This window comes from Geodermatophilus sp. URMC 64, assembly GCF_053502555.1.
Map to the genome: position 1 here is coordinate 2,755,027 of NZ_CP199955.1, position 226,263 is coordinate 2,981,289.

Here is a 226,263-nt window from a genome sequence, read left to right on the forward strand (position 1 = left end):
ACGTGCCCCGGCGCCAGGGCCGTGGGATCCGGGGCCGCGACCTCCACCTGTTCGAAGCGGAAGGGACCGCTGAGCGTCTGTGCCCACATGGATGTTCTCCGTCCTGCAGCGCACGCCGGTACCTGGATGGTGCGCCCAGCCGTCGGCCTCGATGGGAGCCATGGTCGAGCACTGCGGTTCTGGGCCGGAGGGTGGGACAGGACCACGGCCGGCCCTGCCGGCCGAACCGCCCCTGTCCCCGCTGCCCTGAGCGCCCGCTCGAGCTGCTGCCCTTCCGCTGGGAATGGCACGATGCGGTCATGGCACCGCCACGGATGCCGGCCGGTCGGGGCGGGACGGCATTCGTCCTCGGTGGCGGGGGAGTCCTCGGTGCGGCTGAGGTCGGGATGCTGCAGGCCCTGTTCGAGCACGACGTCCGTCCCGACCTGATCGTCGGAACGTCGGTGGGCGCGATCAACGGCGCGTTCGTCGCCGCCGACCCGGCGCCGAGCGCGGTGGCCCGGCTGCGCGGCCTGTGGGAGGACATGGCCTCCGAAGGGATCTTCGCCGGGTCCGTGCTGTCCCGTGTGGGCACCCTCGTGCGGACCCGCACCCACCTCCACCCGCGGGAGCCGCTCCGGGATCTGCTCGCTGCGCACCTGCCGGTGCAGACCTTCGCCGAGCTGCGTGTCCCGTTCCAGTGCGTCGCGGCCAGCATCGAGCGGGCCGCCGAACGCTGGTTCACCGACGGTGCCCTGATCGACGCGGTCCTCGCCTCCTCCGCGGTCCCCGGGCTGCTGCCGCCGGTCGAACTCGAGGGCGAGCACTACCTCGACGGGGGGCTCGTGCATAGCATCCCGGTCGGCCGGGCGGTCGCGCTCGGCGCCGACACGATCTACGTGCTGCACGTCGGCCGGATCGACCGTCCCCTGCGCCCGCCGACCCAGCCGTGGGAGGTCGCGCTCGTCGCCTTCGAGATCGCCCGCCGGCACCGGTTCGCCGCCGACCTGGCCACGCTCCCACCCGGTGTCACCGTGCACGTGCTGCCCTCCGGAGACCCGGCTCCGGCCGGGGCCGGGAACCTGCGCTACCGCGACTTCTCCGGCGTGCCCGCCCGAATCGTGCAGGCTCACGCCGCGGCCTGCGGCTACCTGGACGGCGTCGGCGCGTCCCGTGACGGAGGGGCCTGAGTTGCTCCCGCCTCGCCGCGTCCGGCGGATCACCGGGCCGCTCCTCATCGGGGCGCTCGTGGCCGGGGTTGCCCTGCTGCCGGTGCTCGTCGTCCTGGCGGTGGTCGTCTCGGTCTTCCTGCCCGGGCGCTGGCGTGCCCTGCGGCTGCTCGGCTTCGCGCTCGTGTACCTCGCGCTGGAGGTCGCGGCGCTCGTGGCCGCGGCGGTGCTGTGGGTCCTCAGCGGCTTCGGTCGCCGGCTGGACACCCCCGTGTTCCGGGCGGCTCACTACACCGTTCTGCGGCTGGTCCTCGACGCACTGATGCGGGTGGCGCGGCGGCTGTTCGCCCTGCGGCTGGTCACCGACGGCGAGTCCTGGTCGCCGATGGACGACGGGGTGCCCGGCTCCACGAACGCCATGGTCGTGCTCTCGCGCCACGCCGGTCCGGGCGACTCGTTCCTGCTCGTGCAGACGCTCATGAATCGCGACCATCTGCGTCGGCCACGCATCGTGCTCAAGGACGTCCTGCAACTCGACCCGTTGATCGACGTCCATCTCAACCGCCTGCCCAACCATTTCGTGTCGGCCGGTCCGGGGGCGGGGGAAAGGTCCGAGGCGGCGATCGCCGAGCTGGCCCGCGGTCTGGGTGAGGAAGACGCGTTGCTGATCTTCCCGGAGGGCGCGAACTTCACTCCGCAGCGCCGGACGCGGGCCATCCAGCGGCTCCGCGACCGGGGGCTGCGGTCCGCGGTCCGCCGGGCCGAGGCGATGCGCCGCGTGCTGCCACCGCGGCCGGGCGGGGTCGTAGCGGCGCTGACCGCGGCGCCGCACGCCGACGTCGTGTTCGTCGCGCACACCGGACTGGAGCACCTGAGCACGGTGCGGGACATGTGGCGGGGCCTGCCCATGGACAAGACCCTTCACCTGCGCTGGTGGTTCGTCCCCGCCGCCGAGGTGCCCCGGGAGGAGGCACGGACGACCGACTGGCTCTACCGGTGGTGGGAGACGATCGACGCGTGGATCACCGCCACGTCGGACGCATCACGCCAGGCCGGGCACCGCTGACCCCTGTCCTCGAGACTCTCGCCGACCGAGCGCGCCGTCTTCGAGCTGCGCGAGGCCTGCGACGTCGGCTACGACGAGATCGCGGCCGGCGTCGGCAAGAGCCCCGCGGCCGTCCGGCAGATCGCGCACCTCATGGTCGAGGACGCTCGCATCAGCGGTCTCTACTACATCCGCAAACCCCTGAGGCTGACCCGCATCGCGACCGAGACCTCGCTCACCTCGCGATGAACAGCCGTGCCGCCGGCACTGCGGGGCACGGTGGCGCTGCGCGGCGAGAGGAGCAGCGTGGTCGCTGTCCGGACGGCCTCGATCCAGAGAGGAACCGTGATCGGCTGGAGGCGATGCGGGACATATGGTCAGTCATGCCTGTGACGGCGGATGACGTCGCCCGATTCGAGCGATCGAGGCCCCGTCTGGAGGCCATCGCCTACCGTCTCCTCGGCTCCGCGGACGAGGCAGAGGACGTCGTGCAGGAGACGTTCCTGCGCTGGCAGGCCGCCGACGTCGACCGCGTCGAGGTCCCCGAGGCCTGGCTGACGAAGGTTCTCACGAACCTGTGCCTCAACCAGCTCACCTCCGCGCGGGCACGCCGCGAGACCTACGTGGGCCGATGGCTCCCCGAGCCGCTGCTCGCGGGGGACCCGATGCTCGGCCCGGCCGACACCGCTGAGCAGCGCGAATCGGTCTCGTACGCGGTCCTCACGCTCTTGGAGCGCCTGGCCCCCAACGAACGGGCCGTGTACGTGCTGCGGGAGGCCTTCGACTATCCGCACCGGGAGATCGCCGAGATCCTCGACATCACCGAGGCCGCCAGCCAGCAGATCTTTCACCGTGCAAAGAAGCACGTCGCGTACGGGAAAGCCCGCAGCGACATCGACCGGGCCACCGCGCGGCGGATCGCCGAGGAGTTCCTCGCGGCCGCCGCCAGCGGTCGGCCCGACGAGCTGGTGCGCCTGCTCACCAAGGACGCCGTCTCGGTCGGCGACGGCGGTGGGAAGGTTCCGGCACGCACCAAGGCGTTCGAGGGCGCCGTCGCCGTCGCGAGGTTCGTGTGGGGCATGTTCAGGCCGGCGGAGGCCAAGCGAGCCATCGTCGGCGGCACGCCCGAGGTGTACGCCTGGGACGCCAACGGGGAGCCCGCCGTCGTGGCCGTCGTCGGCGGCCGGGTGGTCGCCGTCATGTGCCTGGAGGTCACCGCCGAGGGCATCGCCGCCTGCCGCACCCAGGCCAACCCAGTCAAGCTCGAGCGGGCGAGCGAGCAGTGGGCGGCCACCGACCACGGAGAGCCCCTGCTCCGGTTGTGACGCGCATCACTGCCGGCTCTCGTCAGGAATCGGGAGGCCGTCCGGTTCAAGTGGCGCCATCCGAACCGGACAGCAAGGGAGCCGACGATGAGAGTGCTGGTGGCGGGAGCGACCGGAGCGCTGGGCAAGGAACTCCTGCCGCGTCTGGTCGCTGCGGGACACGAGGTGTTCGCCATGGTCCGCAGCGAGTCCAGCGAGGCCAGGGCTGCACAGCTGGGCGCGGTACCGGTGGTCGCCGATGCGCTGGATCGCGCCGAGGTCGAGGCGGCCGTGCGCCAGGCGAGCCCGGAGGTGATCGTCCACCAGCTGACCGCGATCGGGCACATCGACACCCGCCACTTCGATCGCAGCTTCGCCGCCACCAACCGGCTGCGGATCGAGGGCACCGACAACCTGCTCGCCGCCGCACGTGCTGCCGGGGTGCGACGGTTCGTCGCGCAGAGCAACGGCGCGTTCACGTACGCGCGGACCGGGGGGCCGGTCAAGAACGAGGACGATCCGCTGGACCGGTCGCCGGTCGACCAGATGGCGCCGATGATCGCCGCGGTCGAGCACCTGGAGAAGTCCGTGCTGGGCGCCGCGTGGACCGAGGGGATCGTGCTGCGCTACGGCGCGTTCTACGGACCCGGCACCTCCATGGCGGCAGGCTCCGAGCAGCTCGAGTTGATCCGCAAGCGCAGGTTCCCCGTCGTCGGTGACGGCGGCGCGGTGTGGTCGTTCGTCCACATCGCCGACGCCGCCGAGGCCACGGTCGCAGTAGTGGGGAACGGCGGCCGAGGTGTCTACAACATCGTCGATGACGACCCTGCCCCGGTCGCCGAATGGCTGCCGGAACTCGCAGCGGTGCTGGGCGCCGAGGAGCCGATGCGCGTACCGCGGTTCGTCGGACGGCTGGCCGCCGGACAGGCCGGCGTCGTGCTCATGACCGAACTGCGCGGCGCATCCAACGCCAAGGCAAAGCGCGAGCTGGGCTGGGTGTTGCGCTACCCGTCGTGGCGTCAGGGCTTCAAGGAAGAGCTGGCGTGACGGCGGAGGGGCGATGCGGGGAACCACCGGTGGGAGCTACGGGCCTGGTCGTGGCGCGGATCTTGGCCGGCGCCAGGCACGGCTGACTACCGCCGCTTCGGGCTCCTGGTCCAGCGCCATAGTTGGATGCCCGCCGGGGTGCTGAGGAGCAGGACGGCCAGCGTGAAGCGGCCCCACGGCCCCTCCACGTTGAGCCACTGCAGCGCGAAGTACAGCAGCGGGATCCCGAAGGGCAGCAGCGTCACGGCGACCGCGAGACGCCCAGTGCGGGTCAAGTGCTCCCGCCGCCAGATCCACGACTCGCGCCGGCGCTGGTGACTCGTCTCCCGGCCGGACTCCCCCAGGGCGACGTGGAGGTACCGGCTGCCGCTCACTCGGCCTGGAGCTTCTGGACGGAGACGGGGTGGCTGTCCGCTCCGACTGCGCGGGCGACGTAGAGCTGCCCGCTACCCGCCCTGCGTCGTCCTCTTCGCATGCCCGTGTCTCCCCCTCCGTCGACGGACTCAGGATGTGGCCAATGCGACGTGCTGTCATAGACACACACGGTGATGTCACTCTGCTGAGCGAGAGCCTGCCTCCGGCTCCACCAGTGCAGTCGCTGCCTACTCGATGCCGTACCGCCCAACGCTCACCTGGCCGCGTCGGCGCTCGACTGCGTGGAGTCCCTGTCGCCCAGCGCTGCCGGTCCAGCACGTCCTTGTGCAGCAGGGCGAAGAAGCGGCGACGCCGCCGACGTCTCACTGGTGCCCGACAACACGGCGGCCGGGGCGATGGCCGCGCAGCACCTGATCTCGATCGGCCGGCGGCGGATCGCGCACATCTCCGGCGACGTGGGATACGCGGCGGTCCGCGACCGCGCTCTCGCCGGCGGGGAACCAGGTGCTGTACGGGCACTGGTCGGAGGCATGGGTCGGGCGGCCACGGCGACGCTGGTCGACCAGGCGCTGGACGTGGACGCGATCGTGTGCGGGTGGATCAGAGCGCGCGCGGCGCGTGCCGCGGCCATGCACGTGCCGGGCCCCGGCGCGTCCAGTTGCTCACCGCTGCGGCGTGTTCGACCTCGCGGTTGACCGGGTGACCCTCCGCGACCCGTTCGTGGCGACGTCGTCGTAGAGGATGGCCATCCGGTCGAGGAACCAGTTCTTCCCGGCCATCTGGATCGCCAGTCCGAACAAGACCATCCAGCCGTTCCGCGCCACCAGGCCTCTCGCGATGAACGGCATGCCCAGTGCACTGACGACGCCGAGCACGTTCGGCGCGACCCGGTGACGCGGAGGAACGGGGACGTCCTTCCGCTTGGCCCAGTAGGTCTCGCCCAACACCGCCTTGGACGCCCAGTGGTCCAGCGAGCGCGGTGGCGGGAACGCTCTGGGGTTGATCGCGGTCCAGGCGCACACCAGTCCCACCGGGACGAGTGATCGCCACCCGATCCGGGTCCGGCTCCAGATGGCCGCCGCCAGGAGCGGCGGGATCGGGATGCGCGTGTAGACGCTCAACGGGTTGGCGTGGCGCTGCCACGCGTCCCCCTCGAGCCCGAATGCCTTGGCCATCCTGGCGTCCATTGACATGTCGATGCCTCCGTGCGTGCCCACCGCTCACTTCCTGGCCCCAAGGGTTCCGACTGCCGGCGGAGTGGCACAACCCCGCCTCGGCAGGTGGCGTGCCCTCGCCATCGCCTCGAGCCGGTTCCGGTCACGGCACTGCTGGGCGCGGGGCTGCCCCGATGCGCCGAACTCTGGCCGGGCTTGCTGGTGGAGTGTCCTGACAGCGAGGGTGAACTGCGGTGATCGGGGCGGCGCCGCACGAGCGCAGCGAGTCCCGGACCGCGCAGCGCCACGGCTCTCGACACCAGGCGCGGTCGCGCTCGGCTCGAACGGCGCACCGGCCGCCACCCGATCGAGCGGCGGTGTCGCCGATCCGCCGGCGCACGGGGATGCTCGAACGGGGGCCGCCGCGGGTGACCGGGAAAGGGAGGCGTGGGGTGAGCGACAGCGGTGCGCCGGTCGACCCGGACGAGCCCGAGGCGCGTGGGGGAGCGGCGATGGTGGTGCCGTCGGCGTCGCGCGGGTCGGCGCGCGGCACCCTCGACCGGCGCCGGGTGCTGGGTGCGGCCGTGGAGTTCATCGACGAGCACGGCATCGACGCGCTGAGCATGCGGCGGCTCGGCGCGCACCTCGGCGTCGAGGCGATGGCCCTGTACCGGTACGTCCCCAGCCGGGAGCAGCTGCTCGACGGCGTGGTCGAGACCGTCGTGGCCGAGCTCTACGGCGACCCGGACGTGCACCTCGAGGCCTCGCACGGCTGGCAGGACTACCTGCAGCGCCTGGCGCACGGCGTCCGGCGGATCGCGCTGGCGCACCCGGCCGTGTTCCCGCTCGTCGCCACCCGGCCGCCGGCGGCGCCGTGGATCCGCCCGCCGCTGCGCAGCCTGCGCTGGGTGGAGAGCTTCCTGAGCACTATGACCACCCACGGCTTCTCCGACGGGATGGCCGTGGCTGCCTATCGCGCCTACACCAGCTTCCTGCTCGGGCACCTGCTCCTGGAGGTGTCGCAGCGCGGCGTCCCGATCAGCTCGCGCGACGACACCGAGCCGGCCGGCGAGGGGGACGCCGACCTCAGCTCCTACCCCTCGGTCGTGCGGCTGGAGTCGCTGCTCAGCGAGGACGAGTCGGCCGCCGAGTTCGAGGAGGCACTGGAGAACCTGCTCGACCGGCTCGGCCGGGAGCTGCGGGAGTCGCGACGCCGGCCCTAGCCGGATGGCGGCCTGTGTCCGCAGGGTCGGTTTACGCTGTACACGACCCTCAGCCGCTGGGACGGAGCCGCATGTCCTCGAGCTCGCCGCTGCGCCCGACGGGTGAGATTCGCCTCCTGACCGAGGACGGCAGGTGCGTCCTGCACCTGCGCGGCGAGATCGACACGGCCGTGGTGACGGCGTTCGAGGCGGACACGGGGGCCGCCGTGCGGCACCGGGAACGCATCGACGTCATCGACGCAGCGGACGTCACCTTCCTCAACTCCGTCGGTGTGCGGGCGCTCATCCAGCTGACCGAACCGGCTCGCTCGGCGGGCCACCGGCCGGTGTTGCGGCGGCCGTCGAAGGCCACGCTGCAGGTGCTGCGCGTGGCCCGCCTCGACGAGCTGTTCGACGTCATCGACTGACGTCACCGATCGGCAGTTTACGTTGTAAAGCACCGGGTAGTCGCTGGGTCGCCGGTCCGTCGCAGGAGCGCGTCGGCAGATACCCATCGATGCCGGGAGGGCACATGATCAGCACGGACAGCATCAGCCGGGTGGTCGGCAAGGACGTCTACGACGAGTCCGGACAGAAGATCGGCTCGGCCTCCGAGGTCTACCTCGACGACGAGAGCGGCCAGCCGGAGTGGGTGACGGTGCGCACCGGCCTGTTCGGCACCAAGGAGTCCTTCGTCCCGATCCGGGACGCCGACCTGACCGACGACGGCCTGCGCGTACCGGTCAGCAAGGACCGGGTCAAGGACGCGCCGAAGATCGACACCGAGGGCCACCTGTCGCCGCAGGAGGAGCAGGAGCTCTACCGCTACTACGGCCTGGGCGTCGGCTCGGGCGCCGGCCAGGACAGCTACCGGACGACGGACACGACCACCGAGTCGACGACGGGCATGGCGACCACCGGCATGAGCGACACCGGCCGGGCCGGCTACACCGACACCGACGCCCCGGGCACCGTCGGGCACGACACCTCCGGCCCGACCACGGACGACGCGATGACCCGCTCGGAGGAGCGGCTCAACGTGGGCACCCGCTCGGAGGAGGTGGGCCGCGCCCGGCTGCGCAAGTACGTGGTCAGCGAGAACGTGACCGAGACGGTGCCGGTGTCCCGCGAGGAGGTCCGGGTCGAGCGCGAGCCGATCACCGAGGCCAACGTGGGCGCCGCGATGGACGGCCCGGCGATCAGCGAGGAGGAGCACGAGGTCACCCTGCGCGCCGAGCGGCCCGTGGTGGAGAAGGAGGCCGTTCCGGTCGAGCGGGTCCGCCTGGACAAGGAGACCGTGACCGACCAGGAGACCGTCTCCGCCGACGTGCGCCAGGAGCAGATCGAGGTCGAGGGCGCCGACACCGACCGGCGCTGACCAACGGCCGGCCCGCGTCCCGAGGGGACGCGGGCCGGCCGACGCCGTCGGTGTTCGCCGAGCCGGGAAGAGGCCGTCAGGGTCCGAACGGTGGACGCCGACCGGCTCGCCGACTCCCACCGGCGCATCGCTCGGGCCGAGCACTCGGTCGAGCGGCGCATGCTCGCAGACGCCGAGGACGTGCCCGACCCCGAGAGCGCCCGGACCCGCACACGGACGATCTGGAGAACGCCCGGGGGCCCCCGGACGTGGGTCGTCCCAGCCCCGTTCGGGCAGGCCCGCTACGGCCCCGGGTCGGTGGTCGGGCGACCATCCAGCTCGTCGGCCCGCGCCAGCTGTCGGTCCGCGTCGGCGGACATGGCCCGGGCCCGCTGCCGCGTCGACGGCCCGTCCAGGCCGGAGCCATCGACGGCGTCGGCGACGTCGAGCAGCTGCTCCTCCACCTCGTGCAGGTGCTCACCGATTCGGCGGTGCGCCCGAGCCAGCACGTCATCGGAGAGCGGCATCGGCGCGGGCATCGGGTCCGGCGTCGCCGACCGGTCAGGGGCGGGCATGCCGATGCCCATCCGCGTCGAGCAGCCGGGCCGCGTCGATCCGGACACGGATTCGTCGGAGGACCTCCACTGCGGCCGGGCCGGTCACCGCCGGCCACGACCGCCACGGCTTCGACGTCACGCGGCCATCCTGGCCCTCCCCGGCCGGCCGCGGTCAGTCGGCCCCCGGACCGTCCGGTACCGCGACCCGTGTCCATGTCATCGCGGCCGGCGAGCATGGCCTCACGTCACGAGACCGGCTCACGCGTCGAAGGCGGCTACCGCGAACACCCAGTCGGGCAGGCCGCAGTGCGGCGTCCTGCGACCGGCTGCATCCGAACGGCATACCGCCGCCGAAAGACCGGCATGCAGCAGCGAATGCGCACCGGCGGCTCCCGCATCCCGAACGGTCGCCGGAGAGCAGCGTCCGCGGTGACCACATCTGGCCCGCCCACCGGGACCAGTGCGATCGAGGAGTTCAACGATGATGCGCTGACCCTGACCACCCAGATCGGCCAGGACGGCGAGGTCACCGTGTCGGTGGTCGGAGAGGTGGACGCCTACACCGCCCCGATGCTGCGGTCGGTCGTGGACACCGAGCTGGAGCGGCACCCCTCGGAGCTGGTGCTCGATCTGCGCGGGGTGCGGTTCCTCGGCTCGGCCGGCCTGGCCCTGCTCGTGCAGACGCAGACGTCGGCCGACGCCCGCGGCATCCCGCTGCGGCTGATCGCCACCACCCGTCCGGTCACCCGGCCGCTGGAGGTCACCGGGCTGATCGACCTGTTCACCGTCTCCGGCGACGCGCGGTAGAGACGATCCGGCGCGACTCCGCCACCAGGCGTTGTCAGTCGTCGGCGGCCCTGCTCCGTCCTGCCGCGCCTCTGGTCGACCGCCTGGGCCGACGTCGCCCCGGTCCGGCTTTCGCGCCAAGCCGTGGAGACGCCACCCAGCCACCGAGCCGGTCCATTCCCGCCGGTGCCATGCCAGGACGGCGGCCCGTCCGGCCCGCGGCGAGGGCCGCCGACGTCACGCCCGGGCCTCCAGGAGGTGGAGCTGCCACTGGCCGGGCACCCCCTTCAGCGGGGTGAGTCCCCGCTCGCGGAAGCGCAGACCTTCCCCGCGACGAGGTCCTTCACCGTGCTGGACACGAGCACCTCGCCGGGAGGCACGCGACCCCCATCTGGCGATGGCCTGGCGGCTGCTGGCCGCGACCGGCATGCGGCGCGGCGAGGCGCTGGTCCTGCGCCGGCGCGACGTCGATCGTGAAAGCGGGCAGGCTCGCGGTGCGCCGCAGCGTCGGCGTGGTCAGGGACGAGGGCGCCGGCGAGCGGCTGGTCGAGGGCTCCACCTAGAGCGGCCGGTCGCGGGTCGTCGAACTCGACGCCCGAACCGTGGCCGCGCTGCGCGCCGACCGCACGACCCGGGGCATGCTGACCGTGGACGTCCTGCGCGATTCCGCGCCGGTGATCAGTGACCTCGACGGCGGCTACCGGCACCCGGAGGGATTCTCCCGCCGCTTCACCGAGCAGGTCGGCCAGGCTCGCAGGGCCCTGGGGGAGGATCAGCTGCCGGCGATCCGGCTGCACGACCTGCGCCACACGCACGCCACGCTGCTGCTCGCCGACGGGGTGCCGGTCAAGGTCGTGTCGGAGCGGCTCGGCCACGCCGGCGCCATGATCACGCTCACCGTCCACCAGCACGTCCACCCGGGGAGCTCCCTCGGGCTCCTGACCAGCAGGAGCATCGGGGTGATCGAGTGCCCGAGAGGGGACTTGAACTCCTGTCTGTAGCTAGCCATCCAGATGCGTTGAGATGCCCTGAGCTGCGATTTTTCCTTCTGGTAGCGGCTCCGCCTGGCCCCAATCTGCATCCAGATACACCCGAATGCGCCGCAGGCAGTATCACGCGGAGTATCACGAACCGGGTCCGGACAAGAGGGGGACTTCGGCGGGGACCACGTCGTTCGAGGCCTGGCGCCTGCTTCTAGGCCACGTGATCAGGGTATTAGCCGCCGAGCCACCTACCGCTCGTGCGCCGGCGCCAGCCGGTTCTCTTGTGGCGGCGCAGGTCAATCTCTGAGGGGCCCTGTCGGCCCGCGGAGGTTCAGCCAAAGGTGAACGCGTAAACCTGAACAGCGGCATCGAGGAACGTGATTTCGAAGGTTCGATTGGTGACCGGACCGGGCTGCCGGATGAGCTGGTAGAGGCGCGAATCGGTCACGATCCCGTTGCCGTGCTCGTCGACATCGTCCCCGCGCGCTTCGCCCGGCGGTTGTCCGTCGATGAGCACCTGGAAACGAGCGGACGCGCCGGCCGCCATCGGTCCCATGACGAGATGGAGATCACGGGCGTGGAAGCGGTAGACGATCCGCCCCATGGCTGCACTGAGCATGGTGGCTTGGTCCGCCACCGTCCAGTTGCCGGACAGGGCCCACTGATTGCGCCTCAGCGCCTCAGGGGCCGTGTCGATGTGGCGTCTGCCCGGCGCAGCGTCGCGAGCGTTCGCGAAGTTTCGAGTGCGCTCATGCCCGGTGTAGTTCTCGTGGCGACCTCAGGTTGGCCCAGTCGGCGGCCACCTCAGCACCGTGGGCCTCGACCGATACAAGTTCGTGGCCCGCGTCGGTGGATCCAGTCTCGACCGAGAGCTGTTGAAGGATCATCTCCGACTGCTGGTACTCGCCTTCCCCGAAGTGATGGTGTCGGATCCGCCCCTCGGCGTCGCCGAAATAGAGAGCCGGCCAGTAGTGGTTGCCGAATGCGCGCCAGACCGCGTAGTTGCTGTCGAGTGCGACCGGGTACTCGGTTCTCATCTCCCGCACTGCCCGGTCGACGTTGTCGACGTTGCTCTCGAAGCCGAACTCTGGCGTGTGTACGCCGACTATCACCAACCCTTGGCCGGAGTACCTCTCGCGCCACGCGCGGAGATAGGGAAGCTGCCGTAGCCAGTTGATGCAGGTGTGGGTCCAGAAGTTGACCAGGACGACCTTCCCGCGCAGCGCGGCCACGGTCAGCGGGGGCGAATTGAGCCACCCCGTCGCGCCGCTGAAGGAACGGAGTTCACCCTCGACGGGCAGCCGGGGCGAGACTGTGTGCAGCCCGGCAGGCACGGGCGGTTGTGCGCTCATGGGTGCCTTCCATTGACTGGATGCCGAAGCCGGCCGTCGGGCCGGTCATCAGTGGATGTGCGGTTGCTAGGCGGGCCGGGAGACGAGCACCGCGTCGACCGGGGTCGGACACTTCGGGCGGATACCGGGTGCGTGGCCCCGGCTCCCGGTGGTACGGCTCTGTGCAGGGGCAGGGAGGGCGCACGAGCAACGGCGTGTGTCGGTACGACTCGGGGCGACCGAGTGGCTCACCGTGAGCCACTCGGTCGCCTGGCCGAACGATGTGTTCATCGAGAGAACGTTCGAACCCGGTCTCTAGCGAAGGGACCGGAGGCCCGTGCGGACCTCATCCACGAAGAGCTCCGGCTGTTCCCACGCTGCGAAGTGCCCGCCCACGGGCAGCCGGTTGTAGTGGATGAGGTTGGGATAGGCCTGCTCGGCCCAGCTCCGCGGCACCTGGTAGAGCTCGTCAGGGAACACGCTCACCGCTACCGGAACGGAGACGCCCTTCGGGCCGAAGAAGGACAGCTTGTTCTCCCAATAGAGACGTCCCGAAGAGATCCCGGTGTTCGTCAACCAGTAGTGGGTGATGTTGTCGAGCACGTCGTCTCGGGACAGGCCCTCGCGCTGACCGTGGAAGACACGGGCGATCAGCGCCATGCTGGTCGAGTCGTGGTCGAGCATCCATGCGGCCAAGCCGACAGGTGAATCCGCAAGTCCGTAGAGCGTCTGCGGATGGGTCCCGAGCTCAAGCGCATAGGCGACGTCGGTCGCCCAGAAGTCCCTCAGCTTCTCGTAGAGGCGTGTTCCCTCGTCACCGAGATCGGGCGGCGGCGGGCCGCCCGACACGACCGCCGCTGTGACGTCGTCTCGAACAGCACCCGGGAAGTTGGTGTGGATGCCGATCAACCCCTCAGGTGCCTGTGCGCCCATCAGATCGACTATTTGTCCGCCCCAGTCGCCGCCCTGGGCGGCGTATCGGTCGTAGCCGAGGCGCTTCATGAGCTCGGCCCAGGCACGCGCGATACGCTCGGGGCCCCAGCCGGTGGTGGTCGGCTTGCCGGAGTAGCCGTAGCCGGGCATGGAGGGGACCACCACGTGGAAGGCATCCGATGCCTGCCCGCCATGGGCGGTGGGGTTGGTCAGCGGCTCGAGGATCTTCAGCTGCTCGACGATGGAGCCGGGCCACCCGTGCGAGACGATCAGCGGCAGCGCATCGTCGTGCGGGGACCGTGCGTGGAGGAAATGGATGTCCAGGCCGTCGATCTCGGTGAGGAACTGCGGGTAGGAATTCATTCGCGCCTCGCACCTGCGCCAGTCGTACTCGGTGGTCCAGTAGTCCGCGAGGGCGCGCATGGTGGCGAGCTGTGGACCCTGCGACTGGTCGTCGACGGTTTCCTTCTCCGGCCAGCGCGTGGCCACGACGCGCGCACGCAGGTCCTCGAGGTGTGCTTCGGGGACATCGATCGTGAACGGTCGCACCGCTGTGTCGCCCGAAATCTCGGTCGTTGCAGTCATCTGGGTCCTCCTGAATCAGGGCGGGGTGTGGTGACACGAAGACTGGGTCGGCCGGGTCAGAAGGCGCGCCAGGGGAGACCCTGGCTTGGACCCTGGGGCGGCACCCTGGGTTGCGCCCTGGGTCCGTCGCTCGCGCCGGCGCCGGCGCCGCTGCCAGGGATTCGATCCAGCATCGGCGGATGGCTGCCTGCGGCTGCCAATTTCATGAAGGCGCGGCGACGGCTCCGGCGCTGGAGTCCCTGCGTGCGCGATAGATCCGTCCTACTACTCTGGCCCGAGGCTTCGCCGTAGGACTTCTCCGGGGTCGGAAGGACGCCCGCACCGCGCATCGTCAGGCCGGCGAGCCGCTCGGCGACGAGAAGGTTCGCCTCCCGACGGCGAGACGTTCAGACGGGGCGCGCTCACGGCCCTAGGGACCCCCGAAGGACGACTGGCCGTGACGTCGGCTACTTGGCGGGAAGCAGGGCATTCCCCGGGCAGCCACCGACGGTAGGCTGGGTCCTCGCGGCGAACGTGCCCTGGGGAGGCCTTTCAGCCGAGAGATCGATGCACTTGGCGGTCAATCGTTCAATTCCTCTCCGACCAGTTGCTGGCGATGAAGAATTCCGTCCCCGAGGGTTCGCGGACCGGCCTCCGTGGCCGGGCGAGCGAGTGCGCGCTGCTGGACGACTTCGTCGCGGCGATCCGTCGCGGCGAAAGCCGGTCGCTGGTGCTGCGGGGCGAGGCCGGAATGGGAAAGACGGCACTCCTTGACGACCTGATCCCGTCGGCGTCGGACCTGACCGTGGTACGGGCGGTTGGGGTGGAGTCCGACATGGAGCTGGCCTACGCCAGTCTGCATCAGCTGTGCGGACCAATGCTCGACCGACTCGAGAGGCTCCCGACCCCGCAACGGCAGGCCATCGAGATCGTGTTCGGTCTGAGCGCTGGTCCAGCCCCGGATCGATTCTTCGTCGGGTTGGCGGTATTGAGCCTGTTCGCGGCTGTGTCCGAGCAGCGTCCGCTGCTGTGTGTCGTCGATGACGCACAGTGGCTGGATCAGACGTCCGCGCTCACGCTGGCTTTCGTCGCCCGTCGCTTGCTGGCCGAGCGGGTCGGGATCGTGTTCGCCGCACGCGAGCCGGGAGACGCGCTTCGCGATGTGCCCGTCCTGGAGGTCCACGGGGTGCACAACGGCGACGCTCGCGCGCTGCTGAACTCTGCAGTGCGGTTCAGGATGGATGAGCGGGTCCGGGACCGGATCGTCGCGGAGACGAGGGGGAACCCGCTGGCTTTGCTGGAGTTGCCGCGAGGATTGACGGCTACGCAGCTCGCGGGCGGCTTCGGGCTGCTGGACGCCCAGACGCTGACCGGACGGATCGAGGAGAGCTTCCTCCGACGACTCGAGGCGCTGCCCGATGAAACACGGCGACTGCTGCTGGTCGCGGCAGCCGAGCCGGTCGGCGACCCGCTACTGCTGTGGCGAGCGTGCGAGCGGCTCTGGATCCGTCCGGAGGCGGCGGAGGACGCAGTGGTGGAGGGCTTGCTGACGATCGGCCACCGGGTGACGTTCCGGCATCCGTTGGTGCGCTCAGCGGTGTACAGATCGGCGGCGGTGAAGGATCGCCGGGCAGTTCACTCGGCGTTGGCCGAGGCGACCGATGAGCAGGTCGACCCGGACCGCCGGGCGTGGCATCTCGCCGCCGCTGCAACGGGACCGGACGAGCAGGTCGCCCTGGAACTCGAGCGCTCGGCCGGGCGGGCGCAGGCGCGCGGTGGGCTCGCTGCCGCGGCGGCGTTCCTCCAGCGCGCCGTGGCGCTGACGAAGGATCCGGCCAGGCGGGCGGATCGCGCGCTGGCCGCAGCCCAGGCGAGCTTGCAAGCCGGCGCGTTCGACGCGGCACTCGGGCTGGTGGCCGCGGCGGAGACCGGGCCGCTCGAAGAGATCCAGCGAGCGCAGGGAGACCTGGTGCGAGCCCGCGTGGCGTTGGCCGATGTTCACTGGAGCGATGCTCCGCGGTTGCTGCTGAGGGCAGCGAGGCGGCTCGAGTCGTTGGATATCGATCTCGCTCGTGAAACCTATCTGACCGCCTGGGGTGCGGCGGGGATGTCCGAGGACCTGGCCGCACGGGACGTCCTGCTGGAGATCTGCGGCGCAGTGCGCGCGCTGCCTGCGCCGCGCGCTCCGCGTCCCCTGGACGTCCTGCTCGATGGTCTCGCCCTGCTGATCACCGAGGGGCACGCCGTCGCGGCGCCGACATTGCGGCGGGCGATGCAAGCGCTTGTGGATATGCCTGCGGAGGACGTCCTGCGGTGGGGCTGGATGGCCAACGGCGCTAGGTGCGCCGTGTGGGACTTCGAGGGCTGGTACGCCACCGCCGCCCGACAGGTCCAGATCCTCCGCGACGCCGGCGCACTGGCGGAGCTCCCTATGCACCTGTCGTACCAGGCCATGTCAGTCACCTGGACCGGCGACTTCGCCGGTGCCGCCTCGCTCATCGCGGAGGTCGACAGCGTGGCGGCGGCGACGGGGATCAACTTCCCGCCCTACGTCCTAGTCAGGCTCCGGGCACTGCAGGGGCGGGAGGGGGAAGCCTCCGCAGTTATAGCGGCAGCGATTGAGCGATTCGGTGGACAGGGATCTACGGCTGCTCGGGCGCACTGGGCGGCCGCGGTCCTGTACAACGGGCTCGCCCGCTATGAGGAGGCGGCAGCGGCCGCGCAACGAGCCATCGCAGGAGCCCTCAACCACTGGATGCTCGGGTGGGTGTTGCCTGATCTCGTCGAGGCGGCCGCCCGCTTGGGGGACAGAGAGCTTGCCCGCGATGCGCTCGAGCGATTGGCCGAGACGACGCAACCCTGCGGCACCGAATTCGCGCTGGGCATGGAGGCGCGCTGCCGAGCGCTGCTGAGCGACGGGGAGGCCGCCGACGCGCTCTACCGCGAGGCCATCACGAGGTTCAGCCGCACGCCGCTGCGTCCGGAGCTTGCCCGCGCCCACCTGCTGTATGGCGAGTGGCTGCGTCGCGCGAGCCGCCGGACCGACGCGCGAGACCAGCTGCGCACGGCGCACCACATGTTCACCGCGATCGGCATGGAAGCATTCGCCGAGCGCGCACGGAGAGAGCTTCACGCAACGGGTGAAAAGGTGGAGAAGCGGACGGTCGAGACGCGCGCCGCTCTGACCGCCCAGGAGCGGCAGATCGCGCGACTCGCTTGCGATGGCCTGTCGAACCCTGAGATCGGTGCCCGGCTCTTCCTCAGCCCGCGGACTGTGGAATGGCACCTGCGCAACGTGTACATGAAACTCGGCATTCGTTCTCGCATGGGGTTGGCCAATGCGCTGGCCGGTGCCGAGACGCACGAGTTGCCGGCCTGACGTGAGCGGCCGGCTCCGTTCGGCCATCAGCGGCCGCCCGGGCCAACGGCCGAGACAGACGCCAGGCCGTCCTCTGAGCAGGTATCCGACAGGACCCAGGGACCCAGGGACCCGGCCAGGCACCCAACCCGTACAACGCCGGGTGCGACGCGACCGCTGGGGGCGCGACGGTCATGCACGCACCGGGAAGCGGTGCAACAAGCCGCCGACAAAGGGAGTTGGCTGTGAATACATATGACCCAGCCGACAGCATCATCTATGTCCATCTTGCCGTAGGAAGCCCTGGCCCTCGTGCTCCTCTGACCGCCGAAGAGGCTGACGCCTCGACGTCACGGCCTGGCGGGACCGTGGTGACCGACCCTGGCCGGGCCTATGGGCACGTGGCCCGTTCTGGCAATCAGATCTCCTGATCAGCGCGAACAGGGCCGAGTCGAGGTCCGGTTGTTCTGAATCCGCGACACCTCCGTGGCGACCGTCGTCGTCTGGAACTGGGGCTCCAGCACGTGTCTTCAGATGAGCGCCGAGCCAGGGACGCCGCCGAGCCCTTCAGAGGCCCGGCCTCCGGAGATGCAGGCCCGGACGGCCGGCGAGCTCGTGCGTTTCCTGCGCTGGGCGGAGGCCAGGGACCCGGACCAGGCGATGGGGCGGCGCCTACTGGCCGCGACAGGAATGCGGCGCGGCGAGGCGCTCGCGCTGCGCTGGCGCGACGTGGATCTCGCTACTGGTCGGCTGCAGGTTCGGCGCAGCCTCGGCACAGTGAAGACGAAGGGCGCCGGCGAACAACTCGTCGAGGGGCCGACGAAGACCGGCCAGGCGCGCGTGGTCGACATCGACGCGGACACGGTCGCCGCACTCCGCGCCTACCGGGCGACCCGTGGCTCGCTGACGCTCGAGCTCGTTCGGGACACCGCGCTGGTCCTCGGCAACCTGGACGGGACGCCTCGGCACCCCGAGCGGTACTCGCGCCGTTTCGTCGAGCACGTGGTCCAGGCGCGCAGGGCGCTGGGGGAGGACGAGCTGCCGAGGGTCCGGCTCCACGATCTCCGCCACACCCACGCGACGCTCCTGCTGGCCGCCGGCGAGCCGGTGAAGGTGGTCTCTGAGCGTCTCGGCCACGCCAGCGCGACCATCACGCTGACCGTCTACCAGCACGTCCACCCCGGCATGGGGCGGCAGGCCGCCGACCGGTTCGCGGCGCTGCTGCGGGGCTGACAAACCGCGCGAAGTATCACGGCGGTATCACGAGCCCGTTCCGGTGGCCGACACGACTTCGCCCCGGGCTCCTGGCCAGCAGGAACACCGGGGCGATCGAGTGTCCGAGGGGGGACTTGAACCCCCACGCCCTATACGGGCACTAGCACCTCAAGCTAGCGCGTCTGCCATTCCGCCACCCGGACGAGTGCGGGATCAGAGTACCCGACCGCCCGCCCGGTCCGGCGCACCCCTTCCTCCCTTCCGGGCCGGCATCGCAGCCCCGTGGGGACCCGGCCGTGGTCAGCCGGCCGCCACCGCCACCCGGCCCCGGCCTGCGCGCTTGGCCTCGTAGAGGGCGGCGTCGGCTGCCGAGTAGAGCGCCCGCAGGTCCTGCGCGGACCGCGGCAGGTGCGCGACGCCCACGCTGATCGACAGCGCCAGCACCGTGCCGTCGGCCAGCACCAGCGGCTCGGCGCGCACCGCGGCCAGCAGCTCCTCGGCGCGGCGGGCGGCCACGTCCGCGCTGCAGCCGGGCAGCAGGACGGCGAGCTCGTCTCCGCCCAGCCGGGAGAGCACGGCGTCGTCGGCCCGGACCTGCCGGCGCAGCACCCGGGCCAGATGCACGAGGACGTCGTCGCCGACGGGATGGCCGTAGGAGTCGTTGATCATCTTGAACGCGTCGACGTCGATGAGCACCAGCCCGGTGCCGCCGGCCACCGATGAGGTCACCGCCGTCTCCAGGGCGCCGTCGAAGACCCGGCGGTTCACCAGCCCGGTCAGCGAGTCGATCGTCGCCTGCTCCTGCAGGGCCGCGACCAGCCGCTCCTGCGTGGTCCCGGCGCGGTTGAGCATCACCGCGATGACCACGAGCACCGCACCGAAGAGGGCTGCGTCGGCCACCGCGGCCTCGGCCGGCAGCAGGACGAAGAGGATGACGCCGTCCACCAGGACGGCCGTCCCGGTGACCAGCGCGATCGCGCCGGTACGCAGGTGGGAGGCGGCCCAGATCAGCGGGAACGCGAGGAATGCCTGCGCGGCCGCCGACGTGTCACGGGTCAGCAGGTTCAGCAGGCAGACGAGCAGGATGCCCACGACCGCGATGGCCGGACCGGCGCCGATGCGGTCGAGCCGGTCCGGGTCCGCCGCGTGGAAGACGAGCGCGGCGCAGGACAGGCCGGCGACGGTGACCCAGGAGACCCCCACCGCCAGCGGCGTGAAGCCGGCCTGCTGGATCACGGTCAGGCCGGCGAAGACGACGGTGCAGACGGCGAGGACGAGCCGCGCGCTGCGTGCGGCAGCGCGCGGGTCGCGGGCCCGCAGAGCGGTGGGCATCCTCACATCTTGGCCATCGGCAGGGACGGGAACGGGGACGAGCCCGCTTCACCCTCTCGGGTGTCGCTGCGGCCGACCCGGCCCGAACGCCGCCCGCCGTCCGCGCCGCGATCCCGTCAGACCTACGCTCGACCGGTGAGCAGCCCCGTTCCCACCCAGGCCCAGGCCGAGGTCGCCGAGCTCCTCTCCGAGCTCATCCGCATCGACACGACCAACACCGGCGACACCGCCACCAGCGCGGGGGAGCGGACGGCCGCCGAGTGGGTCGCGGGCAAGCTGGACGAGGTCGGCATCGAGTCGGTCATCCACGAGTCCGAGCGCGGCCGGGCCAGCCTGGTCGCCCGCATCCCCGGCGCCGACCGCGCCCGCCCGGCGCTGCTGGTGCACGGCCACCTCGACGTCGTCCCCGCCGACCCGGCCGAGTGGAGCGTGCATCCCTTCTCCGGCGAGGAGCGCGACGGCTACGTGTGGGGCCGCGGCGCGGTCGACATGAAGGACATGGACGCCATGGTGCTGGCGCTCGTGCGCGAGTGGGCCCGCACCGGCGTCCGGCCGCCGCGCGACATCGTGCTCGCCTACGTCGCCGACGAGGAGGCCGGCGGCCGGCTCGGCGCTCGGTTCCTCGTCGAGGAGCACCCCGACCTGTTCGAGGGCTGCACCGAGGCGATCAGCGAGGTCGGCGGCTTCTCCATCACCGTCCGCGACGACCTGCGCCTCTACCTCGTGCAGACGGCCGAGAAGGGCCTGGCCTGGATGCGGCTGACCGCCGGCGGCAGGCCCGGCCACGGCTCGTTCGTGCACGACGACAACGCCGTCACCCGGCTCTGCGAGGCGGTGGCGCGGCTGGGGGCGCACCGCTTCCCGCTGACGCTCACCCCGCCGATGCGGGCGTTCCTCGACGCGGTCAGCGACGCCTACGGCGTCGAGATCGACCCCGCCGAGCCCGAGGTGGCCCTCGCCCGGCTCGGCAGCATCGCCCGAATGATCGGCGCGGCGCTGCGCAACACCGTCAACCCGACCATGCTCGACGCCGGCTACAAGGCCAACGTCATCCCCGGCTCGGCCAGCGCCACCGTCGACGGCCGCTTCCTCTACGGCCAGGAGGAGGAGTTCGAGCGCCAGCTCGCCGCGCTGATCGGCGAGGGGGTCCAGCGCGAGTGGATCGTCCACGACCAGGCCGTCGAGACGACGTTCGACGGCCCGCTCGTCGACCAGATGGTCGCCGCGCTGAAGGCCGAGGACGACGCCGCGCGGCCGGTGCCGTTCACCATGAGCGGCGGCACCGACGCCAAGAGCTTCGAGCGGCTCGGCATGCGCTGCTTCGGGTTCTCGCCGCTGCGGCTGCCCGCCGACCTCGACTTCGCCTCGCTGTTCCACGGCATCGACGAACGCGTGCCGGTGGAGTCGCTGCAGTTCGGCATCCGGGTGCTCGACCGGTTCCTCCGGGCTGCATGATGCGGGGGTGACCTCTCGCACACCAGGCCCCGGCTCCGTCGCGCTGATCACCGGAGGGACCGGCGGCTTCGGCCGCGCCCTCGCGGCGAAGCTGCGCGAGCGCGAGGTGACCGTCGTCCTCACCGACCTCGACAGCGAGCGCAACCGGTCCGTCGCCGCGGACCTCGGGGCGAGCTTCCTCCCGCTCGACGTCACCGACCGGGCGGCCAACCGCGCCGTGGTGGAGCAGGTGGAGGCCGAGCACGGCCGGCTGGACGCGGTCTTCCTCAACGCCGGCATCGCCGGGTTCGAGTCCGACCAGCTGCTCGACATGGACAGCTTCCTCAAGGTCGTGGACGTCGACCTGTTCGGCGTGGTCTACGGCGCCGAGGCGGCGCTGCCGGCGCTGCAGCGGGCCGGTGGTGGCTCGATCGTCGTCACCGCGTCGCTGGCCGGCCTCTCGCCGATGGCGACCGACCCGGGCTACAGCGTGGCCAAGGGCGGCGCGGTGGCCTTCGTGCGCTCGATGGCGCCGCGGCTCGCCGGCCAGAACATCACCATCACCGCGATCTGCCCCGGCTTCGCCGACACGGCGATCATCGACCCCATCCGGGAGGAGTTCGAGAAGGCCGGCTTCCCGGTGCTCACCGCCGACGAGGTCGCCGACGCGATGATCGCCGCCTGGGCCTCCGGCGAGCCGGGCGCGGCGTACATCGTGCAGCCGGGCATCGGCGCGGTGCCCTACAAGTTCAAGGGCGTCCCGTCCGCGAAGACGGCGACCGGCGAGACCGCCGTCGTCCCCGAGGCGCTGCGCCCGCCGTCCATGCGCTGACCGCCCGGCCACGATCAGCTGGGATCACCGGAACGCGTCCTGGCTCACGTCCGGACGTGAGCCAGGACCTCCGCTGATCAGCTGAGCTGATCCCCGCGGTGGTGCCGGGGCTGGTCCTAGGGGTGGTCCCGGGGGAGGCGCGCGCGGAAGACTGCGCCATGGCCGAGGCGCAGGTCCACCGCGGATCCGCATGCGCGGGCGCGACCCGCAGCAGCCGCACCGCGCCGCGACCCCGCTGGAGCTGCTGTTCGACCTGACCTTCGTCATCGCCTACGGGACGGCGGCGAACGAGCTGGCGCACCTGCTGGCCGAGGGCTCGGTCGGGGCCGGTCTGGCCGGGTTCTCCTTCGCGGCGTTCGGGATCGCCTGGGCCTGGATCAACTTCACCTGGTTCGCCTCGGCGTACGACACCGACGACTGGGTGTTCCGGCTGGCCACGATGGTGCAGATGCTCGGCGTGCTGATCTTCGCGCTCGGGCTGCCGGCGATGTTCGCCTCGATCCACGACGGCGCGGTCGTCAACAACGCCGTCATGGTGGCCGGCTACGTGGTCATGCGGGCCGCCATGGTCTTCCAGTGGCTGCGCGCGGCCCGGCAGGACCCGGACCGGCGCAGCGCCTGCCTGACCTACGCCACCGCGATCTCCGTCGCGCAGGTCGGCTGGATCGCGCTGCTGGTCGCGCAGACCTCCCTGGGCGTCACCTTCCTGTGGGTGGCGCTGCTGGTCCTGGTCGAGCTCATCGGGCCGGTGGTCGCCGAGTTCGGCAAGGGCGGCACCCCCTGGCACCCGCACCACATCGCCGAGCGGTACGGGCTCCTGGTGATCATCGCGCTGGGGGAGGGGCTGCTCGGGACGACGGTGGCGATCGCCGCGGTGATCGGGCCGGAGGGGCCGGGCTGGACGGTCGACGTCGTCGTCCTCGGGCTGGCCGGGACGGCGCTGACCTTCGGGCTGTGGTGGACCTACTTCGTGCTGCCCTGCGGGCGGCTGCTGGCCCGGCACCGGCGGCGCAGCTTCGGCTGGGGCTACGGGCACATCGTCGTCTTCGCGTCGCTCGTCGCGGTCGGCGCCGGGCTGCACGCCGCGGCCCTCCGGCTGGAGCACCACAGCGTCCTCGGGACGACGGGCACCGTGCTGACCGTGGCGGTGCCGGTCGCCGTCTACGTCGCGTCGATCTACGCCGTGTACGACCGGCTCACCCGCACGTTCGACCCCTTCCACCTGCTCCTGCTGGCCGGCTCGGCGGCCGTCGTGCTGGCGTCGGTGGTCCTCGCCTCGGCGGGGGTGTCGCTCGCCTGGTGCCTCGTGGTGCTGGCGCTGACCCCGTGGGTCACCGTCGTCGGGTACGAGACCCTCGGCCACCGCCACCAGGACGAGGTCCTGGCGCGGGGTGAGCGCTGAGGACCGGGTGACGGCGGTCACCGCGGATCTGGCAGGGTCGGGGCATGCGTGCATGGCGGGTACACCAGCTCGGCGACCCCTCCGACGTCATGTCCCTCGACGAGGTCGACCGGCCCACGCCCGGTGAGGGCCAGGTGCTGGTCAAGGTGCGTGCGGCGGCGCTGAACTTCCCCGACGTCCTGATGGCGCAGGGCACCTACCAGGAGCGCCCGCCGCTGCCGTACACGCCCGGCATCGAGCTGTGCGGGGAGATCGTGGACACCGGGCAGCGGGTGCTCGGCTCGCCGTCCGGGGGGCCCGGTGCCTTCGGCGAGTACGCGCTGATGGACGCCGCCATGGCGTTCCCCGTGCCCGAGGGCATGCCCGACGAGAAGGCCGCCGCGCTGTACCTGACCTACCAGACCGGCTGGGTCGGTCTGCACCGCCGCGCGCAGCTGAGGTCCGGCGAGGTGCTGCTCGTGCACGCCGGCGCGGGCGGCGTCGGCTCGGCGGCCATCCAGCTGGGCAAGGCCGCCGGGGCCACGGTGATCGCGACCGCGGGCGGTGAGCGCAAGGTCCAGGTGTGCCGGGACCTCGGCGCCGACCACGCCGTCGACTACACCTCCGAGGACTTCGTGCAGGTGGTCAAGGACGTCACCGGCGGCAAGGGCGCCGACGTCATCTACGACCCGGTCGGCGGCGACGTCTTCGACAAGAGCCGCAAGTGCATCGCCTTCGAGGGCCGGCTGCTCGTCGTCGGCTTCACCAGCGGCCGCATCCCCGAGGCGCCGGCCAACCACGTGCTGGTGAAGAACTACAGCGTCGTCGGCCTGCACTGGGGGCTGTACCGCAAGTTCGACCCGGCGCTGTTCGGCATGGTGCACGAGGAGCTCGACCGGCTCTGGAGCGAGGGCCACATCGACCCGCTGGTCAGCCAGGCGCTGCCGCTGGAGGAGGCGCCGCAGGCGCTCAAGGCCCTCGCCGACCGCAACACCGTCGGCAAGGTCGTCCTCGTCCCGTAGCGGAGTGCGGGGGGCGAGGAGACCTCGCTCCCCGCACTCCTTCAGTGGGCCTGGGGGCGGCCGAGGCGGGCCTTGGTGGCCTCGACGTCCATGCCGTGCAGCCGCAGCAGGTTCTCGCCGAGGATCTTCCGCTTGGCCTGGTCGGTGAGCTGCGGATACCCGTAGCCCTCGCACAGATCCTGCGGGATGGAGAAGTCCATGAACGCCCGCAGCGCCCACTGCGGGTGGAAGATCGGCGCCTCCGACCCGTAGACGATCTTGTCCTCGCCGCACCAGAACAGCAGCTTGCCGAGGATCTCGGCGAACATCCGCGGCGCCCGGACGACGAAGTTGATCGTCGCCGCGAGGGAGGCGTACAGGTTCGGGAACCGGATCAGCTGCCAGCAGGTCTCGTCGATGAACGGCAGGCCGACGTGGAAGATCACGAAGTTGATGTCGGGGAAGTTGGCCGCCGCGCCGTCCATGTCCCAGGTCTGGGTCGCCTCGACCGGCTGCGGGCCCAGCGGCACGCCCTTGTGCACCCCGATCAGGTTGACCCCCAGCTCCTGGGCCTTCTCGAAGATCGGGAAGGCGACCTGCGGGTCGTCCATCCGCCACGGGAACGGCGAGCCGTAGTCGTAGCGCACGTTGTAGAACTTGAACGCCCTGGCGCCGAACTCGCCGACCTGCCGCTCCATGAGGTCGATCGCCTTGCGCCCCTCGAGCGGGTTGACCGAGCCCCAGAAGATCGTCCGGTCGGGGTCGCGGGCGGCCAGCTCGGTGCAGGTCTCCCAGGGGGACAGGCCGTCGCGGAACAGGTCGGTGAGCGGCAGCGGCATCGCCACGAGCATGTCGGTGTCGGACTCGTCGTAGACCATCTGCCGGATGTCGGACGGCGTCCACTCCTTGAGGAACTCGTCCTGCGACAGGTGGGTCGCGTTCTCCGGCGTGAGCGTGGCGTGGAAGGCGTAGAGGTGGTTGGCGAACAGCTGCCCCGGCGGCCCGTAGGCGTTCTTCGCCGTGAAGTTGAACGGGTGCGCGACCCCGTCGAAGACGAACGCGTCGCCGATCATGAGGAGCCTCCTGGCAGGTGGGTGGCGCGATAGGCGTCCCGGTCGCGGACGGCGACCGGGTCGGGCAGGAAGCGGAGCGTGCGGCGGGCGCTCTCCGAGAGGCGGTCGGTGGTCCAGGCCTCGTCCCAGACGATCTCGACCTCGCAGGAGTCGACGTCGGGGGAGGCGCCGATCGCCTCCTCGACGTCGGTGAGCACGCGGGCGGCGAACGGGCACCAGCCCGAGGTCAGCAGCAGCTCCACGCGGGCGTGCCGGTCGTGGACGGTGACCGACCGGAGCAGCCCCATGTCGACGACCGAGATGCCCTTCTCGCGGCAGCACGGGTCGTACACGCCGGAGAGGGCGCGCACCGCCCACTCCGGCGCCGGTGCGGACGTCATGGCGGCATGGTGGAACCGCGCCGGCCCGGACGGAAGGGGCCGGATTTCAGATGGCGGCGAACCGGGGCTTTCGGTACGGAAAGCCCGTGCTCAGGCCAGGACCAGCGCGCGCGACACCCGGCCGGCGCCGGTCAGCAGGGTGCGCCGGCCCTCCCGGACGCCGGGGGAGGTGACGACGGCGACCGCGCCGACGCCGTCCGGGGTGGCCACCGCCGCGGCCAGGCAGGCGACGCCGACGGCGTACTCGCCGTCGTCCACCGCGACGTCCCCGGCCGGGGGCAGCCGCAGGCGGCGGCGGTCGACGACGGTGCGCGGCGTCAGGTCGTGCAGCGGGTGCCGGCTGAAGTACTCGTCGCGGTCGGCCGCGGGCAGCTGGCCGAGGATGCTCTTGCCGAGGGCGGTGGCGTGCCCGGCGTCGTGCACGCCGACCCACAGGTCGATCCGCGGCGCGCGGGGGCCGTCGACGATCTCCGCGACGACGATCTCCCCGTCGACGTAGCGGCCCAGGTAGACCGCGCCGCCGAGCTCGTCGCGCAGCCACTCGAGGGCCGGCCGGGCGAGCGCGACGCCGCGGGCCGCCGTGCCGTGCCGGCGGACGACGTCGATCCGGTGCCCGAGCACGTAGGAGCCGTCGTCGAGCCGCTGCAGCCAGCCCTCGTGGGCGCAGGTGCGCAGCAGGTGGTACGTGGTGGCGAGGGGGAGCCCGGCCGCGCGGGCGACCTCCTTGGCGCGGGCCCGCCCGCCGTGCTCGGCGATGATCTCCAGCAGCCGCAGGGCCCGCTGCACCGACTGGATGAGCGTCGGCTGCCCCGGTGCTGCGCCCACGGCCCGCTCCTCTCGCGGCGTGGGGCAGAGGATGTCAGATGACCGGCTTGGGCAGGTAGGACAGCCGCGATCGGCGCCGCATGATCACCTTGCGGGTGCCGTCGGCGTGCAGCTGGAGACGGGCGAGCTCCCAGCCGCCGGTCTCGGCCTGCAGGCTCAGCATGGTCGCCGCTGCGGATCGGGACGTGCCCGCCGGGATCCGCAGCGGCGCGAACTCCCACTCCGCGACCGCCTCCACGCGCCCGATTGTGCCCTGCGGACGCCGGGGCGTCACCTGTCTGTCACCTGCCGGCCGTACCCCGGCCCTGCCGGGCGGGGTGCCGGGCGGCACGATGAGACCGTCCCGCCACCCGATCCGAGGAGGACGACGTGACCGAGCCCGGCCCGATCAGCGACGTGCCCGACGCCGACCGCGCCGAGCAGGAGGCACTCCTCGATCCGCCGGCCGTGGCGCTGGCCGGTGACGCCAGCGCCCCGCCGGAGGACGTGCCCGAGGCCGACGCGCTCGAGCAGCAGCTCGCCGCCCGGCCGGGAGAGGCCGGCGGCCCGCCGCGGCCGGTGGGGGACCGGGAGGCGAACGACGCCGACGTCCTGGAGCAGGAGGCCGACGTGCCGGTCGACGAGGACGACGTCCTGACCTGATCCGCTGACCGGCGTTCGAGCGGCCCTTCCTCCGTCGCCGTGAGTTTGGTTAGGCTGTCCTAACTTCACTCCCGGAGGGGCCGCCATGACCACCCGTCCCGAGCCCGCGACCGCGCGCGCGGTCCGCCCCGGCCCCGCGGAGCGCGCCCGCACGGTCGCCGCCGCGGCGGGTGCCACGGTCTGCGCGGCCGGCATCGAGGCCCACCTGCCGCTGGCCCACGCCGTGACCGCCGACGGCCGGGTGCTGCTGGTCGTGCCGGCCGACGGGCCGCTGGCCACCGCGGTGGCGGCGGCGCCGCAGCGGGACCTGACCGCCCTGCTGATGCTCAGCGACCGGGCTCCGGTGCCGCTGCGCCGGCCGGTGCGCGCGCAGCTGTGGCTCTCCGGCTGGGCCACCCCGCTGCCCGACCGGGACGTGCGCCCGGCGCTGCTCGCCTTCGCCGACGTGCGGCCCGTGGCGGCCCTGCTCGACGTCGGCCGGACCGCGACCCTGCTGCGGCTGGACCTGGCCGAGGTGGTGCTGCGCGACGGGTACGCCGTGACCGAGGTCGGCCCGGAGGAGTTCGCCGGCGCGGCGCCGGATCCGCTCACCGGCATCGAGGCGGCCACGCTGGCCCACCTCGACGCCGACCACCCGGAGTTCCTCGCGCAGCTGACCGTCCGGCTGGCGCCGGGGGACGTCGGCCCGCACGACGTCGTCCGCCCCCTCGGCCTGGACCGCTTCGGCCTGCGGCTGCGCATCGAGCGGCCGGTCGGGCACCGCGACGTGCGGCTGGCCTTCCCGCGGCCGCTGACCTGCCCCGGCCAGCTCGGCGCCGCCATGCGCGCGCTGGCCGGCCGCTAGTCGTCCGCCTCCACCGCCTCGGCCAGCAGCGTCGCCAGCCGGGTGCGCCGCGGCCGGACGTCGACCTCGCGCACCGCCCGCGCCAGCGCCGCGCCGGTGGCGTGCACGATGGACAGGTGCTGCTGCGCGCGGGTCAGCGCCGTGTAGACCAGCGGCCGCGACAGCATCCCGCCGGCCTCCGGCGGCAGGACGACGACCACGCCCGGCCACTCCGAGCCCTGCGCCCGGTGCACGGTGATCGCCCACCCGTGCCGCAGGTCGAACAGCGCCTGGCCCGTGCACGTCACCGGCCCGGACGCGAACGCGACGTCCAGCGATCCCTCGCCGGTGCCGGTGACCACGCCGACCTCGCCGTTGGCGAAGCCGATCGGCTCGAGGTCCAGGTGGTTGGCGGTGGCCACCACCCGGTCGCCGGGGTCGAAGCCGAACACCGCGCCGTCGCCGGGATTGAGCTTCGCCTTGAGCGCCTTGTTCAGCTCGATCGTGCCGGCCGGGCCGCGGTGCACCGGCGTGACCACCTGCACCGAGCCGGGGTCGATGCCCAGCGCCCGTGGGATCGAGTCGGTCACCAGCTGCACCACCCGCCGGGACGCCTCCGCCGACCCGGCCGCCGGGACAACGACGACCTCGCGGTCCGGCGAGTCCACCGGCGGCAGCTCGCCGCCGCGCACCGCCGTCGCCAGCCGGGCGATCGCCCCGCCCTCGGCCTGCCGGTAGAGCGTGGTCAGCTCGGTCACCGGGACGACGCCGGAGTCGATGAGGTCGCCGAGCACGTGGCCGGGCCCGATCGAGGGCAGCTGCGCCGGGTCGCCGACCAGGAGCAGGTGGGTGCCGTCCTGGCAGCCCTCCAGCAGCGCCGCGGTGAGCTCGACGTCGAGCATCGAGGCCTCGTCGACCACCACCACGTCGGCGTCGAGCGGCCACTCCTCGTTGCGCGCGAACCCGCCGGTGGTGCCCTGGGCGCCGAGCAGCCGGTGCACGGTCACCGCCGGGTGGTCGGTGAGCTCCTCCAGCCGCTTGGCCGCCCGGCCGGTGGGCGCGGCCAGCGCGACCTCGCTGCCCTTGGCGCGCAGCAGCTGCACGATCGCGGCCACCGTCCGGCTCTTGCCGGTCCCCGGACCGCCGGTGAGCAGCGAGACCCCGGCGCCGAGCACCTGGGCGACCGACTTCTTCTGCTGCTCGTCCAAGCCCTTGGCCACGGTGCGCACCGATGCCGGGTCGGCGATCCGCTCCGCGGTGGCCATCAGCCGCTGCACGTTCTCGGCCACCGCCTCCTCGGCCATCCCGTACCGGGCCAGCGACAGCATCCGCAGCGCCGGGTCGGGCTCCTCGTCGGACTCCGGGTCGAGCGGCGGCTCGTGCTCGAGCACCTCGCCCGACTCCACCGCGGCGACCACCGCGGCCGCCGGGTCGGTGATGCCCTCGGCCCGCAGCGCGGCCACGACCAGGTCGGCGGGCAGGACGGTGTGCCCGTCGCGGGTCGCCGTCCGCAGGGTCTGCGCGACGATCGCCCGGCCGCGGCGGGAGTCCTGCCGGTTCGCCCCCGGCAGGATCGCGATCGCCAGCCGGTCGGCGTCGGTCAGGCTGACGCCCGGCAGGCCGAGCAGCGCCCACGGGTCGTCGCGCAGCCGGCGGCCGGCGTCCGGGCCGAGGGCGTCGGTGACGCCGGAGGCCAGCTTCGCCTCGAGCCCGGCGCCGAGGAGCAGGCCGACCACCTCGTAGGCCGGCGCAGCGGCCAGGAAGCTGGAGAACAGCCGCTCGGCGCGCTGCCGGCCGACCCGGGGCAGCTTCATCAGCCGGTCGGCGGTGACGTCGTCCGGACCGGTGATGCCCGCCCCGGGCAGCTCGGCCGCCGTCCGCTTGCCCAGGCCGGGCCACAGCCCGGCGGCGCAGAAGGCGGCGAAGACCTGGTTGGGAGGGCTGCTCATCGGCGCTCGGGGTACCCGAACGGCGGGGCGGAGACGTCCTCGAGCGCGGTGCGGATCGCCGCGGGCAGCCGGACGCCCTCGGCGTCCAGCGAGGCCTGCAGCTGGTGCGCCGTCCGCGCGCCGACGACCGCGGCGACGACGCCCGGGCGGTCGCGCACCCAGGCCAGCGCCACCGCGAGCGGGGTGGTGCCCAGGCCTTCGGCGGCGGTGATCACCGCCTCGACGATCCGGTCGGACGTCGCCGAGCGCAGCCCGTCGATGAACCCCTGCCACTGCGGGGAGGCGCCGCGCGACTCCGTCGGCGTGCTGTGCCGGTACTTGCCGGTCAGCAGGCCGCGGCCCAGCGGCGACCAGGCCAGCACGCCCAGCCCCAGCGCCTCGGCCGCCGGCACCACCTCGCGCTCGACCCCGCGCTGCAGCAGCGAGTACTCCACCTGGGTGCTCACCAGCGGCGTGCGGCCGGGCCAGGCCCGCTGCCAGGTGGCGGCCTGCGCGGTCTGCCAGCCGGTGAAGTTGCTCACGCCGACGTAGCGGACCCGCCCGCTGGACACGGCGACGTCGCAGGCGGCGAGGGTCTCCTCCAGCGGGGTGGTCTCGTCCCAGGCGTGCAGCTGCCAGAGGTCGACGTGGTCGACGCCGAGCCGCTCCAGGGAGGCGTCGAGCGCGGCCAGCAGGTGCCCGCGGGAGGCGCCGCGGCCCATCGGCCCCTCCGCCGTCCGGCCCACCGCCTTGGTCGCGAGCAGCACGTCGGAACGGGGGACGACGTCGGAGAGCAGCCGGCCGACGATGCGCTCGCTCTCGCCGCCGCAGTACACGTCGGCGGTGTCGACGAGGGTGCCGCCGGCGTCGACGAAGGCGGTGAGCTGCATCGCGGCCTCGTCCTCGTCGGTGTCCCGGCCCCAGGTCATGGTCCCCAGCGCCAGCCGGGAGACGACCAGGCCGCTGCGCCCGAGCGCCCGTTGCTCCACGAGCCGCCAACCTACCGGCGGAGGGGGACGACGGCCGGGGACCGTCCCCACCCCGGAGCGGCGCGTCCGGTCGCCCAGCGACGCGGCCTACCCTGACCTTCCGTGCCTGCCGCAACCCCGCCCGTGCCCGCCGTCCCGACCGGAAAGGGCTGAGCGGCGTGGGCTGGTTCGAAGCCGTCGTCCTGGGCCTGGTGCAGGGGCTGACCGAGTTCCTGCCGATCTCCTCGAGCGCCCACCTGCGCATCGTGGGCGAGGCGTTCGGCTGGGACGACCCCGGCGCGGCGTTCACCGCGATCACCCAGATCGGCACCGAGACCGCCGTCCTGCTCTACTTCCGCCGCGACATCGCGCGGATCGTCTCCGCCTGGGTGCTCTCGCTGTTCGGGAAGCGCAAGCACGACCCGGACGCCCGCATGGGCTGGCTGATCATCGCCGGCAGCATCCCGATCGTCGTCCTCGGCCTGCTGTTCCAGGACCGCATCGAGACCAGCCTGCGCGACCTGCGGATCGTGGCCATCGCGCTGGTGGCGTTCTCGCTGATCCTCTTCTGGGCCGACCGGGTCGGCCGCAAGAAGCTGGAGCTGGCCGAGCTCAACGTCCGCGACGGCGTCCTCTTCGGGCTGGCCCAGTCGCTGGCGCTCATCCCGGGCGTCTCGCGCTCCGGCGGCACGATCACGATGGGACTGTTCCTCGGCTACACCCGCGCCGCCGCGGCCCGGTACTCCTTCCTCCTGGCGATCCCGGCGGTGCTGGGCTCGGGCTTCTTCCAGGCCTACGAGGCGCTGACCGGTGATCTCGCCGGCGGGCGGGTCGACTGGGGGCCGACGATCGTGGCCACGGTCATCGCCTTCGCCGTGGGGCTCTCGGTGATCGCCTGGCTGCTGCGCTACCTCAACCGCGGCAGCTTCACCCCGTTCGTCGTCTACCGAGTGGTGCTCGGCCTGCTCGTGCTCGGTCTGGTCGGCGCGGGCGTGCTCGCGCCCCGCTGACGGTGGGGTTCCGTAGGGTCTGCGCCGTGCCGACCGTCATCCTGCTGCGCCACGGGCGGACGACGGCGAACACCGGCGGCGTCCTGGCCGGGTGGACGCCGGGTGTCCGGCTGGACGAGACCGGCCTCGCCCAGGCGCAGGCGGTCGCCGCCCGGCTGGCCCCGGTGCCGCTGGCCGCGGTGGTGAGCAGCCCGCTGGAGCGCTGCCAGCAGACCGCGGGCGCGGTGGTCGAGGGCCGTTCGCTCGAGCTGCGGACCGACGAGCGGCTCGGTGAGGCGCGCTACGGCGACTGGACCGGCCGGCCGCTCAAGGAGCTGGTCAAGGAACCGCTGTGGAAGGTCGTCCAGCTGCATCCCAGCGCCGCGGTCTTCCCGGGGGCGGAGGGGGAGGGGCTGGCGCAGACCCAGGCCCGCGCGGTCGCCGCCGTCCGGGAGTGGAACGCCGCGCTCGCCCCGGACGCGGTCTGGCTGGCCTGCAGCCACGGCGACGTGATCAAGGCCGTGCTCGCCGACGCGCTGGGCCTGCACCTGGACTCGTTCCAGCGGATCGTCGTCGACCCGGCGTCCATCTCGGTGATCACCTACACCGACACCCGGCCGTTCGTCGTCCGGATGAACGACACCGGGGGCGACGTCGCCGCCCTGCTGCCGCCGCCGAAGAAGCGGCGGCGGCGGAAGAGCGATTCGGACGCCGTCGTCGGGGGCGGCGCCGGACCGGGCGCCTGAGCCCGGTGTCGTCGGCTGGACCTGCCCGGACGCCCGCGTAACCTGGGGCCCGTGCCACGCCAGGTCCACCTCTTCGATCGCCCGACCCGGTTCGTCGCCGGCACGGTGGGCCAGCCCGGAGACCGCACCTTCTACCTGCAGGCCTCCGACGCCACCGGCCGGACCATCAGCGTCGCCCTGGAGAAGACCCAGGTGCAGGTGCTCGCCGACCGCATGAGCGAGCTGCTCGACGAGATCGCCGCCCGCGCCAACACGGTCATCCCGCCCGACGCCGACGTCGACGACCTCGAGCCGCTCACCCCGCCCGTCGACGAGGAGTTCCGGGTCGCCGCCATGGGCCTGGCCTGGGACGGCGAGGCGCAGGCCGTCGTCGTCGAGGCCGTCGCCGCCGGTGACGAGCCGATCGAGGAGGAGGCGATCCTCTCCGACGCGGAGGAGGGCCCCGACGCGCTGCGCGTGACGATCACGCCGGGCGCGGCGCGGGCGTTCGTGGCGCGGGCCCGCCGCGTCGTGGCCGCCGGACGGCCGCCGTGCCCGCTGTGCTCGCTGCCGCTGGACCCGACCGGGCACGTCTGCCCCCGGCAGAACGGCTACCGCCGCTGACCGGCGGCGTCCTCCCGCCGATGAGCGAACAGCCCGAACCGGTCGCCGCGAGCGACCTGCGGCCGCCGGCCGACGACGCCGAGTCCGCCGTCCTGCTGGCCGACGGCGAGATCGACCTCGAGGGCCGGCTGCTGGACGCGTCGAACGTCACCCTCATCGGCACCATCCGCACGGGCACGCTCGAGGCCGAGTGCGTCTACAAGCCGGTGGCGGGGGAGCGGCCGCTGTGGGACTTCCCCGACGGCACGCTCGCCGGCCGCGAGGTCTCGGCCGCCCTGGTGTCGGAGGCCACGGGCTGGCGGATCGTGCCGCCGACCGTCCTGCGCGACGGCCCGTTCGGGCCCGGCATGGTGCAGCTGTGGGTGGACGGCGACCCCACCGTCGACCTGGCGGCGTTCGTGCGGCAGGACCACCCGGCGCTGCGGCGGATGGCGGTCTTCGACGCGGTGGTCAACAACGCCGACCGCAAGGGCGGGCACATCATCCCGATGCCCGACGGCCACGTGTACGGCGTCGACCACGGCATCTGCTTCTCCGTCGACCCCAAGCTGCGCACCCTGCTGTGGCGCTGGGCCGGCAAGCCGCTGCCCGCCGAGGCGGTCGAGGTGCTGGAGCGGCTGCAGGACGGGCTGCTCGGCGACCTCGGGGAGCGGCTGCACGAGCACCTCACCCGACGCGAGGTGCGCCGGACGCAGCAGCGGGTCGCCGAGCTGCTGCGCACCCGCCGGCATCCCGAACCGTCGGGGGACTGGCCCGCCCTGCCCTGGCCGCCCTTCTGACAAAGGACCCTTTCGTCCGTGATCATCGGCAGGTGGCTGCCGCCGTCGGCGTGTCGGGCAGCCACCTGCCGATGATCAACGGCTGCTGACTGCTGCAGGATGCGCGCATGCCGCATCGCTCTCGCCTCGCCATCCTGCTGCTCGACCTGCCGCCCGAGCACCACGTCGCCGGCGTGGACTTCTGGTCCGCGGCCACCGGTCACCCGCTCGAGCCGGACCCCTCCGACGACGACTGGGCCTCCCTGGGCGTCTTCGGCGACGGCTTCAAGCTGGAGACGCAGCGCACGGGGGAGGGGACGCCGCCGCGCTGGCACGTCGACATCGAGACCGACGACATCCCGGCCGAGGTCGCCCGCCTCGAGGCCCTCGGCGCACGGCGCAAGGCCGACATGGGCTCGTTCTGGCAGATGACCGACCCCGCCGGGCTGGTCTTCTGCGTCGTCGGCATCCAGACCGGCGAGGCGTTCGAGAAGTACGCCGCCACCTGGCCCTGACGCCCCGCGCGCGGAGTACCAGTTCTGAGCGGCAGAACTGGTCGTCAGCGCACGTCGTTGCCGCTCATGGCCATCCCGGATGTGCGTGAGGGGTGCACGCCGCCGCGGGCCGGACTACTCGACCGTGACCAGGCCGATCATCGCGGCCGCCTGGGCGGGGTCGCCGTCCACGGTCAGCACCTCCATCGGCAGCCGGTGCCACAACGCCAGCAGCAGGTCCCCGGCGTTGCCGGTGAGCGCCGCGATGGGGAACGGCCGGGTTCCGGGGAAGAGCGTGCGTTCGGCGTCGGCGTCGACGGCGTGCAGGACCACGGGGTGCGCCCCGGCCGGCGGGCCCTCCGGCAGCACGCCGGGGACGAACACCTCCAGCCACTCGTCGATGCCGTCCAGGCCCACGTCGGCCGGGATCGGGCGCAGCTCGCCCAGCACCTGCTCGACGTCCGCGGTGTGGACGACGGCCTCCTGCGCCTGGCGGCGCAGCACGAAGGCGACGTCGCGCCGCGGCGCCCAGGTCCAGACCGGCTCGGCGGGCTCGGCGCCGTCCAGGGCGGTCTCCAGCTCGGCCGAGGAGGCAGCGAGGAAGCCGAGCAGCTCGTCGTCCGGCCGGCGCTGCGGCTCGGGGTAGGCCGACGGGTCCTGCGCTCGCGTGCGCACGATCCACCCCCAGAAGTGCTGCACCTCGGTCAGGTGCCAGACCAGGTCGGCCAGGGTCCAGTCGGGGCAGCCCGGCACGTGCGCCGTCCACCCCCGCTCCAGCACCGCGGCGGCGGCCACCTCGGCGAAGCGGGCGTTAGCCCGCTGCAGCACCGGCAGGTACTCGTCGAGCTCCATGTGCACTCCCTCCGGCGGCGGCCCCTCGCCTGAGAGGACCGTAGGGCCAGCCGGGGACAGCCCGTGGCTTTCGTCCGCGTCGGACCTCGCCTCTAGGCTCGGTGTCGTGCTCTCCTGGCCCGCCCCGCTGCTGCCGACCCTGCCCGGGGCCGGCCCCGCCCTGAAACTGCACGACACCGCGCGCGGTGAGGTGGTGGCCACCAGCCCCGATCCGACCGCGCGGATGTACGTCTGCGGGATCACCCCCTACGACGCCACCCACCTGGGCCACGCGGCCACGTACCTGGCCTTCGACCTGGTCAACCGCGTGTGGCGGGACGCCGGGCACGCCGTCCACTACGTGCAGAACGTCACCGACATCGACGACCCGCTGCTCGAGCGGGCCGAGCGCGACCACGAGGACTGGATCGTCCTCGGCATGCGCGAGACGGCGCTGTTCCGCGAGGACATGACGGCGCTGCGGGTCCTGCCGCCGGACGACTACGTCGGCGCGGTCGAGTCGATCCCGCGGATCGTCGCCCACATCGAGGAGCTGCTCGACGAGGGCCTGGCCTACGTGCTCGACGACGGCACCGGCGACGTCTACCACGACGTCGCCCAGGCGCCCGGCTTCGGCGGGGAGTCCCGCTACGACGAGGCGACCATGCTGCGGCTGTTCGCCGAGCGCGGGGGAGACCCCGACCGGCCGGGCAAGCGGCAGCCGCTGGACCCGATGCTCTGGCGCGGCGAGCGGCCGGGCGAGCCGTCCTGGGCGGGCCCCCGCGGCGTCGCCGGCCGGCCCGGCTGGCACATCGAGTGCGCCACCATCGCGCTGGAGACCATCGGCATGGGCTTCGACGTCCAGGGCGGCGGCAGTGACCTGGTGTTCCCGCACCACGAGTACTCCGCCGTCCACGCCGAGGCGCTCACCGCCACCAAGCCGTTCGCGCGCACCTACGTGCACGCGGCGATGATCGGCCTGGACGGCGAGAAGATGAGCAAGAGCCGCGGCAACCTGGTCTTCGTCTCCCGGCTGCGCGGGGACGGCGTCGACCCGATGGCCATCCGCCTGGCCCTGCTCTCCGGCCACTACCGCACCGATCGCGAGTGGTCGCCGGACCTGCTGCGCGCCGCCGAGGACCGGCTGGCGACGTGGCGCCGGGCGGTCGGCGCCACGGCCGGCGCGGCCGCGGCCCCGGTGCTGGCCCAGCTCCGCGAGCGGCTCTCCGACGACCTCGACTCACCCGGCGCGATCGCCGCGGTCGACGCGTGGGCGCAGGCGACCCTCGGCGGGGCCGGCGAGGACGACGGGTCGCCGGCCCTGGTCCGCGACGCCGTGGACGCCCTGCTCGGCGTGGCGCTGTAGCGGCATGGGCGACCGCTTCCGGCTCACCGGCCGCGCCGCCCGGGAGGCGGAGGAGGAGCGGCTGGCCCCGGCGGCCGCCCGCTCCACGGCCAGCCGCGGCCGCGCCGTCGCCGAGCCGGAGGACCCGCTGCGGACGGCGTTCGAGCGCGACCGCGACCGCATCCTGCACGCCAAGGCCTTCCGCCGGCTCAAGCACAAGACACAGGTTTTCCTCAACCCCGACGGCGACCACTTCGTCACCCGGCTGACCCACACGCTGCAGGTCACCCAGGTGGCCCGCTCGCTGGCCCGGGCGCTCGGCCTCAACGAGACCCTCGCCGAGGCGATCGCGCTGGGGCACGACCTCGGCCACTCGCCGTTCGGGCACATCGGCGAGGACGCCCTCGAGCCCTACGTGCCCGGCGGCTGGCACCACGCGGCGCAGGGGGTGCGGATCGTCGAGGTGCTGGAGCACCTGAACCTCACGTGGGAGGTCCGCGACGGCATCCGGGCGCACAGCTGGAAGATCAGCCCGCCGCCGGCCACCCGCGAGGGCGAGTGCGTGCGCTACGCCGACCGGATCGGCTACCTGTCCCACGACGCCCTCGACGCCGTCCGCGCCGGGGTGCTCGAGGTGTCCGACCTGCCGGCCCGCGCCCGCGCCGTCTTCGGGGAGCCGGGCAGCGAGATGGTCGGCGCCATGATCGACGCCGTCGTCGAGGGCAGCCTGTCGCCGGAGAACTCCGCCGGCGTCGTCGTCATGGCGCCCGGGCCGCTCGAGGCCTTCCACGAGCTGCGGACCTTCATGTTCGAGCGGGTCTACGAGTCACCCACCGCGGCCGGGCAGAAGCACGTGGCCATCGACGTCATCCGGCGGCTGGTCGACCACCACCTGGCCCATCCCGAGCTCATCCCCGCCAGCTACCGGGACACCTCGGCCGATCCGGTCACCCAGGTCGTCGACTACGTCTCGGGGATGACCGACCGGTTCGCGCTGTCCATGCACGACCGGCTCTTCGACGACGACGCGTCGTCCCGGATGACCCCGCTGCTGCGCACCAGCTGACGACGAACCGACTCGTCGACGGGTCGACATGTCGCGAAGTCGACCGTTATCCCCAACTCAGAACACGACTTGTCGTGACGAGTGGGACCCGAAGGGCCGCGGTGAGGTCCGGAGGACCTCAGTTGGCACTGCCCCGGCGGCGCAGGTAGCGCTCGAACTCGCGGGCGATCGAGTCGCCGCTGGCCTGGGAGAGGTCGCTCTCGGTGGCCCGCTCCTCGAGCGAGCGCACGTACTCGACCACCTCGGCGTCCTCGTTGGCCATCTCGTCGACCGTCTTCACCCAGTCGTCGGCCTGCTGGGGGAGCGCCCCCATGGGCACGGTGAGGTCGAGCACCTCCTCGACCCGCTGCAGCAGCGCGACGGTCGCCCGGGGGGAGGGCGGCTGGGAGACGTAGTGCGGCACCGCCGCCCAGAAGCTGATCGCCGGCAGCCCGGCCTGGACGCAGGCGTCCTGGAAGACGCCGAGGATGCCGGTCGGGCCCTCGTAGCGGGAGGCCTCCAGCCCCCAGCGCTGCGCGGACTCGGTGTCGTAGGCCGAGCCGGAGACCGGCGTCGGGCGGGTGTGCGGCGTGTCGGCGAGCAGCGCGCCCAGGCCGACGACGGTGTGGACGTCGAGTTCGCGGCAGAGCTCGATGAGCTCCTCGCAGAACCCGCGCCAGCGCATGTTCGGCTCGATGCCGCGGATCAGGACCACATCGCGCTGGCTGCCCTTGGGCCGGGCCACCGAGATCCGGGTGGTCGGCCACTCGATGCGCCGGGACAGCCCGCCGACCAGCGACACCGTCGGCCGGTTGACCTGGAAGTCGTAGTAGTCCTCCGGGTCCAGCGCGGCGAGGGGGGTGGCGTCCCAGATGAGCTCGAGGTGCTCGACGGCTCCGGTGGCGGCGTCCCCCGCGTCGTTCCAGCCCTCGAAGGCGACCACCGCCACTGCGTCGGTGAGCCGGGGCAGGTCCTCAGGGGTGGACTTCGGGTCGATCACCTCTCCGAGCCTACGTCGGCCGACCTCCTCTCACCGGCTCCGTGCGGCGTGTGGGGCGACAAGCCCGGCAAGGTTCGCCCGACAGGTGGACCCGGCGACCGGGTGGGCCGCCCCGCTCCGCAACCGGAAGGTGAGACCATGGCAGCGTTGTTCGGGGACGACGAGGCGCCTACCCGCCCGTCGGAGTGCCGGAGCCCTGGCGCCCGACGCCGCAGTGGACACTGCCCGCTCGACGACCGAGGACCGCCATGCCCCACACCCCAGCCCTCCGTCCGGACGCCACCGCGGAGCTGACCGCCCTGCTCGAGCGGCGCATCCTGGTGCTCGACGGGGCCATGGGGACGGCGATCCAGGGGCACCGCCCGGACGAGGCCGGCTACCGGGGCGAGCGGTTCGCCGACTGGCCGACCGACCTGCAGGGCAACAACGACCTGCTGAGCGTCACAGCGCCGGCGATCGTCTCCGGCATCCACCGCGACTACCTCGGGGCCGGCGCCGACCTGATCGAGACGAACACCTTCAACGCCACCCGGGTCTCGCTGTCCGACTACGGCATGGCCGACCTGGCGTACGAGCTCAACGTCGCCTCGGCGCGGCTGGCCCGCGCGGAGTGCGACGCGATGACGGCGCGCACCCCTGACCGGCCCCGGTACGTGGCCGGTGCGCTCGGCCCGACCAACCGCACCGCGTCCATCTCGCCCGACGTCAACGACCCCGGCGCCCGCAACATCGGCTTCGACGATCTGGTCGAGGCCTACCTCGAGCAGGCCGACGGGCTGGTCGACGGCGGCGCGGACGTGCTGCTCGTCGAGACCATCTTCGACACCCTCAACGCGAAGGCGGCGATCTTCGCGCTGGAGACGCTGTTCGAGCAGCGCGGCCGCCGGTGGCCGGTGATGATCTCCGGCACCATCACCGACGCCTCCGGGCGGACCCTCTCCGGCCAGGTCACCGAGGCGTTCTGGCACTCCGTGCGGCACGTCGACCCGCTGCTGGTCGGCCTCAACTGCGCGCTCGGCGCCGAGGACCTGCGGCCCTACGTCGCGGAGCTGTCCCGCATCGCCGACACCTTCGTGTCCTGCTATCCCAACGCCGGTCTGCCCAACGCGTTCGGCGAGTACGACGAGGCACCCGCCGACACCGCGGCCGTGCTCGGCGAGTTCGCCGCCAGCGGCCTGGTCAACCTGGTCGGCGGCTGCTGCGGCACGACGCCCGAGCACATCGCCGCGATCGCCGCGGCGGTCGAGGGGACGACGCCCCGGGTCCCGGCGCAGGTCGCCCCCGCGCTGCGGCTCTCCGGGCTCGAGCCGCTCACGGTCACCGACGACACGCTGTTCGTGAACGTCGGCGAGCGCACGAACATCACCGGGTCCGCGCGCTTCCGCAACCTGATCAAGGCCGGCGACTACCCGACCGCGCTGACCGTCGCCCGCCAGCAGGTCGAGGCCGGCGCCCAGGTCATCGACGTCAACATGGACGAGGGGATGATCGACGGCGTCGAGGCGATGGACCGCTTCACCCGGCTGATCGCCGCCGAGCCCGACATCTGCCGCGTGCCGACGATGATCGACTCCTCGAAGTGGGAGGTCATCGAGGCCGGCCTGAAGAACATCCAGGGCAAGCCGATCGTGAACTCGATCTCGCTCAAGGAGGGCGAGGAGAAGTTCGTCCGCGAGGCCCGGCTGTGCCGCAAGTACGGCGCCGCCGTCGTGGTCATGGCGTTCGACGAGGCCGGCCAGGCCGACGACCTGGAGCGCCGCACGCAGATCTGCCGCCGCGCCTACGACATCCTCACCACGCAGGTCGGGTTCCCGGCCGAGGACATCATCTTCGACCCGAACGTCTTCGCCGTCGCCACGGGCATCGAGGAGCACGCGAACTACGGGCGGGACTTCATCGAGGCCACCCGCTGGATCAAGCAGCACCTCCCCGGCGCGCTGGTCTCCGGCGGCATCTCCAACGTCTCGTTCTCCTTCCGCGGCAACAACCGCGTCCGCGAGGCGATCCACGCGGTGTTCCTGTACCACGCGATCGCGGCCGGCCTGGACATGGGCATCGTCAACGCCGGCGCCCTCGAGGTCTACGACGAGGTCCACCCGGAGCTGCGCGCGCGGATCGAGGACGTGATCCTCAACCGCCGTCCGGACAGCACCGAGCGCCTCCTGGAGATCGCCGGGGACTTCGCCGGGGACGGCGCGGCCAAGGAGACCGCGTCCGAGGAGTGGCGGGCGCTGCCGGTCGCCGAGCGGATCACCCACGCCCTGGTGAAGGGCATCGACGCGTTCGTCGAGGCCGACACCGAGGAGCTGCGCGCCGAGATCAGCGACCGCGGCGGACGGCCGATCGAGGTCATCGAGGGCCCGCTGATGGCCGGCATGAACGTGGTCGGCGACCTGTTCGGGTCCGGGAAGATGTTCCTCCCGCAGGTCGTGAAATCCGCCCGGGTCATGAAGAAGGCGGTCGCCTACCTCGTCCCGTTCATCGAGGCCGAGCGCCGTCCGGGCGACGCGGAGCGCAGCAACGGCCGCGTCGTCATGGCCACGGTCAAGGGCGACGTCCACGACATCGGCAAGAACATCGTCGGCGTCGTCCTGCAGTGCAACAACTACGACGTCGTCGACCTCGGGGTGATGGTGCCCGCCCAGCAGGTGCTCGACGCCGCCAAGGCGGAGGGCGCCGACATCATCGGCCTCTCCGGCCTGATCACGCCGTCCCTCGACGAGATGGCCAACCTCGCCGCCGAGATGGAGCGCCAGGGCTTCGACCTCCCGCTGCTGATCGGCGGCGCCACGACGTCGCGGGCGCACACGGCGGTCAAGGTGGCGCCGCGCTACCACGGCCCGGTCATCTGGGTGAAGGACGCCTCGCGCTCGGTGCCCGTCGTGGCCGCCCTGCTCTCGCCGGAGCAGCGGCCGGCGCTGCTGGCCGAGACCGAGGCCGACTACGCGGCGCTGCGTGAGCGGCACGCTGCACGGCAGGACACCCGCACGCTGCTGCCGATCGCCGCGGCGCGCGCGGCGGCGACCCCCATCGACTGGCGCGGCTACACCCCGCCGCGGCCGCGGATGCTGCTTCAGCAGGCTGGGTTGTCAGGAATCGGGGCCCTCAGCACCGGCCCGCAGTGCGACCACCGGCACGGGGAGATCACGCAGTTCGTCCGGACCTTCACCGACTACCCGCTCGACGAGCTGCGGGGCTACATCGACTGGCAGCCGTTCTTCACGACCTGGGAGATGCGCGGCCGGTTCCCGGACATCCTGCACAACCCCGCGACCGCGGAGGCCGCCCGGCGGCTGTACGAGGACGCCCAGGCCATGCTCGACCAGATCGTCGCCGGCCGGTGGCTGCGGGCCAACGGCGTCGTCGGGCTGTTCCCGGCCAACCAGGTCGAGGGCGACGACATCGAGGTCTACACCGACGAGACGCGCCGGACGGTCCGGGCCACGCTGCACCAGCTCCGGCAGCAGACCGAGGGCCGGGACGGCTCACCGCGCAAGTCCCTGGCCGACTTCGTCGCCCCGAGGGAGACGGGCCTGCGCGACTACATCGGCGCCTTCGCGGTCACCGCGGGGCTCGGTGCGCAGGAGCGGATCGCGGAGTTCAAGAAGGCCAACGACGACTACAGCGCGATCCTGCTGGAGGCGCTGGCCGACCGCCTCGCCGAGGCCTTCGCCGAGCGGCTGCACGAGCGGGTCCGCAAGGAGTTCTGGGCCTACGCCCCGGGCGAGACGCTGGGCAACGAGGCGCTGATCGCCGAGAAGTACACCGGCATCCGCCCGGCGCCGGGGTACCCGGCCTGCCCCGAGCACACCGAGAAGCGGACCATCTGGCAGCTGCTCGACGTCGAGGCGCGCACGGGGATCGAGCTCACCGAGAGCATGGCGATGTGGCCGGGCGCGGCGGTCAGCGGGCTGTACTTCGCCCATCCGCAGGCGCGCTACTTCAACCTCGGGCGCATCGGCCGGGACCAGGTGGAGGACTACGCGCGGCGCAAGGGGTGGACGGTCGACGAGGCGGAGCGGTGGCTGTCGCCGAACCTCGGCTACCGCACCGAGGACGAGTGACGCCGGCGGCGTGACGCCCTGGTGACGGCGGCCCGGCACCCTGGCTCGCGGGGGAGTGCCTCCTGTGCCTGTGCCACGGCGCCCCCCGGTCCCGCACGAGGGGGATGCCGACATGTCGACCTACGGACAGGACCCACCCGACCACGGGCCCGACACCCCTGTGCCCTCGCAGCCGGCGGGCTACGGCGGCGGTGGCACCCCGCCGCCTTCGTCCGGGTATGAACGGCCGCGGCCCCGCCTGCCGTGGCTGCTCCCGCTCCTGCTGCTGATCGGCGTGATCGCCATCATCGGCTGGTTCCTGCCCCCCGGCGGCGGCGACACCCCGACCGACCCGGCGGGCTCGACCGGGCAAGCCGGTCCGAAGGGCGATCAGGGCCCGGCCGGGCCTCCGGGACCGATGGGTCCGCCCGGGCCGCAAGGGCCCAGCGGTCCGCCGGGGCCTCCCGGGAACGACGGCGGGACGGTGTCCACCACCTCGTCGAGCACGGCGGCTCCCGTCACGCCCGTGGGGGCGCCGGACACCGGTGGCGGCGGGACGGCGTCGAACGCCGACATCGTCCTCGTCACCGCCGGCGGCACCGCGCTGCTCGTCGGGGCGTTCCTGGCCGGGTACGCCGTGCGGCGCCGTGAGGTCGTGGGCGGGCGGGCCCGGAACGGACGGACCCGGACCGGGCCGCGCAGCCCGTGATCCGGCGCGCCGGCTGGGCCGGCGCCGTCCTCGCCGTCACCGGTCTGGTGCTGTTCCTCCTCGGCCTGCACGTCGCGACGACGGCTCGGCCGCAGACCCCGGTCGCGGCCGGCGCGCCCGGCCCGACGGCCGAACGCGTCCCCGCCGCGGCCGCACCCCGCCCGGAGCGGCCCGGCCCGCCGCCCGTCCACCTCGACATCCCGCGCATCGGCGTGCACACCGACGTGATACCTCTGGGCCTCAACCCGGACGGGACGGTGAGCCTGCCGCCCCTGGACACGCGGGCGCCCGCCGGCTGGTACCGCTACCTGGCCGCCCCCGGTGACCCCGGGCCCGCCGTCCTCCTCGGGCACGTGGACACCTACCGGGGGCCCGCCGTCTTCTACCGGCTCGGCGAGCTGCAACCCGGCGACACCGTCTCGGTGCAGCGCGCCGACGGCCGCGCCGTCGAGTTCAGGGTGGACGCCGTGCGCGCGTATCCGAAGAGCGACTTCCCGGCGCAGGCGGTGTACGGCCCGGCCGACCGGCCCGTCCTCCGGCTGGTGACCTGCGGGGGAGCGTTCGACCGGGACCGGCGCAGCTACCTCAGCAACGTGGTCGTCTACGCCTCGCTCGTGCCCCGGGCGACGGACATGCCGGGTGGCCGCGCGCAGTGACAGCCGGGTGACGGAGGGGCGGCGAGACTGGCCCGGTGGCTGGGTGGACGAGCCAGGCTGCCGACAGCAGGGACGGCGCGCGGTCGCTCCGAGCGGGCGGACGGCGCCCCCGCCCGCGGCCGGGCGCCGAGGGGCGCGTGTCGCCGTTCCCCGCGCCGGTGCCCGCGCGCACGGGGGCGTGCTACATCCGGGTCCAGGTGCAGGGCGGGGGGAGCTGGTACCGGGTGGTGCTGAATCCCGACGTCCTCGACCCGGAGGGTGACCGCACCCACGATCTGGCCAGCCTGGAGGACACGATCCAGCTCGTGCACGACTTCCTCGCCTCCTTCGAGCCGCCCGCAGCGCGCTGAGCACGCGGTGCGTGATGTGCCGGTGACGCGTACCCCCTACGGTCGGCCGCGGCCACGACTGCGAGCGGAGTCCGGCGGGAGGCGCCATGACCGTGCTGCCGTCCGACGTCCCCGCGGTCGGGGAGGATGCCGCGCCCGGATGCGTCCTGCACCTGCTGGGGGAGGGCCCCTTCGTCAGCACCGGGGGCCGCCGGCACGAGGTCCCCGAGGGGAGCAAGCGGCTGCTGGTCTTCCTGGCCCTGCACCGCCGGCGGGTCGAGCGACGGCAGGTGGCCGGCGCGCTGTGGCCGGTGGGCAGCGAGGAACGGGCCGCCGGCAACCTGCGGTCGGCGCTGTGGCGGCTGCGCGGCGCCGACGTCGACGTCCTGGTGACCGACAAGACGTCGGTGAAGCTGCGCGACGACGTCGCCGTCGACCTGGACCTGGTGAGCGCCTGGGCCACCCGGCTGATCACCGGCACGGCACCCGCCTCCGACCTGACGCTCCCGCCCTCCTGGACCGAGGCCCTCGACCTGCTCCCCGGGTGGTACGAGGACTGGGCCCTGCTCGAACGCGAGCGGCTCCGGCAGCGGGTCCTCCACGCCCTCGAGGCGCTCAGCCACCGGTACCTGCTGGCCGGCCGGTGCGCCGAGGCCGTCGACGTCGCCCTGACCGCGGTGGCCGTGGAGCCGCTGCGGGAGAGCGCCCAGCGGGCGCTGCTGCGCGCCCACCTGGCCGAGGGCAACCACATCGAGGTGCTCCGGTGCTTCGCCGCCTACCGGACCCTGGTCCGCCGCGAGCTCGGCGTCGAGCCGGCCGCGGATCTGTTCGCCATGACGCAGCCGCCGCGCGACAGCCGGGTGGCGGCGCCGGCGGCCGCCACGGGCGGGGGGCGCATGCCGGCCGGATGAGCCGCCCCGAGGGCGACCCTGGTCACACCGGCTACCCGGTGCGCCGCTCGGTCGGGGACAGTGGCAAGACGTGCGGCACTCTGTGGACGCCGTCCTGTTCGACATGGACGGCACGCTCGTCGAGACCGAAGAGACCTGGGGGGACGCGCTCGCGGCGCTGGCCCGCCGGCACGGCGGCGAGGTCACGCCGGCGGCCCGGTCGGCGACCGTCGGCACGAGCATGCCGGTGGCCCTGGGCATCCTCTACGCCGATCTCGGCGTCGAGGCCGACGACGAGCAGCTGGTGGCCGACACCCTCTGGGTCGAGGACCTCATGGTCGAGCTGCTCGAGCGGGATCTGAGCTGGCGGCCGGGGGCGCGCGAGCTGCTGGCCGAGGTGCGCGACGCCGGCCTGCCGACGGCCCTGGTGACGACGACGCCGCGCCGGCTGGCCGCCTCGCTGCTCACCCGCATGGCCGACGACCTCGGCACGCAGCCCTTCGACGTCACGGTCTGCGGCGACGAGGTGCCGGCGGCCAAGCCCGACCCGGCGCCGTACCGGCAGGCGATGGCGGCCATGGGCGTCGACCCGCTCGGCTGCGTGGTCCTCGAGGACTCGCCGTCCGGCGCCGCGGCCGGGCTCGCGGCCGGCGCGGCGGTGCTCGGTGTGCCGTCACTGCAGCCGCTCGCACCCGCGCCCGGGCTGACGCTGCGGCCCACGCTGGCCGGCGTCACGCTGCGCGACCTGGCGGACCTGGTGGCGGCCCGGGGCGACGAGGAGCCCGCCGCCTAGCCTGTCGAGACGACCTCGCGGCCGCGGGACACGACCAGGCGGACGTCGCGCAGGGCGGTGATCTCCGCCAGCGGGTCGCCGTCCACGGCCAGCAGGTCGGCGTCGAGCCCGGCCGCCAGCCGCCCGGTCCGCCGGGCCAGGCCGCAGACGCGGGCTGCGACGCTCGTGCCCGCGGCGAGGGCGGCGGCCGTCGGCAGCCCCGACAGGACCAGCTCCAGCAGCGACTCGGCCATGATCGTGTGCGGTTTGGCCGGGTTGATGCCCGCGTCGACGCCGCCGACGAGGGTGACGCCGGCGCGGTGCAGCTCGGCAATCTGCGGATAGCGGTCCTCCCATGCCATGTGCGTGCGCTCCATCGCCGCCTGCACGTGCGGCGGCGGGATGGCGCCCGCCCGCCGGGCGAAGGTGGGGGAGACCGGGATCCCGGCCGCGGCGATCGCGTCGGCGAGCCCGGGTGGCGTCCGGATGCCGTCGGCGGTGACGCAGGTGCAGTGCTCGATCCCGTCGACGGCCGCGGCGACGCACATCTGCACCGCCGGCACGCTGTGCGCGTGCGCCGTGACGGGCAGGCCGTGCCGGTGCGCCTCCTCGACGACGGCGCGCAGCTCGTCGAGGGTGAACTGGCTGGCGAGCACGTCGGTGCCGGCGGTCATCAGCCCGCCGCTGGTCATGATCTTGACGACGTCGGCGCCGTGCTCGGCCCGCTCCCGCACCGCCCGGCGCAGCCCCTGCTCACCGGCCGCCGCACCGCCCATGCCGGCGCAGTGCCCGCCGGGCGAGGTGATCGGCGGGCCGGCGGCGACGACGGTCGGGCCGACGTCCCGGCCGCGGTGCCGGTCGGCGACCGCCCACCGGGCGTCGCCGAGGTCACGGACGGCGGTGACGCCGGAGGCGAGCTGCGCCGCCAGGGACTGCTCGACGATCGCGTCCAGCTCGGCGTCGGTGAGCGCGGGCAGCTGGTCCAGGGCTCGCGGACCGGCGTCGCCGCACAGGTGCACGTGCGGGTCGATCATCCCGGGGAGCAGCGTCGCCCCCGGCAGCTCCGTGACCGGGCAGCCGTCCGGCGCCGCCCCCGGACCCGGCTCCACACCGACGATCGTGCCGCCGTCCACGAGCACCAGCGCGCCGTCGCGGAGCACGCGCTCGCCGTCGAACGCCCGCGGTGCCCGGTATCCGTGCACGGCGGCAGGCTAGCGCCCGGACCCGGGGGCAGCGGGGTCCCCTTCAGTCGCGCTCGATGACCGGGAGCGTGGCCCAGCCGGCGGCCGCAGCGGCCTCCGAGGGGAACGGCGGGGGAGTGCCGCCGAAGGACGGGCACAGCGCCTGGTGGTCGCACCAGCCGCACAGCCGGCTCGGGCTCGGCCGGAAGTCGCCGGTGGAGACGGCCCGCTCGATCGCCGCCCAGATCGCCTGCAGCGTGCGCTCGAAGCGGACCAGCTCGCCCTCGTCGGGGGCGTAGGTCAGCGCGTCGCCGTCGCCGAGGTAGATCAGCTTGAGCTGGCTGGCGACCACGCCCCGGGTGCGCCACAGCACCAGCGCGTAGAACTTCATCTGGAACAGCGCCTTGGCCTCGAACGCCTCGCGGGGCATGGCGCCGGTCTTGTAGTCGACCACCCGCAGCGCCCCATTGGGCGCGACGTCGAGGCGGTCGACGTAGCCGCGCAGCAGCAGCCCGTCGGGCAGGGTGACCTCGACGAGCTGCTCGCGGCCGTCGGGCTGGATGCGGGTCGGGTCCTCCAGCCGGAAGTACGTCTCGACCAGCCGGCCGGCCGAGGTCAGCCACGCGTCGAGGGGCTCGGCCGGCTGGTCGTCGTCGGCTGTCCCGGCGAACAGCTCGGCGATCTCCGGATCGGCGCTCAGCTCCGCCCAGGCCGGCGCGATCAGCTCCTGCGCGGCGGCCGGCGTGCGCTGCGCGGCCGGCAGGTCGTAGAGCCGCTCGAGCACCGCGTGCACCAGCGTGCCCCGCACCGCGGCCCGGCTCTTGCGCTCCGGCAGCCGGTCGATCGTGCGGAAGCGGTAGAGCAGGGGACAGGTCTTGAAGTCGGCCGCACGGCTCGGGGAGAGCGAGGGCCGGCGAGGCGCCGTCTGGTCGACGGGCGCGTCCGGGGAAGAGGCAGCAGCACCCTCGGTGGGCTGCCCGGTCTGCACCATCGCCGTCATGGGTTCGAGGCTAGGTCGGACCGCCGACAGTTCCGAGCCCCCGCACCGCAGCAGGGGACAGGGGTCACATCCGCCTCCTCCGTAGGCTGGCCGCTCGTGACCACGGAGCAGGAGACCGTTCCCGGGGCGTTCGCCGTCGGCGACCGGGTGCAGCTGACCGACCCCAAGGGACGGCTGCACACCGTCGTCCTCCAGCCGGGCAAGCAGTTCCACACGCACCGCGGCGCCATCGAGCACGACGACCTGATCGGCGCGCCGGAGGGCTCGGTCGTGTTCTCGACGGCGAACACCGGCTACCTGGCGTTCCGGCCGCTGCTGGCCGACTTCGTGCTCTCCATGCCCCGCGGCGCCCAGGTGATCTACCCCAAGGACGCCGCGCAGATCGTCGGCTTCGGCGACATGGGCCCGGGCATGCGGGTGCTGGAGGCCGGCGCCGGGTCCGGCGCGCTGACCTGCTCGCTGCTGCGCGCGGTGGGCAGCGAGGGGGCGGTCACCAGCTACGAGCGGCGCGAGGACTTCGCCGACGTCGCCCGGGCCAACGTCGGCGCGTTCTTCGGCGAGGTGCCGCCGAACTGGTCGCTGCGGCTGGGCGACCTCGCCGACCACCCGGCCGGGGAGGTCGTCGACCGCGTCGTCCTCGACATGCTCGAGCCCTGGGCGGTCCTGCCGACGGTGGCCGCGGCCCTGCGCCCGGGCGGCGTCCTGGTCGGCTACGTGGCCACGACGACGCAGCTGTCGACCTACGTCGAGGCGCTGCGGGCCCAGGGCGTCTGGACCGAGCCGCACGCCTGGGAGAGCCTGCTGAGGCCCTGGCACGCCGTCGGCCTCGCCGTCCGCCCGGAGCACCGCATGGTCGCGCACACCGCCTTCCTGGTGACCGCGCGGCGGCTGGCGGAGGGCGCCGTCGCCCCGACGAGACAGCGCCGTCCACAGAAGAACTGATCGGTCCGGGGAACACCGGGTAACGGTTCGGCGCAGGCGTCTCAGTGGCGCGCCAGCCCTCGGCACGTTGTCGGAGCGCGTGTATAGATTTGCCTCCTGGCTCCCCCGATGTGTGCGGAGGTGCGCGATGGGCCTGGGTCCTGAGGAAGGTCGAACGCGGCGTGAACGTGACGTCGCGAGCCTGCTGAGTCAGATCTCCTACCTGGAGGAGGAGATCGCTCTCCTGCGCCGCAAGGTGGCCGACAGCCCCCGTCAGGTGCGCGTGATGGAGGAGCGGATCGCCGAGGCCGAGGGGCGCGCGGCGTTCCTCTCCGAGCGCAACGACAAGCTGGCCGGGACCCTCCGCGAGGCGCGCGAGCAGCTCGTGACCCTCAAGGAGGAGGTCGACCGGCTCGGCCAGCCGCCGTCCGGGTACGGCGTGTTCCTCGCCCGGCACGAGGACGGCACGGTCGACGTCTTCACCGGCGGGCGCAAGCTGCGGGTGTCGGTCTCGCCGAACGTCGAGCTCGACGACCTGCGCCCCGGCCAGGAGGTCATGCTCAACGAGGCGATGAACATCGTCGAGGCCCGCGGCTTCGAGAAGTCCGGCGACGTCGTCATGCTCAAGGAGCTGCTCGACCCGATCGACGGCGTCACCCAGCGGGCGCTGGTGATCGGGCACACCGACGAGGAGCGGGTGGTCTACCTCGCCGACTCGCTCACCGACCAGCCGCTGCGGGTCGGCGACTCGCTGCTGCTGGAGTCCCGGTCGGGCTACGTCTACGAGCGGATCCCGAAGAGCGAGGTCGAGGAGCTCATCCTCGAAGAGGTCCCCGACATCGACTACGGCGACATCGGCGGCCTGGCGCGGCAGATCGAGCAGATCCGCGACGCGGTGGAGCTGCCGTTCCTGCACGCCGACCTGTTCCGCGAGTACCAGCTGCGCCCGCCGAAGGGCATCCTGCTCTACGGCCCGCCCGGCTGCGGCAAGACGCTGATCGCCAAGGCCGTGGCCAACTCGCTGGCCAAGCAGGTGGCGGAGAAGCGCGGGGAGGACTCCGGCTCGAAGTCCGGCCGCTCGTACTTCCTGAACATCAAGGGCCCGGAGCTGCTCAACAAGTACGTCGGCGAGACCGAGCGGCACATCCGGCTGGTGTTCCAGCGGGCCCGCGAGAAGGCCAGCGAGGGCACGCCGGTGATCGTGTTCTTCGACGAGATGGACTCGATCTTCCGCACCCGCGGGTCCGGGGTCTCCTCGGACGTCGAGAGCACGATCGTGCCGCAGCTGCTGAGCGAGATCGACGGCGTCGAGGGCCTCGAGAACGTCATCGTCATCGGCGCCTCCAACCGCGAGGACATGATCGACCCGGCGATCCTGCGGCCGGGCCGGCTGGACGTGAAGATCAAGATCGAACGGCCGGACGCGGAGGCCGCCCGCGACATCTTCAGCAAGTACCTGACCACCGAGCTGCCGATCCACCCCGACGACCTGGCCGAGCACGGCGGCAGCCGCGAGGCCACGATCGCCGGGATGATCCAGCGCACCGTCGAGCGGATGTACACCGAGAGCGAGGAGAACCGCTTCCTCGAGGTGACCTACGCCAACGGTGACAAGGAGGTCCTGTACTTCAAGGACTTCAACTCCGGCGCGATGCTGCAGAACATCGTCGACCGCGCCAAGAAGATGGCCATCAAGGAGAACCTGGAGACCGGGACGCCGGGGCTCCGGGTCGGCCACCTGATGGCGGCGTGCCTCGACGAGTTCAAGGAGAACGAGGACCTGCCCAACACGACCAACCCCGACGACTGGGCGCGGATCTCGGGCAAGAAGGGCGAGCGGATCGTCTACATCCGCACGCTGATCAGCGGCAAGGGCAACGAGTCCGGCCGCGCGATCGACACCGCCACGAACACCGGCCAGTACCTCTGAGAAAGGGCCCTGCTGCCCCCCACGCCTCGCACGCTCGGCGCGGGCCCCTGCAGCAGGGCCGCTCCAGCCCGTCACCGGGCCGCGCGGCTTAGGGTTGGGGCATGAGCGTGCGTCGGGTCATGGGTACCGAGGTGGAGTACGGCATCTCGGTGCCCGGTCAGCCGACCGCGAACCCGACGACGCTGTCCAGCCAGGTCGTCAACGCGTGGGCGGTGGCCGAGGCCCCGACGCCGCGCCGTCCCCGCTGGGACTTCGAGGAGGAGTCGCCGCTGCGCGACGCCCGCGGGTTCGACCTCTCGCCGGCGCAGGCGCTGGACCACACCGACCTCGACGAGGACTCGGGGATGGCCAACGTCATCCTCACCAACGGCGCCCGGCTCTACGTCGACCACGCGCACCCGGAGTACTCCACGCCCGAGGTGACCAACCCGCGCGACGTCGTCCTCTGGGACAAGGCGGGGGAGCAGGTGATGGCCGAGGCCGCCCGCCGGGCGGCGCGCATCCCCGGCACGCAGCCGATCCAGCTGTACAAGAACAACACCGACGGCAAGGGCGCCAGCTACGGCGCGCACGAGAACTACCTCATGGACCGGCGGACGCCGTTCATCGACATCATCCGCGGGCTGGTGCCGTTCTTCGTCACCCGGCAGGTGTTCGCCGGGTCCGGGCGGGTCGGCATCGGCACGGAGAGCCGCACGCACGGCTTCCAGCTCTCCCAGCGGGCGGACTTCTTCGAGGTCGAGGTGGGCCTGGAGACGACGCTCAAGCGACCGATCATCAACACCCGCGACGAGCCGCACGCCGACGCCGACAAGTACCGCCGGCTGCACGTGATCATCGGCGACGCGAACCTCGCCGAGCTGTCCACCTATCTCAAGGTGGGGACGACGTCGCTGGTGCTGGCGATGATCGAGGCGCGGGCGCTGACCGAGACGATCGCGCTCGAGGAGCCGGTCGCGGAGCTGCAGGCGGTCAGCCACGACCCGTCGCTCACCCACCAGGTGCGGCTGCGTGACGGCCGCCGGATGACGGCGCTGCAGCTGCAGTGGCTCTACCAGGAGCAGGCGCAGAAGTTCGTCGAGGAGCGCGGGGACGCCGATGAGCAGACCCTCGACGTGCTGCGCCGCTGGGCCGAGGTGCTCGAGGACCTCGGCGAGGACCCGATGCGCTGCGCGGACCGGCTGGACTGGCCGGCGAAGCTGCGGCTGCTCGAGGGCTACCGGTCGCGGGACGGGCTGTCGTGGGGGCACTCGCAGCTGCACCTGGTGGACCTGCAGTACTCCGACGTGCGGCCGGAGAAGGGGCTGTACCACCGGCTGGTGGCGCGCGGCTCGATGCAGCGGCTGCTCACCGACGACGAGGTGACCCGGGCGATGACCGCGCCGCCCACGGACACCCGGGCCTTCTTCCGCGGCGAGTGCCTGCGGCGCTACCCGTCGCAGGTGGCGGCGGCCTCCTGGGACTCGGTGGTCTTCGACCTGGGCCGGGAGAACCTCGTGCGGATCCCGACGATGGAGCCGCTGCGCGGCACCCGCGACCACGTGGGGGAGCTGTTCGAGTCCACGTCGACGGCGCAGGAGCTGGTCGACACCATCACGGGTGGGTGAAGACGGCCTTGGCTGTCGTACCGGACGGGTACGTTCAGCCTCAGCACAGCCACGAGCACCGGAGGGCACCATGGCCACCAGGGACACCGGCGGGCAGCAGCGGGCGACGCGGACGCGCGAGGAGACCGACGAGGTCGAGGCCTCGGTCGACACCGAGGTCGCCGAGCGGCACAAGGAAATGTCCGAGGACATCGATTCCATCCTCGACGAAATTGACGAGGTATTGGAGGAGAATTCCGAGGAATTCGTTAGGAGTTATGTACAAAAAGGGGGCCAATAGGCCATTCTGTGAGGCCGTTTTTGAATGGTCTCGGGAATGGTCGAAGGCAAGTACTGCAAAGATTGCGGCGAGATCCGCCCCGTCTCGGAGTTCACCCGTGACAAGCGGCGCGCCGATGGGCTCGCGTTCTACTGCAGAACGCATGCGCGCTTGCGATTACGCAGGTCGCACGACGCGCGGCGCGGTCGACCACCGTCGCACCGGTTCGCGCGGGACGTCGACGTGCCTTCCGGTCACAAGTGGTGCCCCGACTGCGGGAACGTGAAGCCGTTGGAGGATTTCGTTCGCAACGCGAGTCAGCCCTCGGGGCGGGCCCCGTACTGCAAGCCCTGCCACAACCTCCGCGGCAAGCTGTCGAGGGACAAGGTCGGCGGATCGAGGACCTACCACCTCAAACGGCGGTACGGCATCACCGCCGAGGATGCCGACGCGATGCTGGAGGCGCAGGACGGCTTGTGCGCCATCTGCGGCGTCGCGCCGGCCGCCCACGTCGACCACGACCACGAGACCGGCGCGGTGCGGGAGCTGCTCTGCTTCAACTGCAACGGCGGCCTGGGGCAGTTCAAGGATGATCCTGACGTCCTCCGGGCCGCCGCCGACTACGTGGAACGGCACCGCGACCGGCCGTCGGAGACCAGCAGGCGATCGGGTGCAGCGGGACGACCTCGACGGCGCCGGCCCATGTGGCAGGACTTCGGCATCTGCAGGCACGGGCTCGCGAGCCTGCGGACGCTCGAGCCGGAGGACTGAGGCGGTCCACTGCGCCGGTCCGCGCCCCGTCGCGGGCCGGCGCAGGCGTGTTCGCCGCTGTTCGCCCGAGGCGGACAGCCGCGCCCACGGCCCGCCGGTAGGGTCCAACCGACACGACGATCGACGCCGGAGCGCGCGGCGGGAGAGGCGGATGGGTGCACGAGTCGTCAGCAGGCAGGAGCGGGTTCACCCCCGCCTACCTGGACCGAGTGGGCTCCTCGTTCACCGATTTCCTCGCCGTCGCCGCGCCCGATCTGCTGCCCGGCCGCCGGCCGCTGCCCACGCTGCCGGTGGGTGACCTCACGCCGCACGGCACCACGATCGTCTCCACCACCTACGCCGACGGCGTCCTCATGGGTGGCGACCGCCGCGCCACCATGGGGAACCTGATCGCCCAGCGCGACATCGAGAAGGTCTACCCGGCCGACTCGTGGTCGGTCATCGGCATCGCCGGCGCGGCGGGCATCGCGATCGAGATGGTCAAGCTCTACCAGGTGGAGCTCGAGCACTACGAGAAGATCGAGGGCCTCACGCTCAGCCTCGACGGCAAGGCCAACCGGCTGGCGCAGATGATCCGCGGCAACCTCGGCGCCGCGCTGCAGGGCCTGGCCGTCGTCCCGCTGTTCGCCGGCTACGACCTCGACGCCGCCGAGGGCACCAGCCCCGGCCGGATCTTCAGCTACGACGTCACCGGCGGGAACTACGAGGAGCGCGGCTACGCCGCCGTGGGCTCCGGCTCGCTGTTCGCCAAGAACTCGCTGAAGAAGACCTGGCGGCCCGGGCTCGACGGCGACGCCGCGCTGCGCTCGATGGTCACGTCCCTCTACGACGCCGCCGACGACGACACGGCCACCGGCGGCCCCGACCCCGTGCGGCGGCTGTACCCGATCGTCTACCGCGTCGACGCCGACGGCGCCGTCCGGCTGCCCGACGCCGAGGTGGCCGCGGTCGCCGAGGCGATCGTGGCCGAGCGCGCCGCCAACGAGGGGCAGGGCTGAGCCATGACGATGCCGTACTACGCCTCGCCCGAGCAGCTCATGCGCGACCGCTCGGAGTACGCCCGCAAGGGCATCTCCCGCGGCCGCAGCGTCGCCGTCCTGACCTACGCCGACGGCGTGCTGTTCATCGCCGAGAACCCCAGCTCCACGCTGCACAAGGTCGGCGAGATCTACGACCGCATCGGCTTCGCCGCGGTCGGCCGCTACAGCGAGTTCGAGGCGCTGCGGGTGGCCGGCGTGCGCCTGGCCGACGTCCGCGGCTACAGCTACAACCGCCGCGACGTCACCGGCCGGGTGATCGCCAACGCCTACGCCCAGACCCTCGGCGAGATCTTCACCCAGCAGATGAAGCCCTACGAGGTCGAGCTCTGCGTCGCCGAGGTGGGGGACAGCCCGGAGACCGACCAGCTCTTCCGGCTGACCTTCGACGGCTCCGTCGTCGACGAGCCGGACTTCGTCGTCATGGGCGGGCAGGCCGACGCCGTCACCGGGCACCTGCGTGAGCACTTCCTGCCCGGCATGGGCCTGGCCGACGCGCTGCAGGTCGGCGTCCGCGCGCTGTCCGCCGTCAGCCCGGTCACGTCCGGCTCCGGCAACGGCGGCCCGTCGCAGCTCACCTCCGAGCAGCTCGAGGTCGCCGTCCTCGACCGGCGGCGGCTCAAGCGGGCCTTCCGCCGCGTCGTGGGCGCCGCGCTGCGCCGGACGCTCGGTGAGGACGACGGCGCCGCGGAGGCCGAGGAGGTCCCCACGCCCGCGCACGCGCCCAGCGTGCCGGCTCCCGGCACGCCCCCGGGGCTGGGCGACCCCCAGGCGCCCGACACCGCGGGCGGCACGGCGGACAGCGGCGAGGCCGCCCGGACACCGGTGGACGACGACGAGCTGGGCGGCGAGGGCTGACCTTCGCAGTTTCGCCACGCGGACGGTGGACCGGCGCGCGCTGCACCAGCCATCGTCGCCCCCGGCGCCTAGTCTCGGACCGTGGACCGACGGATCTTCGGCATCGAGACCGAGTACGGCGTCACGTGTACCTTCCGCGGCCAGCGCCGGCTCTCCCCGGACGAGGTCGCGCGCTACCTGTTCCGCCGGGTGGTCTCGTGGGGGCGCAGCTCCAACGTGTTCCTGCGCAACGGCTCGCGGCTCTACCTCGACGTCGGCAGCCATCCGGAGTACGCCACCGCCGAGTGCGACGACCTGGTCGAGCTGGTCGTCCACGACAAGGCGGGGGAGCGGATCCTCGAGGGCCTGCTGGTCGACGCCGAGCAGCGCCTGTCCGAGGAGGGCGTGATCGGTGACATCTACCTGTTCAAGAACAACACCGACTCCGCCGGCAACAGCTACGGCTGCCACGAGAACTACCTGGTCGGCCGGCACGGCGAGTTCAGCCGGCTGGCCGACGTCCTGATCCCGTTCCTGGTCAGCCGGCAGATCATCGTCGGCGCCGGCAAGGTGCTGCAGACCCCGCGCGGGGCCATCTACTGCGTCAGCCAGCGCGCCGAGCACATCTGGGAGGGCGTCTCGTCCGCCACCACCCGGTCCCGGCCGATCATCAACACCCGCGACGAGCCGCACGCCGACGCCGAGCGCTACCGGCGGCTGCACGTCATCGTCGGCGACTCGAACATGAACGAGACGACGACGCTGCTCAAGGTCACCATGACCGACCTCGTGCTGCGGATGATCGAGGCCGGCGTCCCGGTCAAGGACATGACGCTGGAGAACCCGATCCGGGCGATCCGCGAGATCAGCCACGACATGACCGGCCGCCGCAAGGTCCGCCTGGCCAACGGCCGGGAGATGTCGGCGCTGGAGATCCAGACCGAGTACCACAACCGGGCCGTGGACTTCGCCGACCGCGAGGGCTTCGGCCCGGTGCACCGGCAGATGCTCGAGCTGTGGGGCCGGGTGCTCAAGGCCGTCGACACCGAGGACCTGAGCCTCATCGACCGCGAGATCGACTGGGCCACCAAGTTCAGCCTCATCGAGCGCTACCGGGCCAAGCGGGACCTGCCGCTGTCGCACCCGCGCATCGCTCAGATGGACCTCGCCTACCACGACATCAGCCGCACCCGCGGGCTGTACTACCTGCTCGAGCGCAACGGCCAGGTCGACCGCGTGGCCCACGAGCCGCGGGTGTTCGAGGCCAAGAACGTGCCGCCGCAGACCACGCGGGCGCGGCTGCGCGGCGAGTTCATCCGCCGCGCCCAGGAGAAGCGCCGCGACTTCACCGTCGACTGGGTGCACCTCAAGCTCAACGACCAGGCCCAGCGCACCGTCCTGTGCAAGGACCCCTTCAAGGCCGTCGACGAGCGCGTCGACAAGCTCATCGCCAGCATGTGACGACCGGGGCCTTCTGCATCGAAAGCCCCGGTCAGGACGCGTCGTCGGGTTCGGGGACGGGGACCCGCAGGGCGGCGTAGCGGCCGGCGGCCGCGGCGGCCAGGAAGTAGGCGCGCTCCTCCTCGAGGCCCCGCCCCATGGTCGACAGCGGCACGGGGGACAGCTTCAGCGCGTCGTCCAGCCCGTCGGTGTCGACCCACACGACCTCGTTGCGCTCGGGCTGCCCGGCCAGGTCCTCGCCGATCTGCCCGCCCAGCTCCGACGACAGCCCCCGCGGCGCCACCAGCGTCACCCCGGCCAGGGCCACCCGCCCGAAGGCGGTCAGCGAGTGGTGGGAGACCCCGCGGTGGCGCGGGCGCGGGTCGGCCTCCGAGATCCGCAGCGCCCCGACCGGCTCGCCGCCGAGCACGCTGACCGCGTTGCACGCCTCGCCGGCCGCGATGCCGGAGAAGCCCCACGGCGTCCCGGTGCCGAGGTTGCCCGGGCCCTGGGTCACGATCGCGACGTCCGCGCCCAGCACGTGCCGGGCCGCCAGCAGCCCGGTGTGCAGGGTGACCGCCTCCACGTCGCCGCCGAAGGCCTGCCCGACCGTCACCACGCCGACCAGGGACGGCGCCAGGGCCGAGAGGGTCCGGGAGAAGCCGGCGACCAGCGCCCCGCCGTCGGTCATCACGTAGGCGACCTTGAGGTCGGGGTCGGTGGCGAGCACCCCGATCAGCACCGCCGGCAGCGCCGAGTGCAGGTCGGCGACGACGACCGGCATGCCGCCGAGGTCCTCGGCCGCGGCGATCGTCTCGTGGTGCTCGGTCTCCTGCTCGTCGACGCCCTGCACGGTCACCTGCAGCGGCGTGTAGCGGGCCTTGACCAGGTGGCCGGGGCCGGTCGGGTCCGGCGGCAGCCGGTCGGGGACGGCGACGACCAGCGCGTAGCCGCCGGTGCCCAGCCGCTGCGCCCAGGCCGTGGTGTTGAGCAGGACGTCGTCGCCGACCTCGGGCGTGCCGACCAGGGAGGGGTGGGCCAACGCCTTCAGCTCGCCGTCCCCGGGCACCTCGACGGTCAGCTCCAGCGCATCCCGCCACGACCGGCCGGCCGCCGTCACGCGGCCCCGCCGCCACCGGATGCGCGTTCCCCCCTGACTGCTCACCCAGGCAGGCTAGCCAGGGCGCTCGCCGGGCGCCGCGTCTGACTAGCCTGGGCGCGTGGCGGCGAAGCGGGCGGAGCGACTGGTGAACCTGGTCATCGCCCTGCTCGGCACCCGGCAGTACGTGACCGCGGCGCGGATCCGCGCCACGGTGCCCGGCTACGAGCCCGACGACGGCAGCGACCGCGCCGACGAGGCGTTCAAGCGGATGTTCGAGCGGGACAAGGCCGAGCTGCGCGAGATGGGCGTGCCGCTGGAGACCGGCCGCACCAGCGTCTTCGACACCGAGGACGGCTACCGCATCGCGCGCGCCGACTACGAGCTGCCCGAGATCACGCTGACCGGCGAGGAGGCCGCCGCCGTCGGGCTGGCGCTGCGGCTGTGGGAGTCCGCGCAGCTGGCCGGCGCCGCGCACAGCGCCCAGGTGAAGCTCAAGGCCGCCGGCATCGACGTCGACACCGGCCGGTCGATCCCGCTGCAGCCGCGGCTGGACGCCGGCGAGCCCGCGTTCGAGCCGTGCTACGCCGCCGCCCGCGACCGGCGGCTGCTGGAGTTCGACTACCGCCGTCCCGACGAGGACGCCCCCGCGCACCGGCGCGTGCACCCGTGGGGCGTGGTGGCCTGGCACGGCCGCTGGTACCTGGTCGGCTTCGACCTCGACCGGCAGGCGCCGCGGGTCTTCCGGCTCTCGCGGGTGGTCGGCACCCCGAAGCCGGTCGGCCCGGCCGAGGCGTTCGAGCCGCCCGCCGACCTCGACCTGGCCGAGATCGTCGCCGGCCAGGACGGGGGAGAGGAGCACCTGGTCGTCGTCCGCGCCCGGCCGGGGACGGCGATCGGCCTGCGCCGGCACGCCACCTCCCTCGGCCCGGCCGACGACGGGGACGACCGGCTGGAGCTGCGCACCAGCGACCTCTTCCGGCTGGCCGACGAACTGGCCTCCTACGGCGCGGACGTCGTCGTCGAGGCGCCGGCCGAGGTGCGCCGGGCGGTGGTCGAGCGGCTGACCCGCCTCGCAGGCCTGGAGCAGCCTCGATGAGCACGCCGTCCACCGCCGACCGGATGACCCGGCTGCTCACCCTGGTGCCGTACCTGCGGGCGCGGCCCGAGGGCGTGCGGCTGGCCGAGGCCGCCCGTGACTTCGGCGTGCCGGAGAAGCAGCTGCGCCGCGACCTGGACCTGCTGTGGATGTGCGGGCTGCCCGGCTACGGCCCCGGCGACCTCATCGACCTCGCCTTCGAGGGCGACCGCGTGCGGGTCACCTTCACCGCCGGCATGGTCCGCCCGCTGCGGCTGACCACCGACGAGGCGGTGGCGCTGGTCGTCGCGCTGCGCACACTGCTCGAGCTGCCCGGCCTGGCCGAGCGGGACGCGGTGAGCCGGGCGCTGGCCAAGGTCTCCAGCGCCGCCGGTCACGCCGGGGAGCGGGTCACCCCGGTCGCGGTCAGCGTCGACGCGCGCGAGCAGGCGCTCGCCGTCGTCCGGGAGGGGCTGGAGCGCAAGCGCGCGCTGCACCTGCACTACTACGTGCCCACCCGCGACGAGCGCACCGAGCGGACGGTCGACCCGATGCGGCTGCTGCTGGTCGACGGCAAGTGGTACCTGGAGGCGTGGTGCCGCCGGGCCGAGGGGGTGCGGCTGTTCCGGCTGGACCGGGTGGACGACGTCCGCGTCCTCGACGAGCCGGCCGCGCCGCCGCCGCAGGCGCACGAGCGCGACGTCGAGGGCGGGGTCTACCAGCCGGCGGCCGGCACGCCGGCGGTCCGGCTGCGGCTGGCCCGCACCGCCCGCTGGGTCGCCGACTACTACCCGGTCGAGGACGTGCGCCCGGTCGACGACCCGCCCGGCGGGCTCGCGGTCACCGTGCGCACCGCCGACCTCGCCTGGGCCCGGCGGCTGGTCGCCTCGCTCGGCGGCGCCGCGGTCGTCGACGAGCCGGCCGAGCTCGCCCGGCAGGTGGTCGCCGACGCGCGGGCGGCGCTGGCGCGCTACACCGACGACGCCCGGGCGGTGGCCGGCCCGGCTGGCTAGGGTCGGCCTCGTGCTGCTGCTCGTCGTGTGGATCGCCGTCGGCGTTCTCGCCGTCGTCGTCCTGGGTTCACTGGCGTACCTGACGCTGGGCGCGCTGCGGCGGCTCGGCCGGGAGGCCACGGCCCTGGACCGGGACGTGCGCCCTGTGCTCGAGCGGCTGCGGCAGGCGGCGGCCCGGGCGGGGGAGGCCGACCGCACGCCCTGATCGGGGATGGCGTTCCCCCCCGCTCGGGGGGCCATTTCCCAGGTCGCCCCGGCGTAGCATTTCGGCAAGCCGCCCCACCACACGGAGGAACCCGATGAATCTCGGCCCAGTGGAGATCGGACTGATCGTCCTGGCGATCCTGCTGCTCTTCGGTTACAAGAAGCTGCCCGATGCCTCCCGCTCCCTCGGCCGCTCCCTGCGGATCTTCAAGGGCGAGATGAAGGGCATGAAGGACGACGACGTGCGCAGCAAGGACGCCGCGACCACCACTCCGGTCCGCGGCGAGGTCGTGCCGCCCGCGGTGCCCGCATCCGGTGACCTCTCGGCCCAGCTCTCCGCCGAGGCCGCCGAGGCCGAGGCCCGTGCCGCCGAGGCGCGCGCGGCCGAACTGCGCAACCGCGCCGACCAGGCACGCCGCGTCTGACCGCTGTCCGGGGGGACGGACCGACCGTGAGCGAGGAAGCCCGGCCGCGCCGTCGACGGCGTCGCCCGCCGCGCGACGCCGCGGCGACGATGACGCTCATCGCCCATCTGCGCGAGCTGCGCAACCGGATCGCGAAGGCCCTGGTGGCCCTGCTGATCGGGACCGCCATCGCCTTCTGGTGGTACTCCCACGGGCTGGGTGACTTCATCCGCGCGCCGTACTGCAACCTGCCGGAGGACCTGCGCTACGGCGACTCGGGCGGCGGCTGCGGACTGCTGATCACCGACGTCTTCGGTGGCGTGTTCATCCGGCTCAAGGTGAGCTTCCTGGCCGGGGCGGTGCTCTCGGCGCCGTTCTGGCTCTACCAGCTCTGGGCGTTCATCACCCCGGGCCTCAAGCGCAACGAGAAGAAGTACGGGATCACCTTCGTCGCGGCGTCCACGACGCTGTTCGCCCTCGGCGCCTTCCTGTCCTACATCTCGCTGTCGGCGGGCCTGCGGCTGCTGCTGAGCCTGGCCGGCGACGGCGTGGTCGTGGCCCTCACCGCGCAGGACTACATCGGCTTCGTCCTCTCGCTCCTGGTCGCCTTCGGCGTCAGCTTCGAGCTGCCGCTGATCGCGGTCGCGCTCAACCTGGTGGGGGCGCTGTCCTACGAGGTGCTGCGCAAGAGCCGGCGGTGGATCTTCTTCCTCACGATCGTGTTCGCCGCGTTCATCACCCCGACGCAGGACCCGTTCACGATGCTGCTGATGGCCGGTCCGATGATCGTGCTCTTCGAGGTCGCCATCCAGATCGCCCGCGTCGTCGACAAGCGGCGTGCCCGCCGGGCCGCCACCGAGCACTTCCACGACCTCGCCGACGACGAGGCCTCCCCGCTGGACGCGACGCCGTCGCCGATGGAGGACGACCTGCGGGTCGAGCACGACGACCTGGCTCAGGGCGGGACGACCACGCCCTCCCGCGGCTGAGCTGCCCCCCACCGTCCGTGGACGTCGCCGTCGTCGTCGGCCCCGCCGCGGGCCGGGGCCGGGCCCGTGCCGTCACCTCGTCGGTGCTCGGCGCGCTGCGCACCGGCGGGTTGGTGCCGAAGGTGCTGCCGGCCACCAGCCGGCCCGAGGCCGAGCGGCAGACCGCCGCGGCGGTGGCCGCCGGGGCCGCGGCCGTCGTCTCCGTCGGCGGGGACGGCACCGCGCACGCCGCGCTGCAGGGGGTGGCGGGCACGGCGACCCCGCTGGCGGTGGTCCCGGCCGGCACCGGCAACGACCTCGCCCTCGCCCTCGGCGTGCCGGTGGACCCCGTCGCGGCGGCGCACGCCGCGGCTGCCGACCTGGCCGAGGGGACGGCGACGACGATCGACGCCGGCCGCACCGGCGACCGCTGGTGGGCCACGGTGCTGTGCTGCGGTTTCGACTCGGCGGTCACCGACCGCGCCAACCGGCTGCGCTGGCCCCGCGGCCGGCGGCGCTACGACGTGGCGATCCTCGCCGAACTGGCCCGGCTACGGCCGCGCGAGGTCACGATGGTCCTCGACGGCGAGCGCGCCACGCTGCCGGTGACGCTGATCGCCGTCGGGAACACGCCCTGGTACGGCGGCGGGATGCGGGTGTGCCCGGACGCCGACCCCGCCGACGGCCGCTTCGACGTCACCGTCGTGGGCCCGATGAGCCGCCGCGAGCTCGTGCGGTCGCGGCCGCGGCTGTCGGCCGGCACGCACGTCGAGCACCCCACGGTCACCGTGCACCGGGCGGCCCGCGTCGAGCTGTCCTGCCCGGGGGTCACCACCTACGCCGACGGCGAGCCGGTGGCGCCGCTGCCGGTGGTCGCCGAGTGCGTGCCCGGCGCGGTCCGCGTCGTCGGCGCCGGCCGCACGACCGCCCGCCCGGCGTGACCGCCCCGATCAGCTCGGGGTGATCATGGCTGCGCCGCCGTGGTCCGACCGCCGGGTCGATCCGGCGCAGGTGCGCCTAACGTGGAGGCATGTCCAGCCCTGCGGAGCGGTACGCGGCCGCACGGCGGCGCACCGCCCATCCCACGCTCGCCGACTTCACCGCCGAGCTCGGCTTCTCGCTGGACCCCTTCCAGGTGGAGGCGTGCGAGGCCCTGGACGAGGGCTCGGGCGTCCTCGTCTGCGCGCCCACCGGCGCCGGTAAGACGGTCGTCGGCGAGTTCGCCGTCCACAAGGCCCTGGCCGAGGGCCGCAAGGCGTTCTACACGACGCCGATCAAGGCGCTGTCCAACCAGAAGTTCAACGACCTGGTGGACCGCTACGGCGAGAAGAAGGTCGGCCTGCTGACCGGCGACAACGCCATCAACGGCGACGCCCCCGTGGTCGTGATGACCACCGAGGTGCTGCGCAACATGCTCTACGCCGACTCCCCGGCGATCGACGGCCTGGGCTACGTGGTCATGGACGAGGTGCACTACCTCGCCGACCGGTTCCGCGGCGCGGTCTGGGAGGAGGTGATCATCCACCTCCCGCAGTCGGTCACCCTGGTCTCGCTGTCAGCGACGGTGAGCAACGCCGAGGAGTTCGCCGACTGGCTGGTCACCGTCCGCGGCCACACGAAGGTGGTGGTCAGCGAGGTCCGCCCGGTCCCGCTGTGGCAGCACATGCTGGTCGGCAACCGGGTGTTCGACCTGTTCAGCCTGCGCCCGGCCGCGCACGCCGGCGAGCAGGGCCTCGAGCCCCGCGCGCAGTCCACCCGCGAGCGCGGCGCCTCCGTGGTCGACCCGGAGCTGGTCCGCTTCGTCCGCGAGCACGAGCGCCGGCTGGACACCTGGGGCGGCGGCAACGGCCATGGCAATGGGAGAGGCCGCGACCGGGAGTTCAACCACCGTCCCCGCTTCCGGCCGCCGGAGCGCTCGGTCGTCATCGAGCGGCTCGACCGCGCCGGCCTGCTGCCCGCGATCACCTTCGTCTTCTCCCGCAACGGCTGCGACCAGGCGGTCAACCAGTGCCTGCGCTCGGGCCTGCGGCTGACCGACGAGGCCGAGCGTGCCGAGATCGCGCGGATCATCGACGAGCGCACCGGCTCGCTGCCGGAGGAGGACCTGCACGTCCTCGGCTTCTGGGAGTGGCGCGAGGGGCTGCTCGCCGGGCTGGCCGCGCACCACGCCGGCCTGGTGCCGGCGTTCAAGGAGACCGTCGAGGAGTGCTTCGTCCGCGGCCTGGTCAAGGCCGTGTTCGCCACCGAGACCCTCGCGCTGGGCATCAACATGCCGGCGCGCACCGTCGTCCTCGAGCGGCTGGTCAAGTGGAACGGCGAGGCGCACGTGGACGTGACGCCGGGGGAGTACACCCAGCTCACCGGCCGCGCGGGGCGGCGCGGCATCGACGTCGAGGGGCACGCGGTCGTCGTCTGGGCGCCGGGCGTCGACCCCGCGGTCGTCGCGGGGCTGGCCAGCACCCGCACCTATCCGCTGCGCTCGTCGTTCCGGCCCAGCTACAACATGGCGGTCAACCTGGTCGGCTCGTTCGGCCGGGCCCGCGCCCGCGAGCTGCTCGGCGCCTCGTTCGCCCAGTTCCAGGCCGACCGGTCGGTCGTCGGCCTGGCGCGGGCGGCCGCGCGGCACGAGAAGGACGCCGAGCGGTGGGCCGAGGAGATGCGCTGCGAGGCCGGCGACGTCGCCGGCTACGCCCAGATCCGCCGGGAGATCGCCGACCGCGAGAAGGCGCTGTCCCGCGACTCGCAGGCCAAGCGGCGGATGGAGGCCGCCGACGCGCTGGCCGCGCTCCGCCCCGGCGACGTGATCCGGGTGCCGTCGGGCCGCCGCCAGGGCCTGGCCGTCGTCCTGGACCCGGGGGTGACCGACCTCGCCGAGCCCCGGCCGCTGGTGCTCACCGAGGACAAGTGGGCCGGCCGGCTGTCCCCGGTTGACTTCCCGACGCCGGTGAGCGCGCTGGCCCGGGTCAAGGTGCCGAAGAACTTCAACCACCGCAGCCCGCACGCCCGCCGCGACCTGGCCTCCACGCTGCGCAACGCCCGCGTCGAGCACGAGCTCGGCGCCCGCCGGGTGAAGGCGCGCTCCGCGGCCGCCGACGACCCGGTGCTCTCCGACCTGCGGGCGGCCCTGCGCGCCCACCCCGTGCACGCGCTGCCCGACCGCGAGGAGCGGGTGCGGATCGCCGAGCGCTGGTTCCGCGCGGTCAAGGAGGCCGACGCCCTGCAGCACCGGATGGCCGAGCGCACCGGCTCGCTGACCCGGCAGTTCGACCGCACCTGCGACGTCCTCGAGGAGCTCGGCTACCTCGTGCCCGAGGTGGCGCCCCTGGTGAAGGCCGACACCGAGGTCGTGCCGGCGGTGGACGACGTCCCGGTGGTGACCGCGGAGGGCCGGCGGCTGGCGCGCGTGTGGTCCGAGGCGGACCTGCTGGTGGCCGAGTGCCTGCGCGCGGGCGTCTGGCGCGGCCTGAACGCCGCGGAGCTGGCCGCCGCCGTCTCGACGGTCGTGTTCGAGGCCCGACGGGACACCCCCGGCCAGCCGGCCGTGCCGGCGGGGAAGGTGGCGACGGCGATCGCCGAGATGCGCCGGATCCGGCTGCGGCTGGAGGAGGTCGAGGCCGACCACGGCGTCCCGCTCACCCGCGACCTCGACCTCGGCTTCGCCTGGGCGGCCTACCGCTGGGCCGACGGGCAGAGCCTCGACCGGGTGCTGGCCGGCGCCGAGCAGGCGGGCACCGAGCTCTCCGGCGGGGACTTCGTCCGCTGGGCCCGCCAGCTCGTCGACCTGCTCGACCAGCTGGCCAAGGTCGCCGAGGAGCCCGTGGCGGCCACGGCTCGCGCGGCGGTCGGCCGGGTGCGCCGCGGGGTGGTCGCCGTCGCGGTGGGCGGCTGATCTGCGCCGCGCATCGCCGTTCCGGCCGCTCGCGTAGGGCACAATCCCCACGCCTGCGCGCCGGCAGGTCCCAGACAGTGCGATCAGGAGCCGACGATGACCTACCCACCGCAGGGTGGCAGCCAGCAGGGACAGCCCGGCGGCCCGTACGGCCAGCCCGGTCCGCAGTACGGCCAGCCTGGGCAGGGAGGGTACGGGCAGGGCGGCTACCCCACCGGTCAGCCCGGTCAGCAGTACGGCCAGCCCGGTCAGCAGTACGGCGCACCGGGCTACGGGCAACCGGGCCAGGCTCCCCACGGCCAGGCTCCCTACGGGCAGCCCCCGTACGGCCAGGCTCCCTACGGGCAGCCCCCGTACGGCCAGGCTCCCTACGGGCAACCGCCGTACGGCCAGCCCTACGGCCGGCCCAAGAAGTCGAGGACGGGCCTGATCGTCGGCCTGGTCCTGGCCGCGCTCGTCGTCATCGCCGGCGCGGTGGTCCTCACCCTCGTCCTCAGCTCGAAGGTGCTGGACCCGGCCGACACCGCCAGCCAGGTGGCCGCCCAGTTCGAGCAGCGCGAGGGCGTGGCGATCGAGCTGTCCTGCCCCGACGACATGGAGGTCAGCAACGGCTCGACCTACCAGTGCAGCGGCACCACCGCCGACGGCGAGGACGTCACGCTGACGATCTCGATCACCGACGCGGACGCCGATCCGCCGGCCTACACCTGGTCGGAGGCCTGACCGGCGGCCGCCGGGCGCCTCAGTCCAGCGCGTCCGCCGGCCAGCCCAGCGCCGCCCCGAGCCGGCGCAGCGGCGAGTCCAGGTTGTGCTGCTGCGCCAGCGCGGCCAGGGCCTGCGGATCCGCCGGCGTCCGCGGCAGCTCGCCCTCGACCGGCGGCAGGTCGATGTGCCGCTCCACCGCCACCACGACGGGGGCGGCGTCGAGGTAGTCCGACGCCGCGTGCAGCTTCTTCAGGACGGCGGCGGTCAGCGGCGGCCGGGGGACGACGGCGCTCGCCACCGCCGCCCGGATGCCGGCCAGGTCGCCGAACGCGGTGATCAGCGCGGCCGCCGTCTTCGCGCCCACGCCGGCGACGCCGGGCAGGCCGTCGCTGGGGTCGCCGCGCAGCACCGCGAAGTCGGCGTAGGCCCGCCCGGGGATCCCGTACTTGGCGCGCACCGCCGCCTCGTCGACCGCCTCGATGTCGGTGATCCCCCGCGCGGTGTAGAGGACGCGGACGCCGCGCTCGTCGTCGACCAGCTGGAACAGGTCGCGGTCGCCGGTCACCACGTCGACCGGGCCGCGGGCGCGGGTGGCCAGCGTGCCGATGACGTCGTCGGCCTCGAAGCCCGGCGCGCCGACCCGTGCGATCCCCGCCGCGGCGAGCACGTCGACCAGCACCGGCACCTGCGGCGAGAGCTCGTCCGGCACCTCCTCGCCGCCCGCGGGCGCCACCCGGTGCGCCTTGTACGACGGCAGCGCGTCCACCCGGAACTGCGGCCGCCAGTCGTCGTCCCAGCAGGCCACCAGCCGGCTCGGCCGGTGCGTGGTCACCAGCCGGGCGGTCATGTCGAGGAAGCCGCGGACGGCGTTGACCGGCCGCCCGTCCGGCGCGGTGACGCTGGTGGGGACGCCGTAGAACGCCCGGAAGTAGAGGCTGGCCGCGTCCAGCAGCATGGTGGTCACGCCCGCGGACGGTAGCGGCCCGATAACGGCTGCGGAGATCGGCCCGTCGGTGTGGTTGGCTGCCCAGCGTGGGATCGTTTGCCGTTCCGCCCGGGCTGGTGAGCATCGACCGGCTGCACTCCGCACGGGAGATCGCCGGCGAGCTCGGCCTGGACCTGATCGTCGTCACCCCGGGCTCCGACCTGCGCTACCTGTGCGGGTACTCCGCGCACGCGATGGAGCGGCTGACCGCGCTGGCCGTGCCGGCCCGCGGCGAGCCGTTCCTGGTGGTGCCGCGGCTCGAGGCGCCGATGGTGGGCGCCAGCCCCGCCGGCGCGCTCGGCCTGGACCTGCTGGCCTGGGACGAGACCGACGACGCGTTCGCCCTCCTGGCCGGGGAGGTGACCGCGCGGCTCGGGCGTCCCGCCGCGCGCGCGGCCGTGGGCAACCGGACCTGGGCCGAGCACGCGCTCGGCGTCCAGCGGGCCCTGCCCGGCTCGGCGCTCGAGCTGGCCGCGCCGGTCGTCGACCGGCTGCGCATGGTCAAGAACGCCGCCGAGATCGACGAGCTGGCCGCCGCCGGCGCGGCGATCGACCGGGTGCACGCGCGGATGGGGGAGTGGCTGCGGGTCGGGCGCACCGAGGCCGAGGTCGGCGCCGACATCGCGGCGGCGATCCTGGCCGAGGGGCACGTCGGCGTCGACTTCACCATCGTCGGCTCCGGGCCGAACGGCGCCAGCCCGCACCACGACGTGTCCGACCGGGTGGTGGAGGCCGGCGACGTCGTCGTCGTGGACATCGGCGGGGAGACGGCGACCGGCTACCGGTCGGACTGCACCCGCACCTACGCCGTCGGGCAGGCGCCGGGCGCCGAGGTCGCCGAGTGGTACGGCGTGCTGCGGGAGGCGCAGGCGGCCGCCACCGCCGCCGTCCGGCCGGGGGTACCGGCCGAGGAGATCGACGCGGTCGCCCGCCGGGTGATCAGCGACGCCGGCTGGGGGGAGTACTTCATCCACCGCACCGGGCACGGCATCGGCCTGGACACCCACGAGGCGCCCTACATCGTCGACGGCAACGACCTCGGGCTGGTGCCCGGCATGGCGTTCTCGGTGGAGCCGGGCATCTACCTGCCGGGCCGCTGCGGTGCCCGCATCGAGGACATCGTCGTCTGCACCGCGGACGGCGTCCGGATCCTGAACGACGGCCCCCGTGACCTCGTCGTCCTCGCCGGCTGAGCCGGGCGGCGCGTCGACCGACGTCGACCGCGCGCTGCTGGCCGCCCTGGCCCGCGACGGCCGGGCCAGCTACACCGACCTCGCCGAGCGCGTCGGCCTGTCGGTCTCGGCCGTGCACCAGCGGGTGCGCCGGCTCGAGCAGCGCGGGCTGATCAAGGGCTACCGGGCGACGCTCGACGCCAAGGCGCTCGGCCTGCCGCTGACCGCGTTCGTGTCGATCACGCCGATCGACGTCGCCCAGCCCGACGACGCGCCGTCCCGGCTGGCCCACCTGCCGGCGATCGAGGAGTGCCACTCGGTGGCCGGTGTGGAGAGCTACATCCTCAAGGTGCGGGTGGCCTCGCCCGACGCGCTGGAGGCGCTGCTGCAGGAGATCCGCGCGGCGGCCAACGTCACCACCCGCACGACCGTGGTGCTCTCCACCTTCTACGAGGACCGCCCGCCGATCTGATGGGCCGCCTCGACCCGCTCTACGCCGCGTTCAACGCCCGCGACCTCGAGGCGGTGCTCGCCGCGCTGACCGCGGACGTCGACTGGCCCGACGCCTGGGAGGGCGGCCGCGTCGTGGGGCGCGCCGCCGTCCGCGACTACTGGACGCGGCAGTGGGCGCAGATCGCGCCGACCGTCACGCCGCTGCGGACGACGCAGCTGCCCGACGGTCGCCTCGCGGTGGACGTCGCCCAGGTCGTGCGCGACCTCGACGGCACGGTGCTGCGCGAGGCGACCGTGCGGCACGTCTACACGTTCCGCGAGGAGCTCGTGGCGCGCATGGACATCGAGGCGGCGGCCGACTGATCCCTGCCCAGCAGGGCGGCCAGCCGGTCGATCGCCGGGGCGTCGTCCGGCGCCTCCTGCGACGCGGCGAACGGCTGCCGGCCCTCCGGCAGCCGGCCGAGCAGGTCCCGGCTGAACGCCAGCTCGGGCTCGACGAGGGGGTCGGGGAACGGCGCGGGCCGGCCCGTGGCGCGGGCCAGGTCCCAGCCGTGCACCAGCGTCTCGACGATCCGCAGGTGCAGGACGGCGGGGCCGGGCAGCGTGCCGGCCGGGACGGTGTGCGTCCGCTCGAGGACGCCGGGACCGCGGAAGGCGGCCAGCAGCTCGTCGGCGGAGGCCCGGTAGGCGGCGGCGGGATCGGGGCCGAGCCGGTCCTCGCCGCCGCGGCGGCCGAGCTGCTCCCGCGGCGGCAGCGGCTCGCCGCGCAGCACCCGGGCCACGAGCCGGTTGCCGCCCACGATGTGGTTGACCAGCAGACGGACCGTCCAGTCGGTGCACGGGGTCGGCAGCTCCCACTGGTCGTCGGCGACAGCTGCAACCAGCTGCCCGGTGCCGTCGAGCGCGGTGGCGAGCGGGGAGAACGGGTCGGTCATCGGGCCTCCTGGGTCGCGGGGCGGCCAGTATCGACGCCGGGGCCGACAGTGCCGGAAACTGCGGGCGTGCCCGTCCGCCATCTCGTGACCAACCGCGTCGCCAACCCGGCGATGCGCCGGCTGCTGCGCTGGCCGGCCGGCCGGCTCCTCGGCAGGCATTTGGCGGTGATCCGCTACACCGGTGCCCGCACCGGCCAGGTGCGCGAACTCGTGGCCGGGTACGCGCGCGCCGGCGACACGGCCTGGATCTGGGTCGGCGACGCCGGCACCAAGCGGTGGTGGCGCAACTTCCGCACGCCGGCCGATGTCGAGCTGTGGCTGGGCGGGGAGCACGTGCGCGGCCGCGGCCGCGCGGTGGAGGGCGGCACGGATCCGGACGAGTGCCGCGAGGGCGTGGCCGCCTACGTCGCCGGCGTGCCCGGGGCCGCGCGCGTGATGCGGCTGCCCGCCGAGCCGGAGGCGTTGCGCCCGGAGGACCTGCGCGACGTCGTCATGGTGCGGGTCGCTCTCACGCCCTGAGCCGGCTGGACAACAGATCGAACGTGTGTTCGGATACGGACCGTGCGGTGGGATGCGCAGCGGCTCGACGTCGAGGACGGCGCCCTGCCCGGCATGCCGACGATCCGCGGGCTGCTGCGCAGCGTGCAGGTGCCGGAGTTCCCCGGTCTCACGCTGCACGAGGTCCGCTGCCGCAGCGCGCTCAACGCCGTCCCGGCCGGTTCGGCGATGCCGTTCCCGTGGACGATCAATCCCTATCGGGGCTGCGCCCATGCCTGCCGCTACTGCCTCGGGGCCGACACGCAGGTCCTCATGGCCGACGGGCGGCAGCGCGCCATCGCCGACCTGCGGATCGGGGATCCGATCGTCGGCACGCGGGAGCGGTACGGGGAACGCCGCTACGTGCACACCTGGGTGGAGGCGCACTGGTCCACCGTCAAGCCGGCCCACCGGCTCCACCTGGCGGACGGGACGGAGATCGTCGCCAGCGCCGATCACCGCTTCCTGACGACGGACGGCTGGAAGCACCTGATCGACCTGACCGACGCGGACCGGCTGCGCGGCGGCGGGGACGACGTGGTCGGCGGCGGGCCGGGGCTGCGGGTGACCTCGGTCAAGGACCTCGGTCGCGACGAGCCGATGTACGACATCACGACGGGGACCGGCGACTTCGTCGCCAACGGGGTGATCAGCCACAACTGCTTCGCCCGGCGGACGCACGAGTGGCTGGAGCTGGACTCCGGGCGCGACTTCGACACCCAGATCGTCGTGAAGACCAACCTCGTCGAGGTGCTGGAGCGCGAGCTGACCCGGCCCTCGTGGCGGCGGGAACACGTCGCGCTGGGCACCAACACCGACCCCTACCAGCGGGCCGAAGGCCGGTACCGGCTGATGCCCGGCGTGATCCGCGCGCTGGCCCGCTCGGGCACGCCGTTCTCCATCCTCACCAAGGGCACACTGGCCCGCCGCGACATCCCGCTGCTGGCCGCCGCATCGCGCGACGTCCCGATCGGCCTGGGCGTCTCGATGGCCATCTGGGACGACGACCTGCACGCCGCCCTGGAGCCCGGCGTGCCCAGCCCGCGGGCGCGGCTGGCGCTCGTGCGCGCGATGACCGACGCGGGGCTGCCCTGCGGGGTCTTCCTCGCCCCCGTCCTGCCGGGCCTGACCGACGACGAGGAGTCGCTGGACGCCGCCCTGGCCGCGATCGCCGCCGCGGGGGCGACCGGGGTCACCGTGCTCGCCCTGCACCTGCGACCCGGGGCACGGGAGTGGTTCCTCGCCTGGCTGGCCCGCGCGCACCCCGAGCTGCTGCCGCGCTACCAGGAGCTCTACCGCCGGGGCGCCTACGTGCCGGCGGAGTACCGGGACCGGCTGGCCCGCCGGGTCGCGCCGCTGCTGGCCCGGCACGGGCTCGACCGGCAGCGCGGCGGCACCGCGCGCGGGGTGGACGCGCAGCCGGTCCGCGGCCTGCCCGGCGACGAGCAGGGCGAGTTCCCGGCCGGCAGCGTGCCGCGGATCGCCCCCGAGGACCCGCCGGAGCAGCTGGCCCTGCTGTGACCGGGTCAGCGGCGGATCAGCGCGGTCATCAGCTCCCGCCGGCTGTTGACGCCCACCTTGTCGAACGCAGCCCGCAGGTGCTCCTGGACCGTGTACTCGGACAGGTGCAGCTGGTCGACGATCTGCCGGGTGGAGCGGCCCCGCAGCACCAGTTCGGTCACCCGCCGCTGCGCCGGGGTGAGGCCGTGCGCGGCCAGCAGGACCGACTCCACCCGGTGGGGTGGCGCGGCAGCCAGGACGACGGCGACCGCGGGCGGGTCGGCGCCCTGCAGGACGGACGCCGTGACCGTCGCCCACCGGCCGTCACGGGTGCGGACGACGACCTCGGGCGAGCCGACGCCGCGGGTGGAGCCGACCCGGGCGACCACGGTCCGCACCGCGGGCGGCAACTCCCCGCGGCCGCCGTCGAACGCGGCGAGCCAGGCCTCCGCCTCCGGGTTCTGCGACAGCACGGCGCCGTCCCGGCCGACCACGAGGACCCCCGGGCCGGGCGGCGTGCCGTCCGCCGGAGCCGACGGCGCGGTCACCATGGCCCGGCGCAGCCCGCGCGCCAGGTGGGGAGCCACCCGTCGCAGCAGCCGCACGTCGCGGTCGCCGAACCCGGCCGCGGCCCGCTCGCGGTGCAGGCAGAGCACGCCCCAGCACACGTCGTCGCAGACCAGCGCCGCACGCAGCTCGTCGCCCAGGGCCAGCGGCGCCATCACCTCCCGGTACCGCTCGCTGGTTCCGCGGTCGCCGTGCGTCGCCGCGTCCAGCGACCGGACGTGCCCCGGCGTGGCGGCCAGGGCCGCGAAGTGGTTGACGTCCGCGCCGCCCAGCTCGTTGGCCAGGAAGCCGGCCGCGGCGCCGGCCAGGGCCTCCTCGGGATGGGCCGAGGTGAACAGCAGCGTCGCGGGGTCGACGGTGCCGAAGAAGGCGGCGTCCACTGTCATCACCCGGCGCAGGCGGGCGAGCGCCTCCCGGCGCAGCGCCTCGACGTCCAGGCCGGAGTAGCAGAGCTGGACGAGCCGTTCGACGGCGTCTCCGCCGGAGCGGGGGGCCACGGCGGAAGGCTACGCGTGGGCCGGCGCCATGTCCGGCGTCCGCACGACGCCGAGGCCGGCGAGCATCCCCAGGTCGTCCAGTCGCCCCCAGCGCTCGCAGATGACGCCGTCACGGACCCGGAAGATGTTGATGCCCCGCAGGGTCACGGTCCGGCCGGTCGGCGGCACGCCCAGCAGCTCGCCCCGGTGGGTACCACCGGCCGTGAAGTGCTCGACGACGATGTCGCCCTCCGCGACGAGCCGGTGCAGGTCGCTGTGCCAGTCGGGGCAGCCGGCACGGGTGATCCGGCCGGCGGCCCGCATGCCTTCGCGGTCGGGTGCGCAACCCATGGGCGGGTCGTGGTCGAGGTAGTCCTCGGCGAGGTAGGTGTCCACCGCGGAGAGGTCACCGCGGGTGAACAGGGCGTCGATGAAGTCCCGGACGATGGTCTTGTTGCGTTCGGTCTCGGTCATGGGGAGAGCCTGCGGCCGACGGTGGCGCGTGCCCACCCCAGGAACCTGGGGAACGCCGCTCAGCCGGCCATCCGGTGCAGCCGGTTGACCGCGCGGGCGGCCCGCACGACGCCGCGCGCCGAGACCGGCGGCGCCCCGGCGGCCAGCGCGAGCCGGCGGTAGGAGTCGTAGGACAGCACCGCGTAGGCGGCGGCCAGCTCCTCCGCCCAGGCCCGGCGGGACGGCGCACTGGTCGCCCGCAGGTGCTGCCCGGTCCGGACGGCGTGCTTGGCGAAGGTGACCTGCAGCGCCTGGCTGGACAGCTGCCCGCCGATGTGCGAGCCGAACCCGGGGCCGCGGCGCAGCGCCGGCAGCACCCAGGGGCTGGCGGCCAGCGCGGGGAAGCGGTTGCGCACGCTCTCCCAGGCGTGCCAGGCGGTCAGCGCGCCCGGCACCGCCCAGTCGCCCTCGTCGGTGTGCACGAGCAGCCGGCGGGCGGTGGCGCGCACCTGGTCCCGGCGCAGCGTCCGGAACTGGCCCACGGTGGCCGGCCACCCCAGCGCCAGGGCGCACCAGGCCACGGTGCGCAGGTGCTCGGGGTCCTCGCTGCGGATCCGGGTGAGCGGCCGCAGGTCCAGGCTCGGCGGATCGGGCTCGGGCGTCGGGACCCGCGCCAGCGCCAGCCCGCCGTAGCGGGCCACCTTGCCGTAGAGCGCCAGGGTGGCCGGCTTCCAGCCCCGGGCCGCCGCGATCGGGTCCAGGCCGGTGGCGGCGAGCTCGTCGGGGCCCAGCCCGAGCTCGAGCGCGGCGTCGACCAGGCGGCGCCACTGCGGCTCGTACCCCTCGGGCGGGGTGATGCGGCGCCAGGCACGCGCCGGGGGAGGGGCCGGCATGTCGGGCAGCGGCTGCTGCCACTCACCTCGCATGTCCCAACTCTACCGTTATCCCCAACAAAATCACAGGGCTCAGCTGTCGCCTCTTGCCGTAGACACCGGTGCCGGGACCCTGCGGGCCCCGGAGCAGCAATCGCTGGATCCCGGGCCGCGGCTACGGGAGTCGGAGGAGTGGGAGCCGTAGGCGACCACGAGGAAAGACATAGGAATGTTGGGCATAACGGTCGGAGTGCCCGTGCCGCAGCGGAAGTCGTCCCCGACCTGCGCGGACCGGCATCGCTGGTGATCATGGTCCGGTGCGCACGGTGGGTGTCGAGGAGGAACTGTTGGTCGTCGATCCAGGCGGCCGGCCGGTGCCGCTCGGACCGGAGGCGCTCGAGGTGGCCGCCCGGCGTGGGCAGGGGGAGACCGTCGAGGAGCACGACCGGGCCGACCACGAGGACGACGACGGCGCGGAGGGCGCCCACCTCGTCCCCGAGCTCAAGGCCCAGCAGGTGGAGTTCGGCACCCGGGTGTGCCGCACGCTCGACGAGGTGGCCCGGGAGCTGCGCCGGTGGCGGGACCGGGCGGACGCCGCCGCGGCTGCCGCCGGTGCGCGGGTGGCCGCCCTCGCCTCCTCGCCCGTCGCGGTGGAGCCGGTGCCGACCCCGGGGGAGCGCTACGAGCGGATCCACGAGACCTTCGGCGGGCTCGCCGCCGAGCAGCTCACCTGCGGCTGCCACGTGCACGTCTCGGTCGAGGACGACGAGGAGGGCGTCGCCGTCCTCAACCGGATCCGGGTCTGGCTGCCGGTCCTCACCGCGCTCACGGCCAACTCACCGTTCTGGCTGGGCGCCGACACCGGCTACGCCAGCTACCGGTCGCAGGCCTGGAGCCGCTGGCCGTCGGCCGGCCCCAACGGCGTCTTCGCCGACGCCGCCGACTACCACCGGCTGATCGACGACGTCCTCGCCACCGGCACCGCCGTCGACACCGGGATGGTCTACTTCGACGCCCGCCTGTCGGCCAACTGGCCCACCGTCGAGGTGCGGGTCGCCGACGTCGCGCTGCGCGCCGAGGACGCCGTCACCCACGCGGGGCTGGTCCGCGGCCTGGTCGAGACCGCCGCCGCCGAGTGGCGGGCCGGCCGGCCGGTGCCCGACGTCCGCAGCGAGGTGCTGCGGCTCGCCTCCTGGCGGGCCGGTCGCTCCGGCCTCTCCGGCGAGCTGGTGCACCCCGGCACCGGCCGCCCGGCGCCGGCCGCCGAGGTGGTCGGCGCCCTGCTCGACCACGTCCGCCCCGCGCTCGCCGAGAGCGGCGACGAGGACCGGGTCGTCGACGGGGTGGCGGCCCTGCTGCGCCGCGGCACGGGCGCCGACCTGCAGCGCCGCGTGCACGCCGAGACCGGGGACCTCGCCGCCGTCGTCCGGGCCGCGGTCGCCGTCACCGCCGGGCAGCCGGAGGACGCCGGTCCGGCGGTGCCCGCGGCCGACCGCTAGGGTCCGCGCATGTACACGGCCAGCTGGCGCGACGTCGTCCGGCGGGACCTCTTCGGCCCCGCGCCCGATCCCCGCGACCGGCCGTACCGGTTCGTCGTCCGCCTGGCGCTGATCGTGTTCCGGCTGTTCGGCTTCCGCTTCGACGTCCGCGGCTCGGAGCACGTGCCGGCCGCCGGCGGGGCGATCATCTGCAGCAACCACGTCAGCTTCTTCGACTTCACCTTCCTCGGGCTGGCCGCGCTGCCCCAGCACCGGCTGGTGCGCTTCATGGCCAAGGCCGCCGTCTTCGGTCACTGGTTCGCCGGGCCGTTCATGCGGGCCATGCAGCACATCCCGGTCGACCGCAAGGCCGGGGCGGCGGCGTTCGAGTCCGCCGTCCGCGCGCTCAAGGACGGCCAGGTGGTCGGCGTCTTCCCGGAGGCGACGATCAGCCGAAGCTTCACGGTCAAGGACCTCAAGGCCGGCGCCGCCCGGATGGCCGTCGACGCCGGCGTCCCGGTCATCCCGGCGGCCGTCTGGGGCGGCCAGCGGATCGCCACCAAGGGCCATCCCGTGCAGTGGCGCCGCGGCGTCCCGGTGACGGTGCTGCTGGGCGAGCCGCTGGTGCCCGAACCGGGGGAGAAGGCCCAGCAGCTGCTGCGGCGCACCCGGGCGGCCATGGAGGCGCTGCTGGACGAGGCGCAGCGCGGCTACCCGGACACGCCGTCCGGGGACGACGACCGCTGGTGGCTGCCCGTGCACCTGGGCGGGACGGCGCCCTCCCCGGACGAGGTGGCCGCGCTCGACGCGGTCGACGCCGCCGGGAAGCGGGCGAAGATCGCCAAGCCGCACCCGGTCGCGCGGCTGCGCGCGCTGCTGCGCCGCCGCTGACCGGCCGGCGGGCTCAGCCCGCCCAGTGGTTGGCCACGAACAGCGCGAACAGCGCCCCCTGCAGCAGGACGGCGGGGTAGAGCACCGCCTGCAGCACGGGCCGGACCGCCGGCCGCCGCGCGGCGAGGACCTCGGCGGCGAGGTACAGCGAGACGCACGGCAGCACGTACCGGTGCACCGAGGTCAGGTTGCCGTTGAGGGTGAACATCACGAACGAGGCCACCCCGAACGCGGCCAGCGGCACCCCGTCGCCCCGCAGGACGACGAGCAGGTAGACCGAGGCCGCCAGCAGGACCGCGAGCGCCAGCAGCGGCAGCACCGTGTCGACGACGGTGAGCAGCGTGGTCGGGGTGTCGCCGGTCGCGGCCCGGGCGAGGTCCGCCCCCTCGTCGCCCAGCGTCCGCAGGATGTTCAGGTCCAGCTCGTGGTAGGCCCACAGCGGTCCGGCGTCGTAGGCGGCGACCATCGCGAACGGGTCGCCCACCGCCCGCCACAGGTAGAACGCGTAGGCGCCGAACCCGAGCAGGGCCGCCGGGAACCACAGCACCGGCGGCGCGAGCAGGCCCCGCCACCGCCAGCCGCGGGACCGCCAGAACTCCAGGAAGCACAGCCCGAGGAACAGGACGGCGGTCAGCCGCGTGGCGGTCAGCGGGAGGAGGCACAGGCCCATCGCCGCCCACCGGCGGTGCAGCGCGAAGGCGTAGGCGGCGAAGCCGAGCCCGGTGAACAGCGCCTCGGCGTAGAGCACGTGCAGGAAGAACGCCGGGGGCGCGGTGAGCAGGACGGCGACCGCCAGCCACCCCGCCCGCGGGCTGCCGACCAGCCGCCGGGCCGCCTTCACCAGCGCGACGACCGCCGCCCACACCCCGACGGTGTTGACCACCAGCCCGGCGCCGAGGGTGCCGAGCAGGCCGAAGCTCGCGAGGTCGACGCCGCGCACGAGCACCGGGAACAGCGGGTAGAACGCCGCCGCCTGCGGATCGCTCTGGTAGAGCCCGTCCGGGATGCCCGCGTAGGCCACCGCGTCCCAGCGCAGCATGTGCTGCAGCAGCGACGGCGGAGGCGGCGCGGGCATGTGCGAGAGCGTCTGGAACGGGCTGAACGCGCGCTCGACCAGCACGCCGACGACCGTGAGCGCCACCTGGAAGCCCACGGCGGCGACGCCCCCGAGGACGACGTCGCGGTCCCGCCACCAGCGGCGCCGGCCGGCGGCGGCCGCGGGCCGGTCCTCGGCGGCGGGTGGCAGCGTCGTGGCGCCGGCGCCGGCGTCGGCGACGGCGGGCTTCACGCCGACGCTGCCCGGCGCGGGCGCCCCTCGGCGTCGCCGGGCAGCCGCGCGTCCGCGGGCAGCCGGCCGTCGTCGCGCACCACGTTGGGCGCGGCGGCCGGCAGCGCCTCGGCGACGCTGTAGAGGGGCCGGCCCTGCACCTCGGTGTAGATGCGGCCGATGTAGGTGCCCAGGACGCCGAGCATGACGATCTGCACGCCGCCGAGGAAGAACATGGCCGAGGCCAGGAAGGCCCAGCCGGGCACCGCTGCCTCGGGCACGAACACCTTCACGCCGAGCACGTAGAGCACCCCGAGCAGGCTCAGCGTCGAGACCGCGTAGCCGATCCGGGAGATGATCCGCAGCGGCGCGGCGGAGAACCCGACGATGCCGTCCGCGGCGAAGCGCAGCATGCGGCGCACCGGGTAGTGGGTGCGCCCCGCGAACCGGCCGTCCCGGTCGAAGGGCACGCCGGTCTGCCGGAAGCCGACGTAGCTGACCAGCCCGCGCAGGAAGCGGTCGTGCTCGCGGAAGCGGCGCAGCTCGTCGACGACGCGGCGGTCGAGCAGCCGGAAGTCGCCGGTGTCGGGCGGGATGTCGATGTCGGACATCCGCCGCAGCGCGCGGTAGAACAGGCGCGCGGTGACGACCTTGAAGGCCCCGTCCTGCCGCGAGCGACGCTGGGCGTAGACCACGTCGAAGCCCTGCTCCCACCGCTCGATCAGCTCCAGGCTGACCTCCGGCGGGTCCTGCAGGTCGGTGTCCATCACGATCACCGCGTCGGCGTCCGCTGCGTCCAGCCCGGCGGTCACCGCGATCTGGTGCCCGAAGTTCCGTGACAGCGCGAGCACGGTGACCCGGGGGTCGGCCTCGGCGATCCGGTTCAGCTGCTCCAGCGAGTCGTCGGAGCTGCCGTCGTCGACGTAGAGGAAGCGGACGTCGTACCGGTCGGCCAGGCGGGCGGTGACGGCGTCCAGCGCGGCGTGGAACGCCGCCAGGGTCTCGGACTCATCGAACACGGGGAGGACGTACGCGACCGACGGCCGGGGGAACGTCCGCATCTACTCACCGCCTGGGCGCCGACTGTGTGGTGGCGGAGTGTATCGAGTAGCGGGAGTTCCGCTCGCTCGCCCGTACGGCTGAATCGCCGCGGCTACTCCACCACGCCCGGCGCCATGAGGCGGAACGCCTCCAGGTCGACGTCGTACCAGCGGCGCATCCGGCCCAGGTGCTGCATGCCCAGCCGGCGGCACACCGCCAGCGACGGCTCGTTGCCCGGCCGGACGACGGCGTAGACCTCCGGCAGCCCGGCCTCGAAGCCGCGGGCGATGACGGCCCGCGCGGCCTCCGTGGCGTACCCGTGGCCCCAGCTGTCGGGGTGCAGGTGCCAGCCGACCTCGACCTCGCCGACGCCGTTGGGCAGCGGCTTGAACAGCACCGTGCCCGCGACGGCGCCGTCGTCGAGCTCGACCGCCCAGCACCCGAACCGCTCGTCCTGCGCGTGCACCGCCGCCCACCGGGCGGGCAGCTCGGCCGGGGGCACCGTCGGCGGGCCACCGATCCAGCGGGTCACCTCGTCGCGGCCGTAGAGGTCGGCCAGCCGGGCCACGTCGGCGGCGGACGTCGTCCAGGCCCGCAGCCGCAGACGGCCCGTGCGCAGCAGCTCGCCGGCCGGGGAGAACATCCCCGGGACCTACCGCCGGCCGGGGGCCCGGAAACCCCGACTCAGCCGAGCAGGTCGGCGGCGGACACCGCCCGGGAGTAGGCGGCGCGCCGGTCGGCGGCGACCGGGTCGACGTCGCGCTCGGCCCACCACGCCTGACCGCTCGCGGGCAGCGTGGCGATCGGGTCGTAGTAGGTGTAGCGGCGGTCCAGCGCCGCCTCGTCGCCGAGCTCGATGCCGGTGCGGTAGTTCTTCGTCCAGTAGCTGATGCCGCGCTCGCGGTCGTACTCGGCGACCTGGTGCACCCAGCGCTTGCCGACGTAGGGGACGTCGCAGACGATCCGCGGCGTCGCGAAGCCGGGCAGGTAGCCCATGATGTCGTGCTGCAGGGTCTGCGCCTCGGCCAGCGACACCCGCCAGTGCTCGGCGGACGGGATCATGTCGCACATGTAGAAGTAGTAGGGCGTGATCCCGGCGCCGTCGAGGAGCGCGAAGCACAGGTCGAGCAGCGCCGGCGCGGTGGCGTTCACCCCCCGCAGCAGGACGCCCTGGTTGCGCACGTCGCGCACGCCGGCCTCGAGCATCGCCCGCGCCGCCTCGGCGACCAGCGGGGTCACCTGCTGCGCGGCGTTGACGTGGGTGTGCGCGGCGAGGGAGACGCCGCGCTCGCGGGCGGTCCGGCTCAGCCGGGCCATGCCCGCGACGACGTCGTCCTGCAGCCAGTGCTGCGGCAGGCCCATCAGCGCCTTGGACGCCAGCCGGATGTCGCGGACCGAGTCGATCTCCAGCAGCCCCGCGACGAACGCCTCGAGGTTCCGGAACGGCAGGTTGGCGACGTCGCCGCCGGAGACGACGACGTCGCGGACGCCGGGGGTCGCGCGCAGGTACTCGAGCATCGCCGTCTGCCGGTCGACCGGCTTCAGGTCGAACCTCAGCTTGGCGACGGCGGGCGTGGAGTTGCCCACCAGGTCCATGCGGGTGCAGTGGCCGCAGTACTGGGGGCAGGTGGAGAGCAGCTCGGCCAGGACCTTGGTGGGGTAGCGGTGGGTGAGCCCCTCGACGGCCCACATCTCGTGCTCGTGCAGCGAGTCGCGCGCGGCGTACGGGTGTCTGGCGGCCGGCCCGGGCAGCCGGTCGGAGGCGACCGGGAGCATGTACCGGCGCACCGGATCGGAGAGCATGGCCTGCGTGTCCGGCACCTGGCCGGGGCACATCGTGTTGAGCATCTGCGGCGGCAGCAGCAGCGACATGGTGGCCCGCCCGGCCTGGTCGGCCTCGACGTCGGCGTAGAACGACTCGTCGAGCAGGTCGCCGTAGACGCCGCGCAGCTGGCGGACGTTCTTCACGCAGTGAGCGCGCTGCCACTGGGCGCTGCGCCACTCGGCCTCGGTCACGCCGGCGAAGCCGGGCAGCCGGCGCCAGTCCGGCTCGGCCAGGGGCCGGGCGGCGTACTCGTAGGGCTGCTCCAGCACCGTGGCCTCCTCCGCGGGTCACCTTCCCACTCCGGGGCGACTCTACGGGAGAATCTTCGGCAATACTGCTAGGACACGATAGGTTCTCCTGCATCGATCGGGCGAAGGGGAGGAACCTGTGGCCGGGACGGCGGAGCGGGCGCTCGGCGTGCACCGCGTGCTGGAGCCGCCGGGCGTGCTGCCCCAGGCGGCCCTCCGGCTGGACGCCGACCCCGCGATCGGGCCGGACGAGGTGCGCCTCGCGGTGCAGCGGCTCAACCTCGACGCGGCGTCGTTCCGTCAGCTGTCCGAGTCCTGCGGCGGGGACGGCGCGGCGGTGCGGGACGCCGTCCTCGACATCGTGCGGACCCGCGGCAAGATGCAGAACCCGGTCACCGGCTCCGGCGGCATGCTCCTCGGCGTGGTCGACGCGGTGGGGGAGGACTGCCGGCTGGACCTCGCGATCGGCGACCGGGTGGCCACGCTGGTCTCGCTCACCCTGACGCCGCTGCGGATCACCGACGACCTCGCCCGCTGGGACGGGCGCTCGGAGCAGGTGCCGGCGGAGGGGACGGCGATCCTGTTCGCCCGCTCGATCGCCGCGGTGCTGCCCGACGACCTGCCGGACGCCGTCGCGCTGGCCGTGCTCGACGTCTGCGGGGCGCCGGCCGCCACCGCCCGGGTCGTGGAGCGCACCGGCGCCCGATCCGTCGTCGTCCTGGGGGCCGCGGGCAAGTCCGGCTGCCTGAGCCTGGCCGCCGCCCGCGCGGCCGGGGCCACCCGGCTCACCGGGCTGGTGCGCGACGAGCGGGAGGCCGCCGCTCTGCGCGCCGCGGGCCTCGCCGACCGGGTCGTCGTCGCCGACGCCACCGAGCCGCTCGCGGTCGCCGCCGCGGTCGGGCAGCCGGCGGACGCGACGATCGTCTGCGTCGACGCGCCCGGCGCCGAGCACGGGGCGATCCTGGCCACGGCCGACGGGGGCACCGTGGTCTTCTTCTCCATGGCGACGTCGTTCTCGCAGGCGGCGCTGGGCGCGGAGGGGATGGCGGCGGACGTGACGATGCTGGTCGGCAACGGCTACACGCCGGGGCACGCGGGGCTGGCCCTGGACCTGTACCGGACGCACGCCGGCGTCCGCGCGCTGATCGATCCGCGGGTGGGCGCATGAGCGTGCTGCTCACCGACGTGGTCGTCGGCGACCGGCCGGGCCGCGCGGTGCTCGTGGCGGACGGCCGCATCGCCTGGCTGGGCGCGGCCGCCGAGGCGCCCGCCGCCGACCGGGTGCTCGCGGGGGAGGGGGCCCTGCTCACGCCGGCCTTCGTCGACGCGCACGTGCACGCGACGGCGACCGGGCTGGCGCTGTCTGGCCTCGACCTCCACTCGAGCTCGAGCCTCGCCGACGCGGTGGCGGCGGTGCGGGGGCACGCCGGGACGTCGACCGGGGTGCTGCTCGGCACCGGCTGGGACGAGACCGGCTGGCCGGAGGGCCGCGGCCTCACCCGCGCCGACCTCGACGCCGTCCTCGGGGACCGCCCGGCGTACCTGGCCCGCGTCGACGTCCACTCCGCGACGGTGTCGACGGAGCTGCTCGACCGGATCCCCGGCATCGCCGACCTGCCCGGCTTCTCCGCCGACGGGCGGCTGCGCCTCGACGCGCACCACGCCGCCCGGCGGGTGGCCTACGGCTCGGTCGGCCCGGACCAGCGCCGGGCCGCGCAGCGCGCCACGCGCGAGGCCGCGGCGGCGCTGGGCATCGGCAGCCTGCACGAGATGGCGGGGCCGGAGGTGTCCGGCGCCGAGGACCTCGCCGGCCTGCTGGAGCTGGCCGCCGCCGAGCCCGGTCCGGAGGTCGTCGGCTACTGGGGCGAGCTCGCCGAGCGCGGCGGGCTGGACGTCGTCCGCGAGCTGGGCCTGGCCGGCGCCGGGGGAGACCTGTTCTGCGACGGCGCGTTCGGCTCGCACACCGCGGCGCTCACGGCGCCCTACACCGACCGGCCCGACACCCGCGGCGCGCTGCGGTTCGAGGCGGCGTCGGTCGTCGACCACGTCCGCGCCTGCACCGTGGCGGCGATCCAGGCCGGCTTCCACGTGATCGGCGACGCCGCCGTCGGCCAGGTGCTCGACGCCGTGGCCGCCGTCGCCGCCGAGCTGGGGGAGGCCGCGGTCCGCGCCTGCCGGCACCGGCTGGAGCACGTGGAGCTGATCGACGACGACGGCATCGGGCGGATGCGCCGCCTCGGCATGGTCGCGAGCGTGCAGTCCGCCTTCGACGCCGCCTGGGGCGGGCCGGCGGGCATGTACGCCGAGCGGCTGGGCACCGACCGCGCCGCGGCCACCAACCCGCTGGCCGACCTGGCGGACGCCGGGGTGGTCCTCGCCCTCGGTAGCGATGCCCCGGTGACCCCGCTGGACCCGTGGGGCGGCGTGCACGCGGCCGTCGACCACCGCACGCCCGGCTCGGGGATGCGCCCGTTCGACGCCTTCGACGCCGCCACCTTCGGCGGCCGGTACGCGGCCCGCGCCGAGCACCCGGCCGGGCCGCTCGCGGTCGGCGCGCCCGCGTCGCTAACCCTGTGGGAGACGGCGGAGACGCTCTCCGCCGTCCTCGCCCGCCGGCTGCGCCCGGCCTGCCGCCTGCTGCTCGTGAACGGAGACGTGCTGTGAGCACCCTCGAGCTGGACCCCGTGCTCGTGGCCCGGGCACGGGAGCTGGCCGGCCGCGCGGCCGCGCCGGTGGTCGACCTCGCGCGGCGGCACACGACGGTCTCCGTCGAGCGCGCCGTGCTGCGGCTGGCCGGGCTGACCGGCACCGATCCGGTGACGGGGGACGGCCGCGCCGAGGACCGGGTGCCGTGGGTGAACCGGGTCGTCGACGCCGTCCGCGACCAGGTGGGCCTGGAGTCCGGCGTCGCGCTGCCGGTCTGGCACGCGCTCACCTCCGGGACGGCGCCGTCGCTGCAGGCCCTGGCCGAGCAGGTGGGCGCCGGCACCGCCCGCTTCGAGCTCCCCGCCGACCCCGAGCGCGCGCGCGACGCCGCCCGCGACGCCGTCGCCGCCGGGCTGGCCCGCATGGACGCCAACCGCCGCCGCCGCGAGGAGCTCGTCGCCACGCACGGCGACCCGCCCCGCCGGCCCTGGATCTACCTGATCGTGGCCACCGGCGACATCCACGAGGACATCCCGCAGGCCCAGGCCGCGGCGCGGGCCGGGGCCGACGTCATCGCCGTCATCCGCTCCACCGGGCAGTCGCTGCTGGACTACGTGCCCGAGGGCGCCACCCGCACCGGCTACGCCGGCACCTACGCCACCCAGGAGAACTTCCGGCTCATGCGGGCCGCCCTGGACGACGTCAGCGCCGAGGTGGGCCGCTACGTGCGGCTGACCAACTACGCGTCCGGGCTGTGCATGCCGGAGATCGCCGTCCTGGCCGGGCTGGAGCGGCTGGACATGATGCTCAACGACGCGATGTACGGGATCCTGTTCCGCGACATCAACCCGCGGCGGACCTTCGTCGACCAGCGGTTCAGCCGGATGGTGCACGCCCGCGCCGGGATCGTCATCAACACCGGCGAGGACAACTACCTCACCACCGCCGACGCCTTCGACGAGGCGCACACCGTCACCGTCAGCCAGCTGCTCAACGAGACCCTGGCGCACGAGGCGGGGCTGGAGGACTGGCAGCTCGGCCTCGGCCACGCCTTCGAGATCAACCCGGACCTGAAGGACTCCTTCCGGCTGGAGCTGGCGCACGCGCTGCTGGCGCGCAGCCTCTTCCCCGACGCCCCGCTGAAGTGGATGCCGCCGACCAAGCACATGACCGGCGACGTCTTCCGCGGCTATCTGCTCGACGGGTTCTTCAACCTGGCCGGGGCGCTCACCCGCCAGGGCATCCTGCTGGTCGGGATGATGACCGAGGCCGTGGTCACCCCGTGGCTGTCCGACCGCGACCTGGCGCTGCGCAACGTCCGCTACGTCCTCGACGCCGCCGGCGGGCTCACCGAGGACTTCGCCCCGCCGAAGGGCGGGTTCATCGACCGCCGGGCCGACACCGTGCTGCGCGAGGCGGTGGAGCTGCTGGAGCGGATCGCCGACCGCCCCGAGGGCCTGATCCAGGCGATCGCCGACGGCACCTTCGGCATCACCAAGCGCCCGCCGGACGGCGGCAAGGGCCTCGACGGCGTGGTGCGGCTGGCGGACGACGCGTACAACCCCGCCCTGGAGCTCCTCGAGAAGGAGGTCTCCCGTGCCTGAGCACGGCCGAAGTGGCCACTTCGGCCCCATCGTGCGGCCGTACGGCGACACCACCGGCGACGGCATGGTGCAGACGTCGTTCACCCTGCCCGTCCCGCCCGGACCGCGGGCGGACGGCGCCGCGCTGCAGCTGGCGACCAAGATGGGCATCGAGCCGGCGATGGTCGTGCACAGCCACGGCATCGGCGAGGGGTTCACGTTCTTCGTCGTCTACGGCCCGGTGCGCCACCTGGTCGACCTCGACGCCGTGCAGGTGGAGGAGCGCGCGTACCCGCTGCTGGCGCCGAGCGAGGTCAACGCCGCGATCAAGGCGGGGCTGCGGCGCAAGCTCGTCGTCCTCGGGGCGTGCATCGGCACCGACGCGCACACCGTGGGCATCGACGCGATCCTCAACCTCAAGGGTTTCGCGGGGGAGAAGGGCCTGGAGTACTACCGGGAGATGTCGGTGGCCAACCTCGGCGCCCAGGTCACCGTCCCGGACCTGGTCCGCCGCGCCCGCACGGCCCGCGCCGACGCCGTCCTGGTCTCCCAGGTGGTGACCCAGAAGGACGCGCACCTGCGCAACACCCGCGAGCTGGCCGCCGCGTTCCGCGAGGCGATGGGGGAGGACCGGCCGCTGCTGGTCGTCGGCGGGCCCCGGTTCGATCCCGCGATGGCCGCCGAGCTCGGCGTCGACAAGGTCTTCGGCCGGGGGACGACGCCCGGCGAGGTCGCCAGCTACCTGGTGCACGCGCTAGTACCCGAAGGAGTCCCCGCATGAGCGACCCGAGGCTCGGGTTGACCGTCACCCACCGCCGGTACGTGCCGTACACCCACGCCCACTACGGCGGGAACCTGGTCGACGGTGCCTACGCGCTCGGCCTGTTCGGCGACGTCGCCACCGAGGTCGCGATCCGGATGGACGGCGACGAGGGGCTGCTCGCCGGCTACTCCGAGGTCCGCTTCCTCGGGCCGGTGCGGGCCGGCGACGTGCTGGAGGCGCACGCCGAGGTGGTGCGGATCGGCCGGCGCAGCCGGGAACTGCGCTGCTGGGCGCAGGTCGTCGCCCGGGCCGAGCCCGGCCGCGGGCCCTCGGCGGCGCGGGTGGTCGAGCCCCCCGAGACGGTGGTCGAGGCGGTGGCGACGGTGGTCGTCCCCGCCAGCGGCACGTAACGATCCGATCACAGTCCGCCACGGGATCGTCACTCGGACGGGTGAGGGCCGAACCACTTCCTACAGTCACTGCAGTTCCTACCGGGAGCACGACCCGTGGTCCCTCGGAGCGGCACGCCGGAACCCGCCGGCGCGGCCGGCCGGGGGAAGGCGGGCCGCGAACCCGGCGGAGCCGCGCCCGCCCCGCATCACCAGACAACGGAACGTCCCGGCCGCCGCCCGCGGCCCGGCGTCCGGCCCGAAGGTGCGGATCGGCAGCGGACCCACCGCCGGCGCGCCCGGACCAGGCGCATCCGCGACGGTGCGGCGCCCGGCCACACGCACCGGCCGGAATGGGATGCTGGGGCGGGGCCGCCGCGGATCTGCGGCGGCCCGGCCCCCGGCCGGCCGGCCCGGGGCAGGTGCACGCGCCGGCAGGCCCGGGGCGAGAAGTCCGACGGAGGCAGCGCGTGCCGGCAGGAGCGAGCGCCGACACCCTGCGCCGTCCCGGACGCCCCCACACCGACCGCCCCCACGAGCGGTCCCGGCGCCGCCTGCCCTGGCGCACCCTGCTGGCCGCCCTCGGCGGCCTGGCGCTGCTGCTGGCGTTCCCCGGCTACCACCTCCCCGCCCTGGCCCCGGTCGGCCCGGCGGCGCTCGCCCTGGCCGTCCGCGGGCAGCGGGCGCGGTCCGGGCTGTGGCTGGGCCTCGTGCTCGGGCTGGCCTTCTTCGTGCCGCTGCTGTCGTGGAGCGGCATCTACGTCGGCCCGGTGCCCTGGCTGGCGCTGGCGATCTGGGAGGCGCTGCACGTCGCCCTGCTGGGCGCGGCGACGGCGCTCACCTCCCGGCTGCCGCTGTGGCCGCTGTGGGCGGCCGCGCTGTGGGTCGCCGACGAGGCGCTGCGCGGGCGGTTCGTGCTCGGCGGCTTCCCGTGGGGCCGGCTCGGGCTCTCCCAGACCAGCGGGCCGCTCACCTCGCTGGCCGCCTACGGCGGCGTCCCGCTGGTCAGCTTCGCGGTGGCGCTGACCGGCACCCTGCTGGCCGCCGCCGTCCTCGCCCTGGTCCGAGCCTGGCGCGCCGCGTCGTCCCCGGCCGAGCGCTCGCCGGCGGTGCGCGCCGCGGCGCTGGCCGTCGCCGGCGTCCTGGCCGTGCCGCTCGCCGGCGGGCTCGCCTGGCTGCCGCTGCCCGGCTCGTCGCTGACCGCGGGGGGGCCGACGGCCACGGTGGCGGTGATCCAGGGCAACGTGCCGCGCGCCGGCCTGGACTTCAACGCCCAGCGGCGCGCGGTGCTCGACAACCACGTCCAGCAGACCCTGGAGCTCGCCGCCCGGGTCGAGGACGGCCGCGCGGCCCGCCCGGACCTGGTCGTCTGGCCGGAGAACAGCTCCGACATCGACCCCTACGTCAACGCCGACGCCGACCGCGCGATCAGCCGCGCCGCCGACGCGATCGGCGCGCCCATCCTGGTCGGCGCGATCGTCCAGGGCCCCGGTCGGTTCATCAGCAACACGGCCATCGTGTGGAGCCCCGAGGACGGCCCGGGCCAGACCTACGTCAAGCGGCACCCGGTGCCCCTGGCCGAGTACGTGCCCGCCCGGAGCTTCTTCCGGTTCTTCAGCCCGTACATCGACCGGGTCACCGACCAGCACGCCGGGACCGCGGTCGGCGTCCTCGACATGGCCGGCACGCGGGTCGGCGACCTCATCTGCTTCGAGGTGGTCTACGACTCGCTCGTGCACGACGTCGTCGACGCCGGCGCCGGGATGATCGTCGTCCAGACCAACAACGCGACGTTCGGCTTCACCGACGAGAGCGAGCAGCAGCTGGCGATGAGCCGGCTGCGGGCGGTGGAGTTCGGGCGCACCGTGGTCATCGCGGCGACCAGCGGGATCTCCGCGGTCGTGGCGCCGGACGGCTCGGTGGCCCGCTCCTCGTCGCTGTTCACGCCGGCGGTCTTCGTCGAGGACATCGCCCAGCGGTCCTCCACGACCGTCGCCCAGCGCCTCGGCGGCGCCCCGGAGTGGGTGCTGACCGGCCTCGGCGTCGCCGCGCTGGTCGCCGTCCTGCTGCCGGCGTCGGTGCGCCGCCGCCTGCCGGGGGGACGGCGGTGAGCGCGGGGGAGGGGAGCGCCCGGCTCCTGGTGATCATCCCCACCTACAACGAGGCCGAGAACGTCGAGCGGATCGTCGCGCGGCTGCTGAGCGCCGTCCCGGCCGCGCACGCCCTCGTCGTCGACGACGGCTCCCCGGACGGCACCGGGGACCTCGCCGAGAAGCTGGCCGCCCGGGAGCCGCGGGTGCACCTGCTGCGCCGCCCCGGCAAGGCCGGGCTGGGCCCCGCCTACGTCGCCGGGTTCCGCTGGGCGCGCACGCGCGGCTTCGACGTCCTGGTCGAGATGGACGCCGACGGCTCGCACGCCCCCGAGCAGCTGCCCGACCTGCTGGCCGCCCTGGACGCCGGCGCCGACCTCGTCCTGGGCTCGCGGTACGTGCGCGGCGGGCGGGTGGCCGACTGGCCGGCGCACCGGCTGCTGCTCTCCCGCGCGGGCAACGCCTACACCCGCTGGGCGCTGCGGCTGCCGCTGCGCGACGCCACCGGCGGCTACCGGGCGGTCCGCGGCGACCTGGTCGACCGGCTGCCCTTCGACGACGTGGCCAGCCAGGGCTACTGCTTCCAGGTCGACTGGGCCTGGCGGGCCTGGCGCGCAGGCGCCCGAGTGGTGGAGGTGCCGATCACCTTCACCGAGCGGGCGCACGGCAGGAGCAAGATGAGCGGTTCGATCGTTGCAGAGGCGTTGGTACGGGTCACCGCGTGGGGCCTGCGGGACCGGCTGGCCGATCGGCTGCCGGGCCGCGTCCGCCGTCCCGTACCCGGACGAGCCCGGATCGGCGGGCGGTCGAGCGCGGCCCGGTAGGCGGGCCGCCGCCGCCCGCGCCGGACGGGCAGGAGAGGCAGAGGACGTCGTGGGACGACGGCTGCGCACGGTGCTGGGGCTGCTCGCCCTGGCCGAACTGGTCGTCTTCGTCCTGGTCGCGGCCTGGATCGGGGTGGGCTGGACGATCCTGGCGATGCTGGGCACGAGCGCACTGGGCGCGCTGCTGCTCGGCCGGCAGGGCACGAAGGCGCTGGGGGAGCTGCGGGAACGGGCGCGGACGCGGCGGCCGGCCGGCCGGGAGCTCGGCAACGCGGGGCTGGTGGCGATCGGCGGGCTGCTCATGCTGCTGCCCGGCTTCCTCGGCGACCTGATCGGCCTGCTGTGCCTGCTGCCCGGGACGCGCGACGTCGTCCGGGCCCTGCTGCTGCGCACCGTCTACGCGCGGCTGCCCGACCGGGTGCGCGGGCCGGTGCGGGTGCGCAGCGCCCGCGTGGAGGAGATGGAGGGCGAGGTGTGGCGGCCCGGACCGCGGCCCGACGGCCGGCCGCCGCGCGTGATCGAGGGCGAGATCTCGCCGGGTCCGACCCCCTAGCAGACGCTCGCGCCACCGAGATGCGCCTGAGGGCGGTCATCCACCGACGGATGACCGCCCTCAGGCGAATCTCGGCACGAACGCCAGACGACCATCGCGCCCGGACGCGGAACGGCCCCGGTGGGATCTCCCACCGGGGCCGTTCCGATCGTGCAGGGGTCAGCTGGCGCGGGTTCGCCGGCCGCGGAGCACCTCGAGGCGCTCGGCCAGGACCTCCTCGAGGTCCTCGACGGAGCGACGCTCCAGCAGCATGTCCCAGTGGGTGCGCGGGGGCTTGACCTTCTTGGGGGTCGGCTCGGCGCCACCGACCAGCTTGGCGGCGGAACCGTCGAACTTGCACTCCCAGGTGTCGGGGAGCTCGGCGTCGTCAGCGAAGGGCACCGTGAACAGGTGGCCGGACGGGCAGCGGTACTCCGCGTACTGCCGCTCGATGGGGGCCGTGTTCCGCTCGGTCTCGTAGCTGACGCTGCCCAGTCGGCTGCCGCGCAGGGAACGCTCGCCCATGGCACACCGTCCTCTCGTGGTGCTGGTGGTCGGTCGGGACTCGACGCCCTCAGGCGGGTGCTACCCACCGTTCGGGCGATTCAAGGGGACCAACGACAGAGTTGGCGGAGAGATTCCGCCGAAATTGGTTCCCCATCATCTCATGGAGTGGTATGCGGCACGTCGGGCACCCCCTGTCGAGTGACACGGACGGGGGAGACGCGCAGTTCAGGACAGCGTCAGCTGCCCCGGCCCGGCGGCGGTCGGCCCGAGCTCGCCGCGCACGTGGTGACGACGGCACAGCACCTGGTAACGGACGTCCGGTGCCTCGGCGCCCACGCCGGGCGGGGGTGGGGGAGCGGTGTCGGCGACGACGACGGTGGCGCCCTCCCGCACCATGACGCCGTCCACGACCCGGGCGTTGAGCCGGCCGGGCAGGCCGCACCAGCACAGCACCTGCACCTGCACCCGCTCGACGGTGTCGGCGACCTCGAGCAGCCGCTGGGTGCCGGGGAACAGCCGCGCGCGGAAGTCCGTCGTCAGGCCGAAGGCGTAGACGTCGACGTGCGACTCGTCGACCAGCTCGGCGAGCTGGTCGACCTGCCCGGCGTCGAGGAACTGCGCCTCGTCGACGATCAGGTAGTCCACCCGGTGCCCGGCCGCCCAGTGCTCACGCACCAGCAGCCGCAGGTCGGTGCCCGTGTCGATCTCGAGCGCCTGCCGGGACAGCCCCACCCGGGAGCTGATCCGCGGCACGCCCGACCGGTCGCCCTGGGTCAGCAGCAGCCCGTGGCGGCCCTGCCGGCTCTGGTTGTGGTCGACCTGCAGCGCCAGGGTGGACTTCCCGCAGTCCATCGGGCCGTGGAAGAAGACCAGGTGGGCCGGCGCCGGATAGCCGCGGCGGTCGCCCGCCGCCGGCACGGACGCGAGGACGGCGGCCTCGGGCTCGCTCACAGGCGCTCCGGCACGGTGTTGCCGGCCTGCTCGACCGCCCGGCGCATCGGCAGGGTGGCCAGCGCGGCGAACCCGGCCACGAAGAAGACCACCAGGCTGACGATGGCCAGCCGGTAGGAGCCGGTGAGCTGGTAGGTCAGCCCGAACGCCAGCGGGCCGAGCCAGCTGGTGCCGCGGTCGCTGATCTCGTAGAAGCCGAAGTACTCGGCCTCCTTGCCGGCCGGGATCAGCTGGCTGAACAGCGACCGGGACAGCGCCTGCGTGCCGCCCTGCACCAGCCCGATGACCGCGGCGAGCGCGTAGAACTGCCCCGCTGCGCCCTCCTGCAGGAAGAAGGCGGCCACCAGCACGCCGATCCACGCCACCAGGCTGCCCAGGACGACGTGCCGCGCGCCGTACCGGGCGGCCAACCGGCCGAGCCCGAGCGCCCCGGCGATCGCCACCACCTGCACCATGAGGATGGCGCCGGTGAGCACCGACTGGTCGAGCTCGAGCTCCTCGGTGGCGTAGGTCGCCGACAGCGCGATCACCGTCTGGACGCCGTCGTTGAACAGCAGGTAGGCGCCGAGGAACCACAGCGTCAGCGGGAACGCGCGCAGCTCGCGCAGGGTCGTGGCCAGCTGCCGGAAGCCGCTGCGCGACCGGGCGGCGCTCTCGCTCACCGGCCGGTTGCGCAGCCGGGAGACGGTGAACACGGTGAACCCGCCCCACCACAGGCCGGCGGTGGCCAGGCAGATCCGCACGGCCTCCCCGGTGGTCAGGCCCAGGGACGGCGCCCCGAGCACCAGACCCAGGTGGACGGCGAGCAGCACGGCCCCGCCGACGTAGCCGAACGCCCAGCCGCGGCTGGAGACGGCGTCGCGCTCGTCCGGGCCGGCCAGGTCGGGCAGCCAGGAGTAGTAGACGACGGTGGCCGCGCCGAAGCTGATGTTGGCGACGGCGAACAGCACCGCACCCAGCAGCCAGCGGCCGTCGGCGACGAAGAACAGCCCGGTGGTGGTCAGCGCGCCGAGTGCGGCGAACCCGGCCAGCATCTCCCGCTTGCGGCCGCTGCGGTCGGCGATCGCGCCGGTGAGCGGCAGCACGAGGACCTGCAGGAGGACCGAGGCCGACAGCACGTAGGAGAACCAGCTGCCCGGCGGGATCGACAGGCCGAGGAAGTCCAGCCGGCCGTCGGGACCGGCGCCGTCCTCGGCGACCGCGGTGAGGTAGGGGCCGAGGAAGACGGTCGTCACCGAGGTGTTGAAGACCGACATCGCCCAGTCGTAGGAGTACCAGCCGAAGCGCTCGCGGCGCAGCGCCCGGTCGACGGGCGGCTCGGTGGTGGGGCTGGCCAGCTCGGTCACCCGCGCAGGTTCGCAGGTGGGGTGGACCCGGTCCAGCACCGGGGTCGCCGTCCGGCACCGTGGCGTGCCACGCTCGGTCGCGTCCGTCCGAGCCGAGGAGGAGCCGTGGCCGCGCGCTACCAGTACAAGGTCGTCGAACTCCGCGAGGGGATGATCGGCGGGAAGATGTCCGGCGACAAGCTGGAGAAGGTGCTCAACGAGCACGCCCGCGACGGCTGGCAGCTCAAGGCGATCACGGCGGTGGAGGTCAAGGGGCGGATCGGTCCGGGCGGGGTCGAGGGGGTGCTGGTGACCTTCGAGCGGCCGGCCGGCTGAGGCGCTCTCACGGGATGTCCTCCGGGACGATCCCGCCGGGATAGGCGGCGACCGCGGTCGTCGGCCGGGTCGGGTCGACGAAGCGGGGCCCGTCCATCTCTCCCTCGCGCAGCGGCACGAGCCCACGGGTGATCGCTGCGGCGATCCGGTAGCGCGCCCGGTTGGCATCGCCGACGCGGCCCATCCGCAGGTCGTCGAGGCGTACCGGCGGACCCACGTGCACGCGCAGCCGCGGGCGCCGGACGACGGCGCGCAGCCCCGTCCGCAGCTTGCTCCAGTCGTTGCCGTACGCGAGCACCTCGTGCGCCCCCCACTGGCTGACCGGGATCACCGGCACGCCGATCCCGAGCGCCATCCGGGCCATGCCGGTGCGTCCCCGCTCGGGCCAGAAGTCCGGGGTCAGCCCCACCCGGCCCTCCGGATAGGCGACGACGTGCCCGCCGTGCACCAGCGCCACCTCGGTGACCCGGACGGCGTGCCGGGCCAGCTCGGTGCCGCGCTCGACGCGGATGCCGCCGGAGCGCTCCAGCAGCGGACCGGCGACCGGCGCGGCCAGGATGCCGCCGGTGGCCATGATGCGCGGCATCACCCCGAGCCTGTGCAGCGCGACGGCGATGACGAACGGGTCGAAGTCGCCGATGTGGTTGGCCGCCAGCAGCAGGGGCCCGCGGCGCAGCTCCTCGGGGATGCTGCCGCTGACCTCCACCCGGCCGAAGAGGCTCACCAGCCACGAGAAATTGCGCAGCATGAACCGCCAGACGTCCCACGGCGGCGCCGCGGCGATGGCGAGCTCCCGGGCGAACCACTCGGGGTCGTCGGGCTTGAGGACGGAGGTGAGGTGATCGGGCAGCGGGGGCGCCGGCGGGCGCCAGGTGCGCAGCTTCTCGCCGAGGCCGCTCACGGACCGACCCACTGGCCGCGCTTCTCCAGCGTCTCGCGCAGCATGGCGGGGCGGTCGGTCATGACGCCGTCGGCGCCGAGATCGAGCATGGTCTCCGTTTCCTCCGGGGTGTCGACGGTCCACACGTGCACCTGCAGGCCGCGGGCGTGCGCCGCGGCGACGAACCGCTCGTCGACGAGGGCCCGGCCGCCCAGGTGCAGCGGCACCTGCGCGCAGCCGGCGGGGATGCGCACCAGGCCCGCGGCCCGGGGTGAGTACGACGACAGCCGCAGCGCGGCGACCCCGCGCGGGCCGAGCGCGGTGCACATCGAGGGCCCGAACAGCCGGCGGGCCGCGGCGACGCGGGCGTCGGAGAACGACGCCAGGCACAGCCGGTCGGCGACCTTGAGCCGGCGCACGGTGCGGACCAGGGGAGCGAGCACCCCGGCGGCCTTGATGTCGAGGTTGAAGCACACGTCCGGCCAGGCGCCGAGCAGGTCCTCGAGCCGCACGATCGGCTCGCGCCCGCCGATGCGGGCCTGCGCCACCTCCGACCACGGCAGCTGCTCGATCCGGCCGGCGCGGTCGGTGGTCCGCTCCAGCGTCGGGTCGTGGAAGACCACCAGGACGCCGTCCGCCGTCACCCGGACGTCGGTCTCCAGGTAGCGGTAGCCCAGGGCCACGCACGCCTCGAACGCCGGCATGGTGTTCTCGAGGTGCTCGATGGCGCCGCCGCGGTGCGCGAACGCCAACGGGGTGGGCCCGTCGAGGTAGGCGTAACGGGCGGGGGGCACGCCTGACACGCTAGTTCGCCGGTGCGATGCCGCCGTCGTCCGCCCTGGTCAGGACGGGCGGACCGCACCGGACATGCGCTCGACGATCGTGGTGAGGACGGCGCGCGGCGTGGCGAAGTTCAGCCGGACGTGCCCGGCGCCCGCCGCGCCGCACTCGGGACCGTCGACCAAGGCGACGCCGGCCCTTTCCAGGAAGAACGCGCCGGCCGAGCCGGGCAGACCGAGCCCGCGACAGTCCAGCCAGGCCAGGTAGGTGCCCTCCGGCGGGCGGTGGCGGACCTCCGGCAGGTGCTCGGCGAGCAGCCCGGCCAGCGCGCGCCGGTTGCCGTCCAGGTACCGCAGCACCTCCTCCAGCCACGGGCCGCCGTCGCGGTAGGCGGCGGCGTTGGCCAGCACACCGGGCGTCGCGGCGCCGTGCACGTACAGCCAGCCGCGCTCGGCCCAGGTGGCGGCGTCGGCCTCGTTGGAGAACAGCAGCTGGGCGGTCTTGAGCCCGGGGATGTTCCAGGCCTTGGACGCCGAGGTGCCCGTGACCGTGTGGGCGGCGGTGACGGGGGACAGCGAGGCGTAGGGCCGGTGCACCGCGCCCGGGTAGACGAGCGGGGCGTGGATCTCGTCGGCGAACACCCGGGCACCGGCGCGGTCGACCACCTCGGCCAGGGCGAGCTGCTCCTCGTCGGTGAACACCCGCCCGAGCGGGTTGTGCGGGTTGACGTGCACGAGCAGCCGGCCGCCGGCGGCGAAGGCCCGCGCGATTCCGTCGAGGTCGTAGGTCGCTCGGCCGTCGCGCTCGACCATCGGCACCTGGAGCAGCGGCCGGCCGATCAGCGCGGGCACGGTGAGGAAGGGCATGTACGCAGGTGTCGGCAGGACGATCGGGCTGCCCGGCGGGGTGTACACCTCGACGACGGCCTGCAGGGCGGCCAGCACGTCGGCGACGGGCGCGATCCACTCCGGGTGCACCGTCCATCGGTAGCGGTGCCGCTGCCAGGCGGCGCAGGCCGCGGCCAGCTCCTCGGCGGCGTCGGAGGTCAGGTAGCCCAGGCGGTGCTCCTCGACGGCCAGGTGCAGTGCCTGCCGCACGGCCGGAGCGGTGCCGAAGTCCATCTCCGCGACGAACGCGCCGATGGCCGGGCGGAAGCGGCTCCACTTGAGGGTGCCCGAGGCGCGCAGGGCGTCCTCGGTGAGCGCGTCGAAGGCCGTCGGCTCGTCGGGCGGCGCGGCCGCGGTCATGGCTCCCTCCCGGGCTCGGGGCGGACGGTCTCGGGGACGTGAGTCTCCGCCACGCACTGGGCGTGTCCCCGGGCATTGTCGGTGCGTGCGTCTAGCGTGCCCAGACGTGGCAGAGCAGCATCCGGCCGGAACGGCGGAGGACGTCCGGCGCACGACCGAGCGGCACAGGGGGAGTGCGGAGCAGCGGCGCTGCGGCTGGTGCCGGCGCGTGCTCCCACAGCAGGGCTCGGTGGGCAGACCCCGGATGTACTGCGGGCAGGCCTGCCGGCAGCGGGCCTACGAGCAGCGGTCGGCGACCAGCAAGGCGGGCCTCTCCGGCGACGTCGTCCTGGTGACGCGGGCCGAGCTCGACGGCCTGCAGGACCGGCTCTACCAGCTGCGCTGCGCGCTCGAGGACGTGCAGACGCTGCTCACCGAGAAGCCGACGAAGGCCGAGCTGGAACAGTCGCTGGCCGACCTGGTGCGCTCGACGGGCCGCCTCGACCGTCTCTGGGTCTCCGAGCGCGCCGGCTGAGGGCGGCGTCAGCCGTTCCCGACGTCGTTGCCGGTGTCGCTGGAGCTGGGCTCCCGGTTGCTGTTGTCCGGCAGATCGCTCTGCGACGGGGACGACGGCGTGGTCGACACGGTGTCTTTGGGCGTTCCGGTGTTGCCCTCCGTGGGGTCGCCGCAGCCGGCCAACGTGGCGCCACCCCCGAACAGGGTCAGGGTGACGAACAGTCCGGCCAGCGGACGTCGGATGCGCATGCACCGACCCTTTCCACCCGCCGCCCCCGCGAAACGAAGTCTGCGGGCACCGGGGCGTGCAGTCGCCGATACCCCTGTCATTCCGTCACTGTGACGCAATGACAGGGGTATCGGCGGACCGGGGAAGGGGTGGAAGTCCGGGCAGTGTGCGGTGCCGGTCGAGGTGGAGGGCGGCGGGTGCCGGGCGGATCACAACACCCGGTCCGTAGATGATCATGAAACGTGATGATCATGACAGGGGAGTCGGCGATCGATCGGCGGCCCGGCGCGTCAGGCCGGTCGGCGGCGGACGTCCGGCCCGCGGGGGCGCGCGACGAGACGTCCGTGCGCGACGCCGGCGTCGCCGACGGCCGGGCGCGGCCCGGCACGAGTCGGTGCGGCACCGGGATGTCGCACGCGTCGAGGCGCGGCGCGACACGTCACGGCGACGACGAGGCCGGTCCGGCGACCAAGATCACGGCCCCGTCCATGCTGCACCCGCTCCGCCGATAATCCACATTATGTCAACTTGACGGGAGGAACGGAGCACGGCCTGCCTCCCCGCCCCCGCTCTTCGTCACTACCGTGTCGTCACGTCACGGCGGCTGAGGAGACGCGGGTGGACGGTCAGCATCCACGGATGAAGAACCTGTCGGCCCCTGACGAGACCCTCTCCATCGAGAAGGGGTCGGCGAGCACGGTCAGGGTCGGCGAGATGGTCGTGGGCCGGCTCGTGCTCGAGCCGGGCTGGCGATGGTCGACACACGTCCGGCCCATCGCCGGGACCGCGAGCTGTCAGTTCCACCATGTCGGGTTCATGCTCTCCGGTGCCATGGGCGGCCGGATGGACGACGGCACCGAGTTCGAGATCAGGCCCGGGGACGTCTTCGACGTCCCGCCCGGGCACGACAACTGGGTCATCGGCGACGTGGAGCTCGCGGCCATCGTCTGGGGTGGCTGGCGCGGCTGGGGCAAACCGCCGGTCGGTGAGCGAGTGCTGACCACCATGCTGATGACCGACATCGCCCAGTCGACCGAGCGTGCGTCCGCGCTGGGCGACGCGGCCTGGGACCAGCTGCTCGACCGCCATCGCACCCTCGTCCGCGAGGTCCTCGAACGCTACCGCGGCACCGAGATCGACACCGCCGGCGACGGGTTCCTGACGGTGTTCGACGGCGCTGCGCGCGCGGTGCAGGCCGCGGTCGAGATCCGCGCCGCCGTCCGCGGCATCGGCCTCGACATCCGCGCCGGCATCCACGTCGGCGAGGTGGAACTGGTCCCCGGGGGGATCCGGGGGCTGGCGGTCCACGAGACCGCTCGCATCATGGCGCTCGGCGACGCCGGAGACATCCTCGTCTCCAGCACCACCCGAGAACTGGCTGCCGGCTCAGGACTCGCCTACCGGGACTGCGGGATCCACCACCTGAAGGGCATCCCCGAGCCACGCCGGGTCTTCCTGGCCGTCGCCACGGCGAACGACGAGGACGGCTCGGGCACGTAGCCGTTCGGTCAGCTCAGCCGCCGAAGGTCACGTCCTTGGTCTCCGCGACGGCGGCCGTGCGACCGGGTGCCGCCTGCTCCTGCCAGTACAGGTTGGTGTGCGCGATGACCTGGCCCGGCGGCGGCGCACCCCACGCGCTCAGGTCCTCGGTCGTGTGCGCGTCTCCGACCAGCGTGACGTCGTAACCCCGCACGAACGCGCCGTGGATCGTCGAGCGGATGCAGGCGTCGGTCTGCGCCCCGGTGACGACGAGGCGCCCCACGCCGGCCGCGGCCAGCACGTCCTCGAGGTCGGTGGCCTCGAAGGAGTCCCCGAAGGTCTTGTGCACCAGCGGCTCGGACTCCCGGCGGGTCAGCTCCGGGACGTACTGCCAGGCGTCACTCCCCTGCCGCAGGTGGTCGTCGGAGTGCTGCACCCAGACGATCGGCACGCCCTCGTCGCGGGCCCGGTCGACGAGCGCGCCGATGTTCGCGACGACGGCGTCGCGCTCGTGCGCCTCCGCCACGACGCCCTGCTGGACGTCGATCACGACCAGTGCGGTGCGGGGGCGGTCCGGCAGGGTGGTCATCGGGAGCTCCTTCGCTGGTCGCACGCGCTCACTCGGCCGGGTCACGGTAGGCCGGTCCACCGACAGGGCGACGAGTTCCGGCGAGCCCGGCCGCGTGCTGCTCAGCATCGACGTCCCGGACGTCGACGCCCTGCTCTCCCGGGTCGCGGAGCTCGGCGGCCGGGTCACCGGCGGGCCCACCGACATGCCGTGGGGTCAGCGGGTGCTGCACGTCCGGGATCCCGACGGCAACGCGGTCAACCTGACGCAGCGGCTCTGACCTCGCCCGGCCCCAGGGCGCAATTCCGTCACTGTGACGGATCGGGGCCCCTTCCCCCGGTCAGCGCGGCGTGGCCGCCACCCGGAGCCCCAGGCCCACCAGCACCGTGCCGCTGACCGCCTCGACGCGGGCCCGGATGCGCGGCCGGCGGAACCAGGCGCCGGCCCGCGCGACGCCGGCGGCCAGCGCCAGGTACAGCCCGGTCTCCAGGGTGACCTGCAGCAGGCCCAGCAGCGCCGTGGTGGTGAACACCGGACCGGAGGCGGGCACGAACTGCGGATAGAAGGCGATCATGAAGACGGCCGCCTTCGGGTTGGCCAGCTGGACGACGACCCCCTCGGCGAACGAGCCCCACCAGCGGCGCCGTCCCAGCGGCTCCGCCGTCGGCGCCTCGACCGCCGCGCCGGCCCTCCGCTCCCGCCAGGCGGTCCGCAGCGCCTTGAGGCCGAGGTAGAGCAGCACTGCCGCGCCGACGACGCGCAGCACCAGGTAGGCCACCTCCGAGGCGGCCACCAGGGTGGCGAAGCCGGCGCCGGCGAACAGCGCCCAGACGTAGAGGCCCAGCTCCAGGCCGAGCACCGTGGGGACGGCGGCGCGCAGGCCCCGCAGCGCCGCGCGCCGGAAGATCAGCGCCATCGCCGGCCCGGGCGAGGCGGAGATGAGGAGCACGGCCAGCACGAAGGCCGGCAGCGACCCGAGCACGTCCACGGCGGGATCGTGGCATCCCTCGCCCGGCGAGTCGATCGACTTCCCGGCTGGCAGAATCGGGCGCGTCGGACCGGTGAACGAGACCGACCCGTGGCGGAACCCTGCTACCGGACAGCGCGCCGAGCCGGGAGCACAGGGAGGTGGCCAGGGAATGGACGACCAGCTCTTCCGGAACGGCGGCGAGCTCGGCCGGGCCATGGCCGAACGGGACTGGAGCCAGACCGCCGTCGGCGCTCCGGAGACCTGGCCCACGGCGCTGCGCAACCTCGTGCGCATCGTCCTGACCTCGCGGTTCTCCATGTGGGCCGCGTGGGGCCCGGAGCTGACGGCCTTCTACAACGACGCCTACTGGCGCGACACCCTGCAGGCCAAGCACCCGTGGGCCCTGGGGCGGCCGGCGTCGGAGATGTGGGCGGAGATCTGGGAGGACATCGGCCCGCGCATCCGGTCGGTCCTGGACACCGGGGTCGCCACCTGGGACGAGGACCTGCTGCTGTTCCTGGAGCGCAGCGGCTACCCCGAGGAGACCTACCACACCTTCTCCTACAGCCCGGTCGACAGCGACGACGGCCGCACCGTGGGCATGCTCTGCGTGGTCACCGAGACCACCGGTCGGGTCCTCGGCGAGCGGCGGATGGCGACGCTGCGCGACCTGGCGGCGGCGGTCGCGTCCGCACGCACCGAGGACGACGTGCTGGGGGCCGTGGCCGACCAGCTGGGCCGCAACCCGGCCGACCTGCCGTTCAGCCTCACCTACCTGATCGACGACGACGGCACCGCCCGGCTGGGCGCGGCGGCCGGGATCGATCCCGGCTCCCCCGCCGCCCCTCGGGAGATCGGCGTCGACGACCCCGCGCCGGCCTGGCCGCTGGCCCGCATCCGCGCCGGCGAGCAGGTCGTCGTCGAGAACCTGGCCGCGCGGTTCCCGGGCCTGCCCACCGGCGCGTGGCACCGCCCGCCCCAGCGGGCCGTCGCCGTGCCGCTGACGTCGTCCGCGCAGGAGCACGGGCCGGTCACCGGGTTCCTCGTCGTCGGGTTGAACCCGCACCGCTCGTTCGACGACGCCTACCGCGGTTTCGTCGACCTGCTGGCCGGCCAGATCGCCTCCGGCCTGGTCACCGCCGGCAGCTACGAGGCCGAGCGCCGGCGCGCGGAGGCCCTCGCCGAGCTGGACCGCGCGAAGACCGACTTCTTCTCCAACGTCAGCCACGAGTTCCGCACGCCGCTGACGCTGATCATGGGCCCGCTCGCCGAGCTGCGGCACTCCCCCGCCCTCGACGAGGACGCCCGGGCGCGCGAGGAGATCGAGGTGATCGAACGCAACGCGCTGCGCCTGGGCAAGCTGGTCAACACGCTGCTGGACTTCTCCCGGCTGCAGGCCGGCCGGATCCAGGCACGCTTCGAGCCGGTGGACCTGGCCGCGACCACCGCGGAGCTGGCCAGCGTGTTCCGGTCGGCCGTCGAGCGGGCCGGGCTGCGCTTCGACGTCGACTGCCCGCCCCTGGACACCCCGGTGTTCGTCGACCGCGACATGTGGGAGAAGGTCGTCCTCAACCTGCTGTCCAACGCGGTCAAGTTCACCTTCGAGGGCGCGATCACCGTCGCGCTGCGCCGGGACGGCGACTCCGCCGTCCTCACCGTGCGGGACACCGGCACCGGTGTGCCGGCCGAGGAGCTGCCCCGGCTGTTCGAGCGCTTCCACCGCGTCGAGCGGGCCCGGGCCCGCTCGGGTGAGGGCAGCGGCATCGGCCTGGCGATGGTGCGAGAGCTGGTCGGGCTGCACGGCGGCACCATCGCCGTGGACAGCGAGGAGGGCGCCGGGACGACGTTCACGGTGACCCTGCCCCTCGGCTCGGCCCACCTGCCGCCCGAGCAGGTGGCCCCGGAGGCGTCCGCGGTGGGGGTCTCCGCGGCGGCCGCGCCGTTCGTCGCCGAGGCCCTCCGCTGGCTGCCGGGCTCCGGCGAGCCCGGCGCGCCGGCCGGGCCGCCGGTTCCCGGCGCCGATCCCACGGCCGGCCCGCTCGCCCTGGCGCCCGGGCGGGTGCTCGTCGCCGACGACAACGCCGACATGCGCGAGTACCTCTACCGGCTGCTCAGCCCCCGCTACCGCGTCGAGGTGGTGCCCGACGGCCAGGCCGCGCTCGAGGCGGCGCTGGCCGCCCCGCCGGACCTCGTCGTCAGCGACGTGATGATGCCGCGGCTCGACGGCATGGGCCTGGTCGCCGGGCTGCGGGCCGACGACCGCACGGCGCGCGTCCCGGTCCTGCTGCTGTCGGCACGGGCCGGCCAGGAGGCCGCGGTCGAGGGGCTGGCGGCCGGCGCCGACGACTACCTCGTGAAGCCGTTCTCCGCCCGCGAGCTGATGGCCCGGGTCGGGGCGCACGTCGAGCTCGGCCGGGTCCGCCGCGAGGCCGAGGAGCGCTTCCGCGCCATGGCCGACCTCGCCCCCGCGCTGATCTGGGTGACCGACGCCGGGGGACGGCGGGTCTTCCTCAACGCCGGCTGGCAGGAGTTCACCGGCTCCTCGGGCGCCGAGGACCTGCACAACGGCTGGCGCAGCCGGCTGCACCCCGAGGACCGGGACCGCTACCTCGAGGTGGTGTCCGCGGCGTCGGCCGGCCACCGGCCCTGGGAGGTCGAGTACCGGCTGCGCCGGGCCGACGGGGCCTACCACTGGCTGCTGGAGCGGGCGGTGCCGCTGGGCGGCGGCGACGGGCACACCGGGTACGTCGGCAGCTGCACCGACATCAACGCCCGGTACCAGGAGAGCCAGCGGCAGAGCCTGCTCGCCGGCGTGGGCGCGGCGCTCGACCGGGCCGCGGGCGTCGACGAGCAGCTCGGGCAGCTCGCTCGCCTCCTGGTCACGACCCGGCTCGCCGATGCGTGCGACATCCGGCGCATCGACGACGGCCGGCTGCGCCGCGCGGCCGTCGCCGCCCTCGATCCGGCGACCGAGGCCGTCATCGCCTCGCTCGACGAGGAGACGCCGCCGGTGCTGCAGGCGGTGGAGACCCGGCGCACGGTGGTGCTGCCGCCGGATCGCAGTGTGCCGGTCATCAGCTCGCGCGACGCCGGGCCCGCGGACCTGCGTCGGCGGTTGCTCGCGAACTCCCGGATGGCCGTTCCGCTCGTGGCGCACGGGCGGGTGCTGGCGGTCCTCGCCCTCGGCCGCCGTCCGGAGGCGCCCGGGTTCAGCAGCGACGACCAGGCGCTCGTCGAGGAGATCGCCGGCCGCGCCGCACTGGCGGTGGACAACGCGCTGCTGCTCGCCGACGAGCGGGCCAGCGCCGAACGGCTCTCCCTGCTGCAGCGCGCGACGGCGGCGCTGTCGGCCGCCACCACGCCCGGCCAGGTCGGCGCCACCGCGGCCGCCCACATCCGCCAGCTGCTCGGCGAGGGCAGCGCCGTCATGGTGTACGAGGTGGACGAGTCCCGCCGCGTGCTCACGTCGCTGCTGCCCGACGCGCCGCGCGCGGGCGCGCGCGCCCGCTGGGACGACATCCCGCTGTTCACCCCACGCCCGCTGACCCTGGCCGTGCGGGAGCGGCGCGCCCAGTGGTTCGAGGACCTGGCGGCGTGGCTGGCCGCCCGGCCCGACCAGCACCCGGACCTCGAAGAGAACATGCGGTCGCTGGGCATGTCCGGCGGGGTGGCGCTGCCCCTGGCGGTGCCCTCCGGTGTGGTCGGGGTGATCGGCGTCGGCCTGACCGCGCCGCGCCGGCTCACGGCCACCGAGCGCGCCACCCTGCTCGCGCTCGCCGAGCAGTGCGCCCAGGCCCTGGACCGCGCCCGCCTCTACCGGTCGGAGCAGCGCATCGCCGAGACGCTGCAGCGCAACCTGCTGCCGCAGGGTCTGCCGGCGCTGGACCGGCTCGCCCTCGCCGCGCGCTACCTGCCCGGCGCCGAAGGCACCCAGGCCGGCGGCGACTGGTACGACGTCGTGGAGCTCGACGACGACCGCGTCGCGATCGCGGTCGGCGACGTCGTCGGCCAGGGCCCCGCGGCGGCCGCGGTCATGGGCCAGCTGCGCAGCGCGCTCTCGACCGCCCTGCTCACCGGCAGCAGCCCGGCCGAGGCGCTGGAGATCCTGGACCGCTTCGCCGCGCGGCTGCCCGGGGCCACGGCGTCGACGGCCGCCTGCCTGGTCGTCGACCGCAGCCGCGGCGTCATCCGGTGGGCGCGGGCCGGCCATCCCCCGCCGCTGCTGCTCTCCGGCGGGCAGGTGCAGTTCCTCGCCGACGCCGGCACCGGCACCGTCCTCGGCGTGCACGGGCGGGCCCCGTTCGGCGAGGGCACCGCCGAGATCGAGCCGGGCGCCGTCCTCGTGCTCTACACCGACGGGCTCGTGGAGCGGCGCAGCGAGACGCTCGACGCCGGGCTCGACCGGCTGGCCGCCTCGGTGCGCCGGCACGGCGGGGAGCCGCCCCAGCAGCTGGCCTCCCTCGTGCTGCACGAGATCCTCTCCGACACCGACCAGCCCGACGACGTCGCGCTCATCGCCGCGCGGCTGATCCCCGCGCCGCTCGCGTACCGGCTGCCCGCCGACCCCGCGCGGCTGGCCGGGGTCCGGCGGACCGTCCTGGCCTGGGCGGCCGAGGCCGGGCTGGCCGAGGACACCATCGAGGACCTGCAGCTGGCGCTCGGCGAGGCCGTGGCCAACGCGGTCGAGCACGCCTACCGCGACGCGCCGGCCGGCGACTGCGCCTTCCGCGTGACCTGGCGGCCCGACGGCGCGGTGGACGTGCGCGTCGAGGACTTCGGCACGTGGCGGCCGGCGCCGGCGGACCCCGGCTTCCGGGGGCGCGGCCTGCTGCTGATCCGGCGGCTCGCCCAGGACGTCGTCGTCGAACCGACGCCCGGCGGGGGCACCACCGTCTGCTTCCGGGTGCCCGCCCGGACCGCCGGGCGGGAGGATTCCCGGGTCCGCCGTCCCTCGCTGTCCGCGGACGGCGGGAGCCCGGAGGCCCGGCTCACCGTGCACCCGGAGAGCGGCGCCGTCGAGCTGGCCGGCGAGCTGGACCTGCGGTCGGCCGGGACCCTGGGCCCCGAGCTGTTCGCCGCGCTGGAGGCCGCGCTGCCCGGCGAGGTCACCGTCGACCTCCGCCGGGTCACCTACCTGGCCAGTGCCGGGGTCGGCCTGCTGCTGGAGGCGGCGGCGCGGGCCGGCGCCGGCGACGGGGTGCTGCGCGTGCTCGTCGAGCCGGCCGGCTCCCCCGCCCGCGTCCTCGCGCTGGCCGGGCTGGACGACCTGCTCGCCGTGGCCGTCGACAGCAGGTAGGCCGGCGGTGCTCCTCGAGCGGTTCTGGGAGCGGGTCACCGCCGTCGTCCCGACGCTGGAGAGGAACGTGCTGCTCGCGGCCGCTGCGGTCGCGGCCCTGCTGGTCCTCTCCCCCGCGCTGTGGCGGATCACCCGCAACGTCGTGACCATCGCGCACGAGGGCGCGCACGGGCTGGTCGCGCTGGTGTGCGGCCGGCGGCTGGCGGGCATCCGGCTGCACTCCGACACCTCGGGGCTGACCGTCTCCGCGGGCCGGCCGACCGGCCTCGGCATGGTGCTGACCTGCGCCGCGGGCTACGTCGGGCCGGGGCTGTTCGGTCTCGGCGCGGCCGCGCTGCTGGCCACCGGCCACGCGGTCGGCCTGCTGTGGGCGCTGCTGCTCCTGCTGGCCCTCCTGCTGCTGCAGATCCGCAACTGGTACGGCCTGTGGTCGGTGCTGGTCACCGGGGTCGTCGTCTTCGCCGCCACGTGGTGGCTGCCGCCGACGGGCCAGGCCGCGTTCGCCGCCGTCGGCACCTGGTTCCTGCTGCTGGCCGCCCCGAAGACCGTGGTCGAGCTGCAGCGGGGACGGCGCCGGCGCGCGGTCCCGGACTCCGACGCCGACCAGCTGGCCCGGCTGACCCGCGTGCCCGCCGTCCTCTGGGTGGGCTTCTTCCTCCTCGTCGATCTCGGGACCCTCGCCCTCGGCGGCTGGTGGCTCGTCGGCTGATGCCGCATCGTTGTTAGGGATAACGGTCGCAGGAACGGCGCTGGGCGGCCCCCGTGATCCCGCTGTCGCCGCTAGTCCGACCGGGGGCGGCTGCGGCGGCGGGGCTCGGCGCCCTTGGGCTGGCGCACCGGCTCCACCGTCGGCGGCGGCGGGATCTCCAGCACCAGGTCCTCGTGGTCGACGGTGACCTGACGCCCGTGGTGGCGGATGTCGATCGGGTCGCCCTCGCGCAGCCGGTAGGTCGCCCGCTGCGGCTCGACGGTCACCGACAGGCAGCGGCCCTGGTAGACGACCCGGAAGCGCAGCCGGGTGATCCGCTCGGGCAGCCGGGGGGCGAACAGCAGTTCCCCCGAGTGGTCGCGCATCCCGCCGAACCCGGCGACGGCGACGGTCCAGCCGCCGGCCAGCGAGGCGATGTGCAACCCGTGCCCGGAGTTGTGGTGCAGGTTCTGCAGGTCGGTCAGTGCCGCCTCGCCCCAGTAGTCGTGGGCCAGCTGCAGGTGCCCGGTCTCGGCGGCCACCACCGCCTGCTGCGCCGCCGACAGCGACGAGTCCCGCACGGTGCGCGCCTCGTAGTACGCGAAGTCGGCGATCTTCTCGTCCAGGGTGAACGCGTCCCCGCGCAGGTGCAGGGCCATGACGAGGTCGGCCTGCTTGATCACCTGCTTGCGGTAGATGTCGTAGTACGGGAAGTGCAGCAGCAGCGGGTACTTGTGCGGCGGGGTGTTCTCGAAGTCCCACTCCTCGTGGTGGGTGAAGGCGTCGGACTGCATGTGCACCCCGCGCTGGGTGTCGTAGGGCACCGCCATGAGCGAGGCCGCCCGCAGCCACGTCTCGACCTCGGCGTCGCTCACGTCGAGCCGGCCGGCGACGTCGGGCTGCCGCTTGACCGCGTGTGCCGCCTCGCGCAGGTTCCGCTGCGCCATGAGGTTGGTGAAGACGTTGTTGTCCACGACCGCCGTGTACTCGTCCGGCCCGGTCACCCCGTCGATCCGGAACCCGTGCTCGACGTCGAAGTGGCCCAGCGACGCCCACAGCCGGGCGGTCTCGATGAGCAGCTCGGCGCCGAAGTCGCGGTCGAAGTCCTCGTCGAGCGTCGCGTGCCAGTAGCGGACGACGGCGTCGGCGATGTCGGCGTTGATGTGGAAGGCCGCCGTCCCCGCCGGCCAGTACCCCGACGTCTCCTCGCCGCGGATGGTGCGCCACGGGAAGGCGGCGCCGCGCAGGCCGAGGACCCGGGCGCGCTCGCGGGCCTTGTCCAGCGTGGAGTGCCGCCAGCGCAGCGCGTCGCGGGCGGCGCCGGGCGCGGTGTAGGTGAGCACCGGGAGCACGTAGGTCTCGGTGTCCCAGAAGGTGTGCCCGTCGTAGCCGGGTCCGGTCAGCCCCTTGGCCGGGATCGGCTGGCGCTCGGCGCGCAGGCCGGCCTGCAGGACGTGGAACATGCCGACCCGCACGGCCTGCTGCAGCTCGTCGTCGCCGTCGATCTCGACGTCGGCCTCGTCCCAGTGCTGGTCGAGCAGCTCGCGCTGCTCGCGCAGCAGCCTGTCCCAGCCGGCCAGCTTCGCGGTGGCCAGCGCCGCCTCCACCTGGTCGCGCAGCGCGGCGCCGGAGCGGCGGGAGGACCAGCCGTAGGCCAGGTACTTCACGATCCGCAGCGAGCTGCCCTGGGGCAGCCGGGCGGCCAGGGTCCACCGGGCGAGGTCGCCGGTGGCCTCGATGTCCTCGGTGCTGGTGTCGGGCACCTCGAGGTAGTGGTCCATGCCGGCCGCGATGCGCAGCCGGCTGCGCTGCGTGCGGTGCACGAGGACGGCGCGGCGGCCGCGCGCCACGGCGATCTCCGACTGCAGCGGCTTGGCCAGCGCGGCCGCCGCACGCGGGTCCTCGACCTCGCTGGTGGGCGCGTCCTCGTTGGCCAGCAGGTCCGACTGCAGGGCCACGTAGAGGTCGCCGAGCTCGTCGGCGACCTCGACCTGGTACTCGATCGCGGCGATCGACCGGCGGACCAGGGACACCAGCCGGGTGCTGGTCACCCGCACCGTGCGGCCGCTGGGCGAGCGCCACTCGGTCAGCCGCCGCAGCACCCCGTTGCGCAGGTCGAGCGTGCGCCGGTGCTCGAGGATCTCGCCGTAGTTGAGGTCCAGCGGGGAGTCGCGCACCAGCAGCCGGATCAGCTTGCCGTCGGTGACGTTGACGACCGTCTGCCCCTGCTCGGGGAAGCCGTAGCCGGCCTCGGCGTAGGGCAGCGGCCGCTCCTCGAAGAAGCCGTTGAGGTAGGTGCCGGGGACGACGACCGGCTCGCCCTCCTCGAACGAGCCGCGCATCCCGATGTGCCCGTTGGCCAGCGCGAACACCGACTCGTGCACGCCCAGCGAGGAGTGGTCGAGGCCGACCTCGGTCAGCGACCACGGCTCGACCGGGAACGAGGCCCGCCCCTCAGTCACCGTCGTCCCCCATCAGCTCCGCGAGGTCGGTGACGACGACGTCCGCCCCGTGCTCCTTGAGCTGGTCGGCCTGGCCGACCCGGTCGACGCCGACGACGTAGCCGAAGTCGCCGGCCCGGCCCGCGGCCACGCCGGAGAGCGCGTCCTCGAAGACGACCGCCTGCGCCGGCTCGACGCCCAGCGCCCGCGCGCCGGCGAGGAAGGTGTCCGGCTGCGGCTTGCCGCGCAGCCCGTCGCGGGCCGCGACGATGCCGTCGACGCGGGTGTCGATGAGGTCGGCGAAGCCCCCGGCCGACACGACCTGCTCGCCGTTGGCCGAGGCGGTGACGACGGCCGTGGCCAGGCCGGCGTCCTTGACCGCGCGCAGGTAGCGCATCGAGCCGGGATACACCTCCACGCCGTGCTCCTCCAGCTCCTGGAGGACGGCGTCGTTCTTGCGGGTGGCGATGGCCTGCACGGTGCCGGCCTCCCACGGATCGCTGGGGCTGCCCTCGGGCAGGTGGATCCCCCGGCTCTCCAGGAACGCGCGGACGCCGTCGGCGCGCGGCCGGCCGTCGACGTAGCGGTTGTAGTCGAGCTGGGTGAACTCCGGCGCCCCGGGTTCCCGCTCGGCCAGGAAGGCGTCGAAGGTCCGCTTCCAGGCGGCGAAGTGCACCGTCGCCGTCCGGGTGAGGACGCCGTCGAGGTCGAACAGGCACGCGCGGATGGACTCCGGGAGACCGAGCACGCTGCGACGCTACCCAGGAAAAGTTGCCGCTGACCTGTCGATCGGCGTGATCCCGGACGTCGAAGAGCTGCAGGCCGGAGAGCCCGGCCCCACCACGGAGGTATGACAGATGCCGCAGTACCTGTTCCTGCTCTACGACGACGAGACCCGCTGGGCCGCGCCGACCGACGAGGAGATCGCGGCGGAGATGGGCCGGCACGGCGCGTTCGCCGAGGCGGTCGCCGCGGCCGAGGGCGCCCAGATCCTCGGCGGCAGCGCGCTGCAGTCGACGCATACCGCGTCCACGCTGCGCCGCGACGCCGCCGACGCCGAGCCCGTGCTCACCGACGGCCCGTTCGCCGAGACCAAGGAGGCCCTCGGCGGCTACTACCTGATCGAGGCGCGCGACCTCGACCAGGCGCTCGAGCTGGCCCGGCAGTGCCCGGTCAGCCAGGGCGGGGTCGAGGTGCGACCCGTCTGGCAGTTCGGCGAGTGACGGCAGGGGACGCCGTCGGGACGGCGCTGGAGCAGGCGCACCGGTCGCAGTGGCCGGTGCTCGTGGCGACGACCGTGCGCCTGCTGCGCGACCTCGACGCCGCCGAGGAGTGCGTCCAGGACGCCTTCGCCGCCGCGCTGCGCACCTGGCGCACCGACGGCGTCCCCGCCAACCCCGCCGCCTGGCTGACCACGGCCACCCGCAACCGGGCGACCGACCGGCTGCGCCGGCTGGCCACCGAGCGCCGGGCGCTGCCCGCCCTGGTGGGCGAGGTGGAGCGGATGGCCCGGGACGGCGCCCCTCCCCCGGCTCCGGACGACGCCGCCGACGAGGGTGCCGACCTGCTTCGCCTGGTGCTGCTCTGCTCGCACCCCGCCCTCTCCCCCGAGGCCCGGCTGGCGCTCACCCTGCGCGCGGTGTGCGGCGTGCCCACCGCCCAGATCGCCCGCGTGATGCTCACCTCCGAGCCGACGACGGCGGCCCGGCTGACGCGGGCGAAGAAGAAGATCGCCACCGCCGGGATCCCGCTGCGGCTGCCCGGCCCCGACGACCGGGCCGCCCGCGTCGCCGGCGCGCTCGACGTCGCGCACCTGGTGCTGACCTGCGCGCACGAGTCGCCCGGCGCCGACGACGGGCTGGCCGCCCGCGCGCTGCTGCTGGCCCGGGCGCTGGTCGCGCTGGTCCCCGAGGAGACCGAGGCGCGCGGCCTGCTGGCCCTGGCGCTGCTCACCGGCGCGCGCAGCGACGCCCGCCGCGCCGCCGACGGATCGGTGGTCCTGCTGGCCGACCAGGACCGTGGCCGGTGGGACCGCGCCGCCGTCGCCGAGGGCCTGGCGCTGGTGCGCTCGCTGATGCCGCACCCCGCCGGCCGGTTCACGCTGCAGGCGGCGATCGCGGCGGAGCACGCGCGGGCGCCGGACGCGGCCGCGACCGATTGGCCGCAGGTGCTGCGCCTCTACGACGCGCTGCTGGCCGAGTGGCCGACCCCCGTGGTGGCGCTCAACCGCGCCGTCGCGGTCGCCGAGGTCGACGGCCCGATGGCCGGGCTGCGGGCGATCGAGGCCGTCGCCGACGACCCGGCGCTGGCCCGCTACCCGTGGCTGCCCGCCGCCCGGGCGGAACTGCGCCGCCGCAGCGGCGACCAGGCGGCCGCCGCGGCCGACTACCGCCGCGCGCTCCTCCTCGCGGTCGACGCCGGTGACCGCGCCTTCCTGCAGGGGCGGCTCGCCGAGCTGACTGGTTGAGCGCTGCACCGCCGGCGGGCGGGCTCTTGTCCCCGTGCCTAGGGTCGCGGTCAGGACGGCGAACGCCGTTCCCGCACACCCGAGACCGAGGAGCTCCCGATGGCCGACCGGCCCGTGCCGCCGAACCCGTACGACTTCCTGCCCCAGGTGCCGAGCTTCTCCGTCACCAGCACCGAGTGCTCCGAGGGCCAGACCCTGCCGATGCCGCACACCAGCGGGCGGTTCGGGGTCGAGGGTGGCGAGGACCGCTCCCCCCAGCTGTCCTGGTCGGGTTTTCCGGAGGAGACGCGGGGGTTCGCGGTCACCTGCTACGACCCGGACGCCCCGACGGTGAGCGGCTTCTGGCACTGGGTCGTCACCCGGATCCCGGCGTCGGTCACCGAGCTGCCCAGCGGCGCGGGCGAGGAGGGCGGCGCGAACCTGCCGGAGGGCGCGTACATGCTGCGCAACGACGGCGGCTTCGCCGGGTACATCGGCGCGGCCCCGCCGGCCGGCCACGGGCCGCACCGCTACTTCTTCGTCGTCCACGCGCTCGACACGGACGACATGGGCGTGCCGGCGGAGGCGTCGCCGGCCTTCCACGGGTTCAACCTGTACGGCCACACCCTCGCCCGCGCGACCCTCGTCGCGACCTACGAGCAGTAGAAGGACGCCCTGCCCCCCACGCCTCGCACGCTCGGCGGGGGACCCTGCAGGGGGGCCTGCCCGGGACGGGGCCGGGGCTAGAGGGCCTGGTCGGGGGGCTCCGCGACGCCGGTCGTGGCGAGGCGGGCGAAGCCGACCCGCTCGTAGACGCGGGCGACGTCGTCGTCCCCGGCGGTGAGGAAGACCAGGTCGGCGGTCTCCCGGGCGTGCGCGGTCAGCGCGGAGGCCAGCGCCGCGCCCAGGCCGCGGGCCCGCAGCCGCGGCAGCGTCGCGACGCCGACGATCTCGGAGACCTCGGTGCCGTCGACGTCCACCGGCTGGTGCGACCCCACGGCGACCGGCTCGTCGTCCTCGACGGCCACCATCATCACGGTGCGGCCGGCGGCGATCCGCTCGCGCAGCGCCGCCGTCCGCGCCGCCGCCTCGTGGGAGGTGTCCGGCGGGCCCTCGACGACCTCGCGCCGGCCGCCCGGGTGGGCGAAGGCGACCGTGGCCACCCGCTCGTAGCGCGGCAGGGCGGGGTCGTCGGCGCCGACGAGGTAGAGCCGCACGCCGGAGGGCAGCAGCAGCTCGACCGGGTCGTCGGCCACGAGCAGCGGCAGCTCGTCGACCGCGAGCCCGGCCTCGCGGGCCACCCCGGCGACCTCCGGCGACCGCTCGACGATCCACTCCACGCCGACCGGCAGGCCGCCGCTCTCCTGGAGCAGCACCGCGGCGCGCAGGTCGTTGGGCGTCACCTTGCCGGCGCCGGGGCGCGGCCGGGCGGGATACGGCCAGGCGGTGTCGCCGATCGGCACGTCGAGCGCGCCCGCGGCCTCGACCCGGGCGTCGGGCAGCGGCGCGGCGGCGAAGTAGCGCTCGATGCAGTCGAGCATCCCGCGGCGGGTCGGCACACCGGCACAGTAGACGGACCGCGCGGCCGGACGCCGGGATCCGGGCGATCCGGACCGCTCCCCCACCCGGCCGGGTGACCCCGGGGACGGGGACGGCACCATGTCAGGCGTGACGGCCGGTACGCGACACCAGATCTCGCCCTACGCCGTGTTCGACCGCGGCTCGTGGCGAGCGCTCGCCGCCGGCTCCCGGCTGCCCCTGGACGAGGCCGGGCTGCGCTCGCTGGCCTCGCTCGGCGACCGCATCGACCTCGACGAGGTGGCCACCGTCTACCTGCCGCTGGCCGGGCTGCTGGACCTGCACGTGACGGCCAGCCGCCGGTTGTGGGCCGCGCAGCACGCCTACCTCGGGGACTCCACCGAGAAGGTGCCGTTCGTCATCGCCGTCGCCGGCAGCGTCGCCGTCGGCAAGAGCACCACCGCCCGCCTGCTGCAGACGCTGCTGGCGGCCGGGCCGGGCCGCCCGCGCGTCGACCTGGTCACCACCGACGGGTTCCTGCTGCCCAACGCCGCCCTCGAGGCCCGCGGCCTGCTCGGCCGCAAGGGCTTCCCGGAGAGCTACGACCGGCGGGCGCTGCTGCGCTTCCTCGCCGACGTGAAGTCCGGCCGGCCGGAGGTGTCCGCGCCGGTGTACTCCCACCAGTCCTACGACATCGTGCCCGGCGCCCGGCAGACGGTGGACCGGCCCGACATCCTCGTGCTCGAGGGCCTCAACGTGCTGCAGGCCGGACAGCGCGCCGACGGGACGGCGCCGGAGGTGTTCGCCTCCGACTTCTTCGACTTCTCCGTCTACGTCGACGCCGCCGAGGCCGACATCCAGCAGTGGTACGTCGACCGGTTCCTGGCGCTGCGGCGGACGGCGTTCGCCGACTCCTCGGCCTACTTCCACCGCTTCGCCGACCTCTCCGACGAGCAGGCCCGCGAGACCGCGCTGGGCATCTGGGCGGCGGTCAACGGGCCGAACCTGCGGTCCAACATCGCCCCCACGCGCTCACGTGCCCGGCTGGTGCTGCAGAAGTCCGCCGACCACTCCGTGCGCCGGGTGCTGCTGCGCAAGCTCTGAGGCCGCGCGCGCCGTCGGCATGCTGCGCCGCGTGCCGCGCGTCCCGCCATGGCGAGACCTGCCCACCCGTCGGGGTGACGTCGTGGCTTTCGTCACCTGACAAGGGCGTGTGAGCACGAGCACACTTCAGGAAGTCCCGTAACGGGACGAATACGAACAGTAATTCCGGCCGACCCGCCGTGCTCTTCCCAGGGGGATCCGATGTGCCACCACACGACTGCGTGCCCTGACGCCGACAGCGAGAGCCGTGACCTCGCCGCCGTGCTCGTGAGCCACCCGGAGCAGGGTTGGCGCCTGCTCTGCAACGGCGTCGTCCTCTTCGACGACGACGGCCAGCTGCTCCCGGACGGCCGGGCGTTCGGCGACCACCACACCTGGCGGACCCCCGAGCTCGTCTGACAGAGGACCCCGCTGCCCCCCGTCGCTCGCACGCTCGCGCCGGGCCCCTGCAGCGGGGCCATCCCTACGCCTGGCCGGCCACTACGTCGGCCGTCGTCCCCAGGTCGTCGGGCGCGCCGTCGGCACGGGCGACGTCGCGCTGACCGGCGAGGTCGGCCGCGATCTCGGCCGGGTCCGGCTCGGCGAACGCCTCCGGCGACGGGCACGCGCACACCAGGTGCCGGTCGCCGTAGGCCTGGTCGATGCGCCGCACCGGGCTGAGGTACTGCCGCGTGCGCAGCCCCGGCACCGGGTGCACCGCCACGCTGCGCGGATAGGGACGGTCCCACTCCCCCGCCACCATGGCCAGCGTGTGGGGGGCGTTGCGCAGCGGGTTGTCGGCCTTGTCGTACTCGCCCGTGGCGACCTTCTCGATCTCCGCGCGGATCGTCGCCATCGCCTCGACGAACCGGTCGAGCTCGCCCTTGTCCTCGCTCTCGGTGGGCTCGACCATCAGCGTCCCCGCGACCGGGAAGCTCATCGTCGGCGCGTGGAAGCCGAAGTCGATCAGCCGCTTGGCGATGTCGTCGTTGCTCACGCCGGTCGCCTTGGTCAGCGGGCGGATGTCGAGGATGCACTCGTGCGCCACCAGCCCGGTCGCGCCCGTGTAGAGCACCGGGTAGTGCTCCCGCAGCCGGGCCGCCACGTAGTTGGCGGCGAGGATCGCGTGCTCGGTGGCCTGCTCGAGGCCGTCGGGGCCCATCAGCCGCAGGTACGCCCACGAGATGGGCAGGATCCCGGCCGAGCCCCACGGGGCGGCGGAGACCGCCGGCCCCTGCCCGCCGGTGTCGGCCAGCGGGTGGCCGGGGAGAAACGGCACCAGGTGCTCGGCGACGCCGATCGGGCCGACCCCCGGGCCACCGCCGCCGTGCGGGATGCAGAACGTCTTGTGCAGGTTGAGGTGGCTGACGTCGGAGCCGAACCGCCCCGGCCGCGCCAGGCCCACCATCGCGTTGAGGTTGGCGCCGTCGACGTAGACCTGACCGCCGGCGTCGTGCACCGCCGCGCAGATCTCCTGCACCTCGGTCTCGAACACCCCGTGCGTCGACGGGTAGGTGAGCATGATCGCGGCGAGCCGCTCGGCGTGCTGCTCGACCTTCGCGCGCAGGTCGGCCAGGTCGACGTTGCCGGCGTCGTCGCAGGCCACCACGACGACGCGCAGGCCGGCCATGACGGCGCTGGCCGCGTTGGTGCCGTGCGCGGAGCTCGGGATCAGGCAGACGTCGCGCTGGTCGTCGCCGCGCGAGCGGTGGTAGCGGTGGATGGCCAGCAGCCCCGCGAACTCGCCCTGCGAGCCGGCGTTGGGCTGCACGCTGACCGCCGCGTACCCGGTGATCTCGGCGAGGTCGGCGCACAGCTCGTCGATCAGCCGCCGGTACCCGCGCGTCTGCTCGGCGGGGGCGAACGGGTGGATCCCCGCGAACTCCGGCCAGGTCACCGCGGCCATCTCCACCGCGGAGTTGAGCTTCATGGTGCACGAGCCGAGCGGGATCATCGTGCGGTCCAGCGCGAGGTCCTTGTCCGACAGCGACCGCAGGTAGCGCATCAGCTCGGTCTCGGAGCGGTGCGCCGAGAAGACCGGGTGCGTGAGGAACGGCGTCGTGCGGCGCAGCTCCGGCGGGAGCGCGTCGGCACCGCCGTCGGGCAGCTCGCCCGGCGTCACGCCGAAGGACTCCGCGACCGCCCTCAGGATCTCCGGCGTCGTCAGCTCGTCGCAGGCGACCGAGACGGTGTCGGCGTCGACCTGCCGGAGGTTGATCCGCCGCTGCGCGGCCGCGGCGACGACGTCGGCGGCCCGGCCCGGCACCCGGACGGAGAGGGTGTCGAAGAAGGACTCGTGCACGAGCTCCAGGCCGCCGGCGGTCAGCCAGCCGGCCAGCGCCTGGGCGCTGCGGTGCACCCGGGCGGCGATCGCGGTCAGCCCCTCGGCGCCGTGGTAGACGGCGTACGCGCCGGCCATCACCGCGAGCAGCACCTGGGCGGTGCAGATGTTGCTGGTCGCCTTCTCGCGGCGGATGTGCTGCTCGCGGGTCTGCAGCGCCAGCCGGTAGGCGACGTCGCCGTCGGCGTCGACCGAGACGCCGACCAGCCGCCCGGGCAGCTGCCGGGCCAGGCCCTCGCGCACCGACAGGTAGCCGGCGTGCGGGCCGCCGAAGCCCAGCGGGACGCCGAAGCGCTGGGTGGTGCCGCAGGCGACGTCGGCGCCCCACTCCCCCGGCGCCTCCAGCAGGGTCAGCGCCAGCAGGTCGGCCGCGACGACGACGGCCGCCCCGGCGTCGTGCGCGGCGGCGGCGAGCGCCCGGTGGTCGCGGACCGCGCCGCTGGCCCCCGGGTAGGACAGCAGCACGCCGAAGGCACCGGCCTCGGGCAGGTCGGCGGGCCAGCCGGCGGAGAGGTCGGTGACGTACAGCCGGATGCCCAGCGGCTCCGCGCGGGTCTCCAGCACGGCGAGGGTCTGCGGCAGCGTGTCGGCGTCGACGACGAAGACGGCGTCCGGCTTCGCCCGGCCGGCGCGGCGCACCAGCGTCATCGCCTCGGCCGCGGCGGTCGCCTCGTCCAGCATCGAGGCGCCGGCGACCGGCAGGCCGGTCAGGTCGGCGACCATCGTCTGGAAGTTCAGCAGCGCCTCGAGCCGGCCCTGGCTGATCTCCGGCTGGTAGGGCGTGTAGGCGGTGTACCAGGCCGGGTTCTCGAGGATGTTCCGCTGGATCACCGCCGGGGTGACCGTGCCGTGGTACCCCAACCCGATCATCGAGGTGTAGACCACGTTGGCCTCGGCGCGCTCGCGCAGCTGGGCCAGGACGGCGAACTCGTCGGCGGCGGGCGGCAGGTTCAGCGGCGCGCGGTCGCGCACGCCCTCGGGCACGGTGGCGTCCACCAGCGCGTCCAGGGAGTCGAAGCCGACGGCGGCGAGCATGGCCGCCGTCTCGTCGGCGCGCGGGCCGATGTGGCGGGCAGCGAAGGAACCGGAGGGGTCCAGGGCGGCCAGCGAGGGCAGCGACCCGGTCAGTGGTGCACGGTCGGTCACTACCTGCACGCTACCAGCGGGCGCGAGGTGCCAGCCGGAGGCGACCCAGGGGTACGGCACCTGGCCGCGGTGTCGGCCGGAGGCCGAGCGAACTACACAGCCGCTCGGCGGGCGCGGCGGCGCTGGGACAGCTCGTCGTCCCCGTGGTGCGCCGGGCCGCCGTCGAGCCGCTCGGCGGGGAGCTCGGCGATGTCGCCGGAGAGCTCGCGCAGCGCACCGGAGACCGCGATGCCGAACACGCCCTGCCCGCCGGCGAGCAGGTCGACGACCTCCTCGGCCGAGGTGCACTCGTAGACGGTCGCCCCGTCGGAGAAGAGGGTGACGTTGGCGAGGTCCTTGATCCCGCGGTTGCGCAGGTGGTCGACGGCCTTGCGGATGTTCTGCAGCGAGACGCCGGTGTCGAGCAGCCGCTTGACCACCTTGAGCACGAGGATGTCGCGGAAGGAGTACAGCCGCTGGGTGCCCGAGCCGGTGGCGGTGCGCACCGACGGGGCGACCAGGCCGGTGCGGGCCCAGTAGTCGAGCTGGCGGTAGGTGATCCCCGCCGCGGCGCACGCGGTGGGACCGCGGTACCCCACCAGGTCGGTGTCCACCTCGTCGTAGGCAGGCGCGCCGACCGCGGCGTCGCTGAAGAGCTGACCCTGGGAGCCGTTGCTCTGGTCGCTCACGTCCAGCGTCCTCCTCATGTCCCGGCCCGCAGCTGCGGCGGTGGACCCCGGCGCTACACCCACCAACCTCAGGTGTCACACCGTTGTTGTTCGCCGACCGTAAGCCGGGCCCTGGAGTGGGTCAACTGAGGAAGGCGGCGTGTCGCGGCGCTCACCCGTCGGGGTTGGGTGCGGTGACCCTACCGTGCCACCGTCATCGGGTCGGGCCGCCGTAACGGACGTGACCGAATCGGGACCCCCGGGACCGTCGGCCCTGGTCACCCGGTCGTCAGCCGCCGGAGCCGGAGCCGGCGCCGAAGTCCTCGGGCGAGATCTGGTCGAGGAACTCGCGGAACTTCTCGACCTCGTCCTCCTGCTCGTCGGGGATCTCGATGCCGACCTCGTCCAGCAGGTCCTCGGCCCCGAAGATCGGCGCGCCGGTGCGCACGGCGAGGGCGACGGCGTCCGACGGGCGGGCGCTGACCACGCGGTCGTCGCCGAACACCAGCTCGGCGATGTAGATGCCGTCGCGCATCTCGGTGATGTTCACCGCCTCCAGCGTCGCGCCGAGCGCGCGGACGACGTCCTTGAGGAGGTCGTGCGTCATCGGCCGGGCGGGGCGCACGCCCTGCTGCTCGAACGCGATCGCGGCGGCCTCCACCGCGCCGATCCAGATGGGGAGGTACCGCTCGCCCTGCGTCTCCTTGAGCAGCAGGATCGGCTGGTTGCCCGGCAGCTCCACGCGGACGCCGACGACTCGAAGCTCCTGCACGGTACGGCTCCCTCAGCTGCGGCCCGGGGGTAGCGGGCGGTCGGTCTGTCAGGCGCCCGGTCAGCGGGCCGGGCAGCTGCCCGGCCCGGCGTCCGACGCGTTCACGGTACGCCCGACCTATGGGCGGAGGAGGTCCCGGAGTCGTGCCTCCAGCAGGGCTGTGTGCAGCTGCGCGGACAGCGCCGCGAGCTCCCGCAGCTTCTCCGTGGCGCGGGCCCGCGACTCCTCCGACCGGGCCCGGAGCAGCGGCGCGACGAGCTGTTCGATCAGGCCGGCCTCGCGGTCGGCGCCGTTGCTGTAACCCCGCAGGTGCCGCGGCTCGATGCCGTGCCGGGCCAGCCCCGCTGCGGCGCGGGCGACCGGGAGGTCGGCCGCCGGGTGCCGGCCCTTCTTGTCCGGGACGAGCAGACCGAACTGGACGCAGTCGGCCAGCTGCTCCGGCTCCAGCCCGGCCGCGCGGGCGAACTGCTCGGCCGGCAGCGGCGCGCCACCGCCGTCGTCCTCCGGCCCGTCGGGACCCGCACCGGCCGGCGGCGGCACGGAGACCGGCCCGGTGGCCGACGCGGGCAGCGGCTCGCCGCGGTCCAGCGCCTCCAGGTGCTCCTTGATCACCCTCAGCGGCAGGTAGTGGTCGCGCTGCGCGGCGAGCACGTAGCGCAGCCGGGCCACGTCGGCCGAGGAGAACTTCCGGTACCCCGACGGCGTGCGCTGGGGGTGGACGAGGTCCTCGGACTCCAGGTAGCGGATCTTGCTGATCGTCACGTCGGGGAAGTCGTCGCGAAGAACAGCCAGCACCTCCCCGATGGTCAGGCGAGGTGTGTGCTGGTCGGCGGCGTTCCCGATCGCGCTCTCGCGCGGTTCGGGCACCGGTCAGCGGGCGGCGGGCTCGCCGGTCCGCGGACCGGTGAGGTAGACCAGCCGGAACTTGCCGATCTGCACCTCGTCACCCCCGGCGAGGGTGGCGACGTCGACCGGCTCGCGGTTGACGTAGGTGCCGTTGAGGCTGCCCACGTCGTGCACGGAGAAGCCGCCGCCCTCGCGGTGGAACTCCACGTGCCGCCGGCTGACGGTGACGTCGTCGAGGAAGATGTCGCTGTCCGGGTGCCGGCCGGCCGTGGTGACGTCCTGGTCGAGCAGGAACCGGCTGCCTGCGTTCGGGCCGCGCTTGACCACCAGCAGCGCCGAGCCGGCCGGCAGCGACTCGACCGCGCCGGCGTGGGCGTCGACCGCCGTGTCGGCGCTGACCTCGGCCTGCTCGCCGGAGTCCTCGCCGCCGACCTTGGGGATGACGCTGGTCGACTCCCCCACGCGCTCCTGCGACAGGGCCGCACCGCACTGCGCGCAGAAGCGACTGCCCTCGGGGTTGTTGTGGCCACAACGAGTGCAGTGCACGTCTGTCTCCTCCGGTGCAAGAAGGCACCGCCGCGGGCCAGGGATGTGGCCGCGGGCGGCCGGCTGACGACGGGCCGGTCAGCCCGTCGCGGGTCGGCCTCCGTGGGGTCACGGCGGGCCGTGGGTCATCGAATCAGCCGGTCGGCCCGAGGGTCAACCGGACGTACAGGGTGAGGGTCGGGGGCCCTCCGACCGGTCGTCGGAGGGTTCGGGCCGAGGCCCGTCCCGAGAGCATAGTGAGCGCGATGTGCCCGCAACGCCCGGAGTCCGCTCCGATCAGGACGCGTCGACCAGCGCCTGGTACGCGTCGGCGTCGAGCAGGCTCCCGGTGGGGTCGCCGCCCTCCACGCGGATCTCGACCAGCCAGCCCTCGCCGTACGGGTCGGCGTTGATGGTCTCCGGTGCGTCGGCCAGCCGGTCGTTGACCGCGGCCACCACGCCGGTCACCGGCGAGTAGACGTCGGACACGGACTTGGTGGACTCCACCTCGCCGATCGCGGTGCCCGGCGTGACCTCCTCACCGACGTCGGGCAGCTGGACGTAGACGATGTCGCCGAGCGCGTCCTGCGCGTGGTCGGTGATCCCGACCCGCACCACCGTCGCACCGCCGTCCTCGCCCTGGACCAGGGCCCACTCGTGCTGGTCGGTGTAGCGGCGGTCGCTGGGGGTGGCCATGCGGCGGGGTCTCCTCTGTCGGGGCGGCGAGGTGGACGGCGTCAGTCGCCGTCGGGGTCCGGCGAAGCGTATTGAGGCGCGTCGAGGGGCCGCAACGCGTCCACGACCACCTGCTGGGACTGGGTGATGTCCACCGATCCGCCGCGGCCGCCGATGCGCTGGACGACGCCGCCGGGGATGTTCATCGCCGTCTCCAGGTTCTGCGGGGACCCGATGACGAGGACCTCGTACGGGGCGCTGATCTCGGTGCCGTCGATGAGCAGTGCCCCCGGCTCGCCGGTCACCGCGCTCGAGACGCCGATCCGGACGCCGTCGATCTGCATCGTCTCCGCGCCGGCCCCGCGCAGCTCCTGGATGGCGTCGAGGATGTCAGCGACGCGCACCTCGGCGTCGGGGTCGCGGATCACCATGCGCAGCCCCGGGCCCTGCGCGGCGACCGTGCCGTTGAGGATGCCGATCGCGTCGGCCCGCTGCCGCGCCTCCTCCAGGGCGGCCGCGGACTGGCTGTCGGAGCTGTTCAGCTGCTCGAGCAGGGTCCGCTGGTCGGCGATCTGCTGGCGCAGCCGGTCCTCCTGCGCGTTGAGGGTGTCGAGGATGCGCACGAGGTCCTCCTCCCGCGCCCCGGCCAGCTGCTGGTCGGCGTCGTCGGTGCTGCGCACCTGGACGGCGAAGGCGAACCCCAGCAGCAGGGTGAGGACGCCGATCAGCGCGGCGGCCAGCGGATCGCGGCGGCGCCGCGCCCGGATGACCGTCGCCGGCGTCCCGTCGTCCTCGGCCTTCTCGCCGCTCTCCTCGGCGGGCTGCTCGGGCGCGGGGCTCTGCTCCGCCGCGACGTCGTCCGCCGGCCTGTCGGGGACGCTCGTCCCCTCCGGCGCCGGGTCGGCGGGTGGCCGCTGGTCCTCGCTCATGCCCGGAACACGTGCCTTCGGATGGCCGCGGCGTTGCCGAAGATCCGGATGCCGAGAACGACGACGACCGCGGTGGACAGCTGCGCGCCGACGCCGAGCTGGTCGCCGAGGAACACGATCAGCGCGGCGACGACCACGTTGGACACGAAGGAGACGACGAACACCTTGGCGTCGAAGATGCCGTCGAGGCGGGCGCGGAAGCCGCCGAAGACGGCGTCGAGCGCAGCGACCACCGCGATGGGCAGGTACGGCTGCAGCCACAGCGGCACCGTCGGGTCGAACACCAGGCCCAGGACGACGCCGACCACGAGGCCGAGGATCGGGATCACGGGTCAGCCCCCCGGTTCCTGGTCGGTCGCCGGGGCGTCCGGGACGACGGCCGCCGAACGCAGCTCGGGCGGGATGGCGGCGGGCAGGGACAGCTCGTTCTCCTTGGCGAACTCGAAGCGCAGCCCGTAGGACTCGGAGATGACGGCGAGGGCGCCGACCTCGGGGCTGGCGAGGAAGTTGTCCCGCAGCGTGTCGGGGTCGCCGATCGCGCTGACCTCGTACGGGTTGGTGACGGGGTTGAAGTCGACCAGCACCGCCTCGCCGGCGAAGCGGATCGCGCTGGTGGGGCCCAGCCGCTGGCCGTTGATGCTGATCGCCTCCGCGCCGGCGGCCCACAGGGCGTTGACGACCAGTTGCAGGTCGCCGTCGCGGACCAGGCCGTTGGGGTCGGTCTCGGGCTCCCCGCCGACCGGGTCCGAGTCGGCGTCGGGCTCGGCGTCGGCCAGGGTCACCAGCAGACCGGGGCCGGTGACGGGCACCGCGCCGGCGCTCTGCTCCGTGGTGGCCAGCAGGTCGAGGGCACGCTGGCCGACCGCGGTGGCCCGCAGCGCCTCGTCGCGGGTGCGGTTCACCTGGCGGCGCAGCCGGTCGAGCGTGTCGGTGAGCTCCGCGGCGGTGTCGGTCTCGGCGTCGATGTCGCCGAGCAGCGCGTCGCGCACCTGGCCGCGACCGCGCTCGCCGGCGGCCGCCTGGTCGTAGGTGATCGCCCCGAGCAGGCCCGCGACGACCATGACAAGGGCGACGACCAGCCGCCGCCGCCCGCGCGCGGCCGGACCCGGCTCCCCCGCCGCCTCGGCCTTGCGCGCCGCCGCCTGGGCGTAGGCCGGGTCCAGCGTCTCGGCCAGCACCTGGTCCAGCAGGGAGGCGCCCATCGACCGCGGCCCGCCACCCCGCTGCACGGTGCTGGTCACGGCGCCGCCCCGGCGCGGACGGCGCGGACCAGACCGGCCGCCTGGACCAGGTAGAGCACGCCGGCGAGCACGTAGAAGGCGGTGCCCCAGATGGTGAACGCCCAGGCGACCGGCTCCGCGACCGCGGCGACCGGGCTGCTGCCCTGGGCCAGCAGCAGGATCGGGAAGGCGTAGAGCAACAGAAACGTCGCCGCCTTGCCCAGGTAGTGCACCTGCAGCGGCGGGTAGCCGTGGCGGCGCAGCACGAGCAGCGCCACACCCAGCACAGCCTCCCGGCCGAGCAGCAGCAGGACCAGCCAGACCGGGATCACGTCGCGCAGGGTGAGCGCGATCAGCGTGGCGACGATGTAGAGCCGGTCGGCCGCCGGGTCCAGCAGCGCGCCGAGCCGGCTGCCCTGGTCGAGCAGCCGGGCCAGCTTGCCGTCGGCCCAGTCGCTGACCCCGGACAGGGCGAGGACGACGATCGCCCAGCCGTCGGCCTCCGGGCCGAGCAGCAGCCAGAGGAACAGCGGGACGCCGAGCAGCCGCAGCACCGACAGCCCGTTGGGCACCGTCCAGACGCGGTCGGCCAGCTGGTTGCGGTCGGAGACCACCCCAGCCGGGGCCGGCGCAGCGGCCGACGGCTCCCTCGACGTCGTCACTGCTCCTCCAGACCGGCCCACCCGCTTGCGGACCGTGCCCGAGGTTAGCTGAAGGACCCCGGTCCTCCTCACCGCTCGCAGGCTCGCGGCGAGCCTCGGGACCGGGGCCGTTCCATCACGTCACCAGGGTCACGGCGAGCCTCGGGACCGGGGCCGTCCCCTCGCGTCACCAGGCTCGCGGCGAGCCTCGGGACCGGGGCCGTTCCCTCGCGTCCCCAGGGTCACGGCGAGCCCCGGTGAGGTACTGGAGCGGCCCCCTGCAGGGTCCCGCCGCGAGCGTGCGAGCGGTGGGAGGCAGGGGGTCCTTCAGCTCATGCAGGCACGGCGGCGACGGACGGCGGCGCCGGCTCGTAGCCGAGCGGCTTGCGCGCGAAGCTGCCGGTGCCGTGCGTGACCGAGCGCAGCGCCCCGGCGTAGGTGAGCAGCTCCACCTCCGGGACCTCGGCACGCACCCGCGTGCGGTCGCGGTCGGGGTCGGCGTCGGTGCCGGTGACCCGGGCGCGCCGGGCGGACAGGTCGCTCATCACCGCGCCCACGTACTCGCCCGGGACGACGACCTCCACCTCGCACCACGGCTCGAGCACCCGGGTGCCGGCGGCGGACGCCGCCTCCCGGACGGCGAGCGCCCCCGCGGCCTGGAACGCCGCGTCGGAGGAGTCGACCGAGTGCGCCTTGCCGTCGACGAGGGTGAAGTGGACGTCGACGATCGGCCGGTCGTTGTTGACGCCCTTCTCCACCTGGGCGCGGATGCCCTTCTCCACGCTGCCGTGGTACTGGCTGGGCACGGTGCCGCCGACGATCTTCTGCTCGAACACGACGCCCGAGCCGGGCTCCCCCGGCTCGGCCTCGACCACGACGATCGCGTACTGGCCGTGGCCGCCGGACTGCTTGACCAGCCGGCCGGTGACGCGGGCCGGCGTGGCCAGGGTCTCCACCATGGGCACCCGCACCGGGACCGTGTTCACCGAGACCCCGTGCCGCGAGCGCAGCCGGTCGAGCAGCACCTCGGCGTGCGCCTCCCCCACGCACCACAGCAGCAACTGGTTGGTGTCCGGGCGGCGCTCGAGGCGCACCGTCGGGTCCTCGGCGACCAGCCGGGCCAGCGCGGTGGCCAGCCGGTCCTCGTCGGCGCGCGAGGCCGCCTCCAGCGCGACCGGCACCTGCGGGGTCGGCAGGTCCCACGGCTTCATCAGCCGCGGGTCGTCCGGCGAGGACAGGGTGTCGCCGGTCTCGGCGGAGGTCAGCCGTGCGACGGCGCAGATGTCCCCGGCGGGGCAGGCGGCGACCGGTCGCAGGGTCGCGCCCAGCGGCGAGGAGAGCGCGCCGATCCGCTCGTCGACGTCGTGGTCGGGGTGCCCGCGGTCGGCCATCCCGTGCCCGGAGACGTGCACCGCGATGTCCGGCCGCAGCGTGCCGGAGAAGACGCGCACCAGCGAGACCCGGCCGACGTAGGGGTCGGTCGTCGTCTTGACGACCTCGGCGACCAGCGGGCCGTCCGGGTCGCAGGTCAGGGACGGCGCCGGCTTGCCGTCGGGGCGGGTGACCGGCGGGCAGCCGTGCTCCCTCGGGCACGGGAACGCCGACACCAGCAGGTCCAGCAGCTCCGGGACGCCCACTCCGGAGAGCGGGGCCACGGCGAGGACCGGGTGGAAGTGGCCGCGGGCGACCGCGGTCTCCAGGTCGGCGATCAGGTCGGCGACGACGAGCTCCTCGCCGCCGAGGTAGCGGTCCATGAGGGTCTCGTCCTCGGACTCGCCGATGATCCCCTCGATCAGCTCCCCGCGCAGCCGGTCGGCGTCGGCCAGCTCCACGTGCGGCTCCAGCAGGGAGACCAGGCCGGTCGGCGTCCCGTCGGGGCCGCGCTCGACCAGGTGCAGGGGGAAGACGCCCTCCCCCAGCATCAGCTGGCACATGCGCACGGCCTCGTCGACGTCGGCCCGCGGACGGTCGAGCTGGCTGATCACGACCGCCCGCGGCATGCCGACGGCGGCGCACTCCTCCCAGAGCGCGACGGTCGCCGCGTCGACGCCGTTGACCGCGGAGACCACGAACAGCGCCGCGTCGGCGGCGCGCAGCCCGGCCCGCAACTCCCCCACGAAGTCGGGCGAGCCGGGGGTGTCCAGCAGGGTGATGCGGTGGTCGGCGTGCTCGACGGTGGCCACGCCGAGGGACACCGAGCGCTGCTGGCGGACCTCGACCTCCTCGTTGTCCAGGGCGGTCGTGCCCTCCTCGATGCGCCCCGCCCGGGGCAGCGCGCCGGTCGCGACCAGCAGCGCCTCGGCCAGCGTCGTCTTGCCCGCACCCGCGTGGCCGACGAGGGCCACGTTGCGCACCTTCTCCGCGGGACGCGGCGCCGGCGCCGTCCCGGTGTCCTTCGCCATGATCCGGTGCCGCTCAGCCGTGGACCGCGTCACGGACGACGTGACAGGTCCCGCTCGGGTAGAACAGCCCCTCGTGCCCGTCGGGCGACCACTTCACCAGGTACGGGGGTCCGCCCGACTCACCCCGCACCTCGAGCACCTCTCCGGTGCGCTCCGGTTCCCCCTGGTGGGTGGAATGGACGACGATGCGGTCTCCGACCTTGGCTTCCACGGCGGCCTCCTGGGCGCTCGCGCGGGCTGTGGTATGGCTCACAGCCTGCCTCCGGGCCGGGAGCCGATCAAGCCCTGGGGGCCTCCCATTCGGGCGCCGCGGCGCGGGTGCCGCGGCGGTACAGGGCCCAGCCGGCGGCGACCAGCAGCGCGCCGAAGACCAGGAAGCCGACGTCCCAGGAGACCGGCCCGCCGAGGTCGTCCCGGACGTGGTGCACGCCGAGGATCTGGTGGTCGACCAGGCCCTCGACCAGGTTGAACAGCCCCCACCCGGCGAGCAGCAGGCCGACATGGGCGCTCCAGTCCGGCGCCAGCCGCCCCTGCCGCCAGGCGCGCAGCGTGGCGAACGAGGCGAGCAGGACCAGCAGCCAGGTGCCCAGGTGGAAGACGCCGTCGGCGAGCGTGTTGTGCTGGAGCCCGGCCAGCGTCGTCGGTGGCGAGCCCGGGACGTCGCTGACCATGTGGTGCCACTGCAGGACCTGGTGCAGGACGATGCCGTCGACGAAGCCGCCGAGGCCCAGGCCGTAGAGCAGTCCCGGCGCCCGCGGCGGCCGCCGCCCCTCCCCCGTCACACCGGACGGCGTACCCGCCCGTCCGGGCCCGTGCACCTGCGCGGGCCCGGACGCCGGTCAGCGGGTGCCGGAAGCGGCCAGGGGCGGTGCCGCCGGCCCACCGCCGGCGGACGGCGGGGTGGTCCCGGAGGCCGACGGCTGCGGGGCCTGCGGCGCGGGCACCGCCGCCTCCGTCGCCGGCGCGGAGTGCCCGGTGGAGCCGCCGAAGTACATCTGCGCGAGGTCGGGGTCGGCCAGTACCGCCGCCGCCGACCGCTGGGTGACGACCCGGCCGCTCTCCATGACGATGCCGTCGGTGGCCATCCGCATGCCGAACCGTACGTTCTGCTCGACCAGCAGGATGGTCTTGCCGCTCTCCTTCATGAGCATCACCGACTCGTAGACCACCTGCAGCGCCTTGGGGTCTAGGCCGAGCGAGGGCTCGTCGAGCAGCAGCAGGATCGGGTCCAGCATCAGCGAGCGGGCGAACTCGACCATCCGCCGCTGGCCGCCGGAGAGGTTGCCGGCCTTGTCCGCGGCTCGGTCGGCCACGATCGGGAACAGCTCGGCGACCTGGTCGTAGCGCTTGCGGACCAGGCCCCGGTCGCGCCGGATCGTGTAGCCGCCGAGCAGGACGTTCTCCCGGACGGTGAGGTTCGGGAACAGCGCGTTGGCCTGCGGCACCTGCGAGACGCCGGCCCTGAGGATGTCCGCCGGCGAGGACCGGTGGATCGGCTGCCCGTTGAGCGTGATCTCGCCCAGCCGCGGGTTGAGCAGCCCGCTGACGGTGCGCAGCACGGTGGACTTCCCCGCGCCGTTCGGTCCCACGATGCAGGCGACGGCGCCGCGCTCGACGTCGATGTCGACGCCCTGCAGGACGTCACCGCCGCCGTACCCGGCGACGACGCCGCGGAGCTGGAGCATCAGCGCACCCTTTCCGGTTCGAGCTGGAAGTCGTCCCCGAGGTAGGCGTCGATGACGGCGGGGTCGGTCTGGATCTGCTGCGGCGTGCCGGAGGCCATCGTCCTCCCGCGGGCGAGCACGTGGATCGGGTCGCACAGCCCCAGCACGAACGGCATGTTGTGCTCGACGATGAGGAACGTCTTCCCGTAGGAGTTCAGCTCCCTGATCATCTCGGCCATCCGGTCGATGAGCACGGGGTTGATGCCGCCGGCCGGCTCGTCGAGCAGGATCAGCTTCGGGTCGAGCATGAGGATCTGCGCCAGCTCCACCAGCTTCTGCTGGCCGTAGGACAGCGCCCGGGCCTTCTGGTCGCGGAAGGCCCGCATGCCGACGAACTCGAGGAGCTCCTCGGCCGCCCGCGCCTCGGGCCCGCTCACCGCGATCCGGCCGAGCTGGCCCACCGAGAACGACCGCTGCGGCGCCACGACGTTCTCCAGGACCGTCATCTCGCCGAACAGCCGGGTGATCTGGAAGGTGCGCCCGATCCCCCGGTGCGCGCGGCCCCAGGACGGCAGCTTCTCGACCCGCTCGCCGTCGAAGGTGATCGTGCCCGCGTCGGCGGCGATCGTGTTGTCGATGAGGTTGAAGACCGTCGTCTTGCCCGAGCCGTTGGGCCCGATCAGGCCGGTGATGGAGCCGGCCGGCACGGTGAACGAGCAGCCGTCGACGGCGCGCAGCCCGCCGAAGCTCTTGACCAGCCCGGACACCTCGAGCAGCGGCTGCCCCGCGGGCGTCCGCGTGGTCGACGGCTCGAGCCGCTCCTTCAGCGACTCCAGGCTGCCGCCGGTGCCGATCCGCGCGCCCACGAGCCCGGCCTTGCCCGACGTGCGCCGCCAGTTCAGCAGCGACTCGACCGCGGGCAGGACGCCCTTGGGCAGCAGGATGACCACGGCGATGAGCAGGCCGCCGAAGAGGAACAGGCGGGTGTTGCCGCCGCCGAGGTTGTTGTTGGCGATCTCGTTGAGCGGCTCGATGAGGAACGCGCCGAGCACCGGGCCCCACAGCGTGCCGCGGCCGCCGACCAGCAGCGACAGGATGATCTGGACGCTGATCAGGATGCTGAACATCCCCCGCGGGTCGATGAAGGTCAGGTAGTAGCCGTAGACCGCCCCGGCCATGCCGACGAAGACGGTGCTGGCGACGAACCCGATGATCTTCTCCACCGGCAGGTTGATGCCGATCGTCGCGGCCTTGGTCTCGTCCTCGCGGATCGCGATCAGGCCCATGCCGAGCTTGGTGCGGCGGATCCACCAGGACATCAGCACCTGCAGGACCAGGATGGCGAGCAGGGCGTAGTAGAAGGGCCAGTTGAGGATGTCGCGGTCCCAGGTCGGCAGCGGCAGGGTCAGCCCCGCCGTCCCGTTGGTGAGGTCCACCCAGTTGACCGCGAGGACCTGCACGAGGAACAGGAACGCGACCGTGATGATCACGAAGGCGGGGCCGCGGGAGCGCAGGGAGACCAGTCCGAGGCCGACGGCGACGACGGCGGCGACGACCCCGGCCACCGGCACCCACAGCCATGGGGAGACGCCCTCGGCCTTGCTGGCGAGGACGCCGACCGTGTAGCCGCCGAGCCCGACGAAGGCGCCCTGGCCGAGGGAGACGTAGCCGGCGAAGCCGGTGATGATGTTCAGCCCGCTGGCGCCGACGGCGAACACCAGCGAGAGGATGATCATGTTCTGGTAGTAGGCGTCGTCGACGGCCACCGGGAAGACGAGCAGGAACAGCGCGCCCAGGGCGACCAGGAGCCGGCCGATCCACAGCGGGCTGGCCAGGGCGCGGACCGACGGGCTCATGCGGGCACCGCATCCTCTCGCAGACGGGAGCCGAGCAGGCCCTGCGGCCGGAACAGCAGGACGGCGAAGACGATCAGGTAGGGCACCGCGGTGGCCCAGGCCGGCGAGACGTAGGCGGCGGTCATCGTCTCCGCCACGCCGAAGAGCAGGGCGCCGAGGATCGCGCCGTTCAGGCTGCCCATCCCGCCCAGCACGACGATCGCCAGCAGCCGGGCGATCCACTGGTAGTGCGCGCCGGGGACGAACGGGTACATGACGCCGACGATCGCGCCACCCGCGCCGGCGGCGGCGATGCCGATCCCGAACACCAGGGCGGCCACCGAGGCCACCCGGATGCCGACCAGCTCGGCGCCGGCCGGGTTCACCGCCGCCGCGCGGATCGCCCGCCCGAGCCAGGTGCGGGTCAGCACCACCCCCAGCACGACCAGCACCGCGATCGCGACCAGTCCGCCGAACACCTGCGTCTTGGGCAGGAAGAGGCCGAAGATCCGGAAGGACTCGTCGGCGTAGCTCGGCCGGATCGCCGTCGAGTTGTTGCCCCAGAACGTGCCCATGGCCGCCTCGAGGACCAGCGCCAGCCCGAAGGTCAGCAGCACCGTGGAGACCATGGGCGCGGTGCGGATCCGGGCCACGAACACCTTGTAGGTGACCCAGCCGAGGACGAAGACGACCGGTGTCGTGATCAGGATGGCGAGCAGCGGGTCGATGCCCGCGGCGTTCCACAGCGAATACGTCAGGAATGCCGCGACGATCAGGAAGGCCCCGTGGGCCAGGTTGATGACCCGCATGACCCCGAAGATCAGGGTCAGCCCGCCGGCGACCAGGGCGTACACCCCGCCCAGCAGCAGGCCCAGGATCAGGTCCTGCGTCAGCTCGGTCATGCCTCCTCCTCCGGGCCGGGGCCCGCCGGGCGCGGGGTCGCGCCCGGCGAGCTCACGGGTTCCGTCACGCGCCGCCGCCGGGCTGCCAGCCCTGGACGATCTGGTCGGTGGTGGCGGCGTCGGCCGGCAGCACGATCTCCGAGGTGCCGTTCTGCCACTGGCCGATGAGGAACTCGCCGATCGGGCTGCCGTCCTCGTTCCACTGCAGGTCGCCGAGGATCGTCTCGACGGTGTTCTCCCGCAGCCAGTCGGCCAGGGCCGCCTGGTCGTCGATGCTGCCGACGGCCTCGACGGCGGCCTGCATGACCTGCGCCGCGGCGAAGGCGTCGGCGGCGTCCTCCGGCGGCGCGCCGCCGAACATCTCGTCGTAGGTCTGCACGAACTCCTCGTTCCCGGGAGTCGAGGCCTCGGGCGTGTGGCTGACCGCGTACATGATGCCCTCGGTGTTCTCCGGGCCGACGGCCTCGGAGAACTGGTCGGCCTGCGACGGGGCACTGGTCTGGTAGAGCCACTTCGGCTGGAAGCCCAGCTTGAGCATGGAGCGGATGAGGCCGACGCCGTCCTCGAACACCGCGCCGCTGACGACGACGTCGGGGTTGGCCGCCTTCATCGCGTTGACGATCGTGTCGAAGTTCCTCGTGTCGATCGCGTAGGTCTCCTGGTAGACCGTCTGGACGCCGGCCGCCTCGAGGATCGCGCGGATCCCCTCGACGTTCGGCGCCGCGAACGGGTCGTCGATCGTCGGGTACGCGGCGGTCTTGGGCCGCTGGTCCTCCGGCAGGCCGGCGATCCAGTTCGCGAAGACCTCGCCCTGCTTGTCGGCGGTGGCCTGCTGGGCGAAGAACAGGTACTTGAAGCCGCGGTTGAACATGTCCGGCGACCCGCCGGCCGGCTCGACGTAGAGCATCTGGTTGCGCTCGGCGACCGCCGACGCCGGCAGGTTGAGCAGCGAGGAGAACGTGCCGAGCAGCAGCTCCACCCGGTCCTGGCTGATCAGCGCGTTGTAGTCGGAGACGATCGTGTTCTGGTTCGAGGCGTCGTCCTTGATGACCAGCTCGACCTGGCGGCCGAGCAGGCCGCCGTCGTCGTTGATCAGCTTCTCCCACACCTGGTAGCCCTGCTGCGCGGCCGTGCCGGGCTGGGAGAACTCACCGGTGAGCGGCAGGGACGTGCCGATCTTCAAGGTGTCGTCGTCCGAACCGCCCCCGCCGCCGCCGTCGGAGCCGCAGGCGGCGACGCCCACCACCAGAAGTCCCGTGACCGCCAGCGTCGAGAGACGCCGGTTGAGCCTGACGTGAGACATGCATCCTCCTGACGAGCCGCAATCGATTGCGGATCTGAGGCCAGATGGTGTGACCGCGGGCACACGGTGTCAAGCAGTCTCCCGCGAACGGTGGCCAAATCTTTGCCGAGCGTGCCTGCGCCCGTCCATCGGGCGGACCGGGCCGTCTCGCCGGTCCGGGCACCCGGCCGCCGGGCAGGACCGGACCGCGACACCTCCCTTCCGTGGGGTGGCAGCCGCTTGCAATCGAGTGCAGCCTCTGCCACGGTTCGGCTCGCAGGGGGCGGGCGAGGACCAGGAGGGGCGATGCCCACGGACGTGCCGGACAGCGCCGACGTCGTCGTCATCGGCGCCGGGCACAACGGGCTGGTCGCCGCCGGCTACCTGGCCGCCGCGGGGCTGGAGGTGGTCGTCCTCGAAGCGGGCGCCGCGGCCGGCGGCGACACCATCACCGAGGAGCTCACCCTCCCCGGCTTCGCGCACGACTCCTGCTCGAGCGCGCACGTGCTCATCCAGTCCAACCCGCTGATCCGGGACGACGAGCTGGGGCTGCAGGCCACCTACGGGCTGCAGTACCTGCTCACCGACCCGGCCGTGGTCATGCCCCAGGCCGACGGCGACTGCCTGGTCATGCACCGCGACCTCGAGGCGACCGCCGACGAGCTGGCCCGCTGGTCGCCCGACGACGCCCGCGCGTTCCGGCAGATGGTCGCCGAGTGGACCGGCGGGCTGGCCGCCGTCCACGGCCGGTGGAGCTCCGGGTTCGAGCTCGGGGACGACGACGCGGCCCGGCGCTACCGCCGGCTGCGTGGGCGCAGCGCGTGGGACGTCGTCCACGAGCGGTTCGCGCACCCGGTCGTGCGCGACTTCGTGCTCTGGATGGCCATGGCGACCATCCAGGACCCCCGCCGCCCCGGCACCGGAGTCCTGCCCTCCTCGCTCGCCGCGGGGCGCCTGGCCTTCGGCTGGTCGACGCCGGTCGGCGGCTCCGGCGCCCTGCCGGACGCGCTGGTCCGGCAGATCGAGGCGCACGGTGGCCGGGTGGTCTGCTCCGCGCCGGTCGCGACGGTCGAGGCGGCCGCGGGCCGGGTCACCGGGGTGCGCACCGCCGACGGGACGCGGGTCACCGCGCGCCGGGCCGTGGTCTCCAGCGCACACCTGGCCCGGCTGGGCGACATGCTCACCGGTGCAGCCGTGCCCGACGACCTGCAGGAGGCGAAGAAGACCTGGCGGCCCGGGTTGTCGGTGTTCGCCGTCCACGCCGCGCTGCGCGGCGACCTCGCCTTCCCGACCCCGGCGGGGCCGATCGAGAGCGTGGCCGCCGGGTTCGGCAGCACCGCGGGGCTGGTGCGCCAGCTGGACGCCTTCGCCCGCGGGGAGGCCGACGCCACCGACCCGTGGCTGCTCGTCGTGAACCAGAGCGTCGTGGACAAGACCCGCGTGCCGGCCGGTGGCGGCACCTTCAAGATCCTCACGGTCGCCCCGTACGAGCTGCGGGACGGCCGGAGCTGGGCCGACGCGAAGCAGGACTACGCCGACGCGCTGGTGGCGCGCGTGGCGGCCCGGTCCACCGGGCTGTCCACCGACGACCTGCTCGCCGTCCGCCCGGAGTCCCCGGTCGACGTCGCCGCCCACAACGTGCACAACCTGGGCGGCTCCTGCCACGGCGGCGAGTTCGAGCTGCCCGACGGCGGCGTCATCCCCGGCTGGCCGACGTACCGGACGGGGCTGCCGGGCCTGTTCCTGACCGGCGCGACCGCCCACCCCGGCGGCTCGGTGTCGGGCCGGCCGGGCCGCAACGCGGCACGCGCCGTCCTCACCGACCTGGGGATCGACCCCGCCGGCGTCATGGGGCCCAGCTGAGCCGCCCGCCCGGCGGGGGGCGGCTCTCCCCCATCCGCCTGCTGCAGCTCACCGCGTTCGTCAGCACGCTGGACCGGTTCGCGATGCCCCCGATGCTGCTCGCGATCGCCGCGGACCTGGACGCGTCGCTGGCGTCGGTGGTGCAGGCGGCCGGGGCCTACTTCCTCGCCTACGGGCTGGCCCAGCCGGTGTGGGGGATGGCGTCGGACTCCCTGGGCCGGGTGCGGACCATGCGGCTGACCCTGCTCTGCGCCGGGCTGGCCTCGGTGGCCGCCGCGTTCGCCGGGGCTCCGCTCGTGCTGGGCATCGCCCGCGGCGTCGGCGGGGCGTTCTTCGGCGCGGCCTACCCGGCGAGCCTGATCTACCTGGGCGACACCGTCCCGGCGCGGGAGCGGCAGCGCGACATCGCGCGGCTCATGGTCGGGGTGGCGCTCGGCACGGGGCTCGCGTCGGTCGGTGCCGGCGTGGTCGCGCAGCTGTTCAGCTGGCGGGTGGCGTTCGTGGTGACCGGCCTCGCCGCCCTGGTGCTCGCCGTCGCCCTGCGGGGGCTCGCCGAGCCGCCGCGCGCCCGGGCGCACGCCACGCTGCTCGCGCCGCTGGCTCAGGTGGCCCGCTCCCGCTCGGCGGTCTTCGTGCTGGTCCTCGCCTTCCTCGAGGGTGCCGTGCTGCTCGGCGTGCTCACCCTGCTGCCCGCGGCGGTGGAGGCGGCCGGCGCCACGGCCGCGGTCGCGGGGGCGGTGACCGCCATCTACGGGGTGGCCGTGTTCGCGGCGGCCGCGGCGGTCGGGCGGCTGTCGCGGTCCCAGCACCCGGCCCGGCTCATCGCGCTGGGCGCGGGCTCGGCGCTGGCCGCCTGCGTGGTGCTGTCGCTGTCGCGCGAGGCCGCGGTCGCCGTCGTCGTCACGGTGCTGCTCGGACTGGCGTGGGCGGCGATGCACTCCTCCCTGCAGACCTGGGCGACCGAGGTGCTGCCCTCGGCCCGGGCGGCGGTGGTGTCGCTGTTCGCCGGCTCGCTGTTCTGCGGTAGCGCGCTGGCCGCCGTCCTGGTCGCGGACCTGGCCGACGACGGCCGCTACCGGACGATCTTCGCCCTCGCCGCCGCGGCCGCCGCTCCGCTGGGACTGCTGGCCGTGTGGGGCCGCGCGCGATGGAGGAGGCCGGCATGAGCACGCCACGCACCCCGGTGGGGCGAAACGGACGGACGCCGGCGGGCTCCGGCCCTAGGATCGTCGCCGTGCCCGCGCCGACCCTGAGGGATGTGGCGGCCGCCGCGGGCGTGCACCCCGCGACCGCCTCCCGGGCCCTGAACCCGGAGACCCGGGCACTGGTCAACGCCGAGACCGCCCGCCGCGTGCTCAAGGCCGCGCAGTCGCTGAGCTACTCGCCCAACCCGATCGCCCGGAGCCTGAAGACGGCGAAGTCGCGGACGATCGGCCTGGTCCTGCCCGACCTGACCAACCCGCTGTTCCCGCCGATCGTCCGCGGCATCGAGGACGTGCTCGGCCCCGCCGGCTACAGCGCGCTGATCGTCAACACCGACAACGACCCCGACCGGGAGCAGGCCCTGGTCGACTCGCTGCGCTCGCGGCAGGTCGAGGGCATGATCATCGCGACCGCGCGGCTGGACCACCCGCTGCTGCAGCAACTGCACGAGCAGGGCGTGCGGATGGTGCTGGTCAACCGCCGGGCCGAGCACCTCGACATCCCGTGCGTCACCCCCGACGACGCGACCGGGATCGCCCTGGCCGTGCAGCACCTGGCCACGCTCGGGCACCGGCGGATCGTGCACCTGGCCGGGCCGACGACCACGTCCACCGGGCTCATCCGCGCCAAGGCGTTCCAGGCCGCCGTCCGCGACCAGGGCCTCGACGACGACCCCGCGCGGATCGTCGGCTGCGCCTACTGGACCGAGGCCGAGGGCGCCGCCGCCCTGCGCAAGGTGATCGACTCCGGCACCGAGTTCAGCGCGGTGGTCGCCGGCAACGACCTCATCGCGCTCGGCTGCTACGACGTCTTCGCCGAGCGGGGCATCTCCTGCCCCGGCGACGTCAGCGTCGTCGGCTTCAACGACATGCCCTTCCTGGACAAGCTGCAGCCGCCGCTGACCACCATCGCCGTCCCCCACCACTCCATCGGCGTCGAGGCGGCCCGGATGCTGCTCGAGTCGCTGGACGAGCCGGACCGCCCGGCGCGGTCGGTGCTGCTGCCGGTGGCGCTGGTCGAGCGGGGCTCGACCGCCCCGCCATCGTGATCACCTCGGCTCCAGCGGTGCCTCCCCCGTTCTGAGACACCCGTGGACCCGGGGTGATCTTCGGTCGAGCACTCGCCGTGCTCGCCGGCCTGGCAGCATCGTCGGCGTGTGCACCGTCGTCGTCCGCTGGTCCGACGGCCGGCCGGTCCGGATCCTGGCGCTGCGCGACGAGCTGACCACGCGCGAGTTCGACGACCCGGGCCGCTGGTGGCCGGAGTTCCCGGACCTCGTCGGCGGCCGCGACCGCGTCGCCGGCGGCACGTGGTGTGCCAGCGACGTCGCCACCGGGGTCACCGCGCTAGTGCTCAACCGGCCGCAGAAGCGGGACGCCGACCCCGGCGCGGCCAGCCGGGGGGTGCTGCCGCTGCTCGCCGCCGCGCACGGCGAGAACTGGATCGCGCACGCCCGGCTCGACGGGATGGCCAGCTTCCTGCTCGTCCTCGCCACGCCGCACCGGCTGACGACCTGGGACTTCGACGGCACCGGGCTGCGGACCACCGAGCACGGCGAGGGGACGACGATGGTCACCTCCGGCGGCCCCGAGGACCGCAAGGCAGACCGGTACCTGCCTGCGTTCACCGAGGCCCCCGCCCCGGAGGGGTGGCGCCGGCTGGTCGCCGACGGGCCGCCGCAGGACGACCCGGGCGCCCTCGTCGTCCGCCACGAGAAGGACGGGCAGGTCTACGCGACCGTCTTCGGCGAGCTCATCGAGGCCTCCCCCGGCCGGCTGCGGCTCGAGTTCAGCCGGCGGCCGTGGACGCACGACCCGTGGCGGACGGTCGAGGCCGGCTGGCCGCCTCCGGCGGCGAGCACGTAGAGGTCGCCACTTGCGCCGCCACCAAGCAACCGCACTCGACGATCGGTAAGGGGCAGCCCTGTGGCGGCGTCTATCCCACGGCCGAGGGTCGCTGGCTCGTCATTCCGCCGCGCGCGGCGCGACAGGCTCGGCTTCCGGTTCGACGGCGCCCGGGGCAGGAGGTGCTACCTGTTGCGCGATCCGCTCGGAGGCGGATGGGCGTGCCCGGGAGTGACCGATCTTGAGCAACGATTTCTCGACGCCCGCCGACTCCGTAATGACCTCGTCGACCTCCCAATCCCTCCTGCTGCGATCCTCATCGACGACGTAGTGATAGATGAGGGTTCCGCCGAGACTCTCCCGCAGACGGGTCCGGAGAGTCTTCCCGTCGTTCACCATGTCCACCGTGCCCCCACGACCGTCCGGGGTGGCCCACACAAGACTTGCCTTCTCCGCGATGACGCCGTCCGGGATCAGGAAGTCGAGTTGGACTTCGGATCGGGACCACGGGCGCATTCTCGGTCGCCAGAAAATGCATTCGTAGAATCGCCGGACCAGTACAGCAGATTTTATCCGGGCATCGATGTGTGGTAAGAAGTCATGCATGTACGTGTCCGAATGGGCAGCGTACAGGACGAAGGACAGATAGGCGAAGACTGCGAGAAAGAGCGCCACTTCCAGAAGGGCATTCGTCAATATGATCTCCCGACCGAGGAACTCCTGGACATAGATCTCGGTCAACGGAGACTCGCTGGTGGCTCCCGCGAATGCCGCCTGCGTATCCAACGGCAGGGCGAGAACGCCGAACAGCAGGATGAAGAATACGAGACTGGTGCATGTCGCGAGGAGCTGCAGGTTCTGAGCGAAGACCAGGAGCAGGAAGATGTTGAGTTTGATCCGCCCTGGCATCTTTCGGCTCGCGCGCTCTTCCCGAGGGACCGCCAACTCCTGGAGAGGCCCTAGCTCAGGCCGATCCTGGGCCAGGTCCTTCAGCTTCTCTTCTTCGCGGGCCCACCCCTCGGCATCCAGTGGCTGACAGTAGTTCGCAACGAGCCGGGCGAGGTGCACGCCCTGCGCGAGCAACCCCAACAGGAATAGGGCGCCAGGCGCCAAGAAAGTGAAGCGACCGTCGAGCCCGCGAGACATCTGCCAGATCTCGGCCGTAAAGAAGAACAGAATCATCGCGGTGAGGAGGATCGGCATGGCGCGTGCCACCACGCCCACGAGGTGGGGCACCTGCCCCAGCGACTCACCGAGGGCCCACCTCAGCAATGGGAGGACCTTGATCCGGGCTTCGAGGAGTCCAAAGAGGGCGAACAAGGCAAGGTTGAGCGAAAGGGCCGCCACGAACCCCACGACGTCGACCCCGTAGAGCAGCGCTGGCAGAGCTGGCAGCGTCAGCGTCAGCCACAGCACAACTGACCGACGCGGGTTCCTCCAGAAGGCCAGGCAGAAGATGGTGCCGACGAGAAGAGCGGGACCGGTGAGCGGAGCAATGATCGCCAGTGCCCCGGCTTGGTCCTCGCGCAACCCGAGGATGACGCCCTCAACCATGAGCAGAGCAAGGAAGATGAATCCGAAGTACATGCTCATCGAAGGGCTGTCGGCTGCCCGGCAGAAAAGCGGGAAGCCCTGCGACGCGAACCACCGCTCGACCTCCTGACGGGTCGTGCGGTCTACGGAACCAGGTGATGACACCATGATCGCCTCCGAGGCGCGCCCCAGCAATTGTCGCGGCATCCTCCAGGAGGCATCAAGCTCGCTCCGGATACCCTGGTCACCGCGCCCCTTGGACGGACATACGGCGTTCCGGCTCCCCGTCTTCGCGGCGAATCAGGTCGGCGCTTGTTGCTCCTACTACGCAATCGCCCTTGCAATGTCGAGCCGGGAGTTCCCAACCCTGGCCAGGGCATGGCCAGACATCGACGAGGCCGTCCGGGCCGGATGCGGCTCGAGTTCAGCCGGCGGCCGTGGACGCACGACCCGTGGCGGACGGTCCACGCCGTTCCGGACTCTCACGGATCGATTCGGTCCGAACACGGTACGTGACGGCGCCGAAGCCGGTTGCTGCGTCGTCGATGCCCGGGCCCGGCGGGGCATGGACAACGGTCCCGTGACCCGCATACTCCGCCGGACTCTGGTCCCGCGGGGTGCGGGACCGGCTCGTGGACGGGGGGTGACGCGCGTGTCCGCGCCGCGGGGGCATCGGGTGGCGGCCCATGGCGGGTGAGCCGGCGGGGCCAGGGCGCTCGTCGTGGCCGGGCCACCGGGCCCTCCGCATCCTGCGCCCCTGGCGGGGCACCTCGGTGCGCCGGGAGATCGTGCTGTTCATCAGCACCGCGGTGTGCGCGTTCCTCGCGGTGGGGACCGGCGCCTACGTCTTCAGCGGGAAGATCGCGCGGGACACCGCGCTGCTGCAGGCGGAGCGGTCCGCCGACCGCATCGCCTCCTACATCGTCGGGCCGCTGCTCTCGAGGGTGCTGGCCGGGGAACCCGAGGACCGCCGCGACCTCGACCAGGTGGTCGCCGCCACGGCAGGGGACGGCACGGTCACCGCGGTGCTCGTCTGGCGGGACGACGGGACGATCGTCTACGCCAGCGACCCGGACCTGGAGGGGCAGCGGTTGCCGCTGTCCGAGGACCTCGCCGCGGCCATCGACGGCCGGGTGGTCTCCGGCTTCGAGCCCCGGTCGGAGGTCTACGGGGCGGCCCGGGGGGCGCGGCCCTACCTGGAGGTCTACACGCCGCTGCGGCTGACCGGCCGGGACGAGCGGTACGTGCTGGAGGTCTACTTCGACACGTCACGGCTCGACCGGGACGCCGCGCTGTTGCGGGCGCGCATCGTGCCCGTGGCGATCGGCGCCCTGGTGGTCCTCCAGGCCGCCCAGATCCCCATCGCGGTCTCGCTGGCCCGGCGGCTGCGCCGGCACGAGGCGGAGCGGATCGACCTGCTCGAGCGCCACCTGGCCGGCTCCGACCGGGAGCGGCGCGAGATCGCCGCCGGGATCCACGACGGGCCGGTGCAGGACCTCGCCGGTGTCAGCTACGCCCTCACCGCCATGGCCCCGACCATGTCCGAGGAGGCCGCCGGGAGGGCCGCCCGCCTCGGCGACGCCGTCCGCCGCGCGGTCGCCTCGCTGCGCCACCTGATGGTCGACATGTACCCGCCCGACCTGAGCGGCGCGGGCCTGGCCACGGCCCTGCAGCACCTGGCCGACCCGCTGCGGGACAGGGGCGTGTCGGTCCACGTCGAGGGCGAGGCGCCGCCGGGGACGTCGTCGCTCGCGGCCGACGTTCTCTACCGGGTGGCGAAGGAGGCGCTGGTCAACGTGGGCCGGCACGCCTCGGCCAGGACCGTGCTGATCCGGCTCGAGGACGCCCTGATGGACGGGCGTGCCGCGGTGCGGATGACCGTGTCCGACGACGGCGTCGGGTTCCCGCCCGCGCCGCCCGGCGACCGGCGGCGCACCCCGCGGGGCCGCAGCCTCGGGCTGCAGTCGGTGCGCTACCGGGTGGTCCAGGCCGGGGGCACCGTCGCCTTCGGGAACCGGGAGGACGGCGGTGCGGAGATCGACGTGCTGCTGCCGGCGGATTCCCCGGACACTCCGGCCGTCGATTGATCCGTTCCAGAAATGGGGCCAGACTTCCGACCGTGCCGACGGCGCCGGACTTCGAGTCCCTGCTGCGCGAGGCCGCTCTGCGGGTGACGCGCCCTCGGGTGGCGGTGCTGTCGGTGGTGCACGACCACCCGCACGCGGACACGGACTCGATCATCGCCGCCGTCCGGCGGGACTTCGGCGAGGTGTCCCACCAGGCCGTCTACGACGTGCTGCGCGCGCTGACCGCCGCGGGCCTGCTGCGGCGGTTCCAGCCCACCGGCTCGGTCGCACGCTACGAGGCCGAGGCCGGGGACAACCACCACCACGTGGTGTGCCGGTCGTGCGGGGCGATCGTCGACGTCGACTGCGCCGTCGGCGCCAGCCCGTGCCTCACGGCCAGCGACGACGCGGGCTACGAGATCGAGGAGGCCGAGGTCATCTACTGGGGCCGATGCCCCGAGTGCGCCGCGGCCCGCCGCCAGCAGCTGTCAGAGGAAACCCGACACGAGGAACAAGAGGAGAGGAATCCAGGTGCCTGACAAGGACGCGCCGCGGACCCCCAGCGAGAGCGAGAATCCCGAGATCCCGTCGCCCCAGCCGAAGGCGCACCGGCCGCAGACGAACCGCGACTGGTGGCCGAACCAGCTGGACCTGTCGGTCCTGCGCCAGCACAACCCGGCGGCCAACCCCATGGGCGGGGACTTCGACTACAGACGGGCCTTCGCCGAGGTCGACGTCGAGGAGCTCAAGCGCGACGTCCGGGCGGTCATGACCGACTCGCAGGACTGGTGGCCGGCCGACTTCGGCCACTACGGCGGGCTGTTCGTCCGGTTGAGCTGGCACGCCGCCGGCACATACCGCATCGAGGACGGCCGCGGCGGCGCCGGTTCCGGCGCGCAGCGCTTCGCCCCGCTCAACAGCTGGCCGGACAACGTGAGCCTGGACAAGGCGCGCCGGCTGCTGTGGCCGGTGAAGAAGAAGTACGGCCAGAAGGTCTCCTGGGCCGACCTGATCGCCTTCGCCGGGAACGAGGCCATGGAGTCGATGGGCTTCCAGACCTTCGGCTTCGCCTTCGGGCGCGAGGACATCTACGAGCCCGAGGAGATCTACTGGGGGCCGGAGGACACCTGGCTCGGTGACGAGCGCTACAGCGGCGACCGCGAGCTGTCCGGTCCGCTGGGCGCGGTGCAGATGGGCCTGATCTACGTCAACCCGGAGGGGCCCAACGGCAACCCCGACCCGCTCGCCGCGGCCCGGGACATCCGCGAGACCTTCCGCCGGATGGCGATGAACGACGAGGAGACCTTCGCGCTCATCGCCGGCGGGCACACCTTCGGCAAGACCCACGGCGCCGCGCCCGCCGACTACCTCGGACCCGAGCCGGAGGGCGCGCCGATCGAGGACCAGGGCCTCGGGTGGAAGAACAGCTTCGGCAAGGGCGTGGGCCGCGACACCATCACCAGCGGCCTCGAGGTCACCTGGACGCAGACGCCGACCCGGTGGAGCAACTACTTCCTGGAGAACCTGTTCGGCTTCGAGTGGGAACTCACCGAGAGCCCGGCCGGCGCCAAGCAGTGGGTCGCGAAGGACGCCGGGGACGTCATCCCCGACCCCGAGACCAACGAGCCGGCCCGCAAGCCGACGATGCTGACCACCGACCTGTCGCTGCGGTTCGACCCGGTGTACGAGCGGATCGGCCGGCGGTTCCTCGAGCACCCCGACGAGTTCGCCGACGCCTTCGCACGGGCCTGGTACAAGCTGATGCACCGCGACATGGGCCCGGTGTCGCGCTACCTCGGCCCGTGGGTCCCCGAGCCGCAGCTGTGGCAGGACCCGGTGCCGCCGGTCGACCACGAGCTGGTCTCCGGCGAGGACGTCGCCGCCCTGAAGCGCACGCTGCTGGAGTCCGGCCTGTCGGTTCTGCAGCTGGTCACCGCGGCGTGGGCCGCGGCGGCGAGCTACCGCCACACGGACAAGCGCGGCGGGGCCAACGGGGCGCGGATCCGACTGGCGCCGCAGAGGAACTGGGCGATCAACGAGTCGGCCGAGCTCGACACGGTGCTGCCCGTCCTCGAGCGGATCCAGCAGGAGTTCGGTGCCGGTGGGAAGCGGATCTCGCTCGCCGACCTGATCGTGCTGGGCGGGTGCGCGGCGGTCGAGAAGGCGGCGCGGGACGCCGGCGTCGAGATCACGGTCCCGTTCTCCCCGGGGCGCACCGACGCCGCGCAGGAGCAGACCGACGTCGAGTCCTTCGCCGTCCTCGAGCCGCGGGCGGACGGGTTCCGCAACTGGGTCCGGCCCGGCGAGAAGCTGCCCGCCGAGACCCTGCTGGTCGACCGCGCGTACATGCTCTCGCTCACCCCGCCGGAGATGACCGTGCTGGTCGGCGGCATGCGGATGCTGGGCGCGGGCAACACCTCCCACGGCGTCTTCACCGACCGGCCCGGGGTGCTGAGCAACGACTTCTTCGTCAACCTGCTCGACATGCGCTACGAGTGGAAGCCGTCCGCCACCGCCGAGGAGAACGTCTACGAGGTCAGGGACCGCGCCACGGGCGAGGTCAGGTGGACCGCCACCGCGGTCGACCTGGTCTTCGGCTCGAACTCCGAGCTGCGGGCCCAGGCCGAGGTCTACGGCGCCGACGACGCGAAGGAGAAGTTCGTGCGCGACTTCGTCGCGGCGTGGGACAAGGTGATGAACCTCGACCGGTTCGACCTCGCCTGAGCCCGAGGTCGGGGCCGGCCGCGCCGCGGCCGGCCCCGGCCCGCTCCGGCACCGCCGAGGCGAGGAGGGCGCGCATGGCTCCGCGCACCGCGTTCGCCCTGGCCGGGCTGGGCGGGAGCAACGCCCACGGGGCCGGGTTCCTGGCCGCGGCCCAGGCGCTGGCCCGCGAGCGCGGGGAGCGCAACGGGCTGCTGCCGGGCCTGGAGATGATCTCGTGCACCTCGGGCGCGATCGCGAGCACCGCCCTCTACCTGCGCGGCGAGGACCTGCGCGCCGACCTGGAGCGGCGCATCGCGGCGGCCGAGCGGGCCCGCACCCGGTGGTGGCCGACCTCGGAGCAGACCCCCGAGCAGGCCGCCCTCGCCACCGTCCTGGTCGGCGTGCCCGGCGTGTTCCGCGGCCTGCTGCACTCCCTCCCCCGGCACTACCTGGGCGCGGCGATCGACCTGGTCCGCGCGGGGATCGGCTGGCGGCGGCCGCCGACCGTGGAGGAGCTCACCGACTACCTGCTGCCGGCCCGGGTGTTCACCCCGGTCCTGCCGGACGAATTCTTCACCCGGACCGCCGAGCTGTTCACCGGCGCGCCGATCGGCGTGGTGTTCAACAGCTACGCGCCGACCCGGGACGTCGAGTACCTGCACGTGAACGAGGCCGGCCTCGCGCGGATCCGCGAGTACCACGACCCGGCGGCCGCCTACGACCGCGGCGGCGGGCGCGTCCGGTACCGCCGCATCACGGCGCGGGGGCTGCGCGAGGCGCTGTGGCTCTTCTACTACGGCTTCCGTGAGGACGGCGTCCTCGACGGCGCCTACGCGCGCTCGGTGATCCTCGACGAGCTGACCTTCGCCGACTACCTCTGGGCGGTGCGCCCGCTCAACCGCAGGTGGCTCGGCCCCGTGCCCAGCAACCTGCTCGCCGTCCTGGACCTGCAGACCGAGCTGTGGATGAACACCTCCTACCGGGAGCAGGTCCGCGCGCTGCGGGTGATCGGCCGCCTCGGCGAGCCGGGCCGGCGCGAGCTGCGCGAGAAGGACCGGAAGAACCGCGACTTCCACCCGATCCACCTGCACGAGGTGGAGCTGCAGCGGCAGCGCGGCTTCTGGACGTACTTCGTCGAGGACATCAGCGTGTTCGACGAGGCGCGCGACCTCTCCTACGCCCGGCTGGCCGAGCGCTACCCCGGGTAGCCGCGCGCGGCCACGGTGGGTGAGATCAGGGGCTCCCACCCATCCGATCCATCAGCGTGGTGAGCTCGACGCCGACCGACTCGAAGGCGGCGGCGGCGACGTCGAAGCTGACCGGGTAGTCGAGGGCGAGCAGCCGCGCTTCCTGCTCCGGGCGGAGGCGCATGATCGGCAGCAGGTGCTCGACGTGCTCGCGGGTGACCACCCAGCGGCTCATGTCGTTCACGGCGACCCCCAGAGACCGGGAAACCGGACTCAGGCCATGGCCGGCGTCGCCGCCTCGACGGCCTGCAGGATGAGCTCCGTCGCGGCCTCGGGCTGGGACACCATCGAGGCGTGGGAGGCCGGCACGGTCCGGATCCTCGCGTTCGCGCGCTCGGCCATGAACCGCTGCGTCGCGGGCGGGATCGCCTTGTCCTCCGTGCAGAGCAGGTACCAGCACGGCACCGTCTTCCACGCCGGCGGGCCCGAGGGCTCGTAGAACCCGGTGCCGCTCCACGGCCGCTGCGTCGCGGCCATGACGTGCGCCGTGTCTCGGTCGACGTCGGCGCAGAAGACCGCGGGGAACTGCTCGGGGTCGAGGTAGAGGTCCTGGCCGGCTTCGCTGCCGTCCGGGCCGGTGAACGGCTGGGGCCGCAGCGCGGGCCCGGCGAGGCTGCCCTCGCCGAACTGCTCGAAGACCTGCGCGATGCTCTCGCCCTCGTCGGGCATCCACCCGCTGAAGAACACCAGTGCCTTGACCCGCTCGTTCCCGGTCGCGGCGGCCGAGATGACCGCGCCGCCGTAGGAGTGGCCGACGAGCACCAGCGGACCGGTCAGGGTCCGCAGGAAGTCGGCCAGGTATCTGGCGTCGTCGGAGAGTCCGCGCAGCGGGTTGGCGAACCCGACGGCGCGGAAACCCCGGTCCCGAAGGGCCCGGACCTCCGCTGCGAAGCCGGAGGCGTCGGCCCACGCCCCGTGGACCAGGACGATCGTCGGCTTGGTCTCGCCGGATTGGGTGGTCATGTCGGCTCCTCCCCTGCGACGGGCATGTGAGGGAGCCGAGGCTCCTCCCGCCCGCAGGGACCCGCCAGACCGTCGCGGGACCGGAACCGGCGCGTCACAGCGGTCGGTGGATCGCCGTCTGCGCAGCGGCAGGTCCGCCGTCGCGCGACCGGGAAGGGCTATCCCCGGGAACCCGCGCAGCGACACGATGGCACCCCGCCTCCCGAACCGTGTCGAGGACGAGCATGACGGTCGACGAGCAGGAGAAGGTCGCGATCCGGACCCCCGACCAGCGGCTGCGCGTCTTCGTGAGCTCCACGCTGGCCGAGCTCGCCGAGGAACGCGCGGCGGTGGCCCGGGCCGTCACGGCGCTGCGGCTGACGCCGGTGATGTTCGAGCTCGGCGCCCGGCCGCACCCGCCGCGGGAGCTGTACCGGGCGTACCTGGCGCAGTCGGACATCTTCGTCGGCCTGTACTGGCAGCGGTACGGCTGGATCGGTCCCGGCATGGACATCTCGGGGCTCGAGGACGAGTTCCGGCTCTCCGGCTCCCTCCCGCGGCTGCTGTACGTGAAGTCGCCCGCCCCCGACCGGGAGCCCCGCCTGGCGGCGATGATCGACGAGCTCCAGTCGGAGGGCGCCGACTCCTACCGGTCCTTCCGCACCCCGCGGGAGCTGACCCGGCTGGTCCGCGACGACCTCGCGCTGCTGCTGAGCGAGCGGTTCGCGGCCGCCGACGTCGACCACGACGTGTCGCCCGGGACCCCGGACCGGCCGACGGCGCGGTCCCTGCCGGTGACGTCGACGTCCTTGATCGGACGCGAGCAGGACGTCGACAACGTCGCGGCTCTCCTGCAGACGCCCGGCGTGCGGCTGGTCAGCCTGACCGGCCCCGGCGGCGTCGGGAAGACGCGGCTCGCGATCGCCGTGGCGGAGCGGCTCGGCGACCGCTACCCGCGCGGAGCGGTGTTCGTGCCGCTGGCCTCGATCGCGGAACCGGCGCTCGTGCTGCCGCGGATCGCCGCCGTCGTCGGTGCCGCCGTCGACGACGCCCGCCCGGCCCTCGACGTCCTGGTCGAGCACCTGGCGGACGCCCCCACGCTGCTCGTGCTGGACAACCTCGAGCAGGTCGTCGGCGTCGCCCCCGACCTCGACCAGCTCCTCGCGCGGTGCGCCGGCCTCACGATCCTCGCCACGAGCCGCACCGCGCTGCGGCTCCGGGCCGAGCGGGAGTACCCGGTCGGCGCGCTGGTGGTGCCGGCGTTCCCGCGCCCGCCGGACGTCGACGAGCTGGCCGGCCTGCCCGCCGTCCGCCTCTTCGTCGACCGCGCCCAGGCGGTCCGCTACGACTTCGCCCTGACCGACGGCAACGCGACCACCGTCGCGGAGATCTGCCGGCGCCTCGACGGCCTGCCGCTCGCCATCGAGCTGGCGGCGGCGCGCAGCCGGCTGCTGGACCCGAAGGCGCTGCTCGCCCGGCTCGGCAGCCGGCTGGATGCCCTGGGTCCCGGGCCGGTCGACCTGCCCGAGCGCCACCGCACCCTGCGCGCGACCGTCGAGTGGAGCGTGGGGCTCCTCCAGGACGACGAGCGGCAGATGCTGGCCACCCTCTCCGTGTTCGTCGACGGGTGGACCGTCGACGCCGCCGTGCACGTCGCCGGCCTTCCCGAGGACCGGACGCTCGACCTGCTCGACGTGCTGTCCGCGCACAGCCTCGTGACCATCGACGTCACCGACGCCGGACCGCGGTTCCGGATGCTGGCGTCGGTGCGGGAGTTCGCCGCCGAGCGCCTCGCCGCCCGAGCCGACCTGGCCGACGTCGAACGGCGCCACGCCGCCTACTTCGGCGCGCTCGTGGAGAACGCCGACTGGCCGACCGAGCGGCAGGGCGAGTGGGCCGAGCGGTTGCGGACCGAGGAGGAGAACCTGCGGGTCGCCGTCCGCTGGTTCCTCGGGCACGACATCGCGCGGCTGCCGCACCTGTTCCGCATCCTCTGGCTGTTCTGGGAGATGCGCGGTCGCATGCCGGAGGCGCGGGCCTGGATCGCCGAGGTGCAGCTCCGGGCCGACGCGCTGGACGACCGGGCCCGGGCCGAGCTGCTGCTGACCTCGGCCGTCACCGCGGTCGAGGTCGGTGACGACGACGGCGCGCTCGCCGCCGTCGACGGGCTGCGGCGGCTCTCGGGCAGCATGGGCGACCTCTACCTGGAGAGCGCGGCCCGGCTGGCGATCTCCTGGATCCTGCCGATCAGCGACGACTTCGACGGTGCGCTGCGGACGGCGTCGTCGGCGCTCGACGACCTGCGCCGGCAGGACGAGCCCTTCATGGCCTTCGCCGCGCTGACGGTCGGGATGGTGGAGACGACGCTCGGCCGGGACGACGACGCCCGCGCGCACCTCGCGGAGGTCGTCGAGCTCGGCCGCCGCCTGGACAATCCCTGGCTCACCTCCACCGCGCAGACCCAGCTCGCCCGCCTGGCCGTGCGGTCCGGTCGACTCGACGAGGCGCGCGCCCTCCTGGACCGATCGGTGGACGGCGGCGAGGACGCCGAGGTGAGCACGCTCGTCCTGACCTTCGCGCTCGTCGCCGCGGCCCAGCTCGCGCAGGCCGAGGGTGACGCGCGGCGTGCGGCGACCGCCCTGGGCGCGGCCGACGGGCTGCGCCGGCGCGGCGGCCTGCGGGCCTGGCCGTCGACGCGGCGCGGCGAGGCCGAGCTGGTCGGCCGCGTGGCGCGGGAGATCGATCGCGGGGACTACGCCGAGGCCTTCGCCGCCGGTGCCGAGCTCGGTCACCGCGAGGCGGCGGCTCTCGTCCGCGGTCGCTAGTCGCTCCGAACGGTCACCGCAGGACGCGGAACCGCCGGGGGCACTCGTCCACGTGGGGCGACGGGACCGGCGGGAGCGGCCGGTCCGCCAGCATGGCGGTGGCCAGCGGGTGCCAGGCCGTCCGGCCGGCGGCGACCGCCCGGACGTGGCCGGGCAGGTCGGCCGGGTCGTCGTCCTTGAGGAGGTAGCCGGCGACCCCGATGTCGCCGGCCTCGCGGGCGGTCGCGGCGGTGAGGCCGCCCGTCAGGACGACGATGCGCACTCCCGGGTGGTCGGCGAGCACCGCGCGGGCCGCGGTCAGACCATCCACCCGGGGCATCTGCAGATCCATCAGGACCACGTCCGGCGTGGTCCGCTCCACGGCGGCGACGACTTCATCGCCGTCGGCACACGAGCCCACGGGCTCGATGTCCTCCGTCGCGCAGAACAGGTCGGTCAGTGCGTCCCGGATGAGCTGGTGATCGTCGACGATCAACACGCGCGTCGGCATGGGGGGCTCCCTCAGCTCGGGCCCCCGGGCTGCCGGTTGAACCGCGGGGAAGAAGTACGCACAGCCTGTCCGTCCTGTCGTGCGGCGGACAGCCCACGCGGCGGGGGCGCCCACTCCCCAATCCTCGGGTGTGCCCGCGCGCATGTCCGGTGACGACCGCTCAGCCCTCTCCCGAGTCCGACCACTGCAGCCGGTTCTCCAGCGTTGCGTCGAGGGCGACGGACTCCCCGTCGCGGGCACCTCTGCCCAGCTGGAGCGACGGCGGGGTCGGTTGGAGCGCGGCGGTCCGCCGGCGGCCGAACCGCACCGGCGGCACGAGCAGCACGTAGAAGCTGCCGTCCACGCCCACGCCGACCGAACGGTCGCGGAGCAGGTACCACCCCGTGACACCGGTCCGGTAGCGACCGCGCCCGGACCACGGACGAGCCGTCAGTTCCTCGGTCGGCAGGCCCGCCTCGGTCGCCCGCGCGACGAACCGGTCGATCAGCACCTGGGCCTTGGCCGCCTCCTGCTCGCTCCGGAGCCGCTGCGCCTCAACGTGGTAGTTGGCGCGCTCGGTGAGCTCAGCCCGGCGCTGCGCCGCGTTCTCGGCCATCGGCACTCTCCGTCCGCGTGCGCCCGTGGGTCAGGACAGGTGGGCCGGGGTGTCGTGCGGCTGTTGCGCGTCGGTCGCAGCCCAGCTCGCCAGGAGCATGAGGCCGTCCTCCGACGGCGTTCCCGGCTCGGCGGTGTAGACGGTCAGGTGCAGGTCCCCGTGGCCCTCGGTGGGCAGGGCCATGGAGTGGTAGACCAGGTCCAGGGTGCCGACCGCCGGATGGCGGAACTGCTTGATCCCGGTGCGGTGGATGCGCACGTCGTGGGCCGCCCACCGGGTGCGGAACTCCTCGCTCACGGTGGACAGCTCACCGACGAGCTCGCGCAGGTCCCCGTCCTCGGGGTCGCGGCCGGCCTCGGTGCGCAGGATGGCCACCGTGGTGTTGGCCGCGCCGTCCCAGTCGGGGTGGAACGCACGGGCCCGTGGGTCGAGGAACTGGAAGCGGGCGATGTTCGGCGGCCGGCGCGGGGCGTCGAACACCGGTGAGTAGAGCGCACGCCCGAGCGTGTTGGCGGCGAGGATGTCCATGCGCCCGTTGAGCGCGATCGCCGCCGACGAGCTCATCGAATCGAGCAGCCACTGCACCCGCGGCCGGACGCTGACCTTGCCGCGTCGCCGGGTCGCGCGGGACGGCTTGGCGGCGCGGGCGAGGTTGAACAGGTAGAGCCGCTCGGCCTCGTCCAGCTGCAGCGCGCGGGCGACGGCCTCCAGGACGTCCTCGGACACCCCCGCGATGTGCCCCTTCTCCAGCCGGATGTACCAGTCGGTGCTCACCCCGGCCAGGACGGCGACCTCCTCGCGGCGCAGCCCGGGCACCCGCCGTCGACCACCGCCGGGCAGCAGCCCGGCCTGCTCGGGGCTGATGCGGGCGCGCCGGCTGGCGAGGAAGTCGCGGATGTCGGAGCGGTTGTCCACCCGACCGACGGTACGGCGATCGGCCGCCGGAGGGAGGTCGAGCTGGTCCTCCCACAAACGCGACCTCCCGCGCCCGCGGAAGGCGGCGTTTCGTGGTGCGCAGGGCCGACCCGGTGGCCGGACTGCAGCCCCCGTCGGCCACCGGCCGCGCACCGCCCCGCCGCGATCAGCGAAGGAAGCATGACCACCACATTCCCCCGGACCACCCCGCCGGCAGGCGAGCAGGCCGTGGGGCGCGCGCTCGCCGTCGTCCTGAGCCTGCTGACCGTCTTCGGGCCCATCTCGATGGACCTGTACCTGCCGGTGCTGCCGGCGCTCACGGTCGAGCTGCGGTCGGCGACCTCCACCGCGCAGCTGACGGTCACCGCCTGCCTGCTCGGTCTGGCGCTCGGCCAGCTCGTCGCTGGCCCCGTGTCCGACCGCTTCGGCCGCCGCCGCCCGCTGCTGGTCGGCGTCGTCGCCTACGTCGCCTTCTCGCTGCTGTGCGCGGCCGGCCCGACCGTCGAGACGCTCGTCGCCGCCCGGTTCGTCCAGGGCCTCGCGGGTGGCGTGGGGATCGTGATCGCCCAGGCGGCCGGACGGGACCTGTACTCCGCCGGCCGGCTGCTGCGCTACTACGGCCGGCTCACCGTGCTGGGCGGGCTCGCGGCCGTCGTCGGTCCGGTGATCGGCGGGCAGCTGGCCGAGGTCACCGACTGGCGCGGGATCTTCGTCTTCCTCGCGGCGATCGGCGCGGTGATCCTCGTGGCCTGCCTCGCGGTGTTCCGCGAGACCCTGCCGGTCGAGCGGCGCGTCGCCGGCGGGCTGGCGCAGACGGGACGCGACATGCGCCGTCTGCTCTCCGACCGGGTGTTCCTCGGCGCCGTGCTCGTCACCGGCTTCGTCAACGCCGCCCTGTTCGCCTACCTGTCCGGCGCCACCTTCGTGCTGCAGGGCGTCTACGGCCTGTCCCCGCAGGGCTACTCCTACGCGTTCGGGCTGAACTCGCTGGGCTTCATGGTGTTCGGCTTCGCCGCCGGGCGCGTGTCGGAGCGGTGGTCGGAGCGGGGCACGCTGCTGGTCGGGATCGCGATGGTCGTGGCCGGTGCCGGTGGGTTGCTGGCCACCGCGGTGGAGGACCTGCCGCTGGCGGCGGTGATCGTGTCGCTGCTGACGATGGTCAGCGGTGTCGCCGTGACCACCCCGCCGGCCACCTCGCTCGCTCTGGCCGGCTACCCGGACATCGCCGGCACCGCGTCGTCGTTCCTCGGCGTCGCCCGGTTCGCCTTCGGCGGCCTGGCCGCGCCCCTGGTCGGCCTCGGCGCCGGCGTCGCCCCGCTGGCGGCGGTCACCGTCACCGCTGCCGTGCTCGCCGTCCTCGCCTACGCCCGAACCGCCCGGCCCGTCCCCCACTGACCCACTCCCCCACCCATCCCCCGAGAGAGGACATCCACCCATGCGAGGAACCGTTCTGCACGGCCCCGGCGACGTCCGCGTCGAAGAGCGCGAGATGCCGCGGATCGAGAGGCCCACGGACGCGGTCATCCGGCTGGCCGCTGCCTGCGTGTGCGGCTCGGACCTGTGGCCCTACCGCGGCGTCGACGCGGTCAGCGGGCCGCAGCCGATGGGCCACGAGTACGTCGGGATCGTCGAGGAGGTCGGCAGCGACGTCACCACCGTCCGGCCCGGGCAGTTCGTCGTCGGCTCCTTCTTCGCCTCCGACAACACCTGCGAGATCTGCCGGGCCGGCTACCAGTCCCGCTGCGCCCACGGGGAGTTCGCCACCCCGACCGGTGCGCAGGCGGAGTACGCCCGGATCCCCCTGGCCGACGGCACCCTCGTCGCCACCCCGGGCATGCCGGACGACGACCTCGTCCCCGGTCTGCTCGCCGCCTCCGACGTGCTCGGCACCGGCTGGTTCGCCGCCGTCGCGGCCGAGGCGGGGCCGGGCCGGACCGTCGCCGTCGTCGGCGACGGCGCGGTCGGCCTGCTCGGCGTGCTGGCCGCCCAGCAACTGGGCGCCGAGCGGATCATCGCGATGAGCCGGCACGAGCCGCGCCAGGAGCTGGCGCGCGAGTTCGGCGCCACCGACATCGTCGTCGAGCGCGGCGACGAGGGTGTCGCCCGCATCAAGGAGCTCACCGGCGGCCTGGGCGCGCACTCGGTCATCGAGGCGGTCGGCACCCAGGAGTCGATGCTGCAGGCCATCCGCGCCACCCGGCCCGGTGGCCACGTCGGCTACGTCGGCGTCGCCCACGACGTGGCGCTGCCCGGCGAGGAGCTGTTCTTCTCCGGCGTGCACCTGCACGGCGGCCCCGCGCCGGTCCGCCGCTTCCTGCCCGACCTGATCGAGCTGATCTGGAACCGGACCATCGACCCGGGGAAGGTCTTCGACCTCGAGCTGCCGCTCGAGCAGGCCGCCGAGGGCTACCGGGCGATGGACGAGCGCCGCGCCATCAAGGCCCTGCTGCGTCCCTGAGCGACGGCCACGGAGGGTTCGCCACCTCCGGGCGCGACCCGCGGACGACGACGCCCGCCCCGTGCACGAAACGGGGCGGGCGTCGTCGCGATCGTCAGGTGACCGGCCGGGGACGGCGGTAGGCGGACCGGGCCCACAGCCAGCCCACCACGGCCAGGCCCAGGCTCCAGGCGATCGCCGTCCACACCGTCGACGCCTCGACGGACGTGCCGGCCAGGAGCCCGCGGACGGTCTCGATGATCGGCGTGAAGGGCTGGTACTCGGCGAACACGCGGACCGCGGTGGGCATGGTGTCCACCGGGACGAAGCCGCTGCCGAAGAAGGGCAGCAGCATCAGGATCATCGGGGTGTTGGACGCTGACTCCACCGTGCGGGCCGACGCCCCCATCGCCACGGTCAGCCAGGTGAGCATGAGGCCGAAGAGGACCAAGAAGCCGGCGAGCCCCAGCCACCCGAGCGCGTCCGCGCCGGGCCGGAAGCCCAGCAGGACGGCCACGCCCAGGACTGCGCCACCGGCGAGGAGCGTCTGCACCACCGCCCCGACGACGTGCCCGCCCAGCACCGCCACCGGGGCGACCGGCATGCTGCGCAGCCGGGTGACGATGCCACCGGTCATGTCCATGGCGACGGTGATCGCGGTGGCCTGCGCGATGGCGGCCGCGGTGACCACCAGGATCGCCGGCGTGATGTAGTCCAGGTACGCCGAGCGCCCCGCCGCGCCGGGCGTGACGCCGGCGGCCACCCCGGCGCCGAACGCCCCGCCGAACACGTAGACGAACAGCAGCAGGAGCACCACAGGCATGGCCACCAGCTGCACGCTCAGCGAGGGGTAGCGGACCATCCGCAGCAGGCTGCGACGCGTCATCGTGACCAGGTCGCGGGCGGCGCGGGCGGGGGCCGAGGGCGCCGCCGGGATCTGCACCGGGGTGGCAACGGTGGCGGTCATCACGCCACCTCCTTCACGTCGGACTCGGGGGTGGTCAGCGCGAGGAAGACGTCATCGAGCGAGCCGGCGTCGTGGGCGGCCTTGAGGCCGGCGGGGGTGTCGTGGGCGACCAGGCGGCCACCGTGCAGGACGGCGACGGAGTCGGCGAGCTGATCGGCCTCGTCCAGGTACTGGGTGGTCAGGAGCAGGCTCACGCCGTCGGCCACGAGGGTGCGGACCTGGTCCCACAGATCGCGCCGGGCGCGCGGGTCCAGGCCGGTCGTGGGCTCATCCAGGAAGACGACCTGCGGCCCGCCGACGAGCGTCATGGCCAGGTCGAGCTTGCGGCGCATGCCACCGGAGAGCTGCTGGGCCTGCTTGCGGACGGCGTCGGCCAGGCCGAAGCGGTCGATCAGCTCCGCCGCGCGGCGGCGGCCCTCCCGGCGGGGCAGGTGGAACAGGTCGGCCATCAGCCGCAGGTTCTCGGTCACGGTGAGCAGAGGGTCGACGGCCGAGAGCTGGCCGGTCACCCCGATCAGCCGCCGAACGGCCTGCGGCTCGCGGGCGACGTCGTGGCCCAGGACGCGGGCGGTGCCGCCGTCGGCGGGCAGCAGCGTGGCCAGGACCGAGACGGTGGTGGTCTTGCCGGCCCCGTTGGGACCCAGCAGCGCGGTCACGGTCCCGGCGGGCACCGTGAGGTCCAGGCCCTCGAGCACGGTCTGGTCGCCGTAGCGCTTGGCGAGCCCGGCGACCTCGATCGCCGGGGTGGGACTGGTGGGCATGCTCGCTCCTTGCGACGCGTACCGGGGAGCTCCCGGCGGCGCCGGGAGCGTCAGATGTCGAGGTCCTCGACCTCGGGTTGGGTGGCGTGGTCCTTCACCAGCGCGGCCAGCTCGGCCGGGACCGCCACCTCCAGCTCGTCGAACGTCTCGAAGACATCGAGCGAGGAGTGGGCGGGGGTCTCGCCCCACTGCTGGTCGGCGGAGAAGTGCTTGCGCCAGCCGGTCAGCTGGCCGTCCTTGCCGGCGGACCACACGAACCCCTTGGGACGGGCCACGTGGACGGCGAACTTGCCGGCGCGGGTGCGGTAGACGCGGTAGCGCTCCTGACTGCCGTTGCTGTCGGTCCGGTTCCAGTCGACGAGCTGCACGCCCTGGAACCGCTGCAGCTTCCCCGGCGCCACGCCGACCCGGACGGTGATCTCCTCGAACCCCTCCAGGCGCCCCTCCTCGACCTCGACCAGCCGGCGCAGAGCCTTGGAGATGGCCGCGGAGAGGTTGCCCCCGGTGAGCTCCTGCGCGCGCTGGAACACAGGCAGGTCGGCGTCGGAGACATAGATCGTCTTGTTCGGCACGGGGCCATCGTAGCCACGCAGCGAGTATACGCATACATGTACGTATAGCAAGCCGATGCGCGGCAGGCCCTCGTCGTCCGGCAGGACACCGGCTGCGTGGATGATGGGCCGATGCTGGTCACCGAGGACCGGGGCGACGTCGCCGTCCTTCGAATCGAGCACGGCCGGGTCGGCGCCCTCGACGTGGGGCTGCTCGACGCGCTCACCGAGGCCGTCACCGCATCCGACCGGGCGCTGGTCATCACCGGCAGCGGGTCGTCCTTCTCCGCCGGGGTGGACCTGCGCCGGATCCTGGACGGCGGCCGGCCGTACACCGAGGAGCTCCTGGCGGCGCTGTCCCGCACGTTTCGCGCTGTGTTCGACCATCCGCGGCCGACGGTCGCCGCGGTCAACGGGCATGCGATCGCCGGTGGCTGCGTGCTGGCCCTGGCCTGCGACCTGCGGCTGATGTCGGGCGGACGGATCGGGCTGGCCGAGCTGGCGGTCGGTGTGCCGTTCCCGACGGCCGCCCTGGAGATCGTCCGGCACGCGCTCGGCCCCCGTGCCGGCCAGGTGCTGCTCGGCGCGCAGATCGAAGGCCGCGAGCGGGCGCTCACCCTGGAAATGGTCGACGAACTCGCCGAACCCGGCGAGCTGCTGCAGCGGGCGGTCGCGGTGGCCACCGAGCTGGCCGCCCGATCGCCGGAGTCCTACCGCCTGGCCAAGGTCGCACTCCACCGCCCCGCGAACGCCGCGATGGAGGCGACCGCCGCCGACGACGCGGCCGTCCTCGCCGGCTGGGCTTCCGACGACACCCGGCACCGGATCGAGGCCGCGCTCGCGGCGCTGGCCCGGCGCTAGCCGTCCTGACCGCCGGAGCGAGCTGGAGGCCGAACAGGCCGACCCGGCCTTTGCTTGGCGTCATCCACCGTTGACGAACGGGTCGACGGGCACGGGGAGACCCACGGCGGCCTGGATGACCTCGGCGGCGTCGAGAGCGCGGTCGTCGCGGAACGGTGCGGCCATGCACTGCACGCCGATCGGCATGCCGTCGACCAGGCCGCCGGGCGTGGCCGCGGCGGGCAGACCCAGCAGGTTGGCCGGCATGACCGGCCGGAGCAGCTCGGTGGCGGCGACCGCGTTCTGCTCGGACTCGGCGTCCCACCCGTGCCGGAAGGCCGGCTGGGCCCAGATCGGCGAGAGGATCACCGGGTACTCCGTGAAGAAGTCACCCCACGCGCGCGCCAGCCGGCGCCGGCGGACGAACGTGTCGACGTAGGCCTCCAGGTCCAGGCGCGGCTCGCTGTCCAGGACCGCGGTGAGGAAGCGCTGCGCGGTCTCCCCCATGATCTGGGAGAGCACCGGCTGCAGGGTGCGCAGCTCGGTGAAGAGGAATGCGTGCCACAGCTCGATGGCGATCTCGTAGTCCGGCGGGGTCACCTCGGCGACCTCGTAGCCGGCGGCGGCCAGGTGCGCACCGGCCTGCCGGACGACCTCGGACACGCGGGGGTCCGTGCTGCCCCCGGGCGGCTCGGGCAGCATGGCGACCCGGACCGGGCCACCGGAGTCGGGGAAGGCCAGCGGTGCGGGCACCGACGCCGGATCACGCCGGTCCGGCCCGTTCATGATCTGCAGGCCCAGGCGGACGTCGGCGATGTCGCGGGCCATCGGGCCGTTGACCGCCATGAGCTGGAACGACAGCGGCCCGTCCTCCGGCGGGATCGCGGTGGCGTGCGGTACCCGGCCGGTCGTCGGCTTGAGCGAGGAGATCCCGCAGCAGTGCGCCGGGTTGCGCAGCGACCCGCCGATGTCGTTGCCGGCGCCGAGCGGGGACATGCCCGAGGCGAGCGCCGAGGCCTCGCCACCGGACGAGCCGCCCGCGGTGAGGTCGGGGTGCCACGGGTTGCGGGTCAGGCCCCACAGGCTGCAGTCGGTGGAGATCCGCAGGCCCATGTCGGGCAGGTTGGTGCGCCCGATGACGATCGCCCCCGCGGCACGCAGACGCTCCACCAGCGGCGCATCCACCGGCGCCACCGCCTCCCGCAGCGCGACCACGCCGTTGGTGGTGGGAGTTCCCGCGACGTCGATGTTCTCCTTGATCGTCACCGGCACGCCGTGCAACGGCCCGAGCTCGCCGTCACCGGTGGCCGTCCGCTGATCGGCTCGCTTGGCCGCCTCCAGCGCCTGGTCGGCGAGGACCAGCACCACGGCGTTGAGCTGGGGGTTGACCGCCTCGATCCGCTCCAGATGCGCCTCCACGACCTCCACGGAGGAGACCTGGCCGGAACGGATCGACTCCGCGAGCTCGCTCGCGCTCCTGCGCCACAGTTCGTCCGCCATGTCGCCTCCCTGTCTCGCGGTGCGCGGACCGTACTGCTCCCCCGGCCACCGGGAAAGGCCCGGACCACCGCCGGCCGGACCGTCGAGCAGGCACCCGGCCGGGGCCAGGGATGACGCAGGATGGTGGCGTGCTCTCGGTCGCGCTGGCCCGCGCCCTGCGCGACGCAGGGCTGCAGTGGACACCCGCCCGCGGCGACAGCTTCGTCATGCCCGACCGGGAGATGGACTCCGAGGTCTTCGTGCTCTCGGACATGACGATCGAGGTCCACCAGTTCCCCACCGGGCCGGTCATCGGCTTCAACGGCACGACCGAGTGGGCGCTGGACTCGGTCGAGCAGTCCGAGGTGCTGTGGGTGCCGGCCGAACACCAGCTGCGTGAGCTGCTCGGCGATGCGTTCGCCGGACTCGCGCCGACCGGCGACGGCTACCGGGTCACGCTCCGGGTCGACGGCGCGACGAGCGGGCACACCGGTTCGGACGCGGCCGAGGCCTACGCCCTGGCGCTGCTCCACCTGCTGCGGTCGCGGCGCGCCTGAGCAACTGCGGCAGGTCCTCAGCCGCCCGCCCGGTACCAGCGCGGGGAGGTGTTCGGCGGTGGGGTGAACCGCTCCTGGAGGACGAGGAGCGACGGCCCGCCGGAGCCGATGCCCTCGGCCAGCGCCGGCCCGAGCTCGCCGACGCCGACGCGGCGGGCCGGAACCCCGAACGACCGGGCGAGGGCGACGAAGTCCGGCGGGTCGAGGTCACAGCCCACCGGCTGCTGACCGTGACGGGTGAAGTCGTAGCGCAGCATGCCGTAGCCGCCGTCGTCGACGAGCACGACGGTCACCGGCAGCCGCTCCTGGGCGGCGGTGGCGAGGTCGCCGCAGGCGTACAGGAAGCCGCCGTCGCCGACCAGGGCCACGGTCGGGCGCCCGGACAGCGCCGCCCCCAGGGAGGCCGGGAAGCCGAAGCCGAGGGTTCCCCAGCCCACCGGATAGGCCAGCCCGCGCGGGAACTGCACCCGGCCCCAGCCGCCGTACCAGTAGCCGGGGATGCACATGTCCGCGACCACCACCGCCGACGGCGGCAGCCCCGACTCGAAGGCCTCGAGGAAGGCGACCTCCGGGCCGGCGTAGGCGGATCGCCCCTCCGGCCGGCACCACCACCGGCCCCGGGGCTCGGCCGGCAGCCGGCCCAGCAGCGCCCGCAGCGCGTCGGCGGCGTCGGACTGCACCCAGACGTCCGGCGGATAGGTCACCGGCTCGGCGAGGTCCACGGTCACCAGCCGCGGTGGGCGCGGCTGGCGGAAACCCTGCGTGTTCATCGCGTCGAGGTCGCTGGCGACGACGAGGACGACGTCGGCGCCGTCCCAGAGCTCCCCCGCCTCCCGGGCGTGCGGCGGCAGCGGCACGAGCTCGGGCGCGTCGGGGGGCAGCAGGCCTCGCCCTCCGTAGGAGGTCAGCACGGGGGCGCCCAGCCGCCGGGCAACGGCGGCCACGAGGTCGCCGGCTCCCGAGGCGGTCGCCCCGCCGCCGGCCCAGACCAGAGGACGGCGGGCAGCGGTCAGCGCCGCGACGGCGTCGTCCGGCAGCGGAGGCCCGGGCTCGGGTTCGGTGGGGACGGAAGCCTCCGCCGCCGCGTCGGGCTCGGGGACCTGCGCGGAGAGCAGATCGGTGGGGATCTCGAGGTACACCGGCCGCCGGGGCGCCGCCATCGCCGTCCGCCCGGCCCGCACAGCGGTGGCGAACAGCTCCTCGGCCCGCTCGACCCGCAGCACCGCCTTCGTGACCGGGCGGAAGAACCCGGCCTGGTCCACGGTCTCGTGCAGCACGCCGCGGTAGATCCCGGGCCGCCGCTCGGTGGTGGGGACGTCGGTCGCCACCACGAGCACCGGCGAGTGGGAGGCCCAGGCCTCGCCGGTCGCCGTCACCGCGTTCGCGGCACCCGGGCCAGTGGTGGTGACCGCCACCCCGAGCCGGCCCGTCGCCCGCGCGTAGCCGTCGGCGGCATAGGCCGCCGTCTGCTCGTGCCGGACCCCGATCAGCCGGATACCGCTGCCGGGGAAGGCCCGCCACGCCGCCAGGTTGTGCACCCCGGGCAGCCCGAAGGCCACGTCCACCCCGAGCGCCTGCAACGCGGCGACCAGCGCCTCCCCGCCCGTGGCCATCTCCCGACCTCCCGTGGCCGCAGCGATCCCGGCCCGGCGACGGTATCGGGCGGGCCGCGGACGCCCGCTCCGGACTTCAGGAGGGTGGGGAGCTGAGCTCCCGGATGATGGCTGCGCCGTCGGGATCGATGGTGACGCCGTGCAGCTCGCGGTTGTGCGAGTGCCCCAGTTGGTGCAGCGAGAACGCGGACTGGACCGCGGACCACTGACCCTGTGCGTCCAGCGACTGGTTCACCGCCTGCTTGGCCAGCTTCAGGCCCATCGACGGCATCCGCGCGATCCGCCGGGCGATCCTCAGCGCCTCGGCGTCCAGCTCGGCCGGGTCGACGACGTGGTTGACCATGCCGAGTCGGCAGGCTTCGTCGGCGTCGACCGCGCCGCCGGTGAAGAGCAGCTCCTTGGCCTTGCGCCCGCCGAACTCCCAGGCGTGCAGGAAGAACTCGTGGCCGTTGACGCCGAATGCCACGACCGGGTCGGAGAAGCTGGCGTCCTTCGCGGCGATGATCAGGTCGCAGCTCCAGGCCAGCATGAGGCCGCCGGCGATCGTCCTGCCCTGCGTGGCCGCGATCGTCGGCTTGGGGAAGTTGCGCCACCGCCAGCACAGCCCGAGGAACAGCTCCTCCTCGACGGCCATGTACCCCTCCGCGCCGGGCAGGGCGAAGCCGCCCCAGCAGCCGACGGGCCTGTCGGCGGAACTCACCGTCCACTCGGCGAACAGGTCGTGCCCGGCGGAGAAGTGCGGTCCGTCGGCGGCGAGGATGACCACCTTCACCTCGTCGTCCTGGGCGGCCAGGTCGAAGGCGTCGTTGAGCTCGTAGAGCATCCGGGGATCCTGGGCGTTGCGAGCCTCCGGCCGCGCCAGCACGATCCGCATGACCGCTGCCTCCGGGCGTTCCACCCGCACCCTCGCCGCGTCCTGCTCGCTCACCACACGCCTCCCATCGCCGCGCTCAGATCCGTCACTCGAGTGAGTATTCGGTCGCAGGCGCCGGCCACGAAGTCCGACGTCGTCGGCTCGGATTCGCTTCCCGTCACCGCGCGGCGCGGTGGTGGCCCCGGGTGAGGGACACCTCACGGGCTCTCGTCAGGCGAGCCCGGGTCACCCGACGGCAGCGGGATGTCAGCCGTCAGCGGCAGGGGTACACCGAAGTCGGGACGACCGTCGGGATGCCACGCCAGGCGCTGGGCACGTCCGGTCCGGCCTTCGTACGTGTACCGGTCGGTGGTCTTCGCGTGGTAGACGAACCAGTCCTCCGTGCCGTCAGGGGACGTGAAGAAGCCGTTGTGGCCCGGACCGTAGACCCCGTGACGAGCAGCACTCCGGAACACCGGATCGGGATGCTGGTGCCATGTCCTCACATCCGTCAGGTCGTCGGTCTCGTCAGCGCTGAGCATGCCCATGCGGTAGTCCGGCGTGCCGGTGTCGCACGCCGAGTAGACCAGGAAGACCTTGCCGTTCCTCCGCAGACAGACCGGCCCCTCCCTGATGTCGGTGCAGCCGAACCCGCTGGCCGGTATGTGCACGCGCTCGCCGACCAGTCGGCAGGGGTTGGCCATCCGGGAGACGAAGAGGACGTGACCGGGCCAGCCGGCCCAGAAGAAGTAGAGATCTCCGGTGGGGAGCTGGAGGGCGCTCCCGTCGATGGCGTAGTACTGGTTGTCGGGATCGGTGTTGAGGCGTGTCCGGTACTCGAACGGGCCGAGTGGCGTGTCCCCCGTGCTCTCCAGGACGTGCATGCGGTGGTTGAGATGATCATCGGCGTCGGAAGCCGTGTAGTAGAGGTACCAGCGAGGCCCGTCCGGCCCGTCGAGCAGCTGCAGCTCCGGGGCCCACAGCATGGCGCTCCGGGTCGGCTCCGTGTCGCGCCAGACGACGACGGGCTCCGTCGTGGACAGGTCGCCGAGGCTGGCCGCCTTCGTGACCGCGATGTGGTCGTGTGAGGTGCCCGTGGCGTAGTAGAAGCCCTCGTGGTGCACGACCCACGGATCAGGGTTCTGGCCTATCGGATTCCGGAACGTCCGCACGTCGTCAACCGTCGAGCTCCAGTGCCGTGGGGCACGGCGCGGGCACGGCGCAGGACGGGCAGCGGCCGTCGGCACCCGCGGGCGCGTGCAGCAGCCGGACCCGCGACAGCCGGGACAGCAGCGGGGCGCGGAGGAACGGCGTGGCCGACGTGACGGCGGCGTCCGCGAGCGGCGGGACACCCCTGCCGGTGAGCCGCAGCGGATCGAGCCCGGCGTCCTGCAGCCCGGCCGCGGCCGCCCCCACCGCGTAGCCGTGGGCCTGTTCCAGATCGGTGGCCAGCCGCGTCGGGCGGCCCAACGCGCGCCAGCCGCTCACGCCGGCTCCTCCGCCTGGTCCGCTGCCTCGGCCGTGCCCACGGAGTCCAGCAGCTCCGCCATGGAGGCCGCGATGACGTCCCACTCCTGCCGCTCGTGCAGAGTTCGGCAGCGGCGATCGCGGGCCGCCAGGTCCTGCCGCACCACCGCCCGGCATGCCGTCGCGAAGCTGCGGCCGTCGTCGGCCACGTGCACCACGTCACCGTAGTCCGCGACGACGTCCGGCACCGGGGTCGAGACGACCGGTAGCCCGGCCGCCAGGTACTCCAGGGTCTTGGTAGGGCTGATGACCGCGTGGCCTCGTTGAGCGCAAACGGCATGAGCGCGACGTCGAACCCGGCCCATGACCTCGGGGAGCCTGACCTCGGGGAGCCGCTCGTACGCGGCCATGCCCGGGTACTCGGGGTTCCCGGCGCGCGGCAGCATCCCCGGATCGATCTTGGCGACCGGCCCGACGAGCCGGATCGTCCAGTCGGGGAGCTCGTCGGCCAGTTCCGCGAGCAGTTCGAGGTCGAGCCGCTCGTCGAGCACTCCGACGTAGCCGGCCACCGGTCGCTCGTGTGGCCGTCGCAGTGCCCGGCTGGAGGCGAAGTGCTCCCGCTCGACCCCGCTCCTGAACAGGTGCACGCCCTCCCGCCGCTGCCGTTGCACCGACCGGTGCAGGGACGGCCCGCCGGTGAAGACGACGTCGGCCTCCGCCAGCAGCCGCCGCTGCCGCAGCACCAGGCCCTCCGGCGCGTCGAGGAAGGAGGCGAGGTCGTCCATGACGTCGTAGACCACCCGGCCGGGCGTGAGCCGGTGGGCCAGGACGAGCGCCATGGGGGTGTACAGCCACCGGAAGCCGGCCGGCCGGCGCAGATCCTGCTGTCGCCGAGACCGGGGAAAGCACTCGGGGGCCGTGCCGGATTCCTCCGGACACGGCCGCGGCCTGCGTTTGCCGCTGTCGGGCCGACAGGAAGTGAAAAAGAGTAGCGACAGGCACGTCGCTCCCATCGGCCATCCGGGACATGCACAGGTGTCGGTACGCCTGACGAATCGGCCGAGTGCAGGCGTCAGCGCCAGAATGCGGTGAGCCGCTCGGCCAGCGCTCTGCCCTGGTCGTAACCGGCTCGAGCGGCGGGCGGACGCATAGAGAAATCCATCGCATTGGCGCCGAACAGGTGCTCGGAGTTGCTGTCCGGGAAGATCGTTTCGACTCGGCTGCCGCCTGCGCGTAGCTCGTCGACCTGTGCTGCCACATGGGTGCCCCACTCCCGCGGGTGCCGCGACCTGCCGCCCAGTGGTGCCAGCACCAGCACCCGCTCGTAGCCGGCTGCCAGGTCGGCGTTCTCGACGGAGCGGTAGCCGCCGTCGATGTACAGGCGGTCACCGATCCGGTAGGGAGGTCCCCCGGCCGTGCTGGCGGCGACGGCGTCCACGAGGTCGACCCCGCTGTGACGGTCGAACACGATCGGTTCCCCCGTGTGGGCATCGACCACGGTGATCTGCACTGCGCGTTGCGGCCAGCTCTGGCTGGGCAGCCGGGCAGCGACCGTGGCGCGCCACCGCGCCGACCACGAGCCGTCCGACGCCGCGTCCGTTTCCAGCGCCGCCGCACCCATCCTGCGGCGCATGTCGGCCGCATCGCCGGCGGTGGCGATGATCCGGCTCGTCCTCTCCAGGTGGTCGGCCACCGGTCCGGCGGGAGCGCGTCCACCGGATCCCGCCGGACCCGTCCGAGGCGGGGACGCAGAGGAGAGGACGGCCGCGAGCAGCTCGGTCGGGGTCGCACCGGTGATCTGGGCCGCGGCCGTCGATCCGGCCGACGTCCCGATGATCAGATCGGCCTCGGTCACGTCCGATCCGGCATCGAACAGGCCGGCGATGATGCCGATCAACCACGCGTTGCCCGTCGATCCGCCGCCGCCGAGGACCAGGGCTCGCTCCCCCGCGGCGGGCGCCCGCCGCGGGGCGTGGATCTGCGGCCGATCCTGGTCGGACCGCGGCCGCTCGGAGGCCGTCGTCGAGGTGACGTGCGAAGGGAAAGAAGGTGGTGCGTTCAAGGGAGTCGCCTCTCGCGAATTGCCTGGCGGGGCGCTCCCGGTGGCGACTACCTCAGTCGCGCGATCGTGAGCTGCAGGGAGCACCCACTGCGGACACTGCGTTCATGGGTCTCACCTCCTGCCGATGGGTCACGATCGCCGGAACGATCGCACAGCGGCGACGCGGCGGGCAACCGACATCCGTGGCCTGTTGAGGGGCTCGATGGCTGCTTGACCTGCCCCGACGGGATCGAGGGGCCGGCTCATGACGTTGACCCCCCAGTCACATTCGAGAGGTTCGCGCCGGTTTGCGGAGTGATATCTGCCCAGGTCAGCGGCTGGTCGCGGCCGTCACCGTCCGGTCCGATTCGCCGCCGTTCGCAGCGCGTTGCCGTACCGGTTGTGTAGGTCTCCCCCGCGGTCGGGCGTGTCACTCCGATGCCAGGTTGTCTGCCGTTGATCCGCGGACTGTCGGACACCCTCGTGTCCAGAAGAGATGCAGCCGATCCTGCGATTGACCAAGAATGCACGGCACCGGGGCTTGTGACCTGTCTTTCTGCGCGTCGCCACCAGAACCCGCGAGAGGCGGTGGATGGCCGCTCGGTTCCTCCGATGGTCGAGATCGGCGGCCTTCAGTTCGTCCAGAGTCGAGCACGGCAGAGTGGCGCAGGGCCATCGTGTGCTGTGGCCGCCCGCGAGAACACCGGCACGGCCTCGCTGACCACCACACGATCGCCCCTTGCGTGGTCCTGGCCAAGGAGGAACGGATGCCACCCGAGCTGTACGCCGCTGGTCCCCTGACGGGCCGGCCCGGCCGGCCGCGCTCCCACGCGTTCATCGCTCCGCAGCCCGGGGGCTGGTCCCAGGTCGCCCTGATGGAGTGGGAGCTGACGGGCGAGTCCTGGTCGGATGAGCACCCGCACGATGAGTACAACTACGTCCTGGACGGGCTGCTCGTCGTCTCCTGCGACGGCCGGACCGTCGAGGTGCCGGCCGGGAGCGTGGTGCGCGTTCCCGCGGGGACGACGGGTCACTACTCAGCCCCCACCCATGCCCGGATGCTCGCGATCTACGGGCCGAACCCGCGGGGCGAGGCGAGTTCGCTCCACGGGCTGTCCAGGCTGCCCGGCGGTACTCCTTCACCGCACCCGGGAGCGCCGCAGCCCGAGGTCTAGCTCGCTCCCGTCACCACCGGGCGCTCCAGCACGGCCGCGGCGCGCGGCTCCGCCCGGCCCAGCGTCGCGTCCCGCCAGCCGCGCAGCGAGCTGACGACCGCCACCCCCTGCGCCCGGTCCAGGTCCTCGGCCCGGAGCGCCCGCTCGTGGAGCAGCCCCAGCTCCAGCAGGCGCGCCCGCTCGACGCCGGGGAGGCACCCGGACTCCACCGGCGGCGTCCACCACCGCCCGCCGAGCTTCACCGCGAGCGTGGCGCGGGTGGCCTCCGTCAGCTCTCCGCGCGTGTTCACCATGATCACGTCATCGACGTCGGGCCGCCGCTCGCGTCGCCGGTCGTACGGCTCCCGCACGGTCGTCTTGTGGAAGAGCGACCAGTCCTGCGGATCGACCGGCTCGTCGTCGACGGCGAGCAGGACCCGGCCGGGCAGCAGCGGCGGCAGCGGCTCGATGTCGACCCCGAGCGCTCCCGTGCGCGCCAGCCGGAGCCGGACGCGTGCGGCCCGACAAGCATCCAGCCGCGAGCTCAGGACCTCGCGCACGGCCATCGGATCGAAGGGGAATCCCAGGTGCTCGGCGGACTCCGCGAGGCGCCGCAGATGGCGGTCCCGGTTCCGGAGGCCGTCCTGCGGGTCGTGGCGCATCGTCTCCAGCAACTCGAAGTCCCGCGGCCGGGCCCGCAGAACTGCCGCCTTGGTGAGCACCTCGGCGTGCTCGGCCGCGGCGTCGGAGCCCCAGGTGATGCCGCCCCCGGTGCCGTACACGGCGTCGCCCGTGGCCGTGTCCACCACGGCCGTGCGGATCGCCACGCCGAAGCGGGCCCGGACCGGCGCGTCCGGCGGCCCGACCAGACCGATGGCTCCGCAGTAGACGCCGCGGGGGCTCGTCTCGACGGAGCGGATGATCCCCATGGAGCTGGCCTTGGGCGCTCCGGTGACCGAACCGCACGGGAACAGCGCGCGGAACAACTCCACCAGACCGGTGCCGGGCCGCAGCCGGGCGGTGACGTCCGAGGTCAGCTGGAGCACCGTCTCGTACCGCTCGACGGTGAACAGCGCCGGCACGTCGACGCTGCCGATCTCGGCGACCCGGGCGATGTCGTTGCGCATGAGGTCGACGATCATGACGTTCTCGGCCCGCTCCTTGGCGCTGGAACGGAGCTCGTCGGCCAGGCGACGGTCCTCGTCCCGGTGCCGTCCCCGCGGCGCCGTCCCCTTCATGGGGCGGAGCACCACGTGGTCACCCCGGCGCTCGAAGAACAGTTCCGGGCTGGCGCTGGCCACGACGAAGCGGCCGAGGTCGAGGTAGGCGTTGTGGGCCCCGCGCTGGCCGAGCGCGAGGTCCCGGTACACGGCGAAGGGGTCGCCGGCCACGCACCCGGCCATGCGCACGGTCAGGTTGCACTGGAACGTGTCCCCGGCGGCGATCCGCTCCCGGATCCGGGCGACGCCGGCGGCGTGCTCCTCCGCCGTCCACATGGGCTGCCACCGAGCGGTACCGGTTGGCCGACCCCGTGCCTCGGCCGTGTCGAGCGGCGGCACCGGGACCGGCTCGTCGCAGATGCCGAACCAGGCCAGGGGCATCCCCATGGACGTGGACGGGTGCACCGAGAGCTGCGGATCCAGCCCGGCGGCCGCCTCGTAGGCGACGTACCCGAACGCCCACCGGCCGGCGTCCGTGGCCCGCTCGACCTCGGCCAGCAGGGGGACGACCTCACCGGGACGGTCGGCCACCAGGACCCGGTCCGGAGCGGGACACCGCACGGCCGTTCCGGTGCGGAGGTCGTCGAAGCGGGCCCAGGTCACTGCGGCGCCGTGGCCGCGTGGACGGCGGCGAGCAGGTGGAACGAGCCGCTCACGACCACCGGCGCCGCGTCGTCCGCCTCCTCCACCGCACGGGTCACCGCGATCGCCGGGTTCCGCTCCACCACCGTCCGGATCCCCCGGTCCGCCGCCGCGGCGGTGATCAGCTCGGCCGGGACGGACGCGCCGGCGGCGTGGTCGCCGGCGGCGGCGTGGAATTCGGTCGCGACGACCACGGAGGCCGCCGGCGCGACGACCTGCAGGGCGCCGGCCAGGTCCTTGTCCTGCTTGAACGCGAGCACCCAGGGGAACCGGGCGCCGGGATGGACGTCGTGCAGGGTCGCCACCAGCGCCGCCAACTTCATGGGATTGTGCGCTCCGTCGAGGACCACGGGCCGCCCGGCGATCAGCCGGTGTTCGAACCGACCGGGCAGCGTGGCGCTGCGCAACCCCCGCCGGACGGCGGCCCCGTCGAGGACCCACCCGTCCCGCGCGGCGATCGCCTCCACGGCACACAGCGCGAGACGGGCATTGCCTGCTTGGTGCCGCCCGGTGAGCCCCAGGGGCAGGGGCGGCCGACCCGGGAGGCGCAGTTCGGTGCCCCCGGGCCCCGTACGGGCCCGCACAGAGGAAGCCGGGAAATCCACCCACCTGAGGGCGCAGCGTCGGCGGGCCGCCGTCGCGCGCAGTACGCCGCGCACCTCGGCGCTCCGTGGCCGAGCCGCGACGGCACGACCGCCGACGGGCAGGATGCCGGCCTTCTGCGCCGCGATCGCGCCGACCGTGGCCCCGAGGATCTCCTGGTGGTCCAGGCCGATCGGGGTGATCACCGCGAGCTTGTCCGCCCGGGAGATCGTGTTGGTGGAGTCGAGCAGTCCCCCGAGCCCCGTCTCGACGACCCCGTAGTCGACCCGGTCGGCGAACAGGCTGAACGCGATCGCGTTGGTGACCTCGAAGAACGACGGCCGGCCGTGCCCCGCGCGCTCCACTGCCTCGACCGCCGGCCGGATGCGGGCCAACGCGGCGTCGACGAGCTCGGCCGGAGCCGGCCCGCCGTCCACCCGGAACCGCTCGAGGAGGGAGTAGACGTGCGGGGACAGATGAGCGCCGACCCGGAACCCGTGCGCCCGCAGCAGGCTCGCCGCGAACGTGCTGACCGACCCCTTCCCTGCGGTGCCCGCCACGTGCACGGCACGGAAGCGGTCCTGCGGATCCCCCAACGCGTCGAAGAGGGCTCGAGCGCGCACGAGCCCCACGCCTGCCGGACCCCGCTGCGGCCCGAGCTCCTCGTACAGGTACCGGTGGACGCGGTCGAGCGCGGCCGGGGACAGGGGTGTCCTCAGCAGCGTCGCCGTCCCGGTCGACATCAGGCCTCCAGCGGCGGGTTCAGCGGAAGACGACCGTGCTGTGGCCGTTGAGCAGCACCCGCCGCTCGCTGTGCCAGCGCACGGCCCGGGACAGCGCGAGCGCCTCGGCGTCCTGGCCGACGGTGGCCAGCGCACGGGGATCGAAGGTGTGGTCGATGCGGATGACCTCCTGCTCGATGATCGGGCCCTCGTCCAGGTCGGGCGTCACGTAGTGAGCGGTGGCGCCGACCAGCTTCACGCCGCGGTCGAAGGCCTGGTGGTAGGGCTTGGCGCCCTTGAACCCCGGCAGGAAGGAGTGGTGGATGTTGATCGCCCGGCCGTGCAGCGCGGCGCAGGCCTCGTCGGAGAGCACCTGCATGTAGCGGGCCAGGACGACGAGATCCGCCCGGTGCTCGTCGGCCAGCTCGAGCAGCCGCTGCTCCGCCTCACGCTTGGTCGCCGGCGTCACGGGCACGTGGAAGAACGGCAGACCGGCGGCCTCCGCCATCGGGCGCAGGTCCTCGTGGTTGGAGACCACCGCGACGAGCTCGGCCCCGAGGCTCCCGGCGCGCCAGCGGAAGATCAGGTCGTTGAGGCAGTGCCCCAGCTTGGACACCATGACCAGCACCCGCTGCGGCTGGCCGCCGGTGACCTGGTAGCTCATGCCGAACTCGTCGGCCACCGGCCCGAACGCCGCCGAGAGGTGGTCGGCATCGGTGTCCTCGGCGGAGACGAACGCGGTCCGGAGGAAGAGCCGGCCGCGGAGGGCGTCGTCGAACTGCTGGTGCTCGACGATGTCGCAGCCGTGCTCGAACAGGAACGAGCTGACCGCGTGCACGATGCCCGGACGCTCCTGGCAGCTCAGCGTGAGGGTGTACGGGTGGGTCACGGGTGCCTCCTCAGCACTCGACGATGTTGAGCGCCAGCCCGCCACGGGCGGTCTCCTTGTACTTGTCCTTCATGTCCGCACCGGTCTCGCGCATGGTCTTGATCGCCTTGTCCAGCGGGACGTGGTGCCGGCCGTCGCCGCGGACGGCCATGCGCGCCGCGGTGATGGCCTTGACCGAGCCGACGGCGTTGCGCTCGATGCACGGGATCTGCACCAGCCCCCCGACCGGGTCGCAGGTGAGGCCGAGGTTGTGCTCGATGCCGATCTCGGCGGCATTCTCGACCTGCTCCGGCGTCCCCCCGAGAACCTCGGCGAGGCCGGCGGCGGCCATGGAGCAGGCCGAGCCGACCTCCCCCTGGCAGCCGACCTCCGCGCCGGAGATGGAGGCGTTCTCCTTGAACAGCAGCCCGATCGCCGCGGCGGTGAGCAGGAAGCGCACCACGCCGTCCTCGGAGCAGGACTCGACGAAGTCGCGGTAGTAGTGCAGGACGGCGGGCACGATGCCGGCGGCGCCGTTGGTCGGCGCGGTGACCACCCGCCCGCCGGCCGCGTTCTCCTCGTTGACCGCGAGGGCGTACAGGGTGACCCACTCCATCGCGCGCAGCGGGTCGGTGTCGTCCCGGTGCTCCTCCAGCTGGGCGCGCAGCGCGGCCGCGCGCCGGCGGACCTTGAGCCCGCCGGGCAGGACGCCGGTGGTCCGGGTGCCGCGCTCGACGCACTCCTGCATCACCGACCAGATGTGCAGCAGCCCGGCGCGCACCTCCGTCTCGCTGCGCCAGGCGAGCTCGTTGGCCAGCATCACGTCGCTGATCCGCAGGCCCGTCTCCCGCGTCCGCGCCAGCAGCTCCTCGCCGGTGCGGAACGGGTACCGGACAGGAGTCGGGTCCTCGACGATGGCCGGGTTGCCGGCGTCGTCCTGGTCGAGGACGAACCCGCCGCCCACCGAGTAGTACTCGCGGCGGCTGACCTCGTCGCCGTCCGCGTCCAGCGCCCGGAAGAGCATGCCGTTGCTGTGGAACTCCAGCCGCTTGCGCCGGTGCAGGACGACGTCGTCGTCCACGGAGAACGAGATGACGTGCTCGCCCGCCAGCCGGAGCTTGCCTTCGGTGCGGACGGCGTCGACGCGTGGCTCGGCCGCGACCGGGTCGACGAGGTCGGGCTGCTCGCCCTCGAGGCCGAGGACGACGGCCTTGACGCTGCCGTGCCCGTGCCCGGTCGCACCCAGCGACCCGAAGAGCTCGCACCGCACCCCGGCGACGCGCCCCACCAGGCCCTCGTCCCGCAGTCGGGATGCGAAGGTGCAGGCCGCGCGCATCGGACCGACGGTGTGCGAGCTGGACGGCCCGATCCCCACCTTGAACAAGTCGAACGCGCTGATGGTCATGCCTGGCCTCTCACCGGTCCGCGATCCGCACCGACGCAGGTACACTACTGATATACTAGTTTCGAAGGAAGAGTATGTCTTTGCTTCCAAGGGGGCAAGCCTTGTTGGCCGTCAGCACCTACGATGCGAGCGTGACCGCCGTCCCCCTGGATCTGGACTCCTCCGCCACCACATCCCTGGCAGACAAGGCCTACGTGGCGATCAGGGACCGGCTGATCATGCTCGTCATCCGGCCGGGCGATCCGATCGATGACGATGCACTGGCCGCAGACCTCGGCGTGGGCCGGACCCCGGTCCGCGAGGCGCTGAAGCGGCTCGAGGGCGACCGGCTCGTCGTGTCCTATCCGCGGCGAGGAACCTTCGCGACCGGGATGGACATCTCCGATCTGGCGCACATCTCCGAGATCCGCGCGCAGCTCGAGCCGCTGGCTGCCCGGCGCGCCGCCGAGCGAGCCATCCGCATGGCGCCCGGCGAGCTCGAGGAGCTGGCCGACCGGATCGAGCAGCTCGACGTCGCCCGGGTCGATCCGGGCGAGCTGATGCGGTGGGACCTGGCAGTGCACCGGGCCATCTACCGGGCGGCCGGCAATCCGCACCTCGAGGACGTCCTGATCCGCTACGACAACCTGGCGACCCGGATCTTCTGCCTGTTCCTCGACCGGCTGCCCACGGTGGACGAGCACGTCGGGGAGCACGTGGAGCTGCTCCGGGCGATCGCCGCCGGCGACGCCGACCGGGCCGACGACCTCGCCCGTGAGCACGTCCTGGGCTTCGAGAAGGCCATCCGTGCCGTGATCTGAAGCGATGCCGGGCCGAGGTCACGAGCGATCGACGGCGTCCAGAATCGCCAGCGCGTCCCGGGTGGCCGCGACATCGTGCACCCGCAGCAGGGCGGCCCCGCGCTGGGCGGCGATGAGGGCGGCCGCCAGGGACCCGGGCAGCCGGTCCGCCACCGCCCGTCCGGTGAGCTCCCCGAGCACGGACTTGCGGGACAGCCCGACCATGATCGGAACCCCCAGGCTGCGCAGCCGGCCGAGGGAGGCGAGCAGCGCGACGTTGTGCGCCAGCGTCTTGCCGAAGCCGAACCCCGGGTCCACCACCACGTGCTCGGGCCGGACACCGGCGTCGAGGCAGGCACGTTTCCGCTCGGCGAGGAAGCCGCGCACCTCGGCGACCACGTCGGAGTAGCGGGGATCCCGCTGCATGGTCTCCGGTGAGTGCTGCATGTGCATGAGGCACACCGGCACGCCGAGCTCCGCGGCGGCCTCCAGGGCGCCCGGCGTCCGCAGCGCACGGACGTCGTTGATCATGCTCGCGCCGGCGGCCACGGCCGCGCGCATGACCTCGGGCCGGGAGCTGTCCACGGACAGCGGCACCCCGACCTCCCGGACCAGCGCGTCGACCACCGGGACGACGCGGGCCAGCTCCTCGTCGACGGTCGGCGGGCGGGAGCCGGGACGGGTGGACTCCCCGCCGATGTCGATGAAATCACTCCCCTCGGCCGCCAGGCGGCGGCCGTGCTCGACCGCCCGGTCGAGGCTGTCGAAGCGCCCTCCGTCGGAGAACGAGTCGGGGGTGACGTTGAGGATCCCGCAGAGCAGCGGCCGGCCCTCGCCGAGCAGCCGGCCGAGCGGGTGCGGCGCGGTGCCGGTGTCCGCAAGCGCCAGGCCGGTCATGACGTGCTCCGATCTCGGGCGGTGGTGGGGTCGGCGGGCGGGGCGGTAGGGGCAGGACCGCCCCGCCCGGACGGACGGGCCGGGGCTAGGAACGCGCCGCCCGGATCGTGTGCTGCAGGAGGAGCGCGGTGGTGACCGGGCCGACCCCGCCGGGCACCGGGGTCAGCCCGGCGACCCGACCGCGGACCGAGGCGGCGTCGACGTCCCCGACCAGTCCGCCGTCGGGCGTCGGATTGGTCCCGACGTCGATCACGATCGCGTCCTCGGCGACGTGCTCGCCCGTGACGAGGTGCGGTCGGCCCACGGCCGCGACCAGCACGTCCGCCGCGCGGGTGACCGCGGCCAGGTCCTTGGTGTGGCTGTGGCAGACGGTCACGGTGGCATTCCGCTGCAGCAACAGATGGGCGGCAGGCTTGCCGACGACGGTGGAGCGTCCGACCACGACGGCGTGCGCGCCGGAGAGCGGGATCCCGTGGTGGTCGAGGAGGGCCACCACGGCCTCCGCCGTGGCGGGAGCGAAGGCGGACAGGCCTGCGGCGAGCCGGCCCAGGCTGAGCGGATTGGCGCCGTCGACGTCCTTGGCGGGGTCGATCGCCGCGGCGAGGTCCTCGACCACGGCGTCGGCCGGCAGCGGGGTCTGCAGGATGATGCCGTGCACCGCGGGATCCGCGCTGAGCGCGGCCAGCTCGGCCCGGATGCGCTCCGGCGTCGCCGTCTCCCCGAGGTCGACGACCGAGCAGGCGATGCCGGTCCTCTCCGCGGCGCGGGCGATGGAGCGGACGTACCAGGCGCTGGACTCGTCCGCGGTGGCGACGACCACGGCCAGCCGGGGCGGCGTGCCTGCGGCGGTCAGCTCCGCGGCCGCGGCAGCGGCCTCGGCGCGGATGCCGGCGGCCAGCTCGGCCCCGCTGAGGTCGGCCGTCATCGGACCAGCCCATCCCGGACGGCGGCGGTGACCTTCTCCGCGCGCAGGACGAGGTCGTCGACGCCGTCGGTCACCGCCGCGAGCTCTCCCCAGGTCGCCGGATCCTTGATGCCGCCGAGGTTGATCTCCACGTTGACCCGGGCGGTCGTGGCCGCGGCCCGGGCCGCCTCGGCGGCAGCCGCGACGTCGCTGACCACGTTGCGGTTGCCGATCGGCAGGAGCCGCTCGGCCAGCTCCAGGACCTTCTCGGCGACGGCGATGACGATCGCCGGGACCTGCGCCGCGGTCACCAGCGCCTGCGCGATGGCCGCGGACCGGGCCGCGGCCTCCTCGGGGGTTGCCTTCGGCAGGCCGTACGCCGTCGTCACGGCGGTGAAGGCTGCGGCGTCGTCCTCGGCCAGGCCGATGGCGTTCTCCCGCAGCCGGTCCGCGGTCGCCGTGATGGTGGCGATCTCCTCGGCGTGCTCGGCGAACTTCGCCGAGTCGCTGTAGCGGGCGACCATCGCCACGAGGGCGGCGGCCTGGGCGGCGTGCAGCGCGGCGGTGGCTCCCCCTCCGGGGGCGGGCACCCTGGCGGCGAGCCGCGCCAGGAAGGTCTCGATGGTGTCGGTGCGCACGGGCGTCCTCTCCTATCCGCGGATGCGGGTCATCTCCGGGTCGACGAGCGGCTCGGCCGCGACGGTCGCCCGGATGCGGTTGCCGAAGTACTGGATCTCGACGGCCGTGCCGACGGCCAGGGAGGCCGGGAGCCAGGCGTAGGCGATGGGGCGGCCGACGGTGTGGCCGAAGGCCGCGCTGGTCACGTAACCGGCCGGGCGGCCGTCGACGAAGACCGGCTCGTGGCCGAGGACGACGCTGCGGCCGTCGTCGACGGTCAGGCAGGTCAGCCGGCGGCCCACCGTGTCGTTCCCGATCCCGGCGAGGGCCTGCCGCCCGACGAAGTCGTCCTTCTTCTGCGTGCGGACGGCGAACCCGAGGCCGGCCTCGTAGGGGTTGTGCTCGGTGGTCATGTCGTGGCCCCAGGCTCGGTAGCCCTTCTCCAGCCGGAGGCTGTTGAAGGCCGCCCGGCCGGCGGCGATCACGCCGAGGTCCTGACCGGCGCGCCACAGCACGTCCCACAGCCGCTGGCCGTGGTCGGCGCTGGTGTAGATCTCCCAGCCGAGCTCGCCGACGTAGGACAGCCGCATCGCCGTCACCGGCACTCCCCCGATCCGGGCACGCTTGGCGCGGAAGTACTTCAGCCCCTCGTTGGAGAAGTCGTCCGAGCTGAGCCGCTGGACCAGGTCGCGGGCCTTCGGGCCCCACAGGCCGATGCAGCATGTGCCCCCGGTGATGTCGCGGATCTGCACGCTGCCGTCGTCCGGCGCCTGGCGCTGGAGGTAGTCCTGGTCCAGCGGACCGTTGGCGCCGACCTGGAACAGCTGCTCGCCCAGCCGGGCGACGGTGAGGTCGCTGCGGATGCCGCCTGCGTCGTCGAGGGCGAGCGTGTAGGTCACGGAGCCGACCGACTTGTCCATCTCGCCGGTCGTCAGCCGCTGCAGGAGGCCGAGGGCGCCGGGGCCGCTGATCTCGAGCCGCTTGAGCGGCGTCATGTCGTACATCGCCACGGCGGTGCGGGTCTTCCACGCCTCGGCCGCCGCGATGGGGGACCAGAACTTCCCCGCCCACGCGTCTCGCTCCGGCGGCACCCATTCGGCCGGCAGCTCGCTCACCAGGTCCGCGTTGGCCTCGTACCAGTGCGGCCGCTCCCAGCCGGCGGCCTCGAGAAAGACCGCGCCGAGCTCCTGCTGCCGGGCGTGGAAGGGGCTGACCCGCAGGTCGCGCGGGGACCGCCGCGGCTCCAGCGGGTGGATCACGTCGTAGATCTCGACGAAGTTCTGCTGCGAGGTCTCGCTGACGTACTCCGGCGCCAGCTGGAACTCCTCGAAGCGGTGCACGTCGCAGCCGTGCAGGTCGACCTCCGAGCGGCCGTCGACGAGCAGCTGCGCCACGGCACGGGCGACACCCGCGGAGTGGGTGACCCAGACGGCCTCGGCGATCCAGAAGCCCCGGACGTCCGCGGACTCCCCGACCAGCGGGCCGCCGTCCGGGGTGAAGGAGAAGACGCCGTTGAAGCCGGAGTCGATCTTCGACGAGCGCAGCGAGGGCAGCAGCAGCTGGCTCTGCTCCCACACCGGGGCGAAGTCCTCGTCGGTGAAGGGCAGCATCGAGGGCATGGCCGACTCGCCGACGCCGTCGCCCTGGGGCAGCTCGCGCAGGTCCACCGGCATCGGCCGGTGGGCGTAGGAGCCGATGCCGAGGCGGTCGACGCGCTCCCGGTAGTAGAGGTCCTGGTCCTGGTGGCGCAGGATCGGCAGGCTCGCCTCGCTGAGCTCGCTGTTGCGGCCGACCAGATCGGGCACCTGCCCGGTCCAGACGAACTGGTGGGCCAGCGGCAGCAGCGGCACGTCCATCCCCGCCATGGCGCCGAGCTCCACCCCCCAGAAGCCCGCGCAGGACACCACGATGTCGGCGGGGAGGACGCCGTCCGGGGTCCGGACGCCGGTCACCCGGCCGCCGGTCTGTTCGATGCCGGTCACGCGGGTCGAGCCCTGGAAGCGGGCGCCCCGCGCCTCGGCCCGGCGGGCCAGCGCGACGACCGCCCGGGACGCCTTGGCCAGGCCGTCGGTGGGGATGTGCAGGCCGCCGAGGATGCGGTCGGGGTCGACCAGCGGGTGCAGCCGCACGCACTCGTCCACGTCGACCACCTGCGCCTCGACGCCCCAGGAGGTGGCCCAGCCCTGCTTGCGGTGCAGGTCGGCGAGCCGCTCGGGCGTGGTGGCCACCTCGAGGCCGCCGACCTGGTTGAAGGTCCAGGCGCCGTCGACGTCGATGCCCTTGAGCTTCTCGACGGTGTAGGTGGCGAACGCCGTCATCGTCCTGGACGCGTTGGTCTGGAAGACCAGCCCGGGCGCGTGCGAGGTGGACCCACCCGTGAGCGGAAGGGGGCCCTGGTCGACCACGATGACGCGGTCCCAGCCGCGGAGGGTCAGCTCGTCGGCCAGGTTGGCCCCGACGATCCCCGCTCCGATGATGACCACTCGAGGGGTGGTGGACATTGCTTTCGCTCCTGACGTGCCGGTGGGTCTGGGTCGGCCCCTCTGCAGGGTCCCGCCGCGAGCCTGCGAGGGGCGGGGGGCAGAGGGTCCTTCATCAGCTGTCGTGGGTGGGGGTGAACTCGAGCGCGGCGTCGAGCAGCCAGTCGGCGAGGTAGCCGGCGAACGACGACCGGACGAGGACGATGTAGTCGTCGCCGGTGTCGGAGAGGGCCAGCAGCACGACGCCGGCCTGGCCGAGCGCCGTCTGCGCGCTGCTGCCCCGGCCGAAGACCCGCGGGTGCAGGTCGATCGAGCAGCCCTTGGCCAGGACGTCGCGCACGCGGGCCCCGGTCAGCCGCAGGCCGATCCGCTGGGCAGAGACGTCCGCCGCGGACCCGCCGAGCGGCAGGACGGCGGTACGGACCCGTGTCTCCAGGTCCTCCGGCACCTCCGTCGTGCTGCTCAGCAGCCACTCGTCGGGGCCGAGCCAGACGGCTCGTCCGGTGCCGGCCGGTGCCCAGGTGTTGGGCGCCATCGGCAGCTCGACGCCCAGCGCCGCCGACGCCTCGGCGCCGACCGCGCGGAGCCGGACGTCGACCATCGCGACGAACGGCTCGACGGCGACGCCGACGGTCCCGGGCAGGCTCTCGAAGGCGGCGCTCCAAGCCTCGAGCGGGTGGGTGCGCAGCAGCTCAGCCATCGCGGCGGGCTCCTTCGGGATCGACCAGCACCGAGCCGGTGACCTCGACCGGGACGAGGGTGCCGTTGACGGGGACGTGGACGGTGTCGCCGATGCGCTCGCGCCCGCCCTTGACCAGCGCGAGGGCGAAGGGGCGGGCCAGCTCGGCGCTGCGGTAGCTGGAGGTGACGTGGCCGAGCATCGGCACCGGCGGGGGCGGCAGCTGACCGTCGGGGAGGAACTCGACGATCTGTGAGCCCTCCGGCAGCACGGTCTGCCGGTCCACCGGCAGCAGCCCGACCAGCTGCTTGCGCAGCGGGTCCTGGTTGGCCACGCGGGCGAAGGAGCGCTTGCCGATGAAGTCGGGCTTCTTCTTCGAGACCGCCCACCCCATGCCGAGGTCCTGCGGCGTGACGGTGCCGTCGGTGTCCTGCCCGATGATCGGGTAACCCTTCTCGGCCCGGAGGACGTGCATCGTCTCGGTGCCGTACGGCGTGATGCCGTACGGGCGGCCGGCCTCGAGCAGCCGTTGCCAGACCGCGACCGCGTACCAGGGGTTCACGTAGACCTCGAAGGCGAGCTCGCCGGAGAAGCTGATCCGGGCCAGGCGGACCGGCACCCCGTCGAGCGTGGTGTCCCGCCAGGTCATGAACGGGAACGCCTCGTTGGTGACGTCGACGTCGGGGAAGACGGCGCCGACGACGTCGCGGGAGCGGGGACCGACGACCGGGAAGGTGACCCACTGCTCGGTGACCGAGGTGCAGTGGACCCGCAGGTCCGGCCACTCGGTCTGGACCCACTCCTCCATCCAGTCGAGGATCTTGGCCGCCCCGCCGGTGGTGGTGAGGACGAGGAAGCGGTCCTCGGCCAGGCGCAGGACGGTGCCGTCGTCGATGACCATGCCGTCGACGCCGCACATGACGCCGTAGCGCACCGAGCCGACCTTCAGGCTGCTGATCAGGTTCGTGTAGAGGCGGTCGAGGAGCACGGCGGCGTCCGGCCCCTGCACGTCGATCTTGCCGAGGGTGGAGCCGTCGAGGATGCCGACGCCGGTGCGGGCGGCGGCGCACTCGCGCAGGACGGCGGCCTCCATGTCCTCGCCGGGCCGCGGGTAGTAGCGCGGCCGCTTCCACTGACCGACGTCCTCGAAGACCGCTCCGGCCGACACGTGCCACTCGTGCAGGGTGGTGACCCGCTCGGGGTCGAAGAGCCGGCCGCGGTCGCGGCCGGCCAGCGCGGCGAAGGCCACCGGGGTGTAAGGCGGCCGGAACGTCGTCGTCCCGGTGTCCTGCACCGGGATCCCGAGCAGCTCGGCGGTGATCCCGGAGGTCAGGACGCCGGAGGTCTTGCCCTGGTCGTGCGCGGTCCCGATGGTCGTGTAGCGCTTGATGTGCTCGATGGAGCGCAGGCCGGCGCCGACCGCGCGGGCGATGTCGGCGACCGTCGCGTCGCGCTGCAGGTCGACGAAGGAGGTGCTCCCCTCCGCGCCGGAGGTGTCCGGCACCCGCCACAGCACGAGCGGCGCGGTCGGGACGACGGGCTCCGGGGCGGTGGGCAGCCGGTCATCCCCCGCCGGCGGGATCGCCAGCGCCGACAGCGCCGCACCGGCGGCACGTCGTCCGTCGGCCAGGCATCCGGCCAGGTCGAACACGCCGGCGGCCGAGCCGGTGACGGTCAGACCGTCGAGCTCCTCCCCCGGGAGGAACGCGCCCAGGTCCGCGTCGTAGCGGAGCCGGCCACGGGCCTGGCTGAACAGGTGCACCGCGGGGTTCCAGCCGCCGCTGACCAGGAGCAGGTCGCAGGCGATCGCGCTGCCGGCGCCGACCTCGCCGCCCGCGAACGGGGCGACGAGCGCGTGGGTGATCCGCTCCCCGCCCTGCGTGCCGGTCACGACGGCACCGGGGAGCACCCGGATCCCGGCGCGCTCGCACTCCGCGCGTCGGCCCGGCGAGCCCTCGGGCCGGGCGTCGACCACCGCCTGCACCCGCACACCGGCGCGGTGCAGGTCGAGGGCGGCGTCGTAGGCGCTGTCGTTCGTGGTGAACACGACGGCCTCGCGGCCCGGCAGCACGCCGTAGCGGTGCAGGAACGTCCGGGCGGCGCCGGCGAGCATGATCCCCGGGCGGTCGTTGTCGCTGAACACGACCGGCCGCTCGTGGGCCCCGGTCGCCACGACGATCGAACGGGCCCGGAAGCGCCACACCCGCTGGCGCGAGAGGTGCTTGGGCGCGGCCGTCCCGAGGTGGTCGGTGCGCCGCTCGAGGGCCAGGACGAAGCCGTCGTCGTAGCTGCCGAAGGCGGTGGTGCGCTGCAGGTGCAGGACGTCCGGGAAGCCGGCCAGCTCGGCGACCGCCGCGGCGACCCAGGCCGGCGCCGGGGCGTCGTCGAGCCGGTCGGTGCCCGACAGCAGCGAGCCGCCGGCCTCGGACTGCTCGTCGACGAGCGCGACCCGAGCTCCGGCCCGCGCGGCGGTGAGCGCGGCGGCCAGCCCCGCCGGACCGGCGCCCACGACCAGCACGTCGACGTGGTGGTGGACGGCGTCGTAGCGGGCGGAGTCGGGGACCTCGGCGAGGCGGCCCTGCCCCGGCAGGCCGTGGGCGACCAGCCCGTCGTGGATCTCGACGGTGGTGGCCAGCAGCATCGGCTCGGGGAAGGGCTCCTCGACCTGCACCAGGCCGCCCGGGTCCTCAGCCCAGGCCGCGGCGATGCCGCGTGGCCGGCCGAGCTTGATGCTCGTGGCGACCTGGTGCCGGCCGGAGGCGAGCAGCGCCGAGGCGAGCGTGTCGCCGGGGTGACCGGTGTAGGTCTGCCCGTCGAACGTGAACTCGACCGTGGTGGCCCGGTCGATGCGGCCGCCCTCGGCGGTGCGGAAGGAGTTCGTCATCGGGTCACCGGCTTCGGGTCATCGAGGCGGTAGACGCGCTCGAAGCGGTAGGTGGTGGTGTCGCGGACGGCGTTGAACCAGCGGCGGCAGCCGGTGCTGTGGTTCCAGCGCTCGGCGAAGCGGCCCTTGGTGTTGTCCCGGAAGAAGACGTAGTGCGCCCACTCCTCGTCGGAGAGCTCGCCGGGGTTGTCCGGGTACGGCACGTGAGCCTGCCCGCCGTAGTGGAACTCGACCTCCTCGCGGGGGCCGCACCACGGGCATTCGATGAGTTGCATCGCAAGGACTCCCTGGGTCAGTGGGCCACGGCGGCGGCGCCGTGCTCGTCGACGAGCGCCCCGGTGACGAAGCGGTCCAGGCTGAACGGCGCCACGTAGGGATGGGGCACGTCGTGCGCGATGGTGTGCGCCAGCGCCCAGCCGATGCCGGGCGTGGCCTTGAACCCGCCGGTCCCCCAGCCGCAGTTGAGGTAGACGTTGTCGTACGGGGTTCGACCGACGATCGGCGAGGCATCCGGGCTGACGTCGACGATGCCGCCCCACGTGCGCAGCAGGTGCGCCCGCGCGAACACCGGGAACAGCTCGACGGCGGCGGCCATCTGTCGCTCGATGATGTGGAACGCGCCGCGCTGCCCGTAGCCGTTGTAGGAGTCGACGCCGGCGCCCATGACCAGCTCGCCCTTGTGCGCCTGGGAGACGTACACGTGCACGGCGTTGGACATGACCACCGTGGGGTGCACCGGCTCGAGCAGCTCGGAGACCAGGGCCTGCAGCGGGTGGCTCTGCACCGGCACGCGGATGTCGAGCATGTCGGTGAGCACCGAGGTGTGGCCGGCCGCGCAGAGGGCGACCTTCCCGGCGGCGATGGTGCCGCGGGTGGTCCGCACCCCGGTGACCCGGTTGCCCTCGGTGGTGAACCCCGTGACCTCGCAGTCCTGGATGAGGTCGATGCCGGCCTCGTCGGCCCGGCGGGCGAAGCCCCAGGCCACGTAGTCATGCTTGGCGATGCCGGCGCGCGGCTGGTACGTCGCCCCGAGCACCGGGTAGCGGATGTCGGCCGACGTGTTGACGACCGGGCAGATCTTGCGGACCTCGTCGGGCTCCACCCACTCCGCGTCGATGCCGTTGAGCTTGTTGGCCTCGACCCGGCGCACGCTGTCCCGGACGTCCTGCAAGGTGTGCGCGAGGTTCAGCACACCGCGCTGGCTGAACAGGATCGGGTAGCCGAGGTCCTCCTCGAGCCCCTCCCACAGCTTCAGTGCGTGCTCGTAGATGGCCGAGCTCTCGTCCCACAGGTAGTTGGACCGGATGATCGTGGTGTTGCGCGCCATGTTGCCGCCGGCCAGCCAGCCCTTCTCGAGGACGGCGACGTTCGTGATGCCGTGGTTCTTGGCGAGGTAGTGCGCGGTCGCCAGACCGTGCCCTCCACCGCCGACGATCACCACGTCGTAGGAACGCTTCGGCTCCGGGTCGCGCCAGAGGAAGTCCGGGTGCTCCGGCAGATCCGCGCCGGGGGTGCGGGGGCTCATCGGGCGACCTCCGTCAGCTCGGGGTAGAGGGGGTGGCGGTCGGCCAGCCGAGTGACCCGCGTGCGGAGCCCGGCCAGCTGCTCCCCGCCCGCAGACGGCCGCAGCGCGGCCGCGATCACGTCGGAGACCTCGGCGAAGTCGTCGAGGTCGAAGCCGCGCGCCGCCAGGGCGGGGGTGCCGATGCGGACGCCGGAGCTGACCATCGGCGGGCGGGGGTCGAAGGGCACCGCGTTGCGGTTGACCGTGATGCCGATCGTGTGCAGCCGGTCCTCGGCCTGCCGGCCGTCGAGCTCCGACGCGCGCAGGTCCACCAGGACGAGGTGGACGTCGGTGCCGCCGCTGACCACGTCGATGCCGGCCTCGCGGGAGTCGGCCGCGAGCAGCCGCTCGGCCAGCAGCCGGGCGCCGGCGAGGGTGCGCTCCTGGCGCTCCCGGAAGGCCGGCTCGCCGGCGAGCTTGAAGGCAACGGCCTTGGCGGCGATCACGTGCTCGAGCGGGCCGCCCTGCTGGCCGGGGAAGACCGAGGAGTTGAACTTCTTGGCCAGGTCGCCGGTGGCGAGGATGACGCCGCCGCGCGGGCCACCGAGGGTCTTGTGGGTGGTCGAGGTGACCACGTGCGCGTGCGGGACGGGCGACGGGTGCAGACCCGCGGCCACCAGGCCGGCGAAGTGCGCCATGTCCACCATCAGGTAGGCCCCGACCTCGTCGGCGATCCGCCGGAACTCGGCGAAGTCCAGGTGCCTGGGGTAGGCCGACCAGCCCGCGACGATGAGCTTGGGCCGCCGCTCCTGGGCAAGCCGCTCGACCTCGGCCATGTCCACGAGGTGGTCCTCGGCCCGCACGTGGTAGGCCGCGACGTCGTAGAGCTTGCCGGAGAAGTTCAGCTTCATCCCGTGAGTCAGGTGGCCGCCGTGCGCCAGGTCCAGTCCCAGGATCGTGTCGCCGGGCTGCAGGAGAGCGGCCATCGCAGCGGCGTTGGCCTGGGCGCCCGAGTGCGGCTGCACGTTGGCGTACTCGGCGCCGAAGAGCGCCTTCAGCCGGTCGATGGCGAGCTGCTCGACCACGTCGACGTGCTCGCAGCCGCCGTAGTACCGCCGGCCCGGGTAGCCCTCGGCGTATTTGTTCGTGAGCACCGACCCCTGGGCCTGCATCACCGCCACCGGCGCGAAGTTCTCGCTGGCGATCATCTCCAGCGTCGTCTGCTGCCGGGTCAGCTCGGCGGAGATCGCCGCGAAGACCTCGGGGTCGGTGTCGGCCAGCGGCCGGTCGAGCACCTGGTCCGGAGCGGTCGAGGCCGGCAGGGCTTCTTCGATCTGGACGACCACGCCGGAATCCCTTCGGTCATGAAATAAAGCAGAAGACTGGTATATCAGTCGTCCAACACCGTAGGGTGACCGGCGGGCAGGGTCAAGGGGTGCCGGAGAAAGGACCCCGGTTCCCGTGCCGCACACCTTCCGCACATCCCCGAGAGGAGATCCGCCGCCATGGCTCACGAGGTGAAGGGCGTCGTCGCCCGCAGCAAGGGTGCCCCGGTCAGCGTCGAGACGATCGTGGTGCCCGACCCCGGCCCGGGCGAGGCGGTCGTCGACGTGCAGGCCTGCGGGGTCTGCGCCACCGACCTGCACTACCGCGAGGGCAACATCAACGACGAGTTCCCGTTCCTGCTGGGCCACGAGGCGGCGGGCGTCGTCTCGCAGGTCGGCGAGGGCGTCACCGACGTCGCCGTCGGGGACTACGTGATCCTCAACTGGCGCGCGGTGTGCGGGCAGTGCCGGGCCTGCCGCAAGGGCGATCTGCAGTACTGCTTCGACACCCACAACGCCGCGCAGAAGATGACCCTGCTCGACGGCACGGAGCTCTCCCCCGCACTGGGCATCGGCGCGTTCGTCGAGAAGACGCTGGTGCACTCCGGGCAGTGCACCAAGGTCGACCCGGCCGCGCCGGCCACCGCCGCGGGCCTGCTCGGCTGCGGCGTGATGGCCGGCGCCGGTGCGGCGATGAACACCGGCGCGGTCAAGCGCGGGGAGAGCGTGGCGGTCTTCGGCTGCGGCGGCGTCGGGGACGCGGCGATCGCCGGGGCGAAGCTGGCCGGGGCCAGCACGATCATCGCCGTCGACCTCGACGATCGGAAGCTCGAGTGGGCGAGGAAGTTCGGCGCCACGCACACGGTGAACTCGAGGGAGGCCGACGCGGTGGAGGCGGTCAAGCGCTTCACCGGTGGGTTCGGCGTCGACGTCGCGATCGACGCGGTCGGCCACCCCAAGGTCTTCGAGCAGGCCTTCTACGCCCGCGACCTGGCCGGCCGGGTCGTCATGGTCGGCGTGCCGACGCCGGACGCGACGATCGAGCTGCCCGCGATCGAGATCTTCGGCCGCGGCGGCGCGATCAAGTCCTCCTGGTACGGCGACTGCCTGCCCTCCCGCGACTTCCCGATGCTGATCGACCTGTACCTGCAGGGCCGCTTCCCGCTCGACGAGTTCGTCACGGAGGCCATCGGCCTGGACGACGTCGAGGAGGCCTTCGACAACCTGCGCCAGGGCGAGGTGCTCCGCTCCGTCGTGGTGCTGGACAAGTGACGCGCATCGAGAAGGCGGTGGTCTCCGGGGTGTTCAGCCTCGACGGGCAGGACTTCGACGTCGACAACAACGTCTGGCTCGTCGGGGACGACGAGGAGGTGCTGGTGATCGACGCCCCGCACGACGCCGCCCCGATCGTCGAGGCGATCGGCGGGCGGCGGGTGACCGCGATCGTGCTCACCCACGGGCACAACGACCACATCACCGCGGCCCCGGCGCTGCGCGAGGCCACCGGCGCGCCGATCTGGTTCCACCCCGCCGACCGGATGCTCTGGGAGATGACCCACGTCCAGGCCCAGCCCGACGAGACCCTCGACGAGGGGACGACGTTCGACGTCGCCGGCACGACGCTGACCGCGCTGCACACCCCCGGTCACTCGCCGGGCAGCACCTGCCTGCACGCCCCGGACCTGGCCGCCGTCTTCACCGGGGACACCCTGTTCCACGGCGGGCCCGGGGCGACCGGGCGCAGCTTCAGCGACAAGCCGACGATCCTGAACTCCATCAGGTCGACGCTGCTCACGCTGCCCGGCGACACCGTCGTCCACACCGGGCACGGCGACGACACGACGATCGCCGCGGAGGGCGGCCATGTCGGGTGAGAGCCCGGCTGTGGCCCTGGGACCGCCGGCGGTCGACGGCCCGCCGTCGCGGAGCACCGTGGAGGCGGCGTTGCGCGGGGCGAGCTACGAGGTCTTGCCGCTGCGCAACGCCGAGGAGTCGGTCGTCGAGCACGTCCCCCGGACCGTGCCGCTGAGCATCACGGTGACCGAGGCCAAGGGTCTGACGCCGACCATCGAGCTGGCCGAGCGGTTGTCCGGTCGCGGGTTCGCCGCCACGCCGCACCTGGCCGCACGGCTGGTCCGCGACAAGGCGCACCTGGCCGACCTCGTGGCTCGCCTGCGAGCGGCCGCCGTGGACGGCGTGTTCGTCGTCGCGGGCGACGCCGCCGAGCCGGCGGGGCCGTTCCCCGACGCGCTGTCGCTGCTCGAAGGACTGGCGGCCGGCGGCCACCACTTCCGGCACGTGGGGATCGGCGGCTATCCCGAAGGGCACGGGCACATCAGCGCCGAGCTGATCGAACGCGCCCTCGAGCGCAAGGCCCCGCACGCCACCCACGTCATCACCCAGCTGTGCTTCCACCCCTCGACGACGAGGGCCTGGGCCCGGCAGGTTCGGCAGCGGGGCGTCGACCTGCCGATCCGGGATGGGCTCCCCGGCGCGGTGACGCGCCAGAAGCTGGTGCGCATCTCGGCCGGTCTCGGGCTCGGCCCCTCGGCCCGATTCCTGGCGAAGCAGCACAGCATGTTCTGGCGGTTCTTCCTGCCCCACGGATACCGACCGGACAAGCTCATCGCACGCCTCGCGCCGGCGCTCGGGCACCCGCTGGCCGATCTCCAGGGCATCCACCTGTTCACCTTCAACGAGGTGGCGCGGACGGAGGCCTGGCGGCAGGAGTGGCTGGCCCGGCTGGCCGACCCCGTGACGAGGTAGCGGGGTGCACGGGCTCGACGCGGGGTACGGAGGGGTCACGCTGCTCACCTCGCCGGACGGCGGCCGCTACCCGTGCGGCAATTCCCTGCTGATCAGCGGGACGGAGAGCGCCGTCCTGGTCGACCCCTCCCTCGAGGTCCACCGACGGGGCGGCCTGGGCGCGGAGATCGAGCTCGTCGCCGTCACCCACGCGCACGAGGACCACGTCGCGGGCCTTCACCTGTTCCCGGACGTGCCGGTCGTCGTCCATCCCGCGGAGGCCGCCGCGGTCCGGGATCCCGAGGCACTCCTCGCCGGGTTCGGCATGGCGGATGCCGAGGCTGACCTGTTCCGGCACCAGCTCCGCGAGACCTTCCACGTGAGCGGCCACGAGCGGGTGGAGACCGTGGACGACGGCGCGGCGCTCGACCTCGGGCGGCGTTCCGTGACGGTCGTCCACCTGCCCGGCCACACCGCCGGTCACTGCGGCCTGCTCGTCGAGCCGGACGGATTTCTCTTCCTCGGGGACGTCGACCTCACGTCGTTCGGCCCCTACTACGGCGACCTCTCCAGCAGCCTGGACGACTTCGTCGGCTCGATCGAACGCCTCCGCGACATCGACGCGCGCTGGTACGGGACGTCCCACCAGGTCGGCGTGCTCGACGATCGGCAGGCGCTCCTCGCTGCCCTGGCCCGCTTCGCCGCGGTCATCGATCGCCGGGACGAGACGCTGCTGCAGCTGCTGCGGCGGCCACGCACGCTGGCGGACATCGTCGCCCACCGCCTGGTGTACCGGCCGCACGTCCGGCTGCCCTTCGTCGACGCGGTCGAGCGCCGGACCGCGCTCCTGCACCTGGAGCGGCTCGGTCGCCAGGGCCTCGTCGTCCGCACCGACGACGGCTACCTCGCCGTGTGACGCGCACGGGCCGGGAGGACGTCGTCCTCCCGGCTCCGCGCGACGCGACTCGGGGTCAGTGCGACAGGCGCTGGGTCAGCCACTCGTGGAACTCGCCGATGTGGTGCTCCGAGGGCACGAGCACACCGCCGTTGGCGTAGGCGCGCGAGGACATCGCCGGCTGGGTCCGCTCGCAGGCGGCGAAGTCCTGCTCGTTGACCCGGTGGAACAGCTCCACCGACCGGGACACGTCCCTGCCCGACTCCACCACCTCGCGGGAGTAGAGCCAGTCGCACTCCACGATCGTCCGGTCCTCTGCGACGGGGAACATGCGGTGGAAGATCACGTGGTCGGGGACCAGGTTGACGAAAACAGTCGGCCTGACCGTGATGGCGTAGTAGCGGCGGTCCTGGTCCTCAGCGACGCCGGGAAGCTTGCCGAAGCCCTCGCTGCCGTCGACGGTGAAGCCCTGGACCTCCTCGCCGAACTCCGCGCCGTGCCCGACGAAGAACTGCGCGGCGTAGCCGTCGGCGAACTCCGGGAGCACCTCGGTGAGCTCCGGGTGGATGGTCGCGCAGTGGTAGCACTCCATGAAGTTCTCGATGATGAGCTTCCAGTTCGCCTTCACGTCGTAGGTGATGCGACGGCCCACCGTGAGCGAGTCCAACTCGTAGCGCTCGATGGACTCGAGGTTGCCCAGCCGCTCGGTGATGGCGCCCATGACGTCGTCCTCGAAGGACGGGGGTTCCTTCGCCAGGCAGACCCACGCGTAACCCAGCCATTCGCGCAACGCCACCGGCACCAGGCCGTACTGGACCCGGTCGATGTCGGGCATCTTCGTCAGGTTGGGGGCCGCGACGAGCTTGCCCGAGAGGTCATAGGTCCAGGCGTGGTAAGGACACTGGAAGGCCCGCTTGACCTCTCCCGACTCCTCCGTGCAGATCTGCGCGCCGCGGTGCCGGCAGATGTTGAGGAACGCGCGCAGCTGCCCGTCCCGGCCACGGACCACGAGCACGCTCTCCCGGCCCACCTGGACCTTCTTGAAGGAGCCGGGCGTCAGCAGGTCACTCGAGCGCACGACGCAGAACCACATGTTCTCGAAGACGTGGGACTGCTCCAACGCGAAGATCGCCGGGTCGGTGTAGTACTGGCCCGGCAGCGTGGAGATGAGGCTCGCGGGCAGGTCGGTGGTGGTCATACGGCACCTCGGGGTTCCGTCGGGCGATATGAGGGACACGCCGGAAGTCGGCAACGCGGGATGACGACCGCTGTGTTGCAAATTACACACCAGGATGCGCTATGCGCAACAGTCGTTTCACCACCGGCGCCGCTCCCCACGCCCGGTAGCGGACTAGCCGAAGAAGCCCAGCCTCCTGCTCAGCTCGTCAGCGGCTGACACCACGCGCGTGGCGAGCCTGGGGAAGTCCTCCGAGCCCATGCGGAAGGACGGACCGGAGACGCTGAGGGCCGCAACCACGTCTCCGTGCGCGTCGCGCACGGGCGCCGCGACGGCGTTCAGCCCGACCTCGTACTCCTCGACCGTCGAACCCCAGCCCCGCTCGACGACCCGGTCGAGGTGGTCGCGCAGCTGCTCGGGATCGGTGATGGTGGCGGCGGTGTAGCGCGGCAGCTCCCGGGACAGCACGTCCTTGCGAACGGAGTCAGCTGCGTGCGCCAGGAGCACCTTGCCGCTCGAGGTGGCGTGCAACGGCGTGCCCTGCCCCACCCAGTTGTGCGTGCTGAGCGCCGCCGGCCCGCGGACCTGGCTGACGTTCACCGCGCGGTCGCTGTCGAGGATGGCGATGTTCACGGTCTCCTCGAGGTCCGCGGCCAGCGCCTCGCAGATCCGCCGTCCCTGCTGGGCGATGTCCAGCTGCGCGGCGGCGGCGCCGGCCAGGCGCACGACGCCGAAGCCGAGCCGGTACTTGCCCCGATCGGCCAGCTGCTCGACGAAGCCCCTGCTCTCGAGCACCGCGACCAGCCGGAAGGCCGTGGACTTGTGAACGCCGAGCTCGGCGGCCACCTCGGTGACACCGGCCTCCCCGTGCGCCGCGAGGATCTCGAGGACGCTCAGGGCCCGGTCCACGGACTGGACCGCGGCGACCGAGTTCCGCTCTCCGTTCCCATCCTGCGGCCCACTCATGGCCTCAGCGTAGGTGGCGGACGCCGCGGGCCGGTCGTCCCTCTTGACGGCACGGTGCGGGTTCGCCATGCTGTTGCGCTATCGGCGACGAGTTGTGATACACGCAACACCGCACTCACGAGCCTGGAGCGCCCATGATCCCGGTCTGCCCCACGACCGACCTGCCGCCCGGCGAGGCGACCCGAGTCGAGGCCGACGAGCCCATCGCGGTCTTCAACGTCGACGGCGACTTCTACGCGATCGACGACACCTGCACCCACCAGGACGCCTCGCTGGCCGACGGCTGGCTGGACGGCTGCGCCGTGGAGTGCCCCCTGCACGCCTCCTGCTTCGACCTGCGCACCGGAAAGGTCTCCGGCCCGCCGGCCAAGACGCCGGTCCGCACGCACCGGGTCGTCGTGCAGGACGGCATGATCTACGTGCAGGCGACGACCGCCGCGGAGGGTGCCGCGTGAGCCCCACGGTCGCCGTCGTCGGGGCCTCCCTCGCCGGCCTCTCCGCGGCACGGGCGCTGCGGGAGCAGTCCTTCGAGGGCCGCATCGTGGTCATCGGCGACGAGGTGCACGCCCCCTACGACCGGCCGCCCCTGTCCAAGGACTTCCTGGCGGGTACGGCCACGCTGGACGACATCGCCCTGGGCATGGACGACGACGAGGGGCTCGGGCTCGAGTGGCGGCTGGGGACCACGGCGGTCGGCCTGGATCACGTCACCCGCTCGGTGTTGCTGCGCGACGGCGGCGAGATCCGGGCCGATGGCGTCGTCCTGGCCACGGGCGCCCGCGCGCGACGCTTGCCGGGCAGCGAGGGCCTCGACGGCGTGCACGTGCTGCGCTCCCTGGACGACGCGATCTCCCTCCGGGAGGACCTGGCCGCCGCCGAACGCCTCGTCGTGATCGGGGCCGGCTTCATCGGGGCGGAAGTCGCCTCCACGGCGCGCAAGCTCGGGCTCGAGGTCACCGTCGTCGAGACCCAGCCCGTCCCGCTCGCCGGCCCGCTGGGCGCCGAGATGGGCGGGGTCTGCGCCGGGCTGCACGCCGACCACGGCACCCGGCTGCTGACCGGCACCGGGGTCGCCGGCCTGGTGGGCACCGGCCGGGTCGAGGCCGTGGAGCTGACCGACGGCACGCGGCTCCCCGCCGACGTGGTGGTCGTCGGGATCGGCGCCGCACCGAACGTCGAGTGGCTGGCCGGTTCCGGCGTGGCCCTCGGCAACGGCGTCCTCACCGACGAGCGCGGCGCCACCAACGTCCCCGGCGTGGTCGCCGTCGGCGACTGCGCCGCGACGTGGTCGCGCTCCGCGGAGCGGCACGTCCGCATCGAGCACTGGACCAACGCTTTGGAGCAGCCGGCCACCGTGGTTGCCACCCTGCTGGGTGCCGGGGCGCCGGCGCCGGCGCCGGTCCCCTACTTCTGGTCCGACCAGTACGGCGCCCGCATCCAGTTCGCGGGCTCGCGCCGCGAGGGCGACGTCGCGCGGGTCGTGGAGGGCAGCTGTGCGGACCGGAGTTTCCTGGTCGTCTACGAGCGGGACGGCGACCCCGTGGCGGTGCTCGGGATGAACCAGCCCCGCCTGTTCACCCGCTGGCGCCGGCAGCTGCGCGCCGCCGTGCCGGCGTCGTCCTGACCCGCCGAGCCGGTCCCTTCGTCATCCCCGGTCCCGACCGGTGTGGGTGTCGCCCGGCGTGCGCCGTGCGTACTGCTCGCCCACGTTGCACGAACGCGTCGAGGTTCGGAGGCGAGCCACACCGGGATGGGCGGGGCGTCCCGGACCAGCCGGTAGGCGACGCCGGGCCGGGGGTGCTGGGCAGGGGTGGCCTCCGCCGAGCTGCCCAGCGCCTCCCCGCGGCGATGACCGTGAGCCAGTCCTCGATCCCGTGGACCGCCCGGATGGCGGCGGGCGCCGCCGGCGGTGACCACAGCTCCTCGCTCGTGGTGCCGGTCGACGGCGACGGTGCGGCCAGCGGGTCGTCGACGGCCACGGCGGCGTAGCGGCGTTCGACGCCGAGCAGCGCGGTCCGCAGCCGCGCGTCGTCCACCGGACGGGCGGGACACCGACGCCTGCGACGTGCCCGCAGCTGGCGCACCTCCGGATCCCAGGTGGCCAGTGACGGGGGAACCGGCGGCGGGCGGAGAGCGCCGCTGCTGCGCGGCGCCGGAGCGGTGCTCGGCAGCGCGCTGAGCAACCATGTGGGAGCCGCCCTCGGAGCACACGCATTCGCGTCGCTCGGTCTGCCGGGGCTGCAGGCCCCCGCGGTGCCGACGGCCCTCTGCGTGCTCGCCTACCTGCCGGTGCTCGTGCTGCTCGCCGCCTCCGGGCGGCTCGGCGGGGCGCCGCTGGGCTACGCCGTCACGGCTGAGGTGCTCGCGTCGGTGGTCCCGTACGCAGTCGACCTGATGGCCCTGCGGGTGGTCCCCAGCGGCTGTTCGGGGTCTTCATGAGCGTCCACCCGGTGATGGCCGCGCTCGCCGGCATGGTCATGCTCGGTCAGCTGCTGGCCGGGCACGAATGGTTCGGCATCGGGGTGGTCGTGGTGACCAACGCCGCGGCCAGCGCGGCCCGGGTTGCGGCGAGCGCCTGAGCGACGCGCCGACGGGCGTGCACAGCGCAGCCTCCCGGCACCGGAGCCGACTCTCGGCCGCTCCGGTACCGGGAGGCCCGTGCCTCGCCGGCAGTACCGCTACTCGCGCGGGTCCTGCGGACGGCCGACGGCCTCGGTGGCGGGTTGACTCTGCTCAGGGATGGCCGGTCGCTCCGTCGAGACGAAGTTGCCGTTCAGGCCGACCGACTTCTGGCTATCCCCGTCCGGGCTCGCTGCTGTGGCCGCCGGCGAGCCGGGGGTCTTCTCCACGACGAGGACGAAGTCGTCCCCGTGGCGGCTGATCCCGTCGACCACGGCCTGCTCGATCGCCACGGTGGCGTAGTTGCCGCGCAGGACCATGGGATCGCGGCGGAGGTCCTTGACCAGGCTCACCGCCATCGCGGCCATCACCAGCGCGAACGGCAGGGCCACGATGATCGTCAGGTTCTGCAGCCCCGTCAGCGCCGCGCCGTCCTCGCCCAGCAGCAGCATGATCGCTGCGACCGACCCCATCACGACGCCCCAGAAGATGACGACCCAGCGGCTCGGCTCCAGGGTGCCGCGCTGCGACAGCGATCCCATGACGATCGAGGCCGCATCCGCGCCGGACACGAAGAAGATGCCGACGAGCAGCATCACGACCACGGTCGCGGCGGTGGCCCAGGGGTACTGCTCCAGCACCGCGAACAGCTGCCCCTCCGTGGTGCCCTGCCCGGCGACGTCCAGGCCGCCGCGCTGAGCGGCGATGCCCGCACCGCCGAAGACGGCGAACCACAGCAGGCTGACCAGGCTGGGCACCAGAAGCACGCCGGTGACGAACTGACGGATGGTCCGGCCGCGGCTGATGCGCGCGATGAACAGCCCGACGAACGGCGTCCAGCTGATCCACCAGGCCCAGTAGAAGACCGTCCAGCCGCGCAGCCAGGTGGCCATCGCGTCACCGCCGGTGGCCTCCGTGCGCGCCGCCATCTCGCCGAGGTCGGAGAAGTAGCTGCCGACCGCGTCGGGGATGAGGTTCAGGATGAAGATCGTCGGGCCGAGGACGAAGACGAACAGCGCGAGCACCAGCGCCAGGACCATGTTGATGTTGGACAGCCACTGGATGCCCTTGGCGACGCCGGAGACGGCCGAGGCGACGAAGGCGGCGGTCAGCACCGCGATGATCCCGACCAGCACGGCGTTGCCGACGTCGCCGGCCCAGCCGAGGATCTCCACCCCGCTGCCGATCTGCAGGGCGCCCAGGCCGAGGGAGGCGGCCGACCCGAACAGCGTGGCGAAGATGGCGAGGACGTCGATGACCCGGCCGGTGGGGCCGGTGGCCCGCCGCTCGCCGAGCAGCGGGATGAAGGCGGAGCTGATCAGCTGACGGCGACCGCGCCGGAAGGTGCCGTAGGCGATGGCCAACCCGACCACGGCGTACAGCGCCCACGGGTGCAGGGTCCAGTGGAACAGCGTGGTGGCCATCGCCGTCTGGATCGCCTCGGCCGACTCGGGCTGGTTCGTCAGCGGCGGTGGGGAGACGTAGTGCGAGAGCGGTTCGGCCACGCCGAAGAACATCAGCCCGATGCCCATACCTGCGCTGAACATCATCGCGACCCACGAGACCGTGCGGAACTCCGGCCGCTCGTCGTCGCGCCCCAGCGGAATCCGCCCGTACTTGCTGGCCGCGAGCCAGATCACGTAGACCACGAATGCGGAGGCGAGCAGCACGAACAGCCAGCCGAGGTTGCCGGTGATCCAGCCGAGCACGGAACTGCTCGCGGTGCCCAGGCCGGTGGGGCTGGCGAAGCCCCAGGCGACGAAGCCCAGTGCCATGGCCGCGGCGACGGCGAACAGGACCCTGTCCACGTCCCAGTGCCGGTCGGCCACACAGGGCGGTGGCTTGGCTATCGCCGGGTGGGTCCCCGTCCCGGACTCGTCGACGTCCCGGACGGTGGGGTCCTCGTCCCTCTCCCGATGGGCGGCCGTGACGGGTGCCGGGTTCTCGCCGGCGTCCTGCGGTCGGCCGTTCAGCGGGCTGGGGAAAGAGGCTTGCTCTCGACGCGGTCGCTCCATGGCAGTCCCCTATCGTGTTGCGTCATGTGAGACTCGCTTCGGAAGAGGGAACCAGAGGCGTGGCCGTGGGGCAAGGGTCTGAGGTGATTTTCAGCACAGCCACCCCCGAGGGACACTGACCGTGCGGGCCTCGTGACAGGTCCTCGACAGTGATCTCTCCGGTACCCATTCCGGTGTCGGCCCAGGCATCCGCTGCACGCCGCCGCTGTCCCTCCGGATCAGCGCAGGTCAGTCGGGTCGGTACGCCTCGAGAGCCATCAGGCCGCGCTGCACTCCGACCACCACCGCGCTCAACGGCAGCAGGGACCGGTCGCCCGGCAGAGCGCTCAGCCGCTCGACCATCCGGTCCACTGCCTCGTTGGCGGTGTCGATCTGCTGCGTCCGGGGGTCGGGCGCCGTCCCGTCGTCGGAGTGGTAGGGGTTGCGCACCACGCCGGCGAGCGCGGTCAGGGCCGCGCCGAGCAGCTGGGCGGTGCCGACGTCGGTCCGGCTCCCCCGCCGGTGCGGCTGCAGTTCGGAGACGAGCGCGGTGAGATCGTCGATGAGGACGGCGACGCGGTCGAGTGCCCGTGACTCCGCGCGGATGCGCGCGGCGGTCCCCTGCCAGCTACCGGCCCGCGGATTGGCCTGCCGGGCCCGCTCGACGAGCGCCTCGGCCCGGCGCATCCGGTCCAGCTGCGGGCCAAGCGCCGCCATCCAGCCTCGCTCCTCGGCCGGCGAGGGGACCCGATCGCAGGCCAGCCGGGCGGCCATCTGCTCCAGGTGCCGGGCGAGCATCTCCCGGGTACAGGCGATCTGCTCCACCGCCTGGGTCAGCTGCAGCGGGGGGAACAGGACGGTGGTGACGAGGACGCCGACCGCCGCGCCGAGCAGGGTGAGACCGGCATAGCGCAGCACGTAGGCGCCGGGGTCGTCGGCGCCGACGGTGAGCATGAGCACGGCGGCGAAACTCACCCAGCCGGCCTGCGGGCCGAGCACGCCCCACTTCTCCACCCCGATCGCGAGCGCCACGAGCAGGGCGATGGTGAGCGCACCGGGCAGGGACGAGGTCGCCTCGTAGACCAGGACGGCGAGGCCGAAGCCGAGCATGATCGCGAGCACGGTCCGCCAGGCCGCGCCGGCCGAGTCGGCAACAGTGGGGTGGACCGCGATCACCGCGCCCAGGGGTGCGTAGTAGGCGTAGTCCGCCAGAAGCGGTGGCAGCAGGACGGCGACCTGCCAGGCCAACCCGGCAGCGATCGAGGCCCGGACGCCGCGCTGGATCGCGGGCCGGCGCAGCAACGCCCACGCGCGTCCGCGTGAGGCTTGCGGGGCGCGGGGGCCCGGTGCGGTGTGCCGGGTGGGTCGCAGCCTGTCCCACGCCGTCCGGTACGTCATCGCGACCTCACAGCCTGGCTCAGCCCCTGCTGGGGTGCGGCAGCACCCCTGCACGACTCGGGGCGTCCGGTCGGTCCGGACGGCCCAAGGACCACGTGCTCTGTTCCCTCGTGCTGGTCGGACACTCGCTGGCATCCGCCGGAGCTGACGACCTCTGTCCCGGAGTCACCGGGGCAGTTCGGGCGTCCGTCGGGGAGGTCGCGGTGGCTGTCGGCGCGCTCCTCCGGCGGGGTGCCCCGCCATGCCGACACGGGTCCCGCCTTCGGGTGCCGGCTCTCTCCACCCGCGTATGCGTCGACGTGCGGAGCCTGCCCGGGGAGTCGGCGAAGACGACCACGGCGCAGCGAGGATCCACTCGCGCCGCGATGCCGCGGCGATACATCCCCCGCCCCGAAGCATTGGACGGACCTGGCGACCACCCCAGGGGCGATGGTCGCCCTCCGTGACCCGACCGCCCGTCCCCCGGATCGTCGACGCCCACGTCCGACGCCCGAACCGACAGGTCGTGCACGCACTCAGGGTGACCTGATGGTGGTCGAAATGGTGGTCGAACCGCCTCAGGAAGCGGTCAGGGGCTGTTCCGGATCTCTCCGGACACGGCCCCGGACCTGCGGTTTCCCGCTGTCGGGCTGACAGGATTTGAACCTGCGACCCCTTGACCCCCAGACAACTTCTTCGCGTCCACGGAAGTTCGCCTGCGTGCCATAAAGGCAGGTGGCGAGGGGGGTGGCCTCCGCCGAAGTACGCGGCCGTCCGTAAGAGTCCAAGTCGCGTTGCGGTTCCGGTTGCGGTTCCGGGGTTGGGCCGCGATGGTCAGTACGCGGAAGGGTCAGACGCGCGGAGTCGGGGTCTGCGGCTGCTCGGCTGCGGCGTGGCCCGGCGGCGCTGCTGGCGAGGGAAGGTCAGCGCCTGATCACTCGATGAGCCGGGCTCGTGTTCGACCTCCGCGGTCCTCGACGCTGCCATCGCAGCAGCGAAGACCCGACGCCGACCACAACCCGCGCCCCCGCACATCCCCGCCGTCCTCAACGCTGCCATCGCAGCAGGGAGGGTCACCGGTGACCATGACGGCCCCCGGGCGTCCACCTCCGCGTCCTCGACGCTTGATCAGAGGACCACGACGCCTTTCCCGGGGATCTCGCCGCGCTCCAGATGCCCGAGCGCGTCCGGGAGTTGCTCGAACGCAAATCTGGCGCCGATCTGGGGCCGCACGGCGCCCTCGGCCACCATGCGATCCAGCGACCGCGCCTCCTCGCTCATGAGGTCGGGATCGAGCTCGAGGAACGCCCCGAACGCCACACCCAGGACCGAGGCGTTGCGCAGCAGCAGCCGGTTGAGCTTGACCTGGGGGATCTGCCCCGCGGCGAAGCCGATCACGAGGATGCGGCCCTCCGGAGCCAGGGCACGCAGCGCCTCGTCGAAGAGCCAATCACCCAGGGGGTCCAGCACCGCGTCGACTCCGCGTCCGTGGGTCAGCTCCCGGAGGCGCGTGGAGAAGCCCTCCTCGAGGACGACGACCTCTGAGGCGCCCGCGGCGCGTGCGGTTGCGACCTGCCCCTCGTCGGCGACGCCGGCAACCACCCGGGCGCCCAGCCCGAGCGCGACCTGGAGCGCGGCGGTACCGATGCCGCCGCCCGCACCCATCACCAGCACGGTCTCCCCCGGCCGGACCCTTCCCCGTCGGGCCAGCGCGAAGTGCACGGTGTGGTAGTTCACGACCATCGCCGCGGCCGCGGCCCAGTCGACCGCGTCCGGCACGCGGACCAGCGAGTTCAGCGGCGCGACCGCCTGCTCGGCGAAGGCCCCGTGCCAGACGAAGGCGGCGACCCGGTCCCCTGGCGCCCAAGGGGACCCCTGTGGAGCGCGCGCCACTTCGCCTGCCACCTCGCAGCCCGGTACGACCGGCAGGTCGGGGCGGTACTGGTACTGCCCCTTGGTCATGAGCAGGTCGGGGAAGTTCACGCCGATGGCCCGGACGTCGATGAGGACCTCGTCGGGACGGGGCTCGGGGGCCGGCCGATCTGCTAGCCGCAAGCCGGTGGGCCCCAGGTAGTCCATCAGCTCGAATGCGCGCACGTCTTCCCCCTTAGTGGTCCAGGCCTCGTCGGCCGGATGGGATGGATCGCCCCGCCACGGCGGGACGGAGTCGACAGCGGTCAGTCGAAAAGCCTCGATGTCCGTCCGCTCAGGCGACGGTCCTGCGCAGCTCGGTCTTGGCGATCGTGCGCAGGTGCACCTCGTCCGGGCCGTCGAAGATTCGCATGGCACGGTGCCAGCCGTACATCGCCGCCAGCGGGACGTCGTCGCTGACCCCGGCCCCGCCGTGGACCTGGATCGCCCGGTCGATCACCTCGAGGGCCACCCGTGGCACGGCGACCTTCGCCGCCGACACGTACGGGGCGGCGGCCCTGTTGCCGTGCACGTCGATGGTCTTCGCCGCCAGCTGGCACAGCAGCCGGGCCTGGTCGATCGCGATCCGAGACTCGGCGATCTGCTGCTGGACGACGCCCTGCTCGGCCAGCGGCTTGCCGAAGACGACCCGCGACTGCGCCCGAGCGGTCACCAGCCCCAGTGCCCGCTCGGCCGCGCCGAGGGCGCGCATGCAGTGGTGGATCCGCCCCGGCCCGAGCCGCGCCTGGGCGAGGGCGAAGCCCGCGCCCTCCCCCCCGAGCACGCTCGACACCGGGACCCGGACGTTGTCGTAGACCACCTCGCAGTGGCCGTGCTGGTCGTAGCGGCCGAAGACCGGCACGTCCCGGGCCATCGTGACGCCGGGCGTGTCGACCGGTACCAGCACCATCGACTGCTGGCGGTGGAGCTCGGCCTCGACGTCGGTCTTGCCCATGACGATGAGCAGCTTGCAGCGCGGGTCGGCGGCGCCGCTGGTCCACCACTTGCGCCCGTTGATGACGTAGTGGTCGCCGTCCCGCTCGATCCGGGTCTCGATGTTGGTGGCGTCCGAGCCGGCCACGGCGATCTCGGTCATGGAAAAGGCGGATCGGATCGCACCGTCCAGCAGCGGGTGCAGCCACTGCTTCTTCTGTTTCTCGGTGCCGAACAGGTGCAGCAACTCCATGTTGCCGGTGTCCGGCGCCTGCCCATTCGTGGCCTCGGGGGCCAGGTGAAGGCTCCATCCGGTGATCTCCGCCAGACCCGCGTAGTCCAGCTGGCCGATCCCGGACTCCGCGGGGAGGAAGAGGTTCCACAGGCCGCGGGCCCGGGCCGCGCGCTTGAGCTCCTCGACGACCGGCGGCACCGTGCTGTCCTTCGGACCGACCCGGTCCCGGTGCTCCTCGTAGGCGCGCTCGGCCGGGAACACGTCGCTGTGCATGAAGTCGACGAGCCGCTGCCGGAGCTCCATCGCCCGCGGCGACGGGCGCAGGTCCAGCGCGGCGACATCCGGCTTCGCCAGCAGACGCGCAGTGCTGACTCCGGCCATCGTGGGCTCCCCCAGCTGCGGCGCCACGCTCATGCCCGCAGGGCCGGGACGCTCGAGGTGGACGCGACCTCCAGCGCTCGCCCGAGCAGCGGAACCACCATGTCGCCGACGCGCTCGAAGTCCTCCCCGACGGTGTGCCCCTGGAGGTGTCGGGCGTGAATTCCCTCGAGGATCACCGCGATTTTGAGGTCGGCGAAGACCCGGTACCAGTCGAGCTCAGCGACGTCGATGCCCCTCAGGGCGGCGTATCGGGCGACGACCTCGTCGCGGCTGGGGAACCCGGGCAGCGCCGTCGCTCCGGCGGTGATCGGATTGTGGAACTCGCCCTCGTGGTCCCAGAACGAGCAGAGGATGCCGAGGTCGGTGAGCGTGTCCCCGAGCGTCGACATCTCCCAGTCGAGGACGCCGACGATGGCCGCGGGGTCGGCCCTATCGACGATGATGTTGTCGAGCTTGAAGTCACCGTGGACGATGCCGGCCTGGGGCTCCGGGGGCAGGGCCGCGGACAATCGCCGGAGCAGTTCCGCCACCTCATTGCGAGGCGTGGTCGCGGACGCCTCCCACTGCCGGCGCCAACGGTGCAGCTGTCGCTGCAGGTAACCCTCCGGGCGCCCCCAGTCGGCCAGATCCACCTCGGCCGGGTCGATCTCGTGCAGTGCGACGAGGGTGGCGACCATCGATTCCGCCAGCCGCCTACGCTCCTGCTCGGTGAGTCGGACGGTGTCCGACTGCGTCCGCAGGGCCACTCCCTCCAGCTTGTCCATGACGTAGAACGGCGCGCCGATCATGCTCTCGTCGGTGCACAGGCCGAGCACGCGAGGCACCGGCACCGCCGAGCCCCGCAGCGCGTGGAGGACGCGGTACTCGCGACCCATGTCGTGCGCGGTGGGCAGCACGTGCCCGTGGGGCGGACGTCGGAGGACCCACAACCGCTGCCCGTCGGTCACCTCATAGGTGGGGTTCGAGCGCCCGCCCGCGATCAGCCTCATCCGGAGCTCCCCTGCCGGCCCGCCGTCGACGACGCGGTCCAACCAGCGCCGCAGCGCCACGACGTCGACCGCTTCGGGAGGCGGACCGACCTCCCGGACGAACCCGCGCATCACCCGCTCCCGGGTACGGGGCGCCGCCACCACGTCACGCTCCACGCAGCTCACGCCGCAGCAGCTTGCCGCTCGCGTTCTTCGGCAGTTCGTCCCGGATCTCCACCACACGCGGGTACTTGTAGGCCGCCATCCGTTCCTTGCAGAACGTGATCAGCTCCTCAGGCATGACCGCGGCGCCGTCCACCAGGGAGACGAACGCCTGAACCGTCTCCCCGCGGTACTCGTCCGGCACCCCGACGACCGCGGCCTCGCGGACCGCGGGGTGCTGGTAGAGCACGTCCTCCACGTCGCGCGGGAAGATCTTGTACCCGCCGGCGTTGATCATGTCCTTGAGCCGATCGACCACGAACAGCCAGCCGTCCTCGATCGTCTTCCCGATGTCTCCGGTGTGCAGCCATCCGTCGCGGATCGCGTGCGCGGACTCCTCGGGGAGCTGCCAGTACCCCGGCACGACCATGGGCCCGGAGACCACGATCTCGCCAGCGACGCCGGGGGGCACGTCCACGCCGGTGTCGACGTCGACGATGCGCACCCGAGCCCCCGGGACCGGAACGCCCACGGACAGCGCGCCGCTCTCGGGATCCACCGGCGCAGGGGGATCGAGCGGCGCCATGTGGGTCGGCGAGGTGGTTTCGGTCATCCCGTAGACGCCCCGCATGGACCACCCCGTGGCGCTCCTGACCCGGTCGGCCAGGGCCGGACTGACCGGCGCCCCGCCCGACGGCGTCTTCGTCAGCGAGGAAACGTCGTGGTCCGGCAGGCTGGGGTGGTTGGCCAGCGCGATGAAGGCCGTGCTCGCCCCCACCATGAACGTCGCTCGCCACCGGGCGATGGCCCGCAGCGTCTCTCCTGCATCGAAGCGGTGCAGCAGCACGATGGGGACGCCGGCGACGATGTGGGCGCCGAACCCGGCGATGATGCCGGTGATGTGGAAGACCGGCGCCAGCCCCAGCACGACGTCGCGGCCCGGGCGGAGGTCCCACCACGCGGTGTAGACCGTGGAGCTGTGCACCATCGCGCTGTGCAGGTTCATCGCACCCTTGGACCGTCCGGTCGTCCCGGAGGTGTAGGTCAGCACGCCGATGTCCGCGGGTCCGATCCCCACGGCGGCGGGACGGCGCCCGGCGTAGCGGCGCATCAGGTCCTGCCAGTCCAGGGCGTCGTCGTACACCTGGCGGTCCGGGATGTGCGCGGCCACCGAGGGCGGGACGGCGACGTCCGGGGTCATGTCCAGCGGGTGCGTGGTGATGACGGTGCCCACCGACGTCGCGGGGAGCACGTCGATCACCACGTCCCGGTAGAGCTGGTCGAGGCAGACCAGGACCTCGGGGCCTGAGTCCGTCAGGTGGTGCGCGAGCTCCTTCTCACGGAGCATCGGGTTCACGGCCACGACGGCGGCTCCGGCCTTCCAGGCAGCCAGCATCGTGACCAGCCACTGCGGGTCGTTCTGCAGATAGACCGCGACCCGGTCCCCCGGCTCGACGCCGCGGTCCTGCAGGGCGCAGGCGAGGGCGTCGGCCGCGGCGTCGATGTCGGCGAAGCTCAGCGTGGCGTCGAAGTAGTGCACCGCCGGCGCCGTCGGCCGGGCCCGCACGTGCGAGTCCCAGGCCGCCAGCATCGTCGGAAAGGCTCCCGCCAGCTCCGCGGTGACCCCCGGCGGGTACAGCCGGGCCCAGGGGTCGGGAGCGGACGAACCCCGCTCGTCGGGCCCCTCGATCGTCACAGCCGCTCTGGCCAGTGCATCCGTGCCGGTCATCGGCCCAGTCGCAGGTCGTTGAGGCGCGGCTCCCGCAGCCGGGTCCAGTAGTCCTCCATGAGGAGCGGGCTGGCCAGGACGACGTCGCCCCGCCTGTTGCGGTAGTACGTCGTGGCTCGGGTCTCTCGCACCCACACCGAGTCCGCGAGTTTCTCCTCGATCTCCTCCGTCCACCGCTGGAGGGCCTCGGAAGTGGGCTCGATGCTCCGCGCACCGCGCTCGACCAGCGTCTGCAGGCACTCCACCGCGTAGTGCACGACGGCTTCGACGCAGAAGTTGTGCCCCCCGCCGTGCGAGGGATTGGCATTGGGGCCCGAGGTCACGAAGAGGTTCGGGAATGCCGGCACCTGGCAGCCGAGGTAGGCCAGCGGCCTCTCCTGCCACACCTCGTTGAGCTTGACGCCGTCCCTGCCGACGATGGTCCAGGTCGAGAGGAACTCCAGCGCGAAACCAGTCGCGTAGATGATCGCGTCGACCTCGTGCAGGACCCCGTCGCCGTCCACTATGCCGTGCGCCGTCACCTGCGCGAGACCGGAGGTGACGACCTCGGTGGTGTCCTTCTTGAGCGTCTCGTAGTACGTGCCCGGGTCGCGGATGGGCCGCTTGCCCATGAAAGCGAAGTCCGGCTTGAGCTTCGCGAGCAGGTCCGGCCGGTCGGAGAAGGATGCTTCGAGGTGACCCAGTGCCACCTGCAGGCCCATGTCATTGGCGGCGCTGATGGACAGCTCGTGTTCGGAAGCCCAGTCGGCGTCGTAGCGCACCATCCCGTAGTTGATGTCGCCGATGACGAGGAAGGTGTGCAGCCGCGCCCACTGGCGGTAACTGGGCACGTTCATCAAAAGCCAGCGTTCCGCCTCAGGGATCCCCGCCTTGTCGGCACTGGGCACGACCCAGTGGGGCTGGCGTTGGAACAGGGTGAGCGACTTGATGGTCGGCGCGAGTGCGTCGACGATCTGCACGCTGGTGCAGCCGGTGCCGACGACGGCGACCCGCTTGCCGGTGAAGTCGTAGCTCTCGTCCCATTCCGCTGAGTGGAACGAGGCTCCCTGGAAGGTTTCGATGCCGGGCACCTGCGGCAGTTGCGGCCGGCTCAGGTACCCGGCGGCTGTCACGACGGCGTTGGCGGAGGTCTCCACCCGCTGCCCGTCCTTCAGGTAGGTGATCTGCCAGCGGGCGTCGGCCTCGTCCCACACCAACTCGGTCACCTCGGCGCCGAACGTGAACCGGTCGATCACGCCGTACTTGCGCGCCACTCGGTCGAGGTACTCGCGGAACTCGTCGCCCTCGGGGTAGCAGTGCGTCCACTCGGGGTTGACCTCGAACGACAGTGAGTAGTACTTGCTGTGCGTGTCGACGCCGATCCCGGGGTAGCGGTTCTGCCACCACACGCCGCCGACGCCGGGGTTCTTCTCCAGCACCTCGAAGTCGAAGCCGGCATGTTGGGCGGCGACGGCCATCGTCACACCGGCCATTCCGGCTCCGATGATGGTGACCTTGAAGTCTTCCGGAGCCTCCCGCGTCCGCGGCACCGTAGGCGTGAAGCAGGCGAATCCGCCCTGCTCGCGGAGGAAGGGCAGCGACCGCGGGTCGACCGGCAGGCCGGTGAGCGCCTGCGCCAGCGTCCGGAAGGTCTCGTCGTCCAGCGCCGACGGCTCGTGGCCGCGGTACGCCTCCGAGTCGGTGAGGACCTGCACGGCCCAGTCATCGAGCCGGGCCCGGAGCTCAGCTGGCAGCTCGCTCTTGATCGCCATGTTGGCGACGCGGTAGGTGAGGTGCGGCGTGTACTCGGGCACCCGAGAGGTGTCGCCGGTGATCGAGACGATGCTCGCCAGGAGGATCGCCGGGTCGGCCTGCGCGATGGTCGCGCGCAGCTCTCGGACGCGGGTGGGAACGGTTGCGGTCATCGGAGGCGCGGCCCTCTCTGTGCGGTCTGCGTCACACAGAGAGTCTTAGGCAGACTGAAAGTCTTGTCAATAGACTTTCGTTCTAGAACGGCGCGCCTCGCCGGTCCGAGAGCTCGGGCGCAGCTTCCGACGGTTCAGCACCCGCCGGGCAGCCGCGCAGGTCAGGCCGCGCCGAGGAGAGCTCGCAGCGCGTCGGCGACGTAGCCGACGAAGACCTCGAGATCGAGCGACGACCCGTGGAAGAAGTAGTCGGCGAACTGGCCCTCGACGACATTGACGACCATTGCGGCCCGAAGCTCCGCCTCGGCCTCGGGGAAGTGGCGCCAGAGCTCCTTGTTTGCCCGTACGCCGAGGACCAGCCGGCGGTGCCGGTCCGGCGACTCGAGGAAGATCGTCGGAGAAGCGATCGAGGCAGCCTTGTTCCGCGGCGCATCCCGCTGCCATGCGGCGGCGAACTCACGCAGCCAGCCCAGAACCGAGCCCCGGGACCAGTCGGGCAGCAGGCCGAACGCGTCCCAGTAGCGCTGTCCGTCCTGCCACATCCGGTCGACGATCGCGCTCAACAGCGCGTCCTTGCTGTCGAAGTAGGCATACAGCGTGGCGCGACTGGTGCCGGCGGCCCCGATGATGTCGTCGATCGACGTGGCCGCGAAGCCTTTCTCCCCGAACAACCTCCCGGCCGTCTCCAGCAGGTGCTCGCGCGTCTGCAGCTTCTGGCGCTCACGGAGTGACATCGGGGAGGCGGTCATTCCCGAAGTATAGAAACCAGACGGTTCGCGGCAGGTGGCTCACAGCACCGCCACCGGCGTGAGCCGGGTCGAGGGCGGCGCGGACGCCGCCGGTACGACGAGTGCGGCGACAGTGCCGTGTTGGACCTGCGACTTGGACATTCAGCGCCCACCGAGAGCCAACGGCCCAGGTCATCGACCACCCGACACAAATGAAGGCGGGTGTCGGGGAGCAGGCTGCCGCGACCCATTCGGTCTGACTGCCGACCACAAAAGCAGAACGCGAGACTGATTTCTTGACTCGTAGTCGGCCAGCGTGCCACAGTCTCGCCCTGTGACCGGCGTCTCAGGCCGGGTTCTCATCCTTCGCCGTCTTGGCCACCTCCCCGTCCTCGGAGGAACACCGATGTCCATTCACCACGCCGGCGCGCCCGGCGCCCAGCCCGACACGACCGCCTCCGCGGGCCGCGGTCGCTGGATCGCCGCAACAGCCTTCCTCGTGTTGCTCACCGAGCAGACCGCGCTCGGGTTCACCCTGATCGCGCCCGCCCTCGGCCCCTTCGCCGCGAAATACCAGACGACGCAGATCGCCTGGATGATCACGATCTTCATCCTGGTCGCGGCGGTGGCGACCCCTGTCCTCGGCAAGGTGGCGGACCGCATCGGCAAGAAGCGGGTGCTGGTCATGGCCGGGGCGATCGGCTTCGCCGGTTCGGTCGTCTGCGCGCTCGCCCCCTCCTATGAGGTGATGCTGCTCGGGCGTGGCCTGATGGGCGTCAGCGGCGCCTTCATGCCCTTGGCGTACGCGCTCATCCGGGACGTCTTTCCCGAAAGCGCGCGCAACCTCAGCATCGGGATCGTGACCAACGGCGTCGGTGTAGTCACGATCGCCGGCCCGTTCCTCGCCGGATTCCTCATCGACAACGTCTCACTGGAGTCGGTGTTCTGGTTCGTCGCGGTCATCTCGCTGGTCGGTGCCGTCGGCACCGCGCTCGTGGTGCCGGAGTCCCCGTACCGCAACGCCGCCCCGATCGACGTCCCCGGCTTCCTCGGCCTCGCCGTCGGCCTGCTGGCCCTGATGTACGGAATCTCGAACCTCGCCACATGGACACTCTCCGACAGCCGGACACTGCTCTTCGTCGGCGGCGGCCTGGCGATCCTCGTCGCGTGGTGGGGGTGGGAGCGGCGCGCCGCCCATCCGTTCGTCGACACCCGGTTGCTCGCCAGCCGGCCGGTGGCGACCGTCGTGTTCGCCTACTCGTTCATCACCGCCGCGATGACCATCGCCAGCAGCTACCTGCCCACCATGCTGCAGACCCCGCGGGCGCTCGGCGGCGACTACGGCTTCGGGCTCGATGCCACCGGCGTGGCCCAGTACCTCATTCCCGCGGGCATCCTCACCGTGCTGGCCGGCGTGATCGTGGGCCTCGCGGCCAAGAGGTACGGCTTCCGAGTGTTCCTCACCCTCGGCGCGATCTTCGTCGTCGCCGGCTCGCTGACCCTCGCCCTCCTGCACACCGAACCGTGGATGCCGATGCTGGGCTATGGCCTGATCGGCCTCGGGTCGATGGTGTACGCCGCGGGCGCGGGCCTGCTCATGCTGCTCGCCCCCCCGGCCTCGCGTGGCATCGCAGCCGGCATGCTCAGCGCCATCGCGGGGGCCGTCGGCAGTGCCCTCGCCCAGGTCTCCGGCCTGGTGCTGAACCAGAACGTCGGCCAACTGGTCCAGGGCTTCCCCGTCTACACCTCCTCGGGCTGGACGAACGTGTTCCTGATCGGCGCCTGCGTCGCAGGAGCAGGCCTGCTGGTCTCGGTGCTCGTCCCCCGCCGACCCCGTGAGGTCGAGACCCCGGACTCCGAAGACGCACTGGTCGTCACCGCCTGACCCGAAGCCGTCCGTGGGTGGGCCGGCCACCACCGGCGCCCGCCCACCCACGGACCGCTCCCACCAGCAGAGCAGACCTCAGGAGAAACCATGAACGGCGTCATCGTCCAGGACGGCAAACTCACTCTCGCGGACGACCTCGAGGTCCGCTCCCCCGGGCCGCGCGAGGTCAGCATCCGGGTCCTCGCCTCGGGCCTCTGCCGCAGCGACCTGCTGCTGATGGAGTTCCCGATGCCCGATCCCGCCGTGATGGGACACGAAGCCGCCGGGGTCGTCCAGGCCGTGGGCTGCGAGGTCACCACCGTCGCCGTGGGGCAGCAGGTTGCGGTCACCTGCCAGCGCCCGTGCCTGCGCTGCCCGGACTGCGCCCGCGGTCGCTACTCGGCATGCCCGACCTCGATGGACGACCCGATCCCCCCGTTCACCTGGCGGGGGGAGCCCGTCCGCTCGATCGCCCGATCCTCGTCGCTGGCCACCGAGATCGTCGTCGACGAGATGCAGGTCCACCCGATCAGCTCCGTCGGACCCGCCGCCGCGGCGCTGGTCGGCTGCGCGGTCAGCACCGGCTACGGGACCGTGCGCAACGTGGCGAAGGTGGCCGCCGGCGAGTCGGTGGCCGTCATCGGCGTCGGTGGGATCGGGATCAACAGCGTGCAGACCGCCCGGCTGCTCGGGGCGCGGCGCGTGATCGCGGTCGACGTCAACCCGGCCAAGGCGGACCTGGCACACCGATTCGGCGCGGACGTCTTCGTCCACGTCGAGCCCGGGATGCCCGCCGAGCAGATGGCCGCACGGGTGCGAGAGCAGGCCGGCGCCCCGGTCGACGCCGTCATCGAGTGCACGGGCCACGCCCCGGTCCTGGCCGCGTCCCTCGCGATCCTCGACCGGGGCGGGCGATTGGCGCTGGTCGGCATCCCGACCAGGACGCCGACCGCCGAGTTCGACGTCATGGATGTCATGAGCCGGCACCTCACAATCGCCGGCGCACTCAACGGCGCCTGCGACCCGTTCGTCGACATGCAGAACATCGTCCAGCTGGTCGAGCAGGGACGCCTCGACCTGGACAGCCAGGTGTCGCACCGGTTCCCGCTCAACGAGGTCGAGGACGCCATCGACGCCCTCCGCGGCGGTGACGTGCTCCGGGTCGTCGTCGACATGACCGGCGAGGCCTGACGACATGGCAATGACCTACGACCCGGAGATCGCGGCCGCGCTCATGGCTCAGGCCGCGGCTGCCGCCACGATCGCGCTCCCTGCGCGAGACGACGTCGACGGCCTGCGACGGTTGACCGATCTGGCCCTGGCGCAATCCTCCGACGAACTACCGGACGCCCCCGACGTCGTCATGACCCCAGACACCGTCGAGGCGGACGACGGCACCGACGTCCCGGTGCGCTGGTACACGCACACGGACCCCCTCCCCGGCCCGGCGGTGGTGTACGTGCACGGCGGCGGGATGATCTGCGGCAGCCTGGACAACTACGACCGGCGGGTGCGGCACTACGCCCAACTCACGCGAGTTCCCTTCCTCGCAGTCGGCTACCGGTTGGCGCCCGAATTCCCAGGAGAGATCCCCGCCCGCGACGCCTACGCCGCGGTCCGCTCGCTCACCAAGGGCGCGCCCCGGTGGGGCGTCGACCCCGACCGCATCGCGTTGATGGGCGACAGCGGCGGCGGAGGGGTGGCGGCCGGCGCCGCCATCCTGGCTCGCGACGAAGGCGTCCAGGTCGCTCGGCAGATCCTGATCTATCCCATGCTCGACGACCGCAACACGGAGCCCGATCCCCTCCTGGCGGCCGGGGCCACCTGGACCTACGACCACAACTATACCGGCTGGCATGCCATGCTGGGCGACGATCTCGGCGAGCCATCCGTGTCACCGATCGCCGCACCCGCCCGCCTGACCGACTTCTGCGGGCTCGCTCCCGCCTACATCGAGGTGGGCGAGCTCGACATCTTCCGGGACGAGTGCCTCGCCTACGCGCAGCGACTGCTCGCCGCGAGTGTCTCCTGCGAACTCCACGTCCACCCGGGCACACCCCACGCTCCGGACCTGCTCGCTCCGGACGCGGCGGTGAGCCGCCGGGCGGTCGCCGATCGGCTCAGGGTCATCGCGTCCCTCTGAGCAGACCCGCGCAAACCTCCGTGCTGCACGACCGGATCAGTCAGCCGGCAGCCGCACTCCCCTCTCCCACCCCCCTCCCCCACCACCCCACGAGTACGCCGCGCAGAGGAGACGAAACGATGCCGGAAAACCAGCAACTCACCCATCCCCTCGTCGAAGCCGCCCTGGACGAGGCACTGGAGACGACGGAAGTCGGCATCCAGGTCGCCGCGTATGTGCACGGTGAGCTCATCGTCGACGCCTTCGGCGGGGTGGCCGACCCCGAGACCGGGCGAGCCGTCGACTCCGACACCCTGTTCTTCCCGTTCTCGGTGACCAAGTCGGTCACGTCCACGACCCTGCACCTGCAGGCCGAGCGTGGCCTCGTCGACTACGACGCCCCTATCACGACGTACTGGCCGGAGTGGGGTCGCAACGGCAAGGAACACATCACCGTCCGCAACGTGCTCACCCACCAGTCGGGAGTGCCGTGGATGCCGGAAGGCGTCACCCCGGAGCTCAAGGCCGACTGGGACTGGATGATCCGCGGCTTCGAGCAGATGACCCCGGACTACCCGGTCGGCACGAACTGCTACCACGCACTGGGGTGGGGCTGGATCATCGCGGAGATCGTGCAGCGCACCGACCCCGAGGGTCGCCCGTTCGCTCAGTTCGCGAGGGAGGAGCTACTCGACCCCATCGGCGCGACCGACCTGTTCTTCGGTCTGCCGGAGTCCGAGGACCACCGGCTGGCCACGCTCGTCGGCGGCGAGATCCCCGAGTCCACGCCCTACCCGATGTTCTTCCGAGGCATGCCGCACGAGGTGCACCCCTCCGCGGCGATCTTCAACCAGGAGATCACCCGTCGCACAGTCGATCCCGGTGCGGGGTCGATCACCAACGCCCGTTCCATGGCCGCCCACTTCGGGCTGCTGGCGAACAAGGGCGCGCTCAATGGCGTGCGCCTACTCTCCCCCGAGCGGGTCGAGGCGTTCCTGACCCCCCGCGACAATCCGGACGAGATCGATCGCTACCTCGGCATGAAGGTCCCGGTCTCCGCCTTCGGCTACTACCTCAGCGATGACACGCCCGGGATGATCCCGATCATCACCCCCCACCACCCGATCCTGTGGATGCCCGGGGCAGGCGCATCGGTGGGCTGGGCCGAGCTCAACACCGGGCTGGGCGTGGCCATCACCCACAACCACATGCAGATGACTCCCCCGCCCTCGTACATCACGATCGCGGAAGCCGTGCGCCAGGTCGCTGCCGAAAAGCAGTTGGTTACGGCATAGATCCATCGCTATCCCGACCAGGTCTGCCATGACGTCGCGGCCGAGCCGCTCGCCGGGGCCCATGGCAGACCTGGTCGGCGCGATCCGCCGGAACGGCGGCTACGGTGCGGGCCCTGCGTTCTCCGGCCGCGATCAGGACCGTCCCCTGAAGACTCCGCCCGCTGACCTCAACGAGGTCGCGCCCACGCGACCTCGTCACCGGACACCTGGGGCCGTCTCATCACACGTTCGGAAATTCAAGATCGCTGGCCCACACACCTGGCGCACCAGGGCTGTCGCGAATTCGTGGTGACACGATCTTAGGTCGCCGTTAGCCCGGTCGGCCGAGGTCAGTGCCTATTCGCCGAGCTGATGCGAAGACCGCCCCGCTATGACCGCATACCGGACAAGCTCCAGGGGGATTCAGCGTGTCGGGGGTCGCTGGCCGTCTCTAGAAACCTCACCCGAAAACGACGGCACGCATGCTACCGACCCCGGTAGTCGCTGCCGCGGCTGCCAAAGGCGCCGGCCTCCTCCCCGTGAACCGGCTGTCCCACGCCGGATTGTCCCGGCCGAACCGGCCGCCGGAAGGGCGCTGGCGCGTCCCTGGCGGGATGGGCCTGCGGCCCACCCTTCCCCCGGCCGGTCCGGCCCCGGAATCGGCGGCTATGGGATAGCCGGCAGCAGTGGCCTCCTCTGGCGTGTCACCCCGGCGCGTCGGCGGCGGACGACGGCCACATCGTCGACGGCTGCCCGCCGAGGCTCGTTGCGGCGCTTCCGGCCGTCCTGCTGCCGATCAGCAGCAATCCTGCTCCACGACCCCCGCTCCCATCGCCACCCCAACCCGGCAGGGGCGACACGTCAGGACAACCGCCGGGGTGACGCCGCACTGGACTTTCACAGGACGCCGTGGTGCCCGTCGGGCGCAGGACCGGCCTCGCCGCCAGGGCTGCAGCGGAACCGACGAAGAACACGAGCTCGGTCCTCCACGGTCACCAACCGGATGAGACCTGGCACTCCGCCGGGGTGACATCGCGAGCGGCGCCGTCACCCACCCACCGGATTCAGGCATCCAGACAGGAGACCGCGGTCGGTGGCCGGCGGCGCCCGCAGGCGCCGACGGACTGCAGGACTACTGCAGAAAAACAAGAGATTTCGCTGGCACCGTCACCAATCGGCCGAAATCGACGCCTTCTCCGGCAGGACGCCCCACGCCGAACGACGGCGGTCGCGAGCGGACCCGGACGAGGGGAACGCCATGTCTAATCCACAGCGCTTGCCAGACGTGCCGGCCAGCGACCCGTTACTGCTGACACCAGAGGAAGCCGCCAAACTGCTGAGCGTCGGACGCACCACCGTGTATGCGCTGATAAGAGCCGGTGACCTCCACCCGGTACACATCGGCCGCAGCTGCCGGCTCTCCCGCGCCGAACTCGAGCGCTATGTCCGCATGCTGCACAGTCCCCCTCAGGCGGCGCCTGCCCAGCACCGTCGACGCAGCCAGCCGAAGTCGGCGAATCAGAGCGGGCTATTCGATCCCGATCCTCGGGATGCGTCCTGAGCTGTGCAGAACGGGCACCGCGGTCAGCCCGGTGCTGAACAGTGAGCCATTCCCAGTAGCGGACGCCGGGCGGGTCAGGGAGGACACGCCGAGGGCGGGCAGGTGACCGGGATGAGCGCAGGACCTCGGTAGGAGGGACGTCTTCTCACGGATGCCCCACACCGAGGTCCTGCTGTGTCCGATCCTGTCACCTACACCGCCGTGCTTCCGGTCTCCGAGGAGACCGTGCTGTTCGTGTCGGGCCTGCTCGCCGCCGAGCAGCGCCGACGCCGGACCCGGCGGCGACGCCGGGCGCTGGGCTGCTACCGGCAGGCGGTGCTGGTGCTGCGCTGGTTTCTCGACGGCACCCGGCTGGCCCAGCTGGCCGCCGACAACCGGATCGGCCGCTCGACGGCCTACCGCTATCTGCACGAGGGCATCGACGTGCTCGCCGCGGCCGCACCCGGGTTACGCGGCGCGCTGCTGGCCGCTCGCGCCGCCGGCCATCCGCACGTGTCCGTGGATGGCACGCTGATCCGCACCGACCGCTGCCGCGTGCCCGGTCCGACCGCCCGGGCCGACCGCGCGGATCGCCGGGTGGACCTGTGGTGGTCGGGCAAGCACGCCGCCCACGGCGGCAACGTGCAGGTCGTCGCCGCCCCGGACGGCTGGCCGCTGTGGACGTCTGCGGTCCGGCCCGGCCGCGAGCACGACACCACCGCGCTGCGCACCGACGCCGAGGCGCTGCCGCTGCTGGCCGAGTGGACCGACGAGGACCACGCCGCCCTGGCCGACCTGGGCTACGAAGGCGAGCGGGCGGCGCTGACCACGCCGATCAAGAAAAGAACCGACGCGCCGCTGACCGACGATCAGCGCACCGTCAACCTGCTGCACGCGGCCACCCGGGCCCCCGCCGAACGCGGCACTCCCTGCTCAAGACGACATTCAAGGCGCTGCGCCGGGTCAGCCTCTGCCCCTGGCGCATCGGCGCAATCACCGCTGCCGCCCTTGTCCTCCTCCATCACCAGCACGGCCGGACGACATGATCACCGACCTGGCGCAGCCGCTACTGGGAATGGCTCACTGTCCGCCCGACCATCAGGAAGAACGGCGAGAGCGGCCGGACGGCCGCTGGCCACGGCGATCGGAGCGGTCCTATGGCGAAGCGAGGGAACGGCGAGGGTTCGATCTTCAAGCGGGCCAACGGACGGTGGTACTCGGCCCTGACCTATCGAGACGAGTTCGGGGAGGTGAAGCGCCGGGAGGTCAGCGGCAGGACGCAGGCGGAGGTGCGGGCGAAGCTCCGAGAGCTGCGGGAGCGCGTCGAGGCCGGCGCCCCCGTCAAAGATGCCTCGATCGCGATGGCTTCCTGGCTGGAGGACTGGACGACGAAGGCGCTGCCGGCGAGCGACCGCAAGCAGGCGACGATCGACCTGTACGCGACCATGGCTCGGAGCCATCTGGTGCCGAAGCTGGGCAGCCTGCCCCTCGACCGGCTTCGCCCCTCCGACGTCGAGGCCCTGGTGCTCGCCAAGCGCCGCGCCGGCCTTTCTGCGTCATCCGTCCGAACGATCTACACCGTGCTCCGGGCCGCCCTCGACGTCGCGGTCCGGGACGGGCTGATCCAGCGCAACCCGGCCGCCCTGGTCAAACGCCCGGCCGTCGAGCGCAAAGACGCGGGTTACCTCTCCGCCCAGCAGGCGGAGGCGCTGCTCGAGGCAATCCGCGGTGACCGCCTCGAGGCCCTCTACCGCGTCATGCTGGCGACGGGGCTCCGTCGTGGCGAGGCTCTGGCCCTGCACTGGCGAGACGTCGACCTGGACGCTGCGATCCTCCGAGTGCGTTGGACGCTGTCGCGGACGTCTGCCGGGCTGGAACTGGGCGAGCCGAAGACCGAGAAGTCGCGGCGCACCGTGCCGTTCCCCGTCCCCGCCGTCGAGACGTTGCGGGCGCACCGCAAGCGCCAGGCCGCGGAGCAGCTCGCCGCGGGCAGCCTGTGGCAGTCCAGCGGGCTCGTGTTCACGTCAGAGATCGGCACGCCGCTGGAGCCGCGCAACGTCCTGCGTCGGTTCGAGGCACTGGCCGAGCGAGCCGGCTTGCGCGGCGTCCACCTGCACACGCTGCGTCACTCGGCGGCGAGCTTCCTGCTCGGCGCCGGCACGCACACGAAGGTGGTGCAGGAGCACCTCGGGCACAGCTCCTACGCCATCACGGCCGACATCTACAGCCACGTGGCCCCGGTGCAGCAGCGCGAGGCGGCCGACAAGCTCGGGCAGGCGATCCGCTGGTGACGTTGCGGTCCGAACCGCGTTGCGGTTCCGGTTGCGGTGCGGTTGCTGTACTCACGCGAGAGGCGGGTCGGTCCGAAGGACCGACCCGCCTCTGACCTGCGGTTTCACTGTCGGGCTGACAGGATTTGAACCTGCGACCCCTTGACCCCCAGTCAAGTGCGCTACCAAGCTGCGCCACAGCCCGCGCGCCGTCGCGTGCGACGGCCGCCCGAGCAGGTTACCGCACCGCCGTCGGCCGCTCGCCGCCCGGTTCAGCCCTTCGGCCGGTCGCTGCCCCGGCCCTCGCGGACCTTGACCGAGATCTCGATCGGCGTCCCGGCGAAGCCGAACTGCTCGCGCAGCTTGCGCTCCAGGAACCGCCGGTACCCGGCCTCCAGGAAGCCGGTCGAGAAGACGACGAACCGCGGCGGCCGGACGTCGGCCTGCGTCACGTACTTGATCTTCGGCGCGCGTCCGCCTCGGGCCGGCGGGGGCGTCTCCTGCACCAGCGCCCGGAGGTAGGTGTTCAGCTCCGCCGTCGGCACCCGGGTCTCCCAGGCCGCCAGCGCGGCGCGCAGGTGCTGGGCGAGCTTGTCGACGCCGCGTCCGGTCTTGGCCGAGATGTTGACCCGGCTGGCCCACTTCACCCGGGCGAGGTCGCGCTCGACCTCCTTCTCCAGCTGGTGGTGCCGGTCCTCGTCGAGGGTGTCCCACTTGTTGATCGCCAGCACCAGCGCCCGCCCGGCCTCGATGACCTGGCTGATGACCCGCTGGTCCTGCTCGCTGATCACCTCGTCGGCGGCCAGCAGCACGATCGCGACCTCCGCGGCCTGGATCGCCGCCTCGGTGCGCAGGCTCGCGTAGTACTCGGTGCCGCTCGCCGTCGACACCTTGCGCCGCAGCCCGGCGGTGTCGACGAAGCGCCACTCCTCCCCGCCGAGGGTGACGATCGAGTCGACCGGGTCGACGGTGGTGCCGGCCACCGAGTCGACGACCGACCGCTCGTCCCTGGCCAGCCGGTTGAGCAGGCTGGACTTGCCGACGTTGGGCCGGCCCACCAGCGCCACCCGGCGGGGGCCGCCCTCCTCCAGCTGCTCGCGCGGCGCCTCGGGCATCGCATCGAGGATCAGGTCGAGCAGGTCGCCGGCGTTGCGCCCGTGCAGGGCGCTCACCGGGTTCGGCTCCCCCAGGCCCAGCGACCACAGCTCGGCGGCGTTGGCCTCGCTGCGCTCGTCGTCGACCTTGTTGGCCACGAGGATCACCGGCCGGTCGGCGCGCCGCAGGATCCGCGCGGCGGCGAGGTCGGTGTCGGTGGCGCCGACGGAGCTGTCGACGACGAAGACGATGACGTCGGCGGTCCGCATCGCGTACTCGGCCTGGCGGGTGATCGACGCGCCGAGCCCGGCGGCCTTCGGGTCCCAGCCGCCGGTGTCGACGACGGTGAACCGCTTGCCGTTCCACAGCGCCTCGTAGGCGATGCGGTCGCGGGTGACGCCCGGGGTGTCCTGGACGACGGCGGCGCGCCGGCCGAGGATCCGGTTGACCAGCGTCGACTTGCCGACGTTGGGCCGGCCGACGATCGCCACCACCGGCAGCGGGCCGGTGCTCTCCTCGGTCATGTGCGCTCCCCCACGCCGACCGCCGAGCGCGCGAGCTCGACGATGCGCGCGACGGTCTGCTCCTGCACCAGGTCGGTGCTGTCGACGATCACGGCGTCGGCGGCCGGTCGCAGCGGGCTGTCCTCCCGGCTGCTGTCGTACTCGTCGCGCCGGCGCAGGTCGGCGGCGAGCGCGGCGACCTCCTCCGGCGTGGTCAGGCCCAGCTGCAGCGCCCGCCGCTCGGCCCGCGCCTCGGGCGCGGCGGTCAGGTACACCTTCAGCGTCGCGTCGGGCAGGACGACGGTGCCGATGTCGCGGCCCTCGACGACCACGGCCTCGGCCTCCCCCACCAGGGCGCGCTGCTGGTCGACCAGCTGCCGGCGCACCGCGGGGACGGCGGACACGGCGGAGACCGCCCGGGTGACCTCGGGCCCGCGGATCCGCCGGGCGACGTCGACGCCGTCGACCAGCACGAGCTCGGTGCCCGCCGACGTCCCGACCTCGATGGCCGTGCGCGCGACGACGGCGGCGACGGCGTCGCCGTCCTCGGGGTCGATGCCGGCGTCGAGGACGGCGACGGTCGCGGCGCGGTACATGGCGCCGGTGTCGAGGTAGTCGGCGCCCAGCTGCGCGGCGACGGCGCGGCCGACGCTGGACTTGCCGGTGCCCGAGGGCCCGTCGAGGGTGACCTGCCCGTGGAAGCCGCTCGCTGGGCTCTGCCCATGCCGCCGCTCCGCGGCCCCGTTCGCTCCGCTCCTCGCTCGTTCGTCGCTGCGATGCTCGCTCACTGGGCGATGTCCCGTCGCAGGGCCACCGCGCCGCGCAGGTACACGTGCTGGATCGCCGACCGCGGCCGCTCCACGTCGACGTGCGCCATGAGCCGCAGCACCCGGGGCAGCGCGTGCGGCACGTTCATCTCCGTCGCGCACATCAGCGGCACGTCGCCGAAGCCCAGCTCCCGGGCCGCCAGGGCCGGGAACTCCGAGACGATGTCGGGAGTGGCGGTGAACAGGATGCTGATGACGTCGTCGTGGTCGAGCTCGTTGCGCTCCATGACCGCGGCGACCAGCTCCCTGGTCGCCTCGAGCACCTGCTCCCGGTCGTCGGCGTCCACCTGTGTGGCGCCCCGGATGGCTCGGACGGCCATGCACACTCCTCGATCGCTCCCCGGCACCCCGCACCGGGAGCCCTGACGAGTTTAGGTTCGCCCGTTCCGGACGCGGTTCAGAGGCCGACCAGCTCCTGCAGGGCGCCGAGCTCCTGGCGGGTGAGCCGGCGGATCGAGCCGACCCGCATCCGCTGCAGCTCGATGGGCCCGACCGCCGTCCGCGTCAGCCGCGACACCGGCAGCCCGACGGCCGCCAGCAGCCGCCGGACGATGTGCTTGCGGCCCTCGTGCAGCACCACCTCGACCACCGACTGGCCGGCGTGGGTGTCGACCACGCGGAAGGCGTCGACCCTGACCGGGCCGTCCTCCAGCTCGATCCCGTCCCGCAGGCGCTTGCCCAGATCGCGCTTGACCGATCCCGACACCTGGGCGAGGTAGGTCTTCTTCACCTCGTAGGACGGGTGGGCGAGCCGGTGGGCGAGCTCGCCGTCGTTGGTGACCAGCAGCAGGCCCTCGGTGTCCTGGTCGAGCCGGCCCACGTGCACCAGCCCGGGCGCCAGGTCGCCGACGATATCGCCGACGGTCGGGCGCTGGCGGTCGTCGCTCATCGCGGTGAGGACGCCGGCCGGCTTGTTCAGCGCGTAGGTGACCCGGTCGTCGCGCAGCTCGATGCGGGCGCCGTCGACGGCGATGCGGTCGCGCTCCGGGTCGACCCGCATGCCCTGCACGGTCACCGTGCGGCCGTTCACGCTGATCCGGCCGCGGTCGATCATGTCCTCGACGACCCGGCGGGACGCGACACCGGCGCGGGCCAGGACCTTCTGCAGCCGCTCGCCCTGCCGCTCCTCGTCGGGCTCGGGGCGGCCGCTGTCACCCGGGTGGGCGGGCGCGAGCTCCATGTCCTCGGACCAGCCCTCGCCGCCCCCGGTCGTCGGTTCCTCGTTCGGCAGGCGGGTGTTCATCTCGCCCAGTCTCCCACTCGTCCTCGACGCGGCGTTCCGTGCCGAGAGCGGTGCAGCTTTCGGCGCCGAAAGCGGGGTAGCGTCCGCGCGTGGCGCCCCGCACGGACGGGATGCTCGCCCTCGCCACGGGCATCACCACCGGCTACTCGGAGGACGGCGACCCGGACGGGCGTCCGCCGCTGCTGCTCCTGCACGCCTGGGGCGAGTCCCGCCGATCATTCGCCCGGCTGACGCCGCTGCTGCCGCAGTGGCTGCGCATCGTCGCGCTCGACCTGCGCGGGCACGGAGACGCGGACAAGCCGGTGTCGGGCTACGACCTCGAGTCGCTCGCCGCGGACGTGGTGAGTGGGATGGACGCGCTCGACCTGCCGCAGGCCGTCCTGGTGGGGGCCTCCAGCGGCGGCTACGTGGCCCAGCAGGTCGCCATCACCGCGGCCGACCGGGTGGCCGGGCTGGTCCTCGCGGGAGCACCCCAGGACCTGCACCGCCGGCGACCCCCGTTCGCCGACGAGATCGACAGGTTGCGGGACCCGATCGACCCGGCGTGGGCGCGGGCGTTCGCCGTCGGCTTCCCGACCGCCGCCGTCCCGGACTGGTACCTGGACCAGTCCGTCGAGGACGCGCTGCGGATCCCCGCCGCGGTCTGGCGGGCGAGCCTGGACGGCCTCACGGGCTCGCCGCCGCCGACCAGCACCGGCACGATCCGCGCCCCCACCCTCGTCGTGAGCGGTGACCTGGACGGGCTGCTCGGGCTCGAGCAGTCGGCGGCACTCGTCGCGGCGGTGCCGGAGTCCCGGTGGGTGCGCTACCCCGACGCCGGCCACGTCGTCCTGTGGGACCAGCCGGCCCGGTTGGCCGAGGACATCACGGCCTTCGTCCGGCAGGTGGCGCCGACCGGCCCCTGACCTCAGGTGTCGGGGTGCTCGTCGAGCAGGGACGACGTCTCCGGCAGCAGCGGCGCCAGCTCGGGCAGCTCGTCGAGGGAGGCGAGCCCGAGCCGCTCCAGGAACAGCGGCGTCGTCTCGTACAGCCCTCCCCCGCTGTCCGGGTCGCTGCCCACCTCGTGCACGAGGCCGCGGGCGATCAGCGTGCGCATGACGCCGTCCACCCCGACGCCGCGGATCGCGGAGACCCGGGCGCGGGTGACCGGCTGCCGGTAGGCGATGACGGCGAGGGTCTCCAGCGCGGCCTGGGTCAGCCGGCTGCGCTGCCCGTCGACCAGGTAGCGCTCGACGACGCCGGCGAACTCCTCGCGGGTGTAGATCCGCCAGCCCTCCCCCACCCGGCGCAGCGTGATCCCCGCGCGGCGGCGGTCGTAATCGGCCGCCAGCTCGGCCAGCCCCGCGGCGACCTGGGACGGCGGGCAGCGCAGCGCGCCGGCGAGCGTCGCCTCGTCGACCGGGTTGTCGACGACGAACAGCAGCGCCTCGAGCCCGCCGCGCAGCTCGTCGGGGTCCAGCACCGCGATCTCGAGCTGCTCGGGCTCCGGCGCCGGCTGCGGCGCCGGGACGGGCGCGACGGCGGCCACCGGCGGCGGCAGCGGCGCGGGCTCCTCGACCGGCGGCGGCTCGACGACCGGCTCCGGCCGCTCGGCCACCCGCGAGGCCAGCTCCGAGGCGACGGCGTCCCAGGTGGCCGGGTCGTCGTCCCCCCGGGCCTCGGCCTCCTCGCGGGTGGCGGCCAGCTCCGCGGCCAGCGCGTCCCACGAGATCGGCGCCCGTTCCTCCTCGCTCACGAGTACTCCTCCTCCGCGTCGCCGAGGTCGGCGAGCGTCGCCGCGTCCACGGTGTCCCCGCCGACCCAGCGCACCGACAGGTCGCCCAGCGGCGTCACCTGCTCGAAGACGACCCGCTGCTGCCGGTAGAGCTCGAGCAGTGCGAGGAACCGGGCGACCACCTCCAGGGTGTGCGCGCAGTCCGCGGTGAGCGCCCGGAAGCTGGCGGCGCCCTGCCGCATCAGCTGGTTGCGGACCGTGAGCAGCTGCTCGGCGACGCTGACCGGCGGCGCGTGCAGGTGCGCGACGCTCACCGTCTGCGGCGCCTTGGGTGCCAGCGCCTTCGCGGCCAGCGCGGCGAACTGCCGCGGCGTGACCCCGAGCAGCACCTCGGGCATCAGCTCGGCGAAGCGGGGCTCGAGCGCGGCGTCGCGGGGGAAGCGCCGGGCGGCCTGCCCCTCGCGCTCGCGCAGGAACGCGGCCGCCTCCTTGTACGCCTTGTACTGCAGCAGCCGGGCGAAGAGCAGGTCGCGGGCCTCGAGCAGCTCGAGGTCCTCCTCGTCCTCCACCTCGGCGGCCGGCAGCAGCCGGGCGGCCTTGAGGTCGAGCAGGGTGGAGGCGACCACGAGGAACTCGCTGGCCTGGTCGAGGTCGAGCTCGTCGCCGAGGGCGCGCAGGTGCGCGATGAACTCGTCGGTGACCTTCGACAGCGCGATCTCGGTGACGTCGAGCTTGTGCTTGCCGATCAGCTGCAGCAGCAGGTCGAACGGGCCCTCGAAGTTGGTCAGCCGCACGGTGAACCGCGACGGCCGCTCGCCGTCCGGCTCGGTGGTGCTCACCCCCGCGAGGGTAGGCGAGGCGGTGCTCAGATCCCGCGCAGCCGCCGGACGAGCACCGACTCCTCGCCGCGCTCGGCGAGGTCGGCCAGCAGCACCGAGACCGCCTCGCGGACGATCCGGCCGCGGTCGGCGGCCACGCCGTGCTGGGCGCGCAGCGTCAGGCGGGCGCTCTCCAGTGCGAGCAGCTCGTCGGCGGAGATGTAGACGGTGATCTTCTCGTCGTGCTTGGTGCGTTCGGCGCGGACCGACTTCTGCGGGCGGCCGCGGGTCGGGACCGACGGCGTCACCACCGGCGCCGGCGCCGCCGGCGTGCGGAACGCGCCCAGCTCGTCGCCGGCCACGGAGGCGCCGCCGGGGACCAGGGTGAGGCTCGCGGGCTCCTCCTCGCGCCGCGCGGCGGGCGAGTTCCGCAGCGCGGGCGAGCTCGTGGTCGAGCTGATGCTCGGCAGCTCGGTGACCTCCGGGACCGACGGGGTGTCGGTGCGACGGAACAGCTCGTTCGCGCCGGGCAGCACGGGGCGCCGCGTCACAGCGCGAGCACCTCCTTGGCGAGGTCGCGGTAGGCCGACGCACCGGACGACGTGGGCGCCCAGGTGGTGATCGGCTGACCGGCGACCGTCGTCTCCGGGAAGCGCACCGTGCGGGTGATGACGGTCTGGAACACGGTGTCCCCGAACGCCTCGACCACCCGGCTGAACACCTCGCGGCAGTGCACGGTCCGCGAGTCGTACATCGTGGCCAGGATGCCGGAGATCTCCAGCTTCGGGTTGAGCCGCTCCTTGACCTTGTCGATCGTGTCGACCAGCAGGGCCACGCCGCGCAGCGAGAAGAACTCGCACTCCAGCGGGATGATCACGCCCTCGGCGGCGGTGAGCGCGTTGACCGTGAGCAGGCCCAGCGAGGGCTGGCAGTCGATGAGGATGTAGTCGTAGTGCTCGCGGGCGTCGGCGAGCACCCGCAGCAGGGTCTGCTCGCGGGCGACCTCGCTGACCAGCTGCACCTCGGCGGCCGAGAGGTCGATGTTGCTCGGCACCAGGTCCAGGCCGGGGATGTCCGTGGGCACCGTGACGTCGGCCAGCGTGGTGCGGCGCTCCATCAGGGCGTTGTAGATGGTGCGGTCCAGGTTCTGGGCCGGCACGCCGAGCCCGACCGACAGGGCGCCCTGCGGGTCGAGGTCGATGAGCAGCACCTTGCGGCCGCACTCGACCAGCGCGGCACCCAGGTTGATGGTCGACGTCGTCTTGCCGACGCCGCCCTTCTGGTTGCACATCGCGATCACGCGGGCCGGCCCGTGCTCGGTGAGCGGAGGCGGCTCGGGGAGCTTCCGCTGGCGGGCTCGGGCGGGGTCGCCGGACCGCAGCGCGGCCGCCCCCATCTCCGGGTCACTGTCCTGCGGGCGCGCGACGGCAGCGCGAGCCGCGTCCCCTCGGGTCGCCATGGTGTGTCGTTGCCTCCAGTACGTGCCCGATCCGGGGTCGCCGGGTGCGGTCAGCGGTCCTGCCCGCTCGGGTGCTCCCGACGGTAGGGAGGAGGGCGCGCGTTCCCGAGGAGGCACGCCGGTTCCGACACGGAACGTGGCGAAGGATGCCAACGTGTCGACAGGCTCCAGCCGAATCCGCTGGCGAAACCTACCGAGAGCAGGCCCGGCCGGCTGTCACTTCAGCGCCCGAGGGTGGCTGCTGGCGTACACCTCGCGCAGCCGGTCGACGGTCACCAGCGTGTAGACCTGCGTGGTCGTCACCGAGGCGTGCCCGAGCAGCTCCTGGACGACGCGCACGTCGGCGCCGCCGTCGAGCAGGTGGGTGGCGAAGGAGTGCCGCAGCGTGTGCGGGGACACCTCCGCCGTCAGGCCGGCCCGCTCGGCCGCCGTCCGCAGGATCGACCAGGCGCTCTGCCGCGACAGCGGCCCGCCGCGCACGTTGAGGAACAGCGCTCCCCCGCGCACCCCGCCCCGGCCGGCCGCGGCCAGCGCCGGCCGGGCCCGCACCAGGTAGTCCTCCACGGCCTTGAGCGCGTAGGACCCCACGGGGACGACGCGCTCCTTGCCGCCCTTGCCGGCCAGGCGGACGGCGGCCTGCCCGCGGTCGAGGTCGTCGACGGCGAGGCCGACCGCCTCGGAGATGCGCGCCCCGGTGCCGTAGAGCAGCTCGAGCAGCGCCCGGTCGCGCAGGCCGCGCGGACCGTCCAGCGAGCCCGCGGCCTCGATCAGCACCACCACCGACTCCACCGGGATCGCCTTGGGCAGCCGCCGCGCCGGCGTCGGCGGCCGCACCTCGTGCGCGACGTCGTCGGGCACCAGGCCGTCGAGCAGCGCGAAGCGGTGCAGCCCGCGGACGGCGACCACCGCGCGGGCGGCCGAGGTCGCCGACAGCGGCTGGTGCTCGTCGTCCCCCCGCCGCAGCGCGGCCAGGAAGCCGGCGACGTCGGCCTCGGTGATCTCCCGCAACCCGGTCACGCCCGCCGCGGCGAGGTACTCGGTGTAGCGGCGCAGGTCGCGGCGGTAGGAGGCGATGCTGTTGGCCGCCAGCCCGCGCTCGACGGTGAGGTGGTCCAGGTAGCCGGTGACGACCCGCTCGATCGGCGAGGTCTCGGCGGCGGTCGCGGTCAGACGAGCACCTCCTCCCACGGGACGGCGGTCATCCCGTGCGCCTCGGCCACCTCGGGCAGCACGACCTGCCCGGCGACGACGTTCACGCCGTGCGCCAGGTCGGCGTGCGCGCGCACCGCGGCCGCCGTCCCCTCGTTGGCCAGGGCCATGACGTAGGGCAGCGTCACGTTGGTCAGCGCGTGCGTCGAGGTGTTGGGGACGGCGCCGGGCATGTTCGCGACGCAGTAGAAGACCGACTCGTGCACCCGGAACGTCGGGTCGTCGTGCGTGGTGGGCCGGGTGTCCTCGAAGCAGCCGCCCTGGTCGACGGCGATGTCGACGAGCACCGAGCCGGGCTTCATGCGGCTGACCAGCTCGTTGCTGATCAGCATCGGCGCCTTGGCGCCGGGCACCAGCACCGCGCCGATGACCAGGTCGGCGTCCAGCACGGCGCGCTCCACCTCGTAGGCGTTGGAGGTCACCGTCTGCATGTGCCCCTGGTAGATGCGGTCGGCGGCGCGCAGCTTGTCGACGTCCCGGTCCAGGACGATCACCTCGGCCTGCATGCCGAGCGCGATCGCGGCGGCGTTCATCCCGGAGACGCCGGCGCCGATCACGACGACCTTGGCCGCGTAGACGCCGGAGACGCCGCCCAGCAGCACGCCGCGGCCGCCGTGGGCCCGCTCCAGCGAGTGGGCGCCCACCTGCGGCGCCATCCGGCCGGCGACCTCCGACATCGGGGCCAGCAGCGGCAGCGCGCCGTTCGGGCTCTGCACCGTCTCGTAGGCGATCGCGGTGGTGCCGGAGGTGACCAGCGCGTCGGTGCACTCCTTGGACGCGGCCAGGTGCAGGTAGGTGAACAGCGTCTGGCCGGCGCGCAGCCGGTGGTACTCCTCGGCGACCGGCTCCTTGACCTTGAGCAGCAGGTCGGCGTCGGCCCACACGTCGTCGGCGGACGGGATGATCCGCGCGCCCGCCGCGGCGTAGTCGGCGTCCGGGATGGACGAGCCCTCCCCGGCGGCCCGCTCGACGAGCACCTCGTGCCCGGCGCGGACCAGCTCGGTCACCCCGGCAGGGGTGAGCGCGACCCGGTACTCCCGGTTCTTGACCTCTCGGGGGACCCCGACCCGCATGTCGACTCCTTCGTCATGGTGCGGATCGCCCCGCCCCGAGGGTGACGGGAGGGACCGACCGCGTCCGAGGTGTCCCGGTCGGAGACCGCCTCGGCCGGAGTCTAGGCACGCGGGGCCCCGGTTCCCGCGCACCCGGCCGGGGCACTCCCCCGAGGAGGTCGCCCACCCAGCCCGGAGGACGTCGATGCGCCTGTACGCCCAACGCCCGGATCTGCGGCTGCGCCAGGTCCTCGGCGACGCCGGGGTCGTGGCGTGGACCGCGCTGTGGGTCCTGGTCGCGCGCGCGGTGCACGCAGCGGTGCTCGTGCTGGCCGAGCCCGGGCGGGCCGTGGAGGATCTCGGCGGCTCGGTCGCCCGGAACATGGCGTCGGCCGCCGAGACCGCGGACCGCGTGCCGGTGGCCGGCGACGCGCTGGCCCGGCCGTTCCAGGCGCTGGGCGACGCCGGGGGTTCGGTCCGCGGCGCCGGTCAGGCGGCGCAGGACGCCGTCGGCACGCTGGCCGTGCTGCTGGCCGTCGTCCTCGTGCTGCTGCCGGTGGGCTGGCTGCTGGTGCGCTGGCTGCCCGGGCGGTGGCGCTACGCGCGGGAGGCGGGTGCGGCGGCCCGGCTGCTGCGCGGCACGCCGGACCTGGAGCTGCTCGCCGCCCGGGCCCTCGCCACCGCCCCGCTCCCCCGGCTCGCTGCCCTGCCGGCGGGCACCGGCGCGGCGTGGCGGGAGGGCGACCCGGCCGCGGTGCGCGCGCTCGCCGCCCTGGAGCTCGGCCGGCTCGGCCTGCGCCTGCCCGACCGGGAGCACGCCGCCACGATCACCTGAGCTGATCCCAGCGCCTCCTGGCTCAGCGTGGGACGTGAGCCAGGACGCGCCGGGGTGAGCCAGGAGGCGGAAACCGGCTCAGACGGGACCAGGACGGCGGCGGGCGCTACTCCGCGTCGGCCGGGCGCAGTTTCGCGGACGTCGCCCGTGCCTGCGCGGCGGCCAGCAGCCCGATCACGGCCGAGCCGTTGCGGATGCCGCCGTCGAGCACCCGCCGGACCGCCTCGTCGAGCGGCACCCGCTCGACGGTCATGTCCAGCTCCTCGTGCTCGACGGTGAACCCCTCCGGCCGCTCCACCTCGGAGAGCCCCTCGGCCAGGTAGATCAGCACCTGCTCGTCGCAGAACCCCGGCGTGCTGAAGGAGTTGACCAGCAGCGACCAGCGCTCGGCGGCCACCCCGGCCTCCTCCGCGAGCTCCCGCTTCGCCGTCTCCAGGGGCGGCTCGCCGTCGGCGTCGCGCAGCCCGGCGGGCAGTTCCCAGAGGTAGCCGCCGACCGGGTGCCGGTACTGCCGCACCAGCACGACCCGGCCCTCGTCGTCGACGGCCGCGACGCACACCGCGCCGATGTGGCGCACCACCTCGCGGACGCTGTCGCCGCCCCCCGGCATGGCGACGGTGTCCTTGACCAGCGTGATGATCCTGCCCTCGTGCACCGTCTCGGTCTTGAGGACCTCGTACTCGCCCGGCCGAGCCGGTTCCACCACTTAGACCTCCTCGCTGGCGCTCGTCGGCCACGTGGTGGACCACGCTCTGCTCATCGGTGGCCTCGCAAGCTCGGCCACTAGATGCCGACCTTCTCGGCCTCGTCGTCCGGCACCGGCAGCCGCGCCGACTCGCAGTAGTCGATCGCGGCACGCACGAACGCCCGGAACAGCGGGTGCGGCCGGGTCGGCCGGCTCTTCAGCTCCGGGTGGGCCTGGGTGCCGACGAAGAACGGGTGGACCTCGCGCGGCAGCTCGGCGAACTCGACCAGCAGGCCCTCCGGCGAGGTGCCGGAGAAGACCAGCCCGGCCTCCTGCAGCCGGTCGCGGTAGTCGTTGTTGACCTCGTAGCGGTGCCGGTGCCGCTCGGTGATGTCGGTGGAGCCGTAGGCCTCCGCGGCGACCGAGCCGCGCTCCAGCGCCGCCGGGTAGCTGCCCAGCCGCATCGTGCCGCCCATGTCCCGCTCGCCGGCGACGACGTCGACCTGGCTGGCCATGGTGGCGATGACGGCGTCCGGGGTGTCGGGGTCGAACTCGGCGGAGTTCGCCTTCTCCAGCCCGGCCACGTTGCGCGCGTACTCGATGACCATGCACTGCAGGCCCAGGCACAGCCCGAGCGTCGGGATGCCGTTGATCCGGGTGTGCCGGATCGCGCCGAGCTTGCCCTCGATGCCGCGGACGCCGAAGCCGCCGGGGACGCAGACGCCGTCCACCCCGGCCAGCGCCTTCTCCGCACCCTCGGGGGTCTGGCAGTCGTCGGAGGGCACCCAGCGGATCTCCACCCGGTTGCGGTGGGCGAACCCGCCGGCGCGCAGGGCCTCGGTCACCGACAGGTAGGCGTCGGGCAGGTCGATGTACTTGCCGACCAGCGCGATGGTGATCGTCTGCTTGGGCTTGTGCACCCGGTCGAGCAGGTCGCCCCACACCGTCCAGTCGACGTCGCGGAACGGCAGGCCGAGGCGGCGGACGACGTAGGCGTCCAGGCCCTCCCGGTGCAGCACCTTGGGGATGTCGTAGATGGACGGGGCGTCGGCGCAGGAGATGACGCCCTCGGCCTCGACGTCGCACATCAGGCTGATCTTGCGCTTGAGGCCGTCGCCGATCTCCCGGTCGGAGCGGCAGACCAGGGCGTCGGGCTGGATGCCGATGCTGCGCAGCGCGGCGACCGAGTGCTGGGTCGGCTTGGTCTTCAGCTCACCGGACGGCGCGATGTAGGGCACCAGCGAGATGTGCAAGAAGAAGCAGTTGTCACGGCCGATCTCGTGCCGCACCTGGCGGGCGGCCTCGAGGAAGGGCAGCGACTCGATGTCGCCGACCGTGCCGCCGATCTCGGTGATGACGACGTCGACCCGGTCGCTCTCGTCCCGCGGCTCGGCGCCGGCGAGGATGCGGGCCTTGATCTCGTTGGTGATGTGCGGGATGACCTGCACGGTGTCGCCGAGGTACTCGCCGCGCCGCTCCTTGGCGATCACGTCCGAGTAGACCTGGCCGGTCGTGACGTTGGCCCGGCCCGACAGGTCGGTGTCGAGGAACCGCTCGTAGTGCCCGATGTCCAGGTCGGTCTCCGCGCCGTCCTCGGTGACGAAGACCTCGCCGTGCTGGAACGGGTTCATCGTCCCGGGGTCGACGTTGAGGTAGGGGTCCAGCTTCTGCATGGTGACCCGGAGGCCACGGCTGGACAGCAGGGCGCCGAGCGAGCTGGCGGTCAGTCCCTTGCCGAGTGAGGACACGACCCCGCCGGTGACGAAGACGAACTTCGTCGGCTGGGAGTTGTGCAGGAGCCCGTAGTCACGCATTCCATGCGGTCGATCCACGGGAGACCACCGTAACACGGTCGGCTCCCGCGACCCCCTCGTCGGAGGGAGTGCCGTCGGTCTCGCGCGGCGCCGCCGCCAGCCACACCAGCAGCGGGACGAGCAGCGCGGCGGCGGTGGCGGGGACGGCGACCCCCGAGTCGTTGACCGCCGCGCCCAGGGCCAGGCTCAGCGCGACCGCCAGCAGCCCCGCCCTCAGCGCGGCGGCGTCGTCCCGCGGCAGCCCGGAGCGCCCGCCGCGCAGCAGCCCCCCGGGGCGGACCAGCCACCAGGCCGCCACCAGCGCCACCGGGAGCATCCACGCCAGGGAGCTGCCGAGCAGGATGTCGAGGTTGGCCGAGGCCTTGCGGCTGACCACCGTCCACGCCTCGCCGGTGAGCAGCTGCTCGACGAACCGGCCCAGGTGGGTGCGCTGGTCGGCCGGCCGCAGCCAGTCGAGGAACGCGACCGTGCCGACCGCCACGACCGCCGCGCCGAGGATCACCGCCAGCCGGGCCACGGTCACCCGGGTGCGGGTGAGCAGCATCGCCAGCAGCAGGAACCCGGGCACCGAGGCCAGCACCCCGCCGAAGTCGCGCCCCAGCTGCGGCGCGCCGATCAGACCGACGACGACGACCATGCAGGCCAGCACCGTGCCGGCGACGGCGCGGCGGGCCCGCTCCGGCCGCGCGCGTCGCCCGACGGCGGTGGCCAGCGCCGCAGTGGTCAGCAGCGCGGTGGTCGAGAGCAGCCCGAAGGAGAGGTTGCCGAAACCGGTGAACCGGCCGGCCACGATCGCGTCGTAGCCGAGCAGGCCGTTCTGCTCGAGGTTCGAGCCGGTCAGGACGTCGCCGACGAGCGTGGCCAGGGTGACCAGGGCCAGGACCCCGGCCGGACCGATCCGCCGCCGGCGCCACGGGCCGAGGGAGGCGACGGCGACCACGAGCAGATCGGCGGCGAGCACCGCCCCCACCAGTGCCCACCGCGGCGCGCCCGCCCGCTCCCACGGGGCGAAGTCGGCGAGGTACGTCGCGACGGGGAGCGCCGCGACGCCGAGGGCCAGGGCGCGCAGCGGCCGCCGGGAGCCGGCGCCGGCCGGCGCGACCGCCCGGCGGAGGCGGCCGAGCCGCCAGCCGCCGAGCAGCGCCAGGCCCAGGCCGACGAGGACGGCGTTCACCGCCACCAGGCACCAGAAGAAGGCGCTGGTGCTGCGGTAGTGGACGCTCGCGGCAGTGTTCATCCGGTCCAGCTGCGCCACGGCCTGCGCGAGGCCCGGCCGCTCCCCCGCCGACTGCACCGGCTCGCCGTTCATCGACGCCGGGCGGTCCAGGCCCAGCGCACGCAGCGCGGTCGGGGCGACGTCGATGAGCTGGACGTACGGCGTCCGCCCGGTGCTGGACGAGGTGAGCCAGCCGTCGGGCTCGAAGCCGGGACCCGACGCCATCGCGACGTGCAGCTGCGGCCGGCCGTCGTTGACCTCCGAGATCCCCACGACGAGCAGCAGCGCGGGGTCGGGCAGGGCCTCCGCGGCGGCGCGCAGCTGCCCCACCGCGGCGTCGACGACGCCGAGCGCCGCGTCCCGCGAGCCGGGGTCGGTGCCGGTGTCGGTGGTCTCCACGCCCGGCCGGCCCGCGTC

At 73.4% G+C, this 226,263-nt stretch carries 213 protein-coding genes, 2 tRNA genes and 2 pseudogenes (2 of these 217 cut by a window edge); 106 read left to right on the forward strand and 111 right to left on the reverse strand.

The features are described 5' to 3' along the window. Window positions 1-89, reverse strand: partial view of a zinc-binding dehydrogenase gene (locus ACWIYF_RS13470; RefSeq protein ID WP_448628646.1) — the start only. 886 nt of this gene lie to the left of the window's left edge; the window shows 89 of its 975 coding nt (coding positions 1-89); the start codon lies at window positions 87-89; its stop codon lies off the left edge, out of view. A gap of 210 nt (window positions 90-299) precedes the next feature. On the opposite strand from ACWIYF_RS13470, the gene ACWIYF_RS13475 reads away from it, so the two are divergent. The 5 genes from ACWIYF_RS13475 to ACWIYF_RS13495 all read left to right on the forward strand — a co-directional run bounded on the left by ACWIYF_RS13475 (window position 300) and on the right by ACWIYF_RS13495 (window position 4,544). Then, window positions 300-1,169 (forward strand): patatin-like phospholipase family protein, encoded by an 870-nt coding sequence (locus ACWIYF_RS13475; RefSeq protein WP_448628647.1) that lies wholly within the window; start codon window positions 300-302, stop codon window positions 1,167-1,169. A gap of 1 nt (window position 1,170) precedes the next feature. Continuing rightward, on the forward strand, window positions 1,171-2,214 hold the full coding sequence (locus ACWIYF_RS13480) for a lysophospholipid acyltransferase family protein (RefSeq protein WP_448628648.1): 1,044 nt from the start codon (window positions 1,171-1,173) through the stop codon (window positions 2,212-2,214). Window positions 2,215-2,217: 3 nt separating this feature from the next. Further along, window positions 2,218-2,442 (forward strand): sigma factor-like helix-turn-helix DNA-binding protein, encoded by a 225-nt coding sequence (locus ACWIYF_RS13485; protein ID WP_448628751.1) that lies wholly within the window; start codon window positions 2,218-2,220, stop codon window positions 2,440-2,442. Window positions 2,443-2,576: 134 nt separating this feature from the next. Next, the gene (gene sigJ, locus ACWIYF_RS13490; protein WP_448628752.1) at window positions 2,577-3,518 is read left to right on the forward strand and encodes an RNA polymerase sigma factor SigJ; all 942 of its coding nucleotides are present in this window, start codon (window positions 2,577-2,579) and stop codon (window positions 3,516-3,518) included. 99 nt (window positions 3,519-3,617) lie between these two features. Continuing rightward, window positions 3,618-4,544 carry an NAD-dependent epimerase/dehydratase family protein gene (locus ACWIYF_RS13495; protein ID WP_448628649.1) on the forward strand — a complete coding sequence of 309 codons (927 nt, stop codon included), beginning with the start codon at window positions 3,618-3,620 and terminating at the stop codon, window positions 4,542-4,544. Window positions 4,545-4,630: 86 nt separating this feature from the next. On the opposite strand, the gene ACWIYF_RS13500 is transcribed toward ACWIYF_RS13495, so the two are convergent. Then, the gene (locus ACWIYF_RS13500; RefSeq protein WP_448628650.1) at window positions 4,631-4,789 is read right to left on the reverse strand and encodes a hypothetical protein; all 159 of its coding nucleotides are present in this window, start codon (window positions 4,787-4,789) and stop codon (window positions 4,631-4,633) included. Between the two features lie 792 nt (window positions 4,790-5,581). After that, window positions 5,582-6,094: a DUF6653 family protein gene (locus ACWIYF_RS13505; RefSeq protein WP_448628651.1), complete on the reverse strand. Its 513-nt coding sequence runs from the start codon at window positions 6,092-6,094 to the stop codon at window positions 5,582-5,584. Window positions 6,095-6,525: 431 nt separating this feature from the next. On the opposite strand from ACWIYF_RS13505, the gene ACWIYF_RS13510 reads away from it, so the two are divergent. The 3 genes from ACWIYF_RS13510 (at window position 6,526) to ACWIYF_RS13520 (ending at window position 8,653) form a co-directional block, all read left to right on the forward strand. Beyond that, window positions 6,526-7,296: a TetR/AcrR family transcriptional regulator gene (locus tag ACWIYF_RS13510; RefSeq protein WP_448628652.1), complete on the forward strand. Its 771-nt coding sequence runs from the start codon at window positions 6,526-6,528 to the stop codon at window positions 7,294-7,296. A gap of 71 nt (window positions 7,297-7,367) precedes the next feature. Further along, entirely contained in the window at window positions 7,368-7,703 is a 336-nt protein-coding gene (locus ACWIYF_RS13515; RefSeq protein ID WP_448628653.1) for an STAS domain-containing protein, read from the forward strand. A 104-nt stretch (window positions 7,704-7,807) separates the two neighbouring features. Further along, entirely contained in the window at window positions 7,808-8,653 is an 846-nt protein-coding gene (locus tag ACWIYF_RS13520) for a DUF2382 domain-containing protein (protein WP_448628654.1), read from the forward strand. Window positions 8,654-8,934: 281 nt separating this feature from the next. Here ACWIYF_RS13520 and ACWIYF_RS13525 read toward each other — a convergent pair whose 3' ends face one another. Beyond that, on the reverse strand, window positions 8,935-9,207 hold the full coding sequence (locus ACWIYF_RS13525; protein WP_448628655.1) for a hypothetical protein: 273 nt from the start codon (window positions 9,205-9,207) through the stop codon (window positions 8,935-8,937). Window positions 9,208-9,618: 411 nt separating this feature from the next. On the opposite strand from ACWIYF_RS13525, the gene ACWIYF_RS13530 reads away from it, so the two are divergent. Next, entirely contained in the window at window positions 9,619-9,996 is a 378-nt protein-coding gene (locus tag ACWIYF_RS13530) for an STAS domain-containing protein (RefSeq protein ID WP_448628656.1), read from the forward strand. Window positions 9,997-10,577: 581 nt separating this feature from the next. Beyond that, the gene (locus ACWIYF_RS13535; protein WP_448628657.1) at window positions 10,578-10,976 is read left to right on the forward strand and encodes a tyrosine-type recombinase/integrase; all 399 of its coding nucleotides are present in this window, start codon (window positions 10,578-10,580) and stop codon (window positions 10,974-10,976) included. A gap of 313 nt (window positions 10,977-11,289) precedes the next feature. Here the strand turns inward: ACWIYF_RS13535 and ACWIYF_RS13540 are convergent. From ACWIYF_RS13540 to ACWIYF_RS13550, 3 genes and pseudogenes are all read right to left on the reverse strand, one after another. Then, a pseudogene (locus tag ACWIYF_RS13540) lies at window positions 11,290-11,670 on the reverse strand (thioredoxin); the annotation flags it as partial. A gap of 37 nt (window positions 11,671-11,707) precedes the next feature. Beyond that, window positions 11,708-12,310: a redoxin domain-containing protein gene (locus ACWIYF_RS13545; protein WP_448628658.1), complete on the reverse strand. Its 603-nt coding sequence runs from the start codon at window positions 12,308-12,310 to the stop codon at window positions 11,708-11,710. A 294-nt stretch (window positions 12,311-12,604) separates the two neighbouring features. Continuing rightward, complete coding sequence (locus tag ACWIYF_RS13550; RefSeq protein ID WP_448628659.1) at window positions 12,605-13,807, reverse strand: epoxide hydrolase family protein; 1,203 nt, start codon at window positions 13,805-13,807, stop codon at window positions 12,605-12,607. A 595-nt stretch (window positions 13,808-14,402) separates the two neighbouring features. Between ACWIYF_RS13550 and ACWIYF_RS13555 the strand changes: the two genes are divergently transcribed. Both ACWIYF_RS13555 and ACWIYF_RS13560 read left to right on the forward strand, forming a co-directional pair. Next, window positions 14,403-17,165, forward strand: coding sequence for a LuxR C-terminal-related transcriptional regulator (locus tag ACWIYF_RS13555; protein WP_448628660.1), 2,763 nt, complete (start codon window positions 14,403-14,405; stop codon window positions 17,163-17,165). Between the two features lie 567 nt (window positions 17,166-17,732). Beyond that, window positions 17,733-18,377 carry a site-specific integrase gene (locus ACWIYF_RS13560; RefSeq protein WP_448628661.1) on the forward strand — a complete coding sequence of 215 codons (645 nt, stop codon included), beginning with the start codon at window positions 17,733-17,735 and terminating at the stop codon, window positions 18,375-18,377. 101 nt (window positions 18,378-18,478) lie between these two features. Here the strand turns inward: ACWIYF_RS13560 and ACWIYF_RS13565 are convergent. Together ACWIYF_RS13565 and ACWIYF_RS13570 are read right to left on the reverse strand one after the other, a co-directional pair. Continuing rightward, window positions 18,479-18,562, reverse strand: a tRNA-Leu gene (locus ACWIYF_RS13565). A 97-nt stretch (window positions 18,563-18,659) separates the two neighbouring features. Further along, complete coding sequence (locus tag ACWIYF_RS13570; protein ID WP_448628662.1) at window positions 18,660-19,691, reverse strand: GGDEF domain-containing protein; 1,032 nt, start codon at window positions 19,689-19,691, stop codon at window positions 18,660-18,662. Between the two features lie 135 nt (window positions 19,692-19,826). On the opposite strand from ACWIYF_RS13570, the gene ACWIYF_RS13575 reads away from it, so the two are divergent. The 4 genes from ACWIYF_RS13575 (at window position 19,827) to ACWIYF_RS13590 (ending at window position 24,360) form a co-directional block, all read left to right on the forward strand. Continuing rightward, complete coding sequence (locus tag ACWIYF_RS13575; RefSeq protein WP_448628663.1) at window positions 19,827-21,146, forward strand: M20/M25/M40 family metallo-hydrolase; 1,320 nt, start codon at window positions 19,827-19,829, stop codon at window positions 21,144-21,146. 7 nt (window positions 21,147-21,153) lie between these two features. Beyond that, entirely contained in the window at window positions 21,154-21,957 is an 804-nt protein-coding gene (locus ACWIYF_RS13580; RefSeq protein ID WP_448628664.1) for an SDR family oxidoreductase, read from the forward strand. A 190-nt stretch (window positions 21,958-22,147) separates the two neighbouring features. Beyond that, a complete protein-coding gene (locus ACWIYF_RS13585) occupies window positions 22,148-23,359 on the forward strand; it encodes a low temperature requirement protein A (protein WP_448628665.1) in 1,212 nt (403 codons plus the stop codon). A gap of 44 nt (window positions 23,360-23,403) precedes the next feature. After that, on the forward strand, window positions 23,404-24,360 hold the full coding sequence (locus ACWIYF_RS13590; protein ID WP_448628666.1) for an NADPH:quinone oxidoreductase family protein: 957 nt from the start codon (window positions 23,404-23,406) through the stop codon (window positions 24,358-24,360). 41 nt (window positions 24,361-24,401) lie between these two features. On the opposite strand, the gene ACWIYF_RS13595 is transcribed toward ACWIYF_RS13590, so the two are convergent. From ACWIYF_RS13595 to ACWIYF_RS13610, 4 genes are all read right to left on the reverse strand, one after another. Then, window positions 24,402-25,412, reverse strand: a complete 1,011-nt coding sequence (locus ACWIYF_RS13595) for an amidohydrolase family protein (protein ID WP_448628667.1) — start codon at window positions 25,410-25,412, stop codon at window positions 24,402-24,404. Then, entirely contained in the window at window positions 25,409-25,792 is a 384-nt protein-coding gene (locus ACWIYF_RS13600) for a metal-sulfur cluster assembly factor (protein ID WP_448628668.1), read from the reverse strand. The genes ACWIYF_RS13595 and ACWIYF_RS13600 overlap by 4 nt, the downstream gene beginning before the upstream one ends. A gap of 90 nt (window positions 25,793-25,882) precedes the next feature. Next, a complete protein-coding gene (locus ACWIYF_RS13605; RefSeq protein WP_448628669.1) occupies window positions 25,883-26,617 on the reverse strand; it encodes an IclR family transcriptional regulator in 735 nt (244 codons plus the stop codon). Window positions 26,618-26,651: 34 nt separating this feature from the next. Further along, window positions 26,652-26,855, reverse strand: coding sequence for a DUF5703 family protein (locus ACWIYF_RS13610; RefSeq protein WP_448628670.1), 204 nt, complete (start codon window positions 26,853-26,855; stop codon window positions 26,652-26,654). 131 nt (window positions 26,856-26,986) lie between these two features. On the opposite strand from ACWIYF_RS13610, the gene ACWIYF_RS13615 reads away from it, so the two are divergent. Next, on the forward strand, window positions 26,987-27,259 hold the full coding sequence (locus ACWIYF_RS13615) for a hypothetical protein (protein WP_448628671.1): 273 nt from the start codon (window positions 26,987-26,989) through the stop codon (window positions 27,257-27,259). A gap of 85 nt (window positions 27,260-27,344) precedes the next feature. Continuing rightward, entirely contained in the window at window positions 27,345-28,103 is a 759-nt protein-coding gene (locus ACWIYF_RS13620) for a DUF2470 domain-containing protein (protein WP_448628672.1), read from the forward strand. Here ACWIYF_RS13620 and ACWIYF_RS13625 read toward each other — a convergent pair. Further along, on the reverse strand, window positions 28,100-30,031 hold the full coding sequence (locus ACWIYF_RS13625) for an AAA family ATPase (protein ID WP_448628673.1): 1,932 nt from the start codon (window positions 30,029-30,031) through the stop codon (window positions 28,100-28,102). The genes ACWIYF_RS13620 and ACWIYF_RS13625 overlap by 4 nt on opposite strands. Beyond that, window positions 30,028-30,999, reverse strand: coding sequence for an aldo/keto reductase (locus ACWIYF_RS13630; protein ID WP_448628674.1), 972 nt, complete (start codon window positions 30,997-30,999; stop codon window positions 30,028-30,030). The genes ACWIYF_RS13625 and ACWIYF_RS13630 overlap by 4 nt, the downstream gene beginning before the upstream one ends. A 158-nt stretch (window positions 31,000-31,157) precedes the next feature. Between ACWIYF_RS13630 and ACWIYF_RS13635 the strand changes: the two genes are divergently transcribed. The 5 genes from ACWIYF_RS13635 to ACWIYF_RS13655 all read left to right on the forward strand — a co-directional run bounded on the left by ACWIYF_RS13635 (window position 31,158) and on the right by ACWIYF_RS13655 (window position 34,589). Further along, window positions 31,158-31,988, forward strand: coding sequence for an undecaprenyl-diphosphate phosphatase (locus tag ACWIYF_RS13635; protein WP_448628675.1), 831 nt, complete (start codon window positions 31,158-31,160; stop codon window positions 31,986-31,988). A 26-nt stretch (window positions 31,989-32,014) separates the two neighbouring features. After that, window positions 32,015-32,713 carry a histidine phosphatase family protein gene (locus tag ACWIYF_RS13640; RefSeq protein ID WP_448628676.1) on the forward strand — a complete coding sequence of 233 codons (699 nt, stop codon included), beginning with the start codon at window positions 32,015-32,017 and terminating at the stop codon, window positions 32,711-32,713. Between the two features lie 51 nt (window positions 32,714-32,764). Beyond that, a complete protein-coding gene (locus tag ACWIYF_RS13645) occupies window positions 32,765-33,316 on the forward strand; it encodes a DUF3090 family protein (RefSeq protein ID WP_448628677.1) in 552 nt (183 codons plus the stop codon). A gap of 20 nt (window positions 33,317-33,336) precedes the next feature. Beyond that, the gene (locus ACWIYF_RS13650; protein WP_448628678.1) at window positions 33,337-34,095 is read left to right on the forward strand and encodes an SCO1664 family protein; all 759 of its coding nucleotides are present in this window, start codon (window positions 33,337-33,339) and stop codon (window positions 34,093-34,095) included. Between the two features lie 107 nt (window positions 34,096-34,202). Then, on the forward strand, window positions 34,203-34,589 hold the full coding sequence (locus tag ACWIYF_RS13655) for a VOC family protein (protein ID WP_448628679.1): 387 nt from the start codon (window positions 34,203-34,205) through the stop codon (window positions 34,587-34,589). Between the two features lie 114 nt (window positions 34,590-34,703). On the opposite strand, the gene ACWIYF_RS13660 is transcribed toward ACWIYF_RS13655, so the two are convergent. After that, a complete protein-coding gene (locus ACWIYF_RS13660; protein ID WP_448628680.1) occupies window positions 34,704-35,420 on the reverse strand; it encodes a maleylpyruvate isomerase family mycothiol-dependent enzyme in 717 nt (238 codons plus the stop codon). 106 nt (window positions 35,421-35,526) lie between these two features. Here ACWIYF_RS13660 and mshC point away from each other — a divergent pair, with 106 nt between their 5' ends. Next, window positions 35,527-36,765, forward strand: a complete 1,239-nt coding sequence (gene mshC / locus ACWIYF_RS13665; protein WP_448628681.1) for a cysteine--1-D-myo-inosityl 2-amino-2-deoxy-alpha-D-glucopyranoside ligase — start codon at window positions 35,527-35,529, stop codon at window positions 36,763-36,765. 4 nt (window positions 36,766-36,769) lie between these two features. Beyond that, window positions 36,770-37,810, forward strand: a complete 1,041-nt coding sequence (locus ACWIYF_RS13670; RefSeq protein WP_448628682.1) for an HD domain-containing protein — start codon at window positions 36,770-36,772, stop codon at window positions 37,808-37,810. A 118-nt stretch (window positions 37,811-37,928) separates the two neighbouring features. On the opposite strand, the gene ACWIYF_RS13675 is transcribed toward ACWIYF_RS13670, so the two are convergent. Next, window positions 37,929-38,789 (reverse strand): PAC2 family protein, encoded by an 861-nt coding sequence (locus tag ACWIYF_RS13675; RefSeq protein WP_448628683.1) that lies wholly within the window; start codon window positions 38,787-38,789, stop codon window positions 37,929-37,931. 248 nt (window positions 38,790-39,037) lie between these two features. Between ACWIYF_RS13675 and metH the strand changes: the two genes are divergently transcribed. The 6 genes from metH to ACWIYF_RS13705 all read left to right on the forward strand — a co-directional run bounded on the left by metH (window position 39,038) and on the right by ACWIYF_RS13705 (window position 46,209). After that, a complete protein-coding gene (gene metH, locus ACWIYF_RS13680; protein WP_448628684.1) occupies window positions 39,038-42,853 on the forward strand; it encodes a methionine synthase in 3,816 nt (1,271 codons plus the stop codon). Between the two features lie 505 nt (window positions 42,854-43,358). Then, entirely contained in the window at window positions 43,359-43,541 is a 183-nt protein-coding gene (locus ACWIYF_RS13685; protein ID WP_448628685.1) for a hypothetical protein, read from the forward strand. Further along, window positions 43,538-44,197 carry a class F sortase gene (locus tag ACWIYF_RS13690; RefSeq protein WP_448628686.1) on the forward strand — a complete coding sequence of 220 codons (660 nt, stop codon included), beginning with the start codon at window positions 43,538-43,540 and terminating at the stop codon, window positions 44,195-44,197. The genes ACWIYF_RS13685 and ACWIYF_RS13690 overlap by 4 nt, the downstream gene beginning before the upstream one ends. Before the next feature lie 137 nt (window positions 44,198-44,334). Then, window positions 44,335-44,547, forward strand: coding sequence for a hypothetical protein (locus ACWIYF_RS13695; RefSeq protein WP_448628687.1), 213 nt, complete (start codon window positions 44,335-44,337; stop codon window positions 44,545-44,547). Between the two features lie 86 nt (window positions 44,548-44,633). Then, the gene (locus ACWIYF_RS13700; protein ID WP_448628688.1) at window positions 44,634-45,437 is read left to right on the forward strand and encodes an AfsR/SARP family transcriptional regulator; all 804 of its coding nucleotides are present in this window, start codon (window positions 44,634-44,636) and stop codon (window positions 45,435-45,437) included. 70 nt (window positions 45,438-45,507) lie between these two features. Beyond that, window positions 45,508-46,209: an HAD family hydrolase gene (locus tag ACWIYF_RS13705; protein ID WP_448628689.1), complete on the forward strand. Its 702-nt coding sequence runs from the start codon at window positions 45,508-45,510 to the stop codon at window positions 46,207-46,209. Here the strand turns inward: ACWIYF_RS13705 and ACWIYF_RS13710 are convergent. Next, the gene (locus tag ACWIYF_RS13710) at window positions 46,206-47,390 is read right to left on the reverse strand and encodes an amidohydrolase family protein (RefSeq protein ID WP_448628690.1); all 1,185 of its coding nucleotides are present in this window, start codon (window positions 47,388-47,390) and stop codon (window positions 46,206-46,208) included. The two genes, ACWIYF_RS13705 and ACWIYF_RS13710, sit on opposite strands and share 4 nt — an antisense overlap. Before the next feature lie 43 nt (window positions 47,391-47,433). Next, window positions 47,434-48,369, reverse strand: a complete 936-nt coding sequence (locus tag ACWIYF_RS13715; protein WP_448628691.1) for a RecB family exonuclease — start codon at window positions 48,367-48,369, stop codon at window positions 47,434-47,436. 96 nt (window positions 48,370-48,465) lie between these two features. On the opposite strand from ACWIYF_RS13715, the gene ACWIYF_RS13720 reads away from it, so the two are divergent. From ACWIYF_RS13720 to pafA, 8 genes are all read left to right on the forward strand, one after another. After that, window positions 48,466-49,311, forward strand: coding sequence for a tRNA (adenine-N1)-methyltransferase (locus ACWIYF_RS13720; protein WP_448628692.1), 846 nt, complete (start codon window positions 48,466-48,468; stop codon window positions 49,309-49,311). Window positions 49,312-49,438: 127 nt separating this feature from the next. Then, entirely contained in the window at window positions 49,439-51,220 is a 1,782-nt protein-coding gene (gene arc, locus ACWIYF_RS13725; RefSeq protein ID WP_448628693.1) for a proteasome ATPase, read from the forward strand. Window positions 51,221-51,321: 101 nt separating this feature from the next. Then, on the forward strand, window positions 51,322-52,827 hold the full coding sequence (dop, locus tag ACWIYF_RS13730; protein WP_448628694.1) for a depupylase/deamidase Dop: 1,506 nt from the start codon (window positions 51,322-51,324) through the stop codon (window positions 52,825-52,827). 70 nt (window positions 52,828-52,897) lie between these two features. Next, window positions 52,898-53,107 carry a ubiquitin-like protein Pup gene (locus ACWIYF_RS13735; protein WP_448628695.1) on the forward strand — a complete coding sequence of 70 codons (210 nt, stop codon included), beginning with the start codon at window positions 52,898-52,900 and terminating at the stop codon, window positions 53,105-53,107. A 36-nt stretch (window positions 53,108-53,143) separates the two neighbouring features. Then, window positions 53,144-53,857 (forward strand): endonuclease VII domain-containing protein, encoded by a 714-nt coding sequence (locus ACWIYF_RS13740; RefSeq protein ID WP_448628696.1) that lies wholly within the window; start codon window positions 53,144-53,146, stop codon window positions 53,855-53,857. Window positions 53,858-54,012: 155 nt separating this feature from the next. Continuing rightward, complete coding sequence (prcB, locus tag ACWIYF_RS13745; protein ID WP_448628697.1) at window positions 54,013-54,855, forward strand: proteasome subunit beta; 843 nt, start codon at window positions 54,013-54,015, stop codon at window positions 54,853-54,855. Between the two features lie 3 nt (window positions 54,856-54,858). Beyond that, complete coding sequence (gene prcA / locus ACWIYF_RS13750; protein WP_448628698.1) at window positions 54,859-55,752, forward strand: proteasome subunit alpha; 894 nt, start codon at window positions 54,859-54,861, stop codon at window positions 55,750-55,752. An 81-nt stretch (window positions 55,753-55,833) separates the two neighbouring features. Next, complete coding sequence (gene pafA, locus ACWIYF_RS13755) at window positions 55,834-57,192, forward strand: Pup--protein ligase (RefSeq protein WP_448628699.1); 1,359 nt, start codon at window positions 55,834-55,836, stop codon at window positions 57,190-57,192. 31 nt (window positions 57,193-57,223) lie between these two features. Here the strand turns inward: pafA and ACWIYF_RS13760 are convergent, their stop codons facing one another. Next, on the reverse strand, window positions 57,224-58,336 hold the full coding sequence (locus tag ACWIYF_RS13760; RefSeq protein WP_448628700.1) for a DUF3866 family protein: 1,113 nt from the start codon (window positions 58,334-58,336) through the stop codon (window positions 57,224-57,226). Between the two features lie 55 nt (window positions 58,337-58,391). On the opposite strand from ACWIYF_RS13760, the gene ACWIYF_RS13765 reads away from it, so the two are divergent. The 8 genes from ACWIYF_RS13765 (at window position 58,392) to ACWIYF_RS13800 (ending at window position 66,549) form a co-directional block, all read left to right on the forward strand. After that, window positions 58,392-59,369, forward strand: a complete 978-nt coding sequence (locus tag ACWIYF_RS13765) for a helix-turn-helix transcriptional regulator (RefSeq protein WP_448628701.1) — start codon at window positions 58,392-58,394, stop codon at window positions 59,367-59,369. Then, window positions 59,366-60,361, forward strand: a complete 996-nt coding sequence (locus ACWIYF_RS13770) for a helix-turn-helix transcriptional regulator (protein ID WP_448628702.1) — start codon at window positions 59,366-59,368, stop codon at window positions 60,359-60,361. Before ACWIYF_RS13765 ends, ACWIYF_RS13770 begins: the two co-directional genes overlap by 4 nt. A 10-nt stretch (window positions 60,362-60,371) precedes the next feature. Further along, window positions 60,372-60,566, forward strand: coding sequence for a hypothetical protein (locus ACWIYF_RS13775; protein ID WP_448628703.1), 195 nt, complete (start codon window positions 60,372-60,374; stop codon window positions 60,564-60,566). Window positions 60,567-60,660: 94 nt separating this feature from the next. Next, window positions 60,661-60,990: a Sec-independent protein translocase subunit TatA gene (gene tatA / locus ACWIYF_RS13780; protein WP_448628704.1), complete on the forward strand. Its 330-nt coding sequence runs from the start codon at window positions 60,661-60,663 to the stop codon at window positions 60,988-60,990. Window positions 60,991-61,016: 26 nt separating this feature from the next. Beyond that, a complete protein-coding gene (gene tatC, locus ACWIYF_RS13785; RefSeq protein WP_448628705.1) occupies window positions 61,017-61,958 on the forward strand; it encodes a twin-arginine translocase subunit TatC in 942 nt (313 codons plus the stop codon). Between the two features lie 17 nt (window positions 61,959-61,975). After that, a complete protein-coding gene (locus tag ACWIYF_RS13790; protein ID WP_448628706.1) occupies window positions 61,976-62,878 on the forward strand; it encodes a diacylglycerol/lipid kinase family protein in 903 nt (300 codons plus the stop codon). 89 nt (window positions 62,879-62,967) lie between these two features. Next, a complete protein-coding gene (locus tag ACWIYF_RS13795; protein WP_448628707.1) occupies window positions 62,968-65,826 on the forward strand; it encodes a DEAD/DEAH box helicase in 2,859 nt (952 codons plus the stop codon). Window positions 65,827-65,922: 96 nt separating this feature from the next. Next, window positions 65,923-66,549 (forward strand): DUF4333 domain-containing protein, encoded by a 627-nt coding sequence (locus ACWIYF_RS13800; protein ID WP_448628708.1) that lies wholly within the window; start codon window positions 65,923-65,925, stop codon window positions 66,547-66,549. Between the two features lie 19 nt (window positions 66,550-66,568). Here ACWIYF_RS13800 and ACWIYF_RS13805 read toward each other — a convergent pair whose 3' ends face one another. After that, on the reverse strand, window positions 66,569-67,486 hold the full coding sequence (locus ACWIYF_RS13805; RefSeq protein WP_448628753.1) for a 5'-3' exonuclease: 918 nt from the start codon (window positions 67,484-67,486) through the stop codon (window positions 66,569-66,571). A 77-nt stretch (window positions 67,487-67,563) separates the two neighbouring features. Here ACWIYF_RS13805 and ACWIYF_RS13810 point away from each other — a divergent pair, with 77 nt between their 5' ends. Genes ACWIYF_RS13810 through ACWIYF_RS13820 form a run of 3 tightly spaced genes read left to right on the forward strand, consistent with a single transcriptional unit; the run spans window position 67,564 to window position 69,504 of the window. Continuing rightward, a complete protein-coding gene (locus ACWIYF_RS13810; protein ID WP_448628709.1) occupies window positions 67,564-68,709 on the forward strand; it encodes a M24 family metallopeptidase in 1,146 nt (381 codons plus the stop codon). After that, window positions 68,684-69,160, forward strand: coding sequence for an Lrp/AsnC family transcriptional regulator (locus ACWIYF_RS13815; RefSeq protein ID WP_448628710.1), 477 nt, complete (start codon window positions 68,684-68,686; stop codon window positions 69,158-69,160). The genes ACWIYF_RS13810 and ACWIYF_RS13815 overlap by 26 nt, the downstream gene beginning before the upstream one ends. Next, a complete protein-coding gene (locus tag ACWIYF_RS13820; protein WP_448628711.1) occupies window positions 69,160-69,504 on the forward strand; it encodes a nuclear transport factor 2 family protein in 345 nt (114 codons plus the stop codon). The genes ACWIYF_RS13815 and ACWIYF_RS13820 overlap by 1 nt, the downstream gene beginning before the upstream one ends. Here ACWIYF_RS13820 and ACWIYF_RS13825 read toward each other — a convergent pair. Continuing rightward, on the reverse strand, window positions 69,447-70,076 hold the full coding sequence (locus ACWIYF_RS13825; protein WP_448628712.1) for a TIGR03086 family metal-binding protein: 630 nt from the start codon (window positions 70,074-70,076) through the stop codon (window positions 69,447-69,449). The two genes, ACWIYF_RS13820 and ACWIYF_RS13825, sit on opposite strands and share 58 nt — an antisense overlap. 66 nt (window positions 70,077-70,142) lie before the next feature. Here ACWIYF_RS13825 and ACWIYF_RS13830 point away from each other — a divergent pair, with 66 nt between their 5' ends. Next, window positions 70,143-70,595: a nitroreductase/quinone reductase family protein gene (locus tag ACWIYF_RS13830; RefSeq protein WP_448628713.1), complete on the forward strand. Its 453-nt coding sequence runs from the start codon at window positions 70,143-70,145 to the stop codon at window positions 70,593-70,595. 42 nt (window positions 70,596-70,637) lie between these two features. Continuing rightward, a complete protein-coding gene (locus tag ACWIYF_RS13835) occupies window positions 70,638-72,134 on the forward strand; it encodes an Rv2578c family radical SAM protein (RefSeq protein WP_448628714.1) in 1,497 nt (498 codons plus the stop codon). A 5-nt stretch (window positions 72,135-72,139) separates the two neighbouring features. Here the strand turns inward: ACWIYF_RS13835 and ACWIYF_RS13840 are convergent, their stop codons facing one another. From ACWIYF_RS13840 to ACWIYF_RS13850, 3 genes are read right to left on the reverse strand one after another with little or no spacing between them, the layout of a single operon-like run. Beyond that, a complete protein-coding gene (locus tag ACWIYF_RS13840; protein WP_448628715.1) occupies window positions 72,140-73,177 on the reverse strand; it encodes a LuxR C-terminal-related transcriptional regulator in 1,038 nt (345 codons plus the stop codon). 9 nt (window positions 73,178-73,186) lie between these two features. Continuing rightward, window positions 73,187-73,630, reverse strand: coding sequence for an ester cyclase (locus ACWIYF_RS13845; protein WP_448628716.1), 444 nt, complete (start codon window positions 73,628-73,630; stop codon window positions 73,187-73,189). Between the two features lie 59 nt (window positions 73,631-73,689). Continuing rightward, window positions 73,690-74,535, reverse strand: a complete 846-nt coding sequence (locus ACWIYF_RS13850) for a hypothetical protein (protein ID WP_448628717.1) — start codon at window positions 74,533-74,535, stop codon at window positions 73,690-73,692. 272 nt (window positions 74,536-74,807) lie between these two features. Between ACWIYF_RS13850 and ACWIYF_RS13855 the strand changes: the two genes are divergently transcribed. Continuing rightward, complete coding sequence (locus ACWIYF_RS13855; protein WP_448628754.1) at window positions 74,808-75,980, forward strand: carboxylate-amine ligase; 1,173 nt, start codon at window positions 74,808-74,810, stop codon at window positions 75,978-75,980. A gap of 9 nt (window positions 75,981-75,989) precedes the next feature. After that, window positions 75,990-76,850, forward strand: a complete 861-nt coding sequence (locus ACWIYF_RS13860) for a lysophospholipid acyltransferase family protein (protein ID WP_448623407.1) — start codon at window positions 75,990-75,992, stop codon at window positions 76,848-76,850. Window positions 76,851-76,863: 13 nt separating this feature from the next. Here ACWIYF_RS13860 and ACWIYF_RS13865 read toward each other — a convergent pair whose 3' ends face one another. From ACWIYF_RS13865 to ACWIYF_RS13880, 4 genes are all read right to left on the reverse strand, one after another. Continuing rightward, entirely contained in the window at window positions 76,864-78,138 is a 1,275-nt protein-coding gene (locus ACWIYF_RS13865) for a hypothetical protein (RefSeq protein ID WP_448623408.1), read from the reverse strand. Continuing rightward, window positions 78,135-79,178: a glycosyltransferase family 2 protein gene (locus ACWIYF_RS13870; RefSeq protein WP_448623409.1), complete on the reverse strand. Its 1,044-nt coding sequence runs from the start codon at window positions 79,176-79,178 to the stop codon at window positions 78,135-78,137. The genes ACWIYF_RS13865 and ACWIYF_RS13870 overlap by 4 nt, the downstream gene beginning before the upstream one ends. A gap of 92 nt (window positions 79,179-79,270) precedes the next feature. Next, entirely contained in the window at window positions 79,271-79,801 is a 531-nt protein-coding gene (locus tag ACWIYF_RS13875; RefSeq protein WP_448623410.1) for a GNAT family N-acetyltransferase, read from the reverse strand. Between the two features lie 41 nt (window positions 79,802-79,842). After that, window positions 79,843-81,252 (reverse strand): KamA family radical SAM protein, encoded by a 1,410-nt coding sequence (locus tag ACWIYF_RS13880; RefSeq protein ID WP_448623411.1) that lies wholly within the window; start codon window positions 81,250-81,252, stop codon window positions 79,843-79,845. Between the two features lie 118 nt (window positions 81,253-81,370). Here ACWIYF_RS13880 and kdd point away from each other — a divergent pair, with 118 nt between their 5' ends. From kdd to ACWIYF_RS13920, 8 genes are all read left to right on the forward strand, one after another. Then, entirely contained in the window at window positions 81,371-82,399 is a 1,029-nt protein-coding gene (gene kdd, locus ACWIYF_RS13885) for an L-erythro-3,5-diaminohexanoate dehydrogenase (protein ID WP_448623412.1), read from the forward strand. Beyond that, window positions 82,396-83,895 (forward strand): amidohydrolase, encoded by a 1,500-nt coding sequence (locus ACWIYF_RS13890; protein ID WP_448623413.1) that lies wholly within the window; start codon window positions 82,396-82,398, stop codon window positions 83,893-83,895. The genes kdd and ACWIYF_RS13890 overlap by 4 nt, the downstream gene beginning before the upstream one ends. Further along, a complete protein-coding gene (gene kamD, locus ACWIYF_RS13895) occupies window positions 83,892-85,481 on the forward strand; it encodes a lysine 5,6-aminomutase subunit alpha (protein WP_448623414.1) in 1,590 nt (529 codons plus the stop codon). The genes ACWIYF_RS13890 and kamD overlap by 4 nt, the downstream gene beginning before the upstream one ends. Further along, on the forward strand, window positions 85,474-86,241 hold the full coding sequence (gene kamE / locus ACWIYF_RS13900; RefSeq protein ID WP_448623415.1) for a lysine 5,6-aminomutase subunit beta: 768 nt from the start codon (window positions 85,474-85,476) through the stop codon (window positions 86,239-86,241). The genes kamD and kamE overlap by 8 nt, the downstream gene beginning before the upstream one ends. After that, entirely contained in the window at window positions 86,238-86,633 is a 396-nt protein-coding gene (gene kal, locus ACWIYF_RS13905) for a 3-aminobutyryl-CoA ammonia lyase (protein ID WP_448623416.1), read from the forward strand. The genes kamE and kal overlap by 4 nt, the downstream gene beginning before the upstream one ends. Window positions 86,634-87,082: 449 nt before the next feature. Beyond that, window positions 87,083-88,723, forward strand: a complete 1,641-nt coding sequence (gene lnt, locus ACWIYF_RS13910; protein ID WP_448623417.1) for an apolipoprotein N-acyltransferase — start codon at window positions 87,083-87,085, stop codon at window positions 88,721-88,723. Further along, on the forward strand, window positions 88,720-89,526 hold the full coding sequence (locus ACWIYF_RS13915) for a polyprenol monophosphomannose synthase (RefSeq protein WP_448623418.1): 807 nt from the start codon (window positions 88,720-88,722) through the stop codon (window positions 89,524-89,526). Before lnt ends, ACWIYF_RS13915 begins: the two co-directional genes overlap by 4 nt. Window positions 89,527-89,575: 49 nt before the next feature. Beyond that, the gene (locus ACWIYF_RS13920; RefSeq protein WP_448623419.1) at window positions 89,576-90,079 is read left to right on the forward strand and encodes an FxsA family protein; all 504 of its coding nucleotides are present in this window, start codon (window positions 89,576-89,578) and stop codon (window positions 90,077-90,079) included. 159 nt (window positions 90,080-90,238) lie between these two features. On the opposite strand, the gene ACWIYF_RS13925 is transcribed toward ACWIYF_RS13920, so the two are convergent. The 3 genes from ACWIYF_RS13925 to ACWIYF_RS13935 all read right to left on the reverse strand — a co-directional run bounded on the left by ACWIYF_RS13925 (window position 90,239) and on the right by ACWIYF_RS13935 (window position 92,862). After that, window positions 90,239-90,583, reverse strand: coding sequence for an RNA polymerase-binding protein RbpA (locus tag ACWIYF_RS13925; RefSeq protein WP_436693051.1), 345 nt, complete (start codon window positions 90,581-90,583; stop codon window positions 90,239-90,241). Window positions 90,584-90,790: 207 nt separating this feature from the next. Beyond that, window positions 90,791-91,516 (reverse strand): thymidine kinase, encoded by a 726-nt coding sequence (locus tag ACWIYF_RS13930; RefSeq protein ID WP_448623420.1) that lies wholly within the window; start codon window positions 91,514-91,516, stop codon window positions 90,791-90,793. After that, window positions 91,513-92,862, reverse strand: coding sequence for an MFS transporter (locus ACWIYF_RS13935; RefSeq protein ID WP_448623421.1), 1,350 nt, complete (start codon window positions 92,860-92,862; stop codon window positions 91,513-91,515). The genes ACWIYF_RS13930 and ACWIYF_RS13935 overlap by 4 nt, the downstream gene beginning before the upstream one ends. 105 nt (window positions 92,863-92,967) lie before the next feature. Here ACWIYF_RS13935 and ACWIYF_RS13940 point away from each other — a divergent pair, with 105 nt between their 5' ends. Then, on the forward strand, window positions 92,968-93,177 hold the full coding sequence (locus tag ACWIYF_RS13940) for a DUF4177 domain-containing protein (RefSeq protein WP_448623422.1): 210 nt from the start codon (window positions 92,968-92,970) through the stop codon (window positions 93,175-93,177). 7 nt (window positions 93,178-93,184) lie between these two features. Here ACWIYF_RS13940 and ACWIYF_RS13945 read toward each other — a convergent pair whose 3' ends face one another. The 3 genes from ACWIYF_RS13945 to ACWIYF_RS13955 are packed head-to-tail and all read right to left on the reverse strand — an operon-like array spanning window position 93,185 to window position 96,084. Further along, on the reverse strand, window positions 93,185-94,078 hold the full coding sequence (locus ACWIYF_RS13945; RefSeq protein WP_448623423.1) for a lysophospholipid acyltransferase family protein: 894 nt from the start codon (window positions 94,076-94,078) through the stop codon (window positions 93,185-93,187). After that, entirely contained in the window at window positions 94,075-94,851 is a 777-nt protein-coding gene (locus ACWIYF_RS13950) for a glycerophosphodiester phosphodiesterase (RefSeq protein ID WP_448623424.1), read from the reverse strand. Before ACWIYF_RS13950 ends, ACWIYF_RS13945 begins: the two co-directional genes overlap by 4 nt. A gap of 48 nt (window positions 94,852-94,899) precedes the next feature. Then, window positions 94,900-96,084, reverse strand: a complete 1,185-nt coding sequence (locus ACWIYF_RS13955; RefSeq protein ID WP_448623425.1) for a MalY/PatB family protein — start codon at window positions 96,082-96,084, stop codon at window positions 94,900-94,902. A gap of 229 nt (window positions 96,085-96,313) precedes the next feature. On the opposite strand from ACWIYF_RS13955, the gene ACWIYF_RS13960 reads away from it, so the two are divergent. Continuing rightward, window positions 96,314-96,598 (forward strand): hypothetical protein, encoded by a 285-nt coding sequence (locus ACWIYF_RS13960; RefSeq protein WP_448623426.1) that lies wholly within the window; start codon window positions 96,314-96,316, stop codon window positions 96,596-96,598. Between the two features lie 8 nt (window positions 96,599-96,606). On the opposite strand, the gene ACWIYF_RS13965 is transcribed toward ACWIYF_RS13960, so the two are convergent. After that, on the reverse strand, window positions 96,607-96,828 hold the full coding sequence (locus ACWIYF_RS13965; protein WP_448623427.1) for a hypothetical protein: 222 nt from the start codon (window positions 96,826-96,828) through the stop codon (window positions 96,607-96,609). Window positions 96,829-97,447: 619 nt separating this feature from the next. Here ACWIYF_RS13965 and ACWIYF_RS13970 point away from each other — a divergent pair. Beyond that, complete coding sequence (locus ACWIYF_RS13970; RefSeq protein WP_448623428.1) at window positions 97,448-98,308, forward strand: adenylate/guanylate cyclase domain-containing protein; 861 nt, start codon at window positions 97,448-97,450, stop codon at window positions 98,306-98,308. A 13-nt stretch (window positions 98,309-98,321) separates the two neighbouring features. Here ACWIYF_RS13970 and ACWIYF_RS13975 read toward each other — a convergent pair whose 3' ends face one another. Next, window positions 98,322-98,876: a cysteine hydrolase family protein gene (locus ACWIYF_RS13975; RefSeq protein ID WP_448623429.1), complete on the reverse strand. Its 555-nt coding sequence runs from the start codon at window positions 98,874-98,876 to the stop codon at window positions 98,322-98,324. On the opposite strand from ACWIYF_RS13975, the gene ACWIYF_RS13980 reads away from it, so the two are divergent. After that, window positions 98,773-99,135, forward strand: coding sequence for a VOC family protein (locus ACWIYF_RS13980; protein ID WP_448623430.1), 363 nt, complete (start codon window positions 98,773-98,775; stop codon window positions 99,133-99,135). The genes ACWIYF_RS13975 and ACWIYF_RS13980 overlap by 104 nt on opposite strands. A 60-nt stretch (window positions 99,136-99,195) precedes the next feature. Here ACWIYF_RS13980 and ACWIYF_RS13985 read toward each other — a convergent pair whose 3' ends face one another. Further along, complete coding sequence (locus tag ACWIYF_RS13985) at window positions 99,196-99,843, reverse strand: LysE family translocator (protein WP_448623431.1); 648 nt, start codon at window positions 99,841-99,843, stop codon at window positions 99,196-99,198. Window positions 99,844-99,994: 151 nt separating this feature from the next. Here ACWIYF_RS13985 and ACWIYF_RS13990 point away from each other — a divergent pair, with 151 nt between their 5' ends. Continuing rightward, window positions 99,995-105,121 carry a SpoIIE family protein phosphatase gene (locus tag ACWIYF_RS13990; protein WP_448623432.1) on the forward strand — a complete coding sequence of 1,709 codons (5,127 nt, stop codon included), beginning with the start codon at window positions 99,995-99,997 and terminating at the stop codon, window positions 105,119-105,121. Between the two features lie 7 nt (window positions 105,122-105,128). Beyond that, window positions 105,129-105,830: a M50 family metallopeptidase gene (locus tag ACWIYF_RS13995; RefSeq protein WP_448623433.1), complete on the forward strand. Its 702-nt coding sequence runs from the start codon at window positions 105,129-105,131 to the stop codon at window positions 105,828-105,830. A 71-nt stretch (window positions 105,831-105,901) separates the two neighbouring features. Here ACWIYF_RS13995 and ACWIYF_RS14000 read toward each other — a convergent pair whose 3' ends face one another. Next, a complete protein-coding gene (locus tag ACWIYF_RS14000) occupies window positions 105,902-108,271 on the reverse strand; it encodes a glycoside hydrolase family 65 protein (RefSeq protein WP_448623434.1) in 2,370 nt (789 codons plus the stop codon). Further along, window positions 108,264-108,998 carry an HAD family hydrolase gene (locus ACWIYF_RS14005; RefSeq protein ID WP_448623435.1) on the reverse strand — a complete coding sequence of 245 codons (735 nt, stop codon included), beginning with the start codon at window positions 108,996-108,998 and terminating at the stop codon, window positions 108,264-108,266. The genes ACWIYF_RS14000 and ACWIYF_RS14005 overlap by 8 nt, the downstream gene beginning before the upstream one ends. 109 nt (window positions 108,999-109,107) lie before the next feature. Here ACWIYF_RS14005 and ACWIYF_RS14010 point away from each other — a divergent pair, with 109 nt between their 5' ends. The 3 genes from ACWIYF_RS14010 (at window position 109,108) to ACWIYF_RS14020 (ending at window position 111,362) form a co-directional block, all read left to right on the forward strand. Further along, a complete protein-coding gene (locus ACWIYF_RS14010; RefSeq protein ID WP_448623436.1) occupies window positions 109,108-109,473 on the forward strand; it encodes a YciI family protein in 366 nt (121 codons plus the stop codon). Next, window positions 109,470-110,717: an RNA polymerase sigma factor gene (locus ACWIYF_RS14015; protein ID WP_448623437.1), complete on the forward strand. Its 1,248-nt coding sequence runs from the start codon at window positions 109,470-109,472 to the stop codon at window positions 110,715-110,717. Before ACWIYF_RS14010 ends, ACWIYF_RS14015 begins: the two co-directional genes overlap by 4 nt. Before the next feature lie 99 nt (window positions 110,718-110,816). Further along, window positions 110,817-111,362 carry a YbhB/YbcL family Raf kinase inhibitor-like protein gene (locus tag ACWIYF_RS14020; RefSeq protein ID WP_448623438.1) on the forward strand — a complete coding sequence of 182 codons (546 nt, stop codon included), beginning with the start codon at window positions 110,817-110,819 and terminating at the stop codon, window positions 111,360-111,362. A gap of 77 nt (window positions 111,363-111,439) precedes the next feature. On the opposite strand, the gene ACWIYF_RS14025 is transcribed toward ACWIYF_RS14020, so the two are convergent. Beyond that, on the reverse strand, window positions 111,440-112,255 hold the full coding sequence (locus tag ACWIYF_RS14025) for a GNAT family N-acetyltransferase (RefSeq protein ID WP_448623439.1): 816 nt from the start codon (window positions 112,253-112,255) through the stop codon (window positions 111,440-111,442). A gap of 100 nt (window positions 112,256-112,355) precedes the next feature. On the opposite strand from ACWIYF_RS14025, the gene coaA reads away from it, so the two are divergent. Next, window positions 112,356-113,318: a type I pantothenate kinase gene (gene coaA, locus ACWIYF_RS14030; RefSeq protein ID WP_448623440.1), complete on the forward strand. Its 963-nt coding sequence runs from the start codon at window positions 112,356-112,358 to the stop codon at window positions 113,316-113,318. Between the two features lie 201 nt (window positions 113,319-113,519). Continuing rightward, complete coding sequence (locus tag ACWIYF_RS14035) at window positions 113,520-113,717, forward strand: DUF5999 family protein (protein ID WP_448623441.1); 198 nt, start codon at window positions 113,520-113,522, stop codon at window positions 113,715-113,717. A gap of 64 nt (window positions 113,718-113,781) precedes the next feature. Here the strand turns inward: ACWIYF_RS14035 and gcvP are convergent, their stop codons facing one another. The 17 genes from gcvP to ACWIYF_RS14120 all read right to left on the reverse strand — a co-directional run bounded on the left by gcvP (window position 113,782) and on the right by ACWIYF_RS14120 (window position 131,145). Further along, window positions 113,782-116,784, reverse strand: coding sequence for an aminomethyl-transferring glycine dehydrogenase (gene gcvP, locus ACWIYF_RS14040; protein ID WP_448623442.1), 3,003 nt, complete (start codon window positions 116,782-116,784; stop codon window positions 113,782-113,784). Between the two features lie 92 nt (window positions 116,785-116,876). After that, a complete protein-coding gene (locus ACWIYF_RS14045; protein WP_448623443.1) occupies window positions 116,877-117,452 on the reverse strand; it encodes a MerR family transcriptional regulator in 576 nt (191 codons plus the stop codon). Between the two features lie 268 nt (window positions 117,453-117,720). Further along, window positions 117,721-118,203 carry a bifunctional nuclease family protein gene (locus ACWIYF_RS14050; RefSeq protein WP_448623444.1) on the reverse strand — a complete coding sequence of 161 codons (483 nt, stop codon included), beginning with the start codon at window positions 118,201-118,203 and terminating at the stop codon, window positions 117,721-117,723. A 117-nt stretch (window positions 118,204-118,320) separates the two neighbouring features. After that, on the reverse strand, window positions 118,321-119,070 hold the full coding sequence (ftsR, locus tag ACWIYF_RS14055) for a transcriptional regulator FtsR (RefSeq protein WP_448623445.1): 750 nt from the start codon (window positions 119,068-119,070) through the stop codon (window positions 118,321-118,323). A 3-nt stretch (window positions 119,071-119,073) separates the two neighbouring features. Continuing rightward, window positions 119,074-119,595: an oxoglutarate dehydrogenase inhibitor Odhl gene (odhI, locus tag ACWIYF_RS14060; RefSeq protein WP_448623446.1), complete on the reverse strand. Its 522-nt coding sequence runs from the start codon at window positions 119,593-119,595 to the stop codon at window positions 119,074-119,076. Between the two features lie 276 nt (window positions 119,596-119,871). After that, the gene (gcvH, locus tag ACWIYF_RS14065; protein ID WP_448623447.1) at window positions 119,872-120,270 is read right to left on the reverse strand and encodes a glycine cleavage system protein GcvH; all 399 of its coding nucleotides are present in this window, start codon (window positions 120,268-120,270) and stop codon (window positions 119,872-119,874) included. 41 nt (window positions 120,271-120,311) lie between these two features. Further along, window positions 120,312-121,178 carry a DUF881 domain-containing protein gene (locus ACWIYF_RS14070; RefSeq protein WP_448623448.1) on the reverse strand — a complete coding sequence of 289 codons (867 nt, stop codon included), beginning with the start codon at window positions 121,176-121,178 and terminating at the stop codon, window positions 120,312-120,314. After that, the gene (locus tag ACWIYF_RS14075) at window positions 121,175-121,507 is read right to left on the reverse strand and encodes a small basic family protein (protein ID WP_448623449.1); all 333 of its coding nucleotides are present in this window, start codon (window positions 121,505-121,507) and stop codon (window positions 121,175-121,177) included. Before ACWIYF_RS14075 ends, ACWIYF_RS14070 begins: the two co-directional genes overlap by 4 nt. Before the next feature lie 3 nt (window positions 121,508-121,510). Next, window positions 121,511-122,419 carry a DUF881 domain-containing protein gene (locus ACWIYF_RS14080; RefSeq protein ID WP_448623450.1) on the reverse strand — a complete coding sequence of 303 codons (909 nt, stop codon included), beginning with the start codon at window positions 122,417-122,419 and terminating at the stop codon, window positions 121,511-121,513. Then, window positions 122,416-123,060, reverse strand: coding sequence for a CDP-alcohol phosphatidyltransferase family protein (locus ACWIYF_RS14085; protein ID WP_448623451.1), 645 nt, complete (start codon window positions 123,058-123,060; stop codon window positions 122,416-122,418). The genes ACWIYF_RS14080 and ACWIYF_RS14085 overlap by 4 nt, the downstream gene beginning before the upstream one ends. A 311-nt stretch (window positions 123,061-123,371) precedes the next feature. Then, window positions 123,372-125,441, reverse strand: a complete 2,070-nt coding sequence (locus tag ACWIYF_RS14090) for an elongation factor G-like protein EF-G2 (RefSeq protein ID WP_448623452.1) — start codon at window positions 125,439-125,441, stop codon at window positions 123,372-123,374. 13 nt (window positions 125,442-125,454) lie between these two features. Further along, on the reverse strand, window positions 125,455-125,652 hold the full coding sequence (locus ACWIYF_RS14095) for a DUF1918 domain-containing protein (protein WP_448623453.1): 198 nt from the start codon (window positions 125,650-125,652) through the stop codon (window positions 125,455-125,457). Between the two features lie 67 nt (window positions 125,653-125,719). After that, the gene (locus tag ACWIYF_RS14100) at window positions 125,720-126,223 is read right to left on the reverse strand and encodes a DUF2243 domain-containing protein (RefSeq protein WP_448623454.1); all 504 of its coding nucleotides are present in this window, start codon (window positions 126,221-126,223) and stop codon (window positions 125,720-125,722) included. A 57-nt stretch (window positions 126,224-126,280) separates the two neighbouring features. After that, window positions 126,281-127,126, reverse strand: a complete 846-nt coding sequence (locus tag ACWIYF_RS14105) for an ABC transporter ATP-binding protein (protein ID WP_448623455.1) — start codon at window positions 127,124-127,126, stop codon at window positions 126,281-126,283. Next, complete coding sequence (locus ACWIYF_RS14110; RefSeq protein ID WP_448623456.1) at window positions 127,126-128,961, reverse strand: branched-chain amino acid ABC transporter ATP-binding protein/permease; 1,836 nt, start codon at window positions 128,959-128,961, stop codon at window positions 127,126-127,128. The genes ACWIYF_RS14105 and ACWIYF_RS14110 overlap by 1 nt, the downstream gene beginning before the upstream one ends. After that, the gene (locus ACWIYF_RS14115; protein ID WP_448623457.1) at window positions 128,958-129,842 is read right to left on the reverse strand and encodes a branched-chain amino acid ABC transporter permease; all 885 of its coding nucleotides are present in this window, start codon (window positions 129,840-129,842) and stop codon (window positions 128,958-128,960) included. Before ACWIYF_RS14115 ends, ACWIYF_RS14110 begins: the two co-directional genes overlap by 4 nt. A gap of 64 nt (window positions 129,843-129,906) precedes the next feature. Continuing rightward, window positions 129,907-131,145, reverse strand: a complete 1,239-nt coding sequence (locus tag ACWIYF_RS14120) for an amino acid ABC transporter substrate-binding protein (RefSeq protein ID WP_448623458.1) — start codon at window positions 131,143-131,145, stop codon at window positions 129,907-129,909. Between the two features lie 285 nt (window positions 131,146-131,430). Between ACWIYF_RS14120 and ACWIYF_RS14125 the strand changes: the two genes are divergently transcribed. The 4 genes from ACWIYF_RS14125 to ACWIYF_RS14140 all read left to right on the forward strand — a co-directional run bounded on the left by ACWIYF_RS14125 (window position 131,431) and on the right by ACWIYF_RS14140 (window position 136,055). After that, window positions 131,431-132,987: a phytoene desaturase family protein gene (locus ACWIYF_RS14125; protein WP_448623459.1), complete on the forward strand. Its 1,557-nt coding sequence runs from the start codon at window positions 131,431-131,433 to the stop codon at window positions 132,985-132,987. A gap of 41 nt (window positions 132,988-133,028) precedes the next feature. Further along, window positions 133,029-134,153, forward strand: a complete 1,125-nt coding sequence (locus tag ACWIYF_RS14130) for an MFS transporter (protein WP_448628755.1) — start codon at window positions 133,029-133,031, stop codon at window positions 134,151-134,153. A gap of 68 nt (window positions 134,154-134,221) precedes the next feature. Beyond that, window positions 134,222-135,238, forward strand: a complete 1,017-nt coding sequence (locus ACWIYF_RS14135) for a LacI family DNA-binding transcriptional regulator (protein ID WP_448623460.1) — start codon at window positions 134,222-134,224, stop codon at window positions 135,236-135,238. A gap of 106 nt (window positions 135,239-135,344) precedes the next feature. Then, entirely contained in the window at window positions 135,345-136,055 is a 711-nt protein-coding gene (locus ACWIYF_RS14140; protein WP_448623461.1) for an NRDE family protein, read from the forward strand. A gap of 99 nt (window positions 136,056-136,154) precedes the next feature. Here ACWIYF_RS14140 and ACWIYF_RS14145 read toward each other — a convergent pair whose 3' ends face one another. Further along, window positions 136,155-137,627 (reverse strand): hypothetical protein, encoded by a 1,473-nt coding sequence (locus ACWIYF_RS14145; protein ID WP_448623462.1) that lies wholly within the window; start codon window positions 137,625-137,627, stop codon window positions 136,155-136,157. A 626-nt stretch (window positions 137,628-138,253) separates the two neighbouring features. Here ACWIYF_RS14145 and ACWIYF_RS14150 point away from each other — a divergent pair. The 4 genes from ACWIYF_RS14150 to ACWIYF_RS14165 all read left to right on the forward strand — a co-directional run bounded on the left by ACWIYF_RS14150 (window position 138,254) and on the right by ACWIYF_RS14165 (window position 143,544). Beyond that, window positions 138,254-139,654 (forward strand): ATP-binding protein, encoded by a 1,401-nt coding sequence (locus tag ACWIYF_RS14150; protein ID WP_448623463.1) that lies wholly within the window; start codon window positions 138,254-138,256, stop codon window positions 139,652-139,654. Between the two features lie 32 nt (window positions 139,655-139,686). Continuing rightward, entirely contained in the window at window positions 139,687-140,172 is a 486-nt protein-coding gene (locus tag ACWIYF_RS14155) for a Fur family transcriptional regulator (protein WP_448623464.1), read from the forward strand. Next, window positions 140,165-142,357 (forward strand): catalase/peroxidase HPI, encoded by a 2,193-nt coding sequence (gene katG / locus ACWIYF_RS14160; RefSeq protein ID WP_448623465.1) that lies wholly within the window; start codon window positions 140,165-140,167, stop codon window positions 142,355-142,357. The genes ACWIYF_RS14155 and katG overlap by 8 nt, the downstream gene beginning before the upstream one ends. Before the next feature lie 74 nt (window positions 142,358-142,431). Then, window positions 142,432-143,544 carry a hypothetical protein gene (locus tag ACWIYF_RS14165; RefSeq protein ID WP_448623466.1) on the forward strand — a complete coding sequence of 371 codons (1,113 nt, stop codon included), beginning with the start codon at window positions 142,432-142,434 and terminating at the stop codon, window positions 143,542-143,544. Between the two features lie 25 nt (window positions 143,545-143,569). Here ACWIYF_RS14165 and ACWIYF_RS14170 read toward each other — a convergent pair whose 3' ends face one another. Then, window positions 143,570-143,758: a hypothetical protein gene (locus ACWIYF_RS14170; RefSeq protein ID WP_448623467.1), complete on the reverse strand. Its 189-nt coding sequence runs from the start codon at window positions 143,756-143,758 to the stop codon at window positions 143,570-143,572. 38 nt (window positions 143,759-143,796) lie between these two features. Next, entirely contained in the window at window positions 143,797-144,546 is a 750-nt protein-coding gene (locus tag ACWIYF_RS14175; protein WP_448623468.1) for an alpha/beta fold hydrolase, read from the reverse strand. Window positions 144,547-144,770: 224 nt separating this feature from the next. On the opposite strand from ACWIYF_RS14175, the gene ACWIYF_RS14180 reads away from it, so the two are divergent. After that, a complete protein-coding gene (locus ACWIYF_RS14180; protein ID WP_448623469.1) occupies window positions 144,771-147,350 on the forward strand; it encodes a DUF4062 domain-containing protein in 2,580 nt (859 codons plus the stop codon). Window positions 147,351-147,363: 13 nt separating this feature from the next. On the opposite strand, the gene ACWIYF_RS14185 is transcribed toward ACWIYF_RS14180, so the two are convergent. The 3 genes from ACWIYF_RS14185 to ACWIYF_RS14195 all read right to left on the reverse strand — a co-directional run bounded on the left by ACWIYF_RS14185 (window position 147,364) and on the right by ACWIYF_RS14195 (window position 149,350). Then, window positions 147,364-147,840 carry a response regulator gene (locus ACWIYF_RS14185; RefSeq protein WP_448623470.1) on the reverse strand — a complete coding sequence of 159 codons (477 nt, stop codon included), beginning with the start codon at window positions 147,838-147,840 and terminating at the stop codon, window positions 147,364-147,366. Window positions 147,841-148,000: 160 nt separating this feature from the next. Beyond that, window positions 148,001-148,435 carry a hypothetical protein gene (locus ACWIYF_RS14190; RefSeq protein WP_448623471.1) on the reverse strand — a complete coding sequence of 145 codons (435 nt, stop codon included), beginning with the start codon at window positions 148,433-148,435 and terminating at the stop codon, window positions 148,001-148,003. Window positions 148,436-148,465: 30 nt separating this feature from the next. Continuing rightward, window positions 148,466-149,350, reverse strand: coding sequence for a helix-turn-helix transcriptional regulator (locus ACWIYF_RS14195; protein WP_448623472.1), 885 nt, complete (start codon window positions 149,348-149,350; stop codon window positions 148,466-148,468). A 180-nt stretch (window positions 149,351-149,530) separates the two neighbouring features. Between ACWIYF_RS14195 and ACWIYF_RS14200 the strand changes: the two genes are divergently transcribed. Continuing rightward, entirely contained in the window at window positions 149,531-150,745 is a 1,215-nt protein-coding gene (locus ACWIYF_RS14200) for a multidrug effflux MFS transporter (protein ID WP_448623473.1), read from the forward strand. 40 nt (window positions 150,746-150,785) lie between these two features. After that, a complete protein-coding gene (locus ACWIYF_RS14205) occupies window positions 150,786-151,808 on the forward strand; it encodes a zinc-dependent alcohol dehydrogenase family protein (protein WP_448623474.1) in 1,023 nt (340 codons plus the stop codon). A gap of 94 nt (window positions 151,809-151,902) precedes the next feature. On the opposite strand, the gene ACWIYF_RS14210 is transcribed toward ACWIYF_RS14205, so the two are convergent. From ACWIYF_RS14210 to ACWIYF_RS14220, 3 genes are read right to left on the reverse strand one after another with little or no spacing between them, the layout of a single operon-like run. After that, complete coding sequence (locus ACWIYF_RS14210) at window positions 151,903-152,754, reverse strand: ABC transporter permease (RefSeq protein ID WP_448623475.1); 852 nt, start codon at window positions 152,752-152,754, stop codon at window positions 151,903-151,905. Beyond that, a complete protein-coding gene (locus tag ACWIYF_RS14215) occupies window positions 152,754-153,515 on the reverse strand; it encodes an ABC transporter ATP-binding protein (protein WP_448623476.1) in 762 nt (253 codons plus the stop codon). Before ACWIYF_RS14215 ends, ACWIYF_RS14210 begins: the two co-directional genes overlap by 1 nt. Window positions 153,516-153,565: 50 nt before the next feature. Then, window positions 153,566-154,087 carry an EXLDI protein gene (locus tag ACWIYF_RS14220; RefSeq protein WP_448623477.1) on the reverse strand — a complete coding sequence of 174 codons (522 nt, stop codon included), beginning with the start codon at window positions 154,085-154,087 and terminating at the stop codon, window positions 153,566-153,568. Window positions 154,088-154,198: 111 nt separating this feature from the next. Between ACWIYF_RS14220 and ACWIYF_RS14225 the strand changes: the two genes are divergently transcribed. Continuing rightward, on the forward strand, window positions 154,199-154,927 hold the full coding sequence (locus tag ACWIYF_RS14225; protein WP_448623478.1) for an enoyl-CoA hydratase/isomerase family protein: 729 nt from the start codon (window positions 154,199-154,201) through the stop codon (window positions 154,925-154,927). Between the two features lie 60 nt (window positions 154,928-154,987). On the opposite strand, the gene ACWIYF_RS14230 is transcribed toward ACWIYF_RS14225, so the two are convergent. Continuing rightward, window positions 154,988-156,406, reverse strand: coding sequence for an amidase (locus tag ACWIYF_RS14230; protein ID WP_448623479.1), 1,419 nt, complete (start codon window positions 156,404-156,406; stop codon window positions 154,988-154,990). Window positions 156,407-156,534: 128 nt separating this feature from the next. On the opposite strand from ACWIYF_RS14230, the gene ACWIYF_RS14235 reads away from it, so the two are divergent. Continuing rightward, a complete protein-coding gene (locus ACWIYF_RS14235) occupies window positions 156,535-156,942 on the forward strand; it encodes a hypothetical protein (protein ID WP_448623480.1) in 408 nt (135 codons plus the stop codon). Window positions 156,943-156,959: 17 nt separating this feature from the next. Here ACWIYF_RS14235 and ACWIYF_RS14240 read toward each other — a convergent pair whose 3' ends face one another. The 6 genes from ACWIYF_RS14240 to ACWIYF_RS14265 all read right to left on the reverse strand — a co-directional run bounded on the left by ACWIYF_RS14240 (window position 156,960) and on the right by ACWIYF_RS14265 (window position 162,937). Then, window positions 156,960-158,555: a thiamine pyrophosphate-binding protein gene (locus tag ACWIYF_RS14240; protein WP_448623481.1), complete on the reverse strand. Its 1,596-nt coding sequence runs from the start codon at window positions 158,553-158,555 to the stop codon at window positions 156,960-156,962. A gap of 76 nt (window positions 158,556-158,631) precedes the next feature. After that, window positions 158,632-159,483 carry an enoyl-CoA hydratase gene (locus ACWIYF_RS14245; RefSeq protein WP_448623482.1) on the reverse strand — a complete coding sequence of 284 codons (852 nt, stop codon included), beginning with the start codon at window positions 159,481-159,483 and terminating at the stop codon, window positions 158,632-158,634. A 143-nt stretch (window positions 159,484-159,626) separates the two neighbouring features. Further along, a complete protein-coding gene (locus ACWIYF_RS14250; RefSeq protein WP_448623483.1) occupies window positions 159,627-160,580 on the reverse strand; it encodes a glycoside hydrolase family 43 protein in 954 nt (317 codons plus the stop codon). A 4-nt stretch (window positions 160,581-160,584) separates the two neighbouring features. After that, complete coding sequence (locus ACWIYF_RS14255) at window positions 160,585-160,896, reverse strand: hypothetical protein (RefSeq protein WP_448623484.1); 312 nt, start codon at window positions 160,894-160,896, stop codon at window positions 160,585-160,587. Beyond that, entirely contained in the window at window positions 160,893-161,714 is an 822-nt protein-coding gene (locus ACWIYF_RS14260; protein WP_448623485.1) for a hypothetical protein, read from the reverse strand. Before ACWIYF_RS14260 ends, ACWIYF_RS14255 begins: the two co-directional genes overlap by 4 nt. Window positions 161,715-161,947: 233 nt before the next feature. Then, on the reverse strand, window positions 161,948-162,937 hold the full coding sequence (locus ACWIYF_RS14265) for a patatin-like phospholipase family protein (protein ID WP_448623486.1): 990 nt from the start codon (window positions 162,935-162,937) through the stop codon (window positions 161,948-161,950). A 746-nt stretch (window positions 162,938-163,683) separates the two neighbouring features. Between ACWIYF_RS14265 and ACWIYF_RS14270 the strand changes: the two genes are divergently transcribed. Next, window positions 163,684-164,091, forward strand: coding sequence for a cupin domain-containing protein (locus tag ACWIYF_RS14270; RefSeq protein ID WP_448623487.1), 408 nt, complete (start codon window positions 163,684-163,686; stop codon window positions 164,089-164,091). On the opposite strand, the gene pabB is transcribed toward ACWIYF_RS14270, so the two are convergent. The 4 genes from pabB to ACWIYF_RS14290 form a co-directional block, all read right to left on the reverse strand. Continuing rightward, window positions 164,088-165,821: an aminodeoxychorismate synthase component I gene (gene pabB / locus ACWIYF_RS14275; RefSeq protein ID WP_448623488.1), complete on the reverse strand. Its 1,734-nt coding sequence runs from the start codon at window positions 165,819-165,821 to the stop codon at window positions 164,088-164,090. The two genes, ACWIYF_RS14270 and pabB, sit on opposite strands and share 4 nt — an antisense overlap. 68 nt (window positions 165,822-165,889) lie before the next feature. Then, window positions 165,890-167,257, reverse strand: a complete 1,368-nt coding sequence (locus ACWIYF_RS14280) for a bifunctional folylpolyglutamate synthase/dihydrofolate synthase (protein WP_448623489.1) — start codon at window positions 167,255-167,257, stop codon at window positions 165,890-165,892. Window positions 167,258-167,276: 19 nt separating this feature from the next. Next, on the reverse strand, window positions 167,277-168,125 hold the full coding sequence (purU, locus tag ACWIYF_RS14285; RefSeq protein WP_448623490.1) for a formyltetrahydrofolate deformylase: 849 nt from the start codon (window positions 168,123-168,125) through the stop codon (window positions 167,277-167,279). Window positions 168,126-168,135: 10 nt separating this feature from the next. After that, window positions 168,136-169,509 carry an L-serine ammonia-lyase gene (locus ACWIYF_RS14290; RefSeq protein WP_448623491.1) on the reverse strand — a complete coding sequence of 458 codons (1,374 nt, stop codon included), beginning with the start codon at window positions 169,507-169,509 and terminating at the stop codon, window positions 168,136-168,138. A 131-nt stretch (window positions 169,510-169,640) separates the two neighbouring features. Here ACWIYF_RS14290 and ACWIYF_RS14295 point away from each other — a divergent pair, with 131 nt between their 5' ends. Continuing rightward, window positions 169,641-170,309 (forward strand): GntR family transcriptional regulator, encoded by a 669-nt coding sequence (locus ACWIYF_RS14295; protein ID WP_448623492.1) that lies wholly within the window; start codon window positions 169,641-169,643, stop codon window positions 170,307-170,309. 18 nt (window positions 170,310-170,327) lie between these two features. Here the strand turns inward: ACWIYF_RS14295 and folP are convergent, their stop codons facing one another. The 9 genes from folP to glyA all read right to left on the reverse strand — a co-directional run bounded on the left by folP (window position 170,328) and on the right by glyA (window position 181,600). After that, window positions 170,328-171,185: a dihydropteroate synthase gene (gene folP / locus ACWIYF_RS14300; protein WP_448623493.1), complete on the reverse strand. Its 858-nt coding sequence runs from the start codon at window positions 171,183-171,185 to the stop codon at window positions 170,328-170,330. An 85-nt stretch (window positions 171,186-171,270) separates the two neighbouring features. Continuing rightward, on the reverse strand, window positions 171,271-172,110 hold the full coding sequence (locus tag ACWIYF_RS14305) for a bifunctional 5,10-methylenetetrahydrofolate dehydrogenase/5,10-methenyltetrahydrofolate cyclohydrolase (protein WP_448623494.1): 840 nt from the start codon (window positions 172,108-172,110) through the stop codon (window positions 171,271-171,273). Beyond that, a complete protein-coding gene (locus ACWIYF_RS14310; protein ID WP_448623495.1) occupies window positions 172,107-172,727 on the reverse strand; it encodes a cyclodeaminase/cyclohydrolase family protein in 621 nt (206 codons plus the stop codon). The genes ACWIYF_RS14305 and ACWIYF_RS14310 overlap by 4 nt, the downstream gene beginning before the upstream one ends. A gap of 12 nt (window positions 172,728-172,739) precedes the next feature. Further along, complete coding sequence (locus ACWIYF_RS14315; protein ID WP_448623496.1) at window positions 172,740-175,208, reverse strand: GcvT family protein; 2,469 nt, start codon at window positions 175,206-175,208, stop codon at window positions 172,740-172,742. A gap of 94 nt (window positions 175,209-175,302) precedes the next feature. Next, complete coding sequence (locus ACWIYF_RS14320) at window positions 175,303-175,887, reverse strand: sarcosine oxidase subunit gamma (protein ID WP_448623497.1); 585 nt, start codon at window positions 175,885-175,887, stop codon at window positions 175,303-175,305. Next, entirely contained in the window at window positions 175,880-178,750 is a 2,871-nt protein-coding gene (locus ACWIYF_RS14325) for a 2Fe-2S iron-sulfur cluster-binding protein (protein ID WP_448623498.1), read from the reverse strand. Before ACWIYF_RS14325 ends, ACWIYF_RS14320 begins: the two co-directional genes overlap by 8 nt. Continuing rightward, the gene (locus ACWIYF_RS14330) at window positions 178,747-179,025 is read right to left on the reverse strand and encodes a sarcosine oxidase subunit delta (protein WP_448623499.1); all 279 of its coding nucleotides are present in this window, start codon (window positions 179,023-179,025) and stop codon (window positions 178,747-178,749) included. Before ACWIYF_RS14330 ends, ACWIYF_RS14325 begins: the two co-directional genes overlap by 4 nt. A 17-nt stretch (window positions 179,026-179,042) precedes the next feature. Further along, the gene (locus ACWIYF_RS14335) at window positions 179,043-180,275 is read right to left on the reverse strand and encodes a sarcosine oxidase subunit beta family protein (RefSeq protein ID WP_448623500.1); all 1,233 of its coding nucleotides are present in this window, start codon (window positions 180,273-180,275) and stop codon (window positions 179,043-179,045) included. Continuing rightward, window positions 180,272-181,600, reverse strand: a complete 1,329-nt coding sequence (glyA, locus tag ACWIYF_RS14340) for a serine hydroxymethyltransferase (RefSeq protein WP_448623501.1) — start codon at window positions 181,598-181,600, stop codon at window positions 180,272-180,274. The genes ACWIYF_RS14335 and glyA overlap by 4 nt, the downstream gene beginning before the upstream one ends. A gap of 159 nt (window positions 181,601-181,759) precedes the next feature. On the opposite strand from glyA, the gene ACWIYF_RS14345 reads away from it, so the two are divergent. From ACWIYF_RS14345 to ACWIYF_RS14360, 4 genes are read left to right on the forward strand one after another with little or no spacing between them, the layout of a single operon-like run. After that, window positions 181,760-182,851, forward strand: a complete 1,092-nt coding sequence (locus ACWIYF_RS14345) for an S-(hydroxymethyl)mycothiol dehydrogenase (RefSeq protein WP_448623502.1) — start codon at window positions 181,760-181,762, stop codon at window positions 182,849-182,851. Continuing rightward, the gene (locus tag ACWIYF_RS14350; protein ID WP_448623503.1) at window positions 182,848-183,453 is read left to right on the forward strand and encodes an MBL fold metallo-hydrolase; all 606 of its coding nucleotides are present in this window, start codon (window positions 182,848-182,850) and stop codon (window positions 183,451-183,453) included. Before ACWIYF_RS14345 ends, ACWIYF_RS14350 begins: the two co-directional genes overlap by 4 nt. Next, window positions 183,443-184,345, forward strand: coding sequence for a methylenetetrahydrofolate reductase (locus tag ACWIYF_RS14355; protein ID WP_448623504.1), 903 nt, complete (start codon window positions 183,443-183,445; stop codon window positions 184,343-184,345). The genes ACWIYF_RS14350 and ACWIYF_RS14355 overlap by 11 nt, the downstream gene beginning before the upstream one ends. A 4-nt stretch (window positions 184,346-184,349) precedes the next feature. Then, window positions 184,350-185,240 carry an MBL fold metallo-hydrolase gene (locus tag ACWIYF_RS14360; protein WP_448623505.1) on the forward strand — a complete coding sequence of 297 codons (891 nt, stop codon included), beginning with the start codon at window positions 184,350-184,352 and terminating at the stop codon, window positions 185,238-185,240. Between the two features lie 55 nt (window positions 185,241-185,295). On the opposite strand, the gene ACWIYF_RS14365 is transcribed toward ACWIYF_RS14360, so the two are convergent. Continuing rightward, window positions 185,296-186,417: an aromatic ring-hydroxylating oxygenase subunit alpha gene (locus tag ACWIYF_RS14365; RefSeq protein WP_448623506.1), complete on the reverse strand. Its 1,122-nt coding sequence runs from the start codon at window positions 186,415-186,417 to the stop codon at window positions 185,296-185,298. A 153-nt stretch (window positions 186,418-186,570) separates the two neighbouring features. Then, complete coding sequence (locus ACWIYF_RS14370; protein ID WP_448623507.1) at window positions 186,571-187,362, reverse strand: IclR family transcriptional regulator; 792 nt, start codon at window positions 187,360-187,362, stop codon at window positions 186,571-186,573. 134 nt (window positions 187,363-187,496) lie between these two features. Between ACWIYF_RS14370 and ACWIYF_RS14375 the strand changes: the two genes are divergently transcribed. The 5 genes from ACWIYF_RS14375 (at window position 187,497) to ACWIYF_RS14395 (ending at window position 189,941) form a co-directional block, all read left to right on the forward strand. Further along, entirely contained in the window at window positions 187,497-187,817 is a 321-nt protein-coding gene (locus ACWIYF_RS14375) for a bifunctional 3-phenylpropionate/cinnamic acid dioxygenase ferredoxin subunit (protein ID WP_448623508.1), read from the forward strand. Continuing rightward, window positions 187,814-188,986: an NAD(P)/FAD-dependent oxidoreductase gene (locus ACWIYF_RS14380; RefSeq protein WP_448623509.1), complete on the forward strand. Its 1,173-nt coding sequence runs from the start codon at window positions 187,814-187,816 to the stop codon at window positions 188,984-188,986. Before ACWIYF_RS14375 ends, ACWIYF_RS14380 begins: the two co-directional genes overlap by 4 nt. A gap of 230 nt (window positions 188,987-189,216) precedes the next feature. Beyond that, complete coding sequence (locus tag ACWIYF_RS14385) at window positions 189,217-189,351, forward strand: hypothetical protein (RefSeq protein WP_448623510.1); 135 nt, start codon at window positions 189,217-189,219, stop codon at window positions 189,349-189,351. 108 nt (window positions 189,352-189,459) lie between these two features. Then, window positions 189,460-189,801 carry a hypothetical protein gene (locus ACWIYF_RS14390; protein ID WP_448623511.1) on the forward strand — a complete coding sequence of 114 codons (342 nt, stop codon included), beginning with the start codon at window positions 189,460-189,462 and terminating at the stop codon, window positions 189,799-189,801. Further along, window positions 189,798-189,941 carry a hypothetical protein gene (locus ACWIYF_RS14395; protein ID WP_448623512.1) on the forward strand — a complete coding sequence of 48 codons (144 nt, stop codon included), beginning with the start codon at window positions 189,798-189,800 and terminating at the stop codon, window positions 189,939-189,941. Before ACWIYF_RS14390 ends, ACWIYF_RS14395 begins: the two co-directional genes overlap by 4 nt. A 99-nt stretch (window positions 189,942-190,040) precedes the next feature. On the opposite strand, the gene ACWIYF_RS14400 is transcribed toward ACWIYF_RS14395, so the two are convergent. From ACWIYF_RS14400 to ACWIYF_RS14435, 8 genes are all read right to left on the reverse strand, one after another. Further along, a complete protein-coding gene (locus ACWIYF_RS14400) occupies window positions 190,041-191,789 on the reverse strand; it encodes a BCCT family transporter (RefSeq protein WP_448623513.1) in 1,749 nt (582 codons plus the stop codon). 435 nt (window positions 191,790-192,224) lie between these two features. Next, a complete protein-coding gene (locus ACWIYF_RS14405; RefSeq protein ID WP_448623514.1) occupies window positions 192,225-193,277 on the reverse strand; it encodes an FUSC family protein in 1,053 nt (350 codons plus the stop codon). Between the two features lie 1,203 nt (window positions 193,278-194,480). After that, window positions 194,481-195,449 (reverse strand): NADPH:quinone oxidoreductase family protein, encoded by a 969-nt coding sequence (locus ACWIYF_RS14410; RefSeq protein ID WP_448623515.1) that lies wholly within the window; start codon window positions 195,447-195,449, stop codon window positions 194,481-194,483. A gap of 109 nt (window positions 195,450-195,558) precedes the next feature. Further along, complete coding sequence (locus ACWIYF_RS14415) at window positions 195,559-196,845, reverse strand: acyl-CoA dehydrogenase family protein (RefSeq protein ID WP_448623516.1); 1,287 nt, start codon at window positions 196,843-196,845, stop codon at window positions 195,559-195,561. Beyond that, complete coding sequence (locus tag ACWIYF_RS14420; RefSeq protein WP_448623517.1) at window positions 196,842-197,942, reverse strand: phosphotransferase family protein; 1,101 nt, start codon at window positions 197,940-197,942, stop codon at window positions 196,842-196,844. Before ACWIYF_RS14420 ends, ACWIYF_RS14415 begins: the two co-directional genes overlap by 4 nt. 4 nt (window positions 197,943-197,946) lie before the next feature. Further along, window positions 197,947-199,638 (reverse strand): class I adenylate-forming enzyme family protein, encoded by a 1,692-nt coding sequence (locus ACWIYF_RS14425; RefSeq protein ID WP_448623518.1) that lies wholly within the window; start codon window positions 199,636-199,638, stop codon window positions 197,947-197,949. Window positions 199,639-199,667: 29 nt separating this feature from the next. After that, the gene (locus tag ACWIYF_RS14430; protein ID WP_448623519.1) at window positions 199,668-201,575 is read right to left on the reverse strand and encodes a flavin-containing monooxygenase; all 1,908 of its coding nucleotides are present in this window, start codon (window positions 201,573-201,575) and stop codon (window positions 199,668-199,670) included. A 161-nt stretch (window positions 201,576-201,736) separates the two neighbouring features. Continuing rightward, window positions 201,737-202,324, reverse strand: a complete 588-nt coding sequence (locus tag ACWIYF_RS14435) for a TetR/AcrR family transcriptional regulator (protein WP_448623520.1) — start codon at window positions 202,322-202,324, stop codon at window positions 201,737-201,739. Window positions 202,325-202,709: 385 nt separating this feature from the next. On the opposite strand from ACWIYF_RS14435, the gene ACWIYF_RS14440 reads away from it, so the two are divergent. The 7 genes and pseudogenes from ACWIYF_RS14440 to ACWIYF_RS14470 all read left to right on the forward strand — a co-directional run bounded on the left by ACWIYF_RS14440 (window position 202,710) and on the right by ACWIYF_RS14470 (window position 211,397). Next, window positions 202,710-204,188: an MFS transporter gene (locus ACWIYF_RS14440; RefSeq protein WP_448623521.1), complete on the forward strand. Its 1,479-nt coding sequence runs from the start codon at window positions 202,710-202,712 to the stop codon at window positions 204,186-204,188. Window positions 204,189-204,278: 90 nt separating this feature from the next. Continuing rightward, on the forward strand, window positions 204,279-205,361 hold the full coding sequence (locus ACWIYF_RS14445; RefSeq protein WP_448623522.1) for a zinc-binding dehydrogenase: 1,083 nt from the start codon (window positions 204,279-204,281) through the stop codon (window positions 205,359-205,361). 10 nt (window positions 205,362-205,371) lie between these two features. Beyond that, entirely contained in the window at window positions 205,372-206,313 is a 942-nt protein-coding gene (locus ACWIYF_RS14450) for an alpha/beta hydrolase (protein ID WP_448623523.1), read from the forward strand. Window positions 206,314-206,432: 119 nt separating this feature from the next. Next, window positions 206,433-207,587, forward strand: coding sequence for a serine hydrolase domain-containing protein (locus tag ACWIYF_RS14455; RefSeq protein WP_448623524.1), 1,155 nt, complete (start codon window positions 206,433-206,435; stop codon window positions 207,585-207,587). Window positions 207,588-208,824: 1,237 nt separating this feature from the next. Next, the gene (locus tag ACWIYF_RS14460) at window positions 208,825-209,127 is read left to right on the forward strand and encodes a helix-turn-helix domain-containing protein (RefSeq protein WP_448623525.1); all 303 of its coding nucleotides are present in this window, start codon (window positions 208,825-208,827) and stop codon (window positions 209,125-209,127) included. Window positions 209,128-209,328: 201 nt separating this feature from the next. After that, a pseudogene (locus ACWIYF_RS14465) lies at window positions 209,329-210,152 on the forward strand (HARBI1 family protein). Between the two features lie 111 nt (window positions 210,153-210,263). Continuing rightward, window positions 210,264-211,397 (forward strand): tyrosine-type recombinase/integrase, encoded by a 1,134-nt coding sequence (locus ACWIYF_RS14470; protein ID WP_448623526.1) that lies wholly within the window; start codon window positions 210,264-210,266, stop codon window positions 211,395-211,397. A gap of 110 nt (window positions 211,398-211,507) precedes the next feature. On the opposite strand, the gene ACWIYF_RS14475 is transcribed toward ACWIYF_RS14470, so the two are convergent. The 5 genes from ACWIYF_RS14475 to ACWIYF_RS14495 form a co-directional block, all read right to left on the reverse strand. Then, a tRNA-Pro gene (locus ACWIYF_RS14475) sits at window positions 211,508-211,581 on the reverse strand. 67 nt (window positions 211,582-211,648) lie between these two features. Beyond that, complete coding sequence (gene der, locus ACWIYF_RS14480; RefSeq protein WP_448623527.1) at window positions 211,649-212,995, reverse strand: ribosome biogenesis GTPase Der; 1,347 nt, start codon at window positions 212,993-212,995, stop codon at window positions 211,649-211,651. After that, the gene (gene cmk / locus ACWIYF_RS14485; protein ID WP_448623528.1) at window positions 212,992-213,762 is read right to left on the reverse strand and encodes a (d)CMP kinase; all 771 of its coding nucleotides are present in this window, start codon (window positions 213,760-213,762) and stop codon (window positions 212,992-212,994) included. The genes der and cmk overlap by 4 nt, the downstream gene beginning before the upstream one ends. After that, a complete protein-coding gene (aroH, locus tag ACWIYF_RS14490; RefSeq protein WP_448623529.1) occupies window positions 213,759-214,121 on the reverse strand; it encodes a chorismate mutase in 363 nt (120 codons plus the stop codon). Before aroH ends, cmk begins: the two co-directional genes overlap by 4 nt. Before the next feature lie 77 nt (window positions 214,122-214,198). Beyond that, window positions 214,199-215,044 carry a pseudouridine synthase gene (locus ACWIYF_RS14495; RefSeq protein ID WP_448623530.1) on the reverse strand — a complete coding sequence of 282 codons (846 nt, stop codon included), beginning with the start codon at window positions 215,042-215,044 and terminating at the stop codon, window positions 214,199-214,201. 89 nt (window positions 215,045-215,133) lie between these two features. Here ACWIYF_RS14495 and ACWIYF_RS14500 point away from each other — a divergent pair, with 89 nt between their 5' ends. Then, entirely contained in the window at window positions 215,134-215,949 is an 816-nt protein-coding gene (locus tag ACWIYF_RS14500; protein ID WP_448623531.1) for an alpha/beta fold hydrolase, read from the forward strand. 2 nt (window positions 215,950-215,951) lie between these two features. Here the strand turns inward: ACWIYF_RS14500 and scpB are convergent, their stop codons facing one another. The 6 genes from scpB to ald all read right to left on the reverse strand — a co-directional run bounded on the left by scpB (window position 215,952) and on the right by ald (window position 221,317). Further along, window positions 215,952-216,779: an SMC-Scp complex subunit ScpB gene (scpB, locus tag ACWIYF_RS14505; RefSeq protein WP_448623532.1), complete on the reverse strand. Its 828-nt coding sequence runs from the start codon at window positions 216,777-216,779 to the stop codon at window positions 215,952-215,954. After that, on the reverse strand, window positions 216,776-217,597 hold the full coding sequence (locus tag ACWIYF_RS14510) for a segregation and condensation protein A (protein WP_448623533.1): 822 nt from the start codon (window positions 217,595-217,597) through the stop codon (window positions 216,776-216,778). The genes scpB and ACWIYF_RS14510 overlap by 4 nt, the downstream gene beginning before the upstream one ends. Before the next feature lie 26 nt (window positions 217,598-217,623). Next, entirely contained in the window at window positions 217,624-218,127 is a 504-nt protein-coding gene (locus ACWIYF_RS14515; protein ID WP_448623534.1) for a hypothetical protein, read from the reverse strand. Continuing rightward, window positions 218,124-219,035 (reverse strand): ParA family protein, encoded by a 912-nt coding sequence (locus ACWIYF_RS14520; protein WP_448623535.1) that lies wholly within the window; start codon window positions 219,033-219,035, stop codon window positions 218,124-218,126. Before ACWIYF_RS14520 ends, ACWIYF_RS14515 begins: the two co-directional genes overlap by 4 nt. A 216-nt stretch (window positions 219,036-219,251) precedes the next feature. Beyond that, window positions 219,252-220,223 carry a site-specific tyrosine recombinase XerD gene (xerD, locus tag ACWIYF_RS14525; RefSeq protein WP_448623536.1) on the reverse strand — a complete coding sequence of 324 codons (972 nt, stop codon included), beginning with the start codon at window positions 220,221-220,223 and terminating at the stop codon, window positions 219,252-219,254. Beyond that, a complete protein-coding gene (gene ald, locus ACWIYF_RS14530; RefSeq protein WP_448623537.1) occupies window positions 220,202-221,317 on the reverse strand; it encodes an alanine dehydrogenase in 1,116 nt (371 codons plus the stop codon). Before ald ends, xerD begins: the two co-directional genes overlap by 22 nt. A gap of 184 nt (window positions 221,318-221,501) precedes the next feature. Here ald and ACWIYF_RS14535 point away from each other — a divergent pair, with 184 nt between their 5' ends. After that, window positions 221,502-222,131 (forward strand): hypothetical protein, encoded by a 630-nt coding sequence (locus ACWIYF_RS14535; protein WP_448623538.1) that lies wholly within the window; start codon window positions 221,502-221,504, stop codon window positions 222,129-222,131. A gap of 106 nt (window positions 222,132-222,237) precedes the next feature. Here ACWIYF_RS14535 and ACWIYF_RS14540 read toward each other — a convergent pair whose 3' ends face one another. The 3 genes from ACWIYF_RS14540 to ACWIYF_RS14550 form a co-directional block, all read right to left on the reverse strand. Next, window positions 222,238-222,837, reverse strand: a complete 600-nt coding sequence (locus tag ACWIYF_RS14540; RefSeq protein ID WP_448623539.1) for an NUDIX domain-containing protein — start codon at window positions 222,835-222,837, stop codon at window positions 222,238-222,240. 77 nt (window positions 222,838-222,914) lie between these two features. Continuing rightward, complete coding sequence (locus ACWIYF_RS14545; RefSeq protein WP_448623540.1) at window positions 222,915-224,648, reverse strand: CTP synthase; 1,734 nt, start codon at window positions 224,646-224,648, stop codon at window positions 222,915-222,917. After that, on the reverse strand, window positions 224,623-226,263 hold the 3' portion of the coding sequence (locus tag ACWIYF_RS14550) for a hypothetical protein (protein WP_448623541.1). It continues 702 nt past the right edge of the window; 1,641 of the gene's 2,343 nt are visible here — the last part of the coding sequence; its start codon lies off the right edge, out of view — the gene reads right to left on this strand; the stop codon is at window positions 224,623-224,625. The genes ACWIYF_RS14545 and ACWIYF_RS14550 overlap by 26 nt, the downstream gene beginning before the upstream one ends.

Coding starts and splice junctions, on each gene's coding strand:
- ACWIYF_RS14470 (WP_448623526.1), top strand. CDS start 210,264: ATGGCGAAGCGAGGGAACGGCGAGGGTTCGATCTTCAAGCGGGCCAAC.
- der (WP_448623527.1), bottom strand. CDS start 212,995: ATGACCGAGGAGAGCACCGGCCCGCTGCCGGTGGTGGCGATCGTCGGC.
- ACWIYF_RS14345 (WP_448623502.1), top strand. CDS start 181,760: ATGGCTCACGAGGTGAAGGGCGTCGTCGCCCGCAGCAAGGGTGCCCCG.
- ACWIYF_RS14335 (WP_448623500.1), bottom strand. CDS start 180,275: ATGAGCCCCCGCACCCCCGGCGCGGATCTGCCGGAGCACCCGGACTTC.
- ACWIYF_RS14205 (WP_448623474.1), top strand. CDS start 150,786: ATGCGAGGAACCGTTCTGCACGGCCCCGGCGACGTCCGCGTCGAAGAG.
- ACWIYF_RS13550 (WP_448628659.1), bottom strand. CDS start 13,807: ATGACTGCAACGACCGAGATTTCGGGCGACACAGCGGTGCGACCGTTC.
- ACWIYF_RS14035 (WP_448623441.1), top strand. CDS start 113,520: ATGTGCCACCACACGACTGCGTGCCCTGACGCCGACAGCGAGAGCCGT.
- ACWIYF_RS14215 (WP_448623476.1), bottom strand. CDS start 153,515: ATGCCCACCAGTCCCACCCCGGCGATCGAGGTCGCCGGGCTCGCCAAG.
- ACWIYF_RS14185 (WP_448623470.1), bottom strand. CDS start 147,840: ATGCCGACGCGCGTGTTGATCGTCGACGATCACCAGCTCATCCGGGAC.
- ACWIYF_RS14210 (WP_448623475.1), bottom strand. CDS start 152,754: ATGACCGCCACCGTTGCCACCCCGGTGCAGATCCCGGCGGCGCCCTCG.
- ACWIYF_RS13805 (WP_448628753.1), bottom strand. CDS start 67,486: ATGCTGCTGGACGCGGCCAGCCTCTACTTCCGGGCGTTCTACGGCGTC.
- ACWIYF_RS14180 (WP_448623469.1), top strand. CDS start 144,771: ATGACGGTCGACGAGCAGGAGAAGGTCGCGATCCGGACCCCCGACCAG.
- ACWIYF_RS13820 (WP_448628711.1), top strand. CDS start 69,160: ATGGGCCGCCTCGACCCGCTCTACGCCGCGTTCAACGCCCGCGACCTC.
- ACWIYF_RS13980 (WP_448623430.1), top strand. CDS start 98,773: ATGTTCGCGACGACGGCGTCGCGCTCGTGCGCCTCCGCCACGACGCCC.
- ACWIYF_RS13520 (WP_448628654.1), top strand. CDS start 7,808: ATGATCAGCACGGACAGCATCAGCCGGGTGGTCGGCAAGGACGTCTAC.
- ACWIYF_RS14315 (WP_448623496.1), bottom strand. CDS start 175,208: ATGTCCACCACCCCTCGAGTGGTCATCATCGGAGCGGGGATCGTCGGG.
- ACWIYF_RS14370 (WP_448623507.1), bottom strand. CDS start 187,362: ATGAGTGGGCCGCAGGATGGGAACGGAGAGCGGAACTCGGTCGCCGCG.
- ACWIYF_RS13625 (WP_448628673.1), bottom strand. CDS start 30,031: ATGAGCAGCCCTCCCAACCAGGTCTTCGCCGCCTTCTGCGCCGCCGGG.
- ACWIYF_RS13600 (WP_448628668.1), bottom strand. CDS start 25,792: ATGACGTCCGCACCGGCGCCGGAGTGGGCGGTGCGCGCCCTCTCCGGC.
- ACWIYF_RS13655 (WP_448628679.1), top strand. CDS start 34,203: ATGCCGCATCGCTCTCGCCTCGCCATCCTGCTGCTCGACCTGCCGCCC.
- ACWIYF_RS14020 (WP_448623438.1), top strand. CDS start 110,817: ATGGCCGACCGGCCCGTGCCGCCGAACCCGTACGACTTCCTGCCCCAG.
- ACWIYF_RS14435 (WP_448623520.1), bottom strand. CDS start 202,324: ATGACCGCCTCCCCGATGTCACTCCGTGAGCGCCAGAAGCTGCAGACG.
- ACWIYF_RS14170 (WP_448623467.1), bottom strand. CDS start 143,758: ATGAGCCGCTGGGTGGTCACCCGCGAGCACGTCGAGCACCTGCTGCCG.
- ACWIYF_RS14120 (WP_448623458.1), bottom strand. CDS start 131,145: ATGTCTCACGTCAGGCTCAACCGGCGTCTCTCGACGCTGGCGGTCACG.
- ACWIYF_RS14450 (WP_448623523.1), top strand. CDS start 205,372: ATGACCTACGACCCGGAGATCGCGGCCGCGCTCATGGCTCAGGCCGCG.
- ACWIYF_RS13850 (WP_448628717.1), bottom strand. CDS start 74,535: ATGCGAGGTGAGTGGCAGCAGCCGCTGCCCGACATGCCGGCCCCTCCC.
- ACWIYF_RS13560 (WP_448628661.1), top strand. CDS start 17,733: ATGCAGGCCCGGACGGCCGGCGAGCTCGTGCGTTTCCTGCGCTGGGCG.
- metH (WP_448628684.1), top strand. CDS start 39,038: ATGCCCCACACCCCAGCCCTCCGTCCGGACGCCACCGCGGAGCTGACC.
- ACWIYF_RS14105 (WP_448623455.1), bottom strand. CDS start 127,126: ATGCTCCAGCTCCGCGGCGTCGTCGCCGGGTACGGCGGCGGTGACGTC.
- ald (WP_448623537.1), bottom strand. CDS start 221,317: ATGCGGGTCGGGGTCCCCCGAGAGGTCAAGAACCGGGAGTACCGGGTC.
- ACWIYF_RS14230 (WP_448623479.1), bottom strand. CDS start 156,406: ATGGCGGACGAACTGTGGCGCAGGAGCGCGAGCGAGCTCGCGGAGTCG.
- ACWIYF_RS13650 (WP_448628678.1), top strand. CDS start 33,337: ATGAGCGAACAGCCCGAACCGGTCGCCGCGAGCGACCTGCGGCCGCCG.
- ACWIYF_RS13890 (WP_448623413.1), top strand. CDS start 82,396: ATGAGCGTGCTGCTCACCGACGTGGTCGTCGGCGACCGGCCGGGCCGC.
- aroH (WP_448623529.1), bottom strand. CDS start 214,121: ATGGCCGTCCGAGCCATCCGGGGCGCCACACAGGTGGACGCCGACGAC.
- folP (WP_448623493.1), bottom strand. CDS start 171,185: ATGACCGGCCTGGCGCTTGCGGACACCGGCACCGCGCCGCACCCGCTC.
- ACWIYF_RS14175 (WP_448623468.1), bottom strand. CDS start 144,546: ATGACCACCCAATCCGGCGAGACCAAGCCGACGATCGTCCTGGTCCAC.
- ACWIYF_RS13525 (WP_448628655.1), bottom strand. CDS start 9,207: ATGCCCGCCCCTGACCGGTCGGCGACGCCGGACCCGATGCCCGCGCCG.
- ACWIYF_RS13595 (WP_448628667.1), bottom strand. CDS start 25,412: ATGATCGGCGACGCGTTCGTCTTCGACGGGGTCGCGCACCCGTTCAAC.
- ACWIYF_RS13660 (WP_448628680.1), bottom strand. CDS start 35,420: ATGGAGCTCGACGAGTACCTGCCGGTGCTGCAGCGGGCTAACGCCCGC.
- ACWIYF_RS14460 (WP_448623525.1), top strand. CDS start 208,825: ATGTCTAATCCACAGCGCTTGCCAGACGTGCCGGCCAGCGACCCGTTA.
- ACWIYF_RS13825 (WP_448628712.1), bottom strand. CDS start 70,076: ATGACCGACCCGTTCTCCCCGCTCGCCACCGCGCTCGACGGCACCGGG.
- ACWIYF_RS13860 (WP_448623407.1), top strand. CDS start 75,990: ATGTACACGGCCAGCTGGCGCGACGTCGTCCGGCGGGACCTCTTCGGC.
- ACWIYF_RS14150 (WP_448623463.1), top strand. CDS start 138,254: ATGGCGGGTGAGCCGGCGGGGCCAGGGCGCTCGTCGTGGCCGGGCCAC.
- ACWIYF_RS13735 (WP_448628695.1), top strand. CDS start 52,898: ATGGCCACCAGGGACACCGGCGGGCAGCAGCGGGCGACGCGGACGCGC.
- ACWIYF_RS13845 (WP_448628716.1), bottom strand. CDS start 73,630: ATGACCGAGACCGAACGCAACAAGACCATCGTCCGGGACTTCATCGAC.
- ACWIYF_RS14225 (WP_448623478.1), top strand. CDS start 154,199: ATGCTGGTCACCGAGGACCGGGGCGACGTCGCCGTCCTTCGAATCGAG.
- ACWIYF_RS13590 (WP_448628666.1), top strand. CDS start 23,404: ATGCGTGCATGGCGGGTACACCAGCTCGGCGACCCCTCCGACGTCATG.
- ACWIYF_RS14240 (WP_448623481.1), bottom strand. CDS start 158,555: ATGGCCACGGGCGGGGAGGCGCTGGTCGCCGCGTTGCAGGCGCTCGGG.
- ACWIYF_RS14145 (WP_448623462.1), bottom strand. CDS start 137,627: ATGAGCATGTACTTCGGATTCATCTTCCTTGCTCTGCTCATGGTTGAG.
- ACWIYF_RS14325 (WP_448623498.1), bottom strand. CDS start 178,750: ATGACGAACTCCTTCCGCACCGCCGAGGGCGGCCGCATCGACCGGGCC.
- ACWIYF_RS13955 (WP_448623425.1), bottom strand. CDS start 96,084: ATGACCGCGGCCGCGCCGCCCGACGAGCCGACGGCCTTCGACGCGCTC.
- ACWIYF_RS14305 (WP_448623494.1), bottom strand. CDS start 172,110: ATGACGGCCGACCTCAGCGGGGCCGAGCTGGCCGCCGGCATCCGCGCC.
- ACWIYF_RS14455 (WP_448623524.1), top strand. CDS start 206,433: ATGCCGGAAAACCAGCAACTCACCCATCCCCTCGTCGAAGCCGCCCTG.
- ACWIYF_RS14520 (WP_448623535.1), bottom strand. CDS start 219,035: ATGGCGACCCGAGGGGACGCGGCTCGCGCTGCCGTCGCGCGCCCGCAG.
- ACWIYF_RS13800 (WP_448628708.1), top strand. CDS start 65,923: ATGACCTACCCACCGCAGGGTGGCAGCCAGCAGGGACAGCCCGGCGGC.
- dop (WP_448628694.1), top strand. CDS start 51,322: ATGAGCGTGCGTCGGGTCATGGGTACCGAGGTGGAGTACGGCATCTCG.
- ACWIYF_RS13715 (WP_448628691.1), bottom strand. CDS start 48,369: ATGACGGCGATGGTGCAGACCGGGCAGCCCACCGAGGGTGCTGCTGCC.
- ACWIYF_RS14090 (WP_448623452.1), bottom strand. CDS start 125,441: ATGGCGAAGGACACCGGGACGGCGCCGGCGCCGCGTCCCGCGGAGAAG.
- ACWIYF_RS14070 (WP_448623448.1), bottom strand. CDS start 121,178: ATGAGCGAGGACCAGCGGCCACCCGCCGACCCGGCGCCGGAGGGGACG.
- ACWIYF_RS14535 (WP_448623538.1), top strand. CDS start 221,502: ATGCGCCTGTACGCCCAACGCCCGGATCTGCGGCTGCGCCAGGTCCTC.
- gcvH (WP_448623447.1), bottom strand. CDS start 120,270: ATGGCCACCCCCAGCGACCGCCGCTACACCGACCAGCACGAGTGGGCC.
- ACWIYF_RS14365 (WP_448623506.1), bottom strand. CDS start 186,417: ATGACCACCACCGACCTGCCCGCGAGCCTCATCTCCACGCTGCCGGGC.
- ACWIYF_RS13965 (WP_448623427.1), bottom strand. CDS start 96,828: ATGCGCATCCGACGTCCGCTGGCCGGACTGTTCGTCACCCTGACCCTG.
- ACWIYF_RS13925 (WP_436693051.1), bottom strand. CDS start 90,583: ATGGGCGAGCGTTCCCTGCGCGGCAGCCGACTGGGCAGCGTCAGCTAC.
- ACWIYF_RS13585 (WP_448628665.1), top strand. CDS start 22,148: ATGCGCGGGCGCGACCCGCAGCAGCCGCACCGCGCCGCGACCCCGCTG.
- prcA (WP_448628698.1), top strand. CDS start 54,859: ATGACGATGCCGTACTACGCCTCGCCCGAGCAGCTCATGCGCGACCGC.
- ACWIYF_RS13740 (WP_448628696.1), top strand. CDS start 53,144: ATGGTCGAAGGCAAGTACTGCAAAGATTGCGGCGAGATCCGCCCCGTC.
- ACWIYF_RS13875 (WP_448623410.1), bottom strand. CDS start 79,801: ATGTTCTCCCCGGCCGGCGAGCTGCTGCGCACGGGCCGTCTGCGGCTG.
- ACWIYF_RS13700 (WP_448628688.1), top strand. CDS start 44,634: ATGACCGTGCTGCCGTCCGACGTCCCCGCGGTCGGGGAGGATGCCGCG.
- ACWIYF_RS14440 (WP_448623521.1), top strand. CDS start 202,710: ATGTCCATTCACCACGCCGGCGCGCCCGGCGCCCAGCCCGACACGACC.
- ACWIYF_RS13970 (WP_448623428.1), top strand. CDS start 97,448: ATGAAGAACCTGTCGGCCCCTGACGAGACCCTCTCCATCGAGAAGGGG.
- ACWIYF_RS14125 (WP_448623459.1), top strand. CDS start 131,431: ATGCCCACGGACGTGCCGGACAGCGCCGACGTCGTCGTCATCGGCGCC.
- ACWIYF_RS13990 (WP_448623432.1), top strand. CDS start 99,995: ATGGACGACCAGCTCTTCCGGAACGGCGGCGAGCTCGGCCGGGCCATG.
- ACWIYF_RS14430 (WP_448623519.1), bottom strand. CDS start 201,575: ATGACCGCAACCGTTCCCACCCGCGTCCGAGAGCTGCGCGCGACCATC.
- ACWIYF_RS14415 (WP_448623516.1), bottom strand. CDS start 196,845: ATGAGCGTGGCGCCGCAGCTGGGGGAGCCCACGATGGCCGGAGTCAGC.
- sigJ (WP_448628752.1), top strand. CDS start 2,577: ATGCCTGTGACGGCGGATGACGTCGCCCGATTCGAGCGATCGAGGCCC.
- ACWIYF_RS14165 (WP_448623466.1), top strand. CDS start 142,432: ATGGCTCCGCGCACCGCGTTCGCCCTGGCCGGGCTGGGCGGGAGCAAC.
- ACWIYF_RS14330 (WP_448623499.1), bottom strand. CDS start 179,025: ATGCAACTCATCGAATGCCCGTGGTGCGGCCCCCGCGAGGAGGTCGAG.
- ACWIYF_RS14280 (WP_448623489.1), bottom strand. CDS start 167,257: ATGTCGACCGGGACGGCGACGCTGCTGAGGACACCCCTGTCCCCGGCC.
- ACWIYF_RS14200 (WP_448623473.1), top strand. CDS start 149,531: ATGACCACCACATTCCCCCGGACCACCCCGCCGGCAGGCGAGCAGGCC.
- ACWIYF_RS14445 (WP_448623522.1), top strand. CDS start 204,279: ATGAACGGCGTCATCGTCCAGGACGGCAAACTCACTCTCGCGGACGAC.
- ACWIYF_RS14260 (WP_448623485.1), bottom strand. CDS start 161,714: ATGGCGCTCGTCCTGGCCCACCGGCTCACGCCCGGCCGGGTGGTCTAC.
- ACWIYF_RS13620 (WP_448628672.1), top strand. CDS start 27,345: ATGACCACCCGTCCCGAGCCCGCGACCGCGCGCGCGGTCCGCCCCGGC.
- ACWIYF_RS13795 (WP_448628707.1), top strand. CDS start 62,968: ATGTCCAGCCCTGCGGAGCGGTACGCGGCCGCACGGCGGCGCACCGCC.
- ACWIYF_RS14190 (WP_448623471.1), bottom strand. CDS start 148,435: ATGGCCGAGAACGCGGCGCAGCGCCGGGCTGAGCTCACCGAGCGCGCC.
- tatA (WP_448628704.1), top strand. CDS start 60,661: ATGAATCTCGGCCCAGTGGAGATCGGACTGATCGTCCTGGCGATCCTG.
- ACWIYF_RS14355 (WP_448623504.1), top strand. CDS start 183,443: ATGTCGGGTGAGAGCCCGGCTGTGGCCCTGGGACCGCCGGCGGTCGAC.
- ACWIYF_RS13870 (WP_448623409.1), bottom strand. CDS start 79,178: ATGCGGACGTTCCCCCGGCCGTCGGTCGCGTACGTCCTCCCCGTGTTC.
- ACWIYF_RS13545 (WP_448628658.1), bottom strand. CDS start 12,310: ATGAGCGCACAACCGCCCGTGCCTGCCGGGCTGCACACAGTCTCGCCC.
- ACWIYF_RS13505 (WP_448628651.1), bottom strand. CDS start 6,094: ATGGCCAAGGCATTCGGGCTCGAGGGGGACGCGTGGCAGCGCCACGCC.
- ACWIYF_RS14375 (WP_448623508.1), top strand. CDS start 187,497: ATGATCCCGGTCTGCCCCACGACCGACCTGCCGCCCGGCGAGGCGACC.
- ACWIYF_RS13570 (WP_448628662.1), bottom strand. CDS start 19,691: ATGCCCACCGCTCTGCGGGCCCGCGACCCGCGCGCTGCCGCACGCAGC.
- ACWIYF_RS13670 (WP_448628682.1), top strand. CDS start 36,770: ATGGGCGACCGCTTCCGGCTCACCGGCCGCGCCGCCCGGGAGGCGGAG.
- ACWIYF_RS14395 (WP_448623512.1), top strand. CDS start 189,798: ATGAGCGTCCACCCGGTGATGGCCGCGCTCGCCGGCATGGTCATGCTC.
- kal (WP_448623416.1), top strand. CDS start 86,238: ATGAGCGACCCGAGGCTCGGGTTGACCGTCACCCACCGCCGGTACGTG.
- ACWIYF_RS13515 (WP_448628653.1), top strand. CDS start 7,368: ATGTCCTCGAGCTCGCCGCTGCGCCCGACGGGTGAGATTCGCCTCCTG.
- ACWIYF_RS14010 (WP_448623436.1), top strand. CDS start 109,108: ATGCCGCAGTACCTGTTCCTGCTCTACGACGACGAGACCCGCTGGGCC.
- ACWIYF_RS13975 (WP_448623429.1), bottom strand. CDS start 98,876: ATGACCACCCTGCCGGACCGCCCCCGCACCGCACTGGTCGTGATCGAC.
- ACWIYF_RS14290 (WP_448623491.1), bottom strand. CDS start 169,509: ATGACCATCAGCGCGTTCGACTTGTTCAAGGTGGGGATCGGGCCGTCC.
- ACWIYF_RS14115 (WP_448623457.1), bottom strand. CDS start 129,842: ATGACCGAGCTGACGCAGGACCTGATCCTGGGCCTGCTGCTGGGCGGG.
- arc (WP_448628693.1), top strand. CDS start 49,439: ATGGGCCTGGGTCCTGAGGAAGGTCGAACGCGGCGTGAACGTGACGTC.
- coaA (WP_448623440.1), top strand. CDS start 112,356: ATGTCAGGCGTGACGGCCGGTACGCGACACCAGATCTCGCCCTACGCC.
- ACWIYF_RS14110 (WP_448623456.1), bottom strand. CDS start 128,961: ATGAGCCCGTCGGTCCGCGCCCTGGCCAGCCCGCTGTGGATCGGCCGG.
- ACWIYF_RS14320 (WP_448623497.1), bottom strand. CDS start 175,887: ATGGCTGAGCTGCTGCGCACCCACCCGCTCGAGGCTTGGAGCGCCGCC.
- ACWIYF_RS14270 (WP_448623487.1), top strand. CDS start 163,684: ATGCCACCCGAGCTGTACGCCGCTGGTCCCCTGACGGGCCGGCCCGGC.
- ACWIYF_RS13555 (WP_448628660.1), top strand. CDS start 14,403: ATGAAGAATTCCGTCCCCGAGGGTTCGCGGACCGGCCTCCGTGGCCGG.
- ACWIYF_RS14495 (WP_448623530.1), bottom strand. CDS start 215,044: ATGAACACCCGCCTGCCGAACGAGGAACCGACGACCGGGGGCGGCGAG.
- ACWIYF_RS13475 (WP_448628647.1), top strand. CDS start 300: ATGGCACCGCCACGGATGCCGGCCGGTCGGGGCGGGACGGCATTCGTC.
- ACWIYF_RS13770 (WP_448628702.1), top strand. CDS start 59,366: ATGAGCACGCCGTCCACCGCCGACCGGATGACCCGGCTGCTCACCCTG.